The sequence below is a fragment of the Propionispira arboris genome (genome assembly GCF_900109225.1).
GTDB classification, from domain to species: domain Bacteria; phylum Bacillota; class Negativicutes; order Selenomonadales; family Selenomonadaceae; genus Propionispira; species Propionispira arboris.
The window spans coordinates 1-230,686 of sequence record NZ_FNZK01000004.1; the positions used below are offsets into that span (position 1 = coordinate 1).

A 230,686-nucleotide genomic window follows, 5' to 3' on the forward strand; every position below is an offset into this window, starting at 1 on the left:
GGTTCTTTGTCAAGTGTTGGGGTAAAAACATAAAGTGAATTTTTAGCGAGGGGATTTCTCCTCGCTATTTTCTATTTTTATGCAGCCATATAAAGTATCCGATTTCTCATTCGTTTAAATTTTTGTATGCCATAACAAGTCCGTTTGAGTACCTTTGTTCGATTGTTACATCCTTCTATATATCCATTGCTATAACCCGTTGAAATTGCTGCAATAATTTCATTTTTCCATTCGATCACTGTCTTCATTAATTTGTTGAATTGTTTTATATCATATCTCATAACGTTTTCTTGCCACTGTTTAAATCGTTTTACATATTCTACACTATCCGTGCTGTCCATTACTTCATAAAATAATTCTTTTAAACGATAGGCCTGACTTAATTTTTCAGATACAGCCAGCATATTGGCCAATTGTTCTTTATCTTCATCTCGTTTTAAATTTTTATGCCTCTTCAATAAGAGGAACCGGCTCTTTTTAAAATATTTCCGACGGTAGTCCGAAAACTCTTTTTGGACTTCTTTGCGAACACTTTCTAATGCCCAATTCGCAAGCCTGCATGTATGGAATTTATCAGCAATAATCTTAGCATTCGGGAAACTACTTTTAATTACAGAGCGAAATAAACTGCTTAAATCCATAACTACATATTTTACATGGGCTCGCTGCTCTATGGGAAAAGACGCAAAATATTTGCACAGGTCATCCGTTTTTCTGTTTTCTAATATGTCTAAGGGTCTTTTATCCTTCGGATTTACAAGCAAGCATTGAAATTCCTCTCCATCTGCGTTTCCTTTGAATTCATCAATAGACAATACTTCTGGCAGCTGTGGTTTTGGATAGTCGACATGATCGAAAAGACGTAATGCTGTCGTAACAGAAACGTTGGTGTCTTTAGCAATCGCAGAAGCAGACTTTACTTGTGCAAATTGAGAAATAATAAATTGTTTTAGCAACGTCGTCATTCGTTGATATTTCAAAAGAAAAGGATTGTCTTCAAAAAAACGTTTTGAGCAATGCGGACAGACATAGCGTCGTTTGCGCAGGAATAAATCATAAGTTTTATGTAATAAAGGAAGATGTTTTATTTTTTGAAGGCGATAATCATGAACTTTTTGCGTCTGCTGCCCACAGGATGGGCATATATGGAGTTTACGTGGCAATTGAACCGTCAGTGAATTTTCTGTAACATTTATAATAGAAAGGTCTTCCAAGTCTAAGAAAAGTGTAGTAAACTGAATATTGAGCATAAGTGATAACCCCTTTCGGTTAGTGTTGTGGTAACTTTAATTGTAAATGAGTTATTCACTTTATGCTCTATTTTTATGCAAAAAAATATGTTGGAATAAGCAATTTGTTTTTTGCTTACCCCAACATTTATTATAGAACCATTTTTTTGAAAACATGAGACAATAATAGATGGATTGAAAGTTGAATGTTTGAGTGTTACTATATATAATACAACTTACGTGTCGCATAGAATGATTGGCAGGCAGATTTCAACTTGTATCATGAAAATTGGGGGTTCACTATGGCAATAAAGTTATTTGTAACAGATTTGGATGGAACACTTTTAAATCGGGAAAATGAAATATCAGCAGAGAATAAGCTGGCAATTCAGGATGCTGTGGCACAGGGGACAACGGTAACCATTGCTACAGGACGCATGTATGTTTCTGCTTTGCCTTATGCAAAGCAGCTTGATGTTGATGTGCCGATTATTACATATAATGGAGCACTTATCAAATCCGTTTCGGGAGAAGTGCTTTTTGAATCATATCTCGATCCGCAAACTGTGAAGGATGTTTTAGATTATTGTTTGGAACAAAACTGGTATATTCAAATTTGTCAGGATGACCGTCTGTATTTTGCTGAACGCAATGATATTGCTCGGGGTTATGAAGCGATGGCGGGGCTTGAGGGGGAAGCTGTGGGAACAGCCGGTCTATATGAAAAGACGCAACTGGTGCCTAAAATGCTTGTAATCACGAGCGGCAGTACAGAATCGGATGCAGGTGTTGCAAAACTTCAAGCCCGCTTTGGTGATCGGATTTTTGCGGTAAAATCAAATCCGACCTATATTGAGATCATCAATCCAGGCGTAAATAAAGCAACATCTTTACAGATTTTACTGGAAAAAATGAATTTACAAAAAGTTGAAGTCATGGCAATCGGTGATTCGAATAATGATTTGCCAATGCTCAAAGAAGCTGGTTTTAGTGTGGCTATGGGCAATGCCAGCGATTATGTGAAATCGGTCTGTGACTATGTTACGGAAGATAATATGCATAGTGGTGTGGCTGCGGCCATCCATAAATATGTATTGGAATAATTCGATAGAATCAGGTGAAAAAATGTCAATTAAATTAATTGCGATGGATTTAGACGGGACTTTATTAAATTCACAGAAAATAATTACGCCGCGTACGTTTGCAGCATTGCAGGCAGCAAAGGAACGAGGCATCTATATTACGATTGCGACAGGCCGAATGTATATGGCAGCAGCCTATTTCGCTAAAATGATCGGTGCACAGGTGCCCGTCATTTGCTGCAATGGTGGTTTGGTTCGGGGGGACGCTGCGCAGCCGCCAATTTTTGTCAAATGTTATAAAGAATCGGTGGCACGTGAAGTTCTTGCTGAATGTTATAAAAATGACTGGTATGCACAATGGTATATTGATACCCAGATTTATGCGAAAGATTTTCGTCCGGATATGTTTGGTTCGTATCGCACGGTAAAAGGGTTTAATCTCAATGCCGTTGGTGATGATTTTTTATCTTATACGAAAGATGTTATTCAGATTGTTATCCGTGATAAAGATGGTGGTGTAGCTGCAATTACGGAAAAGATCCGTGCTCAGTTTTCCGGTTTGCTGGACCCTCAGCAAAATACGGATATAAGTGTTGATCTGACGCCCCCGGGTATTAACAAAGCAGTGGGGCTTAAAGCACTGCTGGATCATTTGAATTTAAGATCGGATGAAGTGATGGCCTGTGGTGATGGTGATAACGATCTGGCGATGCTGGAATATGCAGGGTTTAGCGTGGCTACGGGTAATGCTCTTGAGCAGGCAAAACAAGCCGCCGATGTGGTTACCGATACCTGTGATCAAGATGGAATTGGCAAGGCGATTGAACGCTATGTACTGAAAAACCGAAGCTTTTGATTTTTTCTCCTTTTTGACCTATAATTGAATAGACTTTATTTTGAAAACTATGGAGGTGGTAACCGATGGATGATTTTCATTTAGTTATTATTACAGGCATGTCTGGTGCTGGTAAAACGCAAGTGTGCAGACATATGGAAGATTTAGGATATTTCTGCGTGGATAATCTACCACCGATGTTTATCCCCAAGTTTGTTGAGCTTTGTGCCCATTCTGCTGGCCGGGTCAATAAAGTTGTATTAGTTGTCGATATGCGCAGCCGTGAATTTTTTGATGCGCTGATTCATGTTGTTGAACAAATGGATCAGGAAAATCAACCTTATGATATGGTTTTTATGGAAGCATCCGATGCAACAATTATTCGACGCTATAAAGAAACTCGCCGCCGTCATCCGATGGCGCCAAGCTCAAGAATTAGCGATGGAATTGCCAAAGAGCGAGAACGTTTGGCGCCGATTCGCAATCGAGCCACTCATATTATTGATACAACAGAACTGAAAAAATCGGAACTAAAAGATAAAGTTTTGCGTTTGTTTGGTAATTGCCAGGGCGAACAGATGAATATTACGGTTGTGTCGTTTGGGTTTAAATTTGGTATGCCGCTGGATGCAGATATGGTTTTTGATGTACGTTTTTTGCCAAATCCGTTTTATATTGATGCTTTGCGTCATAAAAGCGGCGCAGTACCAAGCGTTGCTGAATATATTGCCAAATGGCCGGTAACGCAGCAGTTTCTTGAGAAATTAGATGATATGGTTGATTTTCTGGTTCCCCAATACATCAAAGAGGGGAAAAGCCAGCTGGTTCTTGCCGTGGGCTGTACTGGCGGAATGCATCGCTCTGTATATATAGCGAAGCATCTGTTTGAGTTTTTAAAAGCACGTGGCTATGGAGCAAATATTGAGCATCGTGATTTAATGAAAAATGATGTTCATGAACATCCGCGCCAGGAATGAGATTATGAATTGAAGTCGAGGGAATGATATGCATTTATTGAAATGGCTGTATCCGGGCATGCGATTTAAACGATGGCTGTTTTTGTTTGCAGTCGGTGTTATGATGGTCAGCTTAGGTTTGGCAGTCGTATTTAACTACAAATACATTGATAATATTGAAGAACTGATTTTTCGAACGGTATATATGTGGACTGGCACTTACTATTATATGGTAACGGCTGTGGTCGGCAGTGTCGTGATTCTAGTTGGAAGCATCATCATGCTTTTAGCAACGAGGATGATTATTCGTTCGGTTATTACTGTTTTACTACCGGATAGTTCTGACAAACTGGTTGATTTGATTTATGAAAAACGCAAACTTAACCGGGGGCCGGCTGTGACTGTAATTGGCGGTGGTACAGGGCTTTCTGTTTTGTTGCGTGGAATTAAGGAAGCGACGAGTAATGTTACGGCGGTGGTTACTGTGGCAGATGATGGTGGTTCTTCGGGGCGTTTGCGGGAGGAACTGGGGATTATTCCGCCGGGAGATTTGCGTAACTGTTTAGTGGCACTTGCCGATACAGAACCGTTGATGGAAAAATTATTCCAGCATCGATTTGGCGGCACGAGTGAACTTGCCGGGCATAGCTTCGGCAATTTGTTCATCGCGGCGATGACGGAAGTCACGGGTGATGTAGAAACTGCTTTGAAAGAATCAAGCAAGGTATTGGCTGTAAAAGGACGAGTGCTTCCGGCCAGTACAGAGATTGTGCGCCTCAATGCAACGATGACGGATGGCAGTGTGGTGGAAGGTGAATCACAAATTCCGTTGGTTCATAAGAGAATCCATCGGGTTCATCTGTCACCAGAACATGTAAAGCCAGTGGCATCTTCGATTGAGGCAATCAAAAAAGCAGATGCAATTATTTTAGGACCGGGCAGTCTGTACACGAGCATTATGCCAAATCTACTGGTGGATGATGTTGCAAAAACACTGCGGGAGAGTAAAGCCGTTAAAATATATATTTGCAATGTAATGACACAGTCTGGTGAAACGGATGGGTACACGGCGTCTATGCATGCGAAAGCGATCTTAGATCATGCTGGCCCGGGATCGATTGATTATGTCCTGGTGAACTCCGGTGTTATTTCGCCAGAATTGCAGGAATTTTATGCAAAACAAAATTCATTTCCAGTTCTTGTGGATGAAGATGAACTAAATGCACTGGGCGTTGGTTTTGTTAAAGCTGATATTATCAGCGAAACGAATGTAATACATCATGATCCAGTCAAATTATCGCGAAATGTCATGAAAATGGTTTATGGTCTGAAAGCAAATCCTGAAAATATGAGGATGCTGGATTATTATATGACTGGCAATAAATTAAAATAAAGAGGATTGAATGAAATGCCATCCTTTGCAACAGAAGTAAAAAATGAAGTGGCTCGACTTGTGGATGAAAATAGCTGCTGTAAAATAGCTGAACTCGCAGCCCTCTTGCGAATGGGCGCTGTGATGACGATGGGGGGCAAACGAAGTTTAGGTATTAATTTTACAACGGAAAATGCAGCAGTTGCAAGACGGACCCTGACACTTTTGAAATCCAGTGGCGAGGTGCGGACGGAAGTAATGGTCAGTCGGGCCAGACGGTTGAAAAAACATAACAGCTATTGTGTCAGGGTCATTCCTTCGTTGATTGTCAGTGACCTTTTGGCAAAGTTAGGTCTTATGCATGGGGCTACTCTAAACGTCGGCAGTGACAGCGCCATTTTGCGTAAACATTGCTGCCGTCATGCTTATTTGCGCGGGGCGTTTTTGGGTGGCGGATCGGTAAACAGACCGGAAGGCAGTTATCATTTGGAGCTTGTTACGGGAAGCGAAGTTTTTGCCCAGTTGCTGCTGTCGCTTTGCCGCAAATTTGATTTGCCTGTTGGACTGAGTGAACGTAAAAATGATTATATTGTTTATATTAAAGAAAGCGATGCCATTATGGATTTTTTAGCGATTATTGGGGCGGAAAATGCTTTAGTGGAGTTTGAAGTGGCTCGCAATCTAAAAGAGGTGCGTAACCAGGTAAATCGTTTAGTGAACTGCGAAACAGCAAACCTGCAAAAAACGGCGAATGCATCGGTACGTCAGATGGAACATATTAAGTTAATAAAAGCAAAGCTGGGTTTTGATAGTTTGCCGGAGCCTTTGCAAGAGGTTGCTGTGGTTCGCCTTAGCCATCCGGATTCGAGTTTAAAAGAATTGGCGGAAGTACTTCATATTAGCAAATCAGGTATAAACCATCGACTTAGAAAATTGGAAAAAATTGCAGTAGAATTAACAGAAGGTGAAGCAGATTGAATCTAAGAAAAAAAATCTTGGCGCTGAGCGCCTTTTTTATTGTGTTGGCAGCATCTTTTTTTATTGATACGATGCTGTATCCACCAAAAGGTGTGCCTATTCTTGAATACCATATGGTCAATGATACAGAAGAGGATGCTTATACGGTGCCGTCGGAAGAGTTTGCTCAGCAGATTCACTATTTAAAAGAGCAGGGTTATACGACGATCTCACTGTTGGATTTTATAAAAGCGAAAAAAGGTAAAGAAACATTACCGGACAAACCGATTATCTTGACATTTGATGATGGGTATGTTGACAATTATACGGATCTTTTGCCGCTGCTGGAAAAAGAAAATATGAAAGCTACGGTTTTTATAATTACGAATATGATTGGGACAGATGGCTATTTAAATTGGACACAGCTGCGTGATATGCAAAATAAAAATATTGAAATTGGTTCACATACAGCCAATCATCTGCCGGTGACAACACTGGACTCAAAACAGAAACACGATGAATTGAATCTTTCCAAATTACTCTTGGAATGGAATGGTATCAAGACAGTCTTTTTCTTTTCGTATCCGAATGGAGCTTACGATGATGAGACAGAGCAGATTTTAAAAGATGGTCAGTATTTAGGTGCTGTAACAGGGGATGCGGGGCTTAATACGTTTGCGACGAATCCTTATTTATTACAGCGAGTCAATATACCGCGACCACGTTTAGGTTTGATAGAATTTAAAGTGCGTCTGCTGAAAGCAGAAATTTTTACCAGGCTGGGAATTTCACAGCATGTTTGAGGTTTATAGATACAAGGGGGATGACAATGAAAGTAATTTCAAAAAAATTATTTATTTTTACAGCAGTGCTTGGTTTAGTGATGCGTTTGTCAAGTGCAGAAGCTGCACATCAGCCAATGGAAAAAGATAAAGAGGGCCTGGTGAAAATAGAACAATCACTGGTTTCAGCCGACGGCAAGGTTAAACAACCTTATTCCAAAGCACCAAAACCGGGTATCAATACGATGAAAATATGGCCGGTCGTCTCTGCTGATGTGGGGGGGACTCTGCTCTTTTCAGATAGTCCGGAAATGGTTGAACAGGATGGTATATTGTATACGGATACAGTTCAAGGGAAAAGCCGGATTTTATATTATCATTTAAACGCAACGAAATTAAACAAGAAAATTGCAGTTGTCCTGGAAAATATGTCATCAGATGAGACGGATGTTTCGGTTTCCCGTGGCGGCATGGGGACTCCTGGTGATGATTATTTATCTGTCGGCAAACAGACACAAACCGAATATTTTAAGGCACCTAAATTGGATCGGATTCATATTTTTGCCAATGGAAAGCGTTTGTTGGATTCAAAGATGAATCAGTTGATTGTCGAACCGGGACAATTGGTTTACGGTGTATTTGATTTTGAAACGAAGGTTCCGATTAAGGTATCGGTTGTCATGCTGCCAGCAGAAGATGATCCGGTGCAGTTTCTTAACCGTGCCCGTGTTTTGCCAGCTGATTCCCATCGTTTGCGCGGTACGTTTGTCGGGATGGATCGTATCGTAAAAAGCGAGCAAACCTATGACGGCAGTAAAGATGGTGCTGTTTATATTCCGCTAGCTGATGATAAAAATGATGAATATCGTACGGGAATTGATGCTACAGATGGCAGTATCGTGAAAAACTACGGGAATTATGGAATCCTTTACAAAATTCATATTCCGACGAAAGGTATGGGGAAAACCAAGTATTACCTGATGCCGCGCGGTGGTGTCTATGCCGGTGCGATGACTGTAGGGCGGGCAATGAACAGTTCAAAAGAAATGCTCTTGACCCCTGCAGATCGGACATTTTTTGGTGAGAAAATTGATGTCAATGAATTAGCCGAATTAGGAACTTACAATGATTTTGCTTCTACATGGTTTGAATTTTCACCGCCAGGAGCTTCGAATTTGCCGGTGAACCTGGTTTTGATACCGGTTGACTAAGGGGTATACTTGATTAGTTAAAGAAAAAACGCTACAATATATATCAGTAATATGTTCAAAGGCTAAAACTTTGCACAGGTTATAGAAAAGTAATAAGGAGGCTGAGCACATGGCTAAACGGATTACAACAGTGAATAAACCTTCACTTCAACGTACAGTTCATACAGGCGGCTGCGGCGAATGTCAGGCATCCTGCCAATCAGCTTGTAAAACGTCTTGTACAGTAGGAAATCAAGTTTGCGCAAAATAAGCAGCAAAGAAGGGCCTCTTGTTGTTTTCACGGCAAGGGGTCCGTTTTTTTAGGCAGATATAAAATGTATGTTTTGTTAAAGTTGGCCGCCGGCAAATGCAGCGGCATTCTTTAATTCGTTATATAACAGAAAATAAACTAAGGGCAGGGAGACAAGAGTCGTGAAAGATAGAATACACAAATTCATCCAAAATGGTATGTACATAATGTTAGATATCAATAGTGGAGCCGTCCATGTTATTGATAAGATGATTTATGATATGATGGATATTTTTGATGGCAGCAATGCCGAAGACACGGTACAAAAGCTAAAAGGGGCATATGCAGAATCTGATTTAAGAGAGTCCATTGAAGAACTCCAGGGGCTGATTGAGGCACAAGAACTTTTTGCTCCGGATATTGATGTGCCGCCGACTTTTAAAGAAGAAGGTTTAGTTAAATCCTTATGCCTTTTGGTCGCACATGACTGCAATCTGCGCTGTAAATATTGTTTTGCCGGTACAGGAGATTTTGGCCACGACCGTGGACTTATGAGCAATGAAGTCGGCGAAGCAGCAGTAGAATATATTATCAGTCATAGCGGCAGCCGCAAACATTGTGAAATTGACTTTTTTGGCGGTGAACCGCTCATGAATATGCCAGTTGTCAAACATGTAGTGTCTTATGTACGAAAGCGCGAGCAGGAAACGGGCAAGGTTTTTAAATTGACACTTACGACCAATGGCATTTTGCTCAATGATGAAACCATTGCTTATTTGAATGATAATAAAATTAGTCTGGTACTGAGTCTGGATGGACGCAAGGAAGTTCATGATCGTATGCGGCCTAATATTGGCGGTAAAGGAAGCTATGATCAGGCTCTTAAAAATTTTCAGAAAATGGTGCGTTCACGCAATGGTCAGGATTATTATCTGCGAGGTACTTTTACGGCTTATAATCCTGATTTTACAGCAGATGTGCTCGATATGGCAGACCAGGGGTTTGATATTTTATCCGTGGAACCCGTTGTTGCAAAAGATGAAGACTATGCCTTTACCAACAAGGATTTGCCGCAGCTATTTTCCGAATATGATAAATTGACGCAGGCCTATCTAGATCGCCGTCGTGAGGGAAATGGCTTTTTCTTTTTTCATTTCAATATGGATCTAAGCAATGGTCCGTGTGTTGCCAAACGTCTCAGCGGCTGTGGTGCAGGTCATGAGTATTATGCGGTAGCTTCAAATGGTGATATGTATCCATGCCATCAATTTGTGGGACGGGAAAAATATCTTTTGGGTACGATTTTTGAAGGGGTTCAGAAAAAAGATATGCCAGCATATTTTAGAAATTCTCATGTATTAAATAAAGAAAAATGCCGTGACTGCTGGGCAAGATTTTTCTGCAGCGGTGGGTGTCATGCCAATGCAGATCTCTTTAACGGTGATATTCGCAAACCGTATGAATTTGGCTGTGAACTGCAAAAAAAACGTCTTGAATGTGCTTTGATGGTCCAGGCAAGTATTGCTATGGAAAAATAAAAAAATAAAACCGATCGATGGACTCTGTTTCATTGATCGGTTTTATTTTTTTATACATTATTTTTGAGCAGGAGTTTTATGAGTTTTGGTGAAATCATCATAATGAATAGAAAGGGACATTTATAATCTTAACATAATTAATAATTATGGGTTGCACTCCAAATATAAGCATGTTTTATATTTAACGAATTTTTTGATAATTTAGCATTTTTATCATGGAATTAGCCTGGATTTTATCGAAAAATCATTGACAATCTATTGAAATTTATTGTATGATAAACATCGGGATAGAAAATAAACCGGTGGGATTCGATAAACCCCAGGGGTAGTGAAAATTGGAAGAAATAGAAAAAATTATTGATTTGCAAAAGAAGATCGTTCCTGAATTAAACGGTCTGATGGAAGAACGTTATAATCTTCTAAAGCATATTCGCTACCATCAGCCAATCGGTAGACGTGCGTTAGCAAGTCAAATGGAACTTGCTGAATCGAGTGTAAGATCTGGGATCAAGGTTTTAAAAAATGTCGGTCTGATTGAATTATCGGGACTCGGTGTCTCGGTCACACAGGCAGGACAGGCTGTAATTTCTGATCTTAGTGAATATGTCGATGTACTACATGGTTTTTCCAAACTAGAATATTTTTTGGAAAAAGAATTAGGACTTAATCAGGTTAAGATTGTTTCTGGTGATAGTGAACATGATCCTTGTGTTTTTCGAGAATTGGGACGCGTTGCATCACGGGTTTTGGTAGGTATGTTATCAGAGCATATGACCGTAGCTGTAAGCGGCGGATCCACCATGGCTGCTGTTGCAAAAGCCGTTACTGGAACTATGCCGGACATATTGATTGTTCCAACACGCGGCGGACTTGGGGAAAATGTAGAACGCCAGGCAAATTCAGTTGCAGCTGTGATGGCTAATAATTTAGGTGGACAATATCGGCTTTTACATATTCCTGAAGGATTGAATGATGAAGCACTAGAGGCCTTGAAAGTAACGGATCATACGATTGATGAAATTGAGTTTTTGATAAAAAGTGCAGATATTTTGATTCACAGCATTGGCCGGGCTGATGTTATGGTACATAGAAGAAATCATACGGCTAAGGTTGCAGAAAATATTTGCAAATTGGCAGTGGGAGAAGCGTTGGGTCATTATTTTGACCGCAGCGGCAAGTGTGTTTACACATACAATGCGAATGGTTTTCGTCTGAATAATCTGGCGGGAGTAGGCAGGACAATAGCGGTAGTTGGCGGCGCAAATAAAGCCGAGGCTATCATAGCAGTAATCAGGGCAGGCAGTCATGATGTCTTGATTTTGGATGAAGCTGCTGCCAGTAATATTCAGTCAATAATAAAATCTGAGAAATCTCAGAAAAGTTTTTAAAAAAAATTAGGGGGTATTTTCACAATGGCAGTAAAAGTAGCAATTAATGGGTTTGGACGTATTGGACGTCTTGCATTTAGACAAATGTTCGGGGCTGAAGGATATGAAGTTGTTGCAATCAACGACTTAACGAGTCCTAAAATGCTTGCACACTTATTGAAATATGATTCTTCACAGGGCAGATATGCTTTAGGCGATAAAGTAACAGCTGGTGAAGATTCTATCACAGTTGATGGCAAAAAAATTACAATTTATGCAAAAGCAAATGCAGCTGAATTACCTTGGGGCGAACTCAAAGTAGACGTAGTTCTTGAATGTACAGGATTCTACACTTCCAAAGAAAAAGCTTCTGCACATATCAAAGCAGGTGCTAAAAAAGTTGTTATCTCTGCTCCAGCAGGTAACGATCTTCCTACAGTTGTATTTAATGTTAACCATAACATTTTGAAAGCCAGCGATACAGTAATTTCCGCAGCTTCTTGTACTACAAACTGCTTAGCTCCTATGGCTGATACTCTTAATAAATTAGCTCCGATTCAAAGCGGTATCATGAGCACAATTCATGCATACACTGGTGATCAGATGACTCTTGATGGCCCACAGAGAAATGGCGATTTGAGAAGATCCCGTGCAGCAGCTGTTAATATCGTTCCTAACTCTACAGGCGCAGCAAAAGCTATCGGCTTAGTTATTCCTGAATTATTAGGCAAATTAATTGGTTCAGCACAACGTGTTCCAGTTCCAACTGGTTCAACTACAATCTTGATTGCAGTTGTTAAAGGCGCTGTTACTGTAGATCAGGTTAATGCAGCTATGAAAGCAGCAACGACTGAATCTTTCGGTTATACAGAAGAACAACTCGTATCCAGCGATATCGTTGGTATCAGATTTGGTTCTTTATTCGATGCTACACAAACAATGGTATCTGCTTTACCTAATGGTGATACTCAGGTTCAAGTTGTTTCATGGTATGATAATGAAAACAGCTATACAAGCCAAATGGTTCGTACAATTAAGTACTTTGCAGAACTTGCATAAAATTTAAAGATCTTTTGGGTCCGGCCTTGTTGGGCCGGACCATTTTAATTTAGGGAGGCCCATATATGTTAAATAAAAAGTCTTTAGCTGATATTGATGTAAATGGTAAAAAGGTTTTTGTTCGTGTGGATTACAATGTACCAATGGATGAAGCCCTTAATATTACAAATGATGCCAGAATTCAAGCTACGCTGCCTACATTACAGTATTTATTGGATCATAATGCAGCTGTTATTCTTGCTTGTCACCTTGGTCGTCCAAAAGGTGAAAGAGTGGCTAAATTTTCCGTTGCTCCAGTAGCAAAACGTCTTTCTGAAATCATTGGCAAAGAAGTGAAATTTGCTTCTGACTGTGTGGGTCCTGAAGCTGAAAAAGCAGCAGCTGCTTTAAAACCAGGAGAAATACTTTTACTGGAAAATCTTCGTTATCATAAAGAAGAAGAAAAAAATGATCCGGAATTTTCAAAACAACTCGCATCTTTGGCTGATGTTGCGGTAAATGATGCATTTGGTGTATCACATCGTGCCCATGCTTCGGTTGAAGGTATCACAAAATACATTGAAACTGTAGCTGGTTTATTGATGGAGAAAGAAATTAAATTTGTGGGTCAGGCTGTAGCAAATCCAGAACGTCCTTTTGTGGCGATTATTGGCGGCGCTAAAGTTTCAGATAAAATTGGCGTTATTTCTAATTTACTGGAAAAAGTTGATACACTCATTATCGGCGGCGGAATGGCGCATACGTTTGATGCGGCAAAAGGCTATGAAATCGGTAAATCAATTTGTGAACCAGATAAATATGAATTGGCGTTAGAATTACTCAAAAAAGCAGAAGCAAAAGGCGTTAAGGTTGTTTTGCCGATTGATTTAGTCATTGCTGATGATTTCGCACCTGATGCAAATACAAGAATTGTCGATGTGGATAAAGTAGATCCTGAATGGGAAGCACTCGATAGCGGTCCTAAAACTTCACTATTATATGCGGAAGCTATTAAAGACGCAAAAACAGTGGTTTGGAATGGTCCAATGGGTGTATTTGAAATGGATGCATTTGCGAAAGGTACAGAAGCCGTTGCTAAAGCGGTTGCTGATTCTTCAGCAGTCAGCATCGTTGGCGGCGGAGATTCTATTGCTGCTCTTAAGAAAACGGGACTTTCCGACAAAATCACGCATATATCCACTGGCGGTGGTGCAACACTTGAATTCTTAGAAGGTAAGACTTTACCTGGTATTGCAGCGATCGCTAATAAATAAAATTTTTACAAGATATTCATTTAAAATTTGAGGAGGCTGTTTATAATGCGTAAACCGATTATTGCTGGTAACTGGAAAATGAACAATACAATTGCCGAAGGTACAAAATTGATAAAAGACCTTGCTGCACTGGTTGCGGATGTAACTGAAGTAGATATCGTTGTTTGTCCGACTGCAACGGCACTGGAAGCAGTTGCCAATGCTTGTGGCAATACAAAACTTCATTTAGGTGCACAAAATGTTCATTGGGAACAAAATGGAGCTTTCACTGGTGAAATTTCCACTGCAATGCTCAAAGAACTTTGTGTAGAATATGTTATTATTGGTCATTCTGAACGTCGTGAATATTTTGCCGAAACGGATGAAACTGTAAATAAGAGAACAAAAGCAGCGATTGCAGCTGGACTTATACCTATTGTCTGCTGCGGTGAAACTCTTGAAATTCGTGAAGCTGGTACAACAAATGCTTTTGTTGGTGGTCAGATCAAAGCCGGTCTTGCTGATTTAACAGCGGATCAGGTTGCAAACATTGTCATTGCTTATGAACCAATTTGGGCGATTGGAACTGGCAAAACTGCTACATCTGATCAAGCAAATGAAGTTTGTGCATTCATTCGTCAAACTGTTGCAGAAAAATTTGGCAAAGATGCAGCAAATAAAGTTCGTATTCAGTATGGCGGTAGTGTAAAACCTTCCACAATTGCGGATCTTATGTCGAAAAGTGATGTAGATGGTGCTCTTGTTGGCGGTGCTTCTCTTAAAGCTGAAGACTTTAGTAATATTGTAAAATTCTAATAAAAATGAGGTAAAGAACATGGCAAAATCAAATGCTCCTGTTGCTTTAATTATTATGGATGGCTGGGGCTTAGGCAACATGCAGGATCCAAATAATGCGATTGCTGCTGCTAAAACACCAATTATTGATGGATTGATGGCAAAATATCCAACTACACATTTGAAATGTTCTGGCGAAGCAGTTGGTCTTCCTGAAGGTCAAATGGGGAATTCAGAAGTTGGGCATTTGAATATTGGTGCAGGCCGTATTGTATATCAGGAACTTACAAGAATAACAAAAGCAATTCGTGAAGGCGATTTTTTTACGAATCCTGTATTTTTGAACAGTATCAAATCCGTAAAAAAACACGATGGTGCTTTGCACCTGATGGGTTTATTATCGGATGGGGGCGTTCATAGCCATAACCAGCATTTATATGCACTTTTAAAACTTGCCAAACAAGAAGGCCTCAAAAAAGTATATGTTCATGCTTTTCTTGATGGTCGTGATGTTCCGCCTTCGAGCGGAGCTGATTTTGTAGCACAGCTTGAGAAAGAAATAAAAACAATTGGCATCGGCCAAATCGCTACCGTGTCAGGGCGATACTATGCAATGGATCGTGATAAACGTTGGGATCGGGTCGAAAAAGCATACAATGCTATCGCCAAAGCAGCTGGTTCGACAGCTATTTCGGCAGATGCGGTAGTTAAGGCTTCCTATGCAGATGGCAAAACCGATGAATTTGTTCTGCCAACGGCAATTGCTGGATACACTGGTATGAAATCAGGCGATGGGGTTATATTCTTTAATTTCCGTCCTGACCGTGCCAGAGAATTAACCCATGCTTTTACGGATAAAGATTTTGAAGGTTTTGCGCGTTTGGCGGATCTTAAACTTTCTTTTGCTACATTGACACAGTACGAAAAAGGCATTCATGCTGAAATTGCTTATAAGCCGCAGACTTTAACCAATACATTAGGGCAAGTGATCCAGCAGCATGGTATGAAACAGCTTCGTATTGCCGAAACCGAAAAATATGCACATGTTACGTTCTTTTTTAATGGCGGGGTAGAACAGCCTGTTGAGGGCGAAGATCGTATATTGATTCCGTCACCAAAAGTTGCAACGTATGATTTGCAGCCAGAAATGAGTGCGGTTGAAGTAACGAATAATGTTGTGGATTCCATCAAATCCAAAAAATATGATTTTATTATCTTGAACTATGCAAATGGTGATATGGTAGGTCATACGGGAATTTTGTCGGCAGCTGTTAAAGCGGTCGAAACGGTTGATACTTGTGTGGGCCGTTTCGTGGATGCAATTCGCTCCGTTGGCGGAAGCGTATGTATTACGGCAGATCATGGTAATGCAGAAGTTATGGTTAACCCTGAAACACAAGAACCATTTACGGCACATACAACAAATGTTGTACCGTTTATTATTGTTTCGGATAAAGTTCAAAAAGTACATGAAGGCGCATTGTGTGATATTGCTCCAACACTCTTAACGATTGCTGGTCTTGATATTCCAGATGAGATGACAGGTAAATCTTTAGCTGAATAAAATGTATTGCAATCGACCGGTGCAGCTGTAGACGTGCAGCTCGCCGTGTTGCTTGCTTCTTTTGAGCGAAATGATTTATAAAATAAAAGATAAATAAAATTTATGCTATATCAAAATAGTTTAATGTTTTATTTATATATTAATCGTGTAATGCAATTTTATTGGCCTTTTACAGGTCGGTAGTGTATTTATATTACTTAGTGAAGAGAGGAAGACAAAAATGATTTATTCGCATGAAGTGTCTCAAATGACATGTATAGCTAAAGAAGTGAATCATGGTTCAGCACCAATTCCAGAAGAAGGTAAATGGGTGCAGTCCAAAGAAGTTACAGATATCAGTGGTTTAACACATGGTGTGGGCTGGTGTGCACCACAACAGGGTGCTTGTAAATTAACGCTTAATGTTAAAGATGGTATTATCCAGGAAGCTTTAGTTGAAACAATTGGCTGCTCTGGAATGACTCATTCTGCTGCCATGGCATCGGAAATTTTACCAGGTAAAACTATTCTCGAAGCATTAAATACGGATTTGGTTTGCGATGCTATCAATACAGCAATGAGAGAACTTTTCTTACAGATTGCTTATGGTAGAACACAGACTGCTTTCTCAGAAGGCGGACTGCCAATTGGTGCCGGACTTGAAGATCTTGGTAAAGGGCTTCGCAGCCAAGTTGGTACAATGTATGGCACACTCGCCAAAGGTCCTCGTTACCTTGAACTTGCCGAAGGTTATGTAACCAGACTTGCTTTAGATGCAGAAGATCGTATTATTGGTTATGAATTTATTCATCTTGGCAAAATGATGGAAATGGTTAAAAAAGGCATTGCTGCTCAGGATGCTATGGATAAAGCCAAAGGTTCTTATGGTCGATTCACTGAAGCTGTAAGATACGTAGACCCTCGTAACGAATAATTTTTGAGAATAGGAAGGAATGAATTCGCATGCCATTATTTGAAGGCTATGAACGCCGTATTGATAAAATTAATGAAGCTATAAAAGAATTTGGAATTGCATCCATTGAAGATGCGAAAAAAATATGTGATGAAAAAGGCATTGATGTTGCTGAAATCGTAAGAGGAATTCAGCCAATTTGCTTTGATAATGCTTGTTGGGCTTATACATTAGGCGCTGCTATTGCAATCAAAAAGAACTGTACAAAAGCTGCTGATGCCGCAAGAGCACTTGGTGAAGGCCTCCAGGCTTTCTGTATTCCGGGTTCTGTTGCTGAAACTAGAAAAGTAGGGTTAGGACATGGTAATCTTGCAGCAATGCTGCTCACTGAAGATGCACAGTGCTTTGCTTTTTTGGCAGGTCATGAATCTTTTGCTGCTGCTGAAGGCGCAATTGGTATTGCCAGAACAGCAAATAAAGTTCGCACAACTCCTTTAAAAGTTATATTGAATGGTCTTGGCAAAGATGCAGCACAGATTATCTCCCGCATCAATGGTTTTACATATGTCCAGACGCAATATGATTATGCAAAAAGTGAAGTTAATGTTGTTCGCGAAGTAGCCTATTCCGCTGGCGAACGCAGTGCTATCAAATGTTATGGCTCTGACAGCGTACAGGAAGGCGTTGCTATCATGCATAGAGAAGATGTTGATATCTCTATCACTGGTAACTCCACGAACCCTACACGCTTCCAGCATCCTGTAGCAGGTTGTTATAAAAAAGAATGTATCGAAAAAGGTAAGAAATTCTTCTCAGTTGCTTCTGGCGGCGGGACAGGCAGAACTTTGCATCCTGATAACATGGGAGCAGGTCCTGCTTCCTATGGTATGACAGATACAATGGGTCGTATGCATTCCGATGCACAGTTTGCCGGATCCTCCTCTGTACCAGCTCATGTTGAAATGATGGGCTTGATTGGTATGGGAAACAATCCTATGGTTGGCGCAAGCGTTGCCGTAGCTGTAGCAATTCAGGAAGCTTTCAGTAAATAATTCAGTACAATGTTTGTATGCAAAAGAGGCGGTCGCTGCACAAGGCCGCCTGCTTTTTGTCGATAAAAATAAGCCGTTCCCGGTGAATGAGGGGAACGGCTTATTTTCGTATGGGTGTGTGAAATTTGTATATAAAGATTTAGCCACGGCAAGAAGTGTAGAAACCAACCAGGCTAAATGCGAGATTTTCAGGTTAATACATATTGATTAAAATAGAAAACATAAAGAAAATCAGAGAAGCACAGGCAGCCCAGCCATAGTTTGGGAATTGAATCAATAGCTTTTCAAAAAATCCCGGTTGGATCAATTTGAATGAACGGATCGATTGTGGTTCTTTTTTATATTCTCTATAAAGTGCCGGCACAGTGGTTTTCTCTTCAATGGAATTACGAATATCCTTGAATTCACGGTCAGCAAATTCTAAGACACTGGCCAGACGGCAAAAACGGCGTCTAGTTTCATCTGAGGTTCCAGCGGGATTTTTATATTCTAAATCATGCTCGATTTCAGCCCAGGCATGCTGTAGGATCGAACGGATTTGGATTTCGATTTTACAGGTATGATCAGAAGCGACGGATCCTAAACCAAATTTATTAAGCGGCAGATTGACAATTAAATGCAAGGACAAATAACCAAACCGATCAGGTGATAATTTTTTGCGCTTATCCACGGAATTTTCTTCATCAATCGAAAAGTGGCTGCGGATAAAGTCGGATATTTTATCGATTTCATCTTCGTAATACGTAATGACACGGATACCACAAATATCTGTGATATCACTTAATCTATTATATTTATCATTTGCTTTCAGAATTTTATTTTCTAAACTTGCTTTGTTTTTCGTTCGACCAATAATGGAGTGAATATGTAAAGGCTGGTTTTGGAGGAGGAGAGATAGCATGGATTGAAACTGCGTTGTTAATTTTTGATAGGAAACATAATTTTCTTCATATTTTGCAACTAAATTATTCATGTACACAATCCCCTCTTTCTTTATCTACCATGAGTATAATATAGTTTTGTGATATTTTGATGACAAAAGCGCAGTTGAAAAAATTTTTACTTTCTACATAATTAGGATAGGAAAATTTCGTTACTATAATTTAAGCTGTATTCAATATGATATATCCCATTTATGGGAGACTGACAGGCTGAAAAAAATTTTTTCAATGCATTATATATATATAATATTGATAATATGATAAAATATAAATATTATATATGCATTTGTGAAAACTGTAAAAAAAATATCCATAGTATCTATTTTCTGAATACATTTTATTCATTTTTTTACGGAAAAATGTTTTACTTATCGAAAAAAAAAGTGTAGAATATAAGCATAATGCATGTAAAAACATAAAAACTATAAAATCTTTTTTAGGAGGATAGTATTTATGAGTATTATTAATGAAGTATTTGCTAGAGAAATTTTGGATTCAAGAGGGAATCCAACAATTGAAGTAGAAGTTTTTTTAGAAGATGGCACTATGGGCAGAGCATCCGTTCCATCTGGAGCATCTACTGGTATGCATGAAGCCGTAGAACTTAGAGACGGCGATGAAAACCGCTATGGCGGCAAAGGTGTACTAAAAGCTGTTTCCAACGTAAATGACAAAATTGCTCAAGAAATTATTGGCCTCGATGCAACGGATCAAATTGGTATCGATGCGCTTCTTTGTGAATTAGATGCTACTCCGAACAAGAGTGTTTTGGGTGCAAATGCAATATTAGGTGTTTCACTGGCGGTTGCTAAAGCAGCAGCAGCTTCACATGGTTTATCTTTATATCAATATCTTGGCGGGTTTAATGCAAAATTATTACCAGTCCCTATGATGAATATTTTAAATGGCGGCGAACATGCGGATAATAATGTTGATATCCAGGAATTTATGATTATGCCGGTAGGCGCAAAATCCTTTGCGGAGGCTTTGCGTATGGGAACTGAAATTTATCATGCATTGAAAATTGTTCTTAAAAGCCGCGGTCTCAATACAGCTATTGGTGATGAAGGTGGCTTTGCACCAAATCTTACATCCAATGAAGATGCTCTTGGTGCGATCGTGGAAGCGATTGAAAAAGCAGGGTATAAACCTGGCGAAGAAGTTAAGCTGGCTCTTGATGTTGCATCTTCTGAAATATACAAAGATGGAACATACAACTTCAAGGGTGAGGGTGTTGTTCGTACCAGTGATGAAATGATTGATTTTTATGAAACATTAGTCGATAAATATCCAATTATTTCAATTGAAGATGGTTTAGATGAAAATGACTGGGCTGGCTGGAAAAAATTAACTGACCGACTCGGCAAGAAAATCCAATTAGTGGGCGATGATTTATTCGTAACGAACCCGGTTCGTTTAGCGGATGGTATTGCACAGGGGGTTGGAAATTCTATATTAATAAAAGTCAATCAGATTGGAACTCTGACGGAAACTTTTGATGCAATGCAAATGGCTAAAGAAGCCGGTTATACCTGTGTTGTTTCTCATCGTTCTGGTGAAACTGAAGATGCGACGATTGCTGATATTGCTGTAGCATTTAATGCTGGACAAATTAAAACAGGTGCACCAACTCGAAGTGATCGTATTGCTAAATACAATCAGTTGCTTAGAATTGAGCAGGAATTAGCAAGTGTTGCGAAATTTAAGGGTTTGGATGTATTTTATAATCTAAAATAACTATAGGCAGAACAGCGTAAAGTAATGATGAGTTAGCTCGATGCTTTGCGCTGCTTTTATTTTATAAATATAGTGTAGTTAGCTGATTTACGTTTCCTGTAAAACAGATAATGTAGTGTCTGTCTAAAAATGAAAACAAATAGGTGGGGATATTAACAATGTTAAAGAAAACTAAAATTGTTTGTACAATGGGTCCAAGCACAGAAAATCAAGCGATTCTTGATGCTTTAATTGAAAATAGAATGAACGTAGCGAGATTTAACTTCTCCCATGGTGATCATGCGGAACATGCAGTTCGTATTAAGCAAGTAAGAGATTCTGCTAAAAAAGCTGGCAAAGTCATTTCCTTTATTCTGGATACAAAAGGTCCGGAAATGCGCTTAGGTACATTTGCTGAAGGTAAAGTTCAGCTCGAAAAAGGCAAAAAGTTTGTTTTGACTTATAGTGATGAACCTGGCGATGTGAACCATGCTCCAGTAAGCCATAAAGTTCTTTACAAAGAAGTAAAACCAGGTGATACAATTTTACTTTCTGATGGTCTTGTTGGTCTTAATGTTGAAGGCATTGATGGTAAAGATATCGTAACTACAATTTTGAATAATGGTGCAATGGGTACTAGAAAACGTATCGCAGTTCCGGGAGTATCTGTAAGCTTACCTCCTATTTCAGAACAAGATGAAAAAGATATTATTTTCGGTATTGAAAATGATATGGATTTCGTAGCGGCATCCTTTATTCAGCGTGCTGAAGATGTTCAGGCTATTCGTAAGCTGATTACTGAACATGGTGGACATATGGAAATTATCCCTAAAATCGAAAATCTTGAAGGCGTTAAAAATATCGATTCAATTATTGCTGCTGCTGATGGTATCATGGTAGCTCGTGGTGATCTTGGCGTTGAAATTCCAGCGGAAGATGTACCTCTTATTCAGAAAGAAATTATTAAAAAATGTAATAAAGCGGGTAAACCAGTCATTGTAGCAACGCAAATGCTTGAATCCATGACCAATAATCCACGTCCAACGAGAGCAGAAGCTTCTGATGTTGCGAATGCAATTCTCGATGGTACGGATGCAATCATGCTTAGTGGTGAAACTGCAAGTGGTGATTATCCTGTAGAAGCTGTTCAGACAATGAATAAAATTGCGCAGCGTATTGAAACATCACTTCAATATGAAAAAACGTTTGTCAGAAAAGGTTTTGAACATCAGGAAAATACAACGGATGCCATTGCTCATGCTACCGTACAATTGGCGTACGAATTAGATGCAGCTGCAATCATCACGCCAACGGAAAGTGGTTATACAACAAAGGTTGTTTCTAAATATCGTCCGCAAGCGGCTATTCTGGCTTTTGCTGCGAATGAAAAAGTAGCTCGTCATTTAAATCTTCGTTGGGGCGTATACTCTGTTTTGGGTAAACCTTGGAATGATGTTGATGAAATGATCAGTGCAGCTACTTCTGGTGTCGTTAAGGAAAACTATTTGAAACATGGTGATCTTACAATTATTACTTCAGGCATGAAGTTTGGTGAAGGTAGTACAAGTTCAATTCGTGTACATACTATATAAGTACAATAACTAAGAAAAAGAATTGAAAAAAAGGATGTTTGAGGCAGCAAATCATTTTTCTTGCCAGAAAAGTGATTCTGTTGTTTTGAACATCCTCTTTTTCTTGCTATTTATCATTATTCTGTGTTATGATAAATTATATTATGGACAAATAGAAGGAGGTCCGAGAATTTTGCTTATTTCGTTGATGGTGTTAGATTCTTTGATTGCAATTATATTGATTGCATCTGTTATATTTCAATCGGGCAAGAGTTCGGGAATGGGCGGGTCTATTTCTGGTGGTGCTGATACTGTATTTAGTGGTAAAGCAAGGGGTATGGATGCATTGCTGTCACGCGTGACCATTGTGTTTGCAATTCTTTTTGCAATTCTTACTTTAATTATTGCGAAAATGACTGCATAATTTTGAATACCAAAAAACGTTCTGCATTCTTTTGGAATGAGAACGTTTTTTTATTTTATTGTTCCTTACAGGATTTTTCCTGTTTTTGTTAAATTTATTAAAGATAAGTCAGGTTTAGTTTGGGAAGGCAGGCGTGCACTTCATGATATTACAAGGAGCAGAACCTTTTTTTTTACCCGCTGGAGAAAAAGGCATTTTATTAGTACATGGATTTACGGGAACGCCAGCGGAAATGCTTTTGCTGGGTGATTTTTTGCATAAAAAAAATTATACCGTATTAGCACCAAGGCTTTGTGGACATGGGACAAGTCCTGAAGAAATGGCAAAAACAAGTTGGGAAAATTGGTATCATTCAGTTTGTGATGGCTTTTATTTGCTTCAAGGAATTTGCCGTGAAGTTTCCGTAATTGGATTATCGATGGGCGCATTACTGGCGATTCATTTAGGTATTGAATATAATGTTAGAAAAGTGGTGGCACTCAGTGCCCCAATTTATATTTCATCAGAAAAAATGCTGCATTCACTGCCGCCGCTGGAGAAGTCTGGTGGACGATATGTTGCCAAGCGACGTCGTATATTACCTGATTTACCGGAACAATGTAATGTTTTTTACAATAAAATGCCGCTTCTAAGTGTCCATCAATTACTGAAATTTATTGAAATAATGAAAAAAAAACTGCCGATTGTAGAAAAACCTTTACTGATTGTACAGAGCAAAAATGACCATACAGTGCTTGCCGAAAGTGGTGAATATATATATACCAGGATTAAATCTTCGTGTAAAGAAATCTTTTGGCTTGAAAAATCTGGTCATATCGTGACACTTGATTTAGAGCGGGAACGGGTATTTACAAAAATAGCAGATTTTCTGGCGAAATAAAATAAATTGCTGAGAACTGGGGTGACACAAATGATCAACAAGAAACCACGTGAAGAAGAAAATCAATATTGTTTTGCGTGTGGCAGAAAAAATCCAATTGGATTGCATTTAGAATTTCATGAAGAAGGAGACACTTATACAGCGATGTATATTGCGCCGCCTGAATTTCAGAGTTATGATGGTATTATGCATGGCGGAATTGTCAGTACTCTTTTAGATGAAATTATGGGAGGGTACCTATATTCGAAGGGACATAAAGCCGTTACCGCGCGACTGGATGTTCGGTACCGAAAGCCCACACCAATTGGGACACCGCTTAAGATTATGGGCTGGATACAGTCACGGCGTGGTAACTTTATTGACATGTGTTCCACAGTATCCTTAGCGGATGGAACTGTCACAGCTGAAGGCACAGCAAAAATAGCCATTTTGGAGGAAGAATTATGAGATTAAAAGAAAGAATACTGGAGTATATGCGCCATGAAGCCTATAAACCAGTATCCGATGAAGATTTGGCGGAAGGATTACACCTAACCCGTGAAGAATTAGTGGAATTTTGGAACGTTATTGAAGAACTTGAAAAAAATGCCGAAATCATAAAAACACGTCATGATAAATATGGTATTCCTGAACTTATGAATTTGGTTGTTGGAAAATTAAGTATGACGAGCAAAGGGTTTGGTTTTGTCATACCTGAAGTGAAAAAGAGTGAAACCGATACCGATGTATTTATTCCGGCATCTTTGCTTTTCAGTGCAATGCATAATGATCGTGTGGTAGCAAGAGTCAATGAGCCGGGCAGCGGCGGCAGGGCTCGTGAAGGTGAAATCATACGGATCGTGAAGCGTGCCAATACAAAAATTGTCGGTACGTTTGAAAGCAGTCAGTCGTTTGGCTTTGTTACACCAGATGATCCCAAAATCGGGCAGGATATTTTTATTTCAAAAAAATATTTTAGTGGAGCGAAAATCGGTACAAAAGTGGTAGTTGAGATCATTGAATGGCCACAGGCACGGCGTAGTGCGGAAGGAAAAATCATTGAAGTCTTAGGAATGATTGGTGATCCGGGAGTCGATATTTTGTCGGTAATTCGCCACTACGATTTACCGCTTGAATTCCCTGATAAAGTGCAGGCTGCAGCGGATCGAACGGAAGCGAAAGTGAGCGCGGAAGAATATAAAGGACGTCGTGATCGGCGTAATTTTCATGTTGTCACCATTGATGGTGACGATGCGAAAGATTTGGATGATGGTGTTTACGTCGAAAAACGGCCCAATGGCGGATTTTTCTTAGGCGTATATATAGCGGATGTAAGTTATTATGTCAAAGAAAATTCACCGCTGGATTTAGAAGCTCGTGAACGTGGTACAAGTGTGTATTTAGTTGATCGAGTCATTCCTATGCTGCCACAGCGTTTATCCAATGGTATCTGCAGCTTAAATGCGGGGGAAGATCGTTTGGCGATGGCGGCAGAAATGGAAATTGGTTCAGATGGTCAAATTAGCAGCTATGAAATTTTACCAACAGTCATTCATGTATATCGGCGTTTGACTTATAATCTCGTCAAAAAGATTGTGGCTGATCATGATGAACAGCTGATAAATGATAATACCGATATTTTACCGATGTTAAATGATTTGGTGAAATTACGTGAAATATTGAAAGCCCGCCGGACACGCCGCGGATCAATCGATTTTGATCTGCCAGAAGTAAAAGTTAAACTCGATGAACAAGGTAAGCCGGTTAATTTAATCAAACGCGAAGGTTCACTTGCCGAATCTATTATTGAAGAATGTATGCTTGTTGCGAATGAAACGGTAGCAGAGCATATGGACCGCAAACAACAACCATTTATGTATCGAGTCCATGAGCAGCCAACTGCGGCAAAAATTGATAAATTAAATGATTTGCTGGCAGCTTTTAGTCTGCATATTAATAAAAATTCTGAAGATGATTCTGTGACACCGGCACAATTGCAGGAGGTTTTGCAAAAGGTTGCTGGTAAACCAGAAGAGAAGATTATCAGTACGGTGTCATTGCGTTCAATGAAACAAGCACGTTATGATGCACAAAGCCTGGGCCATTTTGGGTTGGCGGCAAAATATTATACCCATTTTACATCTCCGATTCGCCGTTATCCCGATTTGATTGTTCATCGTCTGCTCAGAGAGACCTTTAAAACAGGAACCATTATGGAGCCTCGCCGAGAAAAGCTGAAAGTTCTTCTACCAGAAATTGCCACGCATGCGTCACAGCGTGAACGAATTGCCGCTGAGGCCGAACGTGAGACCGTTGACATGAAGAAAATCGAATACATGGCTCAATTTGTGGGCGATGAATTTGAAGGTGTCATCAGCGGAGTAACGGCATTTGGCATATTTGCCGAACTTGAAAATGGTGTTGAAGGACTTATTCATGTATCCAGTATGGAAAATGACTATTACCAATATGTTGAAGAAAAATATGCTTTAGTTGGTGAACGTACCGGTAAAGTATACCGTCTTGGCGAACCAGTTACGGTAGTTCTGGTAAATGCCAACATCGAAGAACGAAATTTGGATTTTATTCTAAAAGGAAACGGTGTTTACATTCCGGTTAAATCGAAAAAGAAAATTATTGCTGAAGTAAAACCCGATAAAAAGAAACCGCAGCAGATCATTCACCAGCCGAATGCATTGTCTGGTGAAACAAAAAAACCAAAGAAAAAAACGGGTAAGTGGTATAATGCCGTAGATAAAAAAGCAAAACCTAAAAAAGATGGTGCTGCTTATGGTAAACGGAAAAATAAAACGACAAAAAAGTAAGATAAGGTGAAATTATGGCAATAAGAACAGAAGGTATTAAAATTGCTTGTGATAATCGAAAAGCCTGGCATGACTATTTTATTCATGAAAGAGTGGAAGCTGGTTTTGCTTTGCAGGGGACCGAAGTAAAATCTCTGCGGGCAGGTAAAGCCAATTTGAAAGACTGTTATGCAAAGATTATCAATAATGAAGTTTTTGTGATTGGTATGCATATCAGCCCTTATGAACATGGGAATATTTTTAACCATGATCCGCTACGGACTCGTAAACTGTTGCTGCATAAAAGTGAAATTCTTAAAATCGACAGTAAGATGAAACAAAAAGGTTTTACTTTGATTCCGTTAAAAGTTTATTTTGTCCGTGGACGTGTGAAGATCGAGCTGGCCCTGGCCAGCGGTAAGAAAAACTATGATAAACGTCAGGATTTAGCCGATAAGGCATCAAAACGTGACGTGGAACGTGCTTTAAAAGAACGCCAGCGTGATTATTAATATGAAATTTGCTTTTTGAGGATAAATATGCTATATTATAATATACGGTACAGAAAAATGTTGCCGTACTTCACTGGGGACGTAAAGGTTTCGACGGGGGTGGAGGAGCATAGGAAGCGAGCCGGGGGGTCATCAACCCGTTAGTAAGGTGAACCTTAAATTAAAAGCTAATAATGATAATTACGCTTTAGCAGCCTAAGCGCTGCATCTCTTGTTTATCTAAGCCTGCGGGGTTTACTTGAGACAAATTAGTGGGATACCTGAGAGTCAATTCTCGGAGACTTGAATGGGAAATTTATCGAGATCGGATTAGGAAAGTTTGTTTGCGGACGTTTGTAATCTAAAACTTAAATCGTAGACTGCGCTCGGAGATGCCTATGTGGCTTTGCTTTCGGACAGGAGTTCGACTCTCCTCGTCTCCACCATATAAATTAAAATTACCTATGAAGCCACGAATTTTCGTGGCTTTTTTGCTATATGATTTTCAGCGGACAACAGGGGTGCTTCTTTTTTGTCGACAAAATAATGTGCTTCTTATAAGGTGATAAAAGTTGTCACGAAAAGCAAGAAAATAAAAAAATAAAAGTATGGCAAAACAAAACGATCGGACGATAAAAGCAGATATTATCGTATGTTTTTTTATTAAAATAAGATATTGACTTTTTGACCTTTTTGACTATAATAGAACTTGTAAGAAGAAATTAAGCAGTGACCTCATCGGATAGCTGGCTGAACTTCTTCTTTAGATATTTTATAAAAAATAGAAAGCATAAGGGGGAAAAGCGTATGTTTGGATTAGTACCATTCGCTTCGAAAAACAATCTTGCTAAGAAAGAAGATGCTTTTGGCCGACTGTTTGATATTTTTAATGAACCATTTTTTAATTCGCCAATGACATCGATGCATGAATGGATGTCAGGCATGGGAACTTTTAAAGTTGATGTAAAAGATAATGGTTCATCCTATCAGCTTGTGGCAGATTTGCCGGGCGTCAAAAAAGAAGATGTTTTTTTAGACTATGAAAATGGGTATTTGACCATTCAGGCCAAGTCAGATCAGGAAAAAGAAGAAAAAGATGAAGCCAACAAATATGTTTGCCGAGAAAGGTATATTGGGAATGTATCGCGTTCGTTCTACATTGGTGATATTGATAAAGAAAAAGTCAATGCAGAGTTTCGGGACGGAATTTTGACCGTTGATATGCCAAAGGTTTATGATGTAAATAAAACGAAGCAAATAGAAATTCATTAAGCAAAAAACGGTATGCAGGAACAACACGAAAAAGTGTCGACTGCATACCGTTTTTTGTATAAAATACGAAGAAATGGTCTTATAAAGCAGGAATTATAAGTGGTTTGTGGAATGTAAAATTAAGATTATATAAATTTTGTGGAGATTTTTTATGAAAAATTTACAGGCTATTGATGAAACAAAATATTTAACAGCGGATAATTGCCAGCGATATAGGCGGATTATGCGCTGCTTTTTTCGCGAAACCGAAAAGCTGCATTTTCAGCTTTATAAAGAAGATATTTTTGCGCTCGTTACACAATATTCAGATTTTGAAACATATACAATGGAACAGCTGCAACAAGATCTTGCATCACTGGTGCAATGGAAAAATCTCAATCCAATTCAAGATCCGAAGCGTGTTTATACGATAGCGGATTATAAGAATAAACAGTTTCGTTATTCTATGTCCGAGTATGCCGTTGAAGTAGAGCGGATGACGGTGAAACTTGAAAATCTCTTTATGGAAAGTGGCACACTGGCGGCAAATTTATCGGTTCGTCTTTATGAATTACTCGAGAATGCCGAACATATGGATAAGTGCAATTTACGGAGTATCAATGAGTGGTGGCGAACCCTGCAATCGGATTTTAAGCGTCTCAATCAAAACTATCAAGATTATTTGCGTGAGTTTTATTCAGGTCGTCAGGAAAAAGTTCTTAAATCAGTGGAATTCATGATTCGTAAAGATTTATTTATTACCTATTTGCAGGACTTTGTCAGAGATTTACAATTGAATTCAGCAAAAATTGAGGCAACTCTGCAGCGTATTTCAGCTAATATGGAGACTACTATATTGGATTTGGTCGTAAAAAGTGAATTGGAAATACCTCGGCCGGCGATCGAAAATAGTGAGTTTTTGGAACAGCAAATTGAAGAAAATATTTGGGGCCAGTGGAATGTATTGAAAAGTTGGTTTATTTCCGTGCCGGATAAGTTGAGTGAAAGTGAGCGGATTTTAGAAATTACCAATGAAATTATTCGACAAATCATTCAAAATGCAGCACTTATTGTCCAGCTTCAAAATTGGGGCGTCAGCCGTAAGGAAGATTATCGGAAATTTATTGAGATGTTTATGGATTGTCAGGATATAAAAGAAGCGCATCGTTTGTGCGCTCATGTTTTTGGAGTTCAAAATATCCAACATTTTAAGGTGAATGCTTTGCGGTCAACGGACAGTATTAACGAAAGTACTTATAATGAAGATTCTATGTGCTTTATTGTGCGCCCACGAACTCGTACATATCAACCTCGTGTTGACAAAACAGGATTTGAAGCAAAAACTGAGGATAAAAAAGCCCAACGAATTTTGTATTTGCAGGACATTGAAAAAGAGCGGCAGACCGTGCTGCAATATATTCAAGATGGGCGATTGGATGTTTCAAAGATCAAAGATTGCATTCCAGCAACACTGCGCCAAACTTTATTGCGCTGGATCTCGGCAGCCAATGCAACGAGTACGAAAAGTGGTCGAACGGAATATGGACAGGTATATACACTTATAAAGAAAGAAACGCGTTGTATACTTCATTGTGAAGATGGAGATCTTAGTATGCCCATTTATATTTTTGAGTTTGCGGGGTGATGGTTATGAATGAAGCACGAGCACTTTTGACACAGTATTGGATCAATCGGGCAGATGAAAAAGAATTGTATTTCATGATAAAACATGAATTGCCAAAGTTTCGTAAATTTTTTACGGAACAGTTAGGCTGGCGCTTGATTGTTAATGAACAATTGATTAAGCTGGAAAAAGTCCCAGCTCATGCGGAACCTTTTATGGGGATTCAAGCCTTTACAGATATGCGGGATTATTGCATTCTATGCTTTTTATTGATTTTTTTAGAAGATCGAGAAGATGATGAGCAGTTTCTATTATCGGAACTTGTTGATATGATTACGCTGCAATTAAAAGAATATATGGAAATCGACTGGACTGAATTTACGCAGCGCAAATCTTTGATTCGGACATTACAATTTGCTGAAGTGAGAGGACTATTGCGTGTTTATGAAGGTGCAAGCAACAATTTGACAAGTTCTATGAATCAAGAAGTTTTATATGAAAATACCGGTTTGTCGCGCTATTTTGCGACAAATTTTAATCGAGATATTGCCAGTTTTTCGTCTTATTGCGATTTTGAACGAGAAAATATAGCGGAAGTTGATAGCGATAGAGGGCATTATCGAATCAATCGTGTTTATCGCGAACTGGTTACTGCCCCGGCAATGTATTGGACGACAGCTGATGATCCAGATGCCGTTTATGTTAAAAATCAACGGCAATGGGTAGCGAAAAATTTAGTGGATTATTTAGGCGGTGTACTCCAAATTCATCGTGGGGGTGCTTTTTTTGTGATGGAAGAGGCAGATCCTTTTGGTTTGGTACATCCAAATGAGTCGATGCTTTCCGGGATTGTACTCCTACTTTGCGAAGAAATCCGCCTGGCTGTAGCAAAAGATGAGTTTGTGAGGGATCTTCAAGATGGTATCGTGTTGGAGAAAAATGTGTTTATGAAGTATCTATCTGCATGCAAGGAGAAATATGGAGAAGGGTGGAGTAAGGAATATCGGGAGATGAGTTTGAATAAAATGACAATACAGGTAGTGGAATATATGCAGCAGTGGATGATGCTCAAACCGTTTGGGGAGTCGCTGTTCTTATACCCGGCAGTTGGTAAATTCACGGGTGAATATCCGAAAGATTTTAAAAATAAGGCGGACAATGAAGATGAATAATCGCTGGAAAATGAACCGTATTGGTTTTATAAATTTTTGGCTCTATGATGAAGAAGTTTTTGATTTTGCAGATGGTAAACTCCTTTTGCGTGGTGCGAATGCTTCAGGAAAATCCATAACAACACAGAGCTTTATTCCATTCATTCTTGATGGTGATAAAAGTCCGGAACGGCTTGATCCATTTGGTTCGAAAGACCGGCGAATGGAATATTATTTCTTGGGAAATGGTGAACGTGAGGATGTAACGGGGTATCTTTTTTTAGAGTTTAAAAAAGCAGGAACTGATCAATATCGAACGATTGGTATCGGACAACGGGCACAGCGCGGTAAAGCAATGACTTTTTGGGGTTTCGTTTTGCGGGATGGACGACGCATCGGTTATGATTTTAATCTATATAAGGAAGCTGGCAGTAAAAAAATGCCGCTGTCTCGTTTAGAGTTGAGTCATATATTGGGAGACCAAAATCCTTTAAAAACAAGTCAACGTGAATATATGGAAATGGTCAATCAATATATTTTTGGCTTTCCACGGATTGATCAATATGATCAGTTTGTGAAACTTATGATCAAGGTTCGTGCGCCGAAACTTTCCCGTGATTTTAAGCCATCAAAGGTTTGTGAAATACTGAATGAGTCTTTGCAGATTTTATCGGATGAAGATATTCGAACGATGGTTGAGGCTATGGAAAAAATAGAGGATATCCAGACAAAACTTGAGGGCTTACGCACAGCTTTTAAGGATGCTGGTTTTATCAAACGAGAGTATGATCGGTATAATCAGTTTATACTGGGGAAAAAGGCGCAAGTGTATATTGGCGCTAGGGATAAAAAAGCCTTAATCGAGGCAAATTTAGCTGCATCCCAGCAAGAGTTTGCAAAAAATACGCAAACGGTGGATCAATTGGCTGTGCAAACAGGCACATTGAGTGATCGAAATGAAACATTAGAACATGAAAGGACGACTTTGGCTTCGGTTGATCTGGAAAATTCCGTTCAGAAACTACAGCAAAGCCGGGGGAAAGTGGAAGCCTTAAGCAGTGACAGTAGTGCTTTAGATAAAAATATTGAAAAATATCAAGAGGATCTTCGCGGTTATGATGTGCTAGAGTGCACGGAAAATAAAAATCTGGCGGATGCGATATACCAGATAGATGCAGTGATCAAAGATTTAAACGAAATAAATGAGATTTTACAATTTTCTCAGCATGAATGTTTTGCAGCTCAAATTTCCCATATGACGGATGATACAGCTTTTATGGAAATGCGGGAGCAGCTAAAGAACTATCGTATGGCTATTACTCATGGACTTGAAGCGTTGCGACAAGTAAAGGAAGTTCGTAAAAAATGGGATTTTGCTGAAGAAACAGTAAGTGCTTACAAAATAAAACAAGGTGTTAAAGCGGAGCAGTATCGAAACGCTGTAGCGATGGAAACACAGGCGCGTGATGTGCTGCAGGATCAATTTTTCCGTATGGAAAAGATCAATAAACAACTATGTTTTACGCAGCAAGAAATGCGTTCCATGATTGAGTTGATAGAAAAATATCAAAGTTTTGCTGAAGCGGAAGAAATTAAAAAAATTGTAAATACGAAGCATAGTGATTGTTATAGTCGATTGATCAGCAGCAAACTTGAGATTGAAAATCAGTACACGAGTATTGATATAGCATATCAAGAGGCACTCACAGAACTTGAGACTTTAAAAGAAGCAAAGGATTTGCCACCACAGCGGCAGGCAAAAGTAGATAAGGCAAGAAAAATATTGGCGTCCCATCATATCGTGTATCGACCTTTTTATGAAGTCGTAGAATTTGGAGCGAATCTTTCGAGTGAGGCTTGTGATTTACTTGAAGAACAATTGGCAGATGCTGGTATACTGGATGCACTGGTTGTTGCGAAGGGGGATTTGCCACGCGCACAAAAACTTTTGCGTGAAGCTTCCGATACGCTGCTTACGGGACAAGGTGTCATTCAAATGTTTCCGTTTGATAAGCTGGTAGCGGGCAATGTTGAACCAGAGCTTAAGGAAATGGTCGAGGAACTTTTATTGTATATTTCTGCTATAGAAAACGAAGATGTGGCAATGGTTCTAAGTGAAACAGGCTATTTTCGCAATGGTATCATTACCGGGCATAGTGTTATTACGCAAAATGCTGTCTTTATCGGTGTTCAGGCAAGACAAAAAGAGCGTTTGCGTAAAATTTCTGAAAAGGAAACGGCTTGTGCGGACCTTTTGCAACAGATGGGAAAGTGTAGAGAACAGCTGGAAACAGCACAAAAAAATCTGTTGATTCTTGCGACAGAATACCAACAGGTACCTTCGTTTTCGGATCTGAATCAGGGGCTGTCGCTCGTAAAAGATGCGGATTACGAATTGCAAAAAGCTATAGAAGAACTTGCCGTGAAAGAAGCCGAACTTGAACAAATACTGGCGATAAAAAAAGTGTGCGAGCAAGAAGTGATTGTGAAATGTAAGAACCTGCCGTTTGAAAGAACCTGCGAAAGTTATACGGAGGGAATTGAAGCTGCAGATGAATATGGAAATACAATTTACAGACTGGGCAGCCAGCTTAATATGGTTAAAATTGTACAGACCAAATTACTTGGAATTGAAGAACAACGTGAAAATAAGGCAGAAGCTTTGGCTAGTGAAAGCCGACAGCAACGTCGCATTTCGTTAGAACTAAACAAGTATAAAGGCGAAATAAAGCAGTTGGAAGAGTTTTTAAATAAACCAGAAACGCAGGCTATGGCAAAACAGTTGGAAGCGATTATTGCCGAGCTGCAAAAAAATAATATTCTGATACGTGAAAATGAAAAAAAGATGGCAGCACTGCAAAGTGAATTGCGGCATCTTAGTGAAACAAAGGAACAATTGCAGGGGCAGCTGCTGATACAAACCGATCACCTGAAATACGTTTATATGTGTTATGAGGAAGAACTAGCACTTGAATTTTGTATAAAAGTTGGCGATCGATCACCAAAAGAGTGTGCGAAAGAGGCCTTAACACAGATTCGTGCTGCAGATACAGATAAATCTATTGTTGAAATAACAAGTAATCTACTAAAAATTTATCAGCAGCACAATAGTAATCTGTCATCGTATGGAATATCCGTGGAAGATTGTTTTGCTGAATCGGCAGAACAGCTGCGGCGACGTCAACGCATTGTTGCTGTATGGCAGGGAAATAAGTTGTCATTTATGGATTTTTACAATGTGATAAAAGAAGCAATTGATAGTACGGAACTTTTAATTCAAGATAAAGACAGAAAACTCTTTGAAGATATTCTGACGGATACCTTAAGCCGAAAACTGAATAGTCGTATCCTTGAAAGCAGAAACTGGATTCGTGATATGTCTGCACTGATGGAACATATGGATACGTCTATGGGGCTGACTTTTTCGATTGACTGGAAACCACAAAAATCCATGCAGGAAGCTGAGATTGACACCATCGAATTGGAAAAACTGCTGAATCGGGATCGCAATCTTTTGACTAAGGAAGATATTGAAAAAGTATCGACCCATTTCCGCAACAAAATTTCTACGGCTAGACGAGCGGCAGTCGAAAATGATATCGTTGTCAATTATTCTGATTTAATTCGGGATGCATTGGATTATCGAAAGTGGTTTGATCTTAAGCTGGTATTTCGTCGCAGTGAGGGACCGCGTAAAGAACTCACGAATAATTTTTTCAATACATTTAGTGGTGGTGAAAAAGCAATGGCGATGTATGTACCACTTTTTGCAGCTGTTTCATCCCAGTATAAAAAAGCCGAAAAAGAAGATTGTCCGCGCCTAGTTGCACTCGATGAAGCGTTTGCCGGTGTGGATGAAAAAAATATTAGCAGCATGTTTACTCTGATAAATAAGCTTGATTTTGATTATATAATGCATTCGCAGGCGCTGTGGGGCTGCTATGAAAGTGTAAAGTCAATCAAGATTGCCGAACTTCTTCGTCCAGCGAATTCTTCCGTTGTAACAGTTATTTTTTATCATTGGAATGGGAAAGAGCGAATTTTGGATGACGTATGATCTGCAAGAATGTATAAAATATTTTAAAGGTAATGATGCATATCACAGATTATTTCAGGCAATGCGGCGGCAATGGGAAAAATATGGGCGGATTGCAGGCTGGATTATTCTTGAACACGTGAGTGACCGGGAAAAAAGAGCATTTCAGGCAATTTTGGGAATTTATTTTTCTGACGATAAAGTCAAAATTAAAATGTCTGATTTTCAAAAAGCTTTGAATGAGACTAAATATACGACGATTGAGCTGCCAGATCTCATTGCTGGTTATTTTGGTGAACCATTACGGACTAATAAGGTTGAGCGTGAACAATTGCAAAAGGCAAAACAAGATTTTTTTTCGACTGCGATTGAGTCTTTAAAGCTGGAAGGGGCGTATAGTGCGATTGTGTCTGCATGGCTGGACTGCCTTTTGACAGAAAAATCGGCGGGCTATACGCTGCTTATGGCGGAATATGAAAAAAATACGATCACCGCTAAATGGATGATTATCTATGCAGCGAAAACTGTAAATTATTTAACGGCCTGTGGCGGTGGCAGCAGAATCAGATTAGCGGTTATTGCTGCGTTCATTACAGGAAATCCGCATTATTTTGATCGTTCGCACAGTGCTGGTCGTCTGCTCTTATATGCGTTGAGTTATATTTATGGCATGGTCTATCCTAAAGATGCAGAAGGTGTATTAGAGGTGTATTATACAGCAGGTATCCGATCGGATGATATTTCGAGTTTTACGACGGCCTATGGTATTTCTTTGCATACAGCGAAAAAAATTCATCCGGCTTATGAAGGGTTTATTCGTGAATCGGAAGCATATATGATTAATTTAGCAGGTTTGGAACATATTACACATGCGACCATTTTTGGGGAAAGAGTCTTTATTGTTGAGAATCAAATGGTTTTTTCGGCATTGTGTGAAAGTATAAAAGGTAAAAAAATAGCTCTGATGTGTACCTCAGGGCAAATGAAGACGGCATCGTTGATTTTGATTGACCTTTTATGTGCAGCTGGCTGCAATTTGTATTATTCAGGAGATTTTGATCCAGAAGGGATTTTGATTGCCGACCGTATCGTGAAACGGCATCCCCAGCATGTTATCCCCTGGCATTTTACAAGCAGTGACTATGCAGATTGTCGCTGCCAGGAAATGATTAGCGCCGAACGGCTTAAAAAGTTGAAAAATGTGGAGCATGAGGGGCTGCGGAAACTTTCAGCAGAATTGTTGTTTCATAAAAAAGCTGGATATCAGGAAATCCTTTTGGAAAAATTACGTGCTGATATCGATTTATATACTTAAATGCCAAATAAAACCAAAGGAATTTAGCGGATGGTATTGAAGTAATCTATAAAAGATGGTATGATGAATCTATGTAAAAGATAATTATTATTAAATAAAAATAATAATTTATTTTTGTAGAAATGCAAACGCATTTCAGATAAATAAAAAAGGTGGTGCATTTTATGCCGAATTTTGCGAATCCGTTTCAGGGAAATGTAAACAAGAAAATTTCTAAAGAAGAATTAATTCAGGCTGTTCGTTTGGATATTGCTGGAGAGTTGGAAGCTGTTTTTTTATATGATGCTCATGCAATGGCAACCGATGATGAAGTGGCAAAAAAAGTTTTGTGTGATATCCGTGATGAAGAAAAAGCACACGTAGGTGAACTCATGACATTACTTCGGCACCTTGATCCTGAAGAAGCAGCACATTTTGCAGCTGGCGAAGCAGAGGTTCATGAAATGCTTGAAGAATTAGGTCTTACCCCAAAAGAACAGGCAGCGGATAATAAAATTTCGACGAGTGCTGCGACAGTTGGTAGTTTGATTAAAGAATAGAAGGGGGCTTTTACATGGATTATTTAATGAGAAATGATATAGATTTACCGCAAGAAGCATGGCAGAGCATTGATACAACGGTTGTACAAGCAGCAAAAGCTGTTTTGATCGCACGGAAGTTTTTACCGGTCTATGGACCGCTCGGAGCGGGAACACAAAGTGTTTATTTGGACACATTTAATGAATTAGGTGATAGTCAGTCTGATTTTTTTGGTGAAGCTGAAGCAGAACCATTACAGGTGAAAGCACGCAAATTTGTTGAAGTTCCGATGCTCTATAAAGATTTTTCAATTGGCTGGCGGGATATGGAATATGCAAAACAAACAGGTTTGCCATTGGATTTATCGCTTGTAGCAGCTGCTGCGAATGCTTGTGCGAGAAAAGAAGATCAGTTGATCTTCTTGGGCAATAAAACGAGTAAAACAGCTGGGTTAGCAACAGCAGACGGTAGCGAGAAAATTGCTATCAGTGACTGGAAAACGGGCGAAAATGCGTTTCAGGATATAGTAAAAGGACTGCAGAGTTTAGCTTCTAAAGGTTTTGCTGGTAAATTCACTTTAGCGGTATCACCGGATTTATTTACCCAGCTGCAAAGATTACAAGAAAATACAGGACTGTTGGAAAGCGAACGCATTAAAAAAGTGTTGGGTGGCAATTTATTTATGACGCCAGCTTTAGGGACAGGCAAAGCCATACTGGTTTGCGCGGAACCACAAAATATAGATTTGGTTATCGGACAGGATATGATTACAGGATATCTTGGTTCTGAAAAATTGAATCACTTGTTCCGAGTGCTCGAAACAATTTTACTTAGGATTAAACGTCCCGAAGCAATTGTAGTATTTAGTTAAAGTTAGCAAACTAAATAAAAAGTAAAATTCTACGTTATTTTACGTATAATAAGTGGCGGCTTTGAGAAAATGTTTACTTTCTTGCAAAGCCGCCACTTATTGTGCAATGAAACGAACATAGAATTGATAAATCAGATAAAAAGATATATAATAATTCATACGCGTAATATACTGTTTATACATATTTTTTTAATGCAATACGGTCAGAGTAAATTTATAACGTCGGGATGACGTTCTCGTTAGAGTGGAAAGGTTGTAAAAATATTTTTATGGATAAAAAATTAACAGCATCATCGTATGTCTTAATTGGGTCTATGTTGTTTGGTTTGTTTTTTGGGGCAGGAAATTTGATTTTTCCGGTACATATGGGGCAAGAAGCAGGAAACAGTGTTTTTGCTGCAACGATTGGTTTTTTGGTTACTGGCATCGGATTGCCTTTTCTAGGAGTTGTGGCAATTGGTATTTCTAAAAGTGATGGTTTGTTTGGGTTAGCTAGCCGAGTTCATCCATTTTATGGTTATGCTATGACGGTTTTGCTTTATTTAACAATCGGTCCGTTTTTTGCTTTACCAAGAACGGGTACGGTTTCCTATGAAATAGGAATTGTTCCTTATATGAATCCAGTTTATCAGTCTTTTGGCTTAGCTTGCTTTACGGTTGTATTTTTTCTTGTTGCACTTGTTTTTTCATTAAGACCAAATAAAATTTTGACTTGGATTGGGAAAATTCTCAATCCTCTGTTTTTGATCTTTTTAGCATTTTTAATTTTTAGTAGTTTTTTTTCTCCGATGGGAATTGTGATGAATGCACCAATTCATGGAGCTTATGTGACAGAACCATTTTTTAAAGGTTTTACTGAAGGTTATAATACGATGGATGCACTGGCGTCTTTGGCTTTTGGTATTATTGTGGTTCAAACATTAAAGGAGTTAGGGGTGAAAAGCCCGAGAGGGATTGCGGTTGGTACAGTGAAAGCTGGCGCGGTCAGCGTGCTTTTGATGGGTATGATCTACAGCTGTTTAGCTTATATCGGTGCAACAAGTGTGGCACAATATGAACTTTCCGCAAATGGTGGCACGGCCTTGGCCCAGATTGCCAAGTATTATTTTGGCTCAGCAGGAAGTCTGCTGCTGGCAATTATTGTAACGCTGGCCTGCTTAAAAACAGCCATTGGTTTAATTACTGCTTGTGCGGAAACTTTTAAAGAACTATTTCCCTCACTGCTTAGTTATCGTTCGTATGTCATTTTATTTACGATTGTTTCCTGTTTAATTGCTAATGTTGGCTTGACACAGATCATTTCTTTATCAATTCCAATCTTAATGTTTTTATATCCATTAGCGATTACCTTGATTATCTTGGCATTTTTATCGCCTTTATTTAAGCATAGACAAAGTGTTTATTTATTGACGACGATTTTTACTTTGTTTGCCAGTGTGGGGGATGCATTCAACGCGATACCTGACAATATGAAAAATGAAGCTTTTATTCAAAAAATCTTGTTGTTCTATCAGAGCTGCCTGCCGTTTTTTGATATGGGTATGGGCTGGGTAATTCCCATGCTGTTTGGTTTGTCACTGGGGTGGATTATTGGTCTATGCCAAAGAAAATCAGTGAGATCTTATTAAACACGGTATTGTTTTGGGGATAAGGGAGAAGACTCATATAGTTTTCAATTGTATTTCAATAGACATTGTTTATATTGTATTGTAGAATGTCTATATATAATTAAAAATAATCGTTGTTTTCCAAATAGCAAACCTATTGAAAAATAGGGACGCAAAGCCGTGGGTCTAAAGATATTATAAGTCTATGACTGCCAGGTTGCATCAGGATGTGTTATGGTGTAATCTGGCGGTCTTTTATAGTATATAAAGATGAGTGGATCTCTTGATTAAGAAAGTGGGAAGGGAAATATGGATTTAGAAAAGCAAACGATTCTTATTGTTGATGATGTATATTTTAATGCGAAAATTATTGAAGATATTTTATGTGAGGATTATGAGGTAGTTACAGCACGATCAGGTAAAGAATGTTTAGAATATGTAAAATCAACAAAAATTGATTTGATTATATTGGATGTTGTTATGCCTGATATGGATGGCTATGAGGTTTGCCGGAAACTGAAAGCAAATCCTGCCACGAAAAAAATTCCTGTGATTTTTTTGTCAGGTCGCGGAGAAAGTCAAAATGAAACAAAAGGGCTGGAACTAGGAGCCGTTGATTATATTATTAGACCAATTCATCCTTTGGTGATTAAAGCTCGTATCAAAAATCATTTAGCACTAAAAAACCAAAGAGATATTTTGGAGAAATTTTCCTTTCGTGATGCGTTAACGGGCATATTTAATAGGCGTTATTTGGATGAGGCCTTAAAAAAAGAATGGCATGGTTCATTGCGTAAAGGGGAAGTTTTATCTGCCTTATTGATTGACATCGACTATTTTAAAAAATATAATGATTTCTATGGACATGTAGCAGGAGATCAATGCTTATGTATGGTAGCGGAAGCATTGCAAAAGTCAAGCCTTCGTGCCGGAGATGTGGTCGCACGTTATGGTGGTGAAGAATTTATGGTTATTCTACCAGCAACGCCGCAGCAAGGGGCGGTTTGTATTGCGCAGCGCATCCAAAATAATATTGCAGCATTGAAAATTGAAAATGAAAAATCCCCCGTTGATACATATATTACCGTAAGTACAGGGATTGCTTCGACGATACCGATGATTACGGGCGGACAAAAAGAGTTGGTCGAGATGGCGGATTTAGCTTTATATAAAGTGAAAAACAATGGACGAAATGCATATCAGGTCTTTTTGGATACAGACTTCAAGAAATCTCGTTCATTGCGTCCACGTACATAAGCGTTTGTGCTCCTAACTAATTTTAACATGTTTCTGTTTTGGAAGAGGACATACTATGCGCTTTTTTGATATACATCCTGTGAATTTAGTCAAAGCCTTGTCGATGGCATTAGAGTTATCGATTAATGGAATGTCGAGACATCATTGGCAGACGGCTATGATTTGCAAGAAAATTGCCGATCAGATCTCAATGAATGCAACGGAGCAGCGTACGTTGGTTTTTGCGGCGTTGCTGCATGATATTGGAGCTGCGTCCAGCTGGGACGAGCGGCAAAAAATACAGCAGACGGATACGTTTGAAAAAAGAAGCCTGGGAGCACATGCTGAAGCAGGCTATTTGTTGTTGAAAGATTCACCGCAGCTGGGATACTTGGCACAGAGCATCCGCTATCACCATGATTACTGGTGTGGTGGAAATAAAAGCGGGCTGAAGGGGTCGCAGATTCCATTAGTAAGCCGGATCATTCATTTAGCGGATCGAGTACAAATTCTGATCCATCATAATCAATCAATTTTTGCCCAACGGGAAAAGATATTGGAATCCATTGATCGATCAAGCGGGATTGTCTTTGATCCATTATTAGTGAAAGCGGCTCACGAAATTATGCAAGCGGAGAGCTTTTGGCTTGATTTAGTCAACGCCAGTTATTATGAAAATTTCTTTAAAACCTTGGATGTTTATGGATCTGTTCGCTATTCTTCCGATGATGCCATTCAAATTGCAAATATTTTTGCCAAAATAATTGATAAAATTAGTAAATTTACGGCGCATCATTCACGGAGTGTGACGAAAACGGCTGTTTTTTTAGCTAAACTTGAAGGTTTTAGTGAAGATGATGTGAAAAGCATGGAAATTGCCGGATTACTGCATGACTTGGGGAAATTAGCGGTCCCAAATGCTATTTTGGAGAAACCGGGTAAATTGACGGCAGAAGAAGTCGTGATTGTTCGACAGCATACCTATTATACGTATCGCATATTAGAACAGATTGATCATTTTGAAGTTATTGCCCAATGGGCAGCCTATCACCATGAAACATTAGATGGACAAGGGTATCCATTTCGTATTGGCGGTAAAGATTTGTCTTTGGGATCACGAATTTTGGCTGTAGCGGATATTTTTGTTGCCCTTACTGAAACGCGTCCTTATCGTGAGAGTTTACCAAAGCAAAAAGTGCAGGATATCATGACCAATATGGTAAAGCAAAACAAAATTGATGGAAATGTCCTAAAAACTCTATTTGATCATTATGATGATGCCGTATTATTAGTTGATACTAGGCTGGCGGTAAAAGAAAATGAAAGATTTGCTTAAATATGGAAAAACCGACTCGTTAATGAGCCGGTTTTTTATGTACAATTTTACAAAAAGCAATATCATATACATAATGGAGTCGTTTATACATAAAAATCACAAAAAAATAATTAAAATATAAAAGTACACTGATAATGGATTATTATTCTGAAAAATATATATGGATTTGTATTGTAATATAAATGTTTTTTGTTTACGGACTTAATAAAATCAAGAAAAAATATTTTGTGAAAAAATAATTTAGTCCTTTATTATATAAAAATATAGTGCTATAATGTCCTCTGGCAGGAGAAATTTATGGGAGTAGGAGAGCGAATAAATGGAAACAGTTCAAAAAGCAGGTCATCCGAAGGCTTTTAATATGATTTTTTTCTTGGAGTTTTGGGAACGGTTTGGTTATTATGGTCTACAGGCAGTATTAGCTTCTTTTTTTGTTAAAAGTTTAGGTATGGATGATGCAGAATCTTTCGTAGTCTTTGGGGCTTTTAGTGCCATGGTGTATGGTTATGTATCAATTGGCGGCTATATCGGAGATAAGGTGCTCGGAACGCAGCGAACAATCTTATTAGGTGCCGTAACTTTAATGTTAGGCTACACTTTGATGGCTATTGCTGGCAGTGATAAGAGTATGGTGTTTCTGGCACTGGGGTTTGTTGCTTGTGGTAATGGGCTTTTTAAGGCAAATCCATCGAGTTTATTATCGAAAGTGTATCAAAATAATGAAGCACAGCTCGATAGTGCTTTTACAATGTATTATATGGCAGTTAATGTGGGGTCGTTTTTTTCGATGATTCTGGTGCCAATTGTTGGCGGAAGTTATGGGCTGGATCTTGGTTTTGGCATTTGTGCCGCTGGCCTTGTAATTGCAATTCTTAATTTTATCTTTTTCCGGCGCTTGGTAAAAGGGCTTGATTCACCAGTTGGTAAAGAACCACTGTCAATGCGGAAATTTGCTGTGGTTGTGCTGGGGCTTTTACTGGCGATTTTTGTATCAGCTTGGATGCTGACAAATTTAATGGTGGCGCACTGGTTTTTGGCAATCGTTGGTACCGGGGTATTTTTAGTATTTTTTAAGATGATTTTTGAAGCAAAAGGTGCTGAACGCAGTAAACTGATTGCTGCTTTTGTTTTGATCATTGAAGCGATTGTCTTTTTTACGTTATATCAGCAAATGCCAACATCTTTGAATTTTTTTGCTATAAAGAATGTTGAACATTCGCTTTTGGGAATGACAATCAATGATCCGGAAGTTTTCCAGACCTTGAATCCGTTTTGGATTATGTTGGCGAGTCCAATACTAGCTTGGTTATACACACATTTTGGTAAAAAAGACCAGGATATGTCAATGCCAGGGAAATTTGCTTTTGGCATGTGTTTATGTGCAATTAGTTTTTTGATTTTAGGATTTTCGGCGAAATTTGCGAATGCACAGGGCATTGTATCGGTTTGGTGGCTGGTGGCTTCCTATTTTTTCCAAAGTATGGGAGAACTTTTGATCAGCGGATTGGGATTATCGATGATTTCTAAATTGGTACCACAACGGATGATTGGTTTTCTAATGGGAGCCTGGTTTTTGACAACAGCGATTGCAGCGGTTATTGGCGGCTGGGTAGCTACACTTACAACTGTACCGAAAAGTGTCGTTGATCCATTGGTTACATTGCCAATTTATGCAAACGTATTTAATGAAATAGGGATCGTCACGGTTGTGATTGCTATTCTTATGATTGCAACTGTACCAACATTGAATCGTTTGATCAATAAAAAAGATCGTGTAGAAAATTAAGTCTCAATTAATTTTGCGAACCAAGTAAAGTATAAGCGTGTATTTTATCTCAGCGAGACGAAATACACGCTTGTTTTTATACTTTTATGTGCGGTACTACAGGCTCTTTGTATTTCTCTGGATAAATTAAATATATTTTCTCAATTGAGAAGGTTTTAACCGCTTGCATCGGGAAGATATCTAGTGGCATAATTATAAATGGTAGAGGAAATCCAAGGAACTATTTTATTGGTAAAGTTTCTTCCGAGGGAGATGAAAGCGATGGAAAGATGGTCATTGTCGATGCAGACAAAAGTTAAGTTATTGGCCGCTGGAACCGCAATTCTGGCAGTATTTGCAGGGACTTTATTCTGGTATTTTTCATATTATACAAAAACACCGGAATATTCACTGAAAATGATTCAAGAAGCAGTAGTAAAACATGATATGGTTAAATTTCAAAAATACGTGGATATGGATAGTACATTAACAAAGGCTTGTGATGCGATGATGGAAGGGCTGATTGAAACCGAACGCCCTATGCCGGAGGAAGCGAAAGTAGCATTAAGTGGGTTTGCTAAAATGTTTAAAGCCCCGATCGTAGCAGCTTTTAAGGGCAGTATCAATCATTATATTGAATCGGGAAAATGGGATGATGATGCATCAAAAGTTGTAGATCAGGGGATTCCGATTGATTCGGATATGATTTTAAGCAAATCAGGTATCAAAGATATGCAATTTGAAAGTATTGAATATACTAAAATGGACGAAGCGGATGACAGTGCTGTCGTTGGTCTTAAAATTTTTGATCAAGAGGCCAATGCTCCGTTTGTGTTAGAATTTTTAATGAAAAAAACAGAGAATGGAATCTGGCGAATCACGGAAATAAAAAATTTCAAAGAATATATTGTTTTATTGTCCGATGCCCGGCGTCAGCAAATGAAAGCGTATATTGACACAACGCAAGTTTTAATGGCAAATCATGATAAAAACGTGTTTGATATTGAGCAAAAAATGAAAACAATTTTACTAACTAGTAATTTGGGTAATGAGAACGTGCGAATGGATCTCAAAAAAATTGTTAAAGAGGAGCTTCTGCTTGATTGGAATGAACGAATGGAAGCGCTAAATAAAATTGAAGTTCCAGAAGCGGCACAAACATTGCAGCGATTACGCCTTAAAATATGTGATTTGCGAATCGGCTACTGTGAAAAATATGCACTTTGGCTTGATAATAAAGATGTGAAACCATTAAAAGAAGCAAATGAGTTCTTGAAAGAAGCAAAGACACTTGAACATGAAGCGGAGTTCATTTCTAATAAAGTTAAAGCTGACACCAATTGAAATGAATCATTCTATTTGCTGAGTCCAGTAGGCATGTTTATAAACTTCGCTTCGAAAATTTGCGTATGATAAAATAGGTCATAAAAGAAGGGGCTATTGATGATACGATTGATACGAGCATTGTCTTCATTGCATGGAGAACAATATACAGAGCCTTATATTGCGAAAGCAAAATTTGAGCGATATGGAAATTTAGTCGGCAAAGGCACACATACGAATATGATGGTTGAAAAAGAAAAAGCGAAGTTTGTTTTGATTATTATAGACTTATACGATAATGAGATTGTTCTGGCCAGACTTCGCATCACCTTATTCTTGCACGCAACAGAAAATTTAGTGCTGCCGGGTCATCATAGTATGCCAAAAGATGTACAGGTTTGGCGGAGTTTCACTAAGGAAGCCATCTATGATTTTTCCAAAGAAGCCGATGATACCAATCCGATTCATTTAACGGATCAACCGATTGTGCAGGGGCTGTTCTTACTGCGGACTTTGGCTGATTATTTTGGTGATATTAACTCGCTGGAAATGAAATTCATCAAACCATTATATGCAAACCAGATCGTTTACTTGCAGAAACACAGCGGAGAATTTATTGGTTATAATGGACATGAAATGATTTTTAAGGGAAAAGTTGATATAAACAAATAAAATACAATCATAGATTAAGTGGCATTAAATATTTTATATGGCAGACGGATAGGCTGCTTTAATGCATTATATGTAGTTTTGCACCAAGAACCAAAACTATTTTTTAGATTATGCTGTTCAGGGAAGGATGGAAAATCTATGTTTAAAGATATATCTTTTAAAGGAAAAGTGCTTTTATTCATTTTACCTGTTACTATTTTAGGATTCCTTCTTTTATCGTTTGTTTCATACAAATATGTAGATGCAGTCCTTGAAACGGAATTATTGGGTGGATCGCAGCGTGAAACAAAAGAGGTAGCGGAAAATATTGATGCCTGGCTCGACGCACGACTATTTGAAACGCAAACTGCCGCATCAAATCCGGCGGCTCGTAATGCTGTTGCCGATCCGGTTACAGCAACGAAAAATAATGAACATCGTTTTCAACTAATGCAGGAAAAATTGCCAAATACATACGACAGTGTAAGTTGGGGGTATTTTGACAATTCAGGAGTTTTATGGGGGCAGGCTGCTGCCGGACCAAAATTGATGTCAGTTGGAGATAAAGCTTGGTATAAAGAAACGATGCAAGGGCAAAAAAAATCATTTATGTCACCGCCCGTTGTTTCACAAGCTACAGGGAAAACGATTGTAAATGCAATTTCATTAATTAAAGATAACAACAATAAAAATATTGGTATGGTTTTGGCAGCTATTTATGTTGAAGCCATCGCTCAGAAAGTACAAAACCTGAAAATCGGCGACAGGGGATATGGCATCTTAATTGCGCAAGATGGCACCTTTGTTGTTCATCCAAGTGATGACTATATCATGAAGAAAAAAATCAGTGAGGATGAAGATCCTGAAATCAGGCAGCTGGGGACAAAAATGCTGGAGGGGCAAAGTGGTATTTATCGCTATACAACGCAATCTGGCGAAAAAAAGATTGCCTTTTTCGAAGCAATTCCGACAGCGGGCTGGAGCGTTGCTGCTGTTTCCTATGAAGATGAAATTTTTGCTGCAGCGCATAAAATTTTACTAATTATGATGGGGCTTTCTATTGTCGTGATCTTATTGATTTCTCTGGTTATTTGGTTTGCGGCAAAGAAACTGGTAAGACCACTTCAGACCATGGTTGAAACAATGAATGAGATGGCCGAAGGTGATTTTACCGAGAAACCAGCTCGCATTACAACACGGGATGAATTTGGTATGTTAGCACAGGCTATACGTGACATGCGAACGAAAGTCCGCAGCTTGATGAAGGCTGTTGGTGAATCGTCACAGACGCTGGCGGCTTCTTCACAAGAGCTTACCGCAACATCAGAACAGTCATCAGAGGCCTCGGACCAGGTTGCAGCATCCATTGCTACGATCGCACAAGGCATGACAACGCAGCTTGCAGCAGTGAAAGGTACGACCACTGCTGTGGAGGATTTGTCTTTGGCTATTCGCGATGTTTCTAAAAATGCGAATGAAACGGCGACTAAAAGTGGTAATGCAGCAGCGGTGGCACAAAGTGGCGGCGAAAGCGTTACCAAGGCGATTGAGCAGATGAATCGAATTGAAAAGGCAACGAATGATTCCGTTCAAGTAGTTACGGTGTTAGGCGAAAGATCAAAAGAAATCGGACAAATTGTGGATACCATTTCGGGCATAGCCGGACAGACAAATCTTCTGGCACTGAATGCTGCGATTGAAGCAGCTCGGGCGGGTGAGACAGGACGAGGCTTTGCGGTGGTTGCCGAAGAAGTCCGTAAACTTGCTGAAGGTTCACAGATGGCCGCGAAACAAATTTCTGATTTGATTATGGAAATTCAAAACGATACACACAATGCAGTTGTGGCTATGAACGAAGGCAGCCAACAGGTTAAGATTGGGACACAAGTAGTTGGCTCCACCGGAGAAGCATTCCACCAGATTGTGGGCTTTGTTCAGGAAGTATCTGCCCAGGCACAGGATATCTCGGCAGCGATTGAACATATGGCCAATAATAGTGAACTGATTGTAGGGAATGTACAAAAAATTGATGGTTTAAGCAAAGATGCTGCTGAACAATCAGAGACTGTGTCAGCTGCGACTCAGCAGCAGGCGGCTTCCATGCAAGATATTGCGAATGCCAGCCAAAATCTTGCATCTATGGCAGAAAAGCTGCAACAGGAAGTACAGCAGTTTAAAATATAAAAAGTAATACAAAAAAACGGCTCTTGATTTATTGTGAATCAAGAGCCGTTTTAAATTTTTTCACTTTACTAGAACTAGTGTTCTGATATATAATAGATTAAGTTAATTTTATAAAGTACTATGAGGAGCGAGCAATGTGGATATATTTGCTAAATTGAAAATTTTGAGTGATGCGGCCAAATATGATGCTGCCTGTACGTCCAGCGGCGTAGATAAAAAATCAGTACGCGGCGGTATCGGCAGTGCTTCAGCTTGTGGAATCTGCCATACATTTGCTGGCGATGGACGATGTGTATCGCTTTTGAAGGTGCTTTTTACGAATATCTGTATCTATGATTGTAAATATTGTGTCAATCGGCGTTCGGCTGAAACAGAAAAAGCAGCTTTTACACCAAAGGAATTGGCTGATTTGGCAATCCAGTTTTACAGACGTAATTATATTGAAGGTTTATTTTTAAGTTCAGGAGTTGTCCGGAGTCCTGACTATACCTGTGAACAAATGATTGAAACATTACGGATTTTGCGGGAAGAATATAAATTTAATGGATATATTCATGCGAAAGCCATTCCCGGTGCAGATAGTCTATTGATTGCCCGCCTGGGGATGCTCGCGGACAGGATGAGTGTGAATATAGAAATGCCATCACAACATAGTTTGCAACTTTTGGCACCTGATAAAACCAAGCATTCGATATTAACACCGATGTCTTATATTAAAGGCCGAATTGAAGAAAATTGTCATGATCTGGTAAAATATCGCCATGCACCGAAATTTGCGCCAGCAGGTCAGAGCACTCAAATGATTATCGGAGCATCCCCTGAAACGGATCGACAAATATTGAATCTTACAGAAGGCCTTTATCGGAGTTATAATTTAAAACGAGTTTTCTTTTCGGCATATATGCCAGTGATGGAAGATCAATTTCTGCCATCACTGGATACCAAACCGCCGCTATGGCGGGAACACCGTCTCTATCAAGCAGACTGGCTGCTTCGATTTTATGGCTTCGCCGCCAAAGAACTGCTCGATGAGGAAAACGAAAATTTTCATCCGTATGTTGATCCAAAATGCAATTGGGCATTGCATCATATGGAGTTTTTCCCAATGGATGTCAATCGAGCTCCATTTGAAGATTTATTGCGAGTACCAGGGATTGGTGTACGTTCCGCCCATAGGATCATTGCTGCACGGCGCAGTGGTATATTAAGCTTTGATGGGCTTAAAAAGCTAGGGGTCGTGATGAAACGAGCCCAATATTTTATTAGCTGCAGAGGGCGTAAGCTGCCAGGATTGGATATGTCACGTCAGGTAGTACTTCGGGCGATGATGTCAGCACGCGAAGCAAAACTTTATGGAACGGATCTTATAGGAGGACGTCAGCTTTCTTTATTTGAACCAAATTCAGTCTTGGAAGTTGGTGCGAAGGAGTTGATTGCATGTCTGCCACTGCCGCTGTAATTTATAACTATGATGGTAGTTTTGAAGGCTTGCTTTGCTGCGTTTTTGAATCCTATGATAAAAAAGAAATTCCGCTGGCAATCATTGGACCGGACTATCGGCAAAGTATGCTGCTTGCCGGCAAAGACATTTTGACAGATCCCATGAAAGCAAAACGGGTGCAAAGCTCGATTCCTAAAAAAATAAGTTATGAGGTCTATGAATTTGTCTGCCAGGCTTTTTTAACCTGCTTTCCTGAAAAAGAGCTTTATATTTTGCTTTTTTTACGACAAGCCTATAAATGTGGTCCGCAGATTATGAATCGTCTTACGGATGAGATTGTTTATCCACTTTATAAAGCGGTACAGCATCTGCAAAAAGAATCACATCTATTGAAGGGGTTTATTCGCTTTTCGGTGGCAAATCAGGTTCTTATTAGTGAGATTGGACCAAAAAACTTTGTTTTACCGCTCTTGAAACAGCATTTTATGGAACGGTATCCGGAAGAACGGTTTTTGATTTATGATAAGACCCATCAGATGGGTCTGCTGTATCAACCTTATCAATCTCGCATTGTACCCATTGATGCCTTAGAAATGCCAGAATTTGACGAAACGGAAATCCAGTTTCGGCAGTTATGGAAATTATTTTATGATACGATTGAAATCAAGGGGCGGCATAATGAAAAATGCCGGATGACACAGATGCCAAAACGATACTGGGATTATATGACTGAATTCCAGAGCGCACCAACGCTAAGACGAAAAATTCCGAATGGACCTGAAAAATTACCTGTCAAATACAAGTAAGCGAGCAACGATTTTTATCAATTATGATGCAACGGATTCATTAGACTGTTGTGCTTATGAAATCAATGTTTTATAATGATAGCAGGTGAGGTGTTTATACGAATGAAGAAACAAGAAGAAGTGATTTTACTCTATCATTTTCTGGATCAAACGAAGTTACAGCAAATTAAAGATATATGTAAACAGTTGAAAATTCAAACGAAAGATATCGGCGATGAAATGCTGGGACAGAAAGTTGGCCACTTAGTCGGGCGAAAAGGTTTTGCAGCAATAAAAACTGAAATAGGCGAATTTGTTTTTCCGCACGAGGTTATCGTTTTCAGCAACAGTGACCGAAAACGATTGGATCAAGTGCTTACTGCTTTCAAAGAAGCAAAAATCGAACCCATTAAATTCAAAGCGATTGTGACACCATTTAATATGTTTTGGTCGTTGCAGCGCTTATGTGAAACCATGCAAAAAGAACATGGTGCCATGCTAAAGCAGGAGCCAGAACTTGAATAAAAAAGAAGGAGATATAATGAAAGATCAAATAAAACAGGAACCAGATGCCTCTTTATTAGAACATACACAAATTGTACCGCGGCAAACGGATCAGACGAAACCGCAGTCACTTGAAGCAACGCAGATTATGCCTCGTGTTGATGTGGAAACTCTCGAAAAGACAACGACACCCGAAGATAAATCTATGCCATTGATTTTTTCGAACACCTCAGCTAAACGGAAAAAAATAGCTTGGATTTTGGGCGGCGGTTTTGTTTTAGCATTATTGATTGGCTTTGTTGTGGCACGATATTATGGAGATCAAAGGGAAATTGCGGAACATGAACGGATTCACCAAAAGCAAGTTCTTCAGCAAAAACAGCAGGATGTACAATCTTTAGAACAAAAACAATTGGATTTAGAGAGACAAAAAGCACAATTGGAACAAGAGCGAAACCAAATCGAACAGAAACAGAAAGATGCCGCGGAAAAAGCCCGAGTTTTGGCTGAAAATGAACAAGCCCTGGAAAATCAAAAAAATGGGTCATCAGGTGTGACTAAATTATGGAATACTATTACAGGAAAAGATAAACAACAGGCAAGCGCCCGGGAAAAAGCAAGTGCGGCAGCTCAAACGGCAGTTGAGCAGGCCAATGATATTAAAACTTCTCTGGATCAGGCACAGTCTATGATTGAACACGTTGACAGTGCATTAGAAGATACGAAAACGATGACGAATCAGGCAAAGCAGCTGAAAGAGTCGGCACAAGCAGCGTATGCTGAACATTCGGATGTAATTGATAAAGTGATTGCCGTGGTAGAAGATGGTAAAAATTATGTTGATTCGTTGATTGATAAATATAAACCTATGCTGCAGCAATAAAAAAGTAATACTATTTCTATACAAGGTAAAGGGACTATAGGGCACCGCTTGCTTTACGCAACGTTGTTTAGCCCTATAGTTCCTTTTTGATGATTTTAATTAATAATCTTTAATTCATTCTATATATAATGCATTGAAATAGGTATTTTATGGTTTGGCTATTTTTAAGGAGGTAATTTGTGTGAAAAAAATTATAGCAGGAATGCTTATTGTAATGCTGGCTTTTGCCGCAAGTGGCTGCAAAACGGACAGCATCGATAAAAAAGCGACGTTACAGGAAATTACGATTGGCTTAATGCCAGATGTTGACTCAATGCCATTTATTATTGCACAAGAAAAAGGTTATTTTAAGGAAGAGGGAGTCACGGTCAATATACAACAATTTAAAAGTGCAATGGATCGTGACAGTGCTCTGCAAAGTGGAAATTTGGACGGAGCAATTTCTGATTTACTGGCTGTGGCCTTTGCTAAAGCCGGCGGCTTTGATGTGAAAGTCACTTCTTCTACCGATGGCAGTTATAAACTGATTGCCGGAGCCAATGAAACAGCAGCCAGTGTTGCTGCTTTACAAGGGAAAGATGTAGCTGTATCAAAAAATACAATTATTGAGTATGTTACCGATCAAATTTTAACGGCCAATCATATGACGGACAGTGATATAAATAAAGTGGTTATTCCACAGATTCCAACTCGTCTTGAAATGCTGCAAAATGGTAAACTGGCCGCTGCAACTTTGCCTGAGCCCATGGCCGGTATTGCTATTCAAAATGGCTGCAAACCCCTTAGCAGTTCAGACCAATTGGCAATCAATCCGGGGGTAATCCTGTTTACGAATAAAGCAATCGAAGGGAAAAAAAGGAAATTCAAGCGATGTACCGGGCCTACAACAAAGCCGTGGTTTATCTTAATACACAAGCACGCGAAAATTATATTGACCTCCTAATTGAAAAAGGTGGTTTTCCGTCGGCAGCAAAAGAGACGTTACTGATTCCAACCTATAGAGAAGCGGGTCTTCCAGCTGAAAAAGATGTTGTAGACTGCATACAATGGCTCAATCATAAAGACCTTATAAAACAATCCTATACCTATCAAGATATTGTGACGGATATCTTAGTGCAATGAATATATGATTGAGATTCAAGATTTGACGGTTAAATATCAATCGCAAACGGAAATATATACTGCATTAGAGTGTATAAATCTTGCGATTCCTGACGGTGGAACGTGTGCAGTCATTGGACCATCCGGGTGTGGTAAGTCAACTTTGCTTAAGGTATTGGCTGGGATTATTACGGATTATGAAGGTGAAGTCAGAGTAGATGGACAAACTATAAATCCCAAGAAGCAGGCCATAGGCTTTATTCCGCAAAATTATGGTTTGCTGCCGTGGCGTACGGTTGATGAGAATATTTATTTGGGCATGAAGATTAAACAGCATCAAAAAACAGTGGACTATGCGAAGCTGCAAGTGATCAGGCAGCAACTGGGCATAGAACAACTCGGCAAGCGTTATCCAGGCGAAATTAGCGGCGGGCAGCAGCAGCGTGTCAGTTTAGCTAGAGCTTTTTTATTAAAACCGGATCTGCTGTTGATGGATGAGCCCTTTTCGGCATTGGATGCCATTACTCGTGAAGAAATGCAGGATGTTTTTTTATCAATTTGGGAAAAATATGCAGTATCAACGATTTTAGTGACTCATTATGTAGAAGAGGCAATCTATCTTGGTCAAAAAATTGTCATTTTATCGCCAAATCCAGGCCGGATCAGTCGGATTATTGAAAATCCACTCTTTGGCGGCCGTAACATTCGTCAAAAACCAGAATTTTTTGAACTGGGACTGTCGATTCGAAATCTGATTAAAAAGGATTGGTCAAAATAATGGAAAAACATAAACCAGTTTGGTTTTTGCTGGGTATCATAACATTTTTTGCTTTATGGTGGATTCTGTCTAAAATCATTATGCTGCCCATTGTTCCTTCCCCTTTTCTGGTATTGGTGAATTTGGTCGCGATTTTCATGAAATATATTGCAATCCATAGTTTGTATAGCTTATGGCGTATTGCCGCAGGACTTTTTTTGGCAGTTTTAATTGGTCTGCCACTTGGTGTAATTATGGGGTATTTCCCCAAGTGGGATCGTTTTTTATCACCGCTGCTTTACCTTACGTATCCAATTCCTAAAATTGCATTGATGCCAATTTTGATGCTGCTTTTTGGTATTGGAGAGTTCTCGAAGATACTCATGATTTTTTTGATTATTGTTTTTCAAGTTATTGTGGCAATTCGAGATAATATTCGCAGTATTCCCAAAGAGACATATTATCCCTTATATTCTTTAGGTGCACCTTTTAGCGCTGTTTTTTTTGAAGTACTTTGGCCAGCTTCCATGCCAAAATTTATTACAGCGATTCGGGTAGCAATGGCAACGGCAATTTCTGTACTCTTTTTTACCGAAACATTTGGGACGCAATACGGTATGGGTTATTTTATTATGGATGCCTGGCTCCGGGTTAATTATCTGGAGATGTACTCGGGGATTGTTGTTCTTAGTTTGATGGGTTTATTTTTATTTGCTTTCATCGATTGGATTGAAAAACGGCTTTGCCATTGGCAATATAAATAGCAGGCTAAAGCTAAGGTGGAAAAGAGGCGACTCTTTCCGCTTTTTTTATTGCAATTAGAGGAGATTCAAAATAAATATTGAAAAATAAATATGAGTAGCAAAATAGTACTTTTCTATTTTCTGCTCATATAGTAAAATAAAAAAGATGAATCATATTCATATTTACAATTTACTATAAATGAACTGAAAGTTGAAAGGAGGCTGGGCGATGGAGTCAACAATGACGGATATTGCAATTATCGGTGGTGGACCAGCTGGATTATCGGCAGCAATCAATGTGATTGCCCGCGGTAAATCGACACGAGTCTTTTCAACAAAAAATAATTATCTGGAACGCGCTGCGCGGGTTGATAATTATTTAGGAATGGAAGCTGTCAATGGGGCTGCAATGATGGAATCTTTTCGTCAACATGCTAAATCTTTGGGGGCCAAGCTTGAAACAGGGAAAATTATTACGATTTTACCAGTTTCAAATTATTTTATGCTGAATTTCAATGGGACGATTGTGCAGGCTAAAACCGTGATATTGGCAATTGGTGCAGCCAAACAAAAGGCTTTGCCTGGTGAAAAACAATTTTTGGGTCAAGGGGTTAGTTATTGTGCTACTTGTGACGGCATGATGTATCGAGGCAAAAAAGCCATCGTGTATGGCTTGGCGGACGAGGCTGTCTTAGAAGCAAACCATTTGCAGCAAATAGGCGTGAATGTAACCTTTGTCTCAGCGAAGCAGCGCCCAGCTGATTTAGCTGGTGCGGTTCAGTTTATTTCTGGTGCCATAACTGCTATTGAGGGTGAAACCATTGTGCAAGCGGTTAAGGTAAATGAAACGTCAATCGAAACCGATGTGGTGTTTATTTTGCGTAATGTAATCGTACCAACAGCTTTATGTAAAGGACTAAATCTGCAAGACGGCTTTCTTGCGGTGAATCGTGACATGGAAACGAATATACCCGGTATTTTCGCTTGTGGTGATTGCAATGGTAAGCCGTTGCAAATTGCTAAGGCTGTTGGTGAAGGTTTAATTGCAGCACAACAAGCGTCAAAATATATTGATGATCAGAAGAAATAAGGAGGTTTTTGATATGGGGATTATACATCCGAGTACAAAAGACTTTGATCAATTATTACAAGCAAATGAAGTTGTTCTTGTTGATTTTTGGGCAACTTGGTGCGGGCCTTGCCTTATGCTGGCACCAATCATTGAGGAAATCTCTAAAAAATATGAAGGTAAAGCTGTTGTCGCTAAAGTTGATGTCGACGTAGAACGAGCTTTGGCAGAACATTATCAGATTATGTCAATTCCAACCGTACTTGTATTTAAAAAAGGCAAGTTGGCAGGTCGGGAAATTGGTGCAGCTGCGGCCAGTGTTTATGAAGCTATGATTGAAAAGGCATTGTGATCTTATAACAAATTACAGAATTTAGTATGCTTTATCAATCTGCAAAAATTATGAGGGTACATGCTTGTTTTACATAACGCTGCGGAGATTTTTTTACTCGCACGTTAATTCGTTCTTAGAACAAAAAAGAGTCGGCTGAGTGTATACACACTTTCAACCGACTCTTTTATATATATATTGAAAATTAGGATTTAAAATGATGAACCATTTCTTCGAGGGATTGTGCCATATCGGCAAATTGACCGATTGCAGCCGTTACTTCTTCAGCAGATGCAGCTTGTTCTTCACTGGCAGCAGATATGTTATTGATGGTTTCACTGTTTTGCTGTGATAAGATATGGATATTTTCAACGCTGTGCAAGGCTTGCTCACATAAACTATTTTGCTGGGTTGCTTCCTCTGTTATTACCATGGCTTGTTTTTCGGCATTTAAAACTGCATCGACGATTTCCTTGAAAGAATTTCCGAGCTGCAATGCAGTTTGGGTACTTTTGTCGATATAGGAAAAATTCTGTTCGACGCCATTGATTGTATCGTTTGTCTGTGTTTCCACCTGAGCGATGATGGTTGTTATATTTTTGATGGCACTTGCTGATTCTTCGGCTAATTTTCTGACTTCGCTCGCAACTACGGCGAATCCTTTTCCAGCTTCTCCCGCACGTGCTGCTTCAATTGCTGCATTGAGTGCCAAAAGATTGGTCTGTTTGGTAATGGTGGTAATCATCGCCGTAATGGAATTGATTTCTTTCGCTTTTGCGCCTAAATCCGTCACATTGGTCACCGTAGTTTGTAAGATTGTTTTCATATGCTGTATTTGCTCAACATTTTGATTTACGATATCTTGCCCCTGTGTGGCAATCGTTGTACAATCATGTGTTGCGACAGCCACGGTTTGTGAAGTAACGCAGACCTCTGCACTGCAATGCATCAATTCGTGCAGCAGTGATTGGGCTGAGGCGGTTTCCTTGCTTTGTGACTCGATCTGCTTGGCAGCACTTTGGAGTTCGATTGCGACATGCTGAATTGAATCACTGGATTGTTCTGTGTTTAAGGCTACCTGACTTGCCGATTCAGCCATCTTGCTGGCGGAGTCTTTTACTTTATGGACAATATCACGTAAACTGGACAACATCATATTAAAAGCACGCGCTACGGAACCCAGTTCATCTTGTCGTTTATTTTCTAATGTTACGGTTAAGTCACCAGTCGCTGCAATTGCCGTACAAATATGTAACTCCTTTAATGGTGCTAGTGCTTTACGTGTTACAAAAAGACCAATACAAACAAAAATACAAGTTAAAAGCAGTGCAGTTCCTAAACTCTCTTCGATTAGTGTATTGACAGCAGCCAGCGCAACATCTTTAGAATATAAAGATACAACGACCCAGTCTGTATGTTCTACCGGACGGTAGGAAACAAGAAAATCTTGTCCACGCACATTGCTTATAGCCTTGCCGGTTTTCTTTTGTACGGCCTCGGTATAGATCGGCTCGGGCAGAGAAGTTCTATTGTCTACAGAAGCAGAGTCTGTTTGATTGTATAAAGGGATGGTGTTTTTGTCGAGCAAAACGATTGAATACCCAGGATTTTGCGATAGAATTTGTTCAATGAGTGTTTGAAGGTTATTAAGGGACAGCGTGGCACCAATAATTCCAACGGGTTTATTGCCATCTCCTTTTATTTGTGTCGTACCGATTATTGTCAATTTTTGTGTAACCTTGCTTGGTAGTGGATCCGAAAATGCTGTTGTGCCTTGCATGGCTGATTGAAAATAAGGTCGGTCTGCTATATTGATCGGGGCGGCAGTGTCACTGCGTGCTATCTGCTGCCCGTTCGTATCTGTAACAAATAATGGTTCAGAGCTTCCATAAAAAGCTTGAACGGATGCGAGGTATTGTTTCGTAAGAATCGGGTCCATGCTGCGTAGTTCATTTTTCTTGCTTATAGCAAGCAGAAAATTTTGCTTGCTAAGTATGTACGAACCTACATCACTGGCAACTCGTTCGGCAACCTTGTTATTTTTCTCAATGGCTGCATCTGTTAGACTGTTGGAAATTTCATGTGTAAAGAGCAGGCCGATTAGTAAAATCGGGATTGAACAGGTTAAAATGGTATACACAGCACTTTTGGTCAGCAAAGATGATTTGTTCAAATTTTGATAACTTAAATTTGGCCTTTTTTTTAAATTTATTTTAGATAGGAATTTTCCATATAAATTTGAAACTTTCATTATCACAGCTCCTTGTTTTCTTTTTGATGTTAGCATGATTTATTTCAGAGCGGAAGGTAATTTGCGAAAGCTTAACCGTTTCTTTGCCAAATCTTAACATGAAATAAAATGAAAATTCGTTATATATTAGGTTGAGACGCATATCGGGTTTTTATTTATAAGTGATTATAGAGCAAAAAGTCCTGTATTTCCTAGAAAATTAAAGATTTTCGCTGAAAAGCATATACGATGCATTCAAGTTATGATAGAATAATATAAGAAATGACATGCGGGAGAAGGTTGATTTTAGTGGAATTCCGTCAATTGGAATATTTTCACACAATTAGTAAATTAGAAAATTTTACACGAACAGCAGAGGTCTTGCATGTATCACAACCGTCTGTCACAAAAGCGATTAAAGCCTTAGAAGCAGAACTGAAAGTGCTATTGATTGACCGAAGCCAAAAACATGTTGTGCTGACTCCGGAAGGAAGAGCTTTTTTACTTCATGTTGATAAGATACTTTGGGCAATTGATGAAACGAAACAAGATATGATGCGTTTTCAGAAAAATAAATATGGGACGGTGCATTTAGGTGTCCCACCGATGATAGAAGCCTATGTATTTCCTAATTTATTTACAAGTTTTAAGCAGGATTATCCGAATATCCAATTGGATGTTATTGAGTATGGAGATTCAACTGAAATACAGACAAAGATTGATGATGGAGAACTGGATTTGGGGATTATTTTAGGCGAAGAACGCGCTGGACAGCACAAACTTACGATTATGCAGGATCAAATGAGTCTTTGTGTTGATCATGACCATCGGCTAAAAGATGAAAAAACAGTGAGCTTTGACCAACTGAAAAAAGAAAAATTTATTTTACAGCAGCCCAATACCTATCAATATAAAGCAATTTATGCACGGTGTATTGAAAATGATTTTACGCCGGATATTTTATTGTGTACATCACAGCTTAAAACCATCAAGCAGTTGATTGCGAATAAAGTTGGAATTTCATTGCTATTGGATCTGGTTACACGTAATGAAACTATTTTTTCTCGTGTAGCTATTATGCCACCGATGCTGGTTGATATTTCGCTTATCTGGAGTCAGGATAAATGTTTATCGCAGGCAGGTCAGAGCTTTGTTGAATTTATTCAGGAACATACAAAATCAAAAAAATTCGATAATTTTTTGAATAATACTTCGGTATAAAAATTTAAAAATATTGCCAAAACTGCAAATTGATCAAGAGATTGCGCTTGTTTTTGGCGATTGCTGATAAAAAAGTACATTTTTGACGGAGCGGGAGGTCTTCTTTGTTTTAGATTGACATTGAAAGGGCTGGACTTATTAAAAAAATGAACTTATAATAATGATTATATTAGAATGTAAAAATTTTATGAGCATTCTTTTATGATATTGAAATTGGTTTGGGGTTGTTGGTTACATGCTTAAAGGACACAGTGCAAACAGACAAGCTTTAACTATCATTTATGTATTACTTTTTGCCTGTATTATTTCTTGTATCTATTATGTAAGTAGTGTTCGATCAGCAATACAGCAAAATTTTACACAGGAAATTGACACTTTGCTTACGCAGCGGACGGATATGATTCAAAATCGAATTGAAGTCGATCAGAGGCGGCTTGTTGAAGGTGCGGCACGGATCGGGAAAAATAATTATTTCAATGATCAAAAAGCACTCCAAAATTATTTAAGTACTTATTCGAATCAACATGATTATAAAGAACTAACTGTCAGCAAAGCCGATGGAACGACCATTGCAGCAGATGGTATAAGGCAAAACATTAAGGAGGAAGCTTATTTTAACGAAGCGATGTCTGGGGAATATTCAATTTCCAAACCGTTTCAAGATCCTTTGACGCATGAGCGATTTATTATTTACAGCGTTCCACTGGTTTTAAATGGAAAGATTGTCGGTACGGTGAATATGACAAAATCAGTTCGAATCATTGAGTCGGAACTACTAAATAATTTTTATGCGCAAGATGGAACTTGTTACATAATGGATGCGGCAGGAAATGTGATTTTAAATTCGCCAAGTCGCAGCGGTGATCATGAATCGTTTAATTTATATAACCGAATGACGAGTGAAGAAGTAACAGCAAATGAGAATTTGGTACTTGTGGATAAGATCAAAGCTGATTTGGCAGCTGGTAAATCGGGTATTGTGCTTAGTCCGGTCAACGGTGTTCCAACTTACATAGGGTATCATAAAGTTGGTGGTGAAATAAACAATTGGATTTTGTTGACCTTTGTTGATACAAATACAGTAATGTCAAAAGGACAACAGTCTTTAATGAAGACGATGGTTTTATGTGGATTGATTGTCACTTGCCTTATGGGGATGGCATTATATATCCTTTACATACGAGATAAAGCACAGCGTGGTATTGAAAAATTAGCCTATATTGATTCGTTGACAGGCATCGATAATGTAAATCGATTTCGGGTTCGAGCAGCGCAGCTCTTGGGAAAATATGCCGTAGATCAGTATGCGCTTGTTTCGTTGGATATTCAAAATTTCAAATATATTAATGAGACCTACGGATATCCTGCTGGCGATAAAATATTGATTTCATTGGCTCATGTGATTAAACGTAAGATGAACGACCGAGAAGCCTGTGCTCGTGTTTCAGGTGATAAATTTATCCTTTTATATGAGCTGGACGATAAAAAATTCACTCGATATCATGCGATGGTTAAATCTTATATGCAGGACCATTTATATGAGTCAATACATATGAATATTTCACTTCATATTACCGCAGGAGCTTATCTGATACCACCACAGAAAACGGATTGTCAAGCTAATATTGATGAACCACTGATCAACCTGTATGAGGCAGAAAAACGTCCCCTGAAATCAGCCATCATGTCGATGATTGATAAGGCAAATTTAGCCCAAAAAGCGGGACGGGATAATGCAGTGGAATCTCTGCATTGTTATGATGATGCACTGATGCAGACATTTGTACATCAAAATGAAATGGAAGCAATGATGAAAGGTGCTCTGAAAAATGGTGAATTTAAGGCTTATTTACAACCTAAGTTTAATTTAAAAACACTGGAAATTGTTGGTGCAGAAGCTTTAGTACGATGGATTTCACCCGTGAAAGGCTTTATGAGGCCTGATGAATTTGTGCCGATTCTAGAGAAAAATGGTTTTATTATTGAAATCGATTTTTATATTTTGGAAGAGGTTTGTAAGAAAATCAGAGAATGGCTTGATAATGGACTTTTGCCGATACCCATTTCGGTCAATCAGTCGCGTGTTCATATTAATCAGCCTTTTTATATGGAACGACTGGCAGGCGTACTGAAAAAATATAATATTCCAGCTAAATTTATTGAAATGGAATTAACGGAAAGTATGTTTTTTGATAATACTTCCCGTTTGATTCAAATGATGAAAGAGATGCATGGGCTTGGAGTATCTATTTCAATGGATGATTTTGGTTCAGGGTATTCATCTTTGAATTTGCTAAAAGAATTACCGGTAGATACGCTGAAAATTGACAAGGTGTTTCTGGATGAGACAGCTAATTCAGAACGAAGCCAAATTATTATTGCTCAGGTTGTAGAAATGGCCCGAAAACTGGGAATGGAAATTGTTTGTGAAGGGGTAGAAACCCAGGAGCAAGCTGAATTTTTGCGGGGGATTTCTTGTGATATTGCACAAGGTTTCTTATATGCAAAACCAATGGCTATGGAAGAATTTGATTCGTTTCGTAAGCAAAGCAGTTGAATGGAGTGAAGAAAATGCAGCAGACAATTTTAGTTGTGGATGATGATATATCCATTCGTGAACTGCTCTTATATAATTTGAAGAATGCCGGTTATTTAGTCTTGACAGCCGCTGATGGGGTTAGTGCATTGCTGGCTGCAGAAGAAAAAGTGGATTTAATTTTATTGGATCTAATGATTCCGGGGTTGGATGGATTTGAAGTCTGCCGCAAGCTAAAAAGTCAAAATAAGACGGCACGAATCCCCGTGATTATGCTTACTGCTAAGTCGGATGAAATCGACAAGGTCTTAGGACTGGAACTTGGCGCTGATGATTACATGACCAAACCATTTGGCATGCGGGAATTGATTGCGCGGGTTAAAGCCGTACTGCGCCGCAGCAATCGAGATGATTTACCGAATAGTGAGCTGATTGTCGGACCACTCAGAATCAATTTTTCGAGTTACGAAGTATTTTTGAATCAAGAACTTTTGGCTCTGACACCGAAAGAATACGAATTATTAAAGTTGTTTTTAACAAATATTGGGAAAGCATATTCACGGGATGAACTGTTAGAGAAAATTTGGGGCTATGAATATTATGGTGATACACGTACGGTAGATGTTCATATTCGTCATCTTCGGGCCAAACTTGCCGAAGTTCCCAAAATAAGTGATGCGATTGAAACCGTGCGCGGTGTGGGCTATCGTTTTGCCATGAAAGATAAATAAACATCAGTCAAACAAGGTATAGACAGTTTAAATTTGTCTATACCTTGTTTTTGTTTACAAAAACTTAACATTTGCTTAACAACCTGTATTTAGTGGTATGGTATATTTCCTATAGCGAGTTTTTTGACTGGAGGAAATGATTATGGATTATAAAATGCAGGTGAAGAAGCTGAACTTATATTACGGTGAATCACAGGCACTAAAAAATGTATCGCTTGTCGTGAACCCACATTCAGTTGTGGCACTGATTGGTCCATCTGGCTGCGGTAAATCAACATTTTTGAAAACACTGAATCGGATGAATGATTTAATTGAACACGTGCGGATTGAAGGAGAAGTTTCACTCGACGGTGTTAACATATATCAACCAGATACAGATGTCGTGTATCTTAGAAAACGCGTTGGTATGGTTTTCCAGCGCCCCAATCCATTTCCTATGTCAATTTATGATAATATTGCGTATGGTCCCCGAATTCATGGGATAACCAACAAAGTGTTGATTGATGAAATTGTCGAACGCAGTCTTAAAGGAGCTGCTCTTTGGGAAGAAGTGAAAAATCGCCTTTCGGCATCGGCTATGGGGATGTCCGGGGGGCAGCAACAGAGACTTTGTATTGCCAGAGTCCTTGCTGTTGAACCAGAAGTACTTCTGATGGATGAACCATGTTCAGCACTTGATCCGATTTCGACTATGAAAATTGAAGAATTAGTGGCTGAATTAAAAGCAAAATATACAATAGTCATGGTTACGCATAATATGCAGCAGGCGGCCCGTGTTTCCGATTATACGGGTTTTTTCTTAAATGGTGAATTGATTGAACATGATCTGACAAATGTGATTTTCACAAAACCAGCGAATAAAAAAACAGAAGATTATATTACGGGTCGTTTTGGTTGATTTCTGAAAAGACTAAGGGGGTAGAAATGATGGTTAGAGTTACACGGCAAGGTTATATTGAAGAATTGGATCTCTTGCAGCAAAAGGTAACGGAGATGGGGCAGGCTGTCGATGTTGCTTTAGGATTAGCGATGCAGGCCTTGCTTGGTATGGATAAAGAGCTGGCGGAAAAAGTCATGAAGGAAGACGATATCATTGATGAGATGACGATTGGTATCGAAGATCGCTGCATGCTGCTCATTGCAAAACAACAGCCGATCGCCAGGGATCTGCGGGTCATTGCTACAGGTTTCAAAATTTCTACAGACTTGGAGCGGATCGGTGATCATGCCTATGATATAGCAAAGACAGTTTTGGAATTAGAGGGAGTACCTTTTGTTAAAAAATTGATTGATATTCCCAAAATGGCAGAAAGTGCCAGACGGATGACTGAGCTGGCCATTCGGGCTTACCAGACAGCCGATCTTAAATTGGCGGAAGAAGTTTGCCAGATGGATGATGAAATCGATTTATTGTTTGCTCGAACCTTTCATGAATTGTCGCAATTTGTTGGCGATGATGCTGTAAAAGTAAAACAAGCAACTCAATTGATTTTTGTGGCTCGTTATATTGAACGTATCGGTGACCATGCAACGAATATTGCTGAATGGGTCATTTATTTAGAAACAGCGGAACGTATTCGAAAACCTGAAAAATAAGCAGAAAAGCCAATCCTAACTCGCTGGCTGCGAATTAGGATTGGCTTTTATTTTTTTTATTTCGGTAGATAAAACGTAAAACTGGTGCCAACTTTGAGCTGGCTTTCGACAAAGATGTGACCGCCGAATAATTCAACGATAAATCGTACCAGTGAGAGACCTATACCAGACCCCCCGCTTGAATCAAGTCGGATGCGAGATTTATCAGCCCGATAAAAGCGTTCAAAAATGAAAGGCAGGTCTTCGGGGGCAATCCCCAGCCCATTGTCTTTAACCTTTACAAAAACTTTATTCTGATCGAGTGTGCAAGTGAGGGTTATTTGTCCTTGTTCTGGTGTATACTTAATCGCATTTTCAGTCAGGTTCATCAATAATTGCATGATCCAGTCGGTATTTGCCTGAACGATAACTGGCTCTATGGGAAGATTTAGTTGAAGATTTTGTGCTTTTCTATCAATTTGAGCTTGCAGCTTTAGCTTAACAGCCAGGCATACTTCTTTCAGATCGACACTTTCAATTTTGATTTGCTGACGGTATTCTTTACTATCTAGTTTGGCAAGCTGCAATAAATCTTTTATCAAACGATCCATTCGTTCAGATTCGGTATGGATGATGGTAATGAATTTTTCACAAAGTACAGGGTCTTTTAAAGCACCGCTTAAAAGTGTTTCGGAAAAGCCGCAAATGGATGTCAGAGGTGTAGCAAGCTCATGGGATGCATTTGCTACAAATTCAGTCTGACGGGTTGACATTTCCTGCAAAACAGAAATATCATGAAATACACTGAGAATGCTGATTACAGTATTGTCGCTGTTTATAATCGGGGCGAAAAATACATCAAATGTCTTTTTTGTATGATTGATGTTGATTTTAAAGGCGATGGATTTTGTCGACATCGTTTTGAGGACTTCTTTTGCTGTTTCACTGAGAAGGGTGCTGCCGATGGCGTTAATACTTTGTTTTTTCATTAAATCCGGGGTGAGTCGAAAGAGATCACGTGCACGCTGGTTGGCTGTTGTAATATTACCTTGGGTGTCAAGCAGCATGACACCGTTATCCATATTTTCTAAAATCAAAGATAATTTACGCGTCTCAGCATCGGCTTCGCTAATTTTTTCTTCCAAATTGGTAGTGAGTTTATTGATGGTTTGGGCAAGAACTTCTAATTCATCGTTGGTATAGATATAGATACGCCTGTCTAAATCACCATCGGCAATTTTTTGGGCATCTTCAATCATTTGCCGAATGGGTTTTATTTGTCGATAAGCAAGAATAAAACCAGATAGGACGGCCAGAATGATTGTAATACAAAGTGCTGTAAAAATGGTATTCCGAATATGTTTATATGAGTTTTCAATCGGATATAAAGTAGAAGCGGTTCTTACAATACCGACTAGTTCATCGTTTTGATAAACTGGCATTGCCGCATAGAGCATGTTTTCTTTGATGGTGTCGCTATAACGGATTGACGTACCATATTTTTTATGGAGGGCATCTTGTACTTCTTGGCGTAAGAGATGATTATCTAATTCTTCCGTCTGTTCCCACGAATCGGCGATCACCTGGCCATTTACATTGATAATGGTAATGCGAAGATTTGTGGCATCGCTGATCTTATGAATTTCATTGTTTACATAATCTTGCTTTGCCGGGTTATAAAGTGCATCTTCAAGCGAAACTTCAATCGTTCGAGCATTTATGATGAGATTTTCAGTTTTTGTTTTGAGATTTTCATTATAAAAAAATTGCAAGAGGTACATTCCAAGTAATGATAAGGATGTAATTGTAATGAGCAGAAATGAAAAAATCAAACGGCGGCTGATTTTTGATTTTAGCATAAAGGACCTTCTTTCTGTGTGGGTATTCCTAATATCAATTTTATTGTAACATAAGCGTTTTTTTTGTATAGCGGTTTTAACAATTTCTTAACAAACCCTTAACATCAAAACGGAGTCTCTACGCTAGAATATAGGAAGGGAAAGATATAAAAGATATTCAGGAGGGAATGGAATAATGATTTCATTTAAAAAGAGCAAATTACTTACAATGGCAGCAGCTTTACTGATTGGAGCTGTTATGACGGCTGGATGCGGCGGTGGAGATAAAGCAGCGAGCACATCTGGTGCTGATAAGGATAATGCAGTCCTTACTGGACAAATTAGTGCATCAGGCTCGACCGCACTTTTACCACTTTTGAAACCAGCACAGGAAGAATTTCAAAAGAAACATGAGAAAGTAACTGTAAATATCGCTGGCGGTGGTTCCTTCACAGGTATGAACCAAGTGGCAGAAGGTGCTGTACAAATTGGTAACTCGGATGTTGATCTTCCTGCAGACTATAAAGATAAAGGTCTTGTCGATCATAAAGTTGTTGTTGAACCTTTTGTATTTATAACGAATAAAGATGTAAAAGTGGATAACTTATCTTCGCAGCAAGTTATTGATATTATGACAGGGAAAATTACAAACTGGAAAGAAGTTGGCGGTGCCGATCAAGAAATTACTTTGATTCATCGGGCGAAATCTTCAGGATCTCGTGCAACCATTGCGGAAGTTGTGCTAAAAGGTGCTGAATTTACCGATAAAGCAGTTATTCAAGATTCAAATGGTGCTTTAAGAACAGCGATTGCAACCACACCAGGAGCTATTGGTTATGTAGATGCACCATATGCAGATGACACAGTTAAAGTGTTGAACTACAATGGCGTTAAATATTCAGTACAGGCAATAATTGATGGAAAATATCCAATTTATGGGTATGGACATATGTATACAAAGGGTGAAGCTACAGGCGCAGTCAAAGCATTTATTGACTATGTAATGAGCGATGAATTCCAAAATGCACAAGTAGAGAAGCTGGGCTTTATTGCAATTAATAAATTGAAAAAGTAACAAACAGCTAGAAGGGATGTTATAATGTACAGCAAAGATCAGAATCACAAGCGAAGACTCAGTTATGATCGGTATGTTAAATATCTATTTATTGCCAGTGCGTGTTTGATGGCACTGATAATTTTCTCCATCATATTCTTTGTCGGCAAACAAGGTTTGATGACGTTTAGCCAAGTGAGTCCATTCGAGTTTTTCTTCACAAGTAAATGGAATCCCATGGGACATCAGTTTGGCGCACTTAGTTTTATTGTAGGGTCACTTCTTGTTACCATACTGGCGGTTCTGATCGGCGCTCCATTAGGACTCTTAGGGGCTTTATTTATGGCGAAGATAGCACCAAACTGGCTTAGGGAAATCATGCGTCCAGCTACTGAATTATATGTAGCGATACCATCGATTGTGTACGGTTATATTGGGCTTACCTTGTTGGTGCCGTTTTTACGAGAAGTCTTTCATGTAAAATCAGGGTTTGGTGTGCTGGCGGCTGCTATTGTACTGGCCGTCATGATTTTACCGACCATTATCAGTATTAGTGAAGATGCAATTTGCTCTGTGCCGTCGATGATGGAAGAAGCTTCATTGGCACTCGGCGCAACGCGATGGCAGACTATGTTTCATGTGCTGGTTCCAGCAGCCTTGCCGGGAATCCTCACGGCAATTATCTTAGCTATGGCCAGGGCAATTGGCGAGACCATGGCGGTACAGATGTTGATTGGTAATACCCCTATGGTTGCCGCGACACTTTTTTCACCAACATCAACTCTTACCAGCAATATTGTCGTTGAGATGGGGAACACACCATTTGGGTCCGTTTGGGGCAATTCATTATTTCTCATGGCTTTAGTGCTGCTTGTCATATCTCTTGGCATGATTTTGCTGATTCGGCGACTGGGCTCAAGGAGGTATGCATAAATGAATGCAAAATTGACGAACTCAGTAGCTACAGCTGTTATGTGGCTTGTCGGGTTTATGATTTTAGGAATCTTAATCTTTTTCCTGGGGTATATTCTCTATAGAGGGTTACCAGTGCTGTCGTTTGACTTTATGTTTGGCAAACCAAGTGATATTCAGGCCGGTGGCGGTGTCGGACCGCAACTGTTCAACTCTTTTTATTTACTCTTTTTGTCTTTGGCAATTTCAATTCCACTAGCAATTGGTGCGGGTATCTATTTAGCTGAATATGCCAGAGAAACACGCTTGACGAAAATTGTTCGACTTAGCACGGAAAGTTTGGCTACCGTACCGTCAATTGTGCTGGGGCTTTTCGGGATGATTATTTTTGTTAATTTTCTAGGATTTGGCTTCAGTATTATTAGCGGGGCGTTGACTTTGGTTCTTTTAAATTTGCCGGTACTTGTGCGGGTAACGGAAGAATCAATCCGCACGGTACCGAAAGCTTACGGTGAGGCCAGTCTTGCTCTTGGAGCAACGAAACTCCAGACAATCTGGAAAGTTATTTTACCAAGTGCATTGCCAGGAATCATAACAGGCATTACTTTAACGGCTGGCAGAGCCTTGGGAGAAACGGCTATTTTGATCTTCACGGCAGGCACAACAGTTTCACGCTACCAGGCTGATACGAATTTTTTTGCCGCTGGTGAAACTTTGGCCGTGCATATGTGGTATTTGATGTCAACCGGGCTTGTACCGGATCGGGTTACGATTGCGGATGGCATAGGTGCGTTACTGATCATAACAATCTTATGTTTTAACATCTTATTTATGATACCGTTGAAAATCTTACAAAAACGCATGGGTGTTGTAAAACATCTATAATGTCCTAATATAAAATGCATGGTGTGAATCACTTGATTCACACCATGCATTTTTTGCCGTCCATTTATAGAGTAGGCGAATGACAATGAATATATATATTTGTCAAAATGTGATAAAATACAAAGATACAAAGAAAAAACTATATAATAGCCATATATAGTTGATTATTTAGCGGAAAATTAACTTGCAGCGGTGGAGTAGATCATAAATACAGAAGTTATAGAGGTGTTTAAATTGAAAGATGTTATGGAAAAAATAATAAAAATAGCGGTTTCTCTTTTTGTGAAAAATGGTTTTAAAGCAACGACAACTCGCCAGATCATTAGTGAAGCTAATATAAGAAATGGCACACTCTATCATTATTTTAAAAATAAAGATGATATTTTAAAATATATTTTGGTTGATGCATTTGATGAAATTACCAAACGAGCCGAGCAACTTTTAAGTGAAGAGGAAAATCTTGTCATGCATTTTTCTTTGCGAATTGCCTTGACTTTAAAAATCGTTGATAAAGACCCCCGAATCGCTGATCTTTACACAGAAGCGTATCGGTCTTGGTTAATTATGGAGCGATTGTTACCTATTTTGATTGAGCAGAGTGAAAAATCTTTTCAAGAATATTCACCGCAACTGACGAAGGAAGAACATTATATTCGTTCGTTAGCTATACTTGGCTGCATGTATGGATTTATTGCGGAAGGTCATTATAATAAACATATTAATTTTGAAAAAAAAGTATCGGTACTTTTAGATATGATATTGTCTTCCTTTAGTGTTGAAAAAAAAGCAAGAGAGAGTTTTATAGAAAGAAGTTTATTTATTTTGTCGGGAATGAATGATAATGAAATAGCATTGTTTCCCGATAAATGATTTTTAGAATAAGCAAGTTATTAGAATAAAAAATGTACCCTATGGGATAGACAAGCAAAATTTATCTATCCCATAGGGTACATTTTTTATTGATAAAGGTTGACAACTATTTAATCGAGATAGTATAATCTGATTAAGAATTTGAGCATGCTCAAGTAATTTTATTAAATTCTGGAATCTTTTTGAGCTGGAGGCTTTTATATGAAAAAATATATTATAACAATCCTTGTTTTAAGTTTATTTATGCTTGTTGCAGGTTGTGGAAAAAAAGAGGAAATTACGCAAACTGAACCATTGGTACAAATACAGAAGATATCAGGTGATAGTAGCATCAATATGTCAACGTATCCAGGAAATGTAAGAGGAAGATATGAAAAAGAAATGTCTTTTCAAGTGACAGGAAAAGTTTTAGCTCGAAAAGTTCAAGTGGGAGACAAAGTACATGCAGGCGATTTGCTCATGATCATTGATCCTAAAGATATTGTGCAGCAAGTGAATCAGAATACTGCCAAAGTAAATAGTGCTCATGCCCAGCTGGTTTTAGCACAGGCTAATTTGCAGCGCTATCAAGCACTTTATGAACAAGCGGCTGTTTCTGCTTCGACAATAGATCAGTATCAAGCGAACTATGATGCGGCAGTTGCTGCTTATCAAGAAGCTGTGGCAGCAGGTGAACAAGGTAAAAATTCTTTATCCTATACGGAACTGAGAGCAGATAATGATAGTGTGGTTTCTGCTATCAACGTAGAAGCTGGGCAAGTTGTGTCAGCGGGACAAACAGTTCTAAAGTTAGTGGAAACTGGTGATCTGGAGGTTGAAATTAATGTACCAGAAAATCGGTTGAAGTATATGCGGCTTGGTACACCCGTAAATGTATCTTTTTGGGCATTAGATAAGACTCAAGTGAATGGTAGTGTAAGAGAAATTTCACCGATGGCGGATGCAACAGCGCGTACCTATAAAATAAGAATATCAATTCCGCAAATCCCCGATCAATTACAATTGGGAATGACGGCTAGTGTCAATACTAGCGATGAAGGTGCAACAACAAATGAAATTGGTGCTACAGTGCCCATGACAGCAATTTATCAGACTGGTGATAAATTATCCGTTTGGGTTGTTAATGATGATAACACCGTGAGTTTAAGGACGGTAGAAGCTGAAAATCTTGGCGAGAATCAAGTGAAAATAAAAGGCATTTCTATTGGCGATGTAATCGTAACGGCTGGTGTAAATAAATTGCACGATGGAGAAAAAGTAAAAATTTTTGAGGATGATAACCTATCATGAAAAATTTAACGGAAATCGCATTAAAAAATAAAGATTTAGTATGGTATTTTATTATTATTACGTTTATTGCCGGGATTGTGTCTTATGTACAGCTGGGGCGAATGGAAGATCCGCCATTTACGATACGTCAAATGATAGTTTCTGCTAGTTGGCCTGGAGCAAGTGCGCAACAAATGGAAGAACAAGTTACGGATAAATTGGAGAAAAAAATACAAGATACAGTGGGACTGGATTATGTGAAAAGCTATTCCAGTGCGGGTTCAACAGTTATCTATGTAAATCTTCGTCAAGATGTGGATAATGAGAAAATAAGGCAGCGCTGGCAAGAAGTAAGAAATCTTTGTGAAGATGAAAAAGGAAATCTTCCAGAAGGTGTTTATGGTCCTTATTATAATGATCGTTTCGATGATGTATATGGTTCAATTTATGCAGTTACAGGTGAAGGCTATTCTTATGAAGATTTAAGAAAAAATGCCGAAAAAATCCGGAGACTATTACTGTCTCTTCCTAACGTTCAAAAAATAAGTCTTTTGGGAGAGCAAACAGAAAAAGTCTATATTGAAGTCGAAAATCACAAACTTGCCGAATTGGGTATTAGTCCAGAAATCATTGCCAATGCAATAAAAACGCAAAATGAAATGACTCCAACTGGCATGGTAGAAACGAAATCAGATAATATCTATTTGCGCATAACCGGAAAATTTAAGGATATTGATGCAATAAAGGATTTGCCAATTAATGCAGGGGGAAAAGTTTTACGCTTGGGGGATATTGCTAAAGTTGAAAGGCGATATTCAGAACCAGCCGATCCTAAAATGTTTTTCAATGGCAAGCCAGCCGTTGGTGTAGCCGTTTCTATGGAACCCGGTGGCAATATTTTAACATTAGGTGATCGGTTAAATGATTTAATCGGAAAAATTAAAGACGATGTCCCATTAGGCATAGAAATTAATAAAGTTTCTGACCAGCCAGCGGTTGTGAAAGATTCTATCAGTGAATTTGTAAGTACACTTAGGGAATCAATTATAATCGTATTGGTAGTTAGTTTCTTAAGTTTGGGTGTAAGAAGCGGCTTGGTAGTAGCTGGCTGTATTCCGCTAGTATTGGCCGGTGTTTTTTGTGGTATGTATCTTTTGGGGATTGATTTGCAAAAAATTTCATTGGGCTCACTAATTATAGCCCTGGGGTTACTTGTCGATGATGCGATTATTGCTGTCGAAATGATGAGTGTCAAATTAGAAGAAGGATATAGTCGTTTTGATGCGGCTTGCTATGCATTTCGCGCAACCGCGAAACCGATGCTTACAGGAACTCTTATTACGTGTGCGGGTTTTATTCCGGTAGCTTTTTCAAAAGGAATGGCTTCTGAATTTTGTAAAAGTCTATTTCCGGTAATAGCCATTGCACTATTATTATCTTGGATCATATCGGTAATGGTTGCACCACTATTTGGGTATTATCTTATTCGGATTCCAAATGTTAAAGAAAAAGACGAAAAAAAATCAATTTCCTTGGAGAAGGTATTTTACGGTTACTTCAAAAAAATGCTGATATGGTGTCTGAATCATCGTAAATTGGTTATTGGATTAACGATTTTTAGCTTCATTGGAGCAATATTCTCCTTGAAATTTGTGCGGCAAGAATTTTTTCCACCGTCATTGCGACCCGAAATTTTAGTTGCTTTGGAGTTACCAGAAGGTGCATCGTTAAAAGCATCAGAAGATGTTTCAGCACAGTTTTCAGAATTTCTAAATGAGACAAAAAATGAAATTGATAATTATTCATACTATGTAGGCGAAGGTGCACCAAGATTTGTATTAACAACAAGTCCCAAACTGCCAACGGATAATTATGCACAATTTGTTATTGTAGCGAAAGATGTTGAATCTCGTGAAGACTTAACAAAGAAAATAAAACAAGAATTAGCGGAAAAGTTTCCGAGCGTTAGAACGACTTTAAAATTCATACAAACAGGACCTCCAGCCGATTATCCAATTATGCTGCGGGTTTCTGGATATGATAAAAATAAAGTTCGTGAGCTTGCTGGAAAAGTCTCAAATATTGTTTCCCAAGATCCAAACAATGAAAATGTTACTTTAGACTGGAATGAAAAAAGCAAAGTATTGCATTTAATATTGGATCAAGATAAGTTGCGAACTATGGGAATAACAGGACAATCTGTATCGAACATGCTTTATATGGAATTGTCCGGTATGACGGTAGCTCAATATTATGCGGGAGATCGTACCGTCAATATTGATTTACGATTAAAAAATGACGATCGACAAGATCTATCTAAAATAAAAGATATTCCAATTTACTTAGGAAGTGCAGGGTACGTTCCTTTGGAGCAAGTTGCAAAAATAACGTTTGAAGCAGAAGATGGACTGATTTGGCGGAGAAACCTTAAGCCGACGATAACGGTACAAGCTGATATAAAAAGTGGAACTGCCAATGATGCCACACAAAAAATATATGATGAAACCAATGAACTGAGAAATTCATTGCCATTAGGATACAGTATTGAAGTGGATGGGGCATTATCGGATAGTCAGAAAGCAATTCAATTTTTATCAGTACCTGTACCGATCATGATATTGGTGATTATTACTTTGTTAATGTTCCAGCTTCGAGATATAAAGTTAGTGATTCTTACGTTGTGCACGGCACCATTAGGCTTGATCGGAGTAGGATTTGGAATGTTGATAACCGACAAATCCATGGGATTTGTCGCGCAATTAGGGATTTTAGCACTTAGCGGTATGATCATAAGAAATTCTGTAATATTAATTGACCAGATAAAAAAGCATCTTGCCGAAGGCGAAGATCCTTGGGATGCCGTGATCGATTCAGCTGTATTGCGTTTTCGCCCAATCATGCTAACCGCAGCCGCAGCTATTTTAGGAATGATTCCACTCATGAAAAGTACTTTTTGGGGACCAATGGCAGTAGCTATAGCCAGTGGGCTCTTAATAGCTACCATTCTTACCTTGCTTGTTTTACCAACAATGTATGCGATTTGTTACAAAATTAAAAAATAAAATGTATAAAGCATATTAAAATTTTTGTACAATATTGCATCTAGCCTATCAGTCTGTCAGGATGGTGATATAGGGTATCGTTTGCTTCATCAGAAAAGTCAATCAACCCTATATTCTAGTCCTGGCGATTGTCATAAAAATTTGTTAATACCTATCTAGTATCCATAAAGATTTTGAAAAGGATGTCGTCAGAAGTGAGAAGAAAAATATCCGTAGAAGCATTAGCTGAAATAAAAGATGCTATGGAGAATGAAAAGATAGTAAGAGTTTTTAAAAGATATAAAGCGCTCTATCTATATTTCTCTGGTTTAACCATTCGAGATATAGCAAATCAGACAGGGATAACAGTAAATACGATATGTAATCTACATAAAAAGTATCAGATTGCAGGACTTTCTGCTATACCGGATAAAAAAATATCAGGAAGACCCGTACGACTTACACTCGAAGCAAGAAATACAGTGAAAGCGGTGATGCTAAAGCAACATCCTTTTGATGTTGAAATTTCTGATGATTTTAATTGGACAGCGGGATTGCTTGCCAAATATATTAAGCGAGAATATGGTTATGCATATTCGATTCGCGGAATAACAGCACTTCTAGCGCGACTGGGATTTTATTATAAGTATCCAACGTATGTGCTTGTAAATGCAGATAAAGAAAAATAATGACAGATTTTATTTTGTCGTGCAGCAGTATTGTTTAATTTACGTTGAAATTTATTATGTATAGGCCATGTTGAATATAGCTAGGCAATGAATGGAAATATGAATCACATAAAAAGAAGTCTGTTGCATTAGACAAAAGTTAGTCGAGCAACAGACTTCTTTTTATTTTATAAATGATGTTGATTAGATATTTTTAGATGGAATTAAGTGTGTCTACTTGTTTAAAATATAATTTATACTATAATTGTATTTATGTAAGATAGGTATGTCAAACAATACTTGAGGAGGAAAATATGGGAAACTCTTATGAATGTTTATGTAAACCTTTTAAAATTGGTAGTTTGACGCTGAAAAACAGATTTTGCATGGCGCCAATAGGTGGAAATCAGCATTATAGTGCACAGGGAGGTTTTAGTGAAAATGCGATCCAATATTTAGTGGAACGTGCTAAAGGTGGATTTGGTTTGATTTTTACGGGAGCAATTGTGTCAGATTATGAGGTGGATCCTTATTCTGGAATTGGACCAAGTCCTTTGCAGACACCCGATGCATTTAAATTTTCTGCAACAGAATTAAATGAGCGGGCAGGCGCTTACGGAGCTAAGATATTTGCCCAAATTACGATGGGCTTAGGGCGAAATTATCCTGAATTACCAGCCCCCTCGGCAGTTCCTGTTTTTGGTCATGCCGGCATGCTTTCTCCCGTTTTAACAAATGAACAGATCAAGAAAAAAATTAATGCTGTAGTAAAGACAGCGAAGCTGGCTAAAGAATCAGGGTTTTCCGGCGTGGAAGTACATGCCATTCACTGGGGTTATTTGCTTGATCAATTTGCCATGAGTTTCATGAACCATCGAAACGATGAATATGGCGGCAGTCTGGAAAATCGTCTGCGGGCGGCAAAAGAAATTCTTGAAGGCATAAAACAGGTTTGTGGAAAAGAATATCCTGTTAGTATGCGCCTGGGACTAAAAACCTTTATTAAAGGGTTTGGTAAAGCCTCTCTGACAGGGGAAGAAGAAGTTGGAAGAACTTTAGAAGAAGGAATACATATCGCCAAGCTATTAGAAGGTTATGGGTATGATTCGCTAAGTGTGGATGCAGGCGTTTATGATTCTTTTTATTATGCTTGTCCACCCATGTATATGCCAAAAGGATATACAATAGCTTTGGCAGAAAAAGCGAAAGCTGCTGTGCACATTCCTATCTTAGGCGGTGGACGTATGAATGATCCGGATCTTGCCGAAGCCGCAATTCGAGATGGTAAAGTAGATGCTATTGTTATGGGACGAGCGGCCCTGGCTGATCCGAATTATCCGAATAAAGTGATAACGGGACAATCGGATAAAATTCGTCCATGTCTGGCCTGTAATCAAGCCTGCATTACTAGACTACAGCAAGGTTTGCAGCCTGGTTGTGCTGTGAATCCAGCGGCAATGAGAGAGAGTAGGCATGGGTTAAAGCCTTCGTTGCAGACAAAAGAGGTTGTTGTTGTCGGTGGTGGTATTGCTGGAATGGAAGCTGCACGCACGGCAGCAAAGCGTGGCCATCACGTGACCTTGTTTGAAAAACAAAAAACGTTGGGTGGTAATTTGATTCCTGGTGGATCGCATAAATTCAAAACAGAAGTTCGTGACTTAAATGCATGGTATCAACGAGAACTCGCAGAGTTGCCGGTGACAATAAAGTTGGGAACGAAAATTGATACGGAACAACTGGAAAAATTACCGGCAGACGTCATGATTTTTGCTGTTGGGGCAGAACCGATTATACCAGAAATTTCTGGAATTGAGCAGAACATAGTGATTGGCTGTATAGATGCACTAAACCATCCAGAGAAAATTGGTGACAAGGTTGTTATTGTTGGCGGCGGTTTAGTGGGGTGTGAAATGGCTTTGACCTATGCTGAGAAGGGCCATGATGTTACGGTTGTTGAAGCGTTGGATAGTATCCTTTCGGCGGGCATTCCCGTTCCGGTTCCAAACCGACAAATGATTTTTGACCTGTTTGAGCATCATCATATCAAAGTTTTAAATGGACATAAAATTGTAAAGATTAAAGATCATGGAATTGTTCTAGCGGCAGACGGAAGTGAAATGGATATACAAGCTGATTCTGTTGTAATTGCTGTTGGATTCCGACCAAGAAAATCTATAGCATCTGAACTGAAACAGAGCAGAGCTGTTGTCTATGAAATTGGTGATGGTCGTCAAGTAGGAACTATAATGAAAGCAATTTGGGATGGCTATGAAATTGCTAATAATATTTAAAATGAATGAAAAAACAAAAATAGCAAGGTACTAAAAAAATTCCTGATGTGAATTATTTAATTCACATCAGGAATTTTTTATGGATTTTTATGATAGTTTTTAAGTTTGCCTAAACGTTTGGCGGCAGCTTCTAATGTAGAAAATTCTTTACAGAAGCAAAAACGCACATATTTTTTCCCATCGGGTACATCATTGCGATAAAAAGTAGAACCTGGAACTACAGCTACGCCGATCGTTTCTGTCAGATAGAAAGCAAATGCAATATCATCATCCCAGCCGAAAGTTGTAATATCTGCCATGATATAATAAGCTCCGTTTGGTACAATACATTTAAAACCGACATCGTTGAGTACCTTTACCAAAAAATTTCGTCGTTCCAAATAAAAAGCTGAAAGTTTATCATAATATTCTGGTGGGAATTGGAATGCGGTGGCTACAGCGGCTTGAAGCGGGGCAGCCGCACCAACCGTCAAGAAGTCATGAACTTTTCGAATGGAAGCGGTCAATTCAGGGGAAGCTGTAACAAAACCAATGCGCCAGCCAGTGACACTATAGGTTTTTGAAACGCTGTTGATCGCGATTGTACGCTCAAACATATGAGGTAGTGTCCAGATTGGTATATGCTTCGCTTGATCAAAAACAATATGTTCATAAATTTCATCGCTGAAAACTAACGTATCATATTCTTGGCAAAGTTTGGCGATGAATTCCAATTCGTCGCGGCTAAATACTTTACCTGTTGGATTGTTTGGCGTATTGAGGATAATGCCGCGGGTATTCTCATTGAATAAAGCAGTGAGTTCATCTCGGTCGATATGGTAATCCGGCTCTTTGAGGGTAATATAACGTGGTTTGGCACCACATAAAATAACATCCGCTCCGTAATTTTCATAAAATGGTTCAAAGACAATGACTTCATCACCGGGATTTATGGTGGCTAATAGCGATGCGATCATACCTTCGGTGGAACCACAGCAGACGGTGATTTGTTTTTCCGGGTCTAGTCTGACAGCATAATCACGTTTGATTTTTGCTGTCAGAGAATCACGCAGATTTTTTGTGCCCCAGGTGATAGCATATTGGTTTTCATTATTGAAAATAGCCTGCGCTGCAGCTATTTTAAGTGCATCTGGTGCTGGAAAATCAGGAAAACCTTGAGCGAGATTAACAGCCTTGTTGGCACTGGCAACTCGTGACATTTCACGAATGACGGATTCATTGAATTGTGCCGCTTTGTCGGAAATGAAATTACGCATAAACAATCAACTCGTTTCTATCAAAATCAATTTGCAAGTAGGTATTTAACTAAAGCCATAATAACATATATGAATTTTTTATTCAATTACATAAATCATAATTCTTGTAAATAATCTTTTTTTTAGGTTATTTATGCATAAAAAAAGTGGTTATAAAAACCTTGGCGACCAATGCTTTTGTAATCACTTTTTCAATCATTTTTTCAATAATTGGCTAGCAGCAAATCATGCGCCCAGATCAAAGATTCACGGTACGCTTGCAACACGAGATTTTCCTCGATACCGAGTTCTTCGACATACTGGATATATAGTTCCCACTCCCCAGCTTCATAGGTTTTAATCAATTGATATAATACAGAAAAATCGTTGTGTTCTTGACCAAGTAATGCTTGCTTGATATCGTCTTTTAACGGAATTTCACCTAATATCTGAAGCATCGGTCGATCCAAAAGAACGTCAATATGAGAAAACATACCCATCAGGAAAGCATCGGAGACTCGATTTCGCCATATCTTTTCTTGGGCTAATTTTTCGGCGAATTTTGCCCGGATGAGCGAGTTCAAGATTAACTCACCTGGTTTATCATTTGCTACGCTCTTCAATGCGATGAGTGATATCCATTTTATCAACTCTTTTTGTCCCAGAAGGGCTAAAGCTTGCTGCAAAGAGCGTATCGTAGTTCTAAAACCAAATATCGGAGCATTGATTAGTTTTAGCAAATTGTAAGACAGCGAAACATCCTGTTTGATAATGGTTTCAATTGCAGCGAAATCCACTTCGGGCTGATTGATTTCTTTTAAGATATGCAGATAATTTGTTTTGTACCCAGGCAGATTCTTGCCGAATAAGACTAATGGTTTGCAAAAAAAATAGCCTTGAAAATACGAATAACCAAGGTGACGAGCAGACTGAAACTCTTCTTGTGTTTCTACTTTTTCAGCCAGAAACTTAATTGGATACCCATCCAGACGCTGCATAAGATTGCGTCTTTCAGCCGGTGGTGTAATCCGAAAATCAACTTTTATAATATCAGCTAATTCAATGAGCGGTAGATAATCCGGATGAAATATAAAATCATCTAAAATCAATAGATATCCATTTTTTTTAAGCTTTTTACAAGCTTCTATTATTTCTTTATCAGGGATGACTGTTTCTAAGATTTCGACACCAAGAATTTCTTTAGGAAGCATCGCTGGAATATTATTTTTCAAGGAGTTTGCGGTAAAGTTTATAAAAGCTTTTTTCCCATAAGTTAAGGTATCAATACCAATCAGTAAAAAACTATTGTTGATGACATCTAGTGTCGCCTGGTCTCCATCTGTACCATCATAACTGTTTATAAAACTACTGCGAAATAGGAGTTCATAGGCAAAAACATTTAAATTTACATCGAAAATTGGTTGACGTGCTACATGAACATCTTTTTCTTTTATCATAAAAAGCTCCTTTCAGTGTAACTTGCCTGGTACAGTGAAGGTGAACTGTGCAAGCAATAGTCAATAGGTATCCTATTTTATGGAAGTCTTCATTATACAATTCTACATTTTAAAATAAATACCTGCCTCGCGAAAGTCAGGCTTATCGGTATACATAGTGTGGAGTTTGTAACGTTGTTAAAACGAAAATAAAATTGTATTTTTTATCCTTCAGCAGATTGACGTAGGGTTTTATAAGCTTTTGACGAATACTTTTATTATAGGATTGATTTGATATTTTATTTATTTTTGAGGAGGCAGCTGTATGAATTTAGGAATTATAGGAACAGGTGTCATTGTTAGTGAGGCATTGGAAGCACTCAGACAGGTGGAAACGATTCACTGTATTGCTATTTGGGCACGTTCACATAGTAAAGATAAAGCGTTAGCGCTTGCTGATCAATATAAAATACCAAAAGTATATACGGATTACGCTGAAATGCTTTGTGATCTCGAATTGGAAGTTGTTTATATCGGTATTATAAACAGCCAGCATTATAGTTATGTAAAACAGGCACTTTTAGCAGGTAAGCATGTTATTGTAGAAAAACCATTTACATCGACGAGCAAGGAGGCACAAGAACTGGTTAGTCTTGCAAAACAAAAAAAATTATTTTTATTTGAAGCGGTTACGCTTTTGCACTTGCCCAATTTTACAGCCATCAAGAAAGCTTTACCAGAAATTGGTGAAATAAAAATGGTACAGTGTAATTATTCACAATATTCCAGACGCTATGGTAAATATATGCAAGGTGAAGTATTACCGGCATTTGATCCAAAACTTTCTGGCGGGGCTTTATATGATATTAATATTTATAATCTAAATTTTGTTATCGGTCTTTTTGGCACACCAAAAGAAGTACATTACATGGCAAATATTGGATTTAATGGTATTGATACATCTGGTGTGCTTACACTGAAATATGACGGGTTTGCGGCAGTTTGTGTCGGGGCAAAGGACTCAGTCAGTCCAAGCCTGCTTACAATACAAGGAACACAAGGTTATATCAGAGTTCATGGTGCACCGAATACATTGGAATCGTTTACTCTATCAGTAGAAGAGCAGGAAATAACAAAAAATGAAAATCTGTATGAGCATCGGATGGTCCATGAATTTATCGTTTTTGAAGAAATTTATCGCAGGCAAGACCTGCCAGGGTGTTATGCGTATTTAGAGCAGTCATTGCAAGTCATGGCTGTTGCGAGTCAAGCTCGGGCGGAAATCGGCTTGGTCTTTCCGGCAGATGAGAAGAACTAAACTTTACCCAGAAAGAAGCGATGTCATGAATAGCATACTGGATGAACACAACAGCTTAGTGATTTTTGATATGGATGGATTAATGTTTGATACAGAAAAAGTATCCTTTCAAAGTTTTATGAAGTCATGTGAATTTTATGGATATGCTTTAGATGAAGTAACATTTCGTCGCACGATTGGTGTTAATTTGATTCGTGTGAAAGAAATTTATCAGCAGCGTTTCGGTAAAGCGTTTCCGTTTGATATGGTTTTAGCAAAGAAATTAGAATTTGCAGCACAATATATAGAAGACAATGGCGTTCCAATCAAAGAGGGGCTTTATGAATTATTGGATTTTCTTGCAAAAAATAAAATAAAAAAAGCAGTAGCAACATCGTCAAATCGAAAAACAGCAATGCATCTGTTAGCGCTGGCAAATGTTTTAAAAAGATTCGACTATGCCCTTTATGGAGATGAACTTAAAAAATCGAAACCGGAACCGGATATCTTTTTGGCAGTTGCAAAAAAAATGAACTGCTTGGCAGAAAATTGTATTGTTTTAGAAGACTCGCCGCTGGGCGTGTTAGCCGGATATCGAGCTGGTATGAAGGTTATTATGGTACCGGATCTACTACAACCGGATGAAGATACGAAAAAGCTTGTATTTAAAGAAATGAAGACACTGCTGGAAGTTAAAAAATATTTTTCTGATACTGTAATTTAAATAGAGTCGACGATTTTTTTTCAGTGCAATAAAAAAACGCTGTCGATATGTAAAAGGCGGGATATCCATAGTTGATTCTGTGGATATCCCGCCTTTTTTGACTTGGATATAGTTCTTGATCTTACCGGAGGTAATTTTCTTGCATTTTAGAAACTCTGGGGTGTAGCGTTTTTTTAATTGACTCGCCAAGGATTTTTTTCGCCAGCGATTTCTAGCAAGCAACTTTTCAGGGATGAATATACCATATCATGTACATCTTGATCGGTATAAAATGCCATATGGGGCGTGACGATGACATTCGGATAGCTGCGCAGTATAGCTAAATTCCGATTTGACAATACTTGCGATTTCAAGTCATTGTAATAGAGGGAAAATTCATCTTCAATGACATCTAAGGCAGCAGCACCTATCTTTCCGCTTTCGAGCGCATCGAGCAAGGCAGCGGTATCAATTAAACCACCACGGGCCGTATTGACCAAAATCACCTGATCTTTCATGGCAGCGATGCTTTTGCTGTTGATCATGTGATAGTTACTTTCATCTAAAGGAGTATGTAAACTTATAATATCACTTCGTTGGATCAATTCGCTTAAAGAAACATATTGAGCATACTTCTTTACATCCTCACATTCATATAAGGAGCAGGCCAAAATTGGATTACCAAAACCGGATAAATGACGAATGACGGTTTGCCCGATTTTTCCAGTTCCGATGATGCCGATTGTCAAGGCAGCAAATTCTCTGCCCTGCAGACCTCGCAATGAAAAATCCTGGATATTTGCGCGCTGCATGATGTGCTTCATTTTTCTAGCCGACATCATCATTAACATAATGGCATAATCAGCGACACCATTTGTGGAATAAGTTGCATTGCTAACAGCGATGTCATATTTTTTTGCCGCTGCCAGATCAATGTGATCAAAGCCAATGGTTCGCGTAGAAATCATTTTTATGCCAAGTAAATGAAGTTGTTCCATAAGCTCAGCATCAATTGGCGTTGTAATGATGCTGATACACTGGCAATCTTTGGCGAGGCCCATGCTGTTTTTGGTTGGTCCGGTAGGACAAATTACAAGTTCAATGTTTAATTCTTTGCTGATTTTTTCAAAATACGTTCCTTCATCAAAATCACGATAGTTAAAGACACATATTTTTGGCTTTTGCATCAGATCGGCTCCCTTTTATCACATTGATTTTACATTTATAATGGACGAATGTGTGTATTACGTTTCGCTTATTTGATTATTATAACATATTCGATTTAAATATTCTTATATTGAGTTTAATTTATTACATTTAAAAGAAATGGTTGTTTTTGTTGATCATATGACAAATTTTTCTCATTAAAAAAATTGTCTTTGTTAGGTTGAAATAATACAGAATCAGTTGTTATGAATTTGCCAAGAGAGAGACAATGTCTTACAATTAAGAGGATATTTATCGAATAAATTAAAAATAATAGATAGGTGGGCATAAAATGGCTGAAAGTTATACGGGCGAGCCGTTGGCAGCACATAAAAAAGTTTTATGGACAGGGAGTATGGCTCATTTTATTCAAGATGGTTTTACGGATATGTTGTATGTTTTTTTCCCTGTTTGGCAGGCACAATTTGCCTTATCTTTTACCGAAATCGGTTTTTTAAAGACGCTTTTTTCTGGTACACTGGCAGGATTTCAAGTGCCAGCTAGTTCGTTTGCTCGGCGAATTGGAGCGTTTGAATTACTAGTATCAGGGATACTTCTTACAAGTGCGGCTGTTTTTTTCCTAGGTTATAGTGCTGGGAGTCCTATTATGTTAGGCTGTATTCTTGCCGTTGGCGGGATTGGAGCCAGTGTACAACATCCGCTATCTTCTTTGTTGATTTCAAATGCTTATACAGGTATCAATGCCCGTCGAACGGCATTGAGTACTTTTAATGTGGCTGGCGATATCGGAAAACTGGTTTTACCAGGGGCGGCCGCATATTTAATGATGCAATATAGCTGGATGTCCGTGAGTCATATATTGGGACTTTTCGGCATGGGACTAGCTGCCGTGATTCTTTTGAATAATCGCGAGACAAGACCAAAAACGAACGTTCCGGAAGCCAAAACACTTCGTGCTGCAGATGGATACCTCAAATGGAAGGGAAACGAAGCGTTTTGGTCTTTGTCCACGATCGGTATCGTTGATAGTGCAACGCGGATGGGATTTTTAACGTTTTTACCGTTTTTGCTACAGGAAAAAGGCGCAGCACTGTCAACCACCGGCTTAGTACTTTCGCTGATCTTTGCCGGAGGCGCGGCAGGAAAATTTGTCTGTGGGATGATGGCTGTAAAGTTTGGGGTATTGCGGTCGGTGATCATTACCGAAATCATGACGACTTTATGTATTTTCGCTATGATTGTTTTTCCGCTGCATGCCGCAATCGTATTTTCGCCAATTATTGGTATTGTGCTCAATGGAACATCCTCCGTACTTTATGGGAGCGTTCCAGAATTGGTAGTGGAAAAAAGAAGACAACAGGCTTTTGCTATTTTTTATACATTAACGATTGGTTCAGGGGCAATATCACCTTCTGTTTATGGCATTATAAGTGATTTTGTTGGGATAAAAGTTTGCGTAATTATCGTTGCGGTAGTGGCGCTGCTTACCATTCCCTTAACAGTTCCCTTGAAAAATAAATTTCTAGTCAAAGGATAAGTTGGCAAATTTATTTATTGTTAGCATACTAAATTCAGGTATCGTAATATTTTACGATACCTGAATTTTTTTATGCTGTAGTAGATTTGAATATCATATAACGAAACTAAAAACCACCCGTTTAACGGGTGGTCCATCTGATATGGTCAGCATATAATCAATCAATGATTTCTTTACTGTTGGCGGTTCGTTTTTCGCGAAACCAATAATGATACATCGATTGAAAGCCTAATTTTTCATACAGGGAAATCGCACTTTTATTATCGCTTGCTACTTGTAAACAAGCGATACTTGCGCCGTGTTCAATACCAACATTCATCAATGCTTTGCAAAGCTGAATTCCAAGACCCTGACGACGGAATTTTTCATTGATATGCAGGCTGTAGAGAGCAATAATTTCCTGATCCAGGACAACCCGGCCAAATCCCATAACTTGATTGTCTTGTTTTAGTTCGGCACAAAACATATTACTGGATACATTTTGTAAAATGCGGGCGGCAATATCATGAACTTTTTTCGTCTGTGTACCATTGAAATCAATATAGGCATCGAGCCATGACTCGTTCATACCTTTTGTGATATGAATATTTTCCACAGGCCAGAGCGGCACTTGTGAAAGATTGCAGGCCATTAATTGAACATTTTTGACTAATTGATAGCCGGAAGCATTCAATATAAAATCTAAATCCATATTGTTTTCATCACTTATTTTAAAAATAGTCGGTAGTTTTTTTTCGGTATACTTTTTTTCACAGTGCTTGATTTTTGTTTCAAGATCGATACTGGATTCATATAAAGGCCAAATGCAGTTTGCCCGATGCGTATAACCATCCGAAAACCGTAAGATCCAACCATCATATACTTCTGTTTGTAATGCTGGAAAGGCATTTAAAGATAATTCTTCAATATGTGTGATGGAATGATTCATAAACATGAACACCTCTTTATTATCAATTGATATCTCTAATTTTATTCTTGTCGCCTGCTAAAGTCAAATAGCGAATGGTTCTTGTATGATAAGTATCTTTACTCCATTTTATTAAAAAAATAATATTACAGTTAGTAGTGATTAAAAATTTTAATTTTATGTGATGAATTAAGTCTATGGTTTTTTTGATTTTGTTTGAAGAATGATTTTATCCATATTGTGGTCGCCAGTATGAAGGTGAAAAAAGAAAATGCAGAGCAATGTAAGTGTGTCAAATTATTTAAAAATATTATATAATGAAGATAAACGAGGGGGAATAGATCATGAAGAATGAACAAAATGAATTGGATTCTACTTGTGGTGTATCAGATGATGAGCTTACAAAAAGATTTAGTGAGGCAGTTCGAATTGAAAATGAAATCAAAACAATTAAAGGGCTGCCAATATCAAAATATGACCACGAAAAGAAGGCTCCTTATATACAATACCCTGACGGGAGCAGAGAATATGCATAAGAAACCGGAAATTATAGTATTTGCCGGTCCAAATGGGAGCGGAAAAAGTACAAGTGCCAACTCTTTTACAAATATGTGATATTTTCCATATATATGATAATTCAGATCAGCCATTTCGTATTTTTAAGAAACGAAAGGATGATTGCTTTTATTGGGAAAATGAATTTTGGGATAGAGAGCATATAAACAAATTAACAGATGCAAATAAAGCAATGCATAAATGAGACGATCGACTTGTCGGGGAAACTGTGTAGGGGTCATTTTTTTTGTTGTAAGTGTTTTTTAGATTGTGGTTGTGCTGAAATTTATGTGCTAAGAGCACTTTGATGATAAATTAAGAATATGGGTTTTCGTGTGGACAAAACAACAGCGAGATCAACGACTATCAAAAATAGTGTTGGTCTCGCTGTTGTTTTATTGATTTTTACCATATTTTAATCGCATCAAGTCTTTAAATTCTTCGATTCGATCGAGAGCTTCTTGTGGTAAATCACCGGATGCTTTTTCGACTGGTGGGATAGTGGGCTTAGATTGGTCGGTGCGACCAAGGAGATAGTCTAAACTTACATCAAAAAAATCCGCTAGTAGAATAAGTGTTGCTGAATCAGGATCGCGTTCACCACGTTCATACAAGCTGTAAGCTTGTGTAGTTTTATTAATATATTTCGCAATATCTTTTTGGTTTAAATTTTGTCGAAGTCGTAATTCTTTTAAACGCATAGAGAAAGACCTCCTCTGATCTCTTATTATATAAACAAAACGTTGATAACAAAATAATAATCAACATAAAATTGAAATAAATATTGATATTAAACATTTTGTTGATTAAAATAAAATAAAGATCAATATAATGTTGAAAATGGAGGGTGAATTATGGATATTTTTGAAATAATAACAGAAGCATTACGAAATGTGCATGATGGCAAAAATTTAGAAGATGTATCGAACCTTTATAGTAAATTGTATGCAGAGAATAATCAAATGGTTGATATTCTTGATAAAACGTTAGTCGGAGAAGATTTGAAAGTATTTCATTATTTATGTGATAATTTTTCGTACAGAGAAGTGACGGCAGAAGATATATATTATAACCAAGGGTTTTCGGATGCGATAAAGCTTATAGTTCAGTCTATGTTATGGTCGCCGGTACGAAGGTGAAAAAGAGGGTGAGAAAATAGTGAGAAAACCTAAAATCCCATCAAGTGCTTTATGCGTCGACAATTTTCCGAAGACGTAAGCATTTCTAATAGTTTAAAAGACACATCTAAAGCTGTTGCTGGTGACGAAGAGGTAATGATATTTCCATCAATTACCATTGCTTGATTAACAACATTAACACCAAAAGATGCTAATTGCTGTTGTCGATAACCATTATTCAAATGATATGTCGTTCCTTGACGCCCACATAAAACTCCGCTTTTTCCCAATGGTAAGGCACCAACGCAAATCGCGGCAATTATTTTTCCCGATTGGCTGAACTTTTGAATTATGGACAAAAATTCATCGCAATAGGCATCTTTATAAAAGCCGTACGATTCATATCCTCCGGGGATCGCTAATGCATCAAATTCTTTTACATCAACTTCAGAGGTTAGCAATTCAGGCATAACGGTTAAATGTCCTGTACAAATCAATTTTTTTTGTACGCCGCAAGTAACTAATTTTGTTGATCCATCACCTTCCACCATATTCCAATCCAGTATATCACTAAAAACACTCGCTTCATATGCTTCAAAACCGTTAGCTAATAATAATAATATTTTTTTCATAACTACACCCCATCATGCAATTACAGAATGTTCTGTTCAGCAATTGTTATTTTACTTGTTCATTTTTAAGTTTCAGGTACTCAATATAATTTTTAGCTTCTTCTTTTAATTCTAGTGGTAAAAGACTTAGTTCATTATCGGTATCTTCGTGTGCACCAATTAACCAGGCAATGCTTACATGGTTCGCAGCTGCTATTTTTTTTAGCGTTTCGATATCAGGTTCACCGCGACCATTTCTCCAATTAAATACCTGATCAGCCGAAGCGTTGAAGTTTATGCCAAATTCTTTTTGAGATAATTTTGATTTTTTGTATAAAATATTGAATTGTTCTTTAAATGTAGACATTTCGTATACTCCTCAATGTTTCTTTTACGTTAATTATAAAATATTAATGTTATTAATACATTAATATGGTATTAATAACATTGACGGCGTATAAAAAACGTAATATTATAATAAATAGATACTGACGTATAAAATACGCTATGGCTGAGCATTACTTGCTTATACGGGCTAACAATTAAAAAATTTACTAAAAACAGGAGGGTGAATTATGGATATTTTTGAAATAATAACAGAAGCATTACGAAATGTGCATGATGGCAAAAATTTAGAAGATGTATCGAACCTTTATAGTAAATTGTATGCAGAGAATAATCAAATGGTTGATATTCTTGATAAAACGTTAGTCGGAGAAGATTTGAAAGTATTTCATTATTTATGTGATAATTTTTCGTACAGAGAAGTGACGGCAGAAGATATATATTATAACCAAGGGTTTTCGGATGCGATAAAGCTTATAGTTCAGTCCATGGTATGGTCGCCAGTACGAAGGTGAATAGGTGCGACTATTTCCATGAATTAACTTAAAATTAATATATTGTTAACGAACTGTTAAACTTTTAAAAGTATACTATAAGCATGATGATCATTCAATAAAAATGGAGAGGAAAACGATTTTTATTTGATTACTATAATAAAACAGTGTAGGAGGTTTGCTAATGAAACAGCTGCTTGAGCCTGCAGTTCAAATAATGAATCGATTGAAATATGCTTATAAATTTGGCATGATTGGCTTATTGATTGTATTGCAGGCAGCTGTATTAATTTATATGCTGGTATCGGAATTAAATAAAAATATCGATTTTGCCATTCGGGAACGAGGGGGCATTGAATACGTCACCAAGCTGACGGATTTATTTAATGAGGCCCAGGCATATCGCAATATCCAGTATGATTTTTCTCATGGCAATAAAGTACCGCCGGAGGATGTGCTGGCTCAGCAAGCGAAAGTGGATGAAACGTTGGCTGCGGTGGAAGCAGTCGATAAGCAGACAGCGGGTCAAATGGATACAACTTGGAAATTGCAGATTGTACAGCAGGATTGGTTGACGCGTAAAGCAGAAACGCTGCAGTCTGATACTGGTCGCGCGCAGCTTGTATTTGATTTGGACAGCCGCTGGATTAGTGAAATAACGGATTTGATGCAGCATGTTGGTTATGAGTCAAATCTAGCTATGGATTCTGATTTTGACACATCCTATCTAGTTGATTCCGTATTGCGCAAATTACCGAAAACGGCGGAGACCGTAAGTATGGCGCAGGGACTATCTATTCAATTGTATGAGGGCAATGTTTCTTCGACTAGCCGAAACCAAATACTGCAAGTTGCGGGGTTGATGCGTTCTAGTTTGGAACAGACAACAGGCGCAGCCAATAAGGTATTTCGTCATAATCCGAAAATAAAGTTTGAGTTGGAAAAATTACAGACTCCAGTTACTGAATTAGTGCCGATTTTTGCTTGGAATATTGAGCAAAAAACAGTTGGACAGCAGGGGTTGCCGGTTCCTAAGCAATTATTGACTACGATGGGAAAGCATTCGATTGAAAATATTGAGGCATTACATAAAGCGGAATTAGTTGCTATTGATCAGGAACTTGTTTTACGGATCAACCAATATTTACAATATCGAAACCTCGTAATCGTCTTTATTGTAGGCATCTTGTTGTTGGTTTGTTATCTTTTCATGGGCTTTGATATGTCAGTTCGTAAAGCTGTGTATCAGTTGTCAAAGGTCATGGCGAAGGTTGGAAATGGGGATTTAAGTGTTCGCGGTGAGATTTATTCACACGATGAGATGGGAGCACTGACCCATTCAATTAACAATACATTGGATTCTTTGCAGAAAATGTATGAAGAAGTACAAGAATCTCATCTAAAGTTGGAAGAATGGAACCAAAAATTAGAGCAGAACATTGCAGCACGAACTGCATCTTTGCGAAACCTTCTTGATCATGCAGGACAGGGGTTTCTCTCTTTTGGTGAAGATCTATTGGTTAGTGGACAATATAGTGCAGAGTGTACAACGATTTTCGCTCGGGAAATTGTGGGAGAATCAGTACCAGCGTTAATTTACCCCAATGATCGTGACCAACAGGTGTTCTTAGAGGCTATCTTTAAAAAGATTTTGGCTGAGAAAAACGAGTCTTTGCAAAACCCGTATTTTTCTTTGTTACCGGAAGAAATTGTCTTGGACAGTAGTTATATCGGGATGGCTTATAAATTGATTGACAATAAACAGGATACCAAAGAGCGCAGCATTATGCTGATTCTTACCGATTTGACATTGCAAAAGACAATGGAAGATAACGTGCAGAAGGAACACGATATTTTGGCGATGATTGTGCATGTAGTAACGCATTCAGCTGATTTTTTTGCCGCCGTTAGTCAATATACAGATTTTTGTCAAGAAGGAATGCCGAGCTTGCTGAATGAGAAAAAGACAGCAAATGATATACTAGCAGCCATATTTCGGATGGTACATACCTTTAAAGGTACATTTGGACAATTACATATGGCAAATATCATGGGGAAATTGCACGATATGGAGAGTATTCTGGCGAAAATTCGTTCCAAAGAACTTATGCAATTAGATAGCAAAGAGCTGAAAGAAAAGCTTAATGATTTTACATCATACGTTATGATTAACTGGCTCGAGGCAGACTTGAATTTGTTAAAAGAAAAACTGGGTGATGAATTTTTTCAGCAGGAAAATATGCTGATTGTTGATAATCAGCGATTGCTGGAAATCGAGGAGAAAGTAAAAAGAATCTTACCTTACGATGAATGCAATGTACTTTTGCCGGATTTACATCGGCTGCGATATCAGTCAATCAAAAAATTATTGCAGTCCTATCCGGAATATGTCACGTCTTTAGCTGAACGAAATGAGAAGGCTATCCAGTCTTTTGATATTGAAGGCAGTGATACACTTGTCGATCCTTTGCGATATAATGATTTTATAAAATCATTGGGTCATGTTTTTCGCAATTCCATCACGCATGGATTGGAGTCGTTTGAAGAGAGAGCGGAAAAAGGTAAGGATGAAATTGGTAAAATAACCTGTGCCATTAAAGAAAATTCATTGGGAATGACGATTGTTATATCCGATGATGGAGCTGGAATGAATCCTGATCATATTCGCGAGGCTGCTGTCAAAAAAGGCATCTGTAGCGCAGAAGAAGCCCAGCGTATGGATGATACAGCGAGCATCATGTTGATCTTTGCAGATGGGTTTTCAGAGTCTAAAGATGTTAGTGAACTAGCCGGTCGTGGTGTTGGTCTTTCGGCAGTACGAGCGGAAGTGGAAAAATTGAATGGATCGGTGCAAGTTAATACAGTATGGGGTAAAGGTACGCAATTTGAATTTTTCTTACCATTTACACAAATTGAAGAACATCAATCTTATTCCATCAGACAGCTGGGAAATCCTCTGGTGCGGGCAACAGAAGCTTTGCTTAAGCAAAATACTGGGCTGCAGTTGAATAATTGCACATATATAGAATCTGCTGATGGCGGAAAATTAAAACTGCGCCAAGTGACCACGTTCTTAGGGATAAATGGAATAGGTAATTGTCGAATGGTGTTAAGCGCGGATCAGTCGGTTGTAAAATATTTAGCCGATGAGTATCCGCTGGAAGAAGCTAGTGACGGGACACCGGGGCAAAAACTTGAAACGATCTTATCGTATTATGCGAAGCAAATATTTGCGGATGCACTCAAAGAAGTACCAGAGTGGGTTGGGGTTGTTACAACAAAAGCCCTGGTTAGTATTGTGGCGGAAGATGCTTCAGCGAAGTATCCTCAGTCGGAAACACCAACTTGGCTGCTTGATACGGATTTGGGGAAAATTACGTTAAGTTTAGTATTTTAATGCTAATAAAAATATGTAAAATTAAGAGGGGAAGATTAACATGGCACGGATTATGATTGTTGATGACTCTATGATGATGAGAAACACATTGCGCAGAATACTTGAAAAAGCAGGACATGCGGTGGTTGAAGAAGCAGTAAATGGTCAACAGGCGATTGACAATTACCCAAAATGTCTGCCGGATTTAGTAACGATGGATATCACAATGCCAGGATTAAGTGGAATTGATGCCCTAAAGGGGATTTTAGAGTATGATCCACAGGCAAATATTATAGCGGTAAGTGCCTTAGGTCAAAAGCATATCGTTTTTGAAGCTTTGCAAAATGGGGCAAAAAATTATGTTTTAAAGCCAATTCATGAAGATAAATTATTATCGGTTCTGGAAATGGTATTGGAGCAGAACGGTTTTGCCGAATCGCATTGATTTTGTGAAATGCAAGCTTGTTATACATGTTTCTTAAAGGAAGAGAGGGCGATATAGTATGCTAAATCAGTATTTCGGACATTATTTATTAAATAAAGGAATTCTGAACAATGTTCAGCTGCGTGAGGTATTAGATGCTGAACGGAGTGTTAAGGTTAAACTAGGTCTGCTTGCTGTTAACGTTGGGGTGATGACTGCGGCACAAGTTGAAGATATTCATAATTTGCAGCGGACAAGAGATCAAAGATTTGGTGACTTGGCAGTAGCGATGGGGTTTCTGACAAGTGTGCAGGTCGACCAGTTATTGACTTCACAGCAAGAAGGACATCTTAGTATTATGCAAGCCATAACCGACAAAAATTATATGACATTGAGCGCGGTCGAAACTGCATTAAGTGATTTTCGTGAGGAATATGGCATAACTACAAGCGATGCAGAGACGGAAGATGAAACAGAAATTATTAAGAAATTGGTGGACTTTTCCTCAGCCGCTGATAAAGCGGATTTACTATATAATTATGTGGGCTTGATAAAGCGTAATGCAGTCCGGTTCTTAGATGATCCGTCTTTCATTTTTATACAAAATAGTACAGGTAAAGCAGCGCAGTCAAAATGGTTCGTTTCGCAGCAGATCATTGGAGATATCACTTTGTCGGCGGGCTTCCTCATGGAAGAATCTGTTCTTTTAGAAATTGCAGCTCGTTTTTATGGTGAGAAACTTACGCGCGTTGATGAACTGGCGTTGGATAGTGTGGGCGAATTTTTGAATGTTAATAATGGTGTTTTTTGCAGTTCCTTATCTGATCGCGGACTTATGACGGATTTACAACCGCCGGTTGTTATTAAGCAAGATGGTGAGATAGACAAAGCTGTCAATTATCGTGTAAACACAGCCACTTCTTTTGGTGATTTTGAAATTATATTATCTTTGGCGTAAAAAGGTAGTGTATGAAATAAACAAAAATGTTGAAGTAAGCAAAAATAAAATTGCTTGCTTCAACATTTTTTTGCCTGAAAATAGAGTATGCAGTGAAAATCCTTCGATATGGGTTGTATTTAGAGGCGTTGAATCATATTATTTTTTTAGCTGCATGCCGATTTGCAGAAGGCGGCAGGTGCGCTCTGTGGCATTTTCAAGAAGTGTTTTTGCATTTTTCATACAGTTTTCTAGTGTCATTGGGGCGGGCGGGACACTTGTGATAGCCGAAATACCTTGCTGTAAAACTTCTTCGGCACCGTTTCCTAGTGCACCGGAAAGACAAATAACAGGGATGTGGTATTTTTTTGCGCATTGCGCAATTCCCACGGGAGCTTTACCATGAGCCGTTTGAAAATCTGTATGTCCTTCACCAGTAATAATCAAATCGGCATTTTTAATGAGGTTATCAAAATGAAGTGCGGCAAGGATAAGCTCTATGCCATTTTTCATTTTTCCTGAAGTAAATAGAATAAGCCCCGCACCCAATCCACCGGCAGCACCACTGCCAGTCATGCTGTTGACATCTATACCGACATCTCGTTTCGCAATTTCATTATAGTGGGCAAGTGCAGCATCTAATTCTTTGACTATGGCTGGTGTGGCACCTTTTTGCGGACCGTAAACGACAGAGGCACCTTTTTCGCCGCAAAGCGGGTTGTTGACATCACTGGCAATGAGGATTTCTGTATGGATAAGCCGGCTATCTAGTTTTTGCATATCTATATGATCGAGCTTGGCAAGTGCTGCTCCGCCTTTAGCTAAAACTTGATTCGCAGCGTCAAAAAAACGGACCCCCAAGGCTGAAGCCATGCCAGCACCACCATCGTTTGTGGCACTGCCGCCTATACCAATGATGATACGGTCTGCTCCTTGATCAAGTGCAGCTTTGATTAGCTGTCCGGTTCCATATGTACTGGCTAAGCGGACATTGCGGTCTTTTTCTGCTATTAATAAAAGTCCAGAGGCTGTCGCCATTTCAATGACGGCAGTACTGTCGTCGCCAAGTATTCCCCAGAGCGCTTTAACTGGTTTGCCAAGTGGATTTTCTACGATTGTTTCGATAAATTTCCCTTTGGTTGCAGTAATAAGCGCTTCAACGGTACCTTCACCACCGTCAGCTATAGGAATTTTATCTATTTTAGCTGTAGGAAATACACGTTTAATACCTATGATCATAGCGGTGGCCACTTCACTGGCGGTGAGACTTCCTTTGAATGAATCTGGCGCTGTAATAATATGCATGATATTTACCCCTTTTTCTATAAAATTTTTTTCATAAGATGATTGTTTTATAGGAACCGTTAATAATAAGAAGCAAAATTTATGCCAACTGAAAAGGAGAATAAATCGAGGGTGTCTGGTTTTGATTTTTTAGCTATACCACAGTATAATGCTACAAATGTTTAAATTGTGCATCAATTGTAGTGATCTTATGTATAGCGTTTTTTGATTTCAATTTTATATGTCTTGAGTTTGCGATAGAGGGTACTGCGATCCATAGATAATTGGTTGGCAGCTTTTGAAATGTTAGCGTGATTATCGGCAATTGCTTGTATGATTGTTTCTTTTTCACTGCGTTCAGGTAGTGGCGTAGTGGATTTTACAAAGTCACTATTTTCACAAATATCGGTACGGTCATCCCAATATTTTTCCAGAATGGCAGCATTGATATGGAATTCTTTGGTGATAATAACCAAGCGTTCAATGAAGTAACGCAGTTCGCGAATGTTGCCTGGCCAATTATAATTTTCGAGTAATACGGTTGCTGAACGATCTAATTCGTGTGGGCGCTGATGCTTCACTGTGTAGTGCTGCAGAAAATGCTGGGTGAGGTATAAAATATCACCAGTGCGCTGCCGCAGGGGAGGAATCGTAACCGTAAGAACTTTGAGTCGATAGAAAAGATCCTGACGGAAAACACCTTCGCTGACTAGTTTTGTAAGTTTTTTATTTGTTGCGGCGATAATACGTATGTCAATCGGAATATATTTGTCATCACCAAGCCGCATAACTTGGCGCTCTTGTAATACCCGTAACAACCGGCTTTGTCCATACGGAGCCATTTCTGAAATTTCATCGAGAAAAATTGTACCACGGTGAGCCATTTCGAAGAGTCCTTGTTTTCCTTTGTGTCGTGCTCCAGTAAAGGCGCCATCAACATAACCGAAAAGTTCGCTTTCTAAAAGATTTGTTGGCAGTGCTGCACAATTGATGGCAACAAATGGACCGTGGGCACGGTTGCTGGCGTTGTGTATGCTTTGCGCAAATAATTCTTTACCCGTGCCTGATTCGCCAAAAATCAATACGGTCGTATCAACACTGGCAAATTCTTCAGCGGTTCGTTTTGCTTCAAAAACTTGAGGGGATTCACCTAAGATATCGTTGAAGTGGTATTTGGCAATGAATTTTTTTGTCAGAACTTCGTTACGAATTTTGATTTCCATTTCTTGGATTTGAGTGACATCCTGGGATGTAATTGCGGCACCTATGATTTTTTGTTTGACGATGATGGGTAAAAAGTTGAAGTTAATCCAGAAAGGACCGATTTTAAGAATTTTGTCGATGATTTTCTGTCCGTTTTTTAGGCAGTCGTCAATAAATGGCAGGCATTCTTGTAACAGATGATGATGCTTAAATTCGTCGATTCTTTTCCCTGTGAGTTCTTTTTGTGATTGCCGTAAAAATATTTCGGCGGCAGAATTGACGAACTGAATGTTTTTTTCTTGGTTAACGCATATAATACCTTCCCTCAGAGAATTTACGATTGTACGGAATTCTTCGGTGCGTTTCCGTTCGCTGCTGCGGGCCAAAAGGATTTTTTGAGCAGATTTGAAGGCTTCGCGCAAAGAACAATCTCCTGATTGGACAAGCTGGGTGAGAAATCCACAACTTGCTGCATAACTAACAGCATTTGCGCCACCCATTAAAACATCTGTGTTTTTTAATGAGATATGATCGATTGTTTTATGGATGTCTTCAGAAGTTTTAAGTTTTAAAACACGCAAATCAATGTCGAGAATGTTGGATAAACGAATAATGTCATTTGCCATATTTTCGAAGGCAAGATAGGTCAGCCGGGGATGAGGATGGTGGACCAGTTTTTTTGCTTCATAAAATGCCTGTGCCAGATCTTGACCTGTGATCATGATTTCAACGATAGGAATGCTGATTTTGGCATTTAAGAGAAGAAATGCTGTGCCATAACGTGAAATGATAGCATCTACATCGGTATTTTCTAAAGAACGAGCAAGACTGACGGCATCATTCAGTTGAGAAAAATAAAAATCAGTATATTCATAACAGCCAAGTTCCATAGCAATCTGTTTACTGTTTTTTAATAGGATTTGATCGGGAGCGATAAATGCAATTTTTGCCATACAGAGACCTTCTTTCATTTGTTCCCTATATCTTATCATTTTTAGACTACGAAGGAAAAGCAAAAATACATCAAATGTTATATAAATGCTTCAATTGTAGTATATGTGCTACAATTTTTAGCGAAATTTACAGAATACAACCTTTAAATTCGCCAATTCTGTGTTGGCATGGAAAATGCAATATAAAGAATCAGGCAAGACAAGATGGCGTATCATATAATATAGTTTTAAGATTTTTTGCCATATCATTTTTTTAATCTATAAAATAAGGGAGATCAATTATGAATACAAAAAAAGAACAGATAGCACGCTGCATAAAGGTTTCTGCTGAAGATAATGTCGCTATTGTTGTGAATGAAGGTGGGCTGCCAAAAGGGACAATTTTTGATTTCGGGCTTGAGCTGAAAGATGATATTCCACAGGGGCATAAGGTGGTTTTGCGAGATATTAAAAAAGATGAAGAAATTATTCGCTATAACCAGGTGATCGGGTATGCCAATAAAGATCTTTCAGCAGGAAATTGGGTGAATGAATTTATGATGAGTTTGCCAACGCCACCGGACTTAGACACGTTACTTTTGCAAAACACAGTACAGACACAAATAGAACCTATGGAGAAAGAGTATTTTTTTTCTGGGTATCGTAATAAGGATGGCACCGCAGGTATACGTAATATTTTGGGGATTTTGCCTAGTGTGCAGTGTGCTGTGGGTGTCTTGAATAAAGCAGTTGAGAAATTAAAACAAGATATTTTACACAAATATCCGCATGTGGATGATATTGTGGTTTTAGCTCATAGTTATGGCTGCGGCGTGGCAATTCATGCGCCAGAAGCGAAAGTGCCTATTCGCGCTTTGCAAAATCTGGCAACTCATCCGAATTTAGGGGGCGAGCTGCTTATTGTCGGACTGGGCTGTGAGAAATTGCAGCCGGAACAGCTTATTGCCCAAGGAACGCATCCCGAAGTAATTGTACTACAAGAGGAACATGGCTATCAAAACATGATACAGAGTATTGTCGAGGCAGCAGAAAAATGCCTAAAACGATTGGAGAAACGACGTCGAGTTTCCTGTCCGTTATCAGATCTTGCTGTTGGTTTGCAATGCGGGGGGAGCGATTCTTTTTCTGGTATTACGGCGAATCCGGCTATCGGTTATGCAGCGGATCTATTGGTTCGGTGTGGTGCTTCGGTAATGTTTTCGGAAGTTACGGAAGTTCGTGATGGTATTCATCTTTTGCTGCCACGGGCGGCAAATCAAGCAGTGGGGCAGCGTCTTATTGAGGAAATGCGGTGGTATGATACATATCTTGAACTCGGTGGTGCTGATCGAAGTGCAAATCCTGCACCAGGAAACAAAAAAGGCGGGTTGGCAAATATTGTAGAAAAGGCGTTAGGATCTATTGCCAAATCGGGATCCATGCCGATTTCGGATGTGCTTGCCCCAGGCGAAAAGGTCAGGGGCAAAGGTCTTATTTATGCGGCGACACCAGCAAGTGATTTTGTTTGTGGTACGATGCAGCTTGCATCCGGCATGCATTTGCAGGTGTTCAGTACGGGGCGTGGAACAACATATGGTTTGGCTCTGGCACCTGTATTAAAAGTTTCAACACGAAATGAGCTTAAGCAGAAGTGGCAAGACATTATTGATATTAATGCTGGTCGTATTGCAACGGGCGAGGCGACAATAGAAGAAGTCGGCAAAGAAATTTTCGAGCTTATTATTGAGATCGCTAGTGGAAAAAAAGAATCTTGGGCGGAACATTGGAAACTGTACAACGATCTTTGCCTTTTTAATCCGGCACCAATCACTTGATACTGCAGGAAAATGTAAAATCAGATAACAATAAATTTTGTAGAAAAGAGGAGCGAATATTATGCTGGAAATAAAAGGTGTTGTACCACCATTAATTACGCCACTGGATGAAAATGAAAGACTGGATGAAAAAGGGCTGCGTCGATTGATTGATTATGTTATAAAAGGGGGGGTCCATGGAGTTTTTGTTATTGGCAGTACTGGAGAATTTTATGGCTTGAGCTTTGAAGATAAAAAAAGAGCTGTTGAAATTACGATGGATGAGGTAAATGGGCGTATTCCAGTTTATGTTGGAGCTAGCGCGATTACGACACGGGAGTGCATTCATCTGGCTGAAATGGCAAAATATTATGAAGCTGCTGCCATTACGGTACTTACGCCAATGTTTATTACGCCAAATGAAAAAGAATTATATGATCATTTTGTCACAATTGCCAAAGCGGTCAATATTCCCAATGTTGTTTATAATAATCCAGAGCGTACGGGAGTGAATATGTCCGCCGGGCTTGTAGAACGGTTAGCTGATATTGAAAATATTGTGGCGGCTAAAGATACAAGTGGTGATATGACGCTTACTTCAGAATATATTCGCCGAACAAGAAATAAAAATTTCAGTATTATGGCTGGTCGAGATACGATGATTCTGGCTACGCTGGTTTATGGTGGTACGGGTTGTGTTGCTGGCACTGCTAATGTTGTACCTAAGCTTGTTGTTGAAATTTATGACAAGTTTATGGCGGGTGATATGCAGGGAGCACTGGATGCGCAATTTAGACTTTCTCTGTTTCGCAATGCTTATAGTTTAGGAAGTTTTCCTGTAGTACCAAAGGATGCGCTCAATATACTTGGCGTAAATGTCGGACATCCGATACGTCCGATTCAGCATATGACGGAAGAAAATCAAACAAAACTACGCAAAATACTTGTACAAATTGGTGCAATAGAGAAATAAGGAGGACTTTGACATGAAAATAGGTTTTATTGGTTTGGGAATTATGGGGAAACCGATGAGTAAGAATCTTATCAAAGCAGGTTATCAATTGGTCGTATCAAATCACAATCCTGTTGCCGCTGCGGAATTAGAAAAACTTGGCGCCGAAGTTGTTGAAACACCGCGAGAAGTTGCTGCGTTAACCGATGTTATCATTACGATGCTGCCAAATTCACCCCAGGTAAAAGAAGTTGTGCTGGGGGAAAACGGGCTTAAAGAAGGTGCAAAAAGAGGCAGTGTCCTCATTGATATGAGTTCGATTGCACCACTGGCAAGCTGCGATATTTTTGCAGAACTTGAAAAAATTGGTGTGGATATGCTTGATGCACCGGTCAGCGGTGGCGAACCAAAAGCCATTGATGGTACGATTTCCGTTATGGTTGGTGGAAAACAAGTGATTTTTGATAAGTATTATGACATTTTAAAAACGATGGCTGGCTCGGTTGTTCGTACTGGAGAAATTGGGGCGGGCAATGCAGCAAAGCTCGCAAATCAAATTATAGTTGCTGTTAATATCGCTGGCATGAGTGAAGCCCTTGTTCTTGCCAGCAAAATTGGCGTAGAGCCGGAACTGGTCTATCAGGCAATTCGGGGCGGCTTGGCGGGAAGTACGGTATTGGATGCGAAAGCACCACTTATCATGGATCGTAAATTTGATCCTGGATTTAAAATTAAACTTCATATAAAAGATCTTAAAAATGTGTTGGAAACATCTCATGAAGTAGGTGTGTCGCTCCCACTTACGGCAAGTGTAATGGAAATTATGCAAGCCGTACGGGCGGATGGATTAGAAGAAGGCGATCATAGCAGTATTGTAAAATATTATGAAAAGCTGGCTCATGTGGAAGTCAAACGATAAGTAAATCTATAGGGTAATGCAGATGAAGCGCTTTGTCGGCATTACCTTCCAATATTAACTGAATTATCATAATAAATAGAAAATTATTACTCAACTCATGCATGGGGACCGGTATACTTCCAGCTGCTAGATTTAGGATAAAAATGAATACGCAAAAATAAGTAATTGGAGTGATCAGAATGTTTTCGGATAATACTATGACCACAAGCCCTTTAAAGGCGAAAAAGACAAATGTTCGTTGGATAATCGTTGCTATTCTTTTTGCTATTACCGCCATAAACTATGCAGATCGGGCAACAATTTCTATTGCAGGTTCGGCAATACAGCATGATTTGGGACTTACGAGTATCCAGATGGGATATATTTTTTCTGCTTTTGGCTGGGCTTATGTTATTGCACAATTACCGGGTGGGTGGTTGCTTGATCGGTATGGTTCTAAAAAGGTATATGCCATTGGATTGGTTTTTTGGTCTGTTTCTGTTATGCTGCAGGGATTCTCGGCATTTTTTGCGGGTATTACCGCAGCGGTCGTTCTTTTCTCTTTTCGCTATCTAATGGCTACGTTTGAAGCTCCGTCTTTTCCGGCGAATGCCCGTATTGTTGCCGCATGGTTTCCGAAACAGGAACGTGGTACAGCATCCTCTATTTTTAATGCGGCACAATATTTTGCAACCGTTATTTTTGCACCGCTTATGGGTTGGATCGTGCATTATTTCGGTTGGCATTATGTCTTTTTTGTTATGGGCGCGATAGGCTTGGTTATGTTAATTTTTTGGCTGAAGTTTATTCATGATCCCAAAGAACATCCTATGGCCAATAAAGCCGAAGTTGATTATATCGAAGAAGGCGGCGGCTTAGTCAGCATGGATATGGGGAAAAAAGATAAAACTGCGAAACAAAAGGGACCCAATTTTAATCTTATTAAACAGTTGCTGATGAATCGGATGTTTGTTGGGATATACCTAGCACAATACTGTATCAATGCAATGACGTTTTTCTTTATTAGTTGGTTTCCAGTCTATCTTGTCCAAGCCAGAGGAATGGATATACTTCATGCCGGTTTTGCAGCGGCTATTCCGGCTTTATGCGGTTTTAGCGGAGGTATCTTTGGCGGTGTATTTTCTGATTTTTTATTGCGAAAAGGTTATTCACTTTCGTTGGCACGTAAATTTCCGATTGTCGGCGGGATGATAATGAGTATGGCGATGATCGGCTGTAACTATGTCGATTCGATTCCGCTGGTTATTTTGTTTATGTCCTTATCTTTTTTTGGCAAAGCTTTTGGTGCTTTAGGCTGGGCTGTTGGGTCGGACACTTTTCCTAAAGAAATTTCGGGGCTTGCCGGAGGGCTTTTTAATATGTGCGGTAATCTTTCAAGCATTACGACGCCTATCGTTATTGGCTATATTGTAGCAGTAACCGGGTCTTTTGAATGGGCACTTGTATTTACAGTGGCACATGGTTTTGTTGCAGCATTTTGTTATCTGTTCTTAGTTGGTGATATCCACCGTGTTGAATTAAAAGCAGTTAAGGAATAAAGGAAACTTTGTTCCTTGGACGAAAATTTAAAATAATAGTACATAATAATGGTATTTTACAATACGTTAGGGGGATTTATGTATGAATGATACACCTGTGGTAAAAGAAATGAAGGTTATTCCTGTAGCGGGGCATGACAGTATGCTGTTGAATTTGTGTGGTGCACATGCACCGATTTTTACGCGGAATATTGTTATCATCAAAGATAATCAGGGAAATACCGGAGTTGGTGAAGTTCCTGGCGGCGAAGGGATAAGGCTGACACTGGAAAAATCAATTGGTCTGGTTGAAGGCAAATCCATTGGGCGGTATCATGATATTCTTAAGATGATTCGACAGGTTATTCTTGGCGAAGGTTTTACTAAAATAAAGACTACGGTTCATAAGGTAACCTCGGCTGCAGAAGCTGCTGTACTGCAACAACCGCATGAAATTAATTTGCGAACTGATAATGTAATTACGGCTATTGAAGCAGCACTACTGGATTTATTGGGACAATATCTTAATGTGTCCGTTGCAGATCTTTTAGGTGATGGGCGTCAGCGTGATGAAGTCCGTATGCTGGGATATCTTTTCTATGTAGGCAATCAAAAAAAGACGAATTTAAATTATCTTTCTGCAGGTTACAGTAAAGATGAATGGTATCAAATTCGTCATGAGGAGACGTTGACACCACAAATGGTTGTGCGGCAGGCTCAAGCGGCATCGCTGAAGTACGGTTTTCAGGATTTTAAATTAAAGGGCGGCGTTATGAGTGGAGAAAAAGAAATAGAAGCGATTGCGGCATTAAAAAAAGCGTTTCCTCAGGCGAGAATCACGCTTGATCCGAACGGATCATGGCTATTGGATGATGCTGTTAAACTTTGTAAAGGGCGCTCTGATATTCTCGCTTATGCGGAAGATCCTTGTGGACCGGAAAATGGTTATTCAGGGCGGGAAATTATGGCTGAATTCAAAAGGGCAACGGGTTTGGCAACTGCAACGAATATGATTGCAACGGACTGGCGCCAGCTTGGACATTCTATTTCTTTGCAGTCTGTGGATATTCCTCTGGCCGATCCACATTTTTGGACTATGCAGGGGGCGGTTCGTGTGGCACAGATTTGCCATGAATGGGGACTGACGTGGGGATCACATTCCAATAACCATTTTGATATATCACTCGCCATGTTTACGCAGGTGGCAGCGGCAGCTCCTGGTCTGATTACTGCTATCGATACACACTGGATTTGGCAGGAAGGTCAGGAACATCTTACAAAGGAACCACCGAAAATCGTTGGTGGAACAGTCAAAGTTCCAGATAAGCCTGGATTGGGAATTGATATTGATATGGAACAAGTGGAAAAAGCAAATAATCTGTATGAAAAATATGGCAAGGGTGCACGCAATGATACTATGGCGATGCAATATCTTGTAGCAGACTGGAAATATGATCCAAAGAAGCCAGCATTTATGCATGATTTATAAAGTTTATTTCTTAAAAGCAAAGGAGATATGATATATATGAAAATCAGCAGTAAAGATAGTTCTCCAATTATCACGGAGATGCAGGTTATTCCCGTAGCGGGACATGATAGTATGCTGCTCAATCTTAGTGGTGCCCATGGTGCATTTTTTACGCGGAATATCGTAATCTTGAAAGATAGTATCGGGCATATCGGGGCAGGTGAAGTTCCTGGCGGAGAAAAGATACGCAGTACGATTGAGGATGCAAAAGAACTTGTTATCGGTAGGCCTATTGCCCGCTATAACCATATTCTCAATGAAATAAGAGCGGCTTTTAAAGACCGCGATGCTGAGGGACGCGGTGTACAAACGTTTGATTTGCGTACAATGATTCATGCAGTTACGGCTGTAGAAGCAGCCTGCCTTGATCTTCTGGGGCAATATCTTGGCGTGCCAGTTGCTGAACTGCTTGGGACAGGAAAGCAGCGTGATGAAGTCGAATTCTTGGGATACCTTTTCTTTATTGGTGATCGCAAAAAAACGGATTTACCCTATTTAAGTGAAGAATCCGAAAAAGATGATTGGCTTCGTATCCGCCATGAAGAAGCATTGACGCCAGAAACGGTGGTCCGTCTTGGGCAAGCGGCAGCGAATCGATATGGTTTTAAAAACTTCAAACTGAAAGGCGGCGTATTAAGTGGAGATAGGGAAATCGAAGCGGTCACTGCTTTAAAGAAAACGTTCCCTGATTCACGGATTACGCTTGATCCGAATGGAGCATGGTCGCTGGATGAAGCTATACGTTTGTGCAAAAACAAGAGCAACATTCTTACATATGCTGAGGATCCCTGTGGGGCGGAAAATGGCTATTCCGGACGTGAAATTATGTCGGAGTTTAGGAAGAGCACTGGACTGGCAACAGCAACGAATATGATTGCTACAGATTGGCGACAACTCAGCCATGCTGTTATGCTGCAATCTGTTGATATTCCGCTTGCTGATCCGCATTTTTGGACGATGCAGGGAGCAGTGAGAGTGGCACAGCTTTGTCATGAATGGGGACTTACCTGGGGTTCACATTCTAATAATCATTTTGATATTTCCTTAGCTATGATTGCACAAACCGGGGCTGCAGCTCCCGGCGAGATTACGGCACTTGATACGCATTGGATTTGGCAGGAACACACGGAGCATTTGACGAAAGAGCCTATGCAGATTATTGATGGGAAAATTAAAGTGACAGATCAACCTGGCCTCGGTATTGAAATAGATATGGGTAAAATTGAACAGGCACATGAACTTTATCAGAAACATAATCTTGGAGCACGTGATGATGCCAAGACGATGCAGTACCTTATTCCAAATTGGCAATATGATCCTAAGTGCCCCTGCCTTGTTCGGTGATGCAACGAGATAAATAATTTAATCTGCTTTATAAATTGAAAAAAGTCCTCAGTTCATATGAACAAAATTTAGCTTGTATAATAATAAACTGCCTGATGAATCGAATAATTCATCAGGCAGTTTATTTATGGGGGATTATGGAGTTATTCAAATATGTTCGTCAAAGCGTAGACACTTAGTGATGTGGACTTATGACATTTGGGGATGATAATCTGCTTTGATTTGTACGAATAAGACAACGAAAACAAATAGAAACAGGAGTGAGGTGACCCAGAAAATAGAGGAAATCCCAAAGAAGATGGAAAAGAGTCCGGCACATAGTGGGCCTAAAACGTTGCCCATTAGAGCAGCACCACCAGTTATACCATAAGCGGCTCCACGTTTTGCTTCAGGAATCAGATACGTCACAATAGTATTGGCACTTGGGATCATGGCTCCGATACATAACCCATTGACGGCACGCATGATTCCTAGCGTGAAGATACTGTTTGCTGCAAGCTGACCGATAAAAGTAATGGCGCATAAGATTGATGCTATGGTAAGAATCCGACGATGGGAATAATGTTTGCTGATAAAACCCATACTGGCAGAGGCTAAAGCACTGGTTACACCGCCAATGGCAATGATTGTGCCTGAAATACTGGCCAAACTGCCTGTATTGGATACCATACCTTGAATATAAATCGGCAAGATTGGTCCGATGCTTTGCATAGCAAATTGTGCTAAGAATAAAACCATCAGCATGACTTTTAAATCACCTAAAGAACAAATATAATGAAGAGTTTCTTTGATGGAAGTTTGTTCGTTTTTGGGTGCTGGTGTGAAAGCTTCTGAAATGGCAAAACGAACAATCACTAATGTGAGTAAACACAGGCAGCCAAAAATAACAAAGGGTACACGATAGCCAAACAAATCGGCAATGATACCGCCGATCATTGGCCCAACGGCACCACCGACAATGAGTGCTGTTTGAAACATACCCACAATGAATGGGATCTTTTCTTTTGGTGCCATACTGATGCCGAGTGCGGTTGCAGCAGCGACAAAACCACCGCAAAGACCTTGAAATATGCGTAAGGCTAAAAGCTGATAGACGTTGGTTACAAACGCCATTACAATCATAATCAGCCCAAAGATAAGCAATACTTTTTCAACCATTGGTTTGCGACCTTTGCGATCGGCCATAGCCCCCCAATATGGATTCGAAAGTGCGGCAAAAAATGAAGTAGCACCCATGAGAATTCCGGCCCAGAGACCTAAAGAGGATGTATTGGTGACACCAAGCTGCGTTATATAAAGGGGTAAAAATGCAACGACACCAGTGATTGCACTCATACCGATAAATTGTGCTGCCCACATAATATAAAAAGAACGTTTCCATTGTGATTGATTTGTGTTATTTATAGACATAGTATACCTTCTTTAAAAATAAATTATAAAAAATCAATTTTTTTACTTGAAACTATTGATGATTCTTTGAAAGTATAGCACAATAAGAAGTATGGTAAAACTAGCAAAAAAGTATATGTAATATATAAAATCGGAATACAAATGGGGGAAGTATATGGAATTTAAAGATATGCATTCATTTTATGCAGTCGTGGAGGAAGGTAATATCAGCCATGCAGCAAAACGTTTGGACATTGCGCAACCGGCCCTCAGTAAACAAATGAAAAAACTGGAGGAATCTCTGGGGGTTCAACTTTTTGAACGCGGCAGCCGCAGAATCAGGCTTACGGAGGCTGGACGAATTCTTTATACAAGAGTTGAGCAAATATTAGGTATGGTAGATGGAACAGTCAATGAAATTACGGCGATTGGCTCAGGCGTAATGGGATCGTTAATGATTGGTACGGTGACGACCTCTGGTGCTACGCTTTTGCCTGGATTGATTAAAGAATTCCATAAACGGTATCCCAAAGTTACATTTCAATTATGGGAAGGAGAAGGCGCTCGCATTTTAGAACTTTTGGATAATCGGATCATTGAGATTGGTATCACGCGCACGCATGTTGATCCTAAGATTTATGAGTCCATTACACTTACCAACGAGCCACTGGTTATGGTTATGCAGAAAAATTTGTGCTGCTGTGGGAAACGTGTGGATCGGGTAAGTCTGCGGGAACTTAAAGATCAGCCACTCATTATTCCTCTGCGTTGGAAGACAATTTTTTTAGCACAATGTAGTACCTTGGGTTTTGTACCGAATATTGTTTGTGTGAGTGACGGGATTTTGCAAAATATTTTATGGACGAAAATGGGAATTGGTATGGCCTTGGTGCCGAAGTCTACTGAGGAATTGTTGACGGAAGATAATCTTGTATATAAAGCGATTGTTGATCCGGTGATTTCGACGCAAACTGTAGTAGCTTGGTTGAAAAATCGTACATTGTCGCATAGCGGACAGCATTTTTTGACACTATTTAAAGAAATGTTTCATTAATACAATGGATAAAATAGCCAAATGAGATCGTAGTGAAAAAATATTATATATGGAAAATGAAAAGAGTGGAGATGTTGTTATGGATTTTGAATTTAAAATAGGGATGAAAGAAACTGCACAAGATGTGGTAGCTGAGCAAAATACGGCAGTTTTTATGGGTAGCGGAAGTTTACCGGTATACGCGACGCCGGCAATGCTTGCACTTATAGAAAAAGCTAGTGCGCTTTTGGCACAAAAAACTCTCCCGGAGTTGATGTCTACAGTCGGTATTTTGCTGAATGTAAAGCATATTGCCGCAACACCTGTGGGGATGAAGGTGCGTGTAGAGAGTGAACTTATTCTTGTAGAAGGTCGAAAACTGACTTTTAAAGTCACAGCTTTTGATGAAAAAGAAAAAATTGCCGAAGGAATCCATGAGCGCTTCGTTATTAAAAAAGAGCCTTTTTTGCAAAAAGCAGAGGCGAAATTGTATTGATAAATAAAAAATGTAGATTTTGAACACAAAAAAGACGAGCCATAATTCATTATGACTCGTCGTCTGTTTAAAAACTGGTCGGGATGACAGGATTCGAACCTGCGACCTCATCGTCCCGAACGATGCGCGCTACCAAACTGTGCTACATCCCGATTAACACACTACATATTATATTGCGTTTAGTAGAAAAAATCAAGTAATTTATACATATTTTTACAGATGAGTTTCAATAGCTTTTCCGATGATTTGCATGCCGGCAGTTATTTCTTGCAGCCGAATGGTGGCAAAACTGATTCGAATATGTTGATCTGAGGTTTGGCGAGGGAAAAAAGGGGATCCTTCTGTTAGCAGAACCCCGTTTTGAAAAGCGAGTTCCACGATGCTTTTTGCTGAGACATTTTGTGGCAATGTAAACCAGATCGATAGACCGCCATTGGGCTTGATGAAATGAACATCTTTCGGCAGGTATTTTGCAATAGCTTGCAGGGTAAATTCAAATTGTATTTGGTAGGTTTGTTTGATTTCGGCAAGGTGCTTTTGCCAGATGCCTTGGCGCAGATATAAATCAAATGCTCTTTGGGTAAGACCAGATGTCGATATATCGGATAGATGCTTTACATTTAATAATTTGGCAGCAAAGACTTTTGGCATTGTTAAAAAAGCCAGGCGGAGTCCCGGCATAAATATTTTTGAAAAGCTCTTGAGATAGATGACACGGTCGTCACGATCAAGGGCTTTGAGTGGTGCTAAAACGTCTTTGCTATAGGATAAATCACTGATATAATCATCTTCCAAAATAAAAACATTATAATATCTTGCAAGTCCCATTAAGCGGTTTCGTTTGGCAATTGAATAGGAAATTCCTGTAGGATTTTGGATGTTTGGCATAACGTAAATTAGTTTTGGGCGAAACTGGCGGAGCTTTTTTTCGAGGTCATCGATATCAATACCGTCTACTTCTAAATTAATATCAATGATTTTGGCTCCGCGTGAGCGAAAAGCGTCGATTGCGCCGGGGTACGTTGGTCTTTCAGTGAAAACATAATCACCATAATTCAATAAAGCTCGGGCAACGATATCGATACCTTGTTGGGCGCCGGAAATAATTTGTACGGTATCGGGTGTTGTCTTCACACCGCTTTTGTTGAAATGTGCGGCAATGGATTCACGCAATGGATAAAAGCCTTGGCTCTCTTGATAGCTGAAGGCGTAACCTTGATCGCGGTCGAGGACTTCAATAAGGACCTGCTTAAATTTTTCGACGGAAACAATATCTGGATTTAGCGAGATACTAGACATATTTATCATGGCAGAATCAAACGGTGATAAAGTTTCGGGATCATCGATTTTTCGGTCATTGATCTCTAGGGGCTGTTCCTCATCAATTGAGGTATTCGATTCTGCGACATAACTGCCACTGCCGGAACGTGAAAAAATATAGCCATTTTTTTCAAGTTCTTTATAAGCACTAACGACTGTTCCGGCATTAATATTTAAAAATGCGGCAAATTTTCGTATGGGCGGTAAAAGGTAACCAGGTGCAAGACGACCAAGTTTAATATATTCACAAAGCTGATTGTATAGTTGTACATACAGTGCCTCTTTACTATTTTTTGCTAATTGTATTGATACAAAATCAATGAAATTATTTTCCATCTTGTATATTACACCTCACTTTGCTAGAATAAGAGAAATTTAAGGCCGATCAGTTATTTTTGTATCGGTACAATTTTATTTTAACAAATACAAAGTAATATAACAATAGGAAAAGAGGAATAATTTTATGGGAAACAGATATGAATTAAATAAAAACTTGGCACAAATGCTTAAAGGCGGTGTCATTATGGATGTGACAAACGTACAACAGGCTAAGATTGCAGAAGCAGCTGGCGCAGTAGCTGTTATGGCACTGGAACGTGTTCCGGCAGATATCCGTAAAGAAGGTGGTGTTGCCCGTATGTCAGATCCTAAAATGATCCGTGAAATTCAGGCTGCTGTATCGATTCCGGTTATGGCAAAAGCAAGAATTGGTCATTTTGTTGAAGCACAGATATTAGAAGCACTTGGTATTGATTATATTGATGAATCAGAAGTACTGACTCCGGCAGATGATGTGAATCATATTGATAAGGCTGCCTTTAAAATTCCTTTTGTCTGCGGGGCACGTAATTTAGGGGAAGCGCTGCGCCGTATTGGTGAAGGAGCAGCAATGATTCGTACGAAGGGCGAAGCTGGTACAGGCAATGTAGTGGAAGCAGTCCGTCATATGCGTACGATGGTGAATGATATGCGCCGTGTACAAGCTGCTTCGCAAATGGAACTTATGACAATTGCCAAAGAATATGGTGCACCATTTGACCTGATACAATATGTGCATACAAACGGGAAACTCCCTGTTGTGAATTTTGCTGCTGGCGGGATTGCAACCCCGGCGGATGCGGCACTAATGATGCAGCTTGGCGTAGATGGTGTATTTGTCGGTTCAGGTATCTTCAAATCAGGTGATCCGGAAAAACGTGCGAAAGCAATTGTTGAAGCAACAACTTATTATAATGATCCAGTTAAACTCGCCGTGATTTCGGAAGATCTTGGTGAAGCAATGGTGGGGATTGAAATTGATACGCTCGCACCACAGGAACATCTGGCAAACAGGGGCTGGTAAATATGTATAAAGTTGGTGTACTGGCGATTCAAGGCGCTGTGTCAGAGCATATTGCCTGTCTGGATCGTTTGCCTGATGTTGAAGGTCTTGCCGTTAAGACAATGGCTGAAATCAATCAAGTTGATGGACTTATACTGCCCGGAGGAGAATCTACAGCGATGGGGAAAATCCTTGGTTATTATAATATGTTGGAACCGCTTCGCACTAAGATAGCCAATGGATTGCCTGTTTGGGGGACTTGTGCTGGTCTTATTCTGTTGGCAAAAGAAATAACAGGACAGCCAGTGCGCTATTTTTCAACGATGGATATTACCGTTCGTCGTAATGGCTACGGCAGTCAGCTTGATAGCTTTGAAACAACTGTTTCGTTACCGAACGTTTCGCATGGCAATATACCGCTCGTTTTTATTCGAGCACCTTATATTGAGAAAGTTGGGGAATCTGTGGAAGTTTTAGCCAAGATACAGGGGCGCATTGTAGCAGCCGCGCAGAATAATATGTTGGTGACTTCGTTTCATCCGGAACTTACGACTGATTTGAGTTTTCATCGGTATTTTTTCGAACATTTTATTCAAAATCGAGCGGCGAAATAAATATTTTTTTATATTTTAAGAAGATTTATAGGTATAAGGCACTAGATAGGTACAATATTTTTGTCCTAACTAGTGTCTTTTTGTTTGTAAAAAACAAAAAGAAAATTCTAATAAATTTATCTTTATAAGAGAAAAAACGATTAAACCAATGAAAATAATAGAATAAATACTAAATTTTCAGAATAATATATTATAAAGCTTGTTTTTGTCTTTATTTAAGCGAATATAAAGAATATTTGCTATTGAAAGAAAAAAATAAATCTATATAATAGAGATATAAACAAAAACGATAAAAAAAGATAAAAATAAAACATAATACATAAAGTATCGAACACAAAGGGACATACTTAAAGTGCGTATTCTTAAATTTTATATAAAAGAAACATAGGGGGAGTCACACATGAAAAAGAAGTTAATCTTTAGTGCAGCGGTTATAGGGGCATTGGGTCTGTCGAACGTTGCGATGGCGGCACAGGCAAATCCATTTGCCAGCGTACCGAAAGATCATTGGGCCTATTCTGCGGTGGAAAAGTTAGTGCAGGATGGTCTGGTTGATGGTTATGGTGATAGCGATTTCCGTGGAGAAAAAGCGATTACCCGTTATGAAATGGCAGAACTTGTAGCCAAAGCAATGTCGAATGTGGATAAAGCAGATGATGCCAACAAAGCATCTTTGGATCGCCTGTCAAAAGAATATTCAAGTGAACTGGATAATATGGGAGTGCGCCTCAAAAAAGTTGAAGATAAAATGTCTTCGTTTAAATGGTATGGTGATGCACGTTTTCGTTATTATGAAAATAAAGATAATAAAATAAAAGATACGAATGATGGTCATACGTCAAAGGCTAGTCAGTTTGAAGAACGTGTACGTTTGGGGATTTATGCTGAACCCGGGAAAAATTTATCCATTAACGGGCGTATCAAATATGAAAATCAAATTAATGTGAAAAATGGCTGGGGCGGCAACAATCAGAACTTTAATTCTTGGGATAACAGCTATCGGGATCAGGGCGCATTCAGACTTGATAAATTCAGTTTGGACTGGGACCATGCGAATACAAAAGTTTCGCTTGGCCGTGTTGAACTGAATTTGGGACAGGGCCTTCTTTGGTGGGAAAATCAGATTGATGGTATCTATGCTACACATAAATTTGGCAATAATGTGACAGCTTCGGCTGGCTGGGGTGACATGGCAGCCGAAGGCTGGCAGGATTCCAATATGGGAGCATTTATGGCAAATGTTGACGTTACTACAAGTGCTGCTACCCATGTTACGCTGGCTCATTTAAAAACGAATGGAACATTGAAAAATCATTCTACAGAATATCAAAATAAATGGATTGATGTAGGTGGAACTTGGACTCAAATGCCTGTGCTTACGGACGTATGGACGGACCAGGCATATGCATTTGATCAATATGCATTGGGCTTTAATTCACAAATTAGCAAAAAGGTTAATTTGATTGCTGAATATGTGAAGAATAATGCAGAATCTGCTGATCAAAATCATGGCTATTGGACGAGATTGACATATGGCAATCAAGTTTGGAGTCAGGCGAAAACATGGAAAGTGTATGCTGAATACATGAGTCTTGGCAATGCAGCAATTGATTCTAAATATTGGGGGCATAGACTTAACGTAGCTGGTGGGAATGGTTACAATGGTGATGGCGATAAAGGCTGGGGTATTGGTGCAAGTTATATGCTGGCTAGCAATACAAATTTAGAATTAACTTATTATAAAATGCAGCCGTATGATAGTGGAAAATCCGGCTTTAGCAAATATGATGATATAGCATATGCAGCTGTTACCGTTAGCTTCTAAATTAAAAATTTAAATTTATTTCGTAGATTCGTTTGAACAAGGCAGGTGGATTTACGAACATTGGTAGATGTATATTATTCAAAACAAATATATGAGGTGAAGACATGAAAAAAAACAAATTAGCTTCGCTGGTGCTTTCTGCGATTATGACAGGTACTCTTATTTTTGGTGCAACCGATGCAGAAGCTGCAATTCAGGTGAATCCGATCGATGGTATTCGTTCTGATTTTATTAAGGGCGCAGATATATCAATGCTCAAAGAAATCGAATTAAAAAATGGTAAATTTTATGATCAGGGTGTAGAAAAAGACTGCTTAGATATTTTGCAGCAGCATGGCATTAATTGGGTTCGTTTACGGATCTGGAATAATCCGATCGTGAATGGTGTTGAAGTGGGCGGCGGCAATACGGATGAAGCAAAGGCTTTGGAAATTGCGGCAAGAGCAAAAGCAAGAGGCATGAAAGTTTTACTTGATTTCCATTACAGTGATTTCTGGGCTGATCCGGGTAAACAAAATAAACCAGCAGCCTGGGCGAATCATAATGCAAAACAACTGCAAAAAGATGTTTATGACTATACGAGCAAGGTTATGAAAGACTTTACGGCAAAAGGTATTGCACCGGATATGGTGCAAATTGGGAATGAACTTAATAATGGTATGCTGTGGCCGGAAGGGAAACCTGTGTCACCGGAAGGTTATAAAAATCTTGCGGGGATGATCGGTCAAGGCTTGAAAGCAGTTCATGATAATGACCCAAATCACCGGGTTAAGTTGATGGTTCATTTGGCAAATGGTGGCGATAATGCATTGTACCGCAGCTTTTTTGACTCTTTAATTGTGACGAATAAAGTGAATGATTTCGATGTAATTGGCTTATCTTATTACCCATTCTGGCATGGTAAAATGGAACAGCTTGAAAATAATATGAATGATATTAGCGGTCGCTATAATAAAGATGTTGTTGTAGTAGAAACAGCATTCGGCTTTACAAATGATGGCTTTGATGCACAGAAAAATGTTTACGGACCGACGGAAGAACGAATTGGTGGTTACAAGAGCACTGTTCAAGGGCAGGCGACCGGGCTTCGGAATGTTATGGAAGCTGTAAGTAAAGTAAATAATAAACGCGGTATGGGTATCTTTTATTGGGAACCAGATTGGATTCCGACCCCTGGCGCTGGCTGGAAACATGGCGAGGGCAATGAATGGGAAAATCTTGCGATGTTTGATTTCAAAGGTAATGCTTTAGAATCTTTAGATGTCTTTAATCTTGTGTCTGCGAAAGATAATAAATTTGTACAGGCTGCGATTAAAGCGTTGGAACCGGCTGATGTAGTGGGGAATATAGGAAAACCAACTGAATTGCCACAAACGGTTAGTGCGGTTTATACAGATGATTCCACGAAAGACCTCCCAGTTATTTGGAATACGGCAGCACCAGTTTATGATGCTGTTGGGAATTATCGTGTCAGTGGCAGTGTTGCTGGCAGTGATATTAAGGCGATAGCTAAAGTGACTGTGATCAATAAAGTAAATCTTGTTAAAAATGGCAACTTTGAAACAGGTGATTTAAATCAATGGACAGTTAAAGGCGATATGAGTGCGGTGAATAACTCTAATTCTGCTGGTGATGTCCGTGATAAGAGTGCCATGCATTATTGGGCAGATAAAGCTTTTTCCTTTACGGCAACACAAACTATTACTGGTTTGAAAAATGGGAAATATACGTTGTCGGTTTGGACGCAAGGCGGCGGTGGTGAAAAAACTGTGCAACTGTTTGCAGATCAATTTGGCGGTGCAAAAGTAATGACACCGATTACCAACGATGGCTGGAATAAATGGCATCAATGGACAATTAAGGACATTGATGTTACGAATGGACAAATTACAATTGGTGTCGACAATCAAGCAAATGCAGGTAATTGGGGCTCCATTGATGATGTGGAATTGTATGTTCAAGAATAAAGCTCTTTGATTTCAATTGATAGGCAATAAAACATCTATCTCAGCTGGGTTCTTGTTATGAAAAATATAAGAATCTAACTTAAGATAGATGTTTTATTTTAAACTATGTTTGATTAGAACACGTAATAGGATCGGAAATAAAATATAGATATAATAAAAAACAGCGTAATATTGTAATATAAAGATAAAAACATATATAAAATTGATTTAATACAAAAAAAATAGACTTATATGGTTATAAATGATCTAAAATGATATAAATATAACATTGAAAGAATCTTCGTAAACGTTATAATAAAGATATAAACAAAAACGATAAAAAACGATAAACAAAGAACATGATTTGTATTATAACTTTTATATAACAGAAAAGAGATGACGCAATGTTAAAAGAAGAACGGCAAGAACTTATATTGGAGAGTTTAAACAAAGCCGATATTATTCGGGTAGCTGATTTAACACGAAAACTGGAAGCGACTGAAATGACAATTCGTAGAGATTTGCAAAGTTTGGAAGAACGAGGTCTGTTGATTCGAATTCATGGGGGAGCTCGCAGTAAGGAAAGTGCGAAATTTGAAGAACTTTCTTTGAATGAAAAAAGAGGTATCAATACAGAAAACAAGATTGAAGTTGCTAAAATTGCGGCAAGCTTGGTGAAAGATCATGATATTATTTACGTCGGACCAGGAACTACAGCTGAATTTTTAGCGGATTACATCAAAGTATCAAATGTCAAAGTAGTCACAAATTGCTTAAGTGTATTTGAACGTTTTCGCGGGGATGATCGTTTTGATCTGATTTTAGTCGGTGGTCGCCTGAGAGCCAAAACAAATACCTTTGTTGGTAGTTTTGCTAACGATATGCTGGCGAAGATACGTGTGAAAATTGCGTTTATTGGGGCCAATGGTGTCGCAGGCAATGATGTTATGACCTCAAATGAAGAGGAAGGCCATTGTCAAAAAATCATCATGAATAATGCCATCGAAAGATATCTTTTATGTGATTCAAGTAAGATTGAAAAAGAAGATTTCTATACGCTATATAATTTAGAAGAAATTACTGCACTCCTTACAGACTCGAAAATTGATCCAGATTTAAAGCTAAAATATTCGAAGTATTGTAAGATCATGAATGCAGTTCAGGAGGAAAACTTATGAAAATATTGATTGGTTCAGATCATGACGGGTATGAATTGAAGGAACATATTAAAGGGTACCTTACAGGTAAAGGGATAGACGTGGTGGATAAAACGACGGATACGGTTGATTTTGTCGATGCAGCGGCGAGAGTTTCGCAGGGTATTCTTGCCAAAGAAGCGGATCGAGGGATTTTAATTGATGCGTATGGAGCTGGTTCCTTTATGGCAGCGAATAAACACAAAGGTATCATTTGTGCCGAAGTATCTGATGAACATTCTGCTTATATGACACGAAGCCATAACAATACTTCAATTATTGCCCTTGGTGCCGGCATTGTTGGTGCACAGCTTGCGGAAGCGATTGTGGATTCTTATATTGAAGCAGAATATGCGGGAGGACGTCATCAGATTCGTGTAGATATGTTGAATGAAATGTTATAAGAAATTAAACTAGGAGGAATTGGTATGAAGATAGCAGTTGCATGTGACCATATTGTTACGGATAGAAAAATACATGTTGTGGATTATTTAAAACAGAAAGGGTATGAGGTGATTGATTGCGGGACCTATGATCATGCCAGAACGCATTATCCTATTTATGGTAAGTTAATGGCGGAAACAGTTGTATCGGGTAAAGCAGATTTAGGAATAGCAATTTGCGGAACTGGCGTTGGGATTACAACATCGGCTGATAAGGTTGTTGGTGCAAGAGCTGCCTTGGTTCGGGACATGACAAGTGCAATTTATGCGAAAAAACATTTAAATGCAAACATTATTGGTTTGGGTGGCAGGATTACCGGAGTGGGACTTATGGAAGAAATTCTGGATGCCTTTATTGAAACGAAATTTGAACCAACCGGAAAAGATAAGAATTTAATTGCAAAAATCGATGTGATTGCTAAACGAAAAGATAGCCAATATTTAAATGAGCATCTATTTGACCCGTTTATTGAAAAGTGGAATCGCGGCGAATATCACGATTGATTTGAGTTTTTTTAATATGGGGGATGAAACGTATGACAAATGAAGAAATGGAAATGACTACAGTAGAAATTGTTGCATATGCAGGAGATGCAAGATCAAAATACATCGGTGCTTTAACCGCTGCGAATAATGCAGATTATGAAAAAGCGGCAGCCATGATTCAAGAGGGTGATGATTTGATCACCGAAGCACATAATACGCAGACTAAATTATTGCAGATGGAAGCTTCCGGAGACTCTGTAAAGATTACTTTTTTGACAGTTCATGCGCAGGATCATCTTATGACGGTTATGCTGCTGCGTGATCTCGTGAAAAACTTTATTCAACTTTATAAAAAAGTAAATAAATAAAAGAAGAAGCAGGAGGGAACTAAATGGAAAAGTTGATTGCCCTGATTGAAACAATGAAACCGTTTTTTGAAGCGGTTTCCAAAAATCCATATTTAAGAGCGATTCGGGATGGTTTTATCAGTTGTATACCAGTTGTTTTATTTTCAAGTTTATTTATCCTGGTTGCCTGTGTACCGGAAATCTTTGGTTTTAAATGGCCTGATAATATCAGTGCTCTGCTTTGGCAGGCTTATGGATATTCAATGGGGATTTTGGCAGTTCTAATGGTTGCTACGATTGGGAAAAGTTTAACGGATAATATCAATAATACGCTGCCGAAACTTCGTCAGATCAATTCAGTATCGGTTATGATTGTGGCGATTATTTGTTTCTTATTATTGAGTGTTGAAAGTGTAAAGGGTGGTTTGTCAACCGAGTTCATGGGTACAAAAGGTTTGCTCTCTGCCTTTGTTGTTGCTTTTATCGTTCCGAATATTTACAAGTTTTTTGTGAAAAGAAATATTACAATCAAAATGCCGGATCAGGTGCCACATAACATTTCACAGACGTTTGCTGATCTTATTCCTTTAGCTGTATCTATTTTAGCGTTTTGGGCATTTAATATATGGTTCAAAGATGCATCCGGGATGGTGTTTAGTGCCTGGATTTTAGAAGTATTTAAACCGCTTTTTACCGCAGCGGATGGTTATACGGGTTTAGCTATTATCTATGGTGCGATGGCAATGTTTTGGTTTGTTGGAATACATGGTCCTTCCATCGTTGAACCAGCTGTAACAGCGATTTATATTGCCAATGTGGAAGCTAATTTACAGCTTTATCAGGCAGGACAACATGCAACCTTTGCTTTAACGCATGGTACTTCCTATTTTGTTGCTACCTTAGGTGGGACTGGTGCAACTTTGATGTTTACCGCAATGTGTGCTTTTATTGCAAAATCAAAGCAGCTGCGCGCTGTTGGGAAAGCGTCGATTGTTCCAGTAACCTTTGCGGTTAATGAACCGATTTTATTTGGGGCACCGATTGTATTAAATCCTGTATTATTTGTACCATTTATTTTGACCCCGATTTTAAACGTATGGTTGTTTAAATTCTTTATTGATAACTTAGGAATGAATGGGTTCTTATATATTCTCCCATGGACTACTCCGGGGACGATCGGTTTGATTTTGGGGACAGGGTTTGCTAAAATGTCATTCCTGCTCGCTCCACTTTTGCTTATTCTTGATGCTATTGTTTATTACCCGTTCTTCAAAGCCTATGATGATGGGCTGGTTGTCAAAGAAGCTGCAAATGGTGGCGAAATCGTTGAAGATGAAATTGTAGCTGCACCAATGACATCATTACAAGAAAACGTTGTGCAGGCATCTCAAGAAAAAGATCTTTCCGTTTTAGTGCTTTGTGCCAGTGGTGCGACGAGCAGCATGCTTGCAAAAGCAATTTCCAAAGGTGCAGCCAAAGAGGGTGTGCATATGGAATCCATTGCGATGGCATATGGCCAGCATAAAGAAAATATCACGGATTTTGATTTGATTATTTTAGCACCACAGATGGCTTCAATGTATGATGAATTGAAACATGATTGTGATGCAAAGCATGTAAAATCAGCTACTACTTCCGGCAAGGAATATGTGAACTTAACAAGAGATCCAGAGGCTGCCTTGAATTTTGTTTTAAGGTTGATTCAAGCCTAGGATATTTTTGGATAAAAGGATGGAATGAATATGGAAGAGAAATTTGCAGAAGATTTTATTTTTGGTGGTGCAACAGCAGCCTTTCAGGTAGAAGGTGCAACTAGCGAAGATGGTAGAGGTCCTTGTTGCTGGGATGAATATTTAAAGCGCCCGGGAAGCAGGTTTAATGGCGATATGGCGAGCGATTTTTATCATAAATATAAAGATGATTTGGAATTGTCACAAAAGTTTGGTATTAATGGGATACGGATATCAATTTCTTGGAGCCGTATTATTCCCCAAGGTAAAGGAGCCGTGAACCAATTAGGCATCAATTTTTATGACAGGCTGATTGACGAATGTATTCAAAACAATGTAGAACCTTTTGTTACTTTACATCATTTTGATACACCATTAGGACTCTTTGAGGATGGGGACTGGCTCAATCGTGAAACAATCGATCATTTTGTGGCTTATGCAAAAGTATGTTTTGAGAATTTTGGTGACCGTGTCGTTAAGTGGGCAACGTTTAATGAACCTTGGTCTATTGCGCAAAATGGTTATATTATTGGGAACTTCCCGCCTAATGTTCAATATGATATACCAAAAGCAGTACAGATTATGCACAATATGATGGTGGCACATGCGAAGGTCGTTGAGCTTTATAAATCAATGAACTTAAAAGGCGAAATTGGTATTGTACATACATTAGAAGGAAAATGCCCGATTAGCGATAAACCAGAAGATAAAAGAGCGGCTTATCTTGACGATATGCTGGCGAACCGTTTTATGCTGGATGCTTGTTTCAAAGGGAAATACGATGCAGAAACGCTTCAAACCGTTGAGGAGATTCTCACAGCGAATGATGGAAGCTTTAAAGTTTTTGATGGCGATATGGAAAGCCTTGCTGCTGCTGCGAAACATATTGATTTTCTCGGTATGAATTATTATTCAAGTCATTTTCTGCAAGCGTATGATGGTGAAAGTAAAATTCATCATAATGGAACCGGTGAAAAAGGAACCAGTATTTTTGCTCTAAAAGGTATTGGAGCCAGGGTCAGTAATTCTGCTGTCGAAACTACGGACTGGGATTGGCCAATTTATCCACAGGGAATGTACGAGATGCTCATGCGTATCAAACGAGATTATCCAAATTATAAAAAAATCTATATTGCAGAAAACGGTATGGGTTATAAAGATGATTTTGAAGATGGAAAAATCGATGATACACCGCGTATTGAATATATCAAAAAACATTTTTCTTATATTCTCAAAGCGATTGCCGACGGCGTAAATGTAAAAGGGTACTATGTATGGTCGCTTATGGATGTATTGTCGTGGTCCAATGGTTATAACAAACGGTACGGATTATTTTATGTTGATTTCAATACGCAGGAACGATATCCAAAAAAAAGTGCGTACTGGTTTAAAAAAGTTGCAGAAACAAAACATTTGGTGAGTGTTGATTCGGTGGAATAGAGGAGTGGCTAGGAATGTTATTATCAAGTAGAGAAATGTTATTAAAAGCACAACGGGATGGATATGCGGTACCAGCCTTTAATATTCATAATATGGAAACGCTGCAAGTTGTAGTAGAGACGGCAGAGTCTATGGGATCACCGGTTATTATTGCCGGTACGCCATCTACGGTTGAAAGTTATGCGGGTCCGGTTTATATAGAAGCGATGGCTCAAGCAGCAGCGGCCAATTGCCATGTTCCAATTGCTATACATATGGATCATTTTGAAGATCCGGATGTTATTAAGAAAAATATTTTAATTGGTTTTAAATCTTGTATGATTGATGCTTCCAAACATGTGTTTAAAGAAAATATTGCTATTGTGAAAGATATTGTGGAGTATGCACATCGTTATGATGCTGTAGTGGAAGCGGAGCTTGGTGTCCTCGGCGGGCAGGAAGATAACCTTAATGTCAGTGAAAAAGATGCAATGTATACGAATCCAGATGATGCGGTTGAGTTTGTTACAGCTACCGGCATCGATTCTTTGGCAGTTGCAATTGGTACAGCACATGGTCTATATAAAGGGGAACCCAAACTGGACTTTGATCGCTTGAAAGAGATTCGGGACATTGTCGATATTCCATTAGTTCTTCATGGAGCTTCTGATGTGCCGGATCATTTGGTACAAAAAGCGATCTCAATGGGGATTTGTAAAGTGAATGTTGCAACCGATCTAAAAATTCCTTTTGCAAATGCGGTTAAAGCATTTTTTGTCGAAAATCCAGATGCAAGTGACCCTCGTAAGTATATGACACCAGGTAAAGTGGCTATGGAAGCTGTAGTGAGACATAAAATTACAGTTTGCGGCAGTGCCAATCGTTACTGATTCTAAAGAAATAGTCAGTTGATTATTTTTAGGAAAATGATTCAAAAAGCGCAGGACTAAAAGGTCTGCGCTTTTTGTTTGAAAAGATCGCAGTGTAAATGGAAAGGGAGCGAATAAAGTTATGATTTTAGCAGTCAATTTAAATGCATCGGTAGATAAAAGATATGAGTTGGACGCAATTCAAACCGGCTGTGTTATGCGGGCGCGTTCTGTAGAAAATACCGCTGGCGGCAAAGGAATTCATGTGGCAAATGTTGCTATGATCTTAGGCGAGGAATGTTTGGTAACGGGTTTTTTAGGTGGGAAAAACGGCGAATTTATTGAAGCTAAATTACAAGAGTGTGGCATAAAACAAGATTTTGTCAAGATTCAAGGGGATACGCGCGAGTGCTTAGCCTTTATTACAGATGATAAAGTACAAACGGAAATATTAGAACCGGGACCGGAAGTCACCTGGAAAGAACAAGAAATCTTTCTAGACCAATATAAAGATTTCTTGGAAGGCGTCGATTTGGTCGTTGCATCCGGTAGCCTGCCTCGCAATACAGTACCTGATTTTTATCGCAAATTAATTGATTTAAGTCATCAAGCGGGCAGACGATTTTTACTGGATGCAAGTGGTAAGTTTTTGCAGGAAGGAATTAAGTCCGTGCCATTTTTTATCAAACCCAATCAAACAGAGGTGGAAGCCTTAACGGGACGGGCAATTAAGACGCCGACGGATGCTGTACGCGAAATCAAGCTGTTTCAAAAGGCTGGTATAACTTTCGTTGTGATTTCCTTTGGCTCGAAGGGCTCTGTAGCAGGTTATGAAAATCAATTTTATCATGTAACGTTTCCTAGTGTTAATGCCGTTAATCCTGTCGGGTCGGGGGATGCTTATGTGGCGGGCGTTGCAGTTGGACTCGCTCGTAATTACGAGATAAAAGAACTTTTAAAATTTGCTTCGGCGTGTGGAACAGCAAATGCGATGGAAAAAGAAAGCGGGTTTGTCAATTTGTCGACCGTAAATACATTGAAACAATTGGTACAGGTGCAGGAACTATCATAACGAAGAATGCATGAAGTTAAAATAATATACAAATTGGTTGACAACGTATTTGTCGTGTGATATGATGTATAAATAAGTTCTGAGTGATGACTAAGCGATCTTTCCTTAAAACTTGTCAGAGTTGCCATTGTTTTAAAGAAAAGTTGTAGAGTATTATTTGGATATAATTGTTAGCTGATCAGAGACTGATAGCAAAAGATATTCAGGAGAATAACTCCAGATGTCTTTTGCATTTTTATTTTATAGGAGGAGGCTTATTATGATGAAAGAAAAAACATATATATGGATTGCATCCATTTTATTTATGCTTAGCTTTTTAGCGGCATATCATTCTGATAATCAAAGAGCCAAATCAGTTCATGCAGAATATCAAAGTACTGATTCGGCGAAGGGTTTATCGGATTCCGGGCTATTATTAGCAAAAAAGTAAAAACGAAATTATTTGTTGTCAAGCAATAAATAAATAAACCAAAAAATTTATGTAATGTATTATAGATCGTATCCCTTTAGTTTAAAAATATGAATGAAGGTGCATCATGGTAGAAGAGATACATTTAATCAGCTAACAAACATGTAGAAGTGACTCGTAAAGAGAGCTTGTACCTTATTACGAAAAACGGCTTATTCAAAAGTTTAAATATAAACGAATGAATAAGCCGTTTTTAGATTCAGTTTTATAATGAAAAAAGAAAGACCATTTGCTTTGTATTATATAATGAAGGAAACTGTTTGTTTTAAATCAAATGACTTGCTTTTAAAACAGCTTTGATGCTGTCAGCACTGGCATGAAGATTTTTTAGCTCTTTATCACTTAAGTGGATGGCGAGACGTTTCTGCACACCATTTTCCGTAATGAGGCTCGGCAGACTGAGTGCAACATCGGTTAAGCCATATTCACCCTGCAGCGGTGTAGAGACAGGCGTTATACAGTGTTCATTAAATAGGACAGCTTTGGCAAGTCGACAGGCTCCCATGGCAATGCCAGTATTGGTCCAGCCTTTCGACATCAGCACATCATAGGCTGTCTGGACAACGTCGGCAGCAAGCTTATCTTTATCAAGCGGTTTTTTTGTTTCGAAATAAGAATCTAGCTGATCAACGGGAATGCCGCCAATATTAACCATGCTCCAGGCAGGAAAAGCAGAATTACCATGTTCGCCCAGCATGTAACCTTGGACATCTTTTGCATCTACATTATAATGATCGGCAAGGATTCGTTTGAAACGAAGTGTTTCAAGTGTTGTGCCGGTACCAAATAGTTTGCCCGCAGGATAATCGAATTTCGTTGCGGCCAGATAAGTGGTCACATCAAGTGGGTTTGTTATCATGATGAAGATGGCATCTCTTGTATAACGAGTGACTTCTGCCATGATGTCGCCAATCACTTTAACGTTGCGTTCAGCTAAGATTAATCGGTCCAGTTTTTCACCGGGAATGATGCTTGGTCCGCCAGAACAGATGATGATGCTGGCATCTTTGCATTCTTCGAAACCACCGGAATAGACTTTAATGCCGGGAAGATATGTACAGGGCGTGGAATGGCTGGCATCTAATGCTTCGCCATGGGCTTTTTTTTCGTCCGTATCGATACAGACGATTTCTGGTGCTAATTGACACGCAATGGCACGAGCGAGTACGGCTGAACCAACGTGGCCTAAGCCGATGATGGCTATTTTATTTTTTTTGATCATACGAAAACCTCCTAAAATTAAAAGCCAGAATAACGTAATCGTCATCCTGGCTCAGCAAGAACGGAAAATCTTTACCTATGAAAGATTCCTGACTTGAAATTTAGTTTACAGCATTACAAAAATAATGTCAATGAAAGTGCAATGGAAAGCAAAGCTGTATATATTTTTCTTTCATTTATAATAAAAAATGAGACCCAATGATCTCATTGTGAAGACAAAATAAATATAAACTTAAAACATTTTTTTAAATAAAGGTGCAAGAACTTTAAGAGACTGGTCGAATGATGTGATTTCGGTGTTGCTCAATAGATTGATTCTTTTTTCAAACAGCATTTTTGTTACAGAATCTTGTACACTTAAAAGTTTTATGCCTTTTTCGGTCAATGTAACATTTGTACAGCGGCGGTCTCGTGCGTCCGTATGGCGTTCAACATAGCCATTCTTTGACAGCTTATCGATAATAGGGGTCATCTGTTGTTTGGAAATAGCTAATTGTTCACTTAGGGTTGTAATCGTAAGTGTTCCATGATCCGATAAAGATACTAATGTCATAAAGTGATTTGCGGGAACAGGAAATGTCATTTGATGGAAAAAATTTTTATGGAAGGTGAATAGAAAATCAATAAACTCATCAGAAAGCTGTTTACGGTTTACTACGGGTTTCATAAAAACATAACGACTCCTTTCTAATAAAATAATCGACTTTAAAAATATAGTTGGATAAACAATAAAAAATCGAAAAATGAATAAAAAACAATTGTTTTAAAAAGAAAAAAATAGTGGATTTGAACGGCGGGATACCTTGACTTTTATATGAATATACTATACTATAATATTCATCAATAGTAAACATTTATTTACTATCTGTAAGTGTGTACTATGTATATATCTATTAATTTAAAAATTAAAATTTGCGTTCAGTCACATTCACAGGGAATGTGATTATTGTGGGTTTTAATAGGGGAGGTAAGAACTATTTTGTTTTCAGTGAAAAGCATGAAGACGTACTGCTTAGCTTTATTAGCTGTACTCGCAATGTTAGTTGTTTCAGGCTGCGGAGCAGCAAATACTGCAAAAACGGGTGGAGCAACACCAGTTAAAGCAATGAAAGCTATTCAGAAAGATACACCGCTTAGCTATGAATATGCCGGGCAGGTAAAAGGCAAAAATGAAGTAAAAGTTCAACCGAAAGTTTCTGGTACGATTGTCGAAAAATATGTTTCAGGTGGTCAATATGTACATGCGGGACAGCCTTTGTACAAAATTGATTCACGTCAGTATGAAAGTGCCTTGCTTTCAGCACAGGCCACTCTGGCACAATCGGAAGCAACTTTAAATAACTCGCAGATTGATTTAAAGCGATATCAAGAGTTGCTTGCTTCCGATTCGATTGATGAACAGACTGCCACGACACAAGCATCAACAGTTCGTCAAAATACAGCGGCAGCTGATGCAAATCGTGCACTTGTACAAAAAGCACAGGAAAATCTCGATGATACACTTGTAGTTGCGCCAATGGATGGGCGGCTTGATGTTAATGATGTGGCAATTGGTACCTATGCATCAGCTGGTTCAACAACGCTGGTTACCGTGGGGTCGATAAATCCTGTATATGTACAGTTTAGTATTAGTGAAAATGAGTACTTGAAGTTCATGCAGAATAATACGAATAATGCTGTAAGTGGTGGTCCGGGAGCCAGTGTAACGATTACGTTAAGTAATGGTACAAATTATCCTGTTCCAGGTAAAATTGAACAATTGGATCGTTCTTTATCGACTAATACAGGCGCATTAACTGTGAAAGCAGCTTTTGATAATCCTGATAACATTTTATTACCGGGCATGTTTGCTCGTGTGAAGGTTAGCGGTGAAGTAGTGCCAAATGCAATTCTCGTTCCCCAGCGTGCAGTTCAGCAATTACTGGATAAATCTTTTGTCACGGTCGTTGGTGCGGATAATAAATCTGAATCACGTGCTGTAACACTTGGTGAAAAAGTTGGTGGTTTTTGGATTATTAAAGATGGCTTGACAGCAGATGATACCGTTGTCGTTGAAGGTTTGACAAAACTTCAGGCCGGTATGGATCTGGATGTGACAATGGTAACTCCGGAAGAGTTGAATTTGTCCATGAATTCCTAGGAGGTGCTATATTTTGTCAAGATTTTTTATTGAACGACCGATTTTTGCGATTGTTCTTGCAATTATGATCGTTATTATCGGGACGATTTCTGGTGTGAGTCTGCCAATTGCGCAGTATCCTCAGATATCACCACCGACAATTAGTGTTTCTACAACTTATACTGGTGCAAATGCCAGCGTTGTGAATCAGACTGTTGCTCAGGTTATTGAACAGCAGGTTAATGGTACCGATGGTATGGATTATATGAGTTCCAATACTGATGATACCGGTAGATATAGTTTAAGTGTTGTATTTAAATTAGGTACAGATGGCGACATGGATTCTGTAAAGGTACAGAATAATGTTGCTATAGCGAATGCAAGTTTACCATCAGATGTTCAGACTGTTGGTGTCACAACGAAAAAAGCCTCGGCTGATATGGCTTTGATGGTATCGTTATATTCACCAAATAGTACGTATAACAGTGTCTTTATGAAAAATTATGCAGATATTTATTTGATTGATAAAATCAAACGTGTAAAAGGTGTCGGTGATGTTAATATTTTCGGCTCGGATTATTCGATGCGCGTTTGGCTCAATCCTGATAAACTTGCTGAACTTGGGCTTACGGTTGCCGATATAACGTCAGCTGTTAAAGAGCAGAATGTGCAAGCCCCGGCTGGTACGATCGGGCAGATGCCTGCACCGAAAAATCAGGAATTTCAATATACAGGTAAAGTTCAGGGCCGTTTAACGACGGTTGAAGACTTTGAAAATGTTATTATTAAAGCGGAATCCAATGGTTCGTTTGTCCGTCTCAAAGATATTGCCCGCGTCGAAACTGGCGGGAAAACGAATAATGTTGTGGCGAAGGCCAACGGACAACCGGCTGTTGCATTTGGTGTACAGCTGACAAATGATGCCAATGCAATGCAAACGGTTAGTGCCGTACAGAAAGTAATTAAAGATGCAGCTGTTGATTTCCCACCGGATCTCGAATATCAGGAAGTCGTTGATAATACCCAGTATATTCGCGAATCCATTAAAGAAGTTCTCACAACATTTGCGGAAGCGATGCTTCTGGTAGTGCTCATTGTATTTTTGTTCTTACAAAGCTGGCGAGCCACGCTCATCCCGATGTTGGCAATCCCGGTATCCTTAATTGGTACGTTTGGTGCATTTGTGGTACTGGGCTTTTCAATTAATACATTGACGCTGTTTGCACTGGTGCTGGCGATTGGTTTAGTTGTCGATGACGCGATTGTGGTTATCGAAAATGTTGAACATCATATGCGTTACAGCGGACTTGATCCAAAAGAGGCAACAAAACGGGCAATGGATGAAGTATCTGGTCCGGTTGTGGCGATTGCGTTCGTACTCGCAGCCGTTTTTGTGCCAGTTGCGTTCCTTGGTGGTATCATGGGGGTACTTTACAAGCAGTTTGCGTTGACAATTGCTATTTCAATGGCCTTATCAGCCTTTGTGGCATTGACACTGACGCCGGCACTTTGTGCCATGCTTTTGAAACCGCATGATCCGAATGCCCATAAAGGGATCTTAGGACGTTTCTTTGATAAATTTAATGATTGGTTCGATCGTACCAATAAAGGCTATGTTGGTGCAGTAACTGCTTTGATTGGTAAAGCAAAATATTGTGCTATTTTATTGCTGATTATTGTGGGTCTTACAGCCTTTCTTTATAAAGTGTTGCCTTCGACTTTTGTGCCGGATGAAGATCAGGGATTTTTCCTGACGTCAGTATCAATGCCAGAAGGAACATCTTTAAATCGCACACAGGATGTAATGGATCATCTGGCGGATGATATAAAGAAAAATCCTGGGGTTAAAAATGTAATGGCTATTACAGGTTATGACATTTTATCCAGTGCAGCAAAATCTAATGGAGGGGTTATGTTTATTGGGCTTGAACCTTGGAGCCAGCGAACTTCTGCTGAAACACAAATCAATGCACAAGTAGGCCGTGTTTTTGGACAGGGCGCCATGGGATATCCCCAAGCATCCGTTGTTGCCTTCAATATGCCATCGCTTCCGGGGCTTGGCATGGTCGGTGGTTTTACGATGCAGCTACAGGATATGTCGGGACATACCGATGAAGAACTAAATACGATTACGCAGAATCTTGTCAAAGCGGCAAATCAACGGCCTGAAGTAAAGGGCGTGTATTCTACGTATAAAATTAATTCACCAGGGTATGAATTTGACATTGACCGTGAAAAGGTTAAAAACCTTGGAGTAGATATTTCTGATGTGTTTACTGCTCTGCAGGTTAATTTTGGGGGAACACAAGTCAATGATTTCAACCAGTTTGGTCGTACCTATAAAGTCGTGCTTCAGGCTGATACAAAGTATCGTAATGAAGCAGATACGGCGAAATTCATTTTTGTTAAGAGCTCATCAGGAACCATGGTTCCACTTGATACACTTTTGAAACCAAAACTTGAAACGGCACCATCGATTATTTCTCGTTTTAATGCTGCCCGCAGTATTACAATTCAGGGGAATGTTGGTGATGGTTATAGTTCTGGACAGGCTATTACAGTAATGGAAGAAATCGCCAAACAACAACTTCCAACTGGCTTTAATATTGAATGGTCAGGCCAAAGTCGTGAAGAAAAAAATTCGAGTGATGCAACGATGCAGGTATTAGCACTTGCTTTGATTTTCGTATTCTTATGTCTGGCAGCACTTTACGAAAGCTGGAGTGTGCCATACGCTGTATTACTCACAGTACCGACCGGTGTTTTTGGAGCATTACTGTCTGAATATGTTATGAATCTGCAAAATAGTGTGTACATGCAAATCGGTGTCATTATGATTATCGGGTTGGCGGCGAAAAATGCAATTTTGATTGTTGAATTTGCTAAAGTTAGAGTGGATAAAGGAATGGAACCGGTTAAAGCAGCAATTGAAGCTGCCGGACTTCGTCTTCGTCCGATTATCATGACATCGCTTGCGTTCATCATCGGTTGTTTACCACTTGCTATTGCAACAGGTGCTGGTGCTGGTGCACGTAATTCAATGGGGGTTGCAGTTGTTGGTGGTATGGTTTTTGCCACAGCATTTGGTGTATTCCTCATTCCGGTTCTTTTTGTTGTAGTTGAAAAAATTACAGAAAAAATTTCACCGACCAAGAAAAAAGAAAAGGCATCGCCAACAGAATATATGTAAGGCTGATGTGTTTATGAGGGGCTGCCGAAAGGCAGTCCCTTTTTTATAAAATTGATAAAAAATGCAGCTTCAAGCCCTTTTCAAAGATTGACAATGTATTATATAATAGTAAAGATAAAGCCAATCATTTGGTTCATGGTACAGGTAATATGGTATTAAAAAATAAGATCTTTACGAAGAGGAGTGTTTATTAATGAAAAAATACAATCAAGTATGGATTCGCCAGATGCTTTTTGTTTGTTGTGCGGTGCTTGTGGGGACGCTTAGTTTTCCATCCCTGACGCATGCGGCGGATACATATAAGTATACGAGTGAAAAATATGGCTATACAATTGAATGTCCACAAAAACCGGTAGGGGTTATTCCTCTTAGTGCAGTCTCTTCCGAAGAAAATGGAGATGTTCTTATTTTCGATAATGATGGCTATAATATAAAAAAAGCCTGGATTATTTCAGTTGATGCATTTAAAGATGCAGATGTGCCGGATTTAGATAAAATTTCTGATGCAGACAGAGATCTTTTATTTAAAAAATTATTAAGTAGTGGTTATGAATATGCAAAACTTGTTCCAATTGATGGGAAAAATGCTTTGTATACAGCTACTGCGGGAACGGATAAACAAATAAAAACATATATTCGTGGTACCAATAATCGTTATGCGGCAGTTTTAGTTGAACATCCTGATCTGACAAAAAAATCAATTGATGCCTATCAAAAAGGCCTTATCTCATTCCGTGAAGTTGCAAACGGGACTAAATGATAAAGAACAAATTCAAATAATAAAAAAGACAGTCATTTTATATGATTGTCTTTTTTTATGCATAAAAATCATAGAAACTTCTTGCTACTCGTATCTTCTGGAATTATAATAGATAGGTAAATGAAAAAATTCACGCAATTCAGATGTTTTTTTGTTTAGCATAGTTTCAGAATACAAAATGAAGTTTGTGGGGGATAAGGCATGAAGTCAATTAAAACGCAGATGGTAGTTATTTTGAATTGTATCAGTATTATTTCAATCTTATTGGTGGGAAGTTTTGCTAGCTATGATCTATTTAGCGAAAATGAACAGCAGATTGCACAATATCGGGCCAATTTGCAGGATAGTGTAGATCATGAAATGCGTACCCAGGTCGAGATGGCTGTGAGTTTTATAAACAAAACTTATAAAGAGCAGCAAGCGGGAAGTTTGACACCAGACCAAGCTAAACTTTTAGCGGCAGATTATGTGCGTGATTTACGGTTTGGTGATGGTAATTATTTTTATATTGATACGGAACAGGGTGTCAATGTTGTTTTGATGGGCCGGGACGCAGAAGGTAAATCGAGAATTGATGCGAAAGATCCAAATGGAAAACTTTACATAAAAGAAATTATTGCAAATGGACAAAAAGAAGGCGGCGGTTATACCGATTTATTATTTGCTAAACCAGGGGATACAAATCCACTGCCTAAAAGAAATTATTCATTAGCCTTTAAGCCTTATGGCTGGGTTGTTGGAACAGGAACCTGGATTGATTACATTGATACCAAGGTTGCTGAACAGCAGAAAATTGCCGATGGGAATTTACATGCAAGCTTATTGCGGATGCTTTTGTGTATGCTTCTTATACAAATTGTACTTATGTTTGTCGCTACATATATCGGAAAACGTTTTGCAGCACCAATCATAGATACTACTGAACAGCTAAATCGTTTTGCTCAGGGGGACTTTTCACATAATGGACACATGGCATTGAATGATCGGACGGATGAGCTGGGACAGATGTCTCAAGCACTAGGTATTGTTCATAAAAATATGAATGAACTCATTAAAAAGATTGCCGGCTCTGTTGATTATGTGGCATCATCTTCGGAAGAACTTACAGCCCATGCCGATCAATCCGCTCAAGTGAGTGGTCAGACTGCCACATCGATGATTCATGTTGCGGAAGCGAGCAGTAAGCAAGTTGACCTCGTCAAAAGTGCAGCTGAACACGTTGAAACGATGTCGATCAGTATGGAAGAGATTTCAATGCATGTCGTTGAATCAGGAGAACAAATTGAGTCAGCTACGGGGGCAGCTCAAGGCGGTAGTGATGCTGTAGAACGTGCAATAGCGCAGATGGCATTGATTGAAAGCACGGTGAATAATTCAGCCGTAGTTGTATCGAAACTGGGTGCACAATCGAAAGAAATCGGTACGATTGTTGATACGATTGCTGGTATTGCCGGACAGACGAACTTATTGGCGCTCAATGCAGCGATTGAAGCAGCGCGTGCTGGTGAACAGGGGCGCGGCTTTGCGGTTGTTGCAGAAGAGGTGCGGAAACTTGCTGAACAATCGAGTGAGTCAGCTAAACAGATTGCGGAACTTATCGGACCAATCCAGATTGATACAGCCCATGCGGTTGCAACAATGGAAGAAGGTACCAAGCAAGTACGGATTGGTACCGAAGTTGTAACGAATGCTGGGGATTCATTTAAGCAAATTGCAGTATTAGTGGAAGGTATTTCCAATAAATCGAATCAAATGGCTGAAGTCATTACAACGATGGCTTTAGGGACAAATGATATTGTTATGGCTGTACAAGAAATTGATACTATGAGTAAAAATGTTGCAGCAGAAGCACAAACGGTTTCTGCTTCGACCCAAGAACAGACGGCATCTATGCATGAAATTGCCGATGCGAGCCAGGCTTTAGCTCAAATGGCACAGGATTTGCAAGAAGCAATCGTCAAGTTTAAAGTGTAATATTTTTAATTTTCCTGTCACGGACTGAACTGTGGCAGGAAAATTTTTTGTGAAAAATACTTTATGATGCGAAGAGATATTGATTTTTTAGCAAAATAGATGTATCATAATGTATAGATTAGCACTCACAGAGAACGAGTGCTAACAAAAATTATTGAAATGGTAAAGGAGTTTGAAATTATGGCTAAAGAAATGCATGAGTTTCAGGCAGAAACAAAACAATTATTGGATCTGATGGTTCATTCTATTTATACGAATCGCGAAATTTTTTTACGGGAATTAATATCCAATGCATCGGATGCAATCGATAAAGCTCATTTCGAATCATTAACGAATCGTGAGTTATTAGAAGGTAATGATACATTTGAAATTTATCTCGTACCGGATGAAGCTTCCCATACACTGACAATTTCTGATAATGGTATTGGGATGACGTATGATGAAGTCGTAGATAATATTGGTACGATTGCAAAATCCGGTACGAAAGCCTTTATGGAAAAAATGAAAGAAGCCAAAGAAGCTGGCGGCGATGTTTCGGATAAGGAAATGATCGGTCAGTTTGGTGTTGGGTTCTATTCTGCCTTTATGATTGCCGAAAAAGTCACGATTGTTACCCGTAAAGCTGGTCAGGCAACTGCTGTGAAATGGGAATCAAATGGCGATGGCACATATAGTATTGAAGAGTGTGAGAAAGAAGCACGCGGAACCAGCATTACATTGACATTACTGCCAGAATTTTATGGCGAAAAAGCCGAAGAGAATTTTACGGATACATATAAAATAGAAACTTTAATTAAAAAGTATTCCGATTATGTTCGGTATCCAATTAAAATGAATTTTGTCATTGAAGAAACACCAAAAGATGAAGAAGGAAAACCAATTGAAGGGGCTGAAAAAACAAAACGCGATGAAATGCGTACGCTCAATTCGATGCAGCCACTTTGGACTCGCAATAAAAACGACATTAAACCAGAAGAATATAATGATTTCTTTAAAGAGTTATTCCATGAATGGGAAGCTCCGATGGATGTCCTGCATACAAAAGCGGAAGGTACAGTAGAATATACCTCTTTGCTATTTATCCCTGCTCATGCACCATTTAACCTGTATCACAATGATTATGAACCAGGCGTGCAGTTATATTCCCGCCATGTATTCATTATGGATAAATGTAAAGATCTTTTACCGGACTATTTACGTTTTGTCAAAGGGCTGGTTGATTCACCAGATTTTTCACTTAACATTTCTCGTGAACTTTTACAGCAGAGTCGTGAGCTTAAATTAATCGGTAAAAATCTCGAAAAAAATATCTTAAAAACATTAGAAAGAACGCTTAAAAATGATCGTCCTAAATATGAAAAATTCTGGGAAGAATACGGCAAATCACTGAAAATTGGTATTTATAACAGTATGTATTCTGGTAATGATACTGTTACTAAATTGAAAGATTTATTGCTTTTTGTATCTTCAAAAGAAGCTTCTACCGTAAGTTCTTTAAAAGAATATGTAGAACGTATGCCAGAAAGCCAAAAGAAAATTTATTATGCAACAGGTAAAGATCGTGAAACAATTGAACATTTACCACAGATGGAACTTTTACGCGAAAAAGGCATTGAAGTATTATTTTTACTTGATCCTGTGGATGAATTTGCGATTGAAACGATTCGTGAGTACGACGGCAAACAATTCCATTCGATTAGTCGTGGTGATCTTGAACTTGATGATGTAGAATCACAGGAAGTTAAAAAAGAAACAGAAGATATCAGCAAGAAAAATGAAGATTTAATTAAAGACATCAAAGAAGCTTTAACGAATAAAGTATCTGATGTTAAAGTCAGCAACCGCCTTAAATCGAGTGCTGTTTGTCTGGTCGCAGATGAACAGGGACCAAGTATTGCGATGGAACAAGCTTTTGCGGATGCTAAAAATCCAATGTTTAAAGCAAAACGTATTCTGGAAATCAATCCACATCATGATCTTTTTAGTCGTTTGCAGACTATCCATGGCACCGATAAAGAATCTGTTGAATTCAAAGACTATTGTGATCTCCTTTATACACAAGCTCTTTTGATTGAAGGTATTTTACCAGAAGATCCAATTGGCTTTGCGAATAAAATTGCTAAATTAATGGCAAAATAAAATTTAAAAATTTTTGTATTTCAAATAGAATTCAAAGACGTATAAGGCATAATAGGTCTTGTAGGTTAACTCATATTTTTTCACACACCCCAAGTTTCTTATTAAAAAAAGCAGGACATCCACAGTCCTGCTTTTTTTGTGCGCTGTTATAGGCTGGCTCTGTAGATTTTACAGTTATGCCAATCTGTGCCAGCGGCTTTTTTTATAATGCTACATTTGCCGGAATTATTGTGCAAGTTTTTGCTGTTTACACAAAATATTTAGAACATTACAATAAGAATTAGGAAAAGATATACAGGGGAGACGATAAAAATGAATCTAAAAGATTTAAAAATCAAACTATTTGCGGATGGTGCGAATCTACAAGATATGATTAGTGTTTATAAAGAAGGTACAGCCGATGGGTTTACAACAAATCCATCCTTGATGAAACAAGCAGGCGTGAAAGATTATAAATTATTTGCCAAAGAAGTTTTGGCGGTTATTGCTGATGCTCCAGTATCCTTTGAAGTATTTTCAGATGATTTTTCAATGATGGAAAAAGAAGCAACAATTTTAGCGAATCTTGCTAGAAATGTTTATGTGAAGATTCCTATCACAAATACGAAAGGGGAATCTTCGATACCGCTTATTAAGAAATTGTCCATGCAAGGTTATCATTTAAACGTTACAGCAATTTTTACGCTTGATCAGGTACAATCTGTAGTCGATGCTTTAAACCCAAAAGCGGCAAGTATTGTTTCGGTATTTGCTGGACGTATTGCGGATACTGGAGTTGATACTAGAACACTCATGAAACAGGCAGTGGAAATCTGTCACGGTAAATCTAATGTAGAGCTGCTGTGGGCAAGCTGCCGTGAATTTTATAATATTATTGAGGCCGAAGAAGTAGGTTGTGACATTATCACTGTTCAAAATTCTATTTTAGCTAAAAGTCAGAATTATGGTAAAGATTTAAAAGAGTATTCACTGGAAACGGTACAATCGTTTTATAAAGACGCTTCTGGGTTAGGGTTTTCAATCGTATAGAAATTTGTTCAAGGCAGGTGCTTAAGATGATACAGAAGCTATTTACAGATCAAACTGTTGCAGTGGATATAGAGGTAAAAAGCTGGGAAGAGGCAGTACGGTATGGCGGGGCAATGTTGGTGGATGCGGGCAATACGGATAAAAATTATATAGATGCTATGGTGCAAAACATACAGAAAATGGGACAATATATAGTGATAGCTCCTGGATTGGCTATGCCGCATGCACGCCCCGAATATGGGGTTAAGAAAATAGGTATGTCATTGGTTCGCCTTAAAAATCCTGTTCCATTTGGCAACGAAGAATATGATCCAGTTGACATCTTGATTTTTATTTGTGCGATTGATCAAACGACCCATATTACAGCTTTAGCTGAATTAATGATACTGATAGAAGATGAGCCATTTCTGGCAGCGGTGCGAAATGGTATGACGAAGAATGAAATTATTTCATATATTCAAAATAAAGATTTTACAGTGAAGGATGATTAAAATGAAGATATTAACGGTCTGCGGTAATGGGATTGGCAGTAGTTTAATGCTGGCAATGAAAATCGAAGAAATCTGCAAAGAGGAGGGAATTCAAGCGGATGTTGAATCCATCGATTTTAATTCAGCACAAGGGAAAGATGTTGATTTAATTGTGACTGTCAAAGAACTGGCAGAACAATTTGAGCATAAAGATGTAGCGGTTGTAAGGAGTTATATAAATAAGAAGAAAATAAAGGAAGACATATTGGAAATTATCAGGGCAAAAGCCAACCAGTAATAACGAGATGGAGGTAATATACATGATTGAAATTCTTGAGTTTTTGCGAGATGTACTTCAACAGCCAGCATTATTAATAGGGATGGTATCCTTTGTAGGACTGGTCGCACTGGGAAAACCGTTCTATAAAATCATGACAGGTACATTAAAGCCAATCCTGGGTTATTTAATGCTAGGGGCTGGTGCTGGTTTTATCGTAACAAATTTAGATCCGTTGGGAAAAATGATTGAAAAAGGTTTCCATATTACGGGTGTTGTGCCAAACAATGAAGCCATTGTATCCGTTGCACAAAAAATTTTGGGCGTGGAAACAATGTCGATTTTAGTTGTAGGACTTATTGTTAATTTGTTGATTGCACGGTTCACGAAATATAAATACGTATTTTTAACAGGGCATCATAGTTTTTTTATGGCATGTTTATTATCCGCAGTTCTTGGCACTTCAGGAATGAAAGGGCTTGAACTTATTTTGTGTGGTGGTTTTATTTTAGGCGCATGGAGTTCGATTTCTCCGGCAATTGGACAAAAATACACCAATAAAGTTACAGATGGTGATGGCATTGCTTTAGGCCATTTTGGAAGTTTAGCCTATTATATCTCAGCTTGGGTAGGCTCAAAAGTAGGCAAACCTGAAGAAAGCACCGAGAAAATAAAGATCCCGGAAAAATGGGGATTCTTACGAGATACTACGGTTTCTACAGCTATCACGATGATGTTCTTTTATCTGATAGCCGCTATTGCTGCAGGTCCGACATATGTAGCAACTTTGTCGGAAGGAATGTCACCTATTTTATTTGCGGTGATGTCAGGGTTTAAATTTGCAGTTGGTGTTACAATAGTATATTCAGGAGTTCGGATGATTTTAGGCGATTTGATTCCTGCATTTCAGGGTATTGCAACAAAAGTTATTCCAGATGCTGTTCCGGCAGTTGACTGTGCGGTATTTTTCACCTATGCTCCGACAGCTGTTGTTATTGGGTTTGTTGTTTCCTTTATTGGTGGTGTGATCGGAATGATTATTCTGGGGATTCTCGGTGGCGTTTTGATTATTCCGGGACTTGTACCACATTTCTTCTGCGGCGCCACAGCAGGCATATTCGGAAATGCAACGGGTGGTCGTAAGGGGGCTGTTTGTGGGGCTTTTGTCAATGGACTGTTGATTACATTTGCACCGGCTCTTTTACTTCCAGTACTTGGTTCATTAGGTTTTCAAAATACAACATTTGGCGATTTTGATTTTGGGGTTTTAGGTATTACCTTGGGGTTAATATCGAGTGCCACAGGGCAAATGGGAATATTTGCTGTCATAGCTATCCTTTTCGTGGTGCTTTTGGTGCCAAACTTTATTCCGAGTAAAAATAAAGTAATTAATAATCCAAACGAAGAGTAATACACGTAACTTCTTAGCTGTGTATAAGAGACATCTTTATTTTATTGCGTGATCGATACAATAAAATAGAGATGTTTTCTTATCTGTAATTTAGATTACGTGTACGATAAAATAAGGGCAGGTGATTTTATGTTGAATAATCGGTGCTCACATATTTTGCATCGGATTTTATATAGCCAGATGCCAATAAAAATTGAAAGTCTTGCCCAAGATCTGAGTGTCAGTGAACGAACTGTCCGATATGATTTGGATCATATCGATGAATATTTAATTGACGAAGGTTTTAATAGGCTGCTCAGAAAACCGAATGAAGGAATTTCTTTGCTGCTGGCAAATGTTAAGCGACAGGAACTTTTGTGCTGCATACATAATTCAGATACGTATGAATATGTATTATCCCAAAATGAACGTATCATTTATATATTATATGATTTGTTAGAACGAGATATTTATACAACGGTACAACAATTGGCTGATAAAATGTTGGTCAGTAAAACAACGATTCAAAATGACATTAAGGAAATCAAAGTACGCTTGGGGTTAAATCGTGACATGATTGAAACATCCAAAGGAAAAGGTATTAAATTTGTTGGCGATGAAGTAAAACTCCGTAAAATGGCATCGAAATTGCTATTTGATCATTTTGACACATTAAATTTATTCAATGTTAATTTTATCAGCTTATTCAATGATGTTAATATTGGTATTATTCAAGATGCTGTTAAGGAAGCTGAAAAACAGTTAAAAAATACTTTTTCAGATTATGCATTTAATAATCTTGTAATCCATTTAGCAATTGCAGTTAAACGAATAGAAATGGATAAAGATATACGGATGGATGCTGCTGAGTTTCGTCAGTTGACGAAAACGGCAGAATTTGCTGTTGCAGCTGGCATAGCCCGTAAACTGGAAGATCGTTTTCACATTATAATACCAGATAATGAGATTGGCTATATTGCTATTCATTTATTGGGAAGCAATTTTTCTTTAGCAGATGACAGCAGTCATACTCCGAATGAAAATGATATTTATATACAAATGCTGGTATCGACCTTAATTGAGAAAATGTCTACAACATATGGAGTTGATTTCACGCTGGATGAACAACTGTATGAAAATTTATTACAGCATATGCGCTCGGCCATATATCGGTTTAAACATAAAATCAATATTAATAATCCATTGCTGGCAGAGATACAGGAACAATATGTAGATATATTTAATTGTGTAAGACACGTCTCAGCTTTTTTAGAAAAAGACTTACAGACAAAAGTTAGTGCAGAAGAATGCGGCTACATAAGTATCCATTTTATGACTTCACGTGAGCGGATGAAAAATAGCCATGAACGTAAAGCACGAGTCTTGATTGTTTGTGCTACCGGGGTTGGCACATCAAAGTTTGTTTTGCTGAAATTACGTTCTATTTTCGATTTTGAGGTTGTAGGTACGGTATCTGTTCATGATGCATATGAATCGATCAAACAAGAAGTGATTGATTTAGTTATAACGACGGTACCGCTTAAACTTGATCATATAAAATGCGTCATAGTTCAGCCTTTTCTCAATGAAAAAAATATCAGTGAATTGAGTGTGTTTTTCTCTCAGTATGCTCGAAACATTGATGTGGCAGAAATTCAGGAAACGGCAGTCGTATCTGTGCAAAGCCTGTTGCAGATTATTGGTAAGAATTGCACGATTAATGCACCAGAAGTATTATGTAATGAACTAAGCAGTCTGCTTCGTAAAAATAAGATTGAGTATCCAGCACTGATGGAGTTGATTTCGGAAGATCGAATCCAACTGCATGGGAATGCTGAGACTTGGCAGGAGGCTGTTCAGGTTGGAGGAAGAATGCTGCAAACGGAAGGGTATGTTACACAACAATATCTTGAAGCTATGGTGGAAAATGTACAAACGATAGGTTCTTATATTGTGCTGTTGCCAGGCATTGCTATGCCGCATGCTAAACCAAGTGATGGTGCTTTAAAAACAGGTTTTAGTATCCTGATCCTTGATCGACCTGTGCAATTTGATATGGTTGAATCCGGTGAGGAGGGCAGGGTGCAAGTTCTGATTACATTGGCAGCAGTGGATTATGTTACGCATACCAGAGCCTTGAAAGAGTTGATTCGGGTTTTGGAACAACGCGATTTTTTGCAGCATATTACGCAAGTTCAAAGCAAAATCGAGGTACTGGAATTATTTAATATACAATAATAATTAGAATATATAGAATAGAACATTATTTATCAGTCTCATGCTGAAAAGCAGCATGAAAAAATATTAAAATTTATGATGCATAGGATTTATAACGCATTGGTGCCATATGGTATATAATAAACTCCCAGTTTGAAAAATTCAAATTGGGAGTTTTGTTGGTTTATAATTAAAACTATTATAAAAAGACGCAAATAGTATATACTATATATAATGCATTAAAGAAACTGCATCTAGCCTATCAGTCTGTCAGGGGTGAGATATAGGTCATCGTTTGCTTCCTCCGTAATATACCCCGGTTCTGACGATTGCCATATAATATTTAATGCGACTTATATATGTTACTATGATAACTAAATAAGGAGCAATTGCATTGTGGTAGTATATATTTAAAAATAGCGGGTGATAATTTTGGAAATTCGGCAGCTTAAAACTTTTATGAGTATCGTAAAACTGGGCAGTTTTTCACAAACGGCACAGCTTTTGGGCTATACGCAGTCAACGGTGACAACACATATTCAATTACTGGAAAAAGAATTTAATACAGTTTTTTTTGAACGCTTTGGGCATCAATTAATGTTAACAACGGATGGGGAACGCCTTTATGAATATGCGGAACAGATCACGAAGTTATCCGAAGCAGCCAAAAATGAATTGGATCATTTTGATATACCAAAAGGGTCCCTAATCCTTGGTATACCGGAATCTGTTTGCATGTACTATTTAACGGATGTTCTTAAAGAATATGTTTCTTTATATCCAGATGTGGAGCTTAAATTACGTTTGGGAATTGGCAGTGATTTTCGGAATTTACTGCGGAAAAATGTGATGGATGTGGCATTTTTTTTAGAAAAAAAAGTCAAAGATCGCGATTTTATCAGTGAGTTTTTATGGGCAGAACCGATTGTTATGGTTGCGGCACCAAACCACCCGTTGACGAAATTGAAAAGAGTTAAGGTCCAGGATTTGACGGGGCAGATTCTTGTTTTTACAGATTCGATTAGTCATTACCAAACGGTCTTGGAGGAATATCTTGAAAAATCTTCTATTACACCAAGGACTATTTTAGAAATAGGACAGATTTATACGATCAAACAATTTGTTAAAAGTCAGCTTGGAATTACAATTTTGCCATTGGCTGCCGTAAAAACGGAAATTGAAGCAGGTGAACTTGTGGCTTTATCGTGGCAGGGAATTGATCTTGATACCAATACCTATATTGTTCATCACAAAGACAAATGGTTGTCACTGCCCATACGAGCATTTATTAAACTTGTGCGTGAACGTTTAGTAGAGTAATGCTCTAAAATAGTCATTTTTATTAAAGAAAGAATAAGTGAGTTGATGGATTAAATGGATGCTTTTTTAGATGATGTAAAGTTATTGGCTGCGGGTGAAGGTGGCTTAGTCGTAGAGTTTGGTGCAATCATTTCTCCGACTATTAATTTATGTGTTCAGAGTTTTATGCGGATGGTCTCAGCTTCTAAAATTAATGGAATGATTGAGGCGGTTCCGTCCTATTGCTCTGTTGTAATTTATTTTGATCCATTTAAAATTACGCGAGCGTCTTTAACAAAACAGATTGAGGTCATTTTAGCGAATTTACAGCTTACTAAATTGGGGGATTTAGTACGACGGGTTGTGCATATTCCCGTTTGTTATGGTGGCGTTTTAGGACCGGATATAGATTATGTCGCAAAATATACAGGTCTTATGATAGAACAAGTCATTAAACTGCATGCAGGACAGCCATATTTAGTTTATATGCTGGGTTTTACACCCGGCTTCCCTTATTTGGGAGGATTATCCGATTTATTAATTGTGCCTCGTCAGGAAAAACCACGCAACCGGGTTCCTGTTGGCTCGGTTGGGATTGGTGGTAATCAGACGGGTTTTTACCCGATTGAAAGCCCGGGTGAATGGTGGTTGATTGGTCGGACACCATTAAAAGCCTTTGATCCGACACGATCAGAGCCATTTTTACTAGCACCAGGCGATTATGTGCAATTTGAATCGATTCCGTTGGAACAGTATTTTTCAATTCGTCAAGCGGTGACACAAGGAATTTATCAGCTTAAAGTCAGTGCGGAGGAACAAGTATGATTACAGTGATTCAACAGGGAGATTTTACGACATTACAAGATCAAGGACGCTGGGGATATCAAGCTTGGGGGATGCCAATTGCTGGAGCTATGGACAGTTATGCCTATAAGATGGCAAATTGTCTTATTGGCAATCTGGAAACAGCTGCTGTAATTGAAATGACGGGATCGGGAGCTGCTTTTCGCTTTGATGAGGAAACGCTGGTTTCGCTGTGTGGTGCAGATATGCAGGCGAGTGTCAATGGAAACATAATTGCCAATTGGTCATCTGTATTGATACCACGACGCGGAGAATTGCATTTTGGCCGGGCTGTTTTGGGGCGACGTGCTTATTTAGGTGTACGGGGAGGTTTTGATGTTCCCTTGGTTATGGGAAGTCGATCTACATATACTGGTGCTAAACTGGGCGGTCTGGAAGGGCGAACCTTGCAGCAAGGCGATGTTTTATACATAGGGAAAGATACATTTATTCCGGCTAAAGTACAAAAATTAACTGCCAACGATATTCCTGTATTTTCAAAAACATGGACACTGCGTGTGGTTAGTGGACCGCAGACACATTTATTTCAAGCTGAAGCGGTGTTTCGCTTTTTTTCGGAGGTTTATCTTGTTACAGCGGCAGATCGTGTGAATTATCAACTTGCCGGTCCGAAATTGGCTATGCTGGATAAGGTCGATGTTATATCGGATGGAGTGGGGCTGGGGGCAATAGAAATTCCGGCCTGTGGTCTGCCTTATATTGTGGCACCAGATCATGGTACTACGCGGGGCTTTCCTAAAATAGGCTATATAATCCAGGTTGATTTTCCTAAAGTTGCACAGGCAAATATAGGCGATACGATTCAATTTCAACAGGTAACAGAAGCGACGGCAATTGCTGCTTTAAAGATTGAAAGAACGGCCTATGAACGGATCAAAAAACAACTTGGCTGATGTATTTAAAATAGGGTTGTTCAACTTTCGAAAAAATTGAACAACCCTATTTATTTTTTCAATTTTACCGAATGCCTGAGAGGTGATATGATAATACCAAGAAGAATACCAATATTATTTTAGAGAAGCAATGGCGCTTTAGACAAAGATTAACTTTGTTTGAGGTGCCATTTTTGTATATATATGGCATTAAACATTTTACATAGTACTCGTCGGGAATGGGGTATAGGGTTGAGTGGCGTTACGTAGGAAGCAAACGATGCCCTATACCCCATTCCTGGCAGACTGATAGACTGGATGGAATTTCTTTAATGCGTTCTACATAGAAAGGGGCGATACAAATGTATCAAGTGGATTTGAATTGTGATTTGGGTGAGAGCTTTGGTAGTTATACATTAGGCCTTGATCAAGAAATCTTGCCGTTTGTGACTTCCGTAAATATTGCTTGTGGGTTTCATGCTGGAGATCCAGCCGTAATGCACAAAACCGTAGAATTGGCTCTGAAAAACAATGTGGCAATTGGTGCACACCCGGGACTTCCTGATTTAAATGGATTTGGTCGCCGCGTGATGGATATAACCGCACGGGAAGCTTATGATATGGTTTTATATCAGGTGGGTGCACTGCAGGCTTTTGTCAAAGCAGCCGGGGGAATTTTGCGGCATGTTAAACCTCATGGTGCACTTTATAATATGGCTGCGAAAAACAGTTTTTTGGCAGAGGGAATTGCCGAAGCAATTTACAAACTGGAGCCAGAGTTGATTTTATTTGGCTTATCCGGCAGTGAAATCATTAAAGCTGGTGAACGGATTGGTCTTCGTACCGCCAGTGAAGTCTTTGCAGATCGTACTTATCAATCGGATGGTTCACTGACATCAAGGCAGCAAATGAATGCCTTGATTACGAATGAACAAGACTCTATTGAGCAAGTTCTTGGTATGGTGACGACTGGTTCTGTTTTATCAAGACAAGGCAGCCTTGTCCATCTTAAAGCGGATACAATCTGCATTCATGGCGATGGAGCAAAAGCACTCTTATTTGCCCGTAAAATTAGAGGCGCACTGCTGGATGCTAAAGTTTCAATTCGAGCAGTTAAAGGTAAAATTTCATAAATTATACAGTATATACGAGGGGGACTTATTCATGAAAATAGAAGAAACAAATACAAATAAAGCCTTACCTGTAAAATCAAACTGGAGTTTATTGATGGGAGCGGCATTTCTGATGGCAACATCAGCAATTGGGCCTGGATTTTTGACACAGACTACTGTATTTACGGAAAAATTAGCCGCTAGTTTTGGTTTTGTTATATTATTATCGATCATTATTGATATTGGAGCGCAATTAAATGTATGGCGAATTATTGCTGTTGCAGGCAAAAGAGGACAAGATATTTCGAACATGGTTTTACCTGGGCTTGGTTATTTTGTTTCTTTTTTAGTGGTAGCTGGGGGGCTGGCATTTAATATTGGCAATATTGCCGGATGTGGATTGGGGCTCAACGTAATGTTTGGTATATCACCAATAACGGGTGCTCTGATTAGTGCAGTTATTGCAATTGCAATCTTTTTAAACAGAGAAGCTGGTAAAGCAATGGATCGGTTTACACAGATTGCTGGGGTAGGTATGATAGGACTCACTTTATATGTCGCAATTGTATCCGATCCACCGATAAGTCAAGCTGTTAGCAAAACTTTAATGCCAGACTCGATTGACGTTATGTCCATTATAACTTTAGTTGGTGGAACGGTTGGCGGCTATATTACATTTGCTGGAGGGCATCGTCTATTAGATGCCGGTATCAAAGGTGTAGCTGCTTTGCCGCAAGTGACACGCAGTTCGGTTTCGGGGGTTGTCATCACAGGCATTATGCGAGTGATTTTGTTCTTGGCAGCACTGGGAGTTGTTTCGCATGGTTTATCGCTTGATCCAACCAATCCAGCGGCATCTGTGTTTCAATTATCGGTTGGTGAAATTGGTTATAAGATTTTTGGCCTGGTTATGTGGGCAGCGGCCATTACTTCTGTTATTGGTGCAGCTTATACATCGGTATCCTTTATTCAAACATTTAGTCCTGTTCTAAATAAAAATTATCGTATAGCTATTATCGCTTTTATACTTTTTTCTACATTGATTTTTGTTTTTGTAGGAAAACCAGTTACTGTATTGATTTTAGTAGGTGCTTTGAATGGGTTGATTCTTCCAGTTACATTAGGAACTTTATTAATTGCAGCTTATAAAAAGACGATTGTCGGCGACTACAAGCATCCGCTATGGATGACGGTTTTTGGCACAGCCGTAGTTGTAATTATGCTTTACATGGGTGGTTATACATTAATTAATGAATTGCCAAAAATATTTCAATAAATTATCACAAATTAAAAGGAGTGAAAGAAATGTCGAAGTTTACAAACATGACACCGGATGCTGCACGGGCGATGTTTCGCCGCAATGAATGGCTAAAACCAACATCGGGAATTGCCAGTGGTTATACACAAGCAAATTTAGCTATTTTGAAAAAAGAACTTGCTTTTGATTTTTTATTATTTTGTCAACGCAATCCAAAACCTTGTCCCGTGCTTGATGTAACGGAAGCGGGATCTTGGGTTCCGACGAATGTGGCACCCAATGCTGATATCCGAACAGATATTCCTAAATATAGAATTTATAAATATGGTGAAATGGTAGATGAAGTAACCGATATAAAAAAATACTGGGAAGATGATATGGTTGCATTTTTACTTGGTTGTAGTTTTACTTTTGAATTTCCAATGCTAAATAATGGAATTCCCGTTCGTCATATTGAAGAAAATTGTAATGTGCCAATGTTTAAAACAAATATTCCTTGTCTAAAAGCGGGTAGGTTTTCGGGACCATTGGTAGTAAGTATGCGTCCAATTCCCGAAAAAGATGTTGTGCGTGCCGTACAGGTTACATCAAGATTTCCAGCGGTCCATGGCGCTCCAATTCATATTGGCAATCCGGCTTCTATCGGGATTCAAGATATTTATAAACCTGATTTTGGTGATGCAGTTACGATAAATTCAGGTGAAGTTCCAGTGTTTTGGGCTTGCGGCGTGACGCCTCAAGCGGCAGCAATGCATGTGAAACCTGCGCTGATGATAACACATGCTCCTGGACATATGTTTATTACTGATATTAGAGATGAACGCTTTGGTGTTTTCTGATTTTATGAAAAAGAATATGTCATGTATTTTATTGGGTGTTTATAGTCTTTGAAAACGAGGTGTCAGTAATTTATGGGAGAAAAAAATATAGAATGGATTGAGATGTTTCCTTTAGGCGAAACGGGGATTACGGTTTCCTTTGGTAAGGGAATTCATCCTGATATACATTATAAAGTAAAAGCTTTTGCTGATTATCTTGAAAAACATTCCTTTACGGGAATGATTGAATATATATCATCATTTTGCAGTATTACAGTATATTATGATTCATTACAGGTACGAACGTTATCATGGGATAATATAGATACTGCAAAACCAATTTCGTATCAAATAGTTGAGCAAATTATGTTGAAGTTTTTGAATGAGGTGGATTTAACCGTAGAAAAAAAAGCGGATATTGTCCGAATCCCAGTTTGCTATGGGGGCGAATTTGGTCAGGATTTAGAGTATGTTGCTTCGTATCATAAGCTGTCGGTTCAGAACGTTATTGATATTCATACGAGTAGTAGATATTTAGTTTATATGATAGGGTTTGCACCAGGATTTCCTTATGTAGGCGGTATGTCACCACAAATTGCTACACCACGTCGGTCTTCACCACGTTTGTCGATACCAAAAGGCTCAGTGGGTATTGCAGGCACGCAGACGGGGGTATATCCAATCGAGACACCAGGCGGTTGGCAGCTCATAGGACGGACTCCCCTCGCCTTATTTCAGCCGGATTCTGAGATTCCTAGTCTCTTACAAGCAGGTGATATTATAGAGTTTTATTCAATATCATATGAAGAATATCAAGCGTATGAGAAAGGCGGGCTCAGCTGATGGAGGTTTTAAAAGCGGGGTTGTTTACGAGTATTCAGGATCTGGGAAGAACGGGCTATCAGAAATATGGGGTTATTGTAAGTGGCGCAATGGATGCTTTTTCGCTTCGCATCGCTAATCTTTTGGTAGGAAATCCTGAACCTGAGGCTGTCATGGAAATCACGATGATTGGTCCTTACTTAAAAATTAAAAAAAATACCATGATTGCCATTACCGGGGCTGATTTATCACCGATGATCGCTGGTGAACGCGTTCCAATGTGGCGCCCTGTTTATATTACACAAGATACGATTTTGCAATTTGGTGCCTGTAAAACTGGCTGTCGCACATATTTAGCAGTAGCAGGCGGCTATAATATAAAGGCCGTTATGGGAAGTCAGAGCACATATCTGCGAGCGGGAATTGGTGGATTTTCGGGGCGGGCTTTGCGTAAAGGGGATGTTTTACAAGTGTTGCCGGTAAAAGATCATCAGCGACCTTTTATAAAAAAATTACAAAAAAACAATCAAACAAAAAATTTTATCAGTTCATTATGGTATGTTCCAGAACCTTTAGGTTTGGCATCATCAAAAAACATTGTGATTCGTGTAACGCGTGGAAACGAGTTTTCGCTTTTTGACACAGTCAGCCAAAAAAAATTTTTCGAAAAGTCATTTCATATTACGACGCAATCAGATCGTATGGGCTATCGTTTGGCAGGGGATGCATTAACTCTGGAAAATCCAACCGAAATGCTTTCCGAGGCGGTGACGTTTGGTACGATTCAAATACCACCGGACGGGCAGCCGATTATTCTTTTGGCAGATTGTCAGACTACGGGAGGCTATCCGAAAATCGCTCAAGTCGCAAGAGTCGACCTCACTATTTTGGCACAAAGTAAACCCGGACAAAGGATCCACTTTTCTGAAATATCACTACAAGAAGCAGAAGATCTTTATATTAAACGAGAAATTTATTTGCAGGAGATTAAAAGAAACATCGCTTTATATGTAAATTGAGTTTATTGAGCTTTAAATCGAAAGGCATCATAAATAAAGGAGAATCTATTTATGTTTACAATAGAAGAGTTAAAAGAGCTTATCGGAATTTTAGATAAATCTTCACTGGAACGTTTGGAACTAGAACAAGAAGGCACCAAGCTTATTTTAGCAAAAAGTGTCGTTTTGAAAAATCAAGAAGAACCGCTTTTAAAATCATGGCAAACATCGCCAGAAATTGTTCATAAAAAACTGGAACAGAAATCAGAAATAGACCTTCATAAAATTCTATCGCCTGTAGTTGGTACTTTTTATATGGCGGCAGAACCTGGTGCGAAACCTTTTGTAACAATCGGTCAGAAAGTTTTACCGGAAACGGTTGTTGGTGTAGTTGAGGTCATGAAATTATTTAATGAAGTTGAAGCTCAAGTCGAAGGTGAAGTTATAGAAATCCTAGCAAAAGATGGAGATTTTATCGAATATGGACAGCCATTATTTCTCATTCAAACCAAATAAAATAAGACAAAAAGAGAAAGGTGGAAACCCATGTTTACGAAAATATTAATAGCGAATCGCGGTGAGATTGCAGTCCGGATTATTAGAGCTTGCCGCGAAATGAATATAAAAACGGTGGCTGTTTATTCGTCCGTGGATGTTAGCGCTTTGCATGTCAAGCTGGCAGATGAAGCCTATTGTATCGGTCCGGCAGCGGCAGGTGAAAGCTACTTAAATCAAGTGGGTTTACTTGCAGTGGCACGTTTTACGAAAACAGAAGCAATTCATCCCGGTTATGGTTTTTTAGCGGAAAATGCGGGCTTTGCTGAAATCTGTGAGCAGGAAGGGTTCTGCTTTATCGGTCCTTCGGTCGATGCTATAAAAAAAATGGGCGATAAAGCTACGGCAAGAGACACAATGGAAAAGGCAGAAGTGCCGATTATTCCAGGTTCCAAAGGGTTGATTACATCGGTTGAAAAAGCAGTTTTATTGGCGGGGAACATTGGTTATCCTGTTATTGTAAAAGCAACGGCAGGTGGTGGTGGTAAAGGCATGCGGGTTGCGGCTAATCCAGAGGAGTTAGCCAAAGCAATTCTTACGGCCCAAAAGGAAGCCGCTGCCGCTTTTGGTGATGCGGGGGTCTATTTGGAAAAATATTTGGAAAATCCGCGCCATGTTGAAATTCAAATTATGGCGGATCGTTTTGGTCAGGTTGTTTATCTGGGTGAACGGGATTGTTCGATTCAAAGAAGGCACCAAAAACTTCTGGAAGAAGCTCCATCGCCAAAACTCGATGAACCTTTACGTAAGAAAATGGGACAGGCAGCTGTTCTTGCAGCAAAAGCAGCTGACTATTGTGGTGCTGGAACAGTCGAATTCTTATTGGATAAACATGGAGATTTTTATTTTATTGAAATGAATACAAGAATTCAGGTTGAACATCCGGTGACGGAATGGATAACTGGTATTGATCTGATTAAAGAACAGATTTTGGTCGCTGTTGGTCAAAAACTTTCTTTTCAACAAAATGAGGTTCAAATTCAGGGCTGGTCCATCGAGTGTCGAATTAATGCGGAAAATCCTGCAAATGGATTTTTACCAAATCCTGGAGTTATTACCTTATATCGAGCACCGGGTGGTTTTGGTGTACGCATTGACAGTGCGGTTTATGAAGGCTATGAAATTCAGCCGTTTTATGATTCACTATTGGCAAAAGTTATTGTTTGGGGCAGAAATCGCAACGAAGCAATCACTCGTATGAAACGTGTCTTAGCTGAATTTGAAATTGAAGGAGTCAAAACAACGCTGCCATTTCAGCGGAAATTGCTTGAACATCCGGATTTTGTGAAAGGTGATTTTGATACGGGATTTCTGGAAAAAAATGAGTCGAAATTTCAATAAAAAAATGCAACTCGGGAAGAATATATATTCTCGAGTTGCATTTTTATTGTCGTGATTTTTTGTATTCACGTGGTGTTGTCTTGAATATTGTTTTAAAAGCCCGGGAAAAAGTGGAATAATCTTTAAAGCCGCAGTCAAAACAGACTTTTGTGATTGGAATGTCTTGTTGAATCAAATCTCTAGAACAGAGCAAGCGCTTGTTGGTTATATATTGATGGATGCTGTAGCCTGTTTCTTCTTTGAATTTGCGCATCATATGATATTTGCTGATGAAAAATTTTTGTGACAGATTGTCCGACTTTATTGTTTCAAATAAATTGGCGTTGATATATTGTAGGATTTCAATGATTTTTTTATCATAAACAGTCGTTGATATCGTTTCAATTTGGTGATCTAAAATTGCCCGATTCAAATGAATCATAAATTCCAAGAAAAGCAGTTTAGCAGATAGATCACTGGCAAAAGCATTTTCGGTTAATGCTTTTTTTAGATTATCAATGAGGTTGAGCAATTTTTGCCGTTTCGCTGGATGGATGCGAATGACATTTGAATGTTCTTTTTTTGCCAGATGAAAACAATTTGCTAAATCATAAGAAGCCGTATGATATTTTTCCATAAAAAGGGGCGAAATATAAATTACGATTCGTTCATAGGGCTGTGAAAAATTGATCTTTGGTTTATGGATATCATTGCGATTTACAAGTAAGATATCACGTGGTTCTAACATATAAGATTTACCTTCGATCATATAATTTACATTGCCGGAAAGAAAAATAATGATTTTATCAAATTCGTGATAATGGTAATTGAATTCTCGTAAAGCAGTATCAATTAAATGAAAAAACTTAAAATCCGTGTCCAAATAGCCTTTTTTTTCATAACGATCCATTACAACACCTCCACTTTTTATTATATAGCAATATTTGCAATATAAAAAGCATTTTTACAATTTTATATGTGTTTGATGCTTGCTATACTGTATATAACAAAGAATTTTTCCGCGAATTGTTCTTCTGAACACCAAATGAAAATTGCAATCTTTACATATTCTTTATGTAAACAGCAGTTTTTTGACGTCTTTTTTATATGAAGCTGTGTTACGATCAGTATAGTAAAAAAGAAATGATAGGGTGTTGAGGAGAATCTATTATGAAGCAGATACGATTGATCATCGTGGAAATTGAAAAAAATATTCGGATTTCAGTAGTAGAACATTGGATGAATAAAAAAATTGTTGGCAGCACGATTCAGCATGTTCATATTCAAAACTTGGATTTGATTTATTATGGTACGCTCAATACGTATTTAGGCGAAATTACTATTAGTTCTGGAACCCCGGTTACTATCTATGATCTAAAAAGTGTATTTGAGTCTCATCCTTATTTTATTCATCAGCTTAAATTTAAAAATAGGGAGTTGTAAAGATGAGCTGAAAGACTTAAATCACAATAGCATGTATTTTGATATATTAAAAAATGGAGGGGTGCATGATGCCTGTTTTATTAAAAAAATATCGTATTTTAGAAAATGAGTATCTTGTATATGATCCGCAGCAAAATGATCTTGTGCTGGACAAAGCACAAATCCAAGTGTTCTGTGATCGTCATAACGGTTTGGGTGCGGATGGCTTTATCATTGGACCGGTTTTTAATGGAAAAAAAATCAATATTAAAATGTACAATGCCGATGGCAGTGTAGTGCGAAAAAATGAACAGATGTTAGAAGTTTTTAGTAAATATATTGTGGATGAAGCTTATATGAAAGATCAGTTTTTTATGATTTTCACGTTGGCTGGCAAAGTTACAGTTGATTTGTTTGAAATTGGTAACGAATTGCAAAAAATTTCTGTAAGTGATATAACGATAACTGATTTTTTTGCCCGGCAGATCCGTGAAGCAGGGCGGAGAGATATTGTTTGTGCATCATGAAATTTCATATAAAATAAAAATATCACAGCTCATTTATTTGTTGTGATATTTTTTGATTAAGATATATATAATATTTAATGCAATTTATATATATAGAATGCATTAAAGAACTTACATCCAGTCTATCAGTCTGCCAGGACTGGAGTATAGGGCATCGTTTGCTTCCTACGTAACGCACTCAACCCTATACCCCAGTCCTGACGATTGCCATATAAAATGTTTAATGCCATATATATAGGTTCCACCAGTTTGGGATATTTTCAAAAAGAAGGGATTGGTTATTTTATTGAAGAATATAATTAAATGATTGAATTTTCAATATAATTTATTGCGGGCTGGGATGATCGGATTTATGAGAGAGGATTGAGGCTTAGAATGAAACATTATAAAGTTGCAGTAATCGCTGGTGATGGAGTTGGCCCGGAAGTCTTGGCAGAAGGTATGAAAGTGCTCAGGCGAATTGCCGAACTGTCTGGTACTTTTGCCGTGGATTTTATAGAATTTCCCTGGGGCTGTGAATACTATCTAAAACATGGCAAGATGATGGATGAAGATGGTATGGAAAAATTAAAGCAGTTTGATGCAATCTATTTAGGTGCCGTTGGGTATCCTGGTGTTCCAGATCATGTTTCTCTGGGGGACTTACTTTTAAAAATCCGACGAGGGTTTGATCAATACGTTAATTTACGTCCCATTCAACTTTTAGCGGGGGCGCCATGCCCTTTAAAAGATATTCCACGTGAAGAAATTGACATGCTTGTTGTCCGTGAAAATAGTGAAGGTGAATATGCAAATGTTGGTGCGCGCCTATATCAGGGGAAACCGGAAGAGGTTGTTTTACAGACGGGGGTGTTTTCGCGAAAAGGCACGGAACGGATTATTCGTTATGCCTATGAATTAGCACGCAAAAACAAAAAAACACTTACGAGCATTAGTAAAGGCAATGCCCTTGGCTATTCTATGGTATTTTGGGATGAAATATTTGCTGAAATCAGCAAGGAATATCCAGATGTAGAAATTCATTCCTATCTTGTTGATGCAGCTAGTATGTTTTTTGTTAAAGACCCAAAACGTTTTCAAATTGTTGTAACCTCCAATTTGTTTGGTGATATTTTAACGGATTTAGGCGCTGCCATTGCTGGTGGTATGGGGCTGGCTGCTGGAGCAAACATCAATCCAGAACGAAACTATCCTTCGATGTTTGAGCCAATACATGGTTCGGCTCCGGATATTGCCGGTAAAGGCTTGGCAAATCCTTTAGCGGCAATTTGGTCGATTAGTCAAATGTTGGATTTTTGGGGACAGGAAACTTTTGGGAAAACAATATTAGAAATAATTGAACAAATTTTAGTGGAAAAACGTATATTGACTCCCGATTTAGGCGGGCAAGCTGGCACAGCAGCTGTAGGTAATGAAGTGGTTCGTTTATTGGAACAAAAAATAAAATAAGAACGTAAAGGTTATAAAAAAATTCGTAGGCAGATTTTACTGCTTACGAATTTTTTATTATATAAATTGCATTGAATATTCTATATGGCAATCGTCAGGGAAGGGGATATAGGGTTGAGTGGCGTTACGGAGGAAGCAAACGATGCCCTATATCCCCTTCCTGGCAGACTGATAGGTTATAATTTCTTTAATGTTTTGTTACGAAAAAATTGTTTCGGTGGTAGGTTTTTTAAAAGTAATGCAATAAAATAATCCGTCATTGACGATTTTTACGGAAATATCTTGCATTTCAGGAGGAACAAGATGAACAGGTGCAGCTGCCGCGGAAACATCAGGAAAATATTTTTTGGATACGGGAGTGCATTGGTATATTTTTTCGATGCATTTTTCAGTTTCATCGACAATCATTAATTTTGTTCCTGGTTTTGCCACACGAATCATTTCGTGGATGGCTTTTTGTTTATCATTAAAATAATTGATACCACCAATATGGAAAACAACATCAAAAACATTATCTTTAAATGGCAGGTTTTCTGCTTCGCAGCGACCTAAAAAGGTAGGTATTTTCCATTTTAATAAATGTTTGACAGCAGTTGTTAACATTTTTTTTGAGATGTCGATACCATAAAACCGTGCTCGATGATTTAGATATAAGAGATTGTCACCTGTACCGATTGATACTTCTAAAACTTTAGCATTGTCTTTAATGTCCAGCTCATTTAAATACTCACTGCGAGCTTTGAATTCACTGCCAAATTTGAAAAAGAAGTAAACGCGATTTGCTAGTGTATAAATAAAAGCAAACTTGCTGTAGAGTCGACTGTATTTTTTGTTGTTGCCATTCAGTTCTTTGCCAGATACAAAGGAATAATAGCCATTTTTATATGGATATTCTTTTTGACATTCCTGATTGATTAAAGTACCTTGACGTAATTCTAATTTGTGTTTTGTATATGGATCTTGCAATATATGTAATACTTCATCTGTCATGTAGAATCCCTCACTTTGGAATTAGATTTTATATAATATGATTTGATGGCATGACTTCAAAACATTGTACCGCTGGGTTATGATATCTTTCCTTGGCTAAAGAATCTTCTTTAAATTCTATGGACTCTTGTGGACACCAATGGATACAAGCGAGACAATATTGGCATTGATGCTGCCAAACCGGCTTGCTATTTTCCATTTTAATATTTTCTGCAGGGCAAATCTTGGCACAAATTCCACAGCCGTTGCAATTTTCTTGTACCCAAAAGTCAGCATCCATTTGATCTGGGACGAAGGCATCATAGATATTTTGTTCTTTTTCATAAGTTGAAAGGGGCGCTAACTTTATTTCTGTTTTAACTTTTATTTGTTGTGCGATTTCTTGTGTTTTTTCCCTTTGTAAGTTTGTGCGGTCTGTGAAATCTTTTTTTGGATGAGGGTAATACATAAACCACATATTACCAGGCATCGGAATCCCAAAATGAGCGGCAAGATAGGTGTTTTTTTCTTTTAATAATTCATTAATTTGTAAAAAAGAAATAGCAGCATAGCCACCATAATTCGCAATTGCAAAGAAATAAGTTTGGGAATTTATTTTTAAATTTTTAATAAAATCTCGTACCATATGTGGTAAGCCCCGATAATATACGGGAAAAACAAAACCAATTTTATCACTGGTGATATCTGCTTGAATATTCATATTTTGTTTACAAATTTGGATTAAGCGAGCCCCGGGCAGTGCCTGTTTTAAATCTTTGGCTATTTTTAAAGAATTGCCGGTTCCTGTGAAATAATAAATACTTGTTTTCAAAATTCGATCCTCCTTTAGGTTGACTCTGTATTTATTGTACATCATTTTTATATAAATCGCAGTAAATAATAAAGTTTTTTTGTTAGAAAGTAATATAGATTAGATGATCGCTATGTTTTGCGTAAAATGTATACTGTTATGTTATACTAATTATGAGTGATTTTATCAAGTGATAAGGGGCGAAGTCTTTTATGAAAGATCGAAAAATTCGAATTGGAATCATTGGGTTGGGCGAGATTGCCCAAAAAGTATATCTTCCTTATCTTGTGCAACAAACAAATTGGTTATTGATGGGAGCCTATTCGCCAACAAAAATAAAACGGGATACAATTTGCCAATATTATCGTATTCCTTCTTTTGCTGCAATGGGAGATTTAATTGATCAATGTGATGCAGTTTTTGTGCATAGTTCAACCTGCACTCATTTTGCGGTTGTAGCAGAAGCGCTCAAAAAAGGTAAAGATGTTTACGTCGATAAACCATTGGCGAGCTCGATTGAGGAAGCGGAACAGTTGGTCCAATTAAGCATAAAAACCGGACGAAAATTGATGGTTGGGTTTAACCGTCGTTTTGTACCGCTGTATATCAGGGCACGTGAACAGGCAAATAACACAGCTTGGATTCGTATGGAAAAACATCGGATAAGTTCGCTGCATGATGTTAATTTTGCGGTGACCATGTTAGATGATTATATTCATTTAGTAGATACGGTGCGTTGGTTGAGAGAACCAAATAATAAACTTACGGGGCACATTAACTTAAATGATGCCCAGCAGCTTGTAAGTGCTCAGCACGCTTATCAAAGCAATAATGGCAGCACTGTGTTTATTGGGATGCACAGAAAAAGCGGCACAAATCTGGAACAGCTTGAATTTGTGAATGAAAATTCTGTGATTCGTGTGAAAAACATGGATACGATGGAAATAGAAAAGGCAGGAAAAGTTATTACAACAACTTCTGGTTCATGGGAGAGTATCTTAAAAAGACGAGGCTTTGAAGCAGCAATTTTGCACTTCATAGCGGCGGTGCAAGGTGATACAATACCTGCTATTGATGGAATAGAAGCTTTAAAAACCCAACAGCTTTTACAAGATATGATCGATTTAAAATATCTTGAATTTTAAATTAAAAACATATTTTAAGGAATATTTAAATTTCAGCTACAGGATATCGGATTCTTTTAGAGAATTATTTTAAATAAGGTTCAGGGACTACAGTATCGAATCTAAACGATGGATAAAAGAAAGGTACGTGGTTGAGAGATGGAACAAATAAAAAAGCGTCGCAGTATTCGAAAATATCTTCCTCGCGATGTTGAAGATGATAAAATCCTTCAATTAATGGAAAGTGCAAGACTTGCTCCATCAGGCAGTAATACGCAGCCGTGGCGATTTGTTATAGTGAAAAATGAAAAAATAAAGCAAAAATTGGCTAGAGCAGCCCATAACCAGAATTGGATGCTGTCAGCACCGGTTATGATTGCTTGTATAGCCGATGGAACATCACGCATTGATGAATATGCGGAGCTTAATTTTGATGAACAAAGTCCGCGGGAAGAATTGAAACAAATGATTCGTGATACATCGATTGCGGTAGGGTATCTTCTGCTGGAAGCAACAAACATTGGTCTCGGAAGCTGCTGGGTTGCCTGGTTTACCCAAAATGAAATTCGACCTATTTTAGATATTCCCAGCGATAAATATGTAGTTGGAGTTATTACATTGGGGTATGCTGCCGAGCAGCCTGCGCCAAGACCACGGAAAAATTTGTCCGAACTTGTTCATTATGAAAAATGGTGTAATGAACGCTAATATTTAATAGTTCTTCACAAACACTTCTTTTTCAAATGATTTTTTCTTAAGAAATGTTTTCTTTATTACGATAATAAAGATAGACTTTATAGCTAAGAAGGATTCTTAGTTCAATAAGATTTATGGATAAATCATAGCAAATTAGCTTGGAGGAATTTGATATGAGAATTAGTAACTCTTCGTCTGATTATACGAGCCTGCTTTCAGGTTTATCAAGCGCAAGTGCTCAGAAGAAGACGAAACAGAGTACGGCAGCCGATGGCTTGGCAGAGTTGACGGCTGCTTCATCGACAACAGCCACTACAACAAAGACCGCAGCTGAACTACTTAAAGAGCTGCAGGCATATCTTCAATCATCGACAAAGGATGATAGTACCACAGCAGCAATGGGAGATACTTCTACCACGATTACAGATACCAAAACCTTAACAAGTGATGTCGTATTAAAAGATTTATTGGATTACATTCAGTCCAAAACTACGGATAAAGATGAATCTAAAAAGAAAACAGCGGATGAACTGCTTAAGGAATTATCCGCTTATTTTGCTCCGCCAAACAATAATACAGATATTACGAAAAAAACCAGTGAAGAAACACTGAAAGACCTTGCAGCGTATATCAAGTCGATGGACTCACAGACAACAAAAGCTTCGACAACTTCGACTGCATCGACAACAAAAACCAGCGATGAATTCTTAAAAGAATTAGCAGATTATCTAAAATCAGCCGATACTACCAAAACAGATAGAGTACAGTCTACAGATTCTTTTTTGCAGCAGTATTATATGATGCAGCAAGTGCAGACTGGTTTGACTGCTGAAACAGGAATGCGTGTATCGGATTTGTCAGACAGTGATGGCTTTTCAGCTTTGAGCTCAAAATATGCAGCAGCTATTACTTCTTATGATAACAACTCGAAATTTATAGATTAAAAATTTATATATTCAAATACTATACATGGTCATAAATGCAATATATAATGGAAGTATAGTTATGAGTTTTATCTTTACGTTGTAAAAGAAAATTTCTTAAAAAGTTAATAAATACCGTTTTCTGTCAATGAATGCCAGATTTATTATGTGATGCAGGTTACATAATAAATCTGGCATTTTTATTTGTAAAATTAAGGCAAGGGGTTTTTAACAATGCATATTAAAAAAATTTTCCAACCAGGTATTTTTATCATGAATCGATTTCGCTTAATAACTAAATTTTTTATTGTAAGCATTATTCTGATCAGTTTATTAGCACTCGCGTTGTACCAGTTTTTTTCTGGGAACATTGAAAGTAAAAATTTCTCACAAAAAGAAGTTTATGGAGTTGAGTATGCAAAATTATCAAAACAACTTACAACGCAAATTCAGGCTTATCAATTTTTAGGTGAAAAAAATAGGGAACAGATTCAAAATAGTTTTATTGATTTTGAAATGATCGATAAAAACCATAATCATATTTTAGATGCTGCCGAACAAAAAAAAGAAATATCAAACGATATAGTGAATGCCAATATGCTTTGGACGGAACTGGCAGCTGGCAAAGATGTATATGATGAATTATTTGCAGCACTTACTACATTACATTCAGATATTTCAGATAACTCAAATCTTACATTGGACCCGGATCTGGATTCATATTATACGATGGATGTTATTATGTTTCGTAGTATAAGCTTGTCTGATGACTTATTCCGATTACGGGCTTTATTAGAAAAGCAGAAAAAAACTTCTCTAAGCTATAGTGACAAAAAAAGTCTGATTGCACTTGCTACGCAGATTAATAGCATTACGGACACCATTAATGGGGATTTGCAGACGGGGATTGCCTTTAATGATACAAAACAGGAACGAGTATTGGAAAATATAAAAACACCGGCTGTTGAATTTAAAGCGGCATATTCACAGCTCTTAAAAATTTTAGATGCAGATTTAAATTTGGATAATGGAAATATATCACTTACAACAGCAGAAGTTGACCAAGCCATTCAGCTCAACGACAATCTTTTTTCCGTTTTAGCAAATGATGTTTGGCAGCTTTGTTCAGCTCGTGTAACAGAATATGAAAAAAAATCAAATGTCGTTTTACTTTCATTGGGACTGGCTTTGCCTATTTTGCTGTATATCTGTATAGCACTGGTTTTATCCATCATCAATGCTGTATCGGTTATTCAAGCTGGGCTGGGAAAAGTGAAAGATGGGGATTTGTCATCAAACATAGATCTGGCTTCACAGGATGAATTAGCTGAAATAGCCGCGGGTGTAAACCAGATGATTTTTAATATGCGGGATATATTACATAAAATTGCTTTGTTTTCGGACCAGTTAGTTGTTTCCACTATGGAATTGACGAAAGGGGCAAATCAATCAGCTGATGCAGCAGGGCGTGTGGCTTTGTCGACCAAGCAGGTGGCACACGGGGTACAATCTCTTTCGGCAACCACAGAAGAAATTACCGCATTTGCTGAAAACGTGGGTACGAATGCAAGCAATCTTTCATTGAATTCTATTAAAGGAAGTGATATTGCCAGTGCGGTTGAGAAAAAAGCTGTCAAATTGCAAGCTGGTTCACAAGATTCCAGGCAATCAACTGTAGAACTATATGATGGTATCAATCAACGAGTTATACAAGCCATTGATGATGCTAAAATTATTGATGAAATCAGCAAGATGGCAGATTCAATTGCAAAGATAGCTGTACAAACAAATTTGTTAGCGTTGAATGCTGCGATTGAGGCAGCGCACGCAGGGGAAAGTGGCCGTGGTTTTGCTGTTGTGGCTGAAGAAGTCCGGAAACTTGCAGAAGAATCTGAAGCAGCTGTGGGAAGTATCCAAACATTAACACATAAAGTGCAAGCTACAATGAAAATTTTAGTTGATACGAGTAAGGAACTTTTGAGCTTTATCAATGAAAAGGTTCAACCGGATTATGATGCGTTTGTTTCGGTGGGACAAGAATATAAAAAAGATGCTGAAGCTTTTTTGAGTATTACGACTAATATTGGCAATCAATTACGTCAAGTATCCAGCGAAATTGGGGAAATTGATCAAGCGATTGAATCAGTTACGACTGTAATAATGGAAAGTGTTGAAGAAACGAAAAACATTTCGGATAGCACAGAAAATGTTAGTCAAACGATGCAGGAAATCAAACAGTCAGCAAATTTTGTAGCTGATATTGCTAATAAATTAGAGACGCTGGTGTTGCGTTTTAAATTATAAGTAGATGAAGTAGATTTTTTTATCAATTAAATTTTGGTGACTTAAAGGAATTTTCCGAAAATAGAACGAATATGTCTTTATGAATTAGAATTCATGGGGACAGAGGTGATACAAAATGAGATGGTTGGCAAATTTAAAGACTGCTAGAAAAATCTACAGCCTGATTACTGTAAAAGCATTAGGCTTGTTGATTATTGGTATCGTAGGATTTTATGCTGTACAGACATTGAGTTTAGATTTAAGCAGTATGTATGAAAAAAGATTACTGCCCAATCAGTTTATTGCTGAAGTACGATTGATTAGCAAAGATTCGGAATCAAAATTATTACAGCTTATCTTGACAAAAGATTTGTTGAAACAGAAAGAGCTCACGGCAGCTATTACGGAGAATACAAATAAAATCAATGTTTTACAGGAAAAGTATGAAGCAATTAAGCCGGATACTTATGAAATAGAGCAATTAGAAAATTTAAAAAATGAACTGGTGAACTATCGGAAAGCACGTAAAGACATTATTGATCTTGTCCTGAAGGGGAAAAATGAAGATGCGTATTCACTTTATATGACGAATATACCTGTCTTTAATAAAGCAACACAAATTCGCTCTAATATTATTCAATATAATACGGAACAGGCGGATCAATTGAATGTGAGGGGTAAAGAACATAGTCAATGGGTTGAAACTTTAATTATAGCAGTTACTTTGCTGGCGTTACTTACGGGTATTGTTTTCGGTCGCATCATCGTTCAATTAATTGCTATTCCATTACAGCATTTAGTGAATCAGGTTAAAGCGGTTGCAAAAGGCAACTTAAAACAGGGTATCATAATTGAAGCGGATGATGAAATTGGTGACTTGGGTAAAGAAATTAATATAATGACAGCGAATCTTCGCAGTTTAATTGGGACGATGATTCCCACATCTGAACAATTAATTGCTTCATCGCAGAAAATGACAGCTAGTGTTGACGAAAGTGCTTCTACTTTAGCGAAGGTGTCTGATTCGATTCATGATCTGGCCGAAGGCTCAGTAAAACAAGTGCAGGCGATCAGTACAACGATAGAAATTGTGGGGAGAATGTCAGATAATATTGATCAGATTGCTGAAACGGTAAACAATGTAAGCACACATTCAGGAAAAACTTCTCTTGTAGCAAAAGAAGGGCACGAAGCGATTCAAAAGGTTACTGCACAAATGAAATTGATTACAAAAACTGTGCAGGACTCTTTTCTGGCTGTATCAACCTTGGGAAATCGGTCGGATCAAATTGGAAAAATCGTGGATACGATTTCTATGATTGCCGGGCAGACAAACCTACTGGCGCTTAATGCAGCTATTGAAGCGGCTAGAGCCGGAGAGCATGGCCGCGGTTTTGCTGTAGTGGCGGATGAAGTTCGTAAGCTGGCTGAGCAATCTGCCGAAGCTGCACAACAAATCGGTGGTATCGTCGGTGAAATTCAAAAAGAAACGGGCAAAGCCGTTCACTCAATGGACAAAGGAACTCATGAAGTGACTGCGGGGACAAATGTAGTAGAAAAAGCTGGAGCTACGTTTGAACAAGTGGTCTTGTTTGTTGAACAGGTTACGAAGCAAGTCGAGAAAATTTCCCTTTCAATTGATAATATTACGACAGGAAGTCGTGAAATTGTTGTTTCGGTAAAAGAAATCGGTCAAATTAGCCGGGCGGCTTCTGAGCAGACCCATACGGTATCAGCAGCGACGCAGCAACAATCTGCTTCTACCGGAGCAATAGCCGAATCTAGTAAATATTTAGTTAAAATAGCGGAAGATTTGACTCAGATTACGAGCAAATTTAAAGTATAATATTTTTTTAGAAATGGCTTTCGATTTGTTGTATATATTCACTCGAAAGTCCTTTCTACTTCTCAAAATAGGCCCATAAAATCTTTGTGATGATTGGCATCATTTGCAATATAAAAAGCAACTTTGTTATTGGCAGGGAGGTCTGGACTTGTTACACTATAAAGAAAGTTTTAAATGTGAAGGAGTCGGCGCTTGAATGAAGAAAATTAATCTTGGACTTTTGTTTGGCGGGCAATCTGCTGAACATGCAGTTTCGTTGCAGTCTGTTCAAAATATTATAGAAGCTATTGATAAAGAAAAATATGATCTTACACTCATTGGAATTGATAAAAGTGGTCAATGGAAACTCTATAGCAGTGACATGATTTTACAGGCAGGAAATTCATTACAGAACATAAAATCAAACATTGACAGCAATATGCTTTTTACACTTGGGGATGGGGTAACTGAAGCGGTATTTTCCTGTAAAGGTGGAATGAAACAACCCATTGATGTGATTTTTCCGGTTTTACATGGTACAAATGGTGAAGATGGTACCGTTCAAGGCTTCTTGAAACTTGCTGATATTCCTTACGTTGGACCAGGAGTCTTGGCATCAGCTGTTGGCATGGATAAAGATATGACGAAACGAATTTTGCGTGATGCAGGAATTGACATTGCCAGATTTAAAACGTATTTTTATTGGCAGCGGGAACAGATTGATTTTAATGATATTAGTTCTGAACTTGGGCTGCCTTTATTTATCAAACCTGCTAATGCAGGATCGTCGGTAGGTGTGAGTAAAGTTTATGATGTTTTTACGTTTGCTGAGGCGATAAAAACAGCATTTCAATTTGATAATAAGATTTTGATTGAAGAAGCTATTGTAGGGCGTGAACTAGAATGTGGAATACTAGGAAATGATCAACCAAAAGCATCGGTGATTGGTGAAATTATTGCCCAAAAAGATTTTTATTCATATGATGCCAAGTACAGAGATGAAAGTGGTGCGATTTTAAAATTGCCGGCGAATCTTTCGGCTGCACTCAGTAAAAAAATCCAAACTGTGGCAATTCAGGTTTTTCAGGTACTTGGCTGCGAAGGTATGGCTAGAGTAGATTGTTTTTTAACGAAAGATCAGCGTATCATTGTGAATGAAATCAACACAATTCCTGGTTTTACAAAAATCAGCATGTATCCGAAATTATGGGAACTTAGTGGGGTGAGTTATCCGGATTTGATTCATAGATTAATTCAATTCGCCTTGGAACGTTATGAACGGGAACATAGACTGCAAATATCATATGATGATTAAATCAAAAAGAAGCCACAGCTTAGTGTGGCTCCTTTTTGATTTAATCTATCATGTGTTTTTACTAGATAATTTTGAATAGTGAGAAACTTCAAGAACGATTTATTTGATGGTTTCAATAGGAGTTGTTTCAGGTATTGCTTCAATAGATGATACTACATTACCAGAAAAATTCAACTTTTTCGAACCGTAAATCCAAGCAGTTCCATTGTTTTCAGCTCGGTTTGGTTTTCCCCAACTGAGCAATACCTGATCTTTTGTCATATTTTCGATCACGCTGGCTTTTTCAATATTTTCCCATGTGGCGGATGACCAGCCCAATGTAGTTCTTGGGTTTTGAAGAAATAAATCTTCTTGCCAAGCTGGCGTACTTGACCAGTTCTCTGCCGATATGTTGGTCCAGCTATAAGCTATTGGTAGAATAGCATTTTTCCCATTTACAGAGACAACCAATGAAATTGGTTTTTGTGCTTGTGAACTAGCCACTACATCAACTACAGTAACAGCACTACCGATTAAAATAGGTGTTGTTACATCATCGCTGCCTGACAAATTTCGCGTTTTAGGATAAATTGTTTTACCCATGAACTGTTCTTTGGCATTTATTAAATCAGATATTAATACCAGGCTGCTTAACTGGCCGTGTCTAGTATGTTCCGCCAATTCTTCCCCCGTATCATTTACTGTTAGATATACTAAATATTCTTTTGTAGCCGGGTCTGGGATCACTTTACTCACAGTAGCTTCTTTGGCAAAATGTTCAGAAAAATTAATTGGCGAAGATTGATCTCCTTGTTCTGCCTGTGCTGGTGTGAAAATTTTATAGCCGACACTTTGTTGATCAGCAGGTAAATTTAGAAAAGTGAAACTGTGTCCAGGAAATTGTTCTGTAGTTAAATTAGCAGGCACGGCCTGACTGGCATCTTCTGCGGAAGCTAAACCAGCAGTCTGAATTCCTAGTAATAAACTCAAAACGCATAAAATACGTAAGCTAAAATATTTCATTTTTATTTCGTCTCCTTTTTCGTACTTTTATTGTGAATGTATTGGCTCTGCACGAATGAACGGGTTGGCAATACAGATCCTAGTCAAGTAGGCATACAGACCAAGACATATTATTTTATTTTTTATCAGGATAAGAAAAAACCCTACGTTTATGAAGCGTGTCTGTAAAAGATCTACCGCCCATATTCGTAGGGATTCAGTATTTTGCTGTAAATGGTCCGATACATAATAAAACTTTATATATTTATTATACTGCAAAGAATAATCATTGTCAAATAATCATTTGACTTATAATGAATTAGTTATATAATAGTATAGCTAATTCATTAGTGATTATTAAAGAAAGCCGTTATCAGACAGCCATTCATTTGCAACGACATTTGGGCTTTTACCATCTAAGTCAACTTTTGCATTTAGTTTTGACATTTCTTCATTGTTTATTTTTCCCGCTAATAAATTGAGGGCATCCGCAATTTCAGGATGCAGTTTCAACGTATCAGCTCGTACGAGCGGTGCTGCATCAAATGGTGGAAATGCATGTTTATCATCATCTAATACTTTTAAATTAAAGGCAATGATTCGTCCATCGGTAGAGAACGCATCAATCACATCTACATTTCCGTCACGACAAGCGGCGTAGGTTAAACCTGGTTCCATGCCAGCGGGCGACTCGAATTTCATGTCATATATGGATTTAACATTTTCATAACCATCCACTCGTTCTAAAAATTCATGTGTTGCACCTAATTGTAGGGTGCCAGACTGTTTTGCTAAATCACTCATAGATTGGATAGAAAGTGCATTAGCCTGATCTGCCCGCATCGCTAATGTGTATGCATTGCTAAAACCTAATGGCTTCATCCAGATAATCTGTTTTTTTTCTGCGTAGAGTTTTTTTACTTTTTCATAGACAAATTCTGAGCTGCTGGGCGCAACATATTCTTCACCTAAGATATTGACAAGAGCTGTTCCGGTGTATTCAGCATAGATATCTAAATCACCTCGTTCAATTGCTTGAGCGACAACGCTTGTTCCGCCTAAATAGGCTTTAGTCTCTACTTTTAGATTGGTATTTTTTTCAATGACACCTTTCATTAGGTAAATCAAAATATCTTGTTCAGTAAAGTTTTTGCCACCAATAATGACGGTATTGGTATCTTTACCAAAAAGTGAAGAACACCCTAGAATACTCATGGTAGCCAAGATGGTAATCAGTAATAAAATAAGCTTCTTCATAAAATCTTCCTTTCATAGGGTCTTATTTACTTTTGGGCTGTACGGCAATTTCAATTTTCTTTAAGCCATAATCAAATATGACGGATAACAAGGCTGCTGGTATAGCACCAGCCAAAATAAGATCCTGTCTTGCCATAGCAATCCCACGGAAAATTAAATCACCTAAACCACCAGCACCAACTAATGCTGCTAAAGTAGCTACACCAATGACCATAACGGTTGCGGTGCGGATACCTGCCATGATAATAGGCAGTGCTAAAGGGAGTTCGATCATAAACAATACTTGCCTGGATGTCATTCCCATGCCAGTACCAGCATCAATAACAGATTGGTCAACACCTAAAATTCCTGTATAGGTGTTGCGTAAAATCGGCAAAAGACCATAGACGGTTAAAGCAATGATCGCTGGTCCAAAACCAATTCCAAACAATGGTACCATAAATCCCAATAAGGCTAAACTTGGGATGGTTTGAAATACGGAAGTGATGCCGATAATGGTTTCAGCGATTTTTCGTTTTCGTGTAAGTAAAATTCCTAGTGGAAGCGCAATCAGGTTTGCAATGAATAAAGCGACTATTGTAAGTTGAAGATGCTGCCATGTGCCGATTATTATTTCAGGCCAGCGATTTTGTAACATCATAAAAAAATTTTCTAACATATTATTCATTCCCCCCGATAACTGCGTCATTATTATTGGTTCGCATTTGATTGGCCATTACATCAACTAAAGAGGCACGCGTTATCAGACCTTTTAGTTTATTATTTTCATTTAGTACAGGTAGATATTCTACGTTATGTTCACTAATTAAATTGATGGCATCGCCTAATTCTTGTGATAGTTTAATAGTATGAATATCACGTTTCATGATATCAGCCAATACTATTTTTTCATTGGAAAAATTCTTCTGGATTTCACGTGCGTTGGCAACTCCTAAAAATGTTTTGTCTTTATCAACAATAAGTAAAGAATCTACTTTATATTTCCGCATTTTGGTCAAACCTTCGGCCAGACCAAAGCTTGGGAATGTTGTAATAGCATGAACCATTACTTCTTCAATTGTTGGATATTTTTCGATTTGATTGATACGGTCAGCACCAATAAAGGTTCTCACAAAATCGTTGACCGGATGACGTAAAATTTGTTCAGGGGTATCAAATTGAATGAGCTTTCCAGCTTGCATAATACCAATTCGATCGGCGAGCTTAATTGCTTCATCAATATCATGGGTTACAAAAACAATCGTTTTATGGAATTTTGTCTGCAAATCCAAAAGATCATCTTGTAGTTGTTCACGGCTGATTGGATCGAGTGCACTGAAGGGTTCATCCATAAGAACAATCGGCGGATCCCCGGCCAAAGCACGAATTACGCCGATCCGCTGCTGCTGACCACCACTTAGTTCAGCTGGATACCGATTTCGATATGTTTCCGCAGGCAAATTGACCATATCTAATAGTTCATTAACACGCTTGTCAGATTTTTCTTTATCCCATTTTTTTAAACGTGGAACAAGGGCGATATTATCACCAATCGTCATATGCGGTAAAAGACCAATATGTTGGATTACATAGCCAATATTGCGGCGCAGTGCGACCGGATTTTCTTTAGCAATGTTTTTATTGTTGATTAGAACAGTACCAGAGGTTGGCTCGATTAAACGATTAATCATTTTCATCGTGGTGGACTTTCCCGAACCACTGGGACCAATTAGGGCAAATAATTCTCCTTCTTCAATATGAAGATTCATATTTTCGACGGCGTGAAAGTCCTTGCTATACACCTTGTTTACATTTTTAAATACGATCATAGGGATTATCTCCTCCTTCTGGCAAAAATAGCCTGCGTTATTAAAATTTGCAGAGTAAATGCCTATCGAACGTTTTTTAAGAGAAAACCCCCAGCTATATGAGCGAACCTTTAACAGATTTACGCCCAATATAGTGGGGATTCAGTGAGATTTTCAATATTAATTTTCACTAATTTAAAACGATTCCATATACATATTATATTCTAAAAGAAAATTATTGTCAATTAATAAGGAAATGTCAATAGCCTTTTGAAAAATATTTATAGAAAATTTGAGCAAAAAAATTTATGGAAAATAGTACTACCGTTAGGGTAGCTGTGATTTTTTTTACTGCTTTCATTCGTTTTATATATAGTATTTTATAAAAATAAAGGTATACAAAAAAAGCTGAAATAACTATAATATGTATATGCGATATTGGCTTTGAGATAAGTGTTTCTCTCGTGAGGACATATGGCTGTTAATTAAAAAAAAATAAGTCGAATTCGATGAAGGAAAAGGTGGTTACAGTAAAAGTGTACTACACAAAGACAATGGATTTTTAACAGCAGATCGATTTGAAAACCGATTAAACAAAAGGAGAATACATATGAAACAAGTAGATTTTATGAGCAATGAAATACACTTGCCTGAACTTACGCTTCGGGGCATGCTGCTAGGAATGTTGATTACGGTTATTTTCACGGCATCTAATGTTTATTTAGGTTTAAAAGTAGGGCTTACCTTTTCGTCGTCGATTCCGGCGGCTGTAATTTCTATGGCAATTTTGAAGATGTTTAAAGAGTCGAATATATTAGAAAATAATATGGTACAAACACAAGCTTCGGCGGCAGGGACACTTTCTTCCGTCATTTTTGTTATTCCGGGACTACTAATGATTGGCTATTGGCAGGGATTTCCATTTTGGCAAACGCTGATGCTTTGCGCATGTGGGGGGAGCCTTGGTGTACTGTTTACGATTCCGCTTCGCCGGGCGATGATTGTTAACAGTGATTTACCATATCCGGAAGGTTTGGCGGCTGCGGAAATTTTAAAAGTGGGCAGTGACAGTTCAGACATGAAACAGGCAAGTGGTATGAAAGATATTTTATCGGGCGGACTACTGGCTGCTTTTATTAGTTTATGTACGAATGGGTTCCACATTATGTCATCGGAAGTAAGCTATTGGTTTAGCTTTGGTAAGATCACTTCCAAATTGCCACTTGGCTATTCAGCGGCTTTGATTGGTGCAGGTTATTTAATTGGTATTGCTAGTGGAATGGCAATGCTGGTTGGTACACTTTTGTCATGGGGCGTATTTGTACCTTATTTAACTTCTGTTTTTACACCCGCAGAAGGGCAAAGTGTGCAGGCATTTGCCACTGGTATTTGGGCACAAAAAGTCCGCTTTATCGGGGCTGGGACGATTGGTGTTGCAGCTATTTGGACATTAGTGATGCTCGCAAAACCTATTATTGAAGGCATGTCACTTTCTATCAAAGCAATGAAAAGTACAGAAGCTGAAAAAAGTTTGCATCGAATGGATACGGATTTATCACCCAAAGCGGTTGGTATTATTTTTGGTGTTATTGTTTTAGGTTTAACAGGAACATTTTATTCTTTTATATCGGATGCAAATTTGGCTGTTGGAACTACTTGGGCTTTTGTGGCAGCTGGTGTTATAGTAGCTGTTTTAATGGGCTTTTTTGTTGCGGCAGCCTGCGGTTATATGGCTGGGTTAATAGGTACATCAGCGAGTCCTATTTCAGGGATTGCTATTTTGGGTATTATTATTTCTTCACTTGTGGTACTGGCAATCGGGACCTCAGCTGGTGTATTTGAATCGGAATCGGGCAGTAAATTTGCCACGGCTTTGGCAATTTTCATTACGAGCGTTATTATTAGTATTGCCGCTATATCAAATGATAATTTACAAGATTTGAAGACAGGCTATTTGGTTGGTGCTACGCCTTGGAAACAACAGGTGTCTTTGATACTGGGCAGTGTTATTGGTGCTTTTGCCATAGCTCCGGTACTTAATTTACTATATGAAGCATATGGCTTCACTGGTGCAATGCCTCGCATGGGAATGGACCCTGGACAGGCTTTATCGGCACCACAGGCAACTCTGATGACGACAATTGCCAAAGGTATTTTCAGCCATAATTTGGATTGGAATTATATCCTTTTTGGTATTGGTATTGGTATTTTGATCATTATCCTTGATTTATTGTTGAAAAAAAATTCTGTCTCATATTGCTTGCCGCCACTGGCTGTAGGTATGGGGATTTATTTACCGCCTACACTCGAAGTGCCGTTGATTATTGGAACGGTGATGAGCTATTTGGTTCATCGTCATTTGAAAAAACAGGCAATTGAACGCAATTCCCAAAATGTAGAAGCCGAAGTTGAAAAATCCAATCGTAAGGGTGTGCTTTTCGCATCGGGGTTGATTGTTGGTGAAAGCTTAATGGGCGTTATCATTGCCATCATTATTGTCTTTTCGGTAACGGCTGGTGGCAGCGATTCACCGTTGGCTTTGGTTGGAAAAGATTTTGAACCTACAGCCGATTCACTGGGGCTTATTGTGTTTATCTTATTGATTGCAGTATTCATTTATCGTGTGCTCAATTCTAAAGTTGAAGTAAAATAATAAAACGTTGTAATAACACGTCGTAGGGGCATTTATCGTAAAATAAACGATAAATGCCCCTGCTTTTTAAAAAAATAAAATGTATAAATCAAAGGAATTTCTAAGAGTATAGGCGTATTATAATATAGGGTATCTATTGATAACGATGAAAGTAGATTAAGCTCAATGTGTAAATTTCTAAATGGAGTGGTGTAAATGAGGACGGTCTTATTTTTATTGGTTTTCTTTTTATTATCGATGACACATGTATTTGCAGAAGCAAGCCAGGCAGCGGAATCAGAATTGTATACCATTGCCGTCATTCCATACATAGGTGCAACGGCAGAGCTGAAAACTTATGTGAAAGATATTGTGAAAGATCAGTATATGGAAGGCTTTTTAGTTTCTAAAATTAAAATAATTCCCGAAGAGGATGTTCAAAAGGCTTTGGACCATGCGGGATATGACCCTTCAATAATGGAACTTCCTGAAAAAGATGTATTTGAAGCTGTTGCGAAAGATACAAAAGCGGATTATGTTATCGGGATGAAAATAGCCAAGTTGAATTGTAATGGTTACATTCAATTTATTTCTACTGAGATCAAAACGAAAGCGCAATTGCAATATAAATTTTATAATCGCAGTACGAATCGGTTGATCGTTTTTCAAACCAACGGATCGGCAAAAGATGCTGCTGCCAAAACATCTATAACAAATGCAATTCATGATGCTATGGAAGATGGGTACCAGAAAATTACCGACTCACTATAAACTGTTAAAGCATCTATACTGCAAAATGTAAAAAACAACAACTGGAGATATTTTCACAATGTCTCCAGTTGTTGTTTTTTTAATCTTAATAGTTTCCGCTAAGAATGCATTTTTCATAAAATTGCGATTTCTATCTGTCTGTGGTAAAATATTGCTACTTTAAAAGACGTAATGGGGGATGTAGACATGGCAAGACAAGAAGCTGGACGAGCTTATCAAAAAGTCATAGATTCAATAAAAAGAAAAATCATCTGTAATGAGGTTAAGCTGGGGGATAATTTGCCGCCTGAACGTGAATTAGCCGAGACGCTGGGGGTAAGTCGTACTTCTATAAGAGAAGCTTTGCGAACATTAGAAGTCATGGGTATCATAACCAGTACACAAGGGGCGGGAAATGTGATTTCCGGTAATTTTGAAAAAAGCCTTGGTGAATCATTGGCGATGATGTTTTTGGTGCAGAAAATCGATTATAGACAGATCAGTGAATTGCGCTGCGGTCTGGAAAAAACAATGATTGCTTTGGCGATTGATAAGATCAGTAAGGAACAAACGGATCTATTAGAATCCATTATTGAAGATATGGAGAAAAATACAGATGATACAGCGAATGTAGCATTGGATGAAAAACTGCATTATACAATTGCCATGGCGGCCAGTAATCCCTTAATTGTTACAATTTTACAAGCTCTGGCTGATGTGATGCACCTGTTTATTAAGGATTTACGCAAAAAAATTATCGCAGAGGATAAAGGTAAAAAGCGCTTGCAGCTGGCACACCAGCATATGGTTATGTGTTTGAAAGCTGGTGATAAAATTGGTGCTCAGGCTGCGATTGAAGAACATTTTCAGCTGGTCGATGAAAATCTGCGCTTAGATTATATGATGAAAAATACAACTTTTTAATGTCACAGCCATTGTTTCTTGCGAAAAAAGCGGAGCATACCTAATACGATTAAAAGCATGAACAATAGAAGGACAGGATAGCCATAATCTAAATCGAGTTCAGGCATAGTCTTGAAATTCATGCCTTCAAGGCCGGCTAAAAACGTTAATGGAATGAAAATGGTTGAGATGATGGTTAAAACTTTCATAACTTCGTTCATGCGATTGCTGATGCTTGACAAATAAATATCCATCAAACCATTAACCATTTCACGGTAGGTCTCTACGGTGTCAATAATTTGTACAACATGATCGTAGACGTCGCGAATGTAGATATGCATTTGTGGACTTAACAGCTCAGAGTCGCCTCTTTCCAGATTGCTAATAATCTCACGCAACGGCCAGATGGCTTTGCGGATAAATAAGAGATCAGTACGCAGACCCTGAATCTCTTTAACTTGCGTGGCATCGACCTCTTGGATAACACGTTCTTCTAAAAGATCAATTTGTTCACCGACATGTTCCAAAGCAATAAAATAATTGTCAACGACGAGATCGAGTAAAGCATAGCCAAGATAATCCGCCCCAGTTTTTCGAATTTTACTTTTACTGGAGCGCAAGCGATTACGAACTGCCTCAAAAACATTAAAATCATTTTCTAAAAAAGAGATTACATAGTTTTTACCAATAATTAGAGAAATTTGTTCAATTAACAAATCATTGTCTTGCAAACGGATATTTTTCATGATTAAAAAAAGATATTCTCCATAGTCTTCTGTTTTTGGTCGATGACTTGTATTGAGCATATCTTCAAGAACTAAATTATGAATGCCGAATAACTGACCAATTTTATCTAATACTTCTATTTGACTGGCACCGACAATATCAATCCAGGTTACGGTCTCCGTTTGTTTAAAACTGGATAAATCATCAATGGAGTGGATTTCGCTTTCATAGAATTGATCGCTATTGAAATCGATTACGCGTACTTTTGTTTTTACGGCTGGATCAAATCCATAGCCAATCAATGTACCAGGTGGAAGTCCTGCTTTTTGTGTAGAGAAACGGCGGCGTTTTTTCATTTATATACCTCTTTTTATATATTATACTCATGGTTGTTATTGAGATTCTATTACAAAAACGAGCAAAAAACAATATGATTTCAGGACAAAAAGCGACTTGTTCTTAGTTATACTCAGAAAAAGGACTAACTAAATTGAGCAAAAGGTGTTATAATAAATAATAGGTCATAACAAAAGGGAGATGTTCAATATGGGAGATAAGAGCCCAAAGAACAAGGAAAAGAAAAAGAAAAAGGCCGATAAGAAAAAACCTACAACTCAAGCTAATGCTACATTAGCATCTATACAAGCAAAGTGATTTTCGCTTAGGACGCAGCTATAATTTATAGCTGCGTTTTTTCTTATTTAAAAAGAATTTTTAATAGATTTTGTTTTCATACAAGCAATACTAAATGATAAGCAGAAAATTTATTGCCGAAATGTATGATGATTTATCGTGTGTGCAATAAAATATAAAGGCAATACTACAAATCGTCGGTTAAAAAAAGCCTAAACGAGTCATAGTATACAAAGGTTCTGACCGTTATAAATACAGACTATGATTAAAACAATATAAATAAATAAAAAATAATTGAAATATTAAGTAAAGAGTGTTATATTATAAAAGTTAGTTGTATGATAATTTTTACAAATATGTATGACAATGAAAATACGAAAGAAAAGTTGAATAAGGTAGTTTTTCATACAGTATGAGTAGGTGTGAAGCAAGCCGGCAAATTCACCAAGCTGCCATGTTGTATTTATAATATATATAGATAATTAGGTCATTTATTTAGAAGTTTCAGAAAACTGTTTTATTTGAATGGAGGAGATTTTTCATATGATGGAAGATGCTGTACAAGAAAACTTTGGAAGAATTTCAAATACGAGGGATCGAAAGACGGCTAAAATGCGTACTTTTATTTCATTTGCGGCGGGGATGGCCGGTCTGTTATTTGGCTTGGATATTGGTGTTATTGCAGGAGCCTTGCCATTTATTGCAAAGCATTTTGCTTTAAGCAGTCAACAGCAAGAATGGGTTGTTAGTTCAATGATGTTAGGGGCAGCATTTGGTGCAATTGCCACAGGGTGGCTGTCTTCACGTCTTGGAAGAAAATACAGTTTGTTAATTGGGGCAGGATTTTTCATTTTAGGTTCCATCGGTTCTGCGTTTGCAACGAGTGTAACAATTTTACTGGTGGCACGTGTTATTTTGGGCTTTGCGGTGGGGATTGCTTCCTACACAGCACCTTTATATTTATCGGAAATGGCTGATAAAGAGATTCGGGGAAAATTGATTGCGATGTACCAACTGATGGTTACCGTAGGTATTTTATTAGCCTTTTTATCGGATACCGCTCTTAGTTATAGTGGAGATTGGCGGATGATGGTAGGTATTATCTGTGTCCCGGCAGTGATCCTTATGCTGGCTGTTTTGAAGCTGCCAGATAGCCCAAGATGGCTGGCTTCAAAAGGACGTTTCGATGAAGCGAAAAGTGTATTACATATGCTGCATAGTAATGAAAGAAAAGTAGCAAGTGAATTATTGGATATTCGTGAGAGTTTAAAAGTCAAACAAGAAGGCTGGGGGCTTTTTAAAGCCAATAAAAATGTCCGCCGCGTCGTTTTTCTTGGTATGCTTTTACAGGCCATGCAACAGTTTACAGGGATGAACATTATAATGTATTATGCACCGAAAATTTTTAGTCTGGCAGGGTTTACTACAACCGAAGAACAGATGATGGCAACAGTAATCGATGGTTTAACGTTTGTGTTAGCAACTTTTATTGCCATGAATATGGTAGATAAAGCCGGTCGTAAACCAGCTTTGAAAATAGGGTTTTCGGTCATGGCAGCCGGAACTTTGATTTTGGGTGTTTGCTTGAATCTGATTGACAGTGGTAGTACATCCACTTGGATTTCGTATATAGCAGTTGCGATGACGGTGGTTTGTATTGGCGGTTATGCCATGAGTGCTGCTCCGGTTGTTTGGATTTTGTGTTCGGAAATCCAACCACTTAAGAGTCGCGATTTCGGGATTGCTTGTTCGACTACAACAAATTGGATTTCAAATATGATCATTGGTGCTACATTCTTGACATTATTGAATTCAGTTGGTTCAGCCATGACATTTTGGATTTATACGGGAATGAATGTTTTGTTTATCTTCTTTACAATTTACCTGATTCCTGAAACCAAAAATGTGACATTGGAACAAATTGAACAGAATTTATTGCAGGGCAAGAAACTTAGAGATATTGGCTGCTGAAAAGTTTCACAGTCGTTTAGAATATAGGAGGTTTTTTTATGGCGAAATATACAATCGGTGTTGACTTTGGGTCGCTTTCAGGGCGGGCTGTTTTAGTAGAAGTGGAAAGTGGACGTGAGTTAATCAGTTCAATTTATAAATATCCTCATGCGGTAATGGATACGTGTTTACCCGATGGCACGAAGCTGGGGGTTGACTGGGCTTTGCAAGATCCACAAGATTATATCGATGTTTTATCGAATACAATACCAGAACTTATTCACCAAACGGGAATTTCACCGAATGATATTATCGGTATTGGTACGGACTTTACAGCTTGTACGGTTTTACCGGTAAAAGCAGACGGTACACCATTGTGTTTCTTGCCTGAGTTTAAAGCTAATCCGCATGCCTATGTAAAACTTTGGAAACATCATGCAGCGCAGGATAAAGCCAATCGTTTAAATGAAATTGCCGCAGCGCGTGGTGAAAAATGGCTGGCTCGTTATGGTGGAAAAATTTCTTCGGAGTGGGAAATACCAAAACTTTGGCAAATATTGGATGAATCCCCTGAGGTTTATGCAGCAATGGATTCTTTTGTAGAAGCCGCTGACTGGATTATTTGGCAGCTCACCGGTGTGCAGACCCGCAATTCTTGTACAGCTGGTTATAAGGCGATGTGGAATAAAAAAGAAGGGTATCCACCAAAAGACTTTTTTAAAGCCTTAGATTCACGCTTAGAAAATGTGATTGCTGATAAAATGAGCTGCCCGGTTACACCGCTCGGGCAAAAAGCGGGAGTCATTAGTCCACTGGCGGCAAAACTTACCGGTCTGAATGAAGGGACCGCTGTGGCGATTGGCAATGTGGATGCTCATGTAACGGTTCCGGCTGTGAAAATCAATGGAGTCGGCAAAATTTTGGCAATTATGGGAACTTCGACTTGTCATGTGCTTTTGGGTGAAGAAGAAAAAATGGTTCCGGGTATGTGTGGTGTTGTGGAAGATGGTATATTACCAGGATTTTTTGGCTATGAAGCAGGTCAGTCTTGTGTAGGCGATCATTTTGAATGGTTTGTTAATAACTGTCTGCCGGCTGCTTATTTGGCAGAGGCAAGAGATAAAACGATTGATATTCATCAGCTCTTGACTGAAAAAGCTGAAAAACTGACAGCTGGTGAAAGTGGGCTTTTGGCACTTGATTGGTGGAATGGCAATCGGTCTGTATTAGTGGATGTTGATTTGACTGGTATGATGCTGGGGATGACTCTTCAGACAAAGCCGGAAGAGATGTACCGGGCTTTGATTGAGGCGACTGCTTTTGGCACGCGAAAGATTATTGAAACATTTCGTGACAATGGTGTGCCGATTCACGAATTTTATGCATCGGGTGGCATTTCACAGAAAAATGCATTAGCAATGCATATTTATGCCGACGTTATTAATCTGCCGGTTAAAATTGCTGGATCAACCCAGGGACCGGCACTTGGTTCTGCCATTTTCGGCGCTGTTGCAGCAGGGGCAGCTGCAGGTGGTTATGATAGTGTATTTGATGCGACGAAACATATGGGGAAATTGCGGTCGGATGTATATCTGCCAAATCCAAAAAATGCAGCTATTTACGATCGTTTATATAAAGAATATGATATTTTGCATGAATATTTTGGCCGTGGTGAAAATGATGTCATGAAACGTCTTAAAACAATAAAAAAAGAAGTCCTTGCGGATCAATAAAATAGACAAATGCAATGTATATGGAGGAATTTTACATGAAACAGTTAAAAGAATATAAATTTTGGTTTATTACTGGCAGCCAGCATCTTTATGGTGAAGAAACCTTAAAAAAAGTGGCTGAGCATTCAGTGGTAATGGTTGAAAAACTTAATGCTGCTGGGACTTTACCAGTTGAAATCGATTTTAAAATTGTGGCAACGACTTCCGATGCGATTGAACAGGTTATGGAAGATGCCAATTATGATCAGAGCTGTGCGGGTATCATTACGTGGATGCATACGTTTTCTCCATCCAAAATGTGGATTCGCGGGCTGGGTAAATTACAGAAACCTTATTTGCATTTACATACACAATTTAATAAAGAAATTCCTAATGAAGAAATTGATATGGATTTCATGAATTTGAATCAATCCGCGCATGGTGACCGTGAACATGGCTTTATTGGCACAAGGATGCGTTTGGCTCGTCGCGTCGTTGTTGGCTATTGGGGCGATAAAAATGTACAGGAAAAAATTGGTTTATGGATGCGTACCGCGATTGGTGTTGCGGCTAGTAAATCATTGAAAGTTGCTCGATTTGGTGACAATATGCGTGATGTTGCAGTAACGGAAGGCGACAAAGTCGAAGCACAGATCAAACTCGGCTGGTCAGTCAATACATATCCGGTTGGTGATCTGGTACCTTATATTGATGGGGTAAGCGAAAAAGAAATTGATGCCTTGATGAAAGTTTATGAAGAAGAATATATTTTAAATACAAAGAATATTGCTTCTGTTCGCTATCAAGCAAAAATGGAAATTGGCATGAAGAAATTTTTGCAGGAAGGTAAATTTGATGCTTTTGTTAACACCTTTGAAGATTTATATGGTATGAAACAGCTGCCGGGGCTGGCAACACAACATTTGACAGCACAGGGGTATGGGTTTGGTCCGGAAGGCGACTGGAAAGTTGCTGCTATGACAAGCTTAATGAAGACGATGGCACAGGGCGATGACAAGGGTACGGCTTTAATGGAAGATTATACCTATCATTTTGGCGATAATGGTGGCAGCTTGATTTTAGGTGCTCATATGTTAGAAGTATGCCCAAGTGTTGCAGCCGAAAAACCCAAAATTGAAGTACATGATTTGGGAATTGGCGGTAAAGATGCACCAGCGCGATTGGTTTTTGAAGGTAAATCAGGGAAAGCCATAACGGCATCTTTAATTGATATGGGGGGCAGAATGCGTTTGATTGTCAATGATGTTTTGGCTGTAAAACCAATTTTGTCTATGCCGAATTTGCCAGTTGCCAGAGTGATGTGGAAACCAATGCCAAATCTAGAAACATCAGCAGAAGCCTGGATTTTAGCTGGGGGAGCCCATCATAGTATTATAAGTTTTTCTGTTACAGCACAGCAGCTTGAAGATTGGGCGGCTATGATGGATATCGAGTTTGTCCATATTAATGAAAAAACGGAAATATCACAGTTTAAACATGATTTATTGATGTCAGATCTGATCTGGAAATTAAAGTAGGAGGATCGATAACGATGCTGGAAAAATTAAAAGAAGAAGTATATCAGGCCAATATGATGCTGCCTGCTTATAAAATGGTGACATTTACCTGGGGGAATGTTTCAGCAATTGATCGTGAAACAGGTTTTATTGTTATCAAACCATCAGGCGTGGATTATGATAAAATGAGACCAGAAGATATGGTGGTTGTAGATCTGAATGGTAAGCGGATTGAGGGGAAACTTAATCCGTCGTCTGATACGGCAACACATATTGAACTTTATAAAGCTTGTTCTCAAATCGGTGGAGTTGTGCATACACATTCGCGGTATGCGACTTCTTGGGCGCAAGCCTGCTTAGCTATACCAGCACTTGGGACAACGCATGCAGACTATTTTTATGGTGCGATTCCTTGTACCAGAGATATGCACGAGGAAGAAATTCAAGGTGCCTATGAAAAAGAAACGGGTACAGTTATTATTGAAACGTTTGCCGGGCGAAATATGATGGATGTACCGGGTGTATTGGTACATTCACATGGGCCGTTTGCCTGGGGTACGAATGCAAAAGAAGCGGTACACAATGCTGTTGTTTTAGAAGAAGTGGCTTGTATGGCATATCAGTCGATTACTTTAAATGGTGGAGCATTCCGTGAAATGCAGCAGGCTCTGTTGGATAAGCACTATTTACGGAAACATGGCAAAAATGCTTATTATGGACAAAAATAATTGAAATCTATACCCCATTCCTGACGATTGCCATATAGAATATTTAATGCAATTAATTATAGTAGGGATTAAATTATAAAAACATAGGGTTTCCTAAAAATTTGTACAAAAAAGACTGACAAAAATGTTTCGCCAGAATTCTGGTTCGACACATTTTTCGTCAGTCTTTTTAAATTGCATTACGGGGCAGTTTAATCGTAAACGTGGTACCTTCCCCGAGTTTGCTGAAGACTTTTAAGGTTCCTTTATGCCTCTTGATGATCCACTTTGCCATGGAAAGCCCCAGCCCGGCACCACCGCGCTGACGCGAAGAGTCGGCTTGGTAAAAACGATCAAAAATTTTGGCGATATCTTCTTCGGCAATGCCTTCACCAGTATCGATTACATTTATAACAGATGTATCAACTGTGTTATAACAATTTGTTGTAATTTTTCCATTGGGTGGGGTATGCCGCAGGGCATTGTCAATGAGGATGGTTAGCACTTGTTTAATACGAGCCGGGTCGCCAAGCCCTGTTATAGCTTGACCGTGAACTTTGGTTTCAAGCGTTATTTCCTTTTCAGCGGCTAGCAGTTCAAAGGCTGTAACCGCACTTTCAACAACCGTATCAAGGGAAAAATATTCTTTTTCCAGTAGTTGTTGATTGGCATCGGCGCGAGCAAGAAACAAAAGCGAGTTGATGAGTTCTGTCATACGAGTTGTCTCACCTTGCAGATTGTTAAGCCATTTGCGATTGTTATCAAGTGTATCACCGGGCGGCGCTCCTTTCATAATATCAAGGTTAGTCTGCATGATTGTAATTGGAGTTCTGAGCTCATGGGACGCATTGGCAACAAATTTCTTTTGCTGGGTAGTCGCATATTGGATTGGTTTTATCACGTGTTTTGCCATGAAAAAACTGGCGAGAAAAGAAAGTAATGTACAAAATAAACCAGCTAAAATTAAATAGGATACAGTAGTATGAAAAATGGTTCGTTCTTCCGATTGGTCATCAAATACAATTAAAAATCCGCCATTTGATAATGGCGTTTTAAGATAGGAAAAGGGAATCGTGGCAAATTCAATATCATCTCGTAGTTTAGTCGATTTGACCGTAGCTTGTACGAGTTTCGATAGAGTATCATTGTCCACAGTGATATCAGAAGATTTATGCACAATAATTCCAATGGCATCTGTTTTGATAAAGAAAAAACTGGGGTGGGGCATGGGAAATATGCTAGGACGTTTTTCTTCAGAATCGTTATCTCGCATATTACGTGGTGGTAAATCGACCATATTATTTTGCGTGACATTTTTAGTTATCTTGGTTAAGGTATAATCGGTGGTGCTTTGTGAATTAAACTCTAGTAAAATACATACGCCAGAAATTAAAATAATAAATAAAAATATGGTTACAGCAGCATTGATAAGCGTCATTTTTATGTGAAGCTGGCGAAACATTTATTGTTCCTCTTCAAAGGAATAACCAATACCGCGAATTGTCCTGATATTGGTTAAATTCAATTTTTTTCGCAAGTAATAGATATATAAATCGACATTCGCTATGCCGGCATCACTGTTATAACCCCATATTTTTTCCATGATACGTTCTTTGGTGACGACTTGTCCCTGGTTTTGCATAAGAAGCGATAAAAGAGCAGTCTCTTTGACCGTGAGCTGAATTTTTGTCTTTCCTTTTAACAGTGCTTCACCGTGTAATGGATATAGAGTGATGCCGCCGCTTTCAATGATATTTTCTGTTGATTTTTTTTCACTGCGGCGTGTGAGGACTTTTATGCGAGCGAGTAGTTCTTCGGTAAAAAATGGTTTGATAAGATAATCATCCGCACCAGCCTCAAGTCCGGCAACCCGTTCACTTGGTTCATCTTTGGCGGTGAGCAAAAGCACAGGGGTGTCATTTTTTTCTTTGCGCATTTCCTTTAGGACAGACAGTCCGTCTAAGCGTGGCAGCATACGATCGAGTACTATGACATCGTATTTGTTTTCTCGTGTCATCTGGAGTGCTGTGAGGCCGTCTAGAGCAGTTTCTACTGTATACCCGGCCCTGCCTATTAATACGGTGAGTGCCTCACTTAGTTTTACTTCATCTTCAACCAGTAATAAATTCATTTGAATCAACCTTCTTTTCACAAAATATGAGATATTTTAAGTATGAAGAACAATCATTGGAACTTCATTTGTTTTTTTAGGGAAATTAGACTACAATATATATAATCTATCATAAAATCGGGAAAAAGTGAAAAAAATGAAAAATAAATATAAAGAGGTGCATTGAATGGGAATAAAATTTGCTGAACTTAAGGTCAGCGAGACTTTATGTGATATATTAAAGAAAAACGGCATTGTAGAAGCGACGCCAGTACAAGAAGAAGCGATTCCGGTTGTTCGAAGCGGTAAAGATGTCATTGTACAGGCACAGACCGGAACGGGGAAAACTTTGGCGTTTTTGCTGCCAATTATGGAAAAAATAAAAATAAATGCGCCGGCGGTGCAGGCACTTATTGTTACACCAACCAGGGAGTTGACGATTCAGATTGCAAAGGTTGCTGCAAAAATTGGTGATGAAGCAGGGATTAAATCTTTGGCAATCTATGGTGGACAAGACGTAGACCGCCAAATCCAAAAACTGGGTCGTAATCCTCATATCATTATAGGAACCCCTGGCCGCCTGCTGGATCATTTGCGCCGTAAGACAATTGATCTTTCAACGGCCAATAAAGTAGTGCTCGATGAAGCGGATGAAATGCTGCATATGGGTTTTCTGGAAGAGGTAGAAGGATTGCTGCGAGCTACAGCTCGTGATCGTCAAACTATGTTTTTTTCCGCAACGATTCCTGATCGGATTAAAGGCTTATCTCATCACTATATGACGAATCCAGTTTCGATTGAAATCAAAGCAGAACATGTCACGCTCGATGAGATTAATCAGATTATCGTAAATACTGAGGAAGATACAAAAATAGATAAACTTTGTGGATTTATTAATGAATATCAGCCTTATTTGGCAATGGTTTTTTGCCATACGAAAAAAAGAGTTGCGGATGTTGCGATGGCTTTAGCGGGTCGGGGCTATCTTGCCGATGAACTGCATGGTGATTTGTCGCAGTCACAGCGAACGTTAGTTTTGAAACGTTTCCGTGATGCGAAACTGCAAATTTTGGTTGCAACAGATATTGCAGCACGCGGGCTTGACATTGAAGGCGTTACGCATGTTTTTAATTATGATGTTCCGCATGATGCAGAAGCTTATATCCATCGCATTGGCAGAACGGGACGGGCGGGGGAGAAAGGTACAGCAATTACTTTTGTTAATGCTCGCCAGCATGAGTATCTGCGCATGATCGAAAAAGGTATACAAAGTCGTCTGCAAAAGCAAAAATTGGAGCGCCGGGAAAAACCAGGTAAAGAAATATCGCAGCGAAAACCAAGTGAAGCAGCGAAAAAACCAGGTAAACCGAGCAAGAAATATGCAGCAAATAAACCTAAGACGGCTGAACATGGCGGGGTAAATCATCGCAGTTCTCGTTCGAAGGCGGTTGTGGGAAAAGCCAATAATCCGACATCTTTTAAAGGAAAGCTAGGTGCGAAAAAGAAAACAGTAAAACGTCGCATTCGATAAATTCATTAAAAATAAATGGGAGACAAGTTGTTTGTAAAAAAGCAGCTTGTCTCCCATTTATTTTTAATATTAATGGATAGCAAGAGTTGTTCATTTTTTTTGTGATGCATGTGGTAATCTTAGGAAAGTTTCTTAAATTAAAATGTAGAGTGAGGTTATTTTATGCAACGACGTGTAGTTATTACAGGGATGGGTGCCATTACTTCATTGGGACTGGATGTGCCCTCTTTTTGGCAAGCAATTAAACAGGGGGAAAATGGTATTACTCATATTGAAAGAATTGATACGAGTGATTTGCCGACCAAGCTGGCTGCTGAGATAAAAGATTTTGATCCTTGTAATTTTATGGATAAAAAAGAAGCAAAACGAACAGACCGTTTTACTCAATATGCTATGGCAGCAACAAAGGAGGCATTAGCTGATGCACAACTGGATAGGGCGTTGCTGCAAAAGGAAAGAGTTGGTATGATTATTGGTTCTGGGATCGGCGGGCTGGAAACCTTGGAAAAACAGCATGAAATACTTTTGGCGAAGGGGGCAGACAGGGTCAGTCCTTTTTTGATTCCGATGATGCTGCCGAATATGGCAGCTGGAATGACTGCTATTGAGTTTGGTATTAAAGGATTTGTGGAGTGTACCGTGTCGGCATGTGCTTCTTCAACGAATGCGATTGGTGATGCTTTTAAGATAATCCAAAGAGCCGATTCTGATATTATGATTGCCGGTGGTACGGAAGCCCCTATTACCAGACTGGCTATGGCGGGTTTTTGTGCAAATAAAGCCATGACACGTAATGTTGATACGGAGACTGCCTGTCGTCCGTTTGACAGGGATCGAGATGGTTTTGTTATGGGCGAAGGTGCGGGTATTGTCGTTTTAGAAGAAATGGAACATGCAAAAAAACGCGGAGCGCATATTATAGCTGAACTCGTTGGTTATGGGTGTACCAATGATGCCTATCATATTACTGCTGGTGCACCTGGTGGAGAAGGTGCAGCCAGATGTATGCAAATCGCTTTAAAAGATGCTAAAATAGACCCAACAGCTATTCAATATATTAATGCTCATGGTACTTCAACCGGGATTGGTGATAAAGGGGAAACGCAGGCAATCAAAGAAGTTTTTCAGGATTATGCCTATAAAGTGTCAATCAGCTCGACGAAATCAATGACCGGGCATTTGCTCGGGGCAGCGGGTGGTATAGAAGCTATTATTACGGCATCAGCACTTCATGATGGTTTTGTGCCGCCAACAATTCATTATCATACAGCCGATGTCGATTGTGATTTAAATTATACGGCAAATATAGGTCATAGTGCGGGTCTGGAATATGGTTTATCGAATTCTTTTGGGTTTGGTGGACATAATGCCACTTTGATTTTCCGCAAATACCAGCCTGAGCTATGAACTTTCAGTATGGGGGTATACTAGAATGGACTTAAGGGCAACTATGGCGGAGTGTTTTCAATATATAGAAGTTAATTTATATCAGAAGCTGAATCTCGATGCGATAGCAGCACATTGTGGTATATCAAAATACTATTTAGATCGAATTTTTAAATCATTAACGGGCGAATCGGTAATGGAATATGTACAGTTTCGTAAGTTATCCGCCAGTATTTCGGATTTGAAAGATAAAAATCGGCGGGTGATTGATATTGCGATGGAATATGGGTTTGATTATGAACAATCTTATATTCGAGCCTTTCGTAAAAAATTTGGCATTACACCACTCAAATTGAGATCCGAAGCACAATCGCTGCATATTCAAGAAAAACTTACGATTGATGATATTATGTCAGTCAATAATTCGGTCGTTTATAAACCTTCGTTTATGTTTAAACAACAATTCTATCTGGTTGGTCAAAAATATAAAATACTCAGTAAATCGGGGGATAAGATTGCGAATTTATGTGGGCGGGAATTTTTTTATAAGCAGCGCCAACATATTTTAAATCCGGTAGATCCGGAGATTTATTTTGGCTATACCGATTGGAGTGATCGTATGAATGGGGCAATTTATTATATGCCGGGTTTGCAGGTCCAAGATTTGAATCATATTCCGGCTGGTATGGTGGGAATTTCAATTCCGGCACATAAATATGTAGTTTTTCGCTTTGTGGGATTTTTTCATCCGGATGAATTAAATGGTCGTAAAGTGGGGCGGCTGCTCGTTCATCTTTATTCAAAATGGATTTTCAAATCTGGTTATAAATTTGCTGATCAATTTCGTTTTGAATATATCAATAATGCTTTATGCAAAGACAATTATTGTGAACTCGATATTTATCAACCTATTTTAGAAGCTTAAAACAAGTTTTGCGAGGCGTGTAGTTTTTCTACATGCCTCGAATTTTTTTGCAGGCATCTGTAGAGGATGTTATAATATTCTTTATGTATACAAATGTACTTATTTAAATAATTTTTATAACAAAATAAAGTGTGCAACGAGGAATATGTCTTAAAAGTGTAATTTGTGAGATTTTTATTTTGATATGGTAGAGCTGCCTATATTGAATTAAAGAAAGCGTAGCTAGCTATTAGTCTGCCAGGAAGGGTAGGGTATCGTTTGCTTCCTGCGTAACGCTACTCAACCCTATACCCCATTCCTGACGATTGCTATATAGAAGAATATTAAATGCAAATTATATATTGAATTCAAGAATTTAACTAAAAAAATAGGAGGTATAAAATCATGCAATTTGCAAGAAGAATGGATCAATTTGGTGAGGGGATTTTTTCTCAATTATTAGACATTAAACGAAAAAAACTCGAAAAGGGTGAAACAATTATTGATTTAAGCGTTGGAACACCTAATATTCCACCGGCACAGCATATAATGGATGCCTTATGTACAGCGGCGGCTGATCCTAAAAATTATATCTATGCAGTCAATGATCAAACGGCTTTATTAGAAGCAGTCAGCAGCTGGTATGATACGCGATATGGGGTTACGCTTGATCCCAAGACGGAAATTTGTTCACTATTGGGATCACAGGAAGGGTTGGCTCATATAGCACTTTCCATTGTTGATGAGGGCGATGTGGTACTAGTTCCCGATCCCTGCTATCCGGTGTTTGCTGATGGTCCGCTGCTGGCCGGGGCGAAGCTTTATTATATGCCGCAGAAAAAAGAAAATGGCTATGTGATCCAATTGCAGGATATTCCGGTGGATATTGCTAAAAAAGCAAAATTTATGGTTGTATCGTATCCTAATAATCCAACTACAGTGATGGCGCCAGAAGCGTTTTACTTAGATTTGATTGCTTTCGCCAGAAAATATGATATTGTCGTTCTTCATGATAATGCTTATAGTGAGTTAGTCTTTGATGGAAAAACCTGCGGCAGTTTTCTCACCTTTTCTGGGGCCAGGGAGATCGGTGTGGAATTTAATTCTTTATCTAAAACCTATGGTTTAGCCGGAGCGCGAATTGGTTTTTGTGTTGGCAATGCCGAGGTGGTATCGCGATTAAAGACATTGAAATCAAATATGGACTATGGTATGTTTTTGCCAATTCAAAAAGCGGCGATTGTTGCTATTACTGGCGATCAAGGCTGCGTAGCGGTTATGAAAGATGCGTATGAAAGACGTAGAGATGTTTTATGTGATGGGTTTAAATCCATTGGCTGGAATATGGAGAAACCAGAAGCTACGATGTTTGTTTGGGCTGTGATTCCGCCGCATTATGAAAAATCAGTCGACTTTGCCATGGATTTAGTGGAAAAAGCAGGTGTTATGCTGACACCGGGCAGTGCTTTTGGACCATCCGGCGAAGGTCATGTACGCATGGCTTTGGTGCAGGATGAAGCTGTGTTACAGCAAGCAGTTGAGGCTGTGAAAAAGAGTGGGATTTTAAAAGCATAGTTTTTGTGTAAGCTGAGAAAAAATTTATACATACAGAAAAATTGCATTTTATCTTCGTTATAAATGGGCGAATAAAAAGGGCGTGTTGCACTAAAAAATTAGTAAAGACACCCCTTTTTTGTGTGCTCATACGTACAACATTGGAATTATCATGCATCAGAGCATGTCCCAAGTGTTCTATATATAGGCATAAATCCGTTATTCCTTCTTATCACTAAGCTTTTTAATTACTCTGCAAGGATTTCCCACAGCAACGCAATTAGCAGGTATATTCTTCGTCACTATACTTCCAGCTCCAATTACACTATTTTTTCCAATGGTAACGCCAGGTAGAATAATAGTGCCGCCGCCGATCCAGACATTATCCTCAATTTTAACCGGTAACGCATAAGTTCTAAAAAAAGCTTGACCTGAGTTTTCTTTCCATCCATCAACTAAACGTTCTTTTGCATTTACTGGATGTGTTGCTGTATATATTTGTACGTTAGAGGCAATTAAAACATTGTTTCCAATTTCTATTTTATTGCAATCTACAAATGTACAATTCATGTTAATAATGCCATTATTCCCAATAAATATATTTTTACCATAATCACAATAAAACGGAACATCTACCTTTACATTAGAACCAATTTCACCAAACAACTCATGAAGAATGTGTTGTTTTTCTTTTATGCTACTGCTTGAATTATATTGATGGGTCATTATTCTGGACTTACTTATCATATCCGTAAGTTCTTCGTCAATACAATTAAACATATTGCCACTCATACATTTGTCTAACTCACTCATAATTTTTCTCCTTACTATTTTCAATTATTATAATTTTAATTATAATGTTATAGACAATTGAAATCTACGATAATATCGTTATATTTTATAACAATATTATCATTTGGAGGATTTATGGAAAATAAAGTACTAAATATCGGAGAAAATCAATTGGAGAATAGAGATTATGCTAGAAATGATAGTTTTCCTTTTCGAATCGGTTATGAAGAAATCACAAATTATAGGGGTTCTACTTTTGGGTGCCACTGGCATCCAGAAATTGAATTTACTTATATTCTTAGCGGTTCTATGATATATCAAGTAAATAATAATCAATATCTGCTCAAAGAAGGTGATGCTATATGTGCAAATCAGAACTGTCTTCATTCAGGAACAGCATCTCCTGGTTTAAATTGCCAATATTTTGCAATTACTTTTCATCCAACTTTAATTTCAGGATATAGAAATAGTATTTTCGAAAACAAATATCTATTTGAACTAGTTACAAATGAACAACTGGCGTTTGCCTATTTTAATTCGAATGACCATGATAGTAATAATATTATTTCAGTATTATTGGAACTAGAAAAGATTTATAAAGAAAAAATCATTGGCTATGAATTGTTAATTGTGAGTAAATTGTTTGAATTATGCTTCTATTTATATCAAGATGTTTATCGTAAACTTCCAAATAAACCTAAAAATCCACACAAAAACATTATGCAAATAAAATCAGCACTGAATTATATCCATGTCCACTACAAAGAAGCGATAAGATTAAAAGATATCTCCAACTCTTGCAATCTCAGTAATAGTTCTTGTTGTCGCTTATTTAAAAAAATTGTACATCATACACCGTTGGATTATCTTCTAAGTTATCGCATTCAAAAGAGTATTCCTTATTTATTAAATGAAGGATTAAACATTACAGAAGTAGCTATTTCTGTTGGTTTTTCTAGTAGTAGTTATTATTCTGAAATATTTAAAAAATATATGAATTGTTCTCCTACTATATATAAATATAAGATAAAAAACTATAAAGGTAACATAAATTAAGAGATCTTTTAATTGAAATACCTGCTTGAAACGCTTCCAAATATCTCGTTTTTAAGAGAACCACAATTTTTAGAAGGCTACCTTCCGTGGAATGAGACAATATAGAAATAAGTATAGCAGTCAGTCGATCCATATTCATATTCTGAGTATACAACGATGGCTGCTATTTTTATATACACTGTTTAGTTGACGCTTACTTTTAAACGCTGTCAATAGATTTTTTTTTATGATTTTTTAATAGATTAGTTTGATTTCACGTTTGTCAAAAAAATTAATCCAATCTTGTGATGGCATTTGGTTGGTGACGATATAGTCAATGCACGTGAAATCGCCTGTCCTGGTAAAAGCAGTTTTATCAAACTTTGAATGATCAATGAGCAAAATGCATTTTTTTGCCTGTTTCATCATTTGCTGCTTAATAATACTTTCCTGTTCATTGGATTCCATAATACCTTTGTCGCGATCAATTCCTTTACAACTGATGATTGCCAGATCTACATAGTAATTTTGCAAAGAATTGCAGGCAGAAGGACCAACCAAGGCATAAGAATGAGCCCGCAAAGTGCCGCCGCTTGAGATGATCGTGAAGGGCGAACTAACAAAATCATTTACCAATTTGATGGAATTTGTAATAACAGTCAATTCTTTTTTTATTTTTAACTGATGAAGTAAGGTTAGACAGGTTGTGCTGGAATCAACCATCAGCGTGTCGTTATCATTGACGAGAAATTCGGCTTTTTTTGCAATGGCTTGTTTATCCGTATTATTGATGGAATTTCGTTTTAAAAAAGAGAGATCTTCACTGGTATGTTCATTGAGAACAGCACCACCGTAACTGCGTCTGAGTAAATCCTGGGTTTCGAGTTTTTCAAGATCACGGCGTACGGTTTCTTCGGTTACTTTTAATATTTTGCTTAGATCAGCCACATAAACTTTTCGGTCACTGGTCAGATACTCCATGATTTTTTGGCGGCGTTCTATTCCTAACATCATATATCACTCCTATTGTGTATCGAAAATTTTAAAAAGACAATCGCGTGTTTTTCTTTAGTATACCTATAGATATTCCTTTAAGTCAAACATAAATCAAAGCAAACAAAGAAATTCAGGATAAATTACACAGAAGACCCAATCATAAAAATAATTCAATAAAAAAGATAATACCAAATAAAAAAAGAAAAACACAGAAATAAATCTTGATTTATTTGTTTTTGAGTGGTAATATAAATTAAAACAAAGACAAAACAAGATAAAAAAAGATAAATGACGTATTTATAGAGTTAAACATTTATTTGGAGGATGAGGTAATGGGGTCGTATTATTTGGCGATTGATATAGGCGCATCGAGTGGGCGCCATATCTTGGGCTGGCTGGAAAATGGTAAAGTACGCATTGAAGAAATTTATCGTTTTGAAAATCACTTGATTGAAAAAAATCAGCATCTTTGTTGGGATTTAGACCAGCTGTTTCAAGAGGTTTTAGCAGGACTTAAGATGTGCAAACAATATAATCGTATTCCACAGAGCGTTGGAATTGATACGTGGGGTGTCGATTTTGTTTTGCTTGATGATAAAGAAAATATGCTGGGCGATACAATTGCTTACCGTGACAGCCGTACGCAAGGCATCGATGAAGAGGTATATAAGATTATCAGTGAAGCGGATTTATATCATCGCAATGGTATTCAAAAACAAATTTTTAATTCCATTTACCAACTGTATGCGATTAAACTTAAGCAGCCGGAACTACTACAAAAAGCACATTCATTCCTGATGATTCCAGAATATTTAAACTTTTTACTTACTGGAAGTATAAAGAATGAATACACCAATGCAACAACAACACAGTTGGTTCATTCAACAACACAAGATTGGGATTTTGATCTGATCGATAAATTAGGATTGCCAAAACAGATTTTTGGTACATTATATCAACCAAAATCCAGCGTTGGACAGTTTAGACAAAACATTCAGGACGAAGTTGGCTTTTCAGCTGAAGTGGTCTTACCAGCAACACATGATACCGGTTCGGCAGTACTCGCGGCACCTTTGGTGGATGGAGATTCTATTTATTTAAGTTCAGGAACATGGTCGTTGATGGGTGTTGAACGAATGATACCGGATTGTACCGAAAAAAGCCGCCAGCGAAATTTTACGAATGAGGGTGGATATCATTATCGCTATCGTTATTTAAAAAACATTATGGGATTATGGATGATGCAGTCATTGCGCATGGAATTTAAACACCAATATAAATTTTCCGAATTATATGAACTTGCTAAAATCGGAGATTATTTTCCTTCCTATGTTGATGTAAATGATGTTTCGTTTTTAGCCCCCAAAAGCATGAGACAAGCACTGCAAGCGTATTGTGAAAAAACAAAGCAGGAAAAACCGGAAACGGAATGTGAGTTTTTGTCTTGTGTTTATAAGAGCCTAGCAAAATCCTATGCTGAAACAGTACGAGAAATTGAAGCTGTAACTGGTAAAACCTATACTTGTATTCATATTGTTGGCGGAGGCTGTCAAGATGAGTATCTCAACCTATTAACCGCAAAATATACAGGCAAAGATCTCTATACTGGTCCGATTGAAGCCACTGCTTTAGGGAACATACTCGCGCAAATGTTAAAAACCAATGAACTTAAAGATTTAATTGAAGCGCGTGAATGCATAAAAAAATCATTTGATATTAAAAAAGTTGGAGCGTGATCGTTTATGACAAGATTTGAGTCCGCGAAAGAAATGTATCAAAATATTGGCGTGGATGTCGATGCAGCCTTAAAAAAACTGAACAATGTAAAAATTTCAATGCATTGCTGGCAAGGAGATGATGTAGCAGGATTTGAAAATGGGTCAAGCCTTGACGGCGGTATTGCAGCAACGGGGAATTATCTTGGAAAAGCAAGAAATTCAGCAGAATTAATGGCTGATTTAGATAAAGCATTTAGTCTGATACCCGGCAAGCATAAAGTCAACCTGCATGCTTCGTATGCAATTACAGATGAAAAAGTCGACCGAGATAAATTAGAGCCAAAACATTTTAAGGCTTGGGTTGATTATGCGAAAGATCGCGGTCTGGGACTTGATTTTAATCCAACGTTATTTTCCCATCCAAAAGCTGCTAATGGATTAACTTTATCGAGTCCCGATAAAAAAATTCGTCAATTTTGGATTGACCACTGTAAAGCATCACGGAAAATTGCCGAATATTTTGGCAAAGAACTAAGAACAACGACTCTCAATAATATTTGGATTCCCGATGGTTATAAAAATGCGCCAGCGGATCGTCTGTCACCGAGAAAACGTTTAAAGGAGTCATTAGATGAAATTTTCACCCAAAAAGTAGATGCAAAATATATTGCGGATTGTGTTGAATCAAAAGTATTTGGTATCGGTTTTGAATCTTACACAGTAGGGTCATCTGAATTTTATATGAATTATGCAGCGAAAAACAATATTATGTGTCTTATGGATACGGGTCATTATCATCCAACCGAAGTTGTTTCTGATAAGATTTCAGCACTGTTATTATTTTCGGAAAAATTAGCCTTACATATATCCCATCCAGTTCGCTGGGATAGTGATCATGTTCTTGTTTTAAATGATGAGTTAAAAGAAATTGGTAAAGAAATTGTTCGCAGTGATGCGCTTGACCGCGTCTTTATCGGACTTGATTTTTTTGATGCCAGCATCAATCGTATTGCAGCCTGGGTAGTTGGTATGCGTAATATGCAAAAAGCATTACTGGAGGCATTGTTAGCGCCAAATGCTAAATTAGCACAACTTCAGGAAACGGAGAACTTCACAGAACTTATGGCACTGCAGGAAGAGCTTAAAACCTATCCAATGGGGGATATTTGGGATTATTTCTGCAAGATGAACAATGTTCCTGAAAAACAAAATTGGCTTATTGATGTAAAAAATTACGAGAAAAATGTTTTGTCAAAACGAACTGAACAAACTATATAGAACGCATTAAAGAATTTACGTCCAGTCTATTAGTCTGTCAGGAATGGGGTATAGGGCATCGTTTGCTTCCTACGTAACGCCACTCAACCCTATACCTCATTCTTGACGATTGCCATACAAAATGTTTAATGCGTTCTATATAGAGAGAAAATATCTTAACAATAAAAGGGGATCAAATGATATGAAAGTTACGGAAACAAATTTTGTGAAAGGTTTTATTCGTGTTACGAATGATGCTTTTCAAAAAGGCTGGCATGAAAGAAATGGCGGAAATTTGAGCTATAGAGTGAAGGATAGTGAAATTGCAGAAATTAAAGCTGCTTTAAAAACTCCAACGCAATATATTCCAATTGGTGTGAGTGTGCCAAATTTAGCCGGTGAATATTTTCTTGTAACGGGCAGTGGAAAATATATGCGTAATATCATTTTGTGTCCAGAAGACAATATTGCGATTGCCCATATTGATGAAAAAGGCGAAAACTATGCCATTGTGTGGGGTTTGGAACATGGCGGCACTCCAACCAGCGAATTTCCAACACATTTAATGAATCATAGTATAAAAAAGGAAATAACAAAAGGAAAATATCGGGTTATTTATCATGCCCATCCAGCAAACATTATTGCTTTAACCTTTGTTTTGCCGCTAAATGCCAAAGCTTTTACACGTGAGATATGGGAAATGGCAACGGAATGCCCCGTTGTGTTTCCACAAGGGGTTGGTGTCGTTGACTGGATGGTCCCAGGGGGAAAAGATATTGCAGTGGCAACAAGTAAGCTGATGCGACAATATGATATTGTCATTTGGGCGCATCATGGGATTTTTTGCGCCGGTGAAGATTTTGATTTAACGTTTGGACTAATGGACACGGTAGAAAAATCGGCGGAAATTTGTGTTAAAGTTCTTTCGATGGGCGGGAAAAAACAAACGATAAGCAGTCAGAATTTCAGGGATTTGGCAAAAGAATTTAAAGTGAACCTGCAAACAGATTTTCTCGATTAAAGAAAATATAGGAGATCGCGGTTTGCCTTATGACATTATTTGAACGGAGGGGTGTACAACAATAGTGCCTAGCAAATTTATTATTATAATTTTACAGAAACAACACAAGAGAAGGGAAGAATAAAGAAATGACACTTGCAAAACTGGATTATAATATGTCGCCATGGAAAAAAACGATTACTGCCGGACTGATTAGTTATATTGATGCTGGCTCTATTGTTGCTGGTGCAGCAGGCCTCAGCATGTGGCAGGCGTATTTTGGAATGGATAGTATGCAAATGGGGATTCTGGCAGCTCTATCATCGAATACAGGCGGTGCGGCAATCGGCGCACTGATTGGTGGTAAAATCTGTGACAAGTATGGTCGTAAATTTGTTTATAACTATGCACTTCTTATCTATATGATTGGTGTGGCACTTATTGTATGTGCTACGAATTATCCAATGTTTTTGTTAGGATACGTTATTGTTGGTCTCACGGTAGGAGCGGATGTTGTTGCATCATGGACGTTTATTGCAGAAGAGGCGCCATCAGAGAATCGAGCAAAACACTGCGGGTCAGCTCAAATTGCCTGGATGCTTGGTCCTGTTGTGGTATTTGCTGCTTCTATACCGCTGAATTCGATGTTCGGACTATTGGGTAACCGTATTATGTTTGCTCATTTGATTGTCGTAGCAGCATTTATTTGGTATCAGCGTCTTAAAATGCCAGAATCTACGGAGTGGACGGAATCCAAGGTCAAGGAAAAACAACTTATTGCTGAAGGTAAGTTCAAGAAAGTTACGTATGCCATGATTCTTAAAGGTACAAGTCTTAAAACTGTTTTTTTATGCTGTGGGGTTTATACACTTTGGAATATATCAGCCAGTACGGCTGGGTTCTTTATGCCATATATTTATGAGCATGTCGGCAATCTTAGTAACACTATGTCACTTGTTATGCAGTGTGCGAATTTCGCGGTTTGTATTTTGGCCACGGTAGTTTTTATGTACTTTGGTGATAAGGTAAACCGCAGGGGGCTTTATACTATTTTTGGCGCAACGCCAATGATTGCCTGGGTCGTATGGACCCTGCCAGCAGAAATGCTGCAAACTTGGATGCTGTGGGCTTTTACGATTGTTAATGGTTTTGCAATGCAGCAACAATTCTATCAGCTATGGAGTTCCGAGCTCTTTCCAGTACGTTATCGTGCAACAGCACAGGGCTTTACCTTTTTTGTTACACGTTTTGCGGCGGCTATTTGGGCTTTTGTTGTCCCAATTCTCATGGAAACTGTTGGTTTCCGTGTAGCAGCTATTATACTGGTGGCGCTTAGTGCTATCAGCTGGCTCGTCGGTGCAATTTTGGCACCGGATGATAGAGGCAAGACACTCGAAGAGATTACAACGGAAAGATATGGTCATGAGTTGGATGACGATGACTGCCTGGTTAATTGTGAAGGCAAACATTCTTAAGTAAAAATGTGGGGCGGCGCAAGCTGTCCCTTTATTCAATATATAGAAAGGTGTGGCGATATGGAACGTTTTGCCTGGAAAGCAATTATTCATGAAGGTAAGTTGGAGGAATATAAAAAACGGCATGATACTATATGGCCGGAAATGAAAACCGTGTTAAAGAATGCTGGAATTTCAAATTATTCGATTTGGAATCTTGGCAATGAGGTTTTTGGCTATTTTGAATGTGAAAAAGGCGTAGATTTTGCAGAAAAATATCAGACGGATAGTCCAATTGTCGATAAATGGAATGCGTACATGAAGGATGTTATGACGATGGTGCTGGATCCCGCTACCGGAGCACAACCAAAAATGCAACAGGTATTTTATCTGGAATAACGAATTCGACACTATAGGGGGATGAGAAAAGCTATGTTCAATGTAATAAAAGTGAAATTGAATTATATGGATGAAGCGACAGGCGTTGTCGAAGTGCCCCGTATTTCTTGGCAGATGGTAAGCGATGAGAGGAACTGCTATCAGAAAGCTTATCAAATTCAAATAGCAGAGAATGAACGATTTAATGTTATTTTATGTGATAGTGGTGTGATTGAATCTCATGTATCGGCAGGTATTTCACTAACGTTAAAACTTCAGACAGCACAGCGTTATTTTGTTCGTGTAAAAGCACAGAATAATTTGAGTATTTGGAGCGAGTGGTCTCCCTATGTATGTTTTTTTAGTGGAATTATTAATAATGAATGGCAGGCAAAATTTATTTCTGTGGAGACGGAAAAAGATGCGGATAATTCAAAAGGCACGTATCTTCGGCAGGAGGTTTTTCTGGAAAAACGAATTGAATCCGTTTTTGCTTACGTGACAGCTCTTGGCTTGTATCATTTTTATATTAATGGGCAGCGCGTTGGTATAGATGAAATGACGCCTGGCTGGACATCGTACCACAAACATCTTATGTATCAAGCTTATAATGTGACAGAACTATTAAAAACAGGAGTAAATGTGCTTGGTGCGCATATTGGTGCTGGTTGGTATAAGGGACTGATGAGCTTCAATCACATTCGAAATATTTATGGTAAAAAGACCGCTTTTTTGGCTGAGGTCCATGTGAACTATGCGGATGGCAGCAAGGCTATTTTCGCTACAGACGAAAATTGGCAGGGTGATAATAGTCCGGTTGTTTTTTCGGAAATTTACGATGGGGAAATATATGATGCACGCTTAGAGCAGGTGGGGTGGAATTCTCCCGGGTTTAAGGAAAGTAAATGGCAGAACGTACAGGTTGAGAATTGTGATAAGAGTATTTTATCACCACAGTATGCTTCAAAGCCTGGTATTAATGACTATCTGAAGCCAAAACAAATTTTCCAGACGCCTAAGGGCGAAACGGTTCTTGATTTTGGACAGAATATGACGGGGTGGATCGAATTCTTTGTCCAAGGTAAAGAGGGTGATAAGGTTATTATCAAATGTTTTGAAGTACTGGATGGTGAAGGTAATGCATATTTTGCGAACTTGCGGGCGGCGAAAGAAACAATTGAATACACTTGCCGTGGCAGCGGTATGGAAACATATCATCCGAATTTCACCTATCAAGGATTTCAATATGCGCAAATTGTATCTTGGCCGGGAACGCCTTTACTGGAAAATTTTAAGGCTTGTACGGTGCATTCGGTTATGGAACAAACCGGAACTTTTGAGTGTTCGAATTCAGATCTCAATCAGTTACAACATAATATTCTTTGGGGGCTCAAAGGGAATTTCCTCGATATACCGATGGATTGCCCGCAACGTGATGAACGTTTGGGGTGGACCGGCGATGCAGAGATTTTCAGCCGTACAGCTTGTTACCTCATGAATACGTATGCATTTTATGAAAAATGGCTTTGGGATGTTGCGGTTGATCAAACAGTAGAAGGTGGTGTGCCGCATGTAGTACCGGATGTTTTGACGGGGTATTCGGACAATGATGTTTTGTTGAGTCAGGGAACGCATTCTGCAGCGGCTTGGGCTGATGCTGCGGTCATTTTGCCGTGGTCAATGTATCTGACCTTTGGGGATACGGGGATTATTCGTCGGCAATATAGTTCCATGAAAAAGTGGGTAGATTTCATGCATTTTCATGTGGATGATAAGGGCATCTGGTCTTACAAGCTGCAGTTTGGTGATTGGGTTGCGTTAGATGCAAAACCGGGAGACTATTTTGGCGCGACGCCAAATGAACTTGTATGCTCAGCTTACTATGCCTATTCAACGTTGCTCTTTGCCAAAATGGCCAGAGCTATTGGCAAAGACTCTGATTATGAAACATATTTTATCCTCTATAATGAAATCGTGAAAAATTATCGAAAAAACTTTTTTGATGCAGAGGGAAACTTGCTGGTGCAGACACAAACAGCGCATGTTATTTCATTGTATTTCAATTTAATTGACGAACAGTATAGAACAAAAATTGCGGCAAATCTTGTTGCATTAATCCAAAAAGAAAATGGGCATCTTGTGACTGGTTTTGTAGGGACACCCTATATTTGCCATGCGTTAAGTCAAAATGGGTATGCGAAAGAAGCATATGATCTTCTATTAAAAGATGATTTTCCATCCTGGCTCTATCAAGTCAAATGTGGTGCGACAACGGTCTGGGAACATTGGGATGGCTTAAAGCCGGATGGAACGATGTGGAGCGCGGACATGAATTCTTTTAATCATTATGCCTATGGTGCTATAGGTGAATGGCTTTATCGGGCGATTGCAGGGATTGAAATTGATGAACAAGTGCCTGGCTATAAACATATAATTTTTAAACCGCTGTTTGGCGGGGCTATATCCTATGTAAAGGCTGCCTACAAAAGTATGTATGGCGATGTGAGTATTTATTGGCATATAAAAAAAATGGAGGGCTTGGTGACAATTCATGTTCCGGTCAATACGACAGCAACCTTATATTTAGATGCTATTCAGGCAATTAGCGAAGCCGATAGCCTTATATTTACAAACGATGATAAATCGTATAAGGCAGAAGTAGGGTCTGGAGAATATACAGTTACCTTTACGTTATAAAATAGGCAAAAATGGAAGACCTCAGGTTAAAAAATCGAAAAACACCCAATCTAAATGGTAGAATAAACCATTTTAGATTGGGTGTTTTAGATCTGTCGATCAGGTGAGTTGACTTTGTTGTTTGTTCCTATTATAATAATTTCATATTTAGTAATAGTGAACTTTAGGCTATAACAACCTAAAAGATACTATTGTGATTTTCAGGAGGTACAGAATGATAGATAAAAAATCATTGCCGCCATGTCCGGTTGAAACAATGCTGGTACTGATGGGCGATAAATGGAAAGTCTTGATTGTTCGTGATTTGCTTGAGGGAACGAAACGGTTTGGTGAGCTGAAAAAATCAGTTGGGACAATTACCCAAAAGGTACTTACGCAAAATTTACGAGCTATGGAAGAAAATGGACTATTAACGCGTAAGGTATATGCAGAAGTTCCACCGCGGGTGGAGTATACTTTGACCGAGGTTGGAAAAAGCTTAAAGCCGGTGCTGGATACCATGTATGCCTGGGGTGAGCGGTATCAGGAATCGATATAAAAGATAACGAATTAGAATGAGGGATGCTTTATGAATACGATGCAAGATAAAAATATCCGTTCCGGTGCGGCAGCTGCGATTGGATCCTATGTTTTATGGGGAATATTACCGCTTTATTGGAAGTTTTTACAGGAAGCATCCGCTTATGAAATTTTAGCTCATCGGATTTGCTGGTCGTTTGTATTTATGCTGGGGTTATTGTTTTTTATGAAAAAAATAGCAAATTTTAAACAAACAACAAAAATACTTTGGCAAGATAAAAAAAGGACTTTTTTGCTGTTTTTGGCGGCTCTTTTAATCAGTGTAAATTGGTTTGTATATATTTGGGCAGTTAATCATGCTCGTATTCTTGAAACCAGTATTGGTTATTATATGAATCCATTGGTTAGTGTCTTCTTGGGAATGATCATTTTTAAAGAAAAATTAAATTTTTGGAAAAAAGTGAGTTTGTTTTTAGCTGGTATCGGGATTTTAAATATGACGATTCAGTTTGGTACAGTCCCTTGGATTTCTTTACTTTTGGCAAGCAGTTTTGCCTTTTATGGCGCTTTGAAAAAAATGATTCAGCTCGATCCAATTGTAAGTATTACGTTGGAAACATTTATGGTTTTGCCACTGGCAATGGTATATTTATTATATTTGGTCGGGATTGGTGAAAGCCATTTTGGCTTTGCTTATCCGCATGTGACTTTATTATTGCTTAGTACAGGTGTTGTTACAGCGATTCCTTTACTTTTGTTTTCCAAGGGAGCCAATATTTTGCCACTCAATGTTATGGGTTTTTTTCAATATTTGTCACCCTCAATCAGTTTATGTATTGGTGTGACGGTATTTCATGAAACATTTAGTTTCATACATTTATTTTCGTTTGGCTTCATTTGGCTCGGCTTACTGATCTTTTCATTTTCGGAACGAGCAGCTTTTCAAAAGCCATCGTCGTGTAAAGCTTCATAGTTTATAAAAAGACAAAGGCAGGTTCGCCAGAACCTGCCTTTGTCTTTTTACTCGAAATGAAACGAGGATCTATAGTCTATTTTTGCCACACGAATTGGCTTTATTCGTGCCATACTTCTTCGGCGATTTCCTTAACGAGTTTCATTTTATTCCATTGCTGTTCTTCGGTTAAGAGATTACCTTCTTCGGTAGAGGCGAAACCGCATTGTGGACTTAGGCAAAGCTGATTCAGTGGAACATATTTTGTTGCTTCAAAAATTCGCTCTTTGAGGCTGTCTTTATTTTCAAGTTTGCTGGTTTTACTGGTAATTAAACCTAAAACAACTTTTTGCGTGGTGATAAAACGAAGCGGTGCAAAGTCACCAGCACGATCACTGTCATATTCCAGATAAAAAGCATCGACATTTTCTTTGAATAAGATATTGGCGACAGGCTCATAGCCTCCTGCTGCTGCCCATGAGGAATGGTAATTACCACGGCAGACGTGAGTCGTAATTATCAAATCGTCAGGTCGATCTGATATTGCAAGGTTGTTGACTTTTGCATAAAGTACAGCAAGTTCGGTTAATGAAATTTGACTTTCTTGGCGGGCTTCCCAGTATTTTTTATCACAGAACATACCCCACGTGCAATCATCAAGTTGAATATTGCGGCAGCCAGCATTATATAAATCCTTTAGCACGGTTTTATAAGCAGCGGCAATATCTGTGATTAAGTCGTCGTTGTTTGGATAAATTTCTTGTGTGATGGTGCGATTTTCCTTGCGCTGCAGTTCGGCTAAAAATTGAGCGGGTGCAGGGATCGTTTGACGGGCGAGAATTGTTTCTTCGGCATATTGATTGACAAATTTAAAATGTTCAACAAAAGGATGATTGGCGCCATTTAACTTTCCTGTAAGGCAAGCTGTTTCAGCGCGTGTTTCGATACCGTGAAACTGATACCCAGCGTCAAGATCAACTTTTTTGACACCACCTAGTCCCCACATGAAATCAAGATGCCACCAGGAACGACGAAATTCACCGTCCGTAATCGATTTGAGACCGATTTCTTTTTGTTTTTGAATAAGGCCGATAATGGACTTATCTTCTATGATTTTCAGCTCAGCTGCGGAAATTTCGGATTTACTGAATTTATGGCGGGCTATTTTTAAAGCAGCTGGCCTTAAAAAAGATCCTACAAAGTCGTAATGATTTGGCACATGAAGGTTTTTTGATTTCGTTGTAGTCATATATGTATTCACTCCTATCTGTTTCGGTGAATTTAGTATACCATAGGAGTTTCTTTATAGGGTAAGTTGATATTTCTTTTAACAGATATAGTTTTAATCTATAAGTAAACGGATATTTTGTGAGGCATAGCAGGACACGATTTCTTTTAAAGCTTGGATGTAAATTTGACCAAGTTTACCAGGTAATCCTTTGGTATTTGTAATCCAGCCGACACAAATTGTTTCATCGACATCCAGGGGAATTGGCACGATATTATCCCCATTAAGATCTGCACTGACGATACCGGTCGAGATGGTGTACCCGTTCAATCCGATGAGTAGATTAAATAGTGTTGCCCGATCACTGACTTCAATGTTTTTTTTGTGAGAGAGGGTACTTAAGATTTCCTCAGAAAAATAGAAAGAATTGTAGTCACCTTGCTCAAAGGTCAGGCAGGGATACTCATCAAGATCATGGAGCGAAGCTTTTTTTTTCTTAGTCAGCGGATGTGTACTGCTGACAAAAATATGCGGAGATGCTTCAAACAAAGGGTGAAACGAAAGGTCATTTTCTTTTAAAAGTTTTTCAATGATTTTTTTATTGAAGTCATTGAGATAGAGGACACCTAGTTCACTTTTTAGATTGTGAACGTCTTCAATGATTTCATAGGTTCTGGTTTCACGAAGTTTAAACCGATATTCATCATGCCCATATTGACGAATCAATTGAACAAATGCATTCACTGCAAAGGCATAATGCTGTGTTGAAACCGAAAAAATTTGTGGGGATGGTTTTGCATTCAGGTAACGCTGCTCTAAAAGCTGGGTTTGTTCAATGATTTGTCTGGCATAGCTTAAAAATTCAGCGCCTTCAGAGGTAAGGTGTATTCCTCGAGTCGTGCGTGTGAAGATCATAATATTGAGTTCGGTTTCAAGTTCTTTAATTGCCGAAGACAAACTGGGTTGTGTGATGAAAAGTTGTTTACTGGCTTCGTTTATAGAACCGCTGTTGACGACTTCGATGATGTATCGTAATTGTTGTAAAGTCATGATTGCTCCTTTGGTTTCATGTTCTTGCTTTATTTTATTATACTGCAGAACAATTTATCTGCGAAGGGGTGGCAGACATTTTATAAAAGAGTATAATAAAAAAACGGGACCTTGCGGTTCCGCTTTTTTTATGAGAAAGATAAATTAATGGCAGTGATTTTCGCCAGCGCCGCATTGATGGTCTGCGCCTTCGTGATGATGGTTGCACATACCTTCTGGTTTATCTTTTAGTGTACCAGCAAGGTATGCTGTAACTGCTGCGTCGATATCGCCTTTGCTGCCGGAAATAAGTGCGATGTTAGCTTCCGCAAGAGCATTGCGAGCTCCGGCACCAATTCCTCCACAGATTAAAAGATCGATTTCATTGCTTTGTAAAAATCCAGCTAAAGCCGAATGACCACTGCCCGATGCATCAATGAGTTTGCGGTTTATTATTTTATTGTTTTCGATTTCAATGAGCGTAAAGAAGGGACAAGAGCCAAAATGTTGAAAAATTTGATTTCCTTCAGTTGTAATAGCAATTTTCATAATTGTATCCTCCAAGTTTGATTTTATTTTTGTAATAAGCTGTTTATTCTTTTTGTCATCGGCAAAATTGCAGCGATGACATCGGCTTGTATTTTTGCAGGCATATTCATTTACGCTGTAGTTGCCACCGGTGAGGTGAATACCTTTACCAGCAATCAATGCTTCAGCTGTTGCCCGGTGAGCCCGGTAAAGGATGCGCTGCAGCGTTCCTCGTGAAACCCCCATCATACCGGCGGCTTGTTCTTGATCCAACTCTTCCAAATCGCAAAGACGCAACGCTTCGACAGCATCAATAGTCAAGGTTACATAGCCATCCGCATTCTTATCCGGGGTGAATATTTTATTTTCTGGCAGCATACAAACGCGCCGACAGATACTGTTGCGGGCTATAATGAATCGCCTCCTGCTTATGTAATTTAAAAACTTTATAATGTGCATATGCTCTATTGCTAGTATAGTGAGCATATGCACATTTGTCAAATAAAACTTGTCTGAAAAAAACGCCCTGCCTGGGCAGAGCGTTTAACGTGTTAGTTTTGTTTTAATTTTCTGGTGCAGTGGATATTTTATCCGCTATAATCGCTGTAGCCATTGCATCACTGACATTGAGAGCCGTGCGTCCCATATCAATCAAAGGTTCAATGGCAATCAATAATCCGACAAGTCCGACAGGCAGACCCATTGTGGATAGAACAACGAGTGATGCAAAAGTTGCACCACCGCCAACTCCGGCAATCCCAAAGGAGGCGAAGGTAACGACAAGGATTAACTTGATTAAAAAGAGAGGTGCTAATGGGTCAATACCAACCGTTGGTGCGATCATAACGGCTAACATTGCCGGATAAATGCCGGCGCAGCCATTTTGGCCGATACTTACTCCGAAAGAGGCGGCTAGATTTGCAATACCCTTTGAAACGCCAAGTTTATTGGTCAAAGCCTCAACGGTGAGGGGGAGTGTACCAGCACTTGTCCGTGAAGTAAAAGCAAAGGCTAAAACCGGTGCTGCTTTTTGGATATAAATGAGTGGGTTAAAGCCACTTAGACTGAGCAGAATGAAATGTACGATGAACATGATAAAGATGGCTGTATAGGAAGCTATAACAAACTGGACAAGCTTTAAAATGTCTTCCAAGTTACTAGTGGATATGAATTTGGTTATTAAAACTAAAACACCGTACGGGGTGATTTTGAGGACAAATTCGACGACTTCCATTACGATATCTTGTAAAGATTCAATGGCATTGGTTAAAAATTCTGCAGATTGCGGTTTGTACTGTCGGATTTTTAAAATACTGATACCGAGTAGAATAGAAAGGAAGACGACCGATAAGGTAGCAGAACTACTTTGACCAGTTAACGCATAGAAGACGTTTGTGGGAATGATTTCGATCAATTGCTGCTGAATTGGTTTTGCTTGAAAATCAGTCAGCTTGGTTTCAATTTTTTGTGAGGCACCGATTTCAGCATTACCAGCTTCCATTCCATTTGCGGATAAATTAAAACCGATTGCCGAGCCAGCTCCGACGGCAGCCGCAATGGCGGTCGTAAATAAAAGAATTCCGATAATCAATAGGCCGGTTTTGCGAAAGGTCTTTAAATCTTTGGTTTGAATAATCGACGATGTAATGGAAACTAAAACGAGTGGAGTAACAATTAAGGTAAGCAAACGGATATAACCAGAGCCGACTATGTTGAGCCAGTTGTTTGTTTCCTTAATGATAGCAGAATTTGCACCAAAGATAAGATGAAATATGGTTCCAAGTATAATACCGGCGAATAAACCGCTTAAGACACGTTTTCCAAAACTGATTTCTTTTTTTTGCATTGTGTATAAACCAATAAAAACAAGCAATACGATAAAAATATTAAATAGAACACTCATCATGATATACCTCCAAGGGTAAATAAAGTACCCGTAAATTGATAGTTCATACTATAACATAATATCTTGGAAAAATCAACAAAACATATATGATAACAATACATTATAAATTTATAGTATTATTACATTTGATTTCGTAGTATGATAGTATAATTAATGAGTCTGTGTTTTAGTTTGTGAAATGTCTTCTATATCATCCCATGCCTGACGATTGCCATATAGAATATTTAATGCAACTTAATATAGCAATAGATAATAGTGTAGAGCTTTTAGTGATTCGATTTTAGCTTTAGGAGGTGTTCTTTTGAGTAAAAAGATTTTTTTGATTTTTTTTACATTGTGTTTACTATGTGTGCCAACTGCATCTGCTCAGTCGCAAAACTCATTGTCAGCACTTAATGGAAAAACGATTGTTATTGATCCGGGACATGGCGGCAGCGATTCTGGTGCCATTGGCCCCTCAGGAATTTTAGAGAAAAATGTTACGCTGGCGGTGGCATTGAAAGTTAAAGCTATCTTAAATGATGCCGGTGCTGTTGTGATACTTACAAGAAGCAGCGACCGCGATGTAAGCAATATAAAAAATGCCGCGGATGCACAAGAACTGCAAGCCAGAGTAGATGTGGGCAATCAAAATCAAGCCGATGTATTTTTAAGCATTCATGCCAATGCGTTTTCAAGTCAAGCAGCACATGGCACAGCAACTTATTATTATAGTGGTTCATCAATGGGGTCCGTTTTGGCAGCGGATTTGCAGGCTGAACTCGTGCGTGCCGGGGGGCTGGCAGATCGTGGCAAAGCCACGGCAAATTTTTATGTATTAAAGCGTACCAATATGCCTGCTTCTTTAATAGAAATGGCATTTATTTCGAATCCGCAGGAAGAACAACTGTTAAATTCTGCTGGATTTCAGCAGAAGATAGCTGAAGCTATTTGTCGAGCTCTCAATAGCTTTTTTTCCTAAGCATTATAAACAGATTGTTCATTATCGCTTAAAGGCGAAAATCTTTACAATAAGAAAAGTCACGGGAACACCGATAATAGCTGCTAGCAGATAAGAAAAAACAGGTGGAAAGTTCATATAATTATAAAAGAAAAGTACGACGATATTTTGAATTATGAAATTTGGAATATACGACAAGCAGAACCGTATGTACTTATCTTTTTTCCAGGACTCTTTAAACACAAATTTGCAGTTTAAATAGTAAGCAATAGATAAGCTGGTAAGATAACCTAAGATAAATGATGTATTTGCATCAATTTTATATAAAGAAAAAAGGTAGGCAAAAAAAGTTCCATTGAATGTATTGATGCAGCCGACAATTAGAAATAAAAGAAATTGTCGTGACAGGAAGTGCTGTTTTAATTTTCGAATCGTAAGCATAATGAGTTCATCCTTATAAGTTTTATCTCTCTGCATTATCATAGTTTTGCATAGTTTTGTCAATTTTGTTTGAACAAACATGGTGATAGGTTGATGATATGAGTGGAGTGCGTTATAATTTAAAATAGATAAGATTTAGAATAATAAACAAGCTGTTGATGATAGAATATAGTTTCTCCAGTTCTTTTCAGAAATCTTTTTTATACTTTTAGCAAGGAAAGATTTAGAGTTTGAGATTAGACTCAGATCAAGCAGGAGGTACGGAGAATTTGTCTACAAAGAAACATCTTAGCATTATTCTAGTATTGGGAATTTATTTGTTTTTTCTTGGGAATCAGGGGATTTTTATTACAGATCCAGTGGAGTCCAATTATGCTTTAACTGCAAGTGAAATGGTACAGTCGGGAAATTATATTTCTCCACAGATTTATGGTACGTACTGGTATGATAAACCAATATTTTTTTATTGGCAGCTGGCTTCTGCTTTTCAAATATTTGGTACTAATGAATTTGCTGCCAGATTTTGGCCAGCGGTAATGGGGATTTTGGGACTTTTAATGACCTATGTATTTACCAGAAAATTATATGATGCAAAAATTGGACTTTTTGCGGCTTTGATTTTAGGTACATCTTTTGAATATTGGTTGATCTCAAAAACAGTTATTACGGACATGTCATTATTCGTATTTTTTAATGCTGCATTGGTTTGCTTTTATTTGGGGTATGGTAGTGAAAAAAAACAATACTATTATGGAGCTTATTTGTTTGCAGGGTTAGCTACGTTGACGAAAGGACCCATTGGTTTTTTGCTGCCCGGGCTTATTATTGTATTCTTTATGCTGTGGCGCCGTAATTTTGCGGAATTGAAACACATGAAATTACTTAGCGGAAGTTTGATTTTGGTTTTGGTCGGTGGCAGCTGGTACTATATTATGTATACAATCCATGGTACGATATTTCTGGAAACTTTTTTGGGTATACATAATTTTCTTCGAGCTACTGTATCAGAACACCCCAAAGATAATGTTTGGTATTTTTATATTGTCATGTTTTTTATTGGGTTTTTCCCATGGGCCTTTATAATGCCTATGGCTTTAAAAAAAATCTGGACACAAAAAAAATGGCCGGAGCTTGATGAAAAAACAGGCTTTTTGCTTATTTGGCTTTTCGTTGTGTTTGCTTTTTATCAAATTGTGGCAACGAAATATACAACGTATACGTTTCCTTATCTTTTGCCAATTGCTATTTTGGCAGCACGCTTTTTAGCAGAGCGTTGTAAATTTATTATGAAGATAGTGGCCTTTAATGTTGTATTTTATACCGTTTTGACTTTTTGGGTAGCTATACCCTATTGTCAGCAATTTTCAGCGAAGACGGCAGCTGTAATCGTGGCTTCAGCGAAAGAGCCGGATATGATTGTCGGCAGTTATGGCGATTATCACACGTCAGCCGTCTTTTATGGACAGACACAGATTTATCGTATGGAAAAAGCGAAAAATATTAATACGATGCTTCCGAAGGCTATGAGCTGGAGCAGTAAAAACGTTATGCCGTTTTTGGCAGAAGAAAATCTTGCTGATAAAAAAAATGTTCTAATGCTGGTTGATGATGACAGTGTGGACCGCTTTAAAAAGGATATGGCAGGAAATTGGCTATTGATAGGACAAGCAAATCAGGAGTTTTTATTTCGGAAACAATAATAATTAAGAATTATATAAGTTGAATTAGATAATTTTAATACAGGTGCAGCAGTCTGTAACAGGCAATTTTTAGTTTAACTTCTTTTATAGAAATAAAATGGTGGCGAGAGTAATGAAAATAATATCGATTGTTGTGCCTGTCTATAATGAACAGGAAAATATAATACATTTTTATCGTGAAATATGTAATGTCATGAAAACGACAAATTATGATTTTCAATTGTTTTTTGTAAATGATGGATCGAGTGATGCCAGTGCAGAGCTGATACGTGAATTGGAAGAAAAGGATACACATGTTAAAGGCTTGTTCCTGGCACGCAACTTTGGACATCAAGTTGCTTTGACGTGTGGTTTGGATCATGCAAATGGGGATGCAGTGATTACGATGGATGGTGATATGCAGCATCCACCTGAACTGATACCGCTTTTGCTGGAAAAATGGGAAGCTGGATATGAGGTTGTTCAAACGATTCGTGAGACAACAGAAGGTGTTTCCTGGCTCAAAAAAATGACATCAAGTTGTTATTATAAAGTTTTGAATAATATGGCAAATATACATATTCAAGAAGGCGGCTCTGATTTTCGTTTAATGGATCAAGTTGTAGTACGTAGTTTTCGTCGGTATAAAGAACAGGCACGATTTATTCGTGGCATGATCGGTGCAATGGGCTATAAACAGACACAAATTGAATTTGTTGCACCAAAACGATTTGCTGGAACATCCAAATTTTCGCCACGTAAGATGCTGCATTTTGCCTTGGATGGAATTACTGCTTATTCAAATTTACCATTACGCTTATCACTTTATGGTGGACTTTTATCGGGGTTGATTAGTTTTTTATTGGTGCTGCATGTGTTGTTTATCAAGATTTTCACCTATGATGCGGTGCCTGGCTGGGCCACGATTGCTGCAAGTATTTTGTTTTTAGGCGGTATACAATTGACGGTATTAGGCATCATCGGGGAATATATTGGTCGGATTTTTGCGGAAGTCAAGCAAAGACCCCTTTATTTATTAGAACGTGAACCAGAAAATGAAATAGAAAAATAAAGTTTGTAGGTAATTCGTATAAAATGAAGATAGCAGATTCAAGCTGTCTTCATTTTATTTTTATAATTATGGAGGTGAAACTATGAGGGTTTTGTTGGCAGAAGATGATCTGGTTTTAGGTAAGTTAATTCAATATATGCTCAGAAAACAAGGAATTTTAACGGATTGGGTGCAACGTGGTGATGCAGCTTATCAGCAAGCGCTGGAAAATGAGTATGATATTGTTATTTTGGATTGGATGATGCCTGTTGAAACGGGTATAAGTGTCTGTCGCCGCTTGCGGATGGTCGGTTATCAACCTGCTATTTTACTCCTTACGGCACGTGATGCGGTCGAAGACAGAGTTACGGGCCTCGATGTTGGGGCGGATGACTATCTGGTTAAACCGTTTGAAAAAATGGAACTTTTAGCTCGCTTGCGGGCTTTGATGCGCCGTACACAAAACAAATTACAGCAAGATATTATACAGCTGGGACAATTTACCTTAAATCGGACATTAGAAATGTTATTAGAAGATGCTGTTGAGATTAATCTCTCACCGCGTGAGTTTCAACTTTTGGATTTATTGGTACAAAACAAGGGCAGTGTTGTACCACGTGAAGTTATTTTTGACCGGGTCTGGGGCCGTGAAAGTGAAGTTGGGCTCAATTGTATTGATTTTTACATAAAATCATTACGGAAAAAAATGAATTTGAGCAAAGAAAAGCCATTGATTCATACTGTACGCGGGGTTGGGTATAAATTGGAGGAATGATTGTATGTTTAAAAAAATGCGCCGCAAACTGACCGTTTTTTATGCGTTGATTATGGCAGTTTTTTTTATCGGTTTGGTTTTTGGTATGTACAAAACCATGCAATGGTCGATTACCTCTGAACAGGAACGAGAAGTCTTACTGTTTGCGGAAGAAGAGGCAAATGAACATGTTTTTTTATTTAACCATATGACAAGTTTTGAAGCTGAGCAACAAAACTATCAAGAAGGCAGCGGCAGAATGTATGTTTATGCCTTTGATATGGAGGGGAATTTAAGAAATGCTTCAAGACCTTCGCCACAATTAGAAGCAATTGTTCTCGATAAAATTGCTCAATGGGATACACCAGATGGGCAAGTTATCGGGATTTCCGAAGCGACTCATTTTAAATGGACTTATAATGTGATGATGACAGCAAAACCAATCATGGAAGATGGTAAACAAATTGGGACCGTTTATGTTGGCCGGGATGTTACCGCCGTGTATAACGGCTTACATAAAGCTACACTGGTTTTAGTTCTTATTGCAGTTTGTGCACTTTTGGCAGCAGTGTTGGTTGGCTATTTGATGGCAGGGAAGGCGATTGTCCCGCTCAAAAATGCGTATGAACAGCAACGCCAATTTGCTGCGGATGCATCGCATGAATTACGCACACCACTTAGTATTGTCTTATCCGCTATTGAAATTTTAGAAGAGGAACCTGAAATTAAAACACCATTTGTTTTTGAGATTTTGAATGATATGAAAGATGAAGTCTTGAAGATGACAAATTTAGTTGGTGGCTTGCTGGTACTGGTTCGTAGTGAACAGCCTGGACAGAAAATCATCAAGGAAACCTTTAATTTGACTTTGGCCGTGGAACAAATCCTCCGAAAAATACAGCCGCTGGCTAAGAAAAAAGAAATTCATATAGATTTTATCAATAAACCAATCGTTGAAGTGCATGCCGAATCAGGGAAAATCAAGCAGCTTCTTTTGATCTTACTTGATAATGCAATAAAATATACACCCGATCAAGGGCGCGTTGAGGTTAAACTGCAAAAAAACTTGGAGACGAATACAGTTAAGATATTTGTTGCGGATACAGGTGTTGGGATTGATGCAGCGAACCTGCAACAGATTTTTGAACGTTTTTATCGTGTCGATAAAGTAAGATCAAGAGTTTGTGGTGGTAGTGGTCTGGGGTTGTCGATTGCCAGAGAAATTGTCAACATACATAATGGTACGATTCATGTCGATAGTACTATTGGCAAAGGGTCAACTTTTATTGTCGAACTACCAGAATTTTAAAATCTATAAATAAAAAATTTACACAACAAAAAACTGCTCGCCTGAGCATCGCGAGCAGTTTTTTGCTGTGTATTTTATATTTGGAGAGCTTAATGAAAAGCTATAAATATAATATAACATAAATGAAAATGATTTTCAATATCAAAATTTAAAATATTTTATATTTTTTTGATTCTATATATAATGCATTAAAGAAATCACATCCTATCAGTCTGCCAGGAATGGGATATAGGGCATTGCCATATAAAATTAATGCACATAATATAGCGAAAAGTAAAGGGAGAAAACGTTTTTTGGCGAATTTTACTTTAAATTAGAAATATTTCATTCTGTATATATAGAAACGGGGCTAATGTGGTGAAATTATTACAAAATTTTTATTTGTTTAAACGCTTTTTTACGGGAGCTCTTTTAGTTTGGCAAATTATTTTAGGTCGTGCCTGGATTTATTTACAGGGGTTTGGTCATGATAAAACATGGATGAATCAAAAATTATTGCAATTTTATGGTGAGATGGCTCATAAATTTCGGCTGACAGCTGTTTCACTTGGTGGACTCTTGATTAAAGTTGGACAGTTGCTGAGTACAAGGGTGGATATATTCCCGCAAAATGTCTTAGATGAATTATCTTTATTGCAAGATGAAGTACAGTCCGTTCCCTTTGATAATTTGCGAATGGTGCTTGAAGATGATTTAAAGGTCAGTGTCAATGATATCTTTGCATCGCTGGAACAAATTCCTTTGGCATCGGCTTCTTTGGGGCAAGTCCATGTCGGAAAACTCCATACGGGGGAAAAGGTGGCAGTCAAGATTATGCGGCCGGGGATTGAAGCGATTATTCATGTTGATTTTCGTTTAGTTTATCTTATGATGCAGCTTTGTCGGTTTTTGACAAATTGGTATGATTTGATGGATGTGAATAAGGTATATAGAGAGATCCATGACACAATAGAACGAGAACTGGATTATGTGCAAGAGGGTGAAAGTGCCGAGCAGATGGCCGCTAGTTTTTCAAAAATACGGCAGATTCGGTTCCCGAAAATTTATTGGCAATATACGGCTAAACATGTACTGATTATGGAATTTATGGATGGTATCAAAATTAATGATTATTCGCAAATTGAAGCAGCTGGTTTGGTTCGCACGAAAGTTGCGCAAAAAGTATGGGATGCTTATGCGAAACAGGTTATTGAAGATGGATTTTTTCATGCAGATCCTCATCCTGGTAATTTAATGGTTGATATAAAAGGAAATATTATCTTTTTGGATTTTGGTATGATGGGGCGCGTGAGTGCTAAAAATCGCCGTTTGTTTATTGAGTTTGCCAGTGCCGTAATGCAGGCGGATTATTCTCAGATTGTTCATTGTTTAAAAAAGATTGGCTTTTTACTAGCTTGGGCTGATACGGAAATAGTAGCACAAGCGCTTGAAAATTTTTGGGAGGCAATGCTGGCAGATCGTAAACAAGCATCGGATCGTGAAATGCGGGCTGCTGCCGAACAGCTTCGAAAACTCTTATATGAACAGCCTTTTCAAATTCCTTCAGAGTATACTTTTTTAGGGCGTGCGTTTGGCATTTTATATGGTATTTGCCGTGGGTTAGATTCTGATTGGAATCTTTTGGAACAGTTCAAAAAATCTATGCTGAATTTGTCGGAACATGAAGATACAAAGGCTGAAATTAAAGAACAGGCAATTCGTATCGTTACATCAACAGCCGAAATTCCTACATTGGCAGCGCGGTCACTGCGGCGATGGGAAGAAGATGGGATGCTGGTTCGTTTTCCCGCACAGCAGATTCGGGAAAACAGTAAAACGGTTGCAAAAGCATTACATATCTTGAGCTGGAGTATTGTTTCAGCAGCATTGTTTGTTGCTGGTTCATACTTATATGTACAAGGTTTCTTAGGACCAGTGGAAGGTGCATTGGGACTTAGTGTCTTGGCTTTCGGCTATGCTGTGATTTTATTAAAAAAAGGATAGGAATAGTTCGCTAGGGGAGGGTCATCGTAGCTTTTTTATGATGATTCGTTTTTATTGTAAAATTTATGCATATATTGAATTTTCATAAAATACCATCAATAACGATATCTTTTTTTTATCGAAGTATAGATAACAAGTATTTTCATCTTTATTTTATATGTGTTATCATTTAGAAATAAATTTTATACATGAAAATATGATTTGAAAATTGAACAATTTATTGTTCTCGTTCGATTTGAATTATATGGGTTTGTATTGGGGTGTTGAGTTCATGAAGTTGTTTAAGATTGTTTGGCAAGTGGTGATTTTATGTGCAATTAGTTTCGGAAGTAATCTTTTTGTAGCATATACTGGCATAGATTTTCCCGGGAGTATTTTAGGAATTTTATTATTATTCGTTTTATTGTATTTTAAATGGCTGCCATTGGCTTGGATTGAAAGTGGTGCAAATTTTTTGATTGCAGAATTATTACTGTTTTTTATTCCGGCAGCTGTAGGAATTATCCAATTTCAGGATATTTTAGAATCGGGATGGTCCGAGTTATTGACTTCAATTGAAGGCAGTATTGTTTTTGTCCTTATTTTTGTGGGTGTGGCGACAGAGTGGATTGTACGTCGCAAAGAACGGAGTAGTGAAATATGAGTTTAATGATTCTTTATTTATCTTTAACATTAGTTGTTTATATTCTTTCGAAAAAACTTTATCGACGGACACAGCATATGCTGTGTTCACCGCTGATTATTTGCCCGATTATTCTTTTAGGAATTTTAGTTATGTTTCAGATTCCTTATGACAATTACGCAAAGGGCGGCAAGTGGTTATCTCTGATGCTTCAACCGGCAACCGTTGCTTTGGCTGTACCGCTCTATAAATACAGAGCAACCGTCAAAAAGCATTTGACTGAAATTTTAGTTGGTGTAACGGGAGGTGCGGCTGTAGCGATTGTGACATCTCTTTTGATTGGTCGTTATATGGGGGCAGATTTACAACTGATGGCTAGTATGGCACCACGCTCCGTTACCGTGCCGATGGCGATGAGTATTTCGGAAATCATCGGGGGAAATCCTTCGCTTACAGCCGTTTTCGTTATTTTGACAGGTATAACTGGTACGCTTTTTGTAACTTTTATGTTAAAATATGGTACGGTTTTTAAAAGTCCAATTACAAAAGGTATGCTTTATGGTATTACGGCACATGGTACGGGTACGGCTAAGGCTTTTGAAGCCGGTGAAATGGAAGGCGCGATCTCCAGTTTGGCGATGATTTTCATGGGGATTATTACCACGTTAATTGCTCCAGAAATTGTTAATATCTGTTTTTCACTATTAGATGTTTAAATAAAAGAACATAGCTGCATTGATTTATGTATTTAAGAAACATAAATCAATGTAGCTTTTTATTTACAAAAATTTGTAATCTTCATAAGTTCTTAACAATTCCTGCATGTAGAATGCATATTTGCTCGATATAATTAAACCAACAAGAGCAAAAGGAGTGTTGGAAAATGGTTATGACACATTATATGGAATTACTGGCAAGTAATCAGCCGTGGAATTTGATTTTGTTTATGGTAATTCCGGTAGGCTTGGCAGAAGCATTGGTCGCAACAGAATTTTTTACCGTTTATCTGAAAGACCAAAAAGAAAGTGCCTGGCGCAGCTGGAATAAATATCTTGGTATAGTAGTGGGATTTTATTTTACCGGAGTTTTTCTATATTTGATGGTCAATGTAGTGCCAACAATTGAATGGCGTGGCTTTGCCGATGTTTTAGCGGTAGGTGCTTATTTAAGCGGAGTGATACCGCTTTTGAGTATAGCTTTGCTCGAACTTGGTGTGATTGGCAAAGGTAAATCAGAGCGTGAACATATGAAGCTACATTTTATTTTGTTGATTGGTTTTTTAGTTGTAAGTCATGTGGCAATGATATTTGGCATGGTCGATCCAACCATTACGGGATGGAATCAGTCTCAGAATTCAGGTCAAATGATGAATCATGGGAATATGGACTCTATGCATATGAATAAATAAATATAATAAGAAAATAAGGTGAAATCTTTCAATAGAGATTTCACCTTATTTGGATTTCAGGAGTCATACATAGGATTTCTTTTAGTTGATGGTGAATTTATGGTAAAGAGAGAACTAAAAAAATTACATCCAGTCTATCAGTTCTGCCGATTGCCATATAAAATGTTTAATGCCATATAGATATGAAATAAAAATATGGGAGGAAATGATTTATGCTTCAACATTCTGTACTTATCGTTGATGATGATGTCAAATTAGTTGAACTTTTACAGACGTATTTTGAGCAGGAACAGTTTCTTGTTTATACAGCTTATGATGGTCTGGAAGCTATTGAACTTGTCAATAAAAGAAAGCCAGATATCATGATTTTAGATATTATGCTGCCAGGGATGGACGGACGTGAAGTTTGCCGAAAAATCAGGCAGCATAATGATGTGCCAATTATTATGTTAACAGCTAAAGATGATGAGTCGGATCGGTTGGTTGGCCTTGGTATCGGCGCGGATGACTATGTTACAAAACCGTTTAGCATGAAAGAGGTGGTCGCCAGAGCTAAGGTGATTTTACGCCGGATACATGGTGAAGTAGTAGAGAAAAAAACAGTATTACAGTTTCGAGAGATTATGATTGATTTGGACCGTCACCAGGTGAAGCGTTCAGGTGAAGTAGTGGATTTGACGCCAACCGAATTTAAGCTGCTGGAGGTTTTGGCTAGAGCACCAGAACGCGTCTATAGTCGATTTCAATTAATGGAGAATACGCAAGGGTATGCGTTTGATGGTTATGAACGGACGATTGATGCACACATCCGAAATTTGCGACGAAAGTTAGAGCCGGATTCACGAAATCCTCAATATGTCTTAACCGTGTATGGAGTTGGTTATAAATTTGCGGGGGAATCACATGTTTAAAATGAATAGTATTATATATCGGATTACAGGGCTGACTTTTTTGTTGATTATGATAACTGTGGTTGTTTTAATTTATCTGGCGAATGTACAGATGACCCAATTATTTCAAGAATATCTTGTTTTACAGCATAATGGGCAGCCTGCCATGTCAATGGGGTTATCGGAAAATCATTTTTTAACATCCGTGCATGAATCGCTTTTATGGGTTGGTCTGGTAATTGTATTGATTGGATTGCTGGCAAGTTATGTGTTAGCTAGAAGCATAACGATTCCGCTGCGGAAGTTAAGTAGTGCCGCTGGCAAAATAGAAAAAGGTGAATTAGAACAGACAGTTTTGGTCAAAGGAAAAGATGAAATTGGAAATTTGGCGAAAATATTTAATCGAATGTCACAGGTGTTGGCTACAAATGAAAAAATGAGAAAGGAATTGTTGGCTAATATTGCCCATGAGCTTCGTACACCTTTATCGATTATTCAAGGTAATTTAGAAGGACTGATTGATGGAGTGATTTCACCAACTGCAAATCGATTTTTTTCGATGCAAGAAGAAATGATGCGATTAAATCGTCTCGTGACCGATTTACGAGATTTATCGTTGGCCGAAGTACATCAGTTGGAGCTGAAAAAGACACCAACCGATATGAATAAAATCATCAGTCGGGCCGGAGCTATGATGCAGCCACTTGCTGATGAAAAAGAGCTGAAGCTATGTTATGATTTGGCTGAAAAATTACCGGTTCTTATGATTGATGGAGATCGTATTAATCAGGTGATTTATAATATTTTAGGCAATGCTATACGTTATACGCTGACGGGGGGAGAAATCCATTTGAAAAGCAACATAAGGAAAGACCAAAACGGGACGGTTTGGGTTCAGGTCGTTGTACAGGATAATGGGCCAGGTATTGAAAAAGACGATTTACCTTATGTTTTTAATCATTTTTATCGAGGCGAAAAATCGCGCAATCGGCAAAGTGGTGGATCTGGTATTGGTTTGGCGATTGCCAAACAATTTGTTGAAAATCATAATGGAGAAATTTCAGTGAGCAGTGACATTGGAAAAGGAACTCTGTTTTCAATTTCACTGCCAGTTGAAGGCTGAAGTTAGCAGTGAAACGAAAAAATCCCGCCGACAATAATTTGTCGACGGGATTTTTTTATAAAATGATGTTTTACAGCCAATCGATAATGGCTTTTTTACGGGCCACGGTACGTGGATATTTTACGGATGGATAACCGAAATAGATACAGGCGGCTACTTGTTCATCATCTTTCATTTGGAGAAAGGAGCGGGCATTCTCGTTTTCATTGAGACCGCGTTCGCTGTAGCCGCTATAACAAGCACCAAGATCCAAACTATGAATCATGAGTTCCATGCTTTCAGCTGCCAGCGTTCCATTTATAGGATTGCATATGCTGCTGCCACAGATAATGATCACGGCGTGTGGTGCATTAAATGTTAAAGTACTGTACTGTGTTTCATTTTTATATTTTTCGGCTGTCTGAATAAGAGCTTCCGAGTTATATTTATGTCCACCGGCAGCTAATCCCTCAACAACCAAGTCACGCAATTTGTCCATTTGATTGGTAATAATGACGTATCTTGTTGCTTGGATATTGCAACCGGTTGGCGTGAAACGACCAGCTTCGATGATTTTTTCTATTTTTTCTTTTTCGACCTTTTGTTCTTTATAATAACGAATCGAGCGGCGCGATTGGATCAATTTCAGTAAATCATCACTGGTGATTTTTTTTATTGCTTTTGTATCCAAGATTTCTTTTTCATCTAAGGATGGAATTGAGATTGCGCCTACCGGGCAAATTGCTGCGCAGTGTCCGCAGACCAGACAGGCTTCTTTGATCATTTTTGCTTTACCATCTACGAGATCAATGGATCTTACTACACAGTCTTTTTTACATAGACCGCAGCCAATGCAAAGTTCTTCATTAATTATAATCATAAACTACACCTCCGAACAGATAGACGCAGATAATGTTTATTTATTGCATACTTTATAAAAATAAGACAATTCTAGATGGAATCTTTAATCTTATTTTAATCTTTTTCCTTTATGATGAAATAGTAGATAAACATGATATTGGATTTTAAAGAATGGAGGGGATTATTGATGAAAAAAGTAGATAAAAATAACATGATCAATATGATTTTATTAATTGCAGGGGTAATCTGTATTATAACGGGGATTATTATCGATTTTAGGCTCATGCGTATACGAGGGTTAAAAGATATTCATATTTGGGCAGGTTATATTATGGCAATGGGAATGATCATTCATGTTGTATATCACAAAATGTGGATTACCAACATGCTGTCTCGTGTGGGTATTTCTAAAAAAGAATAGCAATAACAAGGATTTTACACCTGTAACAGAGTATTAAGTAAAACAGATGAAATGGGGTGAACTTAATGCGGCTTTTACTTGTTGAAGATGAACCTGCACTGCAGAGTATATTATTGGCTCGTTTAAAAGAAGAAGGTTACGGAACGGATGCCTGCAGTGACGGGCTGGAGGCGTGGGACTTTTTAAAACTTACGGAATATGATGCTGTGATTTTGGATATTATGTTGCCAGGAATGGACGGGTTGACGATTTTAAAAAATTTGCGCCAAGCTAAACAAACCATACCGGTGTTGCTGCTTACGGCAAAAGACAGTATTGAAGATCGGGTGGCGGGGCTTGATCTGGGGGCAGATGATTATCTCGTAAAGCCATTTGCCTTTGCCGAACTTTTAGCACGGCTGCGAGTTCTTTTGCGAAAAAGCAATGCCATAGCAACCAATCTTATGGAATGTGAGGCTTTGGTGATGGATATGGGTTCTCATACTGTCAAACGTGAGGAGCAATTCATCGTTTTGTCGAGTAAAGAATTTGCCATTTTAGAATATTTGCTACGTAATCAGGGTAATGTTTTATCACGGGAACAGATAGAATCGCATGTTTGGGATTATGGCTTTGACGGCGGGTCAAATGTGATTGATGTGTATATACGGTACCTTCGCAAAAAAATAGATGATCCATTTGAAAGAAAGTTGATTCATACGGTGCGCGGAGCAGGGTATGTGCTGCGAGAAGAAGTCAGATGAAAACAGTATCGATAAAAATGAAAGTAACACTTTGGTATACTGGTCTGTTTATTATTTTGCTAGTTGTTTTATTTGCTGTAGTGTATATAACCACAGGGAAGGTCGTGCGAATTAATTTAGAAAAGCATCTGGAAGCGGAAGTTTATGAAAGTGCCAGAGATGTTGGTTTTCAACGGGGCAGTTTTGATTTGGAAAATGTAAATCCGTTTGATCATGGCGTTCGTATTTCTGTGTATAACGATAATGGCGTTTTAGTGGGGGGGACTGTTCCCAAAAATTTTCCCCATTTGAATTTTCGGGATCAGGTTATCCAGTCTGTAAAAACAGAGCAGCAGGATTGGGCCGTTTTTGATTTTCATTTTCTACCGCAAGGATCAAATCATCAATATTATTGGGTTCGGGGTGTTATTTCACGCAGTGATTCGGGCGAGATTGGTCGGCAGGTTCTCGTGTCTTGTGCGTTGTTTTTCCCTGTATTGGCATTGGTGGCTGGTTTCGGTGGTTATTGGATTACCAAAAAATCATTTCAGCCAGTTGTCAAGATCAATGAAGCTGCTGCTAAGATCAGCAATGGCGGTGATTTATCGAGACGAATCGAACTGAAAGGTGACGTGAAAGATGAAATTTACGAATTAGCGCAGACGTTTGATAATATGTTTAAGCGGTTAGAATCGTCGTTTGACAAAGAACGGCAATTTACATCGGATGCATCACATGAACTTAGGACACCAATTTCCGTGATCATTGCTGAGGCAGAATATGGACTTTCGCAGCAAAAAAAACCTGCGAAGCTGGTCAGTTCTATGCAAAATATATTACAACAGGGTAAAAAGATGTCTCAGCTTATAGCTAATTTATTACTCTTGTCCAGAGTTGACAATGCCAAAGAACGAATGTTATTCGAAAAAGTTGATTTCAGTGAACTGACAAAATTTGTTCAGGAAGAAATGCGGTTGGAAGCAGAAAAAAAGAGTATAGAGATAGAGACTTTTATCGAACCGGATCTTTTTATAAAAGCAGATCAAACCTCGCTCATGCGGATTTTGATTAATCTAATTTCGAATGCCATTAAATATGGAAAAGTGAATGGCTGGATAAAAATTTCTGTATATAAACAGGAACGTTATGTTGTTGGCAGTATTGAAGACAATGGGATCGGTATAGCAATGGAAAATCTGCCGAAAATTTGGAATCGTTTTTATCAGGTAAATACGGCTCGCAGTGCGGGCGATGAGCATGGAACTGGCTTGGGACTCGCCATGGTGAAATGGATGATTGAATATCATGGTGGCACGATTGCGGTTGACAGTAACCTAGGCCGGGGAAGTACCTTTGTTTTTAGACTTCCTATTGAACCGGAACCTTGTGTCAAACAGTAAAAAATCACCAACACATCAGTTGTGATGTGTTGGTGATTTTTTATGTTTATAGAATTTTACAGTTTTAGTAAAGCTTTCCCCTGTATTTCTTCTGGATGCCAGGCAATAAGAATGAACTTCCCGTTCGTATGGGTATTGACTTTATTGATCCATTCGATTTCATTACTTGCTTTGGCTGCGAGTAAGGCATTTGTAGTTTTTGTTTGATAGAGAGAATTATTGATAATCCACCAGCCAATTTTGATTTTAGCCCGTATTAAATCTTCTTCTAAACGTAGTGCTTCAAAAACAGGTGTTGCTTCAGCAAGTGTTGTGATCAGTACTTCCGTTTCGTTGCTGCGCAGACGCGGTAAAAGGTTTCTTACGGCTTCCGGGATAATACCATTCGTGCGTTCAATTTCATGGTTATAATTAACGGTAGAATCAAGCAAGAGTAAAGTATGACCTGTTGGAGCGGTATCAATGACCACAATTTGCTCATCGGCTTTGTTGATGATTTCTGCAAAAGCACGAAAGACGGCAATTTCCTGCGTGCAGGGTGATCGTAAGTCTTCCTCTATATAGGCCATATCTGATTCATTCATCGTTTCCCGGGCTTTTGAGAGCACTTCCTGTTGGTATTTACTTAATTCGGCTTGTTCATCGATTTGACTCATGGTGATACCATAACTTTCATCGATAATAAATTTAAGATGAGCAGCGGGATCGGTTGTTGCCAGATGAACTTTTTTATTTTTCTTTGCTAAGCCGACAGCGATGGCAGCTGCCATTGTTGTTTTACCAACACCGCCTTTACCCATCGTGAAAATGACTTTTTTATTTGTTTTGATAATATCGTCAATAATATCAGATAAAGCCAAAGGATTGTCGGTTAGCAGCTGAGTGTTGGCAGGACTGGCATAATCCTCGGTTAAAAGGGCACGAACATTTTTTAGACCAGTGATGTTATAAGCGCGAAGTGGTATGCTATAGTGAGGCATTTCCAAAAGGGCTGAGGGCATCTGTTTTAAAGCTGCCTGTTGTTTTTTGTAAAGACCAGTTGAAATACTATCATCATAAACCATGAGCAGACCATTGATAATGAGCTTTTGGTTTTGAATTCCCAGCTCAGAAAGTTCTCTCGCTGCTCGAGCCGCTTCTTTTAGTGGTGATGTTTCTGGTCTGGTGATGAGAAGCAAAGAGGTTTTGTTTTCATTCGCTAGAGCATCTACTGCTTTTTTATACACTGCTTTTTTGCTTTCAAGACCTGAAAGCTGACCAAGACAGGAAGCACCATGTGTACTTTCACTAATGAAGCTATTCCACGCAGAAGGTAATTGCAGCATCCGCAGAGTATGTCCGGTTGGTGCTGTATCAAAAATAATATGATCATAGGAATTTTCTAAGGTTTCATCGGTAATGAACTTAGAAAATTCATTAAAGGCTGCGATTTCCACGGTACAGGAACCAGATAATTGTTCGGACATATTTTGAATGACCGGCTCAGGCAACTTGCCGCGATATGGTGCGAGAACGGCTTCGCGGTATTCTGCTGCTGCTTGTATGGGATCTAAATTGATTACAGTAAGATTTGGAACATCTGGTATCATCGTACCTTTGTTGTTTAGTGTAATCGAAAATACGTCTTGCAGGTTCGAAGCTGGATCTGTGCTGATCAAGAGGACCTTTTCCCCTTTGTCGGCCAGTGTCACGGCGGTGGCACAAGCTGTTGAGGTCTTCCCGACACCACCCTTTCCCGTGAAAAAAAGATATTTTGTAAGATTTATTTTATTGATTTGGAACAGTTCCATTACATTATTCTCCTTTTGCTTTCGAGTCTTGAGCACTGAGTTTTTTTAGTTTTTGTCTAGGCTTTTTGGCGGGTTTTGCCAATTGGCTGGCAATTGTTTCTGGAAGTGAAAGCAGTTTTATTAAATCTTCATTTGTGGGATAATGCCCGGTAATTACGATTCGATCATGGAGTAGTGTAATAGGAAGCTCCTTTAAATCATGGCTGTTGATGAATTCATTGACGATTTTATTGTCGATAAAAGCTTGCGGCGCACTGTTTAAATTAAATCGACCAATCTGAATTCCATTTTCATTTAAAGTATTTAATGCTGTAGAAATCCTGAGCAATTCGGCATCGATAGAAACACCACAAAGGCCAGTTGAGCAGCACATAGCTGGTTCGAAAATTTGTAATTTGTCCATAAAAAATCTCTCCTTTTATTTGTTTGGTACGATTTTGCAAATGCAATCTTTTGTATTTGTTGCTAAGTTATGCAGGTCGAATTCTAAATATTGGATACCTGTTTCGTGGAGTGAATAATAACTCCATTTGCCATCGCGGCGTATATCAATCAATCCACAATCAAATAATTGTTTCATGTGATGCGATAATGTTGATTGTGAAATCTGAAGCTTTTCTAAAATATCACAGGCGCACATTTCTGAGCAGGAAATCATATCAAGAATCATCAAACGGTTGGGATCACTAAGTACTTTGAATTTTTTCGCTGTTTCGCTGTAAGATTTTATCATGGTGTGCTCTCTCTCTTTCATAGGATGAATTTATTAATAAATACATCGATGTGTATCAATGTGTTTACTATAACAAACATATCGATGTATGTCAATGTATACTGCTGTTAAGATTCGTATTTTTTATATTTCCGTTATATAATAGACCATATTGCTATATCTTTTTTATTATAGCTTGATGGTAGATTTTTAACCGCATTATTATAGAGACTGAGGTGTTCTTTTATGGATAAAAAGAAACAAAAGATAACATTGGCACTTTTAACGGCTATGTTTTTAGCTGCGTTTGACAGTACGGTTATTGCAGCAGCAGCACCTGTGATTGTTAAAGATTTGCAAGGGTTTGAATTAATTAGCTGGATTTTTTCCCTCTATCTTTTAACATCGGCTATTTCAACGCCAATTTATGGAAAATTAGCCGATTTATATGGTCGCAAAAAAATCCTCTCCTTGGGGATTTTGATTTTTTTAGTGGGAAGTTTATGCTGCGGTTTTGCGCAGACGATGTATCAGTTAGCCGCCTATCGAGGCTTGCAGGGACTGGGCGCCGGAGCAATTTTTACAGTAACATTTACGATTATCGGGGATATTTTCACATTAAAAGAACGGTCCGTCGTACAAGGTGCGATCAGTACTGTTTGGGGTGTAGCCGGACTTTTAGGTCCAGTTTTAGGGGGATTCTTAATTGATGCATTATCCTGGCGCTGGATATTTTTTATCAACATTCCGTTTGCTTTGTTTTGTGTAGTTTGTTTGAATTTGTATCTGCATGATTCGGTGGAACATAAAAATCCGTCCATTGATTATATCGGAACAATCTTGCTGTCGGGGGCAATTGGTGTATTTTTATATGGTGTTATGGTTGAACAGCAAGCCGTGTATCAAGTGATCGATAGTATTGGCTCATTGCTTATTTTTGTTATTTTTTATTTTGTCGAAAAAAATGCAGTTGAGCCGATTGTGCCGGTGTGGATTCTGACAAAGTCAACGATTCTAATCAATATTGTTACTTTTTTAGTATCAATGCTTCTCATTGCGATCAATGTATATATGCCTTTTTATATTCAGCTGATTTTAGGCTATTCAGCGACGATTGCAGGAATAACATTGGTATCTATGTCAATTTCCTGGTTTTATTGTTCGACGATGCTGGCGGCTGGAATGGAACGTTATGGAGCAAGGCGTGTAGTTTTAGTTGCTAGTATTTTACTTATCGTAAGTATGGCTTTACTTTGTACGGTAAGTCCGGAAACTTCTTTGTGGATGCTTTCTTGTTATGGTTTTATTTTTGGTATGGGTTTTAGTGGAACATTGAATACGTTGATGTTTACGATTCAAGATTCAGTAGGATATGCCAATCGCGGGGCGGCAATTGGGTTTAATACATTAATTAAAACTTTGGCGCAGACGATTGGAATTAGTTTATTTGGAGCCTGTATCAATATGAGATTAGATGCTTATTTTAGAGGCCAAGCACAATTTTCTATTGATATAAATCATCTTGCATCGCCAGAAAATGGACTTTCTTTAGAACAAATCCAAACAGCACTTTTTTCGGCAGTTCATTATGTTTTTTTATTGCTGCTGGTGATTAGTCTGCTGAACTTTGTTTTTGCTTATTTTTTGCCAAAGAAAACAGAAATTGAATCTCAGAATATATAAAATGCACTTGTGGCAATAAAAATAAGCGTAGTGCGTCTTACTAGATATCAACTACTTTTGACAATGCATAGTAAATCGACAAAAGATGATTTATAATGAAGGGAGATAGAGGCAAGACGGCTAAGTAGAGGCAAGGAGACGTGTGCCAAGATCTGCTTAGTAAAATCTAAAAAAGCAAATGCTAAAATGGCTGTCGAGTGCTTGCTGGAAAGCAGGACTGACCTTATATGAGCAGATTGCGGTGAGGAATGTTGTTTGTGCAGGAACAAAAAAATGAATTTACGGACGTTTTTCGACAAGAACAACACAAACTCATTCGTTATGTTCAATCCCGGGTAAGCAATATTTCGGAGATGGATGCAGAAGATATTGTGGCGGATGTGGTATTTAATGTGTATAACCGTGTGTTGGCAGATCAACCAGTGGAGAATTTAATAGCCTATTTATATCAGGCTGTCAAAAACAAAATAAAAGATTATTTTCGCAGACCAAAACCTGTATTATCATTAGATGAAGTAGATAAGACGACTGGTATTTCTAAAGCAGAACGGCTTCTCGATGAGAATGGCAATGTGGAAGCGGAATTAGAACAAAAAGAATTTATTCTTAAATTTAAGGCAGCGTTATTACAGTTAGAACCTAAACAGCGTGCTGTCTGGGTGGCTACGGAATTGGATGATTATACATTTAAAGAATTAGCAGAAAAATGGAATGAACCAATCGGGACTTTGTTGTCGCGCAAAAGCCGCGCCGCAAAGGTACTTCGTAAGGCGCTTTCAGATAAATGATTGGTAGGAGGCTTTTTTATGCAATGGAATTGTCATTTTTGTACGACGAAAACAAGACATATCCTCGTGCAAATTTTATTGGGTTTAATTTTAACCCTTACTCTAGGTTTGATTTTTGGTTTTTTTGTCATGCTTTTATGGAATCCGATTGTACCCGTTTTATTTGGATTTCATACAATTACGTATTGGCAATCCGTTGGGCTTGTAATTATGCTGCGTTTACTTTTTGGCGGACATCATAATTATCATAAACAACCAGATCAAGAAGCAGCTCGCTGTAAAACACATTTTAGTAAATTGATGGAGTCATGCCGCAATACAAATGTGGGTGCATCTCATGTAGATTATGAAACATGGTGGGAAGACGAAGGGAAAATTTCCTTAGAAAAGTATATAAAAGATGTTGAAACCAAAAAATGAAAAAAATCAATGCTATATTAAGTTGCATTAAATATTCTATATGGAAATTGTCAGAAAGCGGGTTATTAGGTTGAGTCGCATTACGGAGGAAGTAAACGATGTCCTATACCCAATTCCTGACAGCCTAATAGGTTAACTTTCTTTAATGCACATTATATATAAATATCATTGAGTGAATATTTTGGACAATGAAAAATTATAAAATAACAGTGAGGTGGAAACGTAATGGAATATAAAGAAATGACAGCAAGTGAGGCTGAACAAATTTTGGCAAAACAACAGGCTTTTTTTGACAGCCAGGCGACCAAAGATATCGATTTTCGAATCCAACAGCTACAGATATTGCGTAATGGCATTTCGCAATATGAAAGTAAGCTTGAAGAAGCTTTACAGCTTGATTTAGGAAAACATCCATTTGAATCATATTTAACGGAAATTGGTTTTGTGCTTGGCAGTATTGATGAAATGATGGAAAATGTAAAAGAATGGGCTAAGCCTGAAAAAGTTAATACACCATTGATAATGTATCCGGCAAAAGGTTATATTATAAGCGAACCCTATGGATCGGTTCTTATTATTGGACCCTATAATTATCCATTTCAACTATTAATTGAGCCACTGATTGGCGCAATGACGGCTGGAAATTGTGCAGTAGTGAAGCCATCGGAATTGGCACCACATACAGCTGCTGTTGTAACAGCCATGATTACGGAATTTTTTGATCCCAATTACATTTGTGCGGTTGAAGGTTCAGTCGATACGAATACAGCTTTGTTAGCTCTGCCGTTTGATTATATTTTTTTTACAGGCAGTGTGCCAGTGGGGAAAATTGTTATGAGAGCTGCCGCAGAGCATTTAGTGCCGGTTACCTTAGAACTGGGAGGAAAATCACCAGTGATTGTTGACGAGAGTGCTAATTTGAAGGTAGCGGCTAAACGTATTATATGGGGTAAAACCATGAATGCAGGGCAAACTTGTGTAGCACCGGATTATCTTATGGTGCATGCTGCCGTTAAAGATGACTTGCTTGTAGAAATGATTGCTGCGATTAAAGAATATTTTGGTGCGGATAGTAAGATAAGTCAATCCTTTGGACGAATCATTAATGCCCGCCATTTTGCGCGGATCAAAGGGATGATTGATCATGACAGAGAACATATTTTGTATGGCGGTGATACGGATGAAATAGAAAGGTACATTGAACCAACGCTGATTGATGCAGACTTTGAGCATCCGGCGACTATGACCGAAGAAATTTTTGGTCCGGTGTTACCAGTTTTAACATATCGTGACTTAAATCAGGCTATTAAAGAAATCAAACGACGCCCGAAACCGCTTGCGCTCTATTTATTTACTGAAAATGAGAAAAATAAAGAGAAAGTATTACAGGAAACATCATCTGGTGGAGCTTGTATCAATGATGTAATTATGCATTTGGCAAATCCCAATCTTCCTTTTGGCGGTGTTGGGAGTTCGGGACTAGGTGCTTATCATGGAAAAACTAGTTTTGTTACGTTCTCGCATAAAAAATCAATTTTGACTAAAACAACAAAAATAAATTTACCACTTACGGTGCCACCTTATAGTGATCAAATGTTAAAAAATCTTAAATTTGTTATGAAATAAAACAAAGCAAAGCGTCCTATATTCTTTTATGTAAAGATACAGGACGCTTTGTTTGTGTATATTATATTTTAGAGAGGTCGATAAGAAGGTGTAAATATAATATAACACAGATGATAATGATTTTCAATAGTGAACTGAGTATTATTTTAACCGATTTTTTTCTTGCAAATAACGAAAGAAAGACTTAAAATAAGATAAAACAATAAACAGTGATAAACAATAATAGCTAAGCATAGTTGGAGGGATAAAATGGAAGCATATGCTGCAAGTGAAAGAGTACTGCGTCTGAAAAATAAAATGCTTGCTGAGCCTCGTTATGCATCGATCGAGCAGGCCCTTATTATCACGCAGACTTATCAAGAAAACGAACAGGAACCAGTAATTATTAAGCGGGCACTGGCCTTGAAAAATGCTTTGCTGAAAATGGAAATTGGTGTGGATAAAGAAGAGCTTATTGTCGGGAATCGTACGAAAGGTGTTCGGGCGGGGGTTGTTTTTCCGGAAAGTGGCAGTTCATGGGTTGATCGCGAATTTGAAACATTACCAGTGCGTCCACAGGATAAATTTTATGTACATGACGAAGATATTTTGTTGTTTCGCCAGCAGGTTAAGCCATACTGGGAGAATCGTTCTTTAGAAGATGTGATTCGTAAACGTTATGGATCTGAAATCGATGCAATTGCTTCGGTCGTAAAAATCAATCAGAAAGATCATGCACAAGGGCATATCTGTCCGGACTGTAAGACTTGGCTGCTTACGGGACCGACTGAACTTAAGCGGCAGGCAGAAGTCGAATATGTAAAGACCACGGGGACAAAACAAAATTTTTATCAAAGTGTTATGTTGGTTATGGATGGTGTACATGCTTTTATGATGCGCTATCATGATCTTTTACTAACGACAGCAGCACAAACAACAAACGAAGCAGAGCAAGCGAATCTAATTGATGTAGCGGGGATTTGCCGGAATTTATCCGTATCACCACCAAAGTCATTTCATGAAGCGGTACAGTCTTTATGGTTCTTATTTGTTGTATTACAGATGGAATCGAATGCATCCTCTTTTTCGCCAGGGCGGGTGGATCAATACTTATATCCTTTTTATAAAGCTGATCTGGATGCCGGAAAGCTTACTCCGGCAAAAGCATTGGAAATTATTGAATGTCTCTGGCTTAAATTCAATGAAATCGTTTATATGCGAAATGCCCACAGTGCTAAATATTTTGCCGGATTTCCGATTGGTTTTAATATAGCGGTTGGCGGACTTGATGAACAAGGGCAGTCAACTGAAAATGAACTTTCTTATTTATTATTGAAAGCACAAGAATTTATCGGTTTACCACAACCCAATCTTTCGGTTCGTCTTAATGAAGGCACTTCAACAGAACTTTTGGAGGCGAGTATTCGAGTTGTAGCGAAAGGCAGTGGGATGCCACAGTTTTTCAATGATAAATCTATTGTTCCGGGAATTCTAGAGCTAGGCATTGAGCCCGCAGATGCGCTGAATTATGCAATTGTAGGCTGTGTTGAGATTACAACGCAAGGCAATAATCTCGGCTGGAGTGATGCCGCTATGTTTAATTTGAATAAGACTTTAGAACTTACCCTAAACCATGGTGTTTGTCTGCTTACCGAAAAACGATTAGGCAAAGATTTTGGCGGACTCGATACGTATGAAACCTTCGAGCAATTGGAAAATGCTTTTGCCAAACAAATTGATTTCTTTTTGGCTAAGATGATTCAAGCTTGTGAACAAGTTGAACAAGCACATATGGATATTTTACCATCGCCGTTCTTATCAGCTGTTATCCAGGATTGTATGGAAAAAGGCTTAGATGTGACCAGCGGTGGGGCTCATTATAATTTATCAGGTATTCAAATGATCCAAGTCGCCAATCTTGCTGATAGTTTGGCCGCCATCAAAAAATTAGTTTATGATGAACAGAAGATTACACGTGAAATCTTGTTAAAAGCACTGCAGAATAATTTTATTGGTTATGATATCGTGCGAGCTATGCTATTAAATAAAGTGGATAAATATGGAAATGATGTTGCCTGGGTCGATAAAATTGGTGCAAAATGGGCAAGGTATTTTCGAAATCAATTGCAAGTCTATACGAATTATCGTGGTGGTAAATATCATACCGGTATGTATACAGTTTCAGCGCATGTTCCGATGGGAGAAAATGTGGGTGCTTCACCGGATGGACGTTATGCTGGTACACCGCTTGCTGATGGTGGTATGTCACCGGTTTATGGGCGTGATAGTAAGGGGCCGACGGCAGTACTTAAGTCGGTGGCAGAGTTGGATAATAATCTTACGACGAATGGCGGACTTTTGAATATGAAATTTCTGCCGGACTTTTTCGCTACCGAAACTGGAATTCATAAATTTGCAGCGTTTTTACGAGCGTTTGTTGATTTGGAAATTCCGCATATTCAATTCAACGTTTTAAATCGAGAGGATTTATTAGCCGCACAAGCGAATCCTGAAAACTATCGAAGCTTAACCGTGCGTGTTGCAGGCTATACAGCATATTTCACTGAACTGGATGGGAAACTGCAGGATGAAATTATTGCGCGTACTTCTTATGATGCGATTTGACATATTTATGAAAATTTTCTTGCAAACTTTGACTTTTACAGGTAATGTAATAATGAGTGATAAAAAACAATAAAAATAACAAAAGTGTTAGAAAACTATAGGAGTGTTGTTTACATGTTAGTATTAATCGATCACGCAGATGTTGAGGAAATCAAAGCTTTATATGATGAATATCCATATGATGGAGTAACGACGAATCCCTCTATTTTAAAAAAAGTCGGTAAAAATCCGATGCAGGTTTTAAAAGAAATTCGCCGGGTAATTCCGCAGCAGGCAGATTTGCATGTACAATTGGTGTCTTTGAAAAAAGAAACTATGTTAAAAGAGGCGCAGCATATTTGGGATGAATTAGGCAAAGGCACTTATGTGAAAGTTCCAGTAACAGCAGAGGGATTCAAAGCAATCGCAGCTATGCATGCAAAAGGCATTACAAATATTACTGCGACAGCAATTTATACTGCGATGCAGGCGTTTATGGCGGCAAAAGCCGGGGCACGCTATACAGCACCTTATGTAAATCGCATTGATAACCTTGGTGCGAATGGAATTGAGACCGCTAAAGTAATTCATTCGATGTTTCGTCTGCATAATCTTCAAGCGGATGTTTTAGCCGCCAGTTTCAAAAATTCTCAGCAGGTCTTAGAACTTTGCAAAGCAGGGATTGGTTCGATAACAGCGGCTCCTGATGTACTTCGTTCTCTCGTACAGCATGACTCTACAACAAATGCTGTGGGTGTATTTACGACTGACTTTTATTCATTATTGGGTGAAGGAAAAACAATGGCGGATTGTTAAGTGTCGATCGGCTAGAAAAAAATTTATATAGGCCTTGATTGGTCCATTTGAAGTACTACAAAATCGAAATGATTTTGTAGTACTTCTTTTTGGGGGACGATTTACGATTTATGGTATAATAATCAGAGGTTTTTCGTATTATTTTTTGTGGGAATAAAAGAGTTTCGTTGGTAAAAGTTTCTCGAAAAGTAGAAAAACTTTTAAGACTGGTAAGTATAAGGAGAAACCGCTATAATATATAAGTAAAGTTTATCGAAGATTAAGGGGGATCATTTTGTCGTTAATAGGTAAGGCGGTTATTGCCCAAGGGGGCGGGCCGACATCAGTAATCAATCAAAGTTTAGTTGGAATCATTGAAGAAGCAAAAAAATATCCTGAAATTACACGGATTTATGGTGCACTTCATGGCGTCGAAGGAATTATCCATGAAGATTTTATTGATTTGACACAGGAGACTCGTCGAAATCTTGATGATGTGGCTCATACACCATCATCGGCATTACTGGCAACACGGGTCAAGCCAGATAAAGACTATTGCTGCGAAATTTTTAAGGTTTTAAAAGCACATGAAATCCGTTATTTTTTTTATATAGGCGGAAATGATTCATCTGATACGGCACGAATCGTGGATGAATATGCTAAGGCCGAAGGGTATAGGATGCGAGTCATTCACGTGCCGAAAACGATTGATAATGATTTGTGCACAAATGATCATACACCAGGTTATGGATCAGCAGCCCGCTTTGTGATGCAGGCTTTTTCAGGGACAAATCTTGATATGCGAGCTTTGGGCGGAATTTATATTGGAATTATCATGGGGCGTAACGCGGGATTTTTGGCAGCCGCAGCCAGTGCGGCCAAGCAATATGAAGATGATGGTCCGCATCTTATTTATTTACCGGAAAGACCATTTGAGTTAGATACTTTTTATAAGGATGTACAGGAAGTTTATGATCGCTATGGACGCTGCGTCATTGCTGTATCAGAAGGAATCGCTGATGCAAATGGTGTACCAATTGTGACGAAATATTTAGAAGAATTGGAAAAAGATGCTCATGGCAATACAAATATTTCGGGTAATGGTGCTCTCGGAAAACTCTTAGCGGATAAACTTAAAAATAAGCTGAAAATCAGACGTGTTCGTGCAGATACATTTGGCTACATTCAACGCTGCTTTTTGGGCTGTTTATCTGATACAGACTGTAAAGAAGCTCGTGAAGTAGGTGAAAAAGCGGTACAGTTTTCGGTATTACAAGAAAAAGACGGATCGGTTTCAATCCGCAGGATTGGCAATTATGCAGTACAATATGATTTAGTTCCTTTTGCGGCTGTTGCCGGTTTGACTAAAAAAATGCCGGATGAGTTTATTAATGATAGCGGTAATAATGTAACGACCGCTTTTCGTGATTATCTCAGACCGCTTTTAGGAAATGGAATACTTAAAGTGGCAAGGTTTAGAGCCCCGCGGGTAGAAAAAATACTTTATAAAGAGTGAATTTTTGCAGGCAGATAAATCTGTCTGCTTTTTGTAGATTGGAGACAGTTTTGGCTTTAGAAAGAGAAATGTTTTTGAATTAAAATGCAATTCCTAGAAAAGAAGATTATACTACTATATAAAGAGCAGAAAGTTGTATTGATACAAATCAAAATAAGGGTGGTATGTTCTATGAAATTGCGACGAATTTTAGCTATGGCGGCTATTTTAATGGTTTTGTCTGTTGGTAGTGTTTTTGCCATGCAGGCACAGTGCGATGGCAAACCTTTTATCAAAATCGAAAATGCGAACGGGGCTATAATGAGTGTTGCACCAAAAGTTAGTTATTCAGAATTAAACGGTCAGAAGACAATTGAATTTTTAGCTTCAATAGAGGTGGAGAAAGACAATCGATTTATATATTCGCATATCGTAGCGATTCCAGAAGAAATGAAATTTCGC

Annotated in this window: 198 protein-coding genes, 1 tRNA gene, 1 other RNA gene, 1 pseudogene and 1 riboswitch (1 of these 202 cut by a window edge); of the genes and pseudogenes, 162 read left to right on the forward strand and 39 right to left on the reverse strand. The window is 38.5% G+C overall.

From position 1 onward, the window contains the following. Positions 1-77 precede the first annotated feature (77 nt). A complete protein-coding gene (locus BMY14_RS04875; RefSeq protein ID WP_091829731.1) occupies positions 78-1,250 on the reverse strand; it encodes an ISL3 family transposase in 1,173 nt (390 codons plus the stop codon). A 281-nt stretch (positions 1,251-1,531) separates the two neighbouring features. Here BMY14_RS04875 and BMY14_RS04880 point away from each other — a divergent pair, with 281 nt between their 5' ends. The 16 genes from BMY14_RS04880 (at position 1,532) to BMY14_RS04955 (ending at position 18,152) form a co-directional block, all read left to right on the forward strand. After that, entirely contained in the window at positions 1,532-2,332 is an 801-nt protein-coding gene (locus tag BMY14_RS04880; protein ID WP_091829733.1) for a Cof-type HAD-IIB family hydrolase, read from the forward strand. A 22-nt stretch (positions 2,333-2,354) separates the two neighbouring features. Beyond that, positions 2,355-3,167 carry a Cof-type HAD-IIB family hydrolase gene (locus BMY14_RS04885; RefSeq protein ID WP_245741277.1) on the forward strand — a complete coding sequence of 271 codons (813 nt, stop codon included), beginning with the start codon at positions 2,355-2,357 and terminating at the stop codon, positions 3,165-3,167. Positions 3,168-3,232: 65 nt separating this feature from the next. Then, positions 3,233-4,123: an RNase adapter RapZ gene (gene rapZ / locus BMY14_RS04890; RefSeq protein ID WP_091829736.1), complete on the forward strand. Its 891-nt coding sequence runs from the start codon at positions 3,233-3,235 to the stop codon at positions 4,121-4,123. 28 nt (positions 4,124-4,151) lie between these two features. Next, positions 4,152-5,495, forward strand: a complete 1,344-nt coding sequence (locus BMY14_RS04895; protein WP_091829738.1) for a gluconeogenesis factor YvcK family protein — start codon at positions 4,152-4,154, stop codon at positions 5,493-5,495. Between the two features lie 15 nt (positions 5,496-5,510). Continuing rightward, positions 5,511-6,452: a DNA-binding protein WhiA gene (whiA, locus tag BMY14_RS04900; RefSeq protein WP_091829740.1), complete on the forward strand. Its 942-nt coding sequence runs from the start codon at positions 5,511-5,513 to the stop codon at positions 6,450-6,452. Beyond that, positions 6,449-7,234, forward strand: coding sequence for a polysaccharide deacetylase family protein (locus BMY14_RS04905; protein ID WP_091829742.1), 786 nt, complete (start codon positions 6,449-6,451; stop codon positions 7,232-7,234). The genes whiA and BMY14_RS04905 overlap by 4 nt, the downstream gene beginning before the upstream one ends. A gap of 26 nt (positions 7,235-7,260) precedes the next feature. Continuing rightward, a complete protein-coding gene (locus BMY14_RS04910) occupies positions 7,261-8,424 on the forward strand; it encodes a copper amine oxidase (RefSeq protein ID WP_091829744.1) in 1,164 nt (387 codons plus the stop codon). A 109-nt stretch (positions 8,425-8,533) separates the two neighbouring features. Next, positions 8,534-8,674: a six-cysteine ranthipeptide SCIFF gene (gene scfA / locus BMY14_RS04915; RefSeq protein WP_019552511.1), complete on the forward strand. Its 141-nt coding sequence runs from the start codon at positions 8,534-8,536 to the stop codon at positions 8,672-8,674. 161 nt (positions 8,675-8,835) lie between these two features. Beyond that, positions 8,836-10,191: a thioether cross-link-forming SCIFF peptide maturase gene (scfB, locus tag BMY14_RS04920; protein ID WP_091829745.1), complete on the forward strand. Its 1,356-nt coding sequence runs from the start codon at positions 8,836-8,838 to the stop codon at positions 10,189-10,191. Between the two features lie 335 nt (positions 10,192-10,526). Beyond that, a complete protein-coding gene (locus BMY14_RS04925; protein WP_245741279.1) occupies positions 10,527-11,579 on the forward strand; it encodes a sugar-binding transcriptional regulator in 1,053 nt (350 codons plus the stop codon). 24 nt (positions 11,580-11,603) lie between these two features. Then, a complete protein-coding gene (gene gap, locus BMY14_RS04930) occupies positions 11,604-12,617 on the forward strand; it encodes a type I glyceraldehyde-3-phosphate dehydrogenase (RefSeq protein WP_091829747.1) in 1,014 nt (337 codons plus the stop codon). A 65-nt stretch (positions 12,618-12,682) separates the two neighbouring features. Next, positions 12,683-13,870: a phosphoglycerate kinase gene (locus BMY14_RS04935; RefSeq protein ID WP_091829749.1), complete on the forward strand. Its 1,188-nt coding sequence runs from the start codon at positions 12,683-12,685 to the stop codon at positions 13,868-13,870. Between the two features lie 45 nt (positions 13,871-13,915). Continuing rightward, positions 13,916-14,665, forward strand: coding sequence for a triose-phosphate isomerase (gene tpiA, locus BMY14_RS04940; protein WP_019552506.1), 750 nt, complete (start codon positions 13,916-13,918; stop codon positions 14,663-14,665). A 19-nt stretch (positions 14,666-14,684) separates the two neighbouring features. Beyond that, positions 14,685-16,208 (forward strand): 2,3-bisphosphoglycerate-independent phosphoglycerate mutase, encoded by a 1,524-nt coding sequence (gene gpmI, locus BMY14_RS04945; protein ID WP_091829750.1) that lies wholly within the window; start codon positions 14,685-14,687, stop codon positions 16,206-16,208. A gap of 220 nt (positions 16,209-16,428) precedes the next feature. Continuing rightward, entirely contained in the window at positions 16,429-17,121 is a 693-nt protein-coding gene (locus tag BMY14_RS04950; protein ID WP_019552504.1) for an iron-sulfur cluster assembly scaffold protein, read from the forward strand. A 29-nt stretch (positions 17,122-17,150) separates the two neighbouring features. Further along, positions 17,151-18,152: a GGGtGRT protein gene (locus tag BMY14_RS04955; RefSeq protein WP_019552503.1), complete on the forward strand. Its 1,002-nt coding sequence runs from the start codon at positions 17,151-17,153 to the stop codon at positions 18,150-18,152. 193 nt (positions 18,153-18,345) lie between these two features. Here BMY14_RS04955 and BMY14_RS04965 read toward each other — a convergent pair whose 3' ends face one another. Then, positions 18,346-19,125, reverse strand: coding sequence for a GTP pyrophosphokinase (locus BMY14_RS04965; RefSeq protein WP_091829754.1), 780 nt, complete (start codon positions 19,123-19,125; stop codon positions 18,346-18,348). A 421-nt stretch (positions 19,126-19,546) separates the two neighbouring features. On the opposite strand from BMY14_RS04965, the gene eno reads away from it, so the two are divergent. The 31 genes and pseudogenes from eno to trxA all read left to right on the forward strand — a co-directional run bounded on the left by eno (position 19,547) and on the right by trxA (position 55,462). Next, positions 19,547-20,830 carry a phosphopyruvate hydratase gene (gene eno, locus BMY14_RS04970; RefSeq protein WP_091829756.1) on the forward strand — a complete coding sequence of 428 codons (1,284 nt, stop codon included), beginning with the start codon at positions 19,547-19,549 and terminating at the stop codon, positions 20,828-20,830. Between the two features lie 158 nt (positions 20,831-20,988). Next, the gene (pyk, locus tag BMY14_RS04975) at positions 20,989-22,401 is read left to right on the forward strand and encodes a pyruvate kinase (RefSeq protein ID WP_091829758.1); all 1,413 of its coding nucleotides are present in this window, start codon (positions 20,989-20,991) and stop codon (positions 22,399-22,401) included. A 187-nt stretch (positions 22,402-22,588) separates the two neighbouring features. Then, positions 22,589-22,804, forward strand: coding sequence for a preprotein translocase subunit SecG (gene secG / locus BMY14_RS04980; RefSeq protein ID WP_033368166.1), 216 nt, complete (start codon positions 22,589-22,591; stop codon positions 22,802-22,804). Between the two features lie 142 nt (positions 22,805-22,946). Continuing rightward, positions 22,947-23,684 (forward strand): alpha/beta hydrolase, encoded by a 738-nt coding sequence (locus BMY14_RS04985; protein ID WP_091829760.1) that lies wholly within the window; start codon positions 22,947-22,949, stop codon positions 23,682-23,684. Positions 23,685-23,714: 30 nt separating this feature from the next. Beyond that, complete coding sequence (locus BMY14_RS04990; RefSeq protein WP_019552496.1) at positions 23,715-24,131, forward strand: PaaI family thioesterase; 417 nt, start codon at positions 23,715-23,717, stop codon at positions 24,129-24,131. Then, positions 24,128-26,488 carry a ribonuclease R gene (rnr, locus tag BMY14_RS04995; protein WP_091829762.1) on the forward strand — a complete coding sequence of 787 codons (2,361 nt, stop codon included), beginning with the start codon at positions 24,128-24,130 and terminating at the stop codon, positions 26,486-26,488. The genes BMY14_RS04990 and rnr overlap by 4 nt, the downstream gene beginning before the upstream one ends. 14 nt (positions 26,489-26,502) lie before the next feature. Next, a complete protein-coding gene (gene smpB / locus BMY14_RS05000) occupies positions 26,503-26,979 on the forward strand; it encodes an SsrA-binding protein SmpB (RefSeq protein ID WP_019552494.1) in 477 nt (158 codons plus the stop codon). Positions 26,980-27,054: 75 nt separating this feature from the next. Continuing rightward, positions 27,055-27,404, forward strand: a transfer-messenger RNA (tmRNA) gene (ssrA, locus tag BMY14_RS05005). Positions 27,405-27,765: 361 nt separating this feature from the next. Next, complete coding sequence (locus tag BMY14_RS05010) at positions 27,766-28,230, forward strand: Hsp20/alpha crystallin family protein (RefSeq protein WP_091829764.1); 465 nt, start codon at positions 27,766-27,768, stop codon at positions 28,228-28,230. Between the two features lie 151 nt (positions 28,231-28,381). Further along, entirely contained in the window at positions 28,382-29,854 is a 1,473-nt protein-coding gene (locus tag BMY14_RS05015) for a TIGR02677 family protein (protein WP_091829766.1), read from the forward strand. Positions 29,855-29,859: 5 nt separating this feature from the next. Continuing rightward, positions 29,860-31,005, forward strand: a complete 1,146-nt coding sequence (locus BMY14_RS05020; RefSeq protein WP_245741280.1) for a TIGR02678 family protein — start codon at positions 29,860-29,862, stop codon at positions 31,003-31,005. Continuing rightward, the gene (locus BMY14_RS05025; protein WP_177177484.1) at positions 30,998-35,041 is read left to right on the forward strand and encodes a TIGR02680 family protein; all 4,044 of its coding nucleotides are present in this window, start codon (positions 30,998-31,000) and stop codon (positions 35,039-35,041) included. Before BMY14_RS05020 ends, BMY14_RS05025 begins: the two co-directional genes overlap by 8 nt. Then, a complete protein-coding gene (locus BMY14_RS05030; RefSeq protein ID WP_091829772.1) occupies positions 35,010-36,335 on the forward strand; it encodes a TIGR02679 domain-containing protein in 1,326 nt (441 codons plus the stop codon). Before BMY14_RS05025 ends, BMY14_RS05030 begins: the two co-directional genes overlap by 32 nt. 164 nt (positions 36,336-36,499) lie before the next feature. Next, positions 36,500-36,874: a demethoxyubiquinone hydroxylase family protein gene (locus BMY14_RS05035; RefSeq protein ID WP_091829774.1), complete on the forward strand. Its 375-nt coding sequence runs from the start codon at positions 36,500-36,502 to the stop codon at positions 36,872-36,874. Between the two features lie 14 nt (positions 36,875-36,888). Beyond that, entirely contained in the window at positions 36,889-37,725 is an 837-nt protein-coding gene (locus tag BMY14_RS05040; protein WP_091829776.1) for a family 1 encapsulin nanocompartment shell protein, read from the forward strand. Between the two features lie 269 nt (positions 37,726-37,994). Continuing rightward, positions 37,995-39,353, forward strand: coding sequence for a branched-chain amino acid transport system II carrier protein (gene brnQ, locus BMY14_RS05045; RefSeq protein WP_091829778.1), 1,359 nt, complete (start codon positions 37,995-37,997; stop codon positions 39,351-39,353). A 116-nt stretch (positions 39,354-39,469) separates the two neighbouring features. Beyond that, a riboswitch (cyclic di-GMP riboswitch) is annotated at positions 39,470-39,557 on the forward strand. Positions 39,558-39,641: 84 nt separating this feature from the next. Further along, positions 39,642-40,589 (forward strand): diguanylate cyclase, encoded by a 948-nt coding sequence (locus BMY14_RS05050; protein ID WP_019552485.1) that lies wholly within the window; start codon positions 39,642-39,644, stop codon positions 40,587-40,589. Between the two features lie 55 nt (positions 40,590-40,644). Next, a complete protein-coding gene (locus BMY14_RS05055) occupies positions 40,645-41,904 on the forward strand; it encodes an HD-GYP domain-containing protein (RefSeq protein ID WP_091829780.1) in 1,260 nt (419 codons plus the stop codon). A gap of 319 nt (positions 41,905-42,223) precedes the next feature. After that, positions 42,224-43,690, forward strand: a complete 1,467-nt coding sequence (locus BMY14_RS05060; protein ID WP_091829782.1) for an oligopeptide:H+ symporter — start codon at positions 42,224-42,226, stop codon at positions 43,688-43,690. A gap of 261 nt (positions 43,691-43,951) precedes the next feature. Beyond that, positions 43,952-45,013 (forward strand): hypothetical protein, encoded by a 1,062-nt coding sequence (locus tag BMY14_RS05065; RefSeq protein WP_091829784.1) that lies wholly within the window; start codon positions 43,952-43,954, stop codon positions 45,011-45,013. 99 nt (positions 45,014-45,112) lie between these two features. Continuing rightward, positions 45,113-45,664: a hotdog family protein gene (locus BMY14_RS05070; RefSeq protein WP_091829786.1), complete on the forward strand. Its 552-nt coding sequence runs from the start codon at positions 45,113-45,115 to the stop codon at positions 45,662-45,664. Positions 45,665-45,802: 138 nt separating this feature from the next. Continuing rightward, positions 45,803-47,827, forward strand: coding sequence for a methyl-accepting chemotaxis protein (locus BMY14_RS05075; RefSeq protein WP_091829788.1), 2,025 nt, complete (start codon positions 45,803-45,805; stop codon positions 47,825-47,827). A gap of 136 nt (positions 47,828-47,963) precedes the next feature. Continuing rightward, positions 47,964-49,286, forward strand: coding sequence for a putative DNA modification/repair radical SAM protein (locus BMY14_RS05080; RefSeq protein ID WP_091829790.1), 1,323 nt, complete (start codon positions 47,964-47,966; stop codon positions 49,284-49,286). Continuing rightward, on the forward strand, positions 49,265-50,074 hold the full coding sequence (locus tag BMY14_RS05085) for a TIGR03915 family putative DNA repair protein (RefSeq protein WP_091829792.1): 810 nt from the start codon (positions 49,265-49,267) through the stop codon (positions 50,072-50,074). The genes BMY14_RS05080 and BMY14_RS05085 overlap by 22 nt, the downstream gene beginning before the upstream one ends. A gap of 102 nt (positions 50,075-50,176) precedes the next feature. Further along, positions 50,177-50,578 carry a DUF3783 domain-containing protein gene (locus BMY14_RS05090; protein WP_091829793.1) on the forward strand — a complete coding sequence of 134 codons (402 nt, stop codon included), beginning with the start codon at positions 50,177-50,179 and terminating at the stop codon, positions 50,576-50,578. Then, positions 50,571-51,440 carry a hypothetical protein gene (locus BMY14_RS05095; protein ID WP_091829795.1) on the forward strand — a complete coding sequence of 290 codons (870 nt, stop codon included), beginning with the start codon at positions 50,571-50,573 and terminating at the stop codon, positions 51,438-51,440. The genes BMY14_RS05090 and BMY14_RS05095 overlap by 8 nt, the downstream gene beginning before the upstream one ends. Positions 51,441-51,621: 181 nt before the next feature. After that, positions 51,622-52,562: pseudogene (locus BMY14_RS05100) on the forward strand (ABC transporter substrate-binding protein). A 4-nt stretch (positions 52,563-52,566) separates the two neighbouring features. After that, complete coding sequence (locus tag BMY14_RS05105) at positions 52,567-53,319, forward strand: ABC transporter ATP-binding protein (RefSeq protein WP_091829797.1); 753 nt, start codon at positions 52,567-52,569, stop codon at positions 53,317-53,319. Beyond that, the gene (locus BMY14_RS05110; protein WP_091829799.1) at positions 53,319-54,062 is read left to right on the forward strand and encodes an ABC transporter permease; all 744 of its coding nucleotides are present in this window, start codon (positions 53,319-53,321) and stop codon (positions 54,060-54,062) included. Before BMY14_RS05105 ends, BMY14_RS05110 begins: the two co-directional genes overlap by 1 nt. Before the next feature lie 208 nt (positions 54,063-54,270). After that, a complete protein-coding gene (locus BMY14_RS05115) occupies positions 54,271-55,131 on the forward strand; it encodes an NAD(P)/FAD-dependent oxidoreductase (protein WP_091829801.1) in 861 nt (286 codons plus the stop codon). 13 nt (positions 55,132-55,144) lie between these two features. Then, positions 55,145-55,462: a thioredoxin gene (trxA, locus tag BMY14_RS05120; RefSeq protein WP_091829803.1), complete on the forward strand. Its 318-nt coding sequence runs from the start codon at positions 55,145-55,147 to the stop codon at positions 55,460-55,462. 184 nt (positions 55,463-55,646) lie between these two features. Here the strand turns inward: trxA and BMY14_RS05125 are convergent, their stop codons facing one another. Continuing rightward, positions 55,647-57,692, reverse strand: a complete 2,046-nt coding sequence (locus BMY14_RS05125) for a methyl-accepting chemotaxis protein (RefSeq protein WP_177177485.1) — start codon at positions 57,690-57,692, stop codon at positions 55,647-55,649. 288 nt (positions 57,693-57,980) lie between these two features. Here BMY14_RS05125 and BMY14_RS05130 point away from each other — a divergent pair, with 288 nt between their 5' ends. The 5 genes from BMY14_RS05130 to phoU all read left to right on the forward strand — a co-directional run bounded on the left by BMY14_RS05130 (position 57,981) and on the right by phoU (position 63,755). Beyond that, positions 57,981-58,892, forward strand: a complete 912-nt coding sequence (locus tag BMY14_RS05130) for a LysR family transcriptional regulator (protein WP_019552469.1) — start codon at positions 57,981-57,983, stop codon at positions 58,890-58,892. A 235-nt stretch (positions 58,893-59,127) separates the two neighbouring features. Next, a complete protein-coding gene (locus BMY14_RS05135) occupies positions 59,128-61,449 on the forward strand; it encodes a bifunctional diguanylate cyclase/phosphodiesterase (protein WP_091829807.1) in 2,322 nt (773 codons plus the stop codon). A 14-nt stretch (positions 61,450-61,463) separates the two neighbouring features. Further along, complete coding sequence (locus BMY14_RS05140) at positions 61,464-62,159, forward strand: winged helix-turn-helix domain-containing protein (protein ID WP_019552467.1); 696 nt, start codon at positions 61,464-61,466, stop codon at positions 62,157-62,159. A 142-nt stretch (positions 62,160-62,301) separates the two neighbouring features. Beyond that, positions 62,302-63,057, forward strand: coding sequence for a phosphate ABC transporter ATP-binding protein PstB (pstB, locus tag BMY14_RS05145; protein ID WP_019552466.1), 756 nt, complete (start codon positions 62,302-62,304; stop codon positions 63,055-63,057). 26 nt (positions 63,058-63,083) lie between these two features. Continuing rightward, positions 63,084-63,755 carry a phosphate signaling complex protein PhoU gene (phoU, locus tag BMY14_RS05150; protein ID WP_245542077.1) on the forward strand — a complete coding sequence of 224 codons (672 nt, stop codon included), beginning with the start codon at positions 63,084-63,086 and terminating at the stop codon, positions 63,753-63,755. 56 nt (positions 63,756-63,811) lie between these two features. Here the strand turns inward: phoU and BMY14_RS05155 are convergent, their stop codons facing one another. Next, on the reverse strand, positions 63,812-65,593 hold the full coding sequence (locus tag BMY14_RS05155) for an ATP-binding protein (protein ID WP_091829809.1): 1,782 nt from the start codon (positions 65,591-65,593) through the stop codon (positions 63,812-63,814). Between the two features lie 175 nt (positions 65,594-65,768). Between BMY14_RS05155 and BMY14_RS05160 the strand changes: the two genes are divergently transcribed. From BMY14_RS05160 to BMY14_RS05195, 8 genes are all read left to right on the forward strand, one after another. Beyond that, positions 65,769-66,647, forward strand: a complete 879-nt coding sequence (locus BMY14_RS05160) for a phosphate ABC transporter substrate-binding protein (RefSeq protein WP_091829811.1) — start codon at positions 65,769-65,771, stop codon at positions 66,645-66,647. 24 nt (positions 66,648-66,671) lie between these two features. After that, positions 66,672-67,559 (forward strand): phosphate ABC transporter permease subunit PstC, encoded by an 888-nt coding sequence (gene pstC, locus BMY14_RS05165; protein WP_091829813.1) that lies wholly within the window; start codon positions 66,672-66,674, stop codon positions 67,557-67,559. Then, on the forward strand, positions 67,560-68,423 hold the full coding sequence (pstA, locus tag BMY14_RS05170) for a phosphate ABC transporter permease PstA (protein WP_091829815.1): 864 nt from the start codon (positions 67,560-67,562) through the stop codon (positions 68,421-68,423). A 225-nt stretch (positions 68,424-68,648) separates the two neighbouring features. After that, entirely contained in the window at positions 68,649-69,293 is a 645-nt protein-coding gene (locus tag BMY14_RS05175) for a TetR/AcrR family transcriptional regulator (protein WP_177177486.1), read from the forward strand. Between the two features lie 201 nt (positions 69,294-69,494). Continuing rightward, positions 69,495-70,583 carry an efflux RND transporter periplasmic adaptor subunit gene (locus BMY14_RS05180; protein WP_091829819.1) on the forward strand — a complete coding sequence of 363 codons (1,089 nt, stop codon included), beginning with the start codon at positions 69,495-69,497 and terminating at the stop codon, positions 70,581-70,583. Beyond that, entirely contained in the window at positions 70,580-73,624 is a 3,045-nt protein-coding gene (locus tag BMY14_RS05185; protein ID WP_091829821.1) for an efflux RND transporter permease subunit, read from the forward strand. Before BMY14_RS05180 ends, BMY14_RS05185 begins: the two co-directional genes overlap by 4 nt. 194 nt (positions 73,625-73,818) lie before the next feature. After that, positions 73,819-74,292: a helix-turn-helix domain-containing protein gene (locus BMY14_RS05190; protein ID WP_091829823.1), complete on the forward strand. Its 474-nt coding sequence runs from the start codon at positions 73,819-73,821 to the stop codon at positions 74,290-74,292. Positions 74,293-74,585: 293 nt separating this feature from the next. Continuing rightward, positions 74,586-76,562: an FAD-dependent oxidoreductase gene (locus BMY14_RS05195; RefSeq protein WP_091829825.1), complete on the forward strand. Its 1,977-nt coding sequence runs from the start codon at positions 74,586-74,588 to the stop codon at positions 76,560-76,562. Positions 76,563-76,639: 77 nt separating this feature from the next. On the opposite strand, the gene BMY14_RS05200 is transcribed toward BMY14_RS05195, so the two are convergent. After that, the gene (locus BMY14_RS05200) at positions 76,640-77,818 is read right to left on the reverse strand and encodes a pyridoxal phosphate-dependent aminotransferase (RefSeq protein WP_091829827.1); all 1,179 of its coding nucleotides are present in this window, start codon (positions 77,816-77,818) and stop codon (positions 76,640-76,642) included. A gap of 203 nt (positions 77,819-78,021) precedes the next feature. After that, positions 78,022-79,254 (reverse strand): EAL and HDOD domain-containing protein, encoded by a 1,233-nt coding sequence (locus tag BMY14_RS05205; protein WP_091829829.1) that lies wholly within the window; start codon positions 79,252-79,254, stop codon positions 78,022-78,024. Between the two features lie 304 nt (positions 79,255-79,558). Here BMY14_RS05205 and BMY14_RS05210 point away from each other — a divergent pair, with 304 nt between their 5' ends. After that, positions 79,559-80,551: a Gfo/Idh/MocA family protein gene (locus BMY14_RS05210; RefSeq protein WP_091829831.1), complete on the forward strand. Its 993-nt coding sequence runs from the start codon at positions 79,559-79,561 to the stop codon at positions 80,549-80,551. Between the two features lie 25 nt (positions 80,552-80,576). Then, complete coding sequence (locus BMY14_RS05215; RefSeq protein ID WP_177177487.1) at positions 80,577-81,254, forward strand: HAD family hydrolase; 678 nt, start codon at positions 80,577-80,579, stop codon at positions 81,252-81,254. A 173-nt stretch (positions 81,255-81,427) separates the two neighbouring features. On the opposite strand, the gene BMY14_RS05220 is transcribed toward BMY14_RS05215, so the two are convergent. Beyond that, positions 81,428-82,420 (reverse strand): D-isomer specific 2-hydroxyacid dehydrogenase family protein, encoded by a 993-nt coding sequence (locus BMY14_RS05220; protein ID WP_091829835.1) that lies wholly within the window; start codon positions 82,418-82,420, stop codon positions 81,428-81,430. Positions 82,421-82,731: 311 nt separating this feature from the next. Here BMY14_RS05220 and BMY14_RS05225 point away from each other — a divergent pair, with 311 nt between their 5' ends. Next, positions 82,732-83,937 carry an MFS transporter gene (locus BMY14_RS05225; protein ID WP_019552454.1) on the forward strand — a complete coding sequence of 402 codons (1,206 nt, stop codon included), beginning with the start codon at positions 82,732-82,734 and terminating at the stop codon, positions 83,935-83,937. Positions 83,938-84,094: 157 nt separating this feature from the next. Here the strand turns inward: BMY14_RS05225 and BMY14_RS05230 are convergent, their stop codons facing one another. Beyond that, entirely contained in the window at positions 84,095-84,865 is a 771-nt protein-coding gene (locus BMY14_RS05230; protein WP_177177488.1) for a GNAT family N-acetyltransferase, read from the reverse strand. Positions 84,866-85,188: 323 nt separating this feature from the next. Here BMY14_RS05230 and BMY14_RS05235 point away from each other — a divergent pair, with 323 nt between their 5' ends. Next, positions 85,189-85,380, forward strand: a complete 192-nt coding sequence (locus BMY14_RS05235; protein WP_091829839.1) for a hypothetical protein — start codon at positions 85,189-85,191, stop codon at positions 85,378-85,380. A 32-nt stretch (positions 85,381-85,412) separates the two neighbouring features. Next, positions 85,413-85,604 (forward strand): hypothetical protein, encoded by a 192-nt coding sequence (locus BMY14_RS20730; protein ID WP_218144877.1) that lies wholly within the window; start codon positions 85,413-85,415, stop codon positions 85,602-85,604. Positions 85,605-85,794: 190 nt separating this feature from the next. On the opposite strand, the gene BMY14_RS05245 is transcribed toward BMY14_RS20730, so the two are convergent. Continuing rightward, positions 85,795-86,100: a helix-turn-helix domain-containing protein gene (locus BMY14_RS05245; protein WP_091829841.1), complete on the reverse strand. Its 306-nt coding sequence runs from the start codon at positions 86,098-86,100 to the stop codon at positions 85,795-85,797. 153 nt (positions 86,101-86,253) lie between these two features. On the opposite strand from BMY14_RS05245, the gene BMY14_RS05250 reads away from it, so the two are divergent. Next, positions 86,254-86,538 carry a hypothetical protein gene (locus tag BMY14_RS05250; protein ID WP_091829843.1) on the forward strand — a complete coding sequence of 95 codons (285 nt, stop codon included), beginning with the start codon at positions 86,254-86,256 and terminating at the stop codon, positions 86,536-86,538. A gap of 29 nt (positions 86,539-86,567) precedes the next feature. Here BMY14_RS05250 and BMY14_RS05255 read toward each other — a convergent pair whose 3' ends face one another. Both BMY14_RS05255 and BMY14_RS05260 read right to left on the reverse strand, forming a co-directional pair. Beyond that, positions 86,568-87,149 (reverse strand): DJ-1/PfpI family protein, encoded by a 582-nt coding sequence (locus BMY14_RS05255; RefSeq protein ID WP_091829845.1) that lies wholly within the window; start codon positions 87,147-87,149, stop codon positions 86,568-86,570. Positions 87,150-87,195: 46 nt separating this feature from the next. Then, the gene (locus BMY14_RS05260; protein ID WP_091829847.1) at positions 87,196-87,495 is read right to left on the reverse strand and encodes a helix-turn-helix domain-containing protein; all 300 of its coding nucleotides are present in this window, start codon (positions 87,493-87,495) and stop codon (positions 87,196-87,198) included. Between the two features lie 208 nt (positions 87,496-87,703). On the opposite strand from BMY14_RS05260, the gene BMY14_RS05265 reads away from it, so the two are divergent. From BMY14_RS05265 to BMY14_RS05280, 4 genes are all read left to right on the forward strand, one after another. Continuing rightward, positions 87,704-87,988, forward strand: a complete 285-nt coding sequence (locus BMY14_RS05265) for a hypothetical protein (protein WP_091829849.1) — start codon at positions 87,704-87,706, stop codon at positions 87,986-87,988. Between the two features lie 163 nt (positions 87,989-88,151). Then, positions 88,152-91,364: an ATP-binding protein gene (locus tag BMY14_RS05270; protein ID WP_091829851.1), complete on the forward strand. Its 3,213-nt coding sequence runs from the start codon at positions 88,152-88,154 to the stop codon at positions 91,362-91,364. A gap of 40 nt (positions 91,365-91,404) precedes the next feature. Continuing rightward, complete coding sequence (locus tag BMY14_RS05275) at positions 91,405-91,788, forward strand: response regulator (RefSeq protein WP_019552442.1); 384 nt, start codon at positions 91,405-91,407, stop codon at positions 91,786-91,788. A 58-nt stretch (positions 91,789-91,846) separates the two neighbouring features. Beyond that, positions 91,847-92,725, forward strand: coding sequence for a chemotaxis protein CheX (locus tag BMY14_RS05280; RefSeq protein WP_091829853.1), 879 nt, complete (start codon positions 91,847-91,849; stop codon positions 92,723-92,725). 138 nt (positions 92,726-92,863) lie between these two features. On the opposite strand, the gene BMY14_RS05285 is transcribed toward BMY14_RS05280, so the two are convergent. Beyond that, the gene (locus BMY14_RS05285) at positions 92,864-94,009 is read right to left on the reverse strand and encodes a glycerate kinase family protein (RefSeq protein ID WP_091829855.1); all 1,146 of its coding nucleotides are present in this window, start codon (positions 94,007-94,009) and stop codon (positions 92,864-92,866) included. Between the two features lie 188 nt (positions 94,010-94,197). Continuing rightward, the gene (locus BMY14_RS05290; protein ID WP_091829857.1) at positions 94,198-96,144 is read right to left on the reverse strand and encodes a sigma 54-interacting transcriptional regulator; all 1,947 of its coding nucleotides are present in this window, start codon (positions 96,142-96,144) and stop codon (positions 94,198-94,200) included. 281 nt (positions 96,145-96,425) lie between these two features. On the opposite strand from BMY14_RS05290, the gene garD reads away from it, so the two are divergent. The 6 genes from garD to BMY14_RS05320 all read left to right on the forward strand — a co-directional run bounded on the left by garD (position 96,426) and on the right by BMY14_RS05320 (position 104,197). After that, entirely contained in the window at positions 96,426-97,958 is a 1,533-nt protein-coding gene (gene garD, locus BMY14_RS05295; RefSeq protein ID WP_091829859.1) for a galactarate dehydratase, read from the forward strand. Between the two features lie 61 nt (positions 97,959-98,019). Next, positions 98,020-98,910 carry a 4-hydroxy-tetrahydrodipicolinate synthase gene (dapA, locus tag BMY14_RS05300; protein ID WP_091829861.1) on the forward strand — a complete coding sequence of 297 codons (891 nt, stop codon included), beginning with the start codon at positions 98,020-98,022 and terminating at the stop codon, positions 98,908-98,910. A gap of 13 nt (positions 98,911-98,923) precedes the next feature. Beyond that, positions 98,924-99,808, forward strand: a complete 885-nt coding sequence (gene garR / locus BMY14_RS05305; protein WP_091829863.1) for a 2-hydroxy-3-oxopropionate reductase — start codon at positions 98,924-98,926, stop codon at positions 99,806-99,808. Positions 99,809-99,987: 179 nt separating this feature from the next. Beyond that, positions 99,988-101,346 carry an MFS transporter gene (locus BMY14_RS05310; protein WP_091829865.1) on the forward strand — a complete coding sequence of 453 codons (1,359 nt, stop codon included), beginning with the start codon at positions 99,988-99,990 and terminating at the stop codon, positions 101,344-101,346. A gap of 82 nt (positions 101,347-101,428) precedes the next feature. Further along, positions 101,429-102,814, forward strand: a complete 1,386-nt coding sequence (locus BMY14_RS05315) for an enolase C-terminal domain-like protein (protein WP_091829867.1) — start codon at positions 101,429-101,431, stop codon at positions 102,812-102,814. Positions 102,815-102,850: 36 nt separating this feature from the next. Further along, complete coding sequence (locus BMY14_RS05320; protein WP_091829869.1) at positions 102,851-104,197, forward strand: enolase C-terminal domain-like protein; 1,347 nt, start codon at positions 102,851-102,853, stop codon at positions 104,195-104,197. A gap of 189 nt (positions 104,198-104,386) precedes the next feature. Here the strand turns inward: BMY14_RS05320 and BMY14_RS05325 are convergent, their stop codons facing one another. Further along, positions 104,387-105,607: an MFS transporter gene (locus BMY14_RS05325; protein ID WP_091829871.1), complete on the reverse strand. Its 1,221-nt coding sequence runs from the start codon at positions 105,605-105,607 to the stop codon at positions 104,387-104,389. A 154-nt stretch (positions 105,608-105,761) separates the two neighbouring features. On the opposite strand from BMY14_RS05325, the gene BMY14_RS05330 reads away from it, so the two are divergent. Then, positions 105,762-106,640, forward strand: a complete 879-nt coding sequence (locus tag BMY14_RS05330) for a LysR family transcriptional regulator (protein ID WP_091829873.1) — start codon at positions 105,762-105,764, stop codon at positions 106,638-106,640. A gap of 79 nt (positions 106,641-106,719) precedes the next feature. Next, positions 106,720-107,115, forward strand: a complete 396-nt coding sequence (locus tag BMY14_RS05335; RefSeq protein WP_091829875.1) for a thioesterase family protein — start codon at positions 106,720-106,722, stop codon at positions 107,113-107,115. Between the two features lie 75 nt (positions 107,116-107,190). Here the strand turns inward: BMY14_RS05335 and BMY14_RS05340 are convergent. After that, positions 107,191-107,267, reverse strand: a tRNA-Pro gene (locus BMY14_RS05340). Between the two features lie 61 nt (positions 107,268-107,328). After that, positions 107,329-108,771 (reverse strand): MocR-like pyridoxine biosynthesis transcription factor PdxR, encoded by a 1,443-nt coding sequence (pdxR, locus tag BMY14_RS05345; RefSeq protein ID WP_091829877.1) that lies wholly within the window; start codon positions 108,769-108,771, stop codon positions 107,329-107,331. Positions 108,772-108,898: 127 nt separating this feature from the next. Here pdxR and pdxS point away from each other — a divergent pair, with 127 nt between their 5' ends. From pdxS to BMY14_RS20480, 13 genes are all read left to right on the forward strand, one after another. Next, positions 108,899-109,777 (forward strand): pyridoxal 5'-phosphate synthase lyase subunit PdxS, encoded by an 879-nt coding sequence (pdxS, locus tag BMY14_RS05350; protein WP_091829879.1) that lies wholly within the window; start codon positions 108,899-108,901, stop codon positions 109,775-109,777. Between the two features lie 2 nt (positions 109,778-109,779). After that, on the forward strand, positions 109,780-110,370 hold the full coding sequence (pdxT, locus tag BMY14_RS05355; RefSeq protein WP_091829881.1) for a pyridoxal 5'-phosphate synthase glutaminase subunit PdxT: 591 nt from the start codon (positions 109,780-109,782) through the stop codon (positions 110,368-110,370). 400 nt (positions 110,371-110,770) lie between these two features. Further along, complete coding sequence (locus BMY14_RS05360; RefSeq protein WP_091829883.1) at positions 110,771-112,195, forward strand: S-layer homology domain-containing protein; 1,425 nt, start codon at positions 110,771-110,773, stop codon at positions 112,193-112,195. 104 nt (positions 112,196-112,299) lie between these two features. Further along, on the forward strand, positions 112,300-114,162 hold the full coding sequence (locus BMY14_RS05365; protein WP_091829886.1) for a glycosyl hydrolase 53 family protein: 1,863 nt from the start codon (positions 112,300-112,302) through the stop codon (positions 114,160-114,162). Between the two features lie 383 nt (positions 114,163-114,545). After that, complete coding sequence (locus BMY14_RS05370) at positions 114,546-115,319, forward strand: DeoR/GlpR family DNA-binding transcription regulator (protein WP_091829888.1); 774 nt, start codon at positions 114,546-114,548, stop codon at positions 115,317-115,319. Further along, a complete protein-coding gene (gene lacA / locus BMY14_RS05375) occupies positions 115,316-115,741 on the forward strand; it encodes a galactose-6-phosphate isomerase subunit LacA (protein WP_091829890.1) in 426 nt (141 codons plus the stop codon). Before BMY14_RS05370 ends, lacA begins: the two co-directional genes overlap by 4 nt. Positions 115,742-115,765: 24 nt before the next feature. Next, positions 115,766-116,284: a galactose-6-phosphate isomerase subunit LacB gene (gene lacB, locus BMY14_RS05380; RefSeq protein ID WP_091829891.1), complete on the forward strand. Its 519-nt coding sequence runs from the start codon at positions 115,766-115,768 to the stop codon at positions 116,282-116,284. A gap of 32 nt (positions 116,285-116,316) precedes the next feature. Continuing rightward, positions 116,317-116,634: a PTS lactose/cellobiose transporter subunit IIA gene (locus tag BMY14_RS05385; RefSeq protein WP_091829893.1), complete on the forward strand. Its 318-nt coding sequence runs from the start codon at positions 116,317-116,319 to the stop codon at positions 116,632-116,634. Positions 116,635-116,657: 23 nt separating this feature from the next. Further along, positions 116,658-118,325, forward strand: a complete 1,668-nt coding sequence (locus BMY14_RS05390; RefSeq protein WP_091829895.1) for a PTS transporter subunit EIIC — start codon at positions 116,658-116,660, stop codon at positions 118,323-118,325. A gap of 30 nt (positions 118,326-118,355) precedes the next feature. Next, positions 118,356-119,783: a 6-phospho-beta-galactosidase gene (gene lacG, locus BMY14_RS05395; protein WP_091829896.1), complete on the forward strand. Its 1,428-nt coding sequence runs from the start codon at positions 118,356-118,358 to the stop codon at positions 119,781-119,783. A 14-nt stretch (positions 119,784-119,797) separates the two neighbouring features. After that, complete coding sequence (locus tag BMY14_RS05400; protein ID WP_091829898.1) at positions 119,798-120,652, forward strand: tagatose bisphosphate family class II aldolase; 855 nt, start codon at positions 119,798-119,800, stop codon at positions 120,650-120,652. A 121-nt stretch (positions 120,653-120,773) separates the two neighbouring features. Next, on the forward strand, positions 120,774-121,703 hold the full coding sequence (locus BMY14_RS05405) for a 1-phosphofructokinase family hexose kinase (RefSeq protein ID WP_091829900.1): 930 nt from the start codon (positions 120,774-120,776) through the stop codon (positions 121,701-121,703). 259 nt (positions 121,704-121,962) lie between these two features. Then, positions 121,963-122,133, forward strand: a complete 171-nt coding sequence (locus tag BMY14_RS20480) for a hypothetical protein (protein ID WP_019552416.1) — start codon at positions 121,963-121,965, stop codon at positions 122,131-122,133. A gap of 304 nt (positions 122,134-122,437) precedes the next feature. On the opposite strand, the gene BMY14_RS05410 is transcribed toward BMY14_RS20480, so the two are convergent. Together BMY14_RS05410 and BMY14_RS05415 are read right to left on the reverse strand one after the other, a co-directional pair. Then, entirely contained in the window at positions 122,438-123,394 is a 957-nt protein-coding gene (locus BMY14_RS05410) for an L-lactate dehydrogenase (RefSeq protein WP_019552415.1), read from the reverse strand. Between the two features lie 231 nt (positions 123,395-123,625). Continuing rightward, on the reverse strand, positions 123,626-124,060 hold the full coding sequence (locus BMY14_RS05415; RefSeq protein ID WP_019552414.1) for a MarR family winged helix-turn-helix transcriptional regulator: 435 nt from the start codon (positions 124,058-124,060) through the stop codon (positions 123,626-123,628). 312 nt (positions 124,061-124,372) lie between these two features. Here BMY14_RS05415 and BMY14_RS05420 point away from each other — a divergent pair, with 312 nt between their 5' ends. From BMY14_RS05420 to accC, 20 genes are all read left to right on the forward strand, one after another. Next, on the forward strand, positions 124,373-125,533 hold the full coding sequence (locus BMY14_RS05420) for an efflux RND transporter periplasmic adaptor subunit (RefSeq protein ID WP_019552413.1): 1,161 nt from the start codon (positions 124,373-124,375) through the stop codon (positions 125,531-125,533). A gap of 13 nt (positions 125,534-125,546) precedes the next feature. Next, positions 125,547-128,702, forward strand: coding sequence for an efflux RND transporter permease subunit (locus BMY14_RS05425; RefSeq protein WP_019552412.1), 3,156 nt, complete (start codon positions 125,547-125,549; stop codon positions 128,700-128,702). A gap of 193 nt (positions 128,703-128,895) precedes the next feature. Continuing rightward, a complete protein-coding gene (locus BMY14_RS05430) occupies positions 128,896-129,462 on the forward strand; it encodes a hypothetical protein (protein WP_245741284.1) in 567 nt (188 codons plus the stop codon). 201 nt (positions 129,463-129,663) lie between these two features. Further along, a complete protein-coding gene (locus BMY14_RS05435; protein ID WP_091829901.1) occupies positions 129,664-131,436 on the forward strand; it encodes a methyl-accepting chemotaxis protein in 1,773 nt (590 codons plus the stop codon). Between the two features lie 180 nt (positions 131,437-131,616). Then, complete coding sequence (htpG, locus tag BMY14_RS05440; protein WP_091829903.1) at positions 131,617-133,575, forward strand: molecular chaperone HtpG; 1,959 nt, start codon at positions 131,617-131,619, stop codon at positions 133,573-133,575. 312 nt (positions 133,576-133,887) lie between these two features. After that, on the forward strand, positions 133,888-134,604 hold the full coding sequence (locus BMY14_RS05445) for a transaldolase (RefSeq protein ID WP_091829905.1): 717 nt from the start codon (positions 133,888-133,890) through the stop codon (positions 134,602-134,604). 26 nt (positions 134,605-134,630) lie between these two features. Continuing rightward, the gene (locus BMY14_RS05450) at positions 134,631-135,095 is read left to right on the forward strand and encodes a PTS sugar transporter subunit IIA (RefSeq protein WP_019552407.1); all 465 of its coding nucleotides are present in this window, start codon (positions 134,631-134,633) and stop codon (positions 135,093-135,095) included. A gap of 1 nt (position 135,096) precedes the next feature. Then, positions 135,097-135,372, forward strand: coding sequence for a PTS sugar transporter subunit IIB (locus BMY14_RS05455; protein WP_019552406.1), 276 nt, complete (start codon positions 135,097-135,099; stop codon positions 135,370-135,372). Positions 135,373-135,394: 22 nt separating this feature from the next. After that, positions 135,395-136,762 carry a PTS ascorbate transporter subunit IIC gene (locus BMY14_RS05460; RefSeq protein ID WP_019552405.1) on the forward strand — a complete coding sequence of 456 codons (1,368 nt, stop codon included), beginning with the start codon at positions 135,395-135,397 and terminating at the stop codon, positions 136,760-136,762. Between the two features lie 129 nt (positions 136,763-136,891). Further along, complete coding sequence (locus BMY14_RS05465; RefSeq protein ID WP_091829907.1) at positions 136,892-138,979, forward strand: BglG family transcription antiterminator; 2,088 nt, start codon at positions 136,892-136,894, stop codon at positions 138,977-138,979. A 438-nt stretch (positions 138,980-139,417) separates the two neighbouring features. Then, positions 139,418-140,278, forward strand: a complete 861-nt coding sequence (locus BMY14_RS05470) for a LysR family transcriptional regulator (RefSeq protein ID WP_245741285.1) — start codon at positions 139,418-139,420, stop codon at positions 140,276-140,278. 54 nt (positions 140,279-140,332) lie between these two features. Then, positions 140,333-141,082, forward strand: coding sequence for a 5-oxoprolinase subunit PxpB (gene pxpB, locus BMY14_RS05475; protein WP_091829911.1), 750 nt, complete (start codon positions 140,333-140,335; stop codon positions 141,080-141,082). Next, positions 141,079-142,014 carry a 5-oxoprolinase subunit C family protein gene (locus tag BMY14_RS05480; RefSeq protein WP_091829913.1) on the forward strand — a complete coding sequence of 312 codons (936 nt, stop codon included), beginning with the start codon at positions 141,079-141,081 and terminating at the stop codon, positions 142,012-142,014. The genes pxpB (BMY14_RS05475) and BMY14_RS05480 overlap by 4 nt, the downstream gene beginning before the upstream one ends. Positions 142,015-142,355: 341 nt before the next feature. After that, positions 142,356-143,126 (forward strand): LamB/YcsF family protein, encoded by a 771-nt coding sequence (locus BMY14_RS05485; protein WP_091829915.1) that lies wholly within the window; start codon positions 142,356-142,358, stop codon positions 143,124-143,126. Between the two features lie 31 nt (positions 143,127-143,157). Beyond that, on the forward strand, positions 143,158-144,381 hold the full coding sequence (locus BMY14_RS05490; protein WP_091829917.1) for an NRAMP family divalent metal transporter: 1,224 nt from the start codon (positions 143,158-143,160) through the stop codon (positions 144,379-144,381). Positions 144,382-144,410: 29 nt separating this feature from the next. After that, positions 144,411-145,202, forward strand: coding sequence for a putative hydro-lyase (locus tag BMY14_RS05495; RefSeq protein WP_091829919.1), 792 nt, complete (start codon positions 144,411-144,413; stop codon positions 145,200-145,202). Between the two features lie 72 nt (positions 145,203-145,274). Continuing rightward, the gene (gene pxpB / locus BMY14_RS05500) at positions 145,275-146,024 is read left to right on the forward strand and encodes a 5-oxoprolinase subunit PxpB (RefSeq protein ID WP_091829921.1); all 750 of its coding nucleotides are present in this window, start codon (positions 145,275-145,277) and stop codon (positions 146,022-146,024) included. Further along, a complete protein-coding gene (locus tag BMY14_RS05505) occupies positions 146,024-147,022 on the forward strand; it encodes a 5-oxoprolinase subunit C family protein (RefSeq protein WP_091829922.1) in 999 nt (332 codons plus the stop codon). Before pxpB (BMY14_RS05500) ends, BMY14_RS05505 begins: the two co-directional genes overlap by 1 nt. 51 nt (positions 147,023-147,073) lie before the next feature. Then, complete coding sequence (locus BMY14_RS05510; RefSeq protein WP_091829924.1) at positions 147,074-147,517, forward strand: acetyl-CoA carboxylase biotin carboxyl carrier protein; 444 nt, start codon at positions 147,074-147,076, stop codon at positions 147,515-147,517. A gap of 30 nt (positions 147,518-147,547) precedes the next feature. Beyond that, positions 147,548-148,897, forward strand: coding sequence for an acetyl-CoA carboxylase biotin carboxylase subunit (gene accC / locus BMY14_RS05515; protein WP_091829926.1), 1,350 nt, complete (start codon positions 147,548-147,550; stop codon positions 148,895-148,897). Positions 148,898-148,940: 43 nt separating this feature from the next. On the opposite strand, the gene BMY14_RS05520 is transcribed toward accC, so the two are convergent. Next, positions 148,941-149,786: an AraC family transcriptional regulator gene (locus tag BMY14_RS05520; RefSeq protein ID WP_091829928.1), complete on the reverse strand. Its 846-nt coding sequence runs from the start codon at positions 149,784-149,786 to the stop codon at positions 148,941-148,943. 260 nt (positions 149,787-150,046) lie between these two features. Here BMY14_RS05520 and BMY14_RS05525 point away from each other — a divergent pair, with 260 nt between their 5' ends. The 3 genes from BMY14_RS05525 (at position 150,047) to BMY14_RS05535 (ending at position 152,274) form a co-directional block, all read left to right on the forward strand. Then, positions 150,047-150,319, forward strand: a complete 273-nt coding sequence (locus BMY14_RS05525) for a hypothetical protein (RefSeq protein WP_091829930.1) — start codon at positions 150,047-150,049, stop codon at positions 150,317-150,319. Positions 150,320-150,384: 65 nt separating this feature from the next. Then, on the forward strand, positions 150,385-150,825 hold the full coding sequence (locus BMY14_RS05530) for a hypothetical protein (protein ID WP_177177489.1): 441 nt from the start codon (positions 150,385-150,387) through the stop codon (positions 150,823-150,825). Between the two features lie 375 nt (positions 150,826-151,200). Next, on the forward strand, positions 151,201-152,274 hold the full coding sequence (locus BMY14_RS05535; RefSeq protein ID WP_091829934.1) for a tartrate dehydrogenase: 1,074 nt from the start codon (positions 151,201-151,203) through the stop codon (positions 152,272-152,274). 198 nt (positions 152,275-152,472) lie between these two features. Here BMY14_RS05535 and BMY14_RS05540 read toward each other — a convergent pair whose 3' ends face one another. After that, entirely contained in the window at positions 152,473-153,264 is a 792-nt protein-coding gene (locus tag BMY14_RS05540; protein WP_091829936.1) for a class I SAM-dependent methyltransferase, read from the reverse strand. Positions 153,265-153,292: 28 nt separating this feature from the next. Next, positions 153,293-154,120 (reverse strand): EFR1 family ferrodoxin, encoded by an 828-nt coding sequence (locus BMY14_RS05545; RefSeq protein ID WP_342741759.1) that lies wholly within the window; start codon positions 154,118-154,120, stop codon positions 153,293-153,295. A 146-nt stretch (positions 154,121-154,266) separates the two neighbouring features. Here BMY14_RS05545 and BMY14_RS05550 point away from each other — a divergent pair, with 146 nt between their 5' ends. From BMY14_RS05550 to ddlA, 6 genes are all read left to right on the forward strand, one after another. Next, positions 154,267-155,199 (forward strand): Gfo/Idh/MocA family protein, encoded by a 933-nt coding sequence (locus BMY14_RS05550; protein WP_091829940.1) that lies wholly within the window; start codon positions 154,267-154,269, stop codon positions 155,197-155,199. Positions 155,200-155,337: 138 nt separating this feature from the next. Beyond that, positions 155,338-155,886 carry a nitroreductase family protein gene (locus tag BMY14_RS05555; RefSeq protein ID WP_091829942.1) on the forward strand — a complete coding sequence of 183 codons (549 nt, stop codon included), beginning with the start codon at positions 155,338-155,340 and terminating at the stop codon, positions 155,884-155,886. Between the two features lie 161 nt (positions 155,887-156,047). Next, a complete protein-coding gene (locus BMY14_RS05560) occupies positions 156,048-156,818 on the forward strand; it encodes a hypothetical protein (RefSeq protein ID WP_091829944.1) in 771 nt (256 codons plus the stop codon). Positions 156,819-157,031: 213 nt separating this feature from the next. Continuing rightward, positions 157,032-159,101: a methyl-accepting chemotaxis protein gene (locus BMY14_RS05565; RefSeq protein ID WP_091829946.1), complete on the forward strand. Its 2,070-nt coding sequence runs from the start codon at positions 157,032-157,034 to the stop codon at positions 159,099-159,101. A 115-nt stretch (positions 159,102-159,216) separates the two neighbouring features. Continuing rightward, on the forward strand, positions 159,217-160,926 hold the full coding sequence (locus tag BMY14_RS05570; protein ID WP_091829949.1) for a methyl-accepting chemotaxis protein: 1,710 nt from the start codon (positions 159,217-159,219) through the stop codon (positions 160,924-160,926). Positions 160,927-161,122: 196 nt separating this feature from the next. Continuing rightward, positions 161,123-162,220, forward strand: a complete 1,098-nt coding sequence (ddlA, locus tag BMY14_RS05575) for a D-alanine--D-alanine ligase (RefSeq protein ID WP_091829951.1) — start codon at positions 161,123-161,125, stop codon at positions 162,218-162,220. 99 nt (positions 162,221-162,319) lie between these two features. Here the strand turns inward: ddlA and BMY14_RS05580 are convergent, their stop codons facing one another. From BMY14_RS05580 to BMY14_RS05595, 4 genes are all read right to left on the reverse strand, one after another. Beyond that, positions 162,320-163,222 carry a hypothetical protein gene (locus BMY14_RS05580; protein WP_091829953.1) on the reverse strand — a complete coding sequence of 301 codons (903 nt, stop codon included), beginning with the start codon at positions 163,220-163,222 and terminating at the stop codon, positions 162,320-162,322. A gap of 336 nt (positions 163,223-163,558) precedes the next feature. Continuing rightward, positions 163,559-164,458, reverse strand: a complete 900-nt coding sequence (locus tag BMY14_RS05585; RefSeq protein ID WP_019554871.1) for a glycine betaine ABC transporter substrate-binding protein — start codon at positions 164,456-164,458, stop codon at positions 163,559-163,561. Positions 164,459-164,480: 22 nt separating this feature from the next. Further along, entirely contained in the window at positions 164,481-165,116 is a 636-nt protein-coding gene (locus tag BMY14_RS05590; RefSeq protein ID WP_019554870.1) for an ABC transporter permease, read from the reverse strand. A 1-nt stretch (position 165,117) separates the two neighbouring features. Further along, the gene (locus BMY14_RS05595) at positions 165,118-166,266 is read right to left on the reverse strand and encodes an ABC transporter ATP-binding protein (protein ID WP_091829955.1); all 1,149 of its coding nucleotides are present in this window, start codon (positions 166,264-166,266) and stop codon (positions 165,118-165,120) included. A 589-nt stretch (positions 166,267-166,855) separates the two neighbouring features. Between BMY14_RS05595 and BMY14_RS05600 the strand changes: the two genes are divergently transcribed. From BMY14_RS05600 to BMY14_RS05610, 3 genes are all read left to right on the forward strand, one after another. Next, positions 166,856-168,898 carry an OPT family oligopeptide transporter gene (locus BMY14_RS05600; protein ID WP_091829957.1) on the forward strand — a complete coding sequence of 681 codons (2,043 nt, stop codon included), beginning with the start codon at positions 166,856-166,858 and terminating at the stop codon, positions 168,896-168,898. 195 nt (positions 168,899-169,093) lie between these two features. Beyond that, positions 169,094-169,648 carry a hypothetical protein gene (locus BMY14_RS05605; protein ID WP_091829959.1) on the forward strand — a complete coding sequence of 185 codons (555 nt, stop codon included), beginning with the start codon at positions 169,094-169,096 and terminating at the stop codon, positions 169,646-169,648. 186 nt (positions 169,649-169,834) lie between these two features. After that, entirely contained in the window at positions 169,835-170,551 is a 717-nt protein-coding gene (locus tag BMY14_RS05610) for a FadR/GntR family transcriptional regulator (RefSeq protein ID WP_177177490.1), read from the forward strand. Between the two features lie 2 nt (positions 170,552-170,553). On the opposite strand, the gene corA is transcribed toward BMY14_RS05610, so the two are convergent. Further along, a complete protein-coding gene (corA, locus tag BMY14_RS05615) occupies positions 170,554-171,612 on the reverse strand; it encodes a magnesium/cobalt transporter CorA (protein ID WP_091829963.1) in 1,059 nt (352 codons plus the stop codon). Between the two features lie 820 nt (positions 171,613-172,432). Here corA and BMY14_RS05620 point away from each other — a divergent pair. Genes BMY14_RS05620 through araD form a run of 4 tightly spaced genes read left to right on the forward strand, consistent with a single transcriptional unit; the run spans position 172,433 to position 177,796 of the window. After that, positions 172,433-173,860 carry a sugar porter family MFS transporter gene (locus tag BMY14_RS05620; protein ID WP_091829966.1) on the forward strand — a complete coding sequence of 476 codons (1,428 nt, stop codon included), beginning with the start codon at positions 172,433-172,435 and terminating at the stop codon, positions 173,858-173,860. Between the two features lie 38 nt (positions 173,861-173,898). Next, the gene (araB, locus tag BMY14_RS05625) at positions 173,899-175,572 is read left to right on the forward strand and encodes a ribulokinase (RefSeq protein ID WP_091829968.1); all 1,674 of its coding nucleotides are present in this window, start codon (positions 173,899-173,901) and stop codon (positions 175,570-175,572) included. A gap of 35 nt (positions 175,573-175,607) precedes the next feature. After that, the gene (gene araA / locus BMY14_RS05630; protein ID WP_091829970.1) at positions 175,608-177,089 is read left to right on the forward strand and encodes an L-arabinose isomerase; all 1,482 of its coding nucleotides are present in this window, start codon (positions 175,608-175,610) and stop codon (positions 177,087-177,089) included. Between the two features lie 14 nt (positions 177,090-177,103). Next, complete coding sequence (araD, locus tag BMY14_RS05635) at positions 177,104-177,796, forward strand: L-ribulose-5-phosphate 4-epimerase (RefSeq protein WP_091829972.1); 693 nt, start codon at positions 177,104-177,106, stop codon at positions 177,794-177,796. Positions 177,797-177,965: 169 nt separating this feature from the next. On the opposite strand, the gene BMY14_RS05640 is transcribed toward araD, so the two are convergent. Together BMY14_RS05640 and BMY14_RS05645 are read right to left on the reverse strand one after the other, a co-directional pair. Continuing rightward, entirely contained in the window at positions 177,966-179,237 is a 1,272-nt protein-coding gene (locus BMY14_RS05640; protein WP_091829974.1) for a sensor histidine kinase, read from the reverse strand. After that, a complete protein-coding gene (locus BMY14_RS05645) occupies positions 179,238-179,906 on the reverse strand; it encodes a response regulator transcription factor (protein ID WP_019554858.1) in 669 nt (222 codons plus the stop codon). 166 nt (positions 179,907-180,072) lie between these two features. On the opposite strand from BMY14_RS05645, the gene BMY14_RS05650 reads away from it, so the two are divergent. The 4 genes from BMY14_RS05650 (at position 180,073) to BMY14_RS05665 (ending at position 185,281) form a co-directional block, all read left to right on the forward strand. Then, the gene (locus BMY14_RS05650) at positions 180,073-181,416 is read left to right on the forward strand and encodes a DEAD/DEAH box helicase (RefSeq protein WP_091829976.1); all 1,344 of its coding nucleotides are present in this window, start codon (positions 180,073-180,075) and stop codon (positions 181,414-181,416) included. 162 nt (positions 181,417-181,578) lie between these two features. Next, positions 181,579-182,823: a beta-ketoacyl-ACP synthase II gene (gene fabF, locus BMY14_RS05655; protein WP_091829978.1), complete on the forward strand. Its 1,245-nt coding sequence runs from the start codon at positions 181,579-181,581 to the stop codon at positions 182,821-182,823. A gap of 25 nt (positions 182,824-182,848) precedes the next feature. Next, on the forward strand, positions 182,849-183,727 hold the full coding sequence (locus BMY14_RS05660) for an AraC family transcriptional regulator (protein WP_091829980.1): 879 nt from the start codon (positions 182,849-182,851) through the stop codon (positions 183,725-183,727). A gap of 384 nt (positions 183,728-184,111) precedes the next feature. After that, positions 184,112-185,281: an aminotransferase class I/II-fold pyridoxal phosphate-dependent enzyme gene (locus tag BMY14_RS05665; protein WP_091829982.1), complete on the forward strand. Its 1,170-nt coding sequence runs from the start codon at positions 184,112-184,114 to the stop codon at positions 185,279-185,281. A gap of 198 nt (positions 185,282-185,479) precedes the next feature. Here the strand turns inward: BMY14_RS05665 and BMY14_RS05670 are convergent, their stop codons facing one another. After that, positions 185,480-186,073, reverse strand: coding sequence for a sugar O-acetyltransferase (locus BMY14_RS05670; RefSeq protein WP_091829984.1), 594 nt, complete (start codon positions 186,071-186,073; stop codon positions 185,480-185,482). Positions 186,074-186,187: 114 nt separating this feature from the next. On the opposite strand from BMY14_RS05670, the gene BMY14_RS05675 reads away from it, so the two are divergent. Next, positions 186,188-187,108: an AraC family transcriptional regulator gene (locus BMY14_RS05675; protein WP_091829986.1), complete on the forward strand. Its 921-nt coding sequence runs from the start codon at positions 186,188-186,190 to the stop codon at positions 187,106-187,108. Between the two features lie 234 nt (positions 187,109-187,342). Here BMY14_RS05675 and BMY14_RS05680 read toward each other — a convergent pair whose 3' ends face one another. Next, positions 187,343-188,098, reverse strand: coding sequence for a DeoR/GlpR family DNA-binding transcription regulator (locus BMY14_RS05680; protein ID WP_091829988.1), 756 nt, complete (start codon positions 188,096-188,098; stop codon positions 187,343-187,345). A 317-nt stretch (positions 188,099-188,415) separates the two neighbouring features. Here BMY14_RS05680 and rhaB point away from each other — a divergent pair, with 317 nt between their 5' ends. The 8 genes from rhaB to rarD all read left to right on the forward strand — a co-directional run bounded on the left by rhaB (position 188,416) and on the right by rarD (position 198,079). Then, the gene (gene rhaB / locus BMY14_RS05685; RefSeq protein ID WP_091829990.1) at positions 188,416-189,819 is read left to right on the forward strand and encodes a rhamnulokinase; all 1,404 of its coding nucleotides are present in this window, start codon (positions 188,416-188,418) and stop codon (positions 189,817-189,819) included. Between the two features lie 6 nt (positions 189,820-189,825). Continuing rightward, positions 189,826-191,079 (forward strand): L-rhamnose isomerase, encoded by a 1,254-nt coding sequence (locus tag BMY14_RS05690; RefSeq protein ID WP_091829992.1) that lies wholly within the window; start codon positions 189,826-189,828, stop codon positions 191,077-191,079. Between the two features lie 181 nt (positions 191,080-191,260). Next, entirely contained in the window at positions 191,261-192,079 is an 819-nt protein-coding gene (rhaD, locus tag BMY14_RS05695; RefSeq protein ID WP_091829994.1) for a rhamnulose-1-phosphate aldolase, read from the forward strand. Between the two features lie 128 nt (positions 192,080-192,207). Further along, positions 192,208-193,533 carry an MFS transporter gene (locus tag BMY14_RS05700; protein WP_091829995.1) on the forward strand — a complete coding sequence of 442 codons (1,326 nt, stop codon included), beginning with the start codon at positions 192,208-192,210 and terminating at the stop codon, positions 193,531-193,533. Between the two features lie 60 nt (positions 193,534-193,593). Further along, on the forward strand, positions 193,594-193,911 hold the full coding sequence (locus tag BMY14_RS05705; protein WP_091829997.1) for an L-rhamnose mutarotase: 318 nt from the start codon (positions 193,594-193,596) through the stop codon (positions 193,909-193,911). Between the two features lie 33 nt (positions 193,912-193,944). Continuing rightward, positions 193,945-196,587 (forward strand): alpha-L-rhamnosidase, encoded by a 2,643-nt coding sequence (locus BMY14_RS05710; protein WP_091829999.1) that lies wholly within the window; start codon positions 193,945-193,947, stop codon positions 196,585-196,587. A 214-nt stretch (positions 196,588-196,801) separates the two neighbouring features. Beyond that, a complete protein-coding gene (locus tag BMY14_RS05715; RefSeq protein WP_091830001.1) occupies positions 196,802-197,125 on the forward strand; it encodes a winged helix-turn-helix transcriptional regulator in 324 nt (107 codons plus the stop codon). A 30-nt stretch (positions 197,126-197,155) separates the two neighbouring features. Then, entirely contained in the window at positions 197,156-198,079 is a 924-nt protein-coding gene (gene rarD, locus BMY14_RS05720) for an EamA family transporter RarD (RefSeq protein ID WP_177177491.1), read from the forward strand. Between the two features lie 100 nt (positions 198,080-198,179). Here the strand turns inward: rarD and BMY14_RS05725 are convergent, their stop codons facing one another. From BMY14_RS05725 to BMY14_RS05740, 4 genes are all read right to left on the reverse strand, one after another. After that, positions 198,180-199,307 carry a 5-methyltetrahydropteroyltriglutamate--homocysteine S-methyltransferase gene (locus BMY14_RS05725; protein ID WP_091830003.1) on the reverse strand — a complete coding sequence of 376 codons (1,128 nt, stop codon included), beginning with the start codon at positions 199,305-199,307 and terminating at the stop codon, positions 198,180-198,182. Between the two features lie 93 nt (positions 199,308-199,400). Further along, positions 199,401-200,336 (reverse strand): LysR family transcriptional regulator, encoded by a 936-nt coding sequence (locus tag BMY14_RS05730; RefSeq protein ID WP_091830005.1) that lies wholly within the window; start codon positions 200,334-200,336, stop codon positions 199,401-199,403. A 144-nt stretch (positions 200,337-200,480) separates the two neighbouring features. Then, the gene (locus BMY14_RS05735; protein ID WP_143063141.1) at positions 200,481-201,329 is read right to left on the reverse strand and encodes a NifB/NifX family molybdenum-iron cluster-binding protein; all 849 of its coding nucleotides are present in this window, start codon (positions 201,327-201,329) and stop codon (positions 200,481-200,483) included. A gap of 76 nt (positions 201,330-201,405) precedes the next feature. Beyond that, positions 201,406-202,749, reverse strand: coding sequence for an L-cystine transporter (locus BMY14_RS05740; RefSeq protein WP_091830009.1), 1,344 nt, complete (start codon positions 202,747-202,749; stop codon positions 201,406-201,408). Positions 202,750-203,050: 301 nt separating this feature from the next. Between BMY14_RS05740 and BMY14_RS05745 the strand changes: the two genes are divergently transcribed. Continuing rightward, on the forward strand, positions 203,051-203,710 hold the full coding sequence (locus BMY14_RS05745) for an N-acetylmuramoyl-L-alanine amidase family protein (RefSeq protein WP_091830011.1): 660 nt from the start codon (positions 203,051-203,053) through the stop codon (positions 203,708-203,710). A 21-nt stretch (positions 203,711-203,731) separates the two neighbouring features. Here BMY14_RS05745 and BMY14_RS05750 read toward each other — a convergent pair whose 3' ends face one another. Further along, complete coding sequence (locus BMY14_RS05750; protein ID WP_342741760.1) at positions 203,732-204,211, reverse strand: GtrA family protein; 480 nt, start codon at positions 204,209-204,211, stop codon at positions 203,732-203,734. 188 nt (positions 204,212-204,399) lie between these two features. On the opposite strand from BMY14_RS05750, the gene BMY14_RS05755 reads away from it, so the two are divergent. From BMY14_RS05755 to BMY14_RS05800, 10 genes are all read left to right on the forward strand, one after another. Further along, positions 204,400-205,830, forward strand: a complete 1,431-nt coding sequence (locus BMY14_RS05755; RefSeq protein WP_091830014.1) for an ArnT family glycosyltransferase — start codon at positions 204,400-204,402, stop codon at positions 205,828-205,830. A gap of 112 nt (positions 205,831-205,942) precedes the next feature. Continuing rightward, complete coding sequence (locus BMY14_RS05760) at positions 205,943-206,881, forward strand: glycosyltransferase family 2 protein (protein ID WP_091830016.1); 939 nt, start codon at positions 205,943-205,945, stop codon at positions 206,879-206,881. 82 nt (positions 206,882-206,963) lie between these two features. Continuing rightward, positions 206,964-207,635 carry a response regulator transcription factor gene (locus BMY14_RS05765; protein ID WP_091830018.1) on the forward strand — a complete coding sequence of 224 codons (672 nt, stop codon included), beginning with the start codon at positions 206,964-206,966 and terminating at the stop codon, positions 207,633-207,635. A 4-nt stretch (positions 207,636-207,639) separates the two neighbouring features. Further along, positions 207,640-208,923: a sensor histidine kinase gene (locus tag BMY14_RS05770; protein WP_091830020.1), complete on the forward strand. Its 1,284-nt coding sequence runs from the start codon at positions 207,640-207,642 to the stop codon at positions 208,921-208,923. Between the two features lie 357 nt (positions 208,924-209,280). Further along, complete coding sequence (locus BMY14_RS05775; protein ID WP_091830022.1) at positions 209,281-210,906, forward strand: ABC1 kinase family protein; 1,626 nt, start codon at positions 209,281-209,283, stop codon at positions 210,904-210,906. A gap of 271 nt (positions 210,907-211,177) precedes the next feature. Beyond that, positions 211,178-211,549 carry a CidA/LrgA family protein gene (locus BMY14_RS05780; protein ID WP_177177492.1) on the forward strand — a complete coding sequence of 124 codons (372 nt, stop codon included), beginning with the start codon at positions 211,178-211,180 and terminating at the stop codon, positions 211,547-211,549. Continuing rightward, positions 211,546-212,244: an LrgB family protein gene (locus BMY14_RS05785; RefSeq protein ID WP_091830026.1), complete on the forward strand. Its 699-nt coding sequence runs from the start codon at positions 211,546-211,548 to the stop codon at positions 212,242-212,244. Before BMY14_RS05780 ends, BMY14_RS05785 begins: the two co-directional genes overlap by 4 nt. A 167-nt stretch (positions 212,245-212,411) precedes the next feature. After that, entirely contained in the window at positions 212,412-212,936 is a 525-nt protein-coding gene (locus BMY14_RS05790; protein ID WP_091830028.1) for a DUF6803 family protein, read from the forward strand. A gap of 212 nt (positions 212,937-213,148) precedes the next feature. Beyond that, on the forward strand, positions 213,149-213,847 hold the full coding sequence (locus BMY14_RS05795; protein WP_091830030.1) for a response regulator transcription factor: 699 nt from the start codon (positions 213,149-213,151) through the stop codon (positions 213,845-213,847). Position 213,848: 1 nt separating this feature from the next. Further along, entirely contained in the window at positions 213,849-214,949 is a 1,101-nt protein-coding gene (locus BMY14_RS05800; protein WP_342741761.1) for a sensor histidine kinase, read from the forward strand. A gap of 70 nt (positions 214,950-215,019) precedes the next feature. Here the strand turns inward: BMY14_RS05800 and BMY14_RS05805 are convergent, their stop codons facing one another. Beyond that, positions 215,020-215,808 carry a nitroreductase family protein gene (locus BMY14_RS05805; protein WP_091830035.1) on the reverse strand — a complete coding sequence of 263 codons (789 nt, stop codon included), beginning with the start codon at positions 215,806-215,808 and terminating at the stop codon, positions 215,020-215,022. 168 nt (positions 215,809-215,976) lie between these two features. Between BMY14_RS05805 and BMY14_RS05810 the strand changes: the two genes are divergently transcribed. The 3 genes from BMY14_RS05810 (at position 215,977) to BMY14_RS05820 (ending at position 218,332) form a co-directional block, all read left to right on the forward strand. Next, entirely contained in the window at positions 215,977-216,210 is a 234-nt protein-coding gene (locus BMY14_RS05810) for a DUF4405 domain-containing protein (RefSeq protein ID WP_177177493.1), read from the forward strand. A gap of 65 nt (positions 216,211-216,275) precedes the next feature. Then, the gene (locus BMY14_RS05815) at positions 216,276-216,953 is read left to right on the forward strand and encodes a response regulator (RefSeq protein WP_091830039.1); all 678 of its coding nucleotides are present in this window, start codon (positions 216,276-216,278) and stop codon (positions 216,951-216,953) included. Next, positions 216,950-218,332: a HAMP domain-containing sensor histidine kinase gene (locus tag BMY14_RS05820; protein WP_091830041.1), complete on the forward strand. Its 1,383-nt coding sequence runs from the start codon at positions 216,950-216,952 to the stop codon at positions 218,330-218,332. The genes BMY14_RS05815 and BMY14_RS05820 overlap by 4 nt, the downstream gene beginning before the upstream one ends. Before the next feature lie 56 nt (positions 218,333-218,388). Here the strand turns inward: BMY14_RS05820 and arsA are convergent, their stop codons facing one another. The 3 genes from arsA to BMY14_RS05835 are packed head-to-tail and all read right to left on the reverse strand — an operon-like array spanning position 218,389 to position 220,855. Next, on the reverse strand, positions 218,389-220,122 hold the full coding sequence (gene arsA / locus BMY14_RS05825; protein WP_091830043.1) for an arsenical pump-driving ATPase: 1,734 nt from the start codon (positions 220,120-220,122) through the stop codon (positions 218,389-218,391). Positions 220,123-220,126: 4 nt separating this feature from the next. Then, a complete protein-coding gene (gene arsD / locus BMY14_RS05830; protein WP_091830045.1) occupies positions 220,127-220,525 on the reverse strand; it encodes an arsenite efflux transporter metallochaperone ArsD in 399 nt (132 codons plus the stop codon). A gap of 15 nt (positions 220,526-220,540) precedes the next feature. After that, positions 220,541-220,855 carry an ArsR/SmtB family transcription factor gene (locus BMY14_RS05835; protein WP_091830047.1) on the reverse strand — a complete coding sequence of 105 codons (315 nt, stop codon included), beginning with the start codon at positions 220,853-220,855 and terminating at the stop codon, positions 220,541-220,543. A gap of 225 nt (positions 220,856-221,080) precedes the next feature. On the opposite strand from BMY14_RS05835, the gene BMY14_RS05840 reads away from it, so the two are divergent. From BMY14_RS05840 to BMY14_RS05875, 8 genes are all read left to right on the forward strand, one after another. After that, positions 221,081-222,517, forward strand: a complete 1,437-nt coding sequence (locus BMY14_RS05840) for an MDR family MFS transporter (protein ID WP_091830049.1) — start codon at positions 221,081-221,083, stop codon at positions 222,515-222,517. Between the two features lie 248 nt (positions 222,518-222,765). Further along, positions 222,766-223,305 carry an RNA polymerase sigma factor gene (locus BMY14_RS05845; RefSeq protein ID WP_091830051.1) on the forward strand — a complete coding sequence of 180 codons (540 nt, stop codon included), beginning with the start codon at positions 222,766-222,768 and terminating at the stop codon, positions 223,303-223,305. Positions 223,306-223,323: 18 nt separating this feature from the next. Continuing rightward, complete coding sequence (locus tag BMY14_RS05850; RefSeq protein WP_091830053.1) at positions 223,324-223,725, forward strand: hypothetical protein; 402 nt, start codon at positions 223,324-223,326, stop codon at positions 223,723-223,725. A 225-nt stretch (positions 223,726-223,950) separates the two neighbouring features. Beyond that, positions 223,951-225,351 (forward strand): aldehyde dehydrogenase, encoded by a 1,401-nt coding sequence (locus BMY14_RS05855; RefSeq protein WP_091830055.1) that lies wholly within the window; start codon positions 223,951-223,953, stop codon positions 225,349-225,351. A 249-nt stretch (positions 225,352-225,600) separates the two neighbouring features. Continuing rightward, positions 225,601-227,955, forward strand: coding sequence for a glycyl radical protein (locus BMY14_RS05860; RefSeq protein ID WP_091830057.1), 2,355 nt, complete (start codon positions 225,601-225,603; stop codon positions 227,953-227,955). A gap of 114 nt (positions 227,956-228,069) precedes the next feature. Next, entirely contained in the window at positions 228,070-228,750 is a 681-nt protein-coding gene (locus tag BMY14_RS05865) for a transaldolase family protein (protein WP_091830059.1), read from the forward strand. A gap of 274 nt (positions 228,751-229,024) precedes the next feature. Next, positions 229,025-230,245 (forward strand): 6-phosphofructokinase, encoded by a 1,221-nt coding sequence (locus BMY14_RS05870; protein WP_218144878.1) that lies wholly within the window; start codon positions 229,025-229,027, stop codon positions 230,243-230,245. A gap of 171 nt (positions 230,246-230,416) precedes the next feature. Beyond that, on the forward strand, positions 230,417-230,686 hold the 5' portion of the coding sequence (locus BMY14_RS05875) for a hypothetical protein (RefSeq protein ID WP_091830061.1). The gene runs 159 nt beyond the window's last position; 270 of the gene's 429 nt are visible here — the first part of the coding sequence; its start codon is at positions 230,417-230,419; the stop codon falls past the right edge of the window.

Coding starts and splice junctions, on each gene's coding strand:
- BMY14_RS04875 (WP_091829731.1), bottom strand. CDS start 1,250: ATGCTCAATATTCAGTTTACTACACTTTTCTTAGACTTGGAAGACCTT.
- BMY14_RS04880 (WP_091829733.1), top strand. CDS start 1,532: ATGGCAATAAAGTTATTTGTAACAGATTTGGATGGAACACTTTTAAAT.
- BMY14_RS04885 (WP_245741277.1), top strand. CDS start 2,355: ATGTCAATTAAATTAATTGCGATGGATTTAGACGGGACTTTATTAAAT.
- rapZ (WP_091829736.1), top strand. CDS start 3,233: ATGGATGATTTTCATTTAGTTATTATTACAGGCATGTCTGGTGCTGGT.
- BMY14_RS04895 (WP_091829738.1), top strand. CDS start 4,152: ATGCATTTATTGAAATGGCTGTATCCGGGCATGCGATTTAAACGATGG.
- whiA (WP_091829740.1), top strand. CDS start 5,511: ATGCCATCCTTTGCAACAGAAGTAAAAAATGAAGTGGCTCGACTTGTG.
- BMY14_RS04910 (WP_091829744.1), top strand. CDS start 7,261: ATGAAAGTAATTTCAAAAAAATTATTTATTTTTACAGCAGTGCTTGGT.
- scfA (WP_019552511.1), top strand. CDS start 8,534: ATGGCTAAACGGATTACAACAGTGAATAAACCTTCACTTCAACGTACA.
- gap (WP_091829747.1), top strand. CDS start 11,604: ATGGCAGTAAAAGTAGCAATTAATGGGTTTGGACGTATTGGACGTCTT.
- BMY14_RS04935 (WP_091829749.1), top strand. CDS start 12,683: ATGTTAAATAAAAAGTCTTTAGCTGATATTGATGTAAATGGTAAAAAG.
- tpiA (WP_019552506.1), top strand. CDS start 13,916: ATGCGTAAACCGATTATTGCTGGTAACTGGAAAATGAACAATACAATT.
- gpmI (WP_091829750.1), top strand. CDS start 14,685: ATGGCAAAATCAAATGCTCCTGTTGCTTTAATTATTATGGATGGCTGG.
- BMY14_RS04950 (WP_019552504.1), top strand. CDS start 16,429: ATGATTTATTCGCATGAAGTGTCTCAAATGACATGTATAGCTAAAGAA.
- BMY14_RS04955 (WP_019552503.1), top strand. CDS start 17,151: ATGCCATTATTTGAAGGCTATGAACGCCGTATTGATAAAATTAATGAA.
- BMY14_RS04965 (WP_091829754.1), bottom strand. CDS start 19,125: ATGAATAATTTAGTTGCAAAATATGAAGAAAATTATGTTTCCTATCAA.
- eno (WP_091829756.1), top strand. CDS start 19,547: ATGAGTATTATTAATGAAGTATTTGCTAGAGAAATTTTGGATTCAAGA.
- pyk (WP_091829758.1), top strand. CDS start 20,989: ATGTTAAAGAAAACTAAAATTGTTTGTACAATGGGTCCAAGCACAGAA.
- secG (WP_033368166.1), top strand. CDS start 22,589: ATGGTGTTAGATTCTTTGATTGCAATTATATTGATTGCATCTGTTATA.
- BMY14_RS04985 (WP_091829760.1), top strand. CDS start 22,947: ATGATATTACAAGGAGCAGAACCTTTTTTTTTACCCGCTGGAGAAAAA.
- BMY14_RS04990 (WP_019552496.1), top strand. CDS start 23,715: ATGATCAACAAGAAACCACGTGAAGAAGAAAATCAATATTGTTTTGCG.
- rnr (WP_091829762.1), top strand. CDS start 24,128: ATGAGATTAAAAGAAAGAATACTGGAGTATATGCGCCATGAAGCCTAT.
- smpB (WP_019552494.1), top strand. CDS start 26,503: ATGGCAATAAGAACAGAAGGTATTAAAATTGCTTGTGATAATCGAAAA.
- BMY14_RS05010 (WP_091829764.1), top strand. CDS start 27,766: ATGTTTGGATTAGTACCATTCGCTTCGAAAAACAATCTTGCTAAGAAA.
- BMY14_RS05015 (WP_091829766.1), top strand. CDS start 28,382: ATGAAAAATTTACAGGCTATTGATGAAACAAAATATTTAACAGCGGAT.
- BMY14_RS05020 (WP_245741280.1), top strand. CDS start 29,860: ATGAATGAAGCACGAGCACTTTTGACACAGTATTGGATCAATCGGGCA.
- BMY14_RS05025 (WP_177177484.1), top strand. CDS start 30,998: ATGAATAATCGCTGGAAAATGAACCGTATTGGTTTTATAAATTTTTGG.
- BMY14_RS05030 (WP_091829772.1), top strand. CDS start 35,010: ATGGGAAAGAGCGAATTTTGGATGACGTATGATCTGCAAGAATGTATA.
- BMY14_RS05035 (WP_091829774.1), top strand. CDS start 36,500: ATGCCGAATTTTGCGAATCCGTTTCAGGGAAATGTAAACAAGAAAATT.
- BMY14_RS05040 (WP_091829776.1), top strand. CDS start 36,889: ATGGATTATTTAATGAGAAATGATATAGATTTACCGCAAGAAGCATGG.
- brnQ (WP_091829778.1), top strand. CDS start 37,995: ATGGATAAAAAATTAACAGCATCATCGTATGTCTTAATTGGGTCTATG.
- BMY14_RS05050 (WP_019552485.1), top strand. CDS start 39,642: ATGGATTTAGAAAAGCAAACGATTCTTATTGTTGATGATGTATATTTT.
- BMY14_RS05055 (WP_091829780.1), top strand. CDS start 40,645: ATGCGCTTTTTTGATATACATCCTGTGAATTTAGTCAAAGCCTTGTCG.
- BMY14_RS05060 (WP_091829782.1), top strand. CDS start 42,224: ATGGAAACAGTTCAAAAAGCAGGTCATCCGAAGGCTTTTAATATGATT.
- BMY14_RS05065 (WP_091829784.1), top strand. CDS start 43,952: ATGGAAAGATGGTCATTGTCGATGCAGACAAAAGTTAAGTTATTGGCC.
- BMY14_RS05070 (WP_091829786.1), top strand. CDS start 45,113: ATGATACGATTGATACGAGCATTGTCTTCATTGCATGGAGAACAATAT.
- BMY14_RS05075 (WP_091829788.1), top strand. CDS start 45,803: ATGTTTAAAGATATATCTTTTAAAGGAAAAGTGCTTTTATTCATTTTA.
- BMY14_RS05085 (WP_091829792.1), top strand. CDS start 49,265: ATGTCTGCCACTGCCGCTGTAATTTATAACTATGATGGTAGTTTTGAA.
- BMY14_RS05090 (WP_091829793.1), top strand. CDS start 50,177: ATGAAGAAACAAGAAGAAGTGATTTTACTCTATCATTTTCTGGATCAA.
- BMY14_RS05105 (WP_091829797.1), top strand. CDS start 52,567: ATGATTGAGATTCAAGATTTGACGGTTAAATATCAATCGCAAACGGAA.
- BMY14_RS05110 (WP_091829799.1), top strand. CDS start 53,319: ATGGAAAAACATAAACCAGTTTGGTTTTTGCTGGGTATCATAACATTT.
- BMY14_RS05115 (WP_091829801.1), top strand. CDS start 54,271: ATGGAGTCAACAATGACGGATATTGCAATTATCGGTGGTGGACCAGCT.
- trxA (WP_091829803.1), top strand. CDS start 55,145: ATGGGGATTATACATCCGAGTACAAAAGACTTTGATCAATTATTACAA.
- BMY14_RS05125 (WP_177177485.1), bottom strand. CDS start 57,692: ATGAAAGTTTCAAATTTATATGGAAAATTCCTATCTAAAATAAATTTA.
- BMY14_RS05135 (WP_091829807.1), top strand. CDS start 59,128: ATGCTTAAAGGACACAGTGCAAACAGACAAGCTTTAACTATCATTTAT.
- BMY14_RS05140 (WP_019552467.1), top strand. CDS start 61,464: ATGCAGCAGACAATTTTAGTTGTGGATGATGATATATCCATTCGTGAA.
- pstB (WP_019552466.1), top strand. CDS start 62,302: ATGGATTATAAAATGCAGGTGAAGAAGCTGAACTTATATTACGGTGAA.
- phoU (WP_245542077.1), top strand. CDS start 63,084: ATGATGGTTAGAGTTACACGGCAAGGTTATATTGAAGAATTGGATCTC.
- BMY14_RS05155 (WP_091829809.1), bottom strand. CDS start 65,593: ATGCTAAAATCAAAAATCAGCCGCCGTTTGATTTTTTCATTTCTGCTC.
- BMY14_RS05160 (WP_091829811.1), top strand. CDS start 65,769: ATGATTTCATTTAAAAAGAGCAAATTACTTACAATGGCAGCAGCTTTA.
- pstC (WP_091829813.1), top strand. CDS start 66,672: ATGTACAGCAAAGATCAGAATCACAAGCGAAGACTCAGTTATGATCGG.
- pstA (WP_091829815.1), top strand. CDS start 67,560: ATGAATGCAAAATTGACGAACTCAGTAGCTACAGCTGTTATGTGGCTT.
- BMY14_RS05180 (WP_091829819.1), top strand. CDS start 69,495: ATGAAAAAATATATTATAACAATCCTTGTTTTAAGTTTATTTATGCTT.
- BMY14_RS05185 (WP_091829821.1), top strand. CDS start 70,580: ATGAAAAATTTAACGGAAATCGCATTAAAAAATAAAGATTTAGTATGG.
- BMY14_RS05195 (WP_091829825.1), top strand. CDS start 74,586: ATGGGAAACTCTTATGAATGTTTATGTAAACCTTTTAAAATTGGTAGT.
- BMY14_RS05200 (WP_091829827.1), bottom strand. CDS start 77,818: ATGCGTAATTTCATTTCCGACAAAGCGGCACAATTCAATGAATCCGTC.
- BMY14_RS05205 (WP_091829829.1), bottom strand. CDS start 79,254: ATGATAAAAGAAAAAGATGTTCATGTAGCACGTCAACCAATTTTCGAT.
- BMY14_RS05210 (WP_091829831.1), top strand. CDS start 79,559: ATGAATTTAGGAATTATAGGAACAGGTGTCATTGTTAGTGAGGCATTG.
- BMY14_RS05215 (WP_177177487.1), top strand. CDS start 80,577: ATGAATAGCATACTGGATGAACACAACAGCTTAGTGATTTTTGATATG.
- BMY14_RS05220 (WP_091829835.1), bottom strand. CDS start 82,420: ATGCAAAAGCCAAAAATATGTGTCTTTAACTATCGTGATTTTGATGAA.
- BMY14_RS05225 (WP_019552454.1), top strand. CDS start 82,732: ATGGCTGAAAGTTATACGGGCGAGCCGTTGGCAGCACATAAAAAAGTT.
- BMY14_RS05230 (WP_177177488.1), bottom strand. CDS start 84,865: ATGAATCATTCCATCACACATATTGAAGAATTATCTTTAAATGCCTTT.
- BMY14_RS05235 (WP_091829839.1), top strand. CDS start 85,189: ATGAAGAATGAACAAAATGAATTGGATTCTACTTGTGGTGTATCAGAT.
- BMY14_RS20730 (WP_218144877.1), top strand. CDS start 85,413: ATGGGAGCGGAAAAAGTACAAGTGCCAACTCTTTTACAAATATGTGAT.
- BMY14_RS05245 (WP_091829841.1), bottom strand. CDS start 86,100: ATGCGTTTAAAAGAATTACGACTTCGACAAAATTTAAACCAAAAAGAT.
- BMY14_RS05250 (WP_091829843.1), top strand. CDS start 86,254: ATGGATATTTTTGAAATAATAACAGAAGCATTACGAAATGTGCATGAT.
- BMY14_RS05255 (WP_091829845.1), bottom strand. CDS start 87,149: ATGAAAAAAATATTATTATTATTAGCTAACGGTTTTGAAGCATATGAA.
- BMY14_RS05260 (WP_091829847.1), bottom strand. CDS start 87,495: ATGTCTACATTTAAAGAACAATTCAATATTTTATACAAAAAATCAAAA.
- BMY14_RS05265 (WP_091829849.1), top strand. CDS start 87,704: ATGGATATTTTTGAAATAATAACAGAAGCATTACGAAATGTGCATGAT.
- BMY14_RS05270 (WP_091829851.1), top strand. CDS start 88,152: ATGAAACAGCTGCTTGAGCCTGCAGTTCAAATAATGAATCGATTGAAA.
- BMY14_RS05275 (WP_019552442.1), top strand. CDS start 91,405: ATGGCACGGATTATGATTGTTGATGACTCTATGATGATGAGAAACACA.
- BMY14_RS05280 (WP_091829853.1), top strand. CDS start 91,847: ATGCTAAATCAGTATTTCGGACATTATTTATTAAATAAAGGAATTCTG.
- BMY14_RS05285 (WP_091829855.1), bottom strand. CDS start 94,009: ATGCATATTATTACAGCGCCAGATTCATTCAAAGGAAGTCTCACCGCC.
- BMY14_RS05290 (WP_091829857.1), bottom strand. CDS start 96,144: ATGGCAAAAATTGCATTTATCGCTCCCGATCAAATCCTATTAAAAAAC.
- garD (WP_091829859.1), top strand. CDS start 96,426: ATGAATACAAAAAAAGAACAGATAGCACGCTGCATAAAGGTTTCTGCT.
- dapA (WP_091829861.1), top strand. CDS start 98,020: ATGCTGGAAATAAAAGGTGTTGTACCACCATTAATTACGCCACTGGAT.
- garR (WP_091829863.1), top strand. CDS start 98,924: ATGAAAATAGGTTTTATTGGTTTGGGAATTATGGGGAAACCGATGAGT.
- BMY14_RS05310 (WP_091829865.1), top strand. CDS start 99,988: ATGTTTTCGGATAATACTATGACCACAAGCCCTTTAAAGGCGAAAAAG.
- BMY14_RS05315 (WP_091829867.1), top strand. CDS start 101,429: ATGAATGATACACCTGTGGTAAAAGAAATGAAGGTTATTCCTGTAGCG.
- BMY14_RS05320 (WP_091829869.1), top strand. CDS start 102,851: ATGAAAATCAGCAGTAAAGATAGTTCTCCAATTATCACGGAGATGCAG.
- BMY14_RS05325 (WP_091829871.1), bottom strand. CDS start 105,607: ATGTCTATAAATAACACAAATCAATCACAATGGAAACGTTCTTTTTAT.
- BMY14_RS05330 (WP_091829873.1), top strand. CDS start 105,762: ATGGAATTTAAAGATATGCATTCATTTTATGCAGTCGTGGAGGAAGGT.
- BMY14_RS05335 (WP_091829875.1), top strand. CDS start 106,720: ATGGATTTTGAATTTAAAATAGGGATGAAAGAAACTGCACAAGATGTG.
- pdxR (WP_091829877.1), bottom strand. CDS start 108,771: ATGGAAAATAATTTCATTGATTTTGTATCAATACAATTAGCAAAAAAT.
- pdxS (WP_091829879.1), top strand. CDS start 108,899: ATGGGAAACAGATATGAATTAAATAAAAACTTGGCACAAATGCTTAAA.
- pdxT (WP_091829881.1), top strand. CDS start 109,780: ATGTATAAAGTTGGTGTACTGGCGATTCAAGGCGCTGTGTCAGAGCAT.
- BMY14_RS05360 (WP_091829883.1), top strand. CDS start 110,771: ATGAAAAAGAAGTTAATCTTTAGTGCAGCGGTTATAGGGGCATTGGGT.
- BMY14_RS05365 (WP_091829886.1), top strand. CDS start 112,300: ATGAAAAAAAACAAATTAGCTTCGCTGGTGCTTTCTGCGATTATGACA.
- BMY14_RS05370 (WP_091829888.1), top strand. CDS start 114,546: ATGTTAAAAGAAGAACGGCAAGAACTTATATTGGAGAGTTTAAACAAA.
- lacA (WP_091829890.1), top strand. CDS start 115,316: ATGAAAATATTGATTGGTTCAGATCATGACGGGTATGAATTGAAGGAA.
- lacB (WP_091829891.1), top strand. CDS start 115,766: ATGAAGATAGCAGTTGCATGTGACCATATTGTTACGGATAGAAAAATA.
- BMY14_RS05385 (WP_091829893.1), top strand. CDS start 116,317: ATGACAAATGAAGAAATGGAAATGACTACAGTAGAAATTGTTGCATAT.
- BMY14_RS05390 (WP_091829895.1), top strand. CDS start 116,658: ATGGAAAAGTTGATTGCCCTGATTGAAACAATGAAACCGTTTTTTGAA.
- lacG (WP_091829896.1), top strand. CDS start 118,356: ATGGAAGAGAAATTTGCAGAAGATTTTATTTTTGGTGGTGCAACAGCA.
- BMY14_RS05400 (WP_091829898.1), top strand. CDS start 119,798: ATGTTATTATCAAGTAGAGAAATGTTATTAAAAGCACAACGGGATGGA.
- BMY14_RS05405 (WP_091829900.1), top strand. CDS start 120,774: ATGATTTTAGCAGTCAATTTAAATGCATCGGTAGATAAAAGATATGAG.
- BMY14_RS20480 (WP_019552416.1), top strand. CDS start 121,963: ATGATGAAAGAAAAAACATATATATGGATTGCATCCATTTTATTTATG.
- BMY14_RS05410 (WP_019552415.1), bottom strand. CDS start 123,394: ATGATCAAAAAAAATAAAATAGCCATCATCGGCTTAGGCCACGTTGGT.
- BMY14_RS05415 (WP_019552414.1), bottom strand. CDS start 124,060: ATGAAACCCGTAGTAAACCGTAAACAGCTTTCTGATGAGTTTATTGAT.
- BMY14_RS05430 (WP_245741284.1), top strand. CDS start 128,896: ATGAAAAAATACAATCAAGTATGGATTCGCCAGATGCTTTTTGTTTGT.
- BMY14_RS05435 (WP_091829901.1), top strand. CDS start 129,664: ATGAAGTCAATTAAAACGCAGATGGTAGTTATTTTGAATTGTATCAGT.
- htpG (WP_091829903.1), top strand. CDS start 131,617: ATGGCTAAAGAAATGCATGAGTTTCAGGCAGAAACAAAACAATTATTG.
- BMY14_RS05445 (WP_091829905.1), top strand. CDS start 133,888: ATGAATCTAAAAGATTTAAAAATCAAACTATTTGCGGATGGTGCGAAT.
- BMY14_RS05450 (WP_019552407.1), top strand. CDS start 134,631: ATGATACAGAAGCTATTTACAGATCAAACTGTTGCAGTGGATATAGAG.
- BMY14_RS05455 (WP_019552406.1), top strand. CDS start 135,097: ATGAAGATATTAACGGTCTGCGGTAATGGGATTGGCAGTAGTTTAATG.
- BMY14_RS05460 (WP_019552405.1), top strand. CDS start 135,395: ATGATTGAAATTCTTGAGTTTTTGCGAGATGTACTTCAACAGCCAGCA.
- BMY14_RS05465 (WP_091829907.1), top strand. CDS start 136,892: ATGTTGAATAATCGGTGCTCACATATTTTGCATCGGATTTTATATAGC.
- BMY14_RS05470 (WP_245741285.1), top strand. CDS start 139,418: ATGAGTATCGTAAAACTGGGCAGTTTTTCACAAACGGCACAGCTTTTG.
- pxpB (WP_091829911.1), top strand. CDS start 140,333: ATGGATGCTTTTTTAGATGATGTAAAGTTATTGGCTGCGGGTGAAGGT.
- BMY14_RS05480 (WP_091829913.1), top strand. CDS start 141,079: ATGATTACAGTGATTCAACAGGGAGATTTTACGACATTACAAGATCAA.
- BMY14_RS05485 (WP_091829915.1), top strand. CDS start 142,356: ATGTATCAAGTGGATTTGAATTGTGATTTGGGTGAGAGCTTTGGTAGT.
- BMY14_RS05490 (WP_091829917.1), top strand. CDS start 143,158: ATGAAAATAGAAGAAACAAATACAAATAAAGCCTTACCTGTAAAATCA.
- BMY14_RS05495 (WP_091829919.1), top strand. CDS start 144,411: ATGTCGAAGTTTACAAACATGACACCGGATGCTGCACGGGCGATGTTT.
- pxpB (WP_091829921.1), top strand. CDS start 145,275: ATGGGAGAAAAAAATATAGAATGGATTGAGATGTTTCCTTTAGGCGAA.
- BMY14_RS05505 (WP_091829922.1), top strand. CDS start 146,024: ATGGAGGTTTTAAAAGCGGGGTTGTTTACGAGTATTCAGGATCTGGGA.
- BMY14_RS05510 (WP_091829924.1), top strand. CDS start 147,074: ATGTTTACAATAGAAGAGTTAAAAGAGCTTATCGGAATTTTAGATAAA.
- accC (WP_091829926.1), top strand. CDS start 147,548: ATGTTTACGAAAATATTAATAGCGAATCGCGGTGAGATTGCAGTCCGG.
- BMY14_RS05520 (WP_091829928.1), bottom strand. CDS start 149,786: ATGGATCGTTATGAAAAAAAAGGCTATTTGGACACGGATTTTAAGTTT.
- BMY14_RS05525 (WP_091829930.1), top strand. CDS start 150,047: ATGAAGCAGATACGATTGATCATCGTGGAAATTGAAAAAAATATTCGG.
- BMY14_RS05530 (WP_177177489.1), top strand. CDS start 150,385: ATGATGCCTGTTTTATTAAAAAAATATCGTATTTTAGAAAATGAGTAT.
- BMY14_RS05535 (WP_091829934.1), top strand. CDS start 151,201: ATGAAACATTATAAAGTTGCAGTAATCGCTGGTGATGGAGTTGGCCCG.
- BMY14_RS05540 (WP_091829936.1), bottom strand. CDS start 153,264: ATGACAGATGAAGTATTACATATATTGCAAGATCCATATACAAAACAC.
- BMY14_RS05545 (WP_342741759.1), bottom strand. CDS start 154,120: ATGATGTACAATAAATACAGAGTCAACCTAAAGGAGGATCGAATTTTG.
- BMY14_RS05550 (WP_091829940.1), top strand. CDS start 154,267: ATGAAAGATCGAAAAATTCGAATTGGAATCATTGGGTTGGGCGAGATT.
- BMY14_RS05555 (WP_091829942.1), top strand. CDS start 155,338: ATGGAACAAATAAAAAAGCGTCGCAGTATTCGAAAATATCTTCCTCGC.
- BMY14_RS05560 (WP_091829944.1), top strand. CDS start 156,048: ATGAGAATTAGTAACTCTTCGTCTGATTATACGAGCCTGCTTTCAGGT.
- BMY14_RS05565 (WP_091829946.1), top strand. CDS start 157,032: ATGCATATTAAAAAAATTTTCCAACCAGGTATTTTTATCATGAATCGA.
- BMY14_RS05570 (WP_091829949.1), top strand. CDS start 159,217: ATGAGATGGTTGGCAAATTTAAAGACTGCTAGAAAAATCTACAGCCTG.
- ddlA (WP_091829951.1), top strand. CDS start 161,123: ATGAAGAAAATTAATCTTGGACTTTTGTTTGGCGGGCAATCTGCTGAA.
- BMY14_RS05580 (WP_091829953.1), bottom strand. CDS start 163,222: ATGAAATATTTTAGCTTACGTATTTTATGCGTTTTGAGTTTATTACTA.
- BMY14_RS05585 (WP_019554871.1), bottom strand. CDS start 164,458: ATGAAGAAGCTTATTTTATTACTGATTACCATCTTGGCTACCATGAGT.
- BMY14_RS05590 (WP_019554870.1), bottom strand. CDS start 165,116: ATGTTAGAAAATTTTTTTATGATGTTACAAAATCGCTGGCCTGAAATA.
- BMY14_RS05595 (WP_091829955.1), bottom strand. CDS start 166,266: ATGATCGTATTTAAAAATGTAAACAAGGTGTATAGCAAGGACTTTCAC.
- BMY14_RS05600 (WP_091829957.1), top strand. CDS start 166,856: ATGAAACAAGTAGATTTTATGAGCAATGAAATACACTTGCCTGAACTT.
- BMY14_RS05605 (WP_091829959.1), top strand. CDS start 169,094: ATGAGGACGGTCTTATTTTTATTGGTTTTCTTTTTATTATCGATGACA.
- BMY14_RS05610 (WP_177177490.1), top strand. CDS start 169,835: ATGGCAAGACAAGAAGCTGGACGAGCTTATCAAAAAGTCATAGATTCA.
- corA (WP_091829963.1), bottom strand. CDS start 171,612: ATGAAAAAACGCCGCCGTTTCTCTACACAAAAAGCAGGACTTCCACCT.
- BMY14_RS05620 (WP_091829966.1), top strand. CDS start 172,433: ATGATGGAAGATGCTGTACAAGAAAACTTTGGAAGAATTTCAAATACG.
- araB (WP_091829968.1), top strand. CDS start 173,899: ATGGCGAAATATACAATCGGTGTTGACTTTGGGTCGCTTTCAGGGCGG.
- araA (WP_091829970.1), top strand. CDS start 175,608: ATGAAACAGTTAAAAGAATATAAATTTTGGTTTATTACTGGCAGCCAG.
- araD (WP_091829972.1), top strand. CDS start 177,104: ATGCTGGAAAAATTAAAAGAAGAAGTATATCAGGCCAATATGATGCTG.
- BMY14_RS05640 (WP_091829974.1), bottom strand. CDS start 179,237: ATGTTTCGCCAGCTTCACATAAAAATGACGCTTATCAATGCTGCTGTA.
- BMY14_RS05645 (WP_019554858.1), bottom strand. CDS start 179,906: ATGAATTTATTACTGGTTGAAGATGAAGTAAAACTAAGTGAGGCACTC.
- BMY14_RS05650 (WP_091829976.1), top strand. CDS start 180,073: ATGGGAATAAAATTTGCTGAACTTAAGGTCAGCGAGACTTTATGTGAT.
- fabF (WP_091829978.1), top strand. CDS start 181,579: ATGCAACGACGTGTAGTTATTACAGGGATGGGTGCCATTACTTCATTG.
- BMY14_RS05660 (WP_091829980.1), top strand. CDS start 182,849: ATGGACTTAAGGGCAACTATGGCGGAGTGTTTTCAATATATAGAAGTT.
- BMY14_RS05665 (WP_091829982.1), top strand. CDS start 184,112: ATGCAATTTGCAAGAAGAATGGATCAATTTGGTGAGGGGATTTTTTCT.
- BMY14_RS05670 (WP_091829984.1), bottom strand. CDS start 186,073: ATGAGTGAGTTAGACAAATGTATGAGTGGCAATATGTTTAATTGTATT.
- BMY14_RS05675 (WP_091829986.1), top strand. CDS start 186,188: ATGGAAAATAAAGTACTAAATATCGGAGAAAATCAATTGGAGAATAGA.
- BMY14_RS05680 (WP_091829988.1), bottom strand. CDS start 188,098: ATGTTAGGAATAGAACGCCGCCAAAAAATCATGGAGTATCTGACCAGT.
- rhaB (WP_091829990.1), top strand. CDS start 188,416: ATGGGGTCGTATTATTTGGCGATTGATATAGGCGCATCGAGTGGGCGC.
- BMY14_RS05690 (WP_091829992.1), top strand. CDS start 189,826: ATGACAAGATTTGAGTCCGCGAAAGAAATGTATCAAAATATTGGCGTG.
- rhaD (WP_091829994.1), top strand. CDS start 191,261: ATGAAAGTTACGGAAACAAATTTTGTGAAAGGTTTTATTCGTGTTACG.
- BMY14_RS05700 (WP_091829995.1), top strand. CDS start 192,208: ATGACACTTGCAAAACTGGATTATAATATGTCGCCATGGAAAAAAACG.
- BMY14_RS05705 (WP_091829997.1), top strand. CDS start 193,594: ATGGAACGTTTTGCCTGGAAAGCAATTATTCATGAAGGTAAGTTGGAG.
- BMY14_RS05710 (WP_091829999.1), top strand. CDS start 193,945: ATGTTCAATGTAATAAAAGTGAAATTGAATTATATGGATGAAGCGACA.
- BMY14_RS05715 (WP_091830001.1), top strand. CDS start 196,802: ATGATAGATAAAAAATCATTGCCGCCATGTCCGGTTGAAACAATGCTG.
- rarD (WP_177177491.1), top strand. CDS start 197,156: ATGAATACGATGCAAGATAAAAATATCCGTTCCGGTGCGGCAGCTGCG.
- BMY14_RS05725 (WP_091830003.1), bottom strand. CDS start 199,307: ATGACTACAACGAAATCAAAAAACCTTCATGTGCCAAATCATTACGAC.
- BMY14_RS05730 (WP_091830005.1), bottom strand. CDS start 200,336: ATGACTTTACAACAATTACGATACATCATCGAAGTCGTCAACAGCGGT.
- BMY14_RS05735 (WP_143063141.1), bottom strand. CDS start 201,329: ATGCTCACTATACTAGCAATAGAGCATATGCACATTATAAAGTTTTTA.
- BMY14_RS05740 (WP_091830009.1), bottom strand. CDS start 202,749: ATGATGAGTGTTCTATTTAATATTTTTATCGTATTGCTTGTTTTTATT.
- BMY14_RS05750 (WP_342741760.1), bottom strand. CDS start 204,211: ATGTTTGTTCAAACAAAATTGACAAAACTATGCAAAACTATGATAATG.
- BMY14_RS05760 (WP_091830016.1), top strand. CDS start 205,943: ATGAAAATAATATCGATTGTTGTGCCTGTCTATAATGAACAGGAAAAT.
- BMY14_RS05765 (WP_091830018.1), top strand. CDS start 206,964: ATGAGGGTTTTGTTGGCAGAAGATGATCTGGTTTTAGGTAAGTTAATT.
- BMY14_RS05770 (WP_091830020.1), top strand. CDS start 207,640: ATGTTTAAAAAAATGCGCCGCAAACTGACCGTTTTTTATGCGTTGATT.
- BMY14_RS05780 (WP_177177492.1), top strand. CDS start 211,178: ATGAAGTTGTTTAAGATTGTTTGGCAAGTGGTGATTTTATGTGCAATT.
- BMY14_RS05785 (WP_091830026.1), top strand. CDS start 211,546: ATGAGTTTAATGATTCTTTATTTATCTTTAACATTAGTTGTTTATATT.
- BMY14_RS05790 (WP_091830028.1), top strand. CDS start 212,412: ATGGTTATGACACATTATATGGAATTACTGGCAAGTAATCAGCCGTGG.
- BMY14_RS05795 (WP_091830030.1), top strand. CDS start 213,149: ATGCTTCAACATTCTGTACTTATCGTTGATGATGATGTCAAATTAGTT.
- BMY14_RS05800 (WP_342741761.1), top strand. CDS start 213,849: ATGAATAGTATTATATATCGGATTACAGGGCTGACTTTTTTGTTGATT.
- BMY14_RS05805 (WP_091830035.1), bottom strand. CDS start 215,808: ATGATTATAATTAATGAAGAACTTTGCATTGGCTGCGGTCTATGTAAA.
- BMY14_RS05810 (WP_177177493.1), top strand. CDS start 215,977: ATGAAAAAAGTAGATAAAAATAACATGATCAATATGATTTTATTAATT.
- BMY14_RS05815 (WP_091830039.1), top strand. CDS start 216,276: ATGCGGCTTTTACTTGTTGAAGATGAACCTGCACTGCAGAGTATATTA.
- BMY14_RS05820 (WP_091830041.1), top strand. CDS start 216,950: ATGAAAACAGTATCGATAAAAATGAAAGTAACACTTTGGTATACTGGT.
- arsA (WP_091830043.1), bottom strand. CDS start 220,122: ATGGAACTGTTCCAAATCAATAAAATAAATCTTACAAAATATCTTTTT.
- arsD (WP_091830045.1), bottom strand. CDS start 220,525: ATGGACAAATTACAAATTTTCGAACCAGCTATGTGCTGCTCAACTGGC.
- BMY14_RS05835 (WP_091830047.1), bottom strand. CDS start 220,855: ATGATAAAATCTTACAGCGAAACAGCGAAAAAATTCAAAGTACTTAGT.
- BMY14_RS05840 (WP_091830049.1), top strand. CDS start 221,081: ATGGATAAAAAGAAACAAAAGATAACATTGGCACTTTTAACGGCTATG.
- BMY14_RS05845 (WP_091830051.1), top strand. CDS start 222,766: ATGTTGTTTGTGCAGGAACAAAAAAATGAATTTACGGACGTTTTTCGA.
- BMY14_RS05850 (WP_091830053.1), top strand. CDS start 223,324: ATGCAATGGAATTGTCATTTTTGTACGACGAAAACAAGACATATCCTC.
- BMY14_RS05855 (WP_091830055.1), top strand. CDS start 223,951: ATGGAATATAAAGAAATGACAGCAAGTGAGGCTGAACAAATTTTGGCA.
- BMY14_RS05860 (WP_091830057.1), top strand. CDS start 225,601: ATGGAAGCATATGCTGCAAGTGAAAGAGTACTGCGTCTGAAAAATAAA.
- BMY14_RS05865 (WP_091830059.1), top strand. CDS start 228,070: ATGTTAGTATTAATCGATCACGCAGATGTTGAGGAAATCAAAGCTTTA.